This window comes from Clavibacter nebraskensis NCPPB 2581 (assembly GCF_000355695.1).
Lineage (GTDB): Bacteria > Actinomycetota > Actinomycetes > Actinomycetales > Microbacteriaceae > Clavibacter > Clavibacter nebraskensis.
In genome coordinates, this window is sequence record NC_020891.1 from 165,577 (window position 1) to 390,632 (window position 225,056).

The 225,056-nt window shown below is 73.8% G+C and carries 210 protein-coding genes and 4 pseudogenes (2 of these 214 only partly in view); 101 read left to right on the forward strand and 113 right to left on the reverse strand.

Annotated features, from left to right (window positions below):
- The 7 genes from CMN_RS00840 to CMN_RS00870 all read right to left on the reverse strand — a co-directional run.
- Positions 1–494, reverse strand: the 5' portion of a protein-coding gene (locus CMN_RS00840) for an ABC transporter permease (protein WP_015488974.1). The gene continues 388 nt to the left of window position 1, outside the view; only the first 494 of its 882 coding nucleotides appear in the window; the start codon lies at positions 492–494; the stop codon falls past the left edge of the window.
- Positions 491–1,516 carry an ABC transporter permease gene (locus CMN_RS00845; protein WP_015488975.1) on the reverse strand — a complete coding sequence of 342 codons (1,026 nt, stop codon included), beginning with the start codon at positions 1,514–1,516 and terminating at the stop codon, positions 491–493. Before CMN_RS00845 ends, CMN_RS00840 begins: the two co-directional genes overlap by 4 nt.
- Positions 1,513–3,159, reverse strand: coding sequence for an ABC transporter substrate-binding protein (locus tag CMN_RS00850; protein WP_015488976.1), 1,647 nt, complete (start codon positions 3,157–3,159; stop codon positions 1,513–1,515). Before CMN_RS00850 ends, CMN_RS00845 begins: the two co-directional genes overlap by 4 nt.
- Positions 3,160–3,259: 100 nt before the next feature.
- Positions 3,260–3,859, reverse strand: a complete 600-nt coding sequence (locus CMN_RS00855) for a hypothetical protein (RefSeq protein ID WP_015488977.1) — start codon at positions 3,857–3,859, stop codon at positions 3,260–3,262.
- On the reverse strand, positions 3,856–4,755 hold the full coding sequence (locus CMN_RS00860; protein WP_015488978.1) for a hypothetical protein: 900 nt from the start codon (positions 4,753–4,755) through the stop codon (positions 3,856–3,858). Before CMN_RS00860 ends, CMN_RS00855 begins: the two co-directional genes overlap by 4 nt.
- Positions 4,756–4,852: 97 nt before the next feature.
- Complete coding sequence (locus CMN_RS00865; RefSeq protein ID WP_015488979.1) at positions 4,853–6,841, reverse strand: APC family permease; 1,989 nt, start codon at positions 6,839–6,841, stop codon at positions 4,853–4,855.
- Between the two features lie 295 nt (positions 6,842–7,136).
- Positions 7,137–7,895: an SDR family NAD(P)-dependent oxidoreductase gene (locus CMN_RS00870; protein ID WP_015488980.1), complete on the reverse strand. Its 759-nt coding sequence runs from the start codon at positions 7,893–7,895 to the stop codon at positions 7,137–7,139.
- An 89-nt stretch (positions 7,896–7,984) separates the two neighbouring features.
- Here CMN_RS00870 and CMN_RS00875 point away from each other — a divergent pair, with 89 nt between their 5' ends.
- Entirely contained in the window at positions 7,985–8,581 is a 597-nt protein-coding gene (locus CMN_RS00875; RefSeq protein ID WP_015488981.1) for a TetR/AcrR family transcriptional regulator, read from the forward strand.
- Between the two features lie 85 nt (positions 8,582–8,666).
- On the opposite strand, the gene CMN_RS14705 is transcribed toward CMN_RS00875, so the two are convergent.
- On the reverse strand, positions 8,667–9,149 hold the full coding sequence (locus CMN_RS14705; protein WP_015488982.1) for a hypothetical protein: 483 nt from the start codon (positions 9,147–9,149) through the stop codon (positions 8,667–8,669).
- A gap of 38 nt (positions 9,150–9,187) precedes the next feature.
- Between CMN_RS14705 and CMN_RS14710 the strand changes: the two genes are divergently transcribed.
- Complete coding sequence (locus CMN_RS14710; protein ID WP_015488983.1) at positions 9,188–9,799, forward strand: sce7726 family protein; 612 nt, start codon at positions 9,188–9,190, stop codon at positions 9,797–9,799.
- On the opposite strand, the gene CMN_RS00880 is transcribed toward CMN_RS14710, so the two are convergent.
- Positions 9,723–10,859, reverse strand: a complete 1,137-nt coding sequence (locus CMN_RS00880; protein WP_015488984.1) for a beta family protein — start codon at positions 10,857–10,859, stop codon at positions 9,723–9,725. The two genes, CMN_RS14710 and CMN_RS00880, sit on opposite strands and share 77 nt — an antisense overlap.
- Positions 10,860–11,190: 331 nt before the next feature.
- Positions 11,191–11,439, reverse strand: a complete 249-nt coding sequence (locus CMN_RS14715; protein WP_015488985.1) for a DUF3892 domain-containing protein — start codon at positions 11,437–11,439, stop codon at positions 11,191–11,193.
- Between the two features lie 216 nt (positions 11,440–11,655).
- Between CMN_RS14715 and CMN_RS00885 the strand changes: the two genes are divergently transcribed.
- Positions 11,656–12,486 carry an oxidoreductase gene (locus CMN_RS00885; protein WP_015488986.1) on the forward strand — a complete coding sequence of 277 codons (831 nt, stop codon included), beginning with the start codon at positions 11,656–11,658 and terminating at the stop codon, positions 12,484–12,486.
- Positions 12,487–12,505: 19 nt separating this feature from the next.
- Here the strand turns inward: CMN_RS00885 and CMN_RS00890 are convergent, their stop codons facing one another.
- From CMN_RS00890 to CMN_RS00905, 4 genes are read right to left on the reverse strand one after another with little or no spacing between them, the layout of a single operon-like run.
- On the reverse strand, positions 12,506–12,832 hold the full coding sequence (locus tag CMN_RS00890; RefSeq protein ID WP_015488987.1) for a VOC family protein: 327 nt from the start codon (positions 12,830–12,832) through the stop codon (positions 12,506–12,508).
- A gap of 8 nt (positions 12,833–12,840) precedes the next feature.
- A complete protein-coding gene (locus tag CMN_RS00895; protein WP_015488988.1) occupies positions 12,841–13,104 on the reverse strand; it encodes a hypothetical protein in 264 nt (87 codons plus the stop codon).
- A gap of 56 nt (positions 13,105–13,160) precedes the next feature.
- Positions 13,161–13,787: a methylated-DNA--[protein]-cysteine S-methyltransferase gene (locus tag CMN_RS00900; RefSeq protein WP_015488989.1), complete on the reverse strand. Its 627-nt coding sequence runs from the start codon at positions 13,785–13,787 to the stop codon at positions 13,161–13,163.
- Complete coding sequence (locus CMN_RS00905; RefSeq protein WP_015488990.1) at positions 13,784–14,308, reverse strand: RNA polymerase sigma factor; 525 nt, start codon at positions 14,306–14,308, stop codon at positions 13,784–13,786. The genes CMN_RS00900 and CMN_RS00905 overlap by 4 nt, the downstream gene beginning before the upstream one ends.
- A gap of 291 nt (positions 14,309–14,599) precedes the next feature.
- Between CMN_RS00905 and CMN_RS00910 the strand changes: the two genes are divergently transcribed.
- Positions 14,600–15,361: a response regulator transcription factor gene (locus CMN_RS00910; RefSeq protein ID WP_041465191.1), complete on the forward strand. Its 762-nt coding sequence runs from the start codon at positions 14,600–14,602 to the stop codon at positions 15,359–15,361.
- A gap of 287 nt (positions 15,362–15,648) precedes the next feature.
- Here the strand turns inward: CMN_RS00910 and CMN_RS15205 are convergent, their stop codons facing one another.
- Together CMN_RS15205 and CMN_RS00925 are read right to left on the reverse strand one after the other, a co-directional pair.
- Entirely contained in the window at positions 15,649–16,074 is a 426-nt protein-coding gene (locus tag CMN_RS15205) for a hypothetical protein (RefSeq protein ID WP_227077710.1), read from the reverse strand.
- 353 nt (positions 16,075–16,427) lie between these two features.
- Positions 16,428–16,739: a helix-turn-helix transcriptional regulator gene (locus CMN_RS00925; protein WP_015488992.1), complete on the reverse strand. Its 312-nt coding sequence runs from the start codon at positions 16,737–16,739 to the stop codon at positions 16,428–16,430.
- Positions 16,740–16,844: 105 nt separating this feature from the next.
- Here CMN_RS00925 and CMN_RS14560 point away from each other — a divergent pair, with 105 nt between their 5' ends.
- From CMN_RS14560 to CMN_RS00945, 4 genes are read left to right on the forward strand one after another with little or no spacing between them, the layout of a single operon-like run.
- On the forward strand, positions 16,845–18,365 hold the full coding sequence (locus CMN_RS14560; RefSeq protein WP_015488993.1) for a proton-conducting transporter transmembrane domain-containing protein: 1,521 nt from the start codon (positions 16,845–16,847) through the stop codon (positions 18,363–18,365).
- On the forward strand, positions 18,362–20,803 hold the full coding sequence (locus tag CMN_RS00935; RefSeq protein WP_015488994.1) for a putative inorganic carbon transporter subunit DabA: 2,442 nt from the start codon (positions 18,362–18,364) through the stop codon (positions 20,801–20,803). Before CMN_RS14560 ends, CMN_RS00935 begins: the two co-directional genes overlap by 4 nt.
- Positions 20,800–21,117 (forward strand): P-II family nitrogen regulator, encoded by a 318-nt coding sequence (locus CMN_RS00940; RefSeq protein ID WP_015488995.1) that lies wholly within the window; start codon positions 20,800–20,802, stop codon positions 21,115–21,117. Before CMN_RS00935 ends, CMN_RS00940 begins: the two co-directional genes overlap by 4 nt.
- Entirely contained in the window at positions 21,114–21,980 is an 867-nt protein-coding gene (locus tag CMN_RS00945; protein ID WP_015488996.1) for a DUF6671 family protein, read from the forward strand. Before CMN_RS00940 ends, CMN_RS00945 begins: the two co-directional genes overlap by 4 nt.
- Before the next feature lie 106 nt (positions 21,981–22,086).
- Here CMN_RS00945 and CMN_RS00950 read toward each other — a convergent pair whose 3' ends face one another.
- A complete protein-coding gene (locus tag CMN_RS00950; protein ID WP_015488997.1) occupies positions 22,087–23,016 on the reverse strand; it encodes an NADP-dependent oxidoreductase in 930 nt (309 codons plus the stop codon).
- A gap of 91 nt (positions 23,017–23,107) precedes the next feature.
- Between CMN_RS00950 and CMN_RS00955 the strand changes: the two genes are divergently transcribed.
- The 7 genes from CMN_RS00955 (at position 23,108) to CMN_RS00985 (ending at position 29,404) form a co-directional block, all read left to right on the forward strand.
- Positions 23,108–23,602, forward strand: coding sequence for a MarR family winged helix-turn-helix transcriptional regulator (locus CMN_RS00955; RefSeq protein WP_015488998.1), 495 nt, complete (start codon positions 23,108–23,110; stop codon positions 23,600–23,602).
- 115 nt (positions 23,603–23,717) lie between these two features.
- The gene (locus tag CMN_RS00960; RefSeq protein WP_015488999.1) at positions 23,718–24,932 is read left to right on the forward strand and encodes a Gfo/Idh/MocA family protein; all 1,215 of its coding nucleotides are present in this window, start codon (positions 23,718–23,720) and stop codon (positions 24,930–24,932) included.
- Positions 24,933–25,057: 125 nt separating this feature from the next.
- On the forward strand, positions 25,058–25,621 hold the full coding sequence (locus CMN_RS00965) for a matrixin family metalloprotease (RefSeq protein ID WP_015489000.1): 564 nt from the start codon (positions 25,058–25,060) through the stop codon (positions 25,619–25,621).
- An 11-nt stretch (positions 25,622–25,632) separates the two neighbouring features.
- Positions 25,633–26,298 (forward strand): hypothetical protein, encoded by a 666-nt coding sequence (locus CMN_RS00970; protein ID WP_015489001.1) that lies wholly within the window; start codon positions 25,633–25,635, stop codon positions 26,296–26,298.
- Positions 26,299–26,353: 55 nt separating this feature from the next.
- Positions 26,354–27,046, forward strand: coding sequence for a hypothetical protein (locus CMN_RS00975; protein ID WP_015489002.1), 693 nt, complete (start codon positions 26,354–26,356; stop codon positions 27,044–27,046).
- Positions 27,047–27,218: 172 nt separating this feature from the next.
- Positions 27,219–27,929, forward strand: coding sequence for a YcnI family protein (locus CMN_RS00980; RefSeq protein WP_015489003.1), 711 nt, complete (start codon positions 27,219–27,221; stop codon positions 27,927–27,929).
- The gene (locus CMN_RS00985) at positions 27,926–29,404 is read left to right on the forward strand and encodes a PepSY-associated TM helix domain-containing protein (RefSeq protein ID WP_015489004.1); all 1,479 of its coding nucleotides are present in this window, start codon (positions 27,926–27,928) and stop codon (positions 29,402–29,404) included. The genes CMN_RS00980 and CMN_RS00985 overlap by 4 nt, the downstream gene beginning before the upstream one ends.
- A 37-nt stretch (positions 29,405–29,441) precedes the next feature.
- Here CMN_RS00985 and CMN_RS00990 read toward each other — a convergent pair whose 3' ends face one another.
- Entirely contained in the window at positions 29,442–30,455 is a 1,014-nt protein-coding gene (locus CMN_RS00990; RefSeq protein ID WP_015489005.1) for a LacI family DNA-binding transcriptional regulator, read from the reverse strand.
- A 62-nt stretch (positions 30,456–30,517) separates the two neighbouring features.
- Complete coding sequence (locus tag CMN_RS00995) at positions 30,518–31,240, reverse strand: Pr6Pr family membrane protein (protein ID WP_015489006.1); 723 nt, start codon at positions 31,238–31,240, stop codon at positions 30,518–30,520.
- Between the two features lie 342 nt (positions 31,241–31,582).
- On the opposite strand from CMN_RS00995, the gene CMN_RS01000 reads away from it, so the two are divergent.
- From CMN_RS01000 to CMN_RS15215, 6 genes and pseudogenes are all read left to right on the forward strand, one after another.
- A complete protein-coding gene (locus CMN_RS01000; protein WP_015489007.1) occupies positions 31,583–32,581 on the forward strand; it encodes a TRAP transporter large permease subunit in 999 nt (332 codons plus the stop codon).
- An 88-nt stretch (positions 32,582–32,669) separates the two neighbouring features.
- Positions 32,670–32,948 carry a hypothetical protein gene (locus CMN_RS01005; protein ID WP_015489008.1) on the forward strand — a complete coding sequence of 93 codons (279 nt, stop codon included), beginning with the start codon at positions 32,670–32,672 and terminating at the stop codon, positions 32,946–32,948.
- A 40-nt stretch (positions 32,949–32,988) separates the two neighbouring features.
- Positions 32,989–33,573, forward strand: a complete 585-nt coding sequence (locus tag CMN_RS01010) for an RraA family protein (protein WP_015489009.1) — start codon at positions 32,989–32,991, stop codon at positions 33,571–33,573.
- 27 nt (positions 33,574–33,600) lie between these two features.
- Entirely contained in the window at positions 33,601–34,380 is a 780-nt protein-coding gene (locus tag CMN_RS01015; protein WP_015489010.1) for an IclR family transcriptional regulator, read from the forward strand.
- A 43-nt stretch (positions 34,381–34,423) separates the two neighbouring features.
- Positions 34,424–34,756 (forward strand): annotated as a pseudogene (locus CMN_RS15210) (NAD(P)-binding domain-containing protein); the annotation flags it as partial.
- Positions 34,757–34,922: 166 nt separating this feature from the next.
- The gene (locus CMN_RS15215) at positions 34,923–35,219 is read left to right on the forward strand and encodes a DUF1932 domain-containing protein (protein WP_227077794.1); all 297 of its coding nucleotides are present in this window, start codon (positions 34,923–34,925) and stop codon (positions 35,217–35,219) included.
- Here CMN_RS15215 and CMN_RS01025 read toward each other — a convergent pair.
- Both CMN_RS01025 and CMN_RS01030 read right to left on the reverse strand, forming a co-directional pair.
- Positions 35,216–35,827: a YdcF family protein gene (locus tag CMN_RS01025; RefSeq protein ID WP_015489011.1), complete on the reverse strand. Its 612-nt coding sequence runs from the start codon at positions 35,825–35,827 to the stop codon at positions 35,216–35,218. The two genes, CMN_RS15215 and CMN_RS01025, sit on opposite strands and share 4 nt — an antisense overlap.
- A 38-nt stretch (positions 35,828–35,865) precedes the next feature.
- On the reverse strand, positions 35,866–36,117 hold the full coding sequence (locus CMN_RS01030; protein WP_015489012.1) for a DUF4287 domain-containing protein: 252 nt from the start codon (positions 36,115–36,117) through the stop codon (positions 35,866–35,868).
- A 187-nt stretch (positions 36,118–36,304) separates the two neighbouring features.
- On the opposite strand from CMN_RS01030, the gene CMN_RS01035 reads away from it, so the two are divergent.
- The 4 genes from CMN_RS01035 to CMN_RS01050 are packed head-to-tail and all read left to right on the forward strand — an operon-like array spanning position 36,305 to position 38,174.
- Positions 36,305–36,829, forward strand: coding sequence for a fluoride efflux transporter FluC (locus CMN_RS01035; RefSeq protein ID WP_015489013.1), 525 nt, complete (start codon positions 36,305–36,307; stop codon positions 36,827–36,829).
- Positions 36,826–37,206, forward strand: coding sequence for a fluoride efflux transporter FluC (locus CMN_RS01040; RefSeq protein WP_015489014.1), 381 nt, complete (start codon positions 36,826–36,828; stop codon positions 37,204–37,206). Before CMN_RS01035 ends, CMN_RS01040 begins: the two co-directional genes overlap by 4 nt.
- The gene (locus tag CMN_RS01045; protein WP_015489015.1) at positions 37,203–37,577 is read left to right on the forward strand and encodes a GNAT family N-acetyltransferase; all 375 of its coding nucleotides are present in this window, start codon (positions 37,203–37,205) and stop codon (positions 37,575–37,577) included. The genes CMN_RS01040 and CMN_RS01045 overlap by 4 nt, the downstream gene beginning before the upstream one ends.
- A gap of 9 nt (positions 37,578–37,586) precedes the next feature.
- Complete coding sequence (locus CMN_RS01050; protein WP_015489016.1) at positions 37,587–38,174, forward strand: NUDIX hydrolase; 588 nt, start codon at positions 37,587–37,589, stop codon at positions 38,172–38,174.
- Between the two features lie 106 nt (positions 38,175–38,280).
- Here CMN_RS01050 and CMN_RS01055 read toward each other — a convergent pair whose 3' ends face one another.
- The gene (locus tag CMN_RS01055) at positions 38,281–38,673 is read right to left on the reverse strand and encodes a DoxX family protein (RefSeq protein ID WP_015489017.1); all 393 of its coding nucleotides are present in this window, start codon (positions 38,671–38,673) and stop codon (positions 38,281–38,283) included.
- 83 nt (positions 38,674–38,756) lie between these two features.
- Positions 38,757–39,341 carry a dihydrofolate reductase family protein gene (locus CMN_RS01060; protein WP_015489018.1) on the reverse strand — a complete coding sequence of 195 codons (585 nt, stop codon included), beginning with the start codon at positions 39,339–39,341 and terminating at the stop codon, positions 38,757–38,759.
- A 217-nt stretch (positions 39,342–39,558) separates the two neighbouring features.
- On the opposite strand from CMN_RS01060, the gene CMN_RS01065 reads away from it, so the two are divergent.
- From CMN_RS01065 to CMN_RS01115, 11 genes are all read left to right on the forward strand, one after another.
- Positions 39,559–40,902 carry a DUF3100 domain-containing protein gene (locus CMN_RS01065; protein ID WP_015489019.1) on the forward strand — a complete coding sequence of 448 codons (1,344 nt, stop codon included), beginning with the start codon at positions 39,559–39,561 and terminating at the stop codon, positions 40,900–40,902.
- Positions 40,899–41,756, forward strand: a complete 858-nt coding sequence (locus CMN_RS01070) for a MurR/RpiR family transcriptional regulator (RefSeq protein WP_015489020.1) — start codon at positions 40,899–40,901, stop codon at positions 41,754–41,756. Before CMN_RS01065 ends, CMN_RS01070 begins: the two co-directional genes overlap by 4 nt.
- A 60-nt stretch (positions 41,757–41,816) precedes the next feature.
- A complete protein-coding gene (locus CMN_RS01075) occupies positions 41,817–42,761 on the forward strand; it encodes an NAD(P)-dependent oxidoreductase (protein ID WP_015489021.1) in 945 nt (314 codons plus the stop codon).
- A complete protein-coding gene (locus CMN_RS01080; RefSeq protein WP_015489022.1) occupies positions 42,758–44,338 on the forward strand; it encodes an aldehyde dehydrogenase family protein in 1,581 nt (526 codons plus the stop codon). Before CMN_RS01075 ends, CMN_RS01080 begins: the two co-directional genes overlap by 4 nt.
- Positions 44,339–44,554: 216 nt before the next feature.
- Entirely contained in the window at positions 44,555–45,793 is a 1,239-nt protein-coding gene (locus CMN_RS01085) for a sugar ABC transporter substrate-binding protein (protein WP_015489023.1), read from the forward strand.
- Positions 45,793–46,782, forward strand: a complete 990-nt coding sequence (locus CMN_RS01090; protein ID WP_015489024.1) for a carbohydrate ABC transporter permease — start codon at positions 45,793–45,795, stop codon at positions 46,780–46,782. Before CMN_RS01085 ends, CMN_RS01090 begins: the two co-directional genes overlap by 1 nt.
- Entirely contained in the window at positions 46,775–47,638 is an 864-nt protein-coding gene (locus CMN_RS01095; protein WP_015489025.1) for a carbohydrate ABC transporter permease, read from the forward strand. The genes CMN_RS01090 and CMN_RS01095 overlap by 8 nt, the downstream gene beginning before the upstream one ends.
- A gap of 82 nt (positions 47,639–47,720) precedes the next feature.
- Complete coding sequence (locus CMN_RS01100; RefSeq protein WP_015489026.1) at positions 47,721–48,491, forward strand: ThuA domain-containing protein; 771 nt, start codon at positions 47,721–47,723, stop codon at positions 48,489–48,491.
- Positions 48,488–49,693 carry a Gfo/Idh/MocA family protein gene (locus tag CMN_RS01105; RefSeq protein ID WP_015489027.1) on the forward strand — a complete coding sequence of 402 codons (1,206 nt, stop codon included), beginning with the start codon at positions 48,488–48,490 and terminating at the stop codon, positions 49,691–49,693. Before CMN_RS01100 ends, CMN_RS01105 begins: the two co-directional genes overlap by 4 nt.
- A gap of 20 nt (positions 49,694–49,713) precedes the next feature.
- On the forward strand, positions 49,714–51,012 hold the full coding sequence (locus CMN_RS01110) for an ROK family transcriptional regulator (RefSeq protein WP_015489028.1): 1,299 nt from the start codon (positions 49,714–49,716) through the stop codon (positions 51,010–51,012).
- Complete coding sequence (locus CMN_RS01115; RefSeq protein ID WP_015489029.1) at positions 51,009–51,665, forward strand: HAD family hydrolase; 657 nt, start codon at positions 51,009–51,011, stop codon at positions 51,663–51,665. Before CMN_RS01110 ends, CMN_RS01115 begins: the two co-directional genes overlap by 4 nt.
- Positions 51,666–51,698: 33 nt before the next feature.
- Here the strand turns inward: CMN_RS01115 and CMN_RS01120 are convergent, their stop codons facing one another.
- Positions 51,699–52,700 carry a hypothetical protein gene (locus CMN_RS01120; RefSeq protein ID WP_015489030.1) on the reverse strand — a complete coding sequence of 334 codons (1,002 nt, stop codon included), beginning with the start codon at positions 52,698–52,700 and terminating at the stop codon, positions 51,699–51,701.
- Between the two features lie 171 nt (positions 52,701–52,871).
- Here CMN_RS01120 and aroQ point away from each other — a divergent pair, with 171 nt between their 5' ends.
- On the forward strand, positions 52,872–53,462 hold the full coding sequence (gene aroQ, locus CMN_RS01125; protein WP_015489031.1) for a gamma subclass chorismate mutase AroQ: 591 nt from the start codon (positions 52,872–52,874) through the stop codon (positions 53,460–53,462).
- Between the two features lie 113 nt (positions 53,463–53,575).
- On the opposite strand, the gene CMN_RS01130 is transcribed toward aroQ, so the two are convergent.
- The 6 genes from CMN_RS01130 to CMN_RS01150 form a co-directional block, all read right to left on the reverse strand.
- Entirely contained in the window at positions 53,576–54,067 is a 492-nt protein-coding gene (locus CMN_RS01130; RefSeq protein ID WP_015489032.1) for an FBP domain-containing protein, read from the reverse strand.
- 235 nt (positions 54,068–54,302) lie between these two features.
- Positions 54,303–54,752, reverse strand: a complete 450-nt coding sequence (locus CMN_RS01135; protein ID WP_015489033.1) for an MSMEG_6728 family protein — start codon at positions 54,750–54,752, stop codon at positions 54,303–54,305.
- Between the two features lie 101 nt (positions 54,753–54,853).
- Positions 54,854–55,429: a hypothetical protein gene (locus CMN_RS14725; RefSeq protein WP_015489034.1), complete on the reverse strand. Its 576-nt coding sequence runs from the start codon at positions 55,427–55,429 to the stop codon at positions 54,854–54,856.
- Positions 55,426–56,664, reverse strand: a complete 1,239-nt coding sequence (locus tag CMN_RS01140; protein ID WP_227077711.1) for an AAA family ATPase — start codon at positions 56,662–56,664, stop codon at positions 55,426–55,428. The genes CMN_RS14725 and CMN_RS01140 overlap by 4 nt, the downstream gene beginning before the upstream one ends.
- Before the next feature lie 19 nt (positions 56,665–56,683).
- Positions 56,684–57,475 carry a GNAT family N-acetyltransferase gene (locus CMN_RS01145; RefSeq protein ID WP_015489036.1) on the reverse strand — a complete coding sequence of 264 codons (792 nt, stop codon included), beginning with the start codon at positions 57,473–57,475 and terminating at the stop codon, positions 56,684–56,686.
- 5 nt (positions 57,476–57,480) lie between these two features.
- Positions 57,481–57,804, reverse strand: coding sequence for a glycoside hydrolase family 95-like protein (locus tag CMN_RS01150; protein ID WP_249959034.1), 324 nt, complete (start codon positions 57,802–57,804; stop codon positions 57,481–57,483).
- A 1,218-nt stretch (positions 57,805–59,022) separates the two neighbouring features.
- Here CMN_RS01150 and CMN_RS01160 point away from each other — a divergent pair.
- Entirely contained in the window at positions 59,023–59,613 is a 591-nt protein-coding gene (locus CMN_RS01160; protein WP_015489037.1) for a P-loop NTPase family protein, read from the forward strand.
- On the opposite strand, the gene CMN_RS01165 is transcribed toward CMN_RS01160, so the two are convergent.
- Entirely contained in the window at positions 59,580–59,885 is a 306-nt protein-coding gene (locus tag CMN_RS01165) for a hypothetical protein (protein WP_174545013.1), read from the reverse strand. The two genes, CMN_RS01160 and CMN_RS01165, sit on opposite strands and share 34 nt — an antisense overlap.
- Between CMN_RS01165 and CMN_RS15220 the strand changes: the two genes are divergently transcribed.
- Together CMN_RS15220 and CMN_RS15225 are read left to right on the forward strand one after the other, a co-directional pair.
- Positions 59,886–60,200 carry a TetR/AcrR family transcriptional regulator gene (locus CMN_RS15220; protein WP_231853764.1) on the forward strand — a complete coding sequence of 105 codons (315 nt, stop codon included), beginning with the start codon at positions 59,886–59,888 and terminating at the stop codon, positions 60,198–60,200.
- Positions 60,185–60,421, forward strand: coding sequence for a hypothetical protein (locus CMN_RS15225; protein WP_227077713.1), 237 nt, complete (start codon positions 60,185–60,187; stop codon positions 60,419–60,421). The genes CMN_RS15220 and CMN_RS15225 overlap by 16 nt, the downstream gene beginning before the upstream one ends.
- A 69-nt stretch (positions 60,422–60,490) precedes the next feature.
- Here the strand turns inward: CMN_RS15225 and CMN_RS01175 are convergent, their stop codons facing one another.
- On the reverse strand, positions 60,491–61,399 hold the full coding sequence (locus CMN_RS01175; RefSeq protein ID WP_015489038.1) for an alpha/beta hydrolase: 909 nt from the start codon (positions 61,397–61,399) through the stop codon (positions 60,491–60,493).
- A gap of 125 nt (positions 61,400–61,524) precedes the next feature.
- Between CMN_RS01175 and CMN_RS01180 the strand changes: the two genes are divergently transcribed.
- Entirely contained in the window at positions 61,525–62,148 is a 624-nt protein-coding gene (locus CMN_RS01180) for an SDR family oxidoreductase (protein ID WP_015489039.1), read from the forward strand.
- Positions 62,149–62,242: 94 nt separating this feature from the next.
- Here the strand turns inward: CMN_RS01180 and CMN_RS01185 are convergent, their stop codons facing one another.
- From CMN_RS01185 to CMN_RS01205, 5 genes are all read right to left on the reverse strand, one after another.
- On the reverse strand, positions 62,243–62,935 hold the full coding sequence (locus tag CMN_RS01185; RefSeq protein WP_015489040.1) for a YceI family protein: 693 nt from the start codon (positions 62,933–62,935) through the stop codon (positions 62,243–62,245).
- A 211-nt stretch (positions 62,936–63,146) separates the two neighbouring features.
- Positions 63,147–63,314, reverse strand: a complete 168-nt coding sequence (locus CMN_RS14910; RefSeq protein ID WP_155119022.1) for a hypothetical protein — start codon at positions 63,312–63,314, stop codon at positions 63,147–63,149.
- A complete protein-coding gene (locus CMN_RS14565) occupies positions 63,311–66,310 on the reverse strand; it encodes a pectinesterase family protein (RefSeq protein WP_015489041.1) in 3,000 nt (999 codons plus the stop codon). The genes CMN_RS14910 and CMN_RS14565 overlap by 4 nt, the downstream gene beginning before the upstream one ends.
- Before the next feature lie 48 nt (positions 66,311–66,358).
- Positions 66,359–70,462, reverse strand: coding sequence for a pectinesterase family protein (locus CMN_RS14570; protein ID WP_015489042.1), 4,104 nt, complete (start codon positions 70,460–70,462; stop codon positions 66,359–66,361).
- Entirely contained in the window at positions 70,459–71,241 is a 783-nt protein-coding gene (locus tag CMN_RS01205; RefSeq protein WP_015489043.1) for a fibronectin type III domain-containing protein, read from the reverse strand. Before CMN_RS01205 ends, CMN_RS14570 begins: the two co-directional genes overlap by 4 nt.
- Before the next feature lie 290 nt (positions 71,242–71,531).
- Between CMN_RS01205 and CMN_RS01210 the strand changes: the two genes are divergently transcribed.
- The 5 genes from CMN_RS01210 (at position 71,532) to CMN_RS01230 (ending at position 75,504) form a co-directional block, all read left to right on the forward strand.
- Positions 71,532–72,038: a sigma-70 family RNA polymerase sigma factor gene (locus tag CMN_RS01210; RefSeq protein ID WP_015489044.1), complete on the forward strand. Its 507-nt coding sequence runs from the start codon at positions 71,532–71,534 to the stop codon at positions 72,036–72,038.
- Entirely contained in the window at positions 72,035–72,841 is an 807-nt protein-coding gene (locus tag CMN_RS01215; RefSeq protein WP_015489045.1) for an anti-sigma factor family protein, read from the forward strand. Before CMN_RS01210 ends, CMN_RS01215 begins: the two co-directional genes overlap by 4 nt.
- Positions 72,842–72,882: 41 nt before the next feature.
- Entirely contained in the window at positions 72,883–73,458 is a 576-nt protein-coding gene (locus CMN_RS14575) for a helix-turn-helix domain-containing protein (protein ID WP_015489046.1), read from the forward strand.
- The gene (locus CMN_RS01225) at positions 73,458–74,024 is read left to right on the forward strand and encodes a hypothetical protein (protein WP_015489047.1); all 567 of its coding nucleotides are present in this window, start codon (positions 73,458–73,460) and stop codon (positions 74,022–74,024) included. The genes CMN_RS14575 and CMN_RS01225 overlap by 1 nt, the downstream gene beginning before the upstream one ends.
- A 94-nt stretch (positions 74,025–74,118) precedes the next feature.
- The gene (locus CMN_RS01230; protein ID WP_015489048.1) at positions 74,119–75,504 is read left to right on the forward strand and encodes an MFS transporter; all 1,386 of its coding nucleotides are present in this window, start codon (positions 74,119–74,121) and stop codon (positions 75,502–75,504) included.
- Here the strand turns inward: CMN_RS01230 and CMN_RS01235 are convergent.
- Positions 75,501–75,911 carry a tetratricopeptide repeat protein gene (locus CMN_RS01235; protein ID WP_015489049.1) on the reverse strand — a complete coding sequence of 137 codons (411 nt, stop codon included), beginning with the start codon at positions 75,909–75,911 and terminating at the stop codon, positions 75,501–75,503. The genes CMN_RS01230 and CMN_RS01235 overlap by 4 nt on opposite strands.
- Positions 75,912–75,972: 61 nt before the next feature.
- Positions 75,973–76,983 carry a LacI family DNA-binding transcriptional regulator gene (locus CMN_RS01240; protein WP_015489050.1) on the reverse strand — a complete coding sequence of 337 codons (1,011 nt, stop codon included), beginning with the start codon at positions 76,981–76,983 and terminating at the stop codon, positions 75,973–75,975.
- A gap of 223 nt (positions 76,984–77,206) precedes the next feature.
- On the opposite strand from CMN_RS01240, the gene CMN_RS01245 reads away from it, so the two are divergent.
- From CMN_RS01245 to CMN_RS01260, 4 genes are read left to right on the forward strand one after another with little or no spacing between them, the layout of a single operon-like run.
- Positions 77,207–78,499, forward strand: coding sequence for an ABC transporter substrate-binding protein (locus CMN_RS01245; protein ID WP_015489051.1), 1,293 nt, complete (start codon positions 77,207–77,209; stop codon positions 78,497–78,499).
- A 10-nt stretch (positions 78,500–78,509) separates the two neighbouring features.
- Positions 78,510–79,535, forward strand: a complete 1,026-nt coding sequence (locus CMN_RS01250; RefSeq protein ID WP_015489052.1) for a carbohydrate ABC transporter permease — start codon at positions 78,510–78,512, stop codon at positions 79,533–79,535.
- Positions 79,532–80,437, forward strand: a complete 906-nt coding sequence (locus tag CMN_RS01255; RefSeq protein ID WP_015489053.1) for a carbohydrate ABC transporter permease — start codon at positions 79,532–79,534, stop codon at positions 80,435–80,437. Before CMN_RS01250 ends, CMN_RS01255 begins: the two co-directional genes overlap by 4 nt.
- Positions 80,434–82,794: a beta-xylosidase/alpha-l-arabinosidase gene (locus CMN_RS01260; protein WP_015489054.1), complete on the forward strand. Its 2,361-nt coding sequence runs from the start codon at positions 80,434–80,436 to the stop codon at positions 82,792–82,794. The genes CMN_RS01255 and CMN_RS01260 overlap by 4 nt, the downstream gene beginning before the upstream one ends.
- A gap of 90 nt (positions 82,795–82,884) precedes the next feature.
- Here CMN_RS01260 and CMN_RS15410 read toward each other — a convergent pair whose 3' ends face one another.
- Positions 82,885–83,019, reverse strand: a complete 135-nt coding sequence (locus CMN_RS15410) for a hypothetical protein (RefSeq protein ID WP_258560774.1) — start codon at positions 83,017–83,019, stop codon at positions 82,885–82,887.
- A gap of 39 nt (positions 83,020–83,058) precedes the next feature.
- Here CMN_RS15410 and CMN_RS01265 point away from each other — a divergent pair, with 39 nt between their 5' ends.
- Positions 83,059–83,601 (forward strand): GNAT family N-acetyltransferase, encoded by a 543-nt coding sequence (locus CMN_RS01265; RefSeq protein WP_015489055.1) that lies wholly within the window; start codon positions 83,059–83,061, stop codon positions 83,599–83,601.
- Positions 83,598–83,996 carry a hypothetical protein gene (locus tag CMN_RS01270; protein ID WP_015489056.1) on the forward strand — a complete coding sequence of 133 codons (399 nt, stop codon included), beginning with the start codon at positions 83,598–83,600 and terminating at the stop codon, positions 83,994–83,996. Before CMN_RS01265 ends, CMN_RS01270 begins: the two co-directional genes overlap by 4 nt.
- Before the next feature lie 34 nt (positions 83,997–84,030).
- Here the strand turns inward: CMN_RS01270 and uraD are convergent, their stop codons facing one another.
- The 9 genes from uraD to CMN_RS01315 form a co-directional block, all read right to left on the reverse strand.
- Complete coding sequence (gene uraD, locus CMN_RS01275) at positions 84,031–84,552, reverse strand: 2-oxo-4-hydroxy-4-carboxy-5-ureidoimidazoline decarboxylase (protein ID WP_227077714.1); 522 nt, start codon at positions 84,550–84,552, stop codon at positions 84,031–84,033.
- Positions 84,549–85,466: a factor-independent urate hydroxylase gene (pucL, locus tag CMN_RS01280; protein ID WP_015489058.1), complete on the reverse strand. Its 918-nt coding sequence runs from the start codon at positions 85,464–85,466 to the stop codon at positions 84,549–84,551. The genes uraD and pucL overlap by 4 nt, the downstream gene beginning before the upstream one ends.
- A gap of 3 nt (positions 85,467–85,469) precedes the next feature.
- Positions 85,470–85,814, reverse strand: a complete 345-nt coding sequence (gene uraH, locus CMN_RS01285; RefSeq protein WP_015489059.1) for a hydroxyisourate hydrolase — start codon at positions 85,812–85,814, stop codon at positions 85,470–85,472.
- Positions 85,815–86,183: 369 nt separating this feature from the next.
- Positions 86,184–87,017: a MurR/RpiR family transcriptional regulator gene (locus CMN_RS01290; RefSeq protein WP_015489060.1), complete on the reverse strand. Its 834-nt coding sequence runs from the start codon at positions 87,015–87,017 to the stop codon at positions 86,184–86,186.
- Entirely contained in the window at positions 87,014–88,264 is a 1,251-nt protein-coding gene (locus tag CMN_RS01295) for an allantoate amidohydrolase (protein ID WP_015489061.1), read from the reverse strand. The genes CMN_RS01290 and CMN_RS01295 overlap by 4 nt, the downstream gene beginning before the upstream one ends.
- Positions 88,261–89,532, reverse strand: a complete 1,272-nt coding sequence (locus tag CMN_RS01300; RefSeq protein WP_041465198.1) for a pyridoxal-phosphate-dependent aminotransferase family protein — start codon at positions 89,530–89,532, stop codon at positions 88,261–88,263. Before CMN_RS01300 ends, CMN_RS01295 begins: the two co-directional genes overlap by 4 nt.
- A 19-nt stretch (positions 89,533–89,551) precedes the next feature.
- Positions 89,552–90,751 (reverse strand): amidase family protein, encoded by a 1,200-nt coding sequence (locus CMN_RS01305; protein ID WP_015489063.1) that lies wholly within the window; start codon positions 90,749–90,751, stop codon positions 89,552–89,554.
- A 27-nt stretch (positions 90,752–90,778) separates the two neighbouring features.
- A complete protein-coding gene (gene allB, locus CMN_RS01310) occupies positions 90,779–92,110 on the reverse strand; it encodes an allantoinase AllB (RefSeq protein WP_015489064.1) in 1,332 nt (443 codons plus the stop codon).
- Positions 92,107–93,480: a nucleobase:cation symporter-2 family protein gene (locus CMN_RS01315; RefSeq protein ID WP_015489065.1), complete on the reverse strand. Its 1,374-nt coding sequence runs from the start codon at positions 93,478–93,480 to the stop codon at positions 92,107–92,109. The genes allB and CMN_RS01315 overlap by 4 nt, the downstream gene beginning before the upstream one ends.
- A 644-nt stretch (positions 93,481–94,124) precedes the next feature.
- On the opposite strand from CMN_RS01315, the gene CMN_RS01325 reads away from it, so the two are divergent.
- From CMN_RS01325 to arfA, 3 genes are all read left to right on the forward strand, one after another.
- The gene (locus tag CMN_RS01325; RefSeq protein WP_041465383.1) at positions 94,125–95,048 is read left to right on the forward strand and encodes a serine hydrolase domain-containing protein; all 924 of its coding nucleotides are present in this window, start codon (positions 94,125–94,127) and stop codon (positions 95,046–95,048) included.
- A gap of 45 nt (positions 95,049–95,093) precedes the next feature.
- Entirely contained in the window at positions 95,094–96,335 is a 1,242-nt protein-coding gene (locus CMN_RS01330) for an AAA family ATPase (protein WP_015489068.1), read from the forward strand.
- Positions 96,336–96,494: 159 nt separating this feature from the next.
- Positions 96,495–98,018 carry an arabinosylfuranosidase ArfA gene (gene arfA, locus CMN_RS01335; protein ID WP_015489069.1) on the forward strand — a complete coding sequence of 508 codons (1,524 nt, stop codon included), beginning with the start codon at positions 96,495–96,497 and terminating at the stop codon, positions 98,016–98,018.
- A 67-nt stretch (positions 98,019–98,085) separates the two neighbouring features.
- Here arfA and CMN_RS01340 read toward each other — a convergent pair whose 3' ends face one another.
- Both CMN_RS01340 and CMN_RS01345 read right to left on the reverse strand, forming a co-directional pair.
- Positions 98,086–98,676, reverse strand: coding sequence for a GNAT family N-acetyltransferase (locus CMN_RS01340; RefSeq protein ID WP_015489070.1), 591 nt, complete (start codon positions 98,674–98,676; stop codon positions 98,086–98,088).
- Between the two features lie 42 nt (positions 98,677–98,718).
- Positions 98,719–99,039, reverse strand: coding sequence for an Lsr2 dimerization domain-containing protein (locus CMN_RS01345; RefSeq protein WP_015489071.1), 321 nt, complete (start codon positions 99,037–99,039; stop codon positions 98,719–98,721).
- Positions 99,040–99,138: 99 nt separating this feature from the next.
- Between CMN_RS01345 and CMN_RS01350 the strand changes: the two genes are divergently transcribed.
- Positions 99,139–100,212 (forward strand): GTP-binding protein, encoded by a 1,074-nt coding sequence (locus CMN_RS01350; RefSeq protein WP_015489072.1) that lies wholly within the window; start codon positions 99,139–99,141, stop codon positions 100,210–100,212.
- Between the two features lie 50 nt (positions 100,213–100,262).
- Here the strand turns inward: CMN_RS01350 and CMN_RS01355 are convergent, their stop codons facing one another.
- Positions 100,263–100,847 carry a GNAT family N-acetyltransferase gene (locus CMN_RS01355; protein ID WP_015489073.1) on the reverse strand — a complete coding sequence of 195 codons (585 nt, stop codon included), beginning with the start codon at positions 100,845–100,847 and terminating at the stop codon, positions 100,263–100,265.
- Between the two features lie 291 nt (positions 100,848–101,138).
- On the opposite strand from CMN_RS01355, the gene CMN_RS01360 reads away from it, so the two are divergent.
- Positions 101,139–102,320 carry a glycosyltransferase gene (locus CMN_RS01360; RefSeq protein ID WP_015489074.1) on the forward strand — a complete coding sequence of 394 codons (1,182 nt, stop codon included), beginning with the start codon at positions 101,139–101,141 and terminating at the stop codon, positions 102,318–102,320.
- Positions 102,321–102,414: 94 nt separating this feature from the next.
- Entirely contained in the window at positions 102,415–103,506 is a 1,092-nt protein-coding gene (locus CMN_RS01365) for an NAD(P)/FAD-dependent oxidoreductase (RefSeq protein ID WP_015489075.1), read from the forward strand.
- Here the strand turns inward: CMN_RS01365 and CMN_RS01370 are convergent.
- Both CMN_RS01370 and CMN_RS01375 read right to left on the reverse strand, forming a co-directional pair.
- On the reverse strand, positions 103,413–104,762 hold the full coding sequence (locus CMN_RS01370) for an ABC transporter ATP-binding protein (protein WP_015489076.1): 1,350 nt from the start codon (positions 104,760–104,762) through the stop codon (positions 103,413–103,415). The genes CMN_RS01365 and CMN_RS01370 overlap by 94 nt on opposite strands.
- A 38-nt stretch (positions 104,763–104,800) precedes the next feature.
- The gene (locus CMN_RS01375; protein WP_015489077.1) at positions 104,801–106,549 is read right to left on the reverse strand and encodes an ABC transporter permease; all 1,749 of its coding nucleotides are present in this window, start codon (positions 106,547–106,549) and stop codon (positions 104,801–104,803) included.
- A gap of 203 nt (positions 106,550–106,752) precedes the next feature.
- Here CMN_RS01375 and CMN_RS01380 point away from each other — a divergent pair, with 203 nt between their 5' ends.
- Together CMN_RS01380 and CMN_RS01385 are read left to right on the forward strand one after the other, a co-directional pair.
- Positions 106,753–107,130, forward strand: coding sequence for an ArsR/SmtB family transcription factor (locus CMN_RS01380; RefSeq protein WP_015489078.1), 378 nt, complete (start codon positions 106,753–106,755; stop codon positions 107,128–107,130).
- Between the two features lie 90 nt (positions 107,131–107,220).
- Positions 107,221–109,413, forward strand: coding sequence for an ATP-dependent Clp protease ATP-binding subunit (locus CMN_RS01385; protein WP_015489079.1), 2,193 nt, complete (start codon positions 107,221–107,223; stop codon positions 109,411–109,413).
- 66 nt (positions 109,414–109,479) lie between these two features.
- Here CMN_RS01385 and CMN_RS01390 read toward each other — a convergent pair whose 3' ends face one another.
- Both CMN_RS01390 and CMN_RS01395 read right to left on the reverse strand, forming a co-directional pair.
- On the reverse strand, positions 109,480–111,663 hold the full coding sequence (locus CMN_RS01390; RefSeq protein WP_015489080.1) for an alpha-galactosidase: 2,184 nt from the start codon (positions 111,661–111,663) through the stop codon (positions 109,480–109,482).
- 83 nt (positions 111,664–111,746) lie between these two features.
- The gene (locus CMN_RS01395; RefSeq protein ID WP_015489081.1) at positions 111,747–112,115 is read right to left on the reverse strand and encodes a hypothetical protein; all 369 of its coding nucleotides are present in this window, start codon (positions 112,113–112,115) and stop codon (positions 111,747–111,749) included.
- A gap of 95 nt (positions 112,116–112,210) precedes the next feature.
- Between CMN_RS01395 and CMN_RS01400 the strand changes: the two genes are divergently transcribed.
- From CMN_RS01400 to CMN_RS01410, 3 genes are read left to right on the forward strand one after another with little or no spacing between them, the layout of a single operon-like run.
- Positions 112,211–113,215, forward strand: coding sequence for an aldo/keto reductase (locus CMN_RS01400; protein WP_015489082.1), 1,005 nt, complete (start codon positions 112,211–112,213; stop codon positions 113,213–113,215).
- A gap of 7 nt (positions 113,216–113,222) precedes the next feature.
- A complete protein-coding gene (locus tag CMN_RS01405; RefSeq protein WP_015489083.1) occupies positions 113,223–114,428 on the forward strand; it encodes a dipeptidase in 1,206 nt (401 codons plus the stop codon).
- Entirely contained in the window at positions 114,425–115,282 is an 858-nt protein-coding gene (locus tag CMN_RS01410) for a GNAT family N-acetyltransferase (protein WP_015489084.1), read from the forward strand. The genes CMN_RS01405 and CMN_RS01410 overlap by 4 nt, the downstream gene beginning before the upstream one ends.
- Here the strand turns inward: CMN_RS01410 and CMN_RS01415 are convergent.
- Genes CMN_RS01415 through CMN_RS01430 form a run of 4 tightly spaced genes read right to left on the reverse strand, consistent with a single transcriptional unit; the run spans position 115,216 to position 120,321 of the window.
- On the reverse strand, positions 115,216–116,955 hold the full coding sequence (locus CMN_RS01415; protein WP_015489085.1) for an ABC transporter ATP-binding protein: 1,740 nt from the start codon (positions 116,953–116,955) through the stop codon (positions 115,216–115,218). The genes CMN_RS01410 and CMN_RS01415 overlap by 67 nt on opposite strands.
- Positions 116,955–118,763, reverse strand: a complete 1,809-nt coding sequence (locus CMN_RS01420) for an ABC transporter ATP-binding protein (RefSeq protein ID WP_015489086.1) — start codon at positions 118,761–118,763, stop codon at positions 116,955–116,957. The genes CMN_RS01415 and CMN_RS01420 overlap by 1 nt, the downstream gene beginning before the upstream one ends.
- Positions 118,760–119,527, reverse strand: coding sequence for a class I SAM-dependent methyltransferase (locus CMN_RS01425; RefSeq protein ID WP_015489087.1), 768 nt, complete (start codon positions 119,525–119,527; stop codon positions 118,760–118,762). The genes CMN_RS01420 and CMN_RS01425 overlap by 4 nt, the downstream gene beginning before the upstream one ends.
- Complete coding sequence (locus CMN_RS01430; RefSeq protein WP_015489088.1) at positions 119,524–120,321, reverse strand: thioesterase II family protein; 798 nt, start codon at positions 120,319–120,321, stop codon at positions 119,524–119,526. Before CMN_RS01430 ends, CMN_RS01425 begins: the two co-directional genes overlap by 4 nt.
- A 151-nt stretch (positions 120,322–120,472) precedes the next feature.
- Here CMN_RS01430 and CMN_RS01435 point away from each other — a divergent pair, with 151 nt between their 5' ends.
- Positions 120,473–121,669 (forward strand): cytochrome P450, encoded by a 1,197-nt coding sequence (locus tag CMN_RS01435; RefSeq protein ID WP_015489089.1) that lies wholly within the window; start codon positions 120,473–120,475, stop codon positions 121,667–121,669.
- On the opposite strand, the gene CMN_RS01440 is transcribed toward CMN_RS01435, so the two are convergent.
- The 4 genes from CMN_RS01440 to CMN_RS01455 are packed head-to-tail and all read right to left on the reverse strand — an operon-like array spanning position 121,659 to position 137,126.
- Positions 121,659–123,581 (reverse strand): Gfo/Idh/MocA family oxidoreductase, encoded by a 1,923-nt coding sequence (locus CMN_RS01440; RefSeq protein ID WP_015489090.1) that lies wholly within the window; start codon positions 123,579–123,581, stop codon positions 121,659–121,661. The genes CMN_RS01435 and CMN_RS01440 overlap by 11 nt on opposite strands.
- Positions 123,578–124,723 carry a saccharopine dehydrogenase NADP-binding domain-containing protein gene (locus tag CMN_RS01445; protein ID WP_015489091.1) on the reverse strand — a complete coding sequence of 382 codons (1,146 nt, stop codon included), beginning with the start codon at positions 124,721–124,723 and terminating at the stop codon, positions 123,578–123,580. The genes CMN_RS01440 and CMN_RS01445 overlap by 4 nt, the downstream gene beginning before the upstream one ends.
- Positions 124,720–130,284, reverse strand: a complete 5,565-nt coding sequence (locus CMN_RS01450) for a non-ribosomal peptide synthetase (RefSeq protein ID WP_015489092.1) — start codon at positions 130,282–130,284, stop codon at positions 124,720–124,722. The genes CMN_RS01445 and CMN_RS01450 overlap by 4 nt, the downstream gene beginning before the upstream one ends.
- Positions 130,281–137,126 (reverse strand): non-ribosomal peptide synthetase, encoded by a 6,846-nt coding sequence (locus CMN_RS01455; RefSeq protein ID WP_015489093.1) that lies wholly within the window; start codon positions 137,124–137,126, stop codon positions 130,281–130,283. The genes CMN_RS01450 and CMN_RS01455 overlap by 4 nt, the downstream gene beginning before the upstream one ends.
- 100 nt (positions 137,127–137,226) lie before the next feature.
- Here CMN_RS01455 and CMN_RS01460 point away from each other — a divergent pair, with 100 nt between their 5' ends.
- The 3 genes from CMN_RS01460 to CMN_RS01470 are packed head-to-tail and all read left to right on the forward strand — an operon-like array spanning position 137,227 to position 141,056.
- Complete coding sequence (locus CMN_RS01460) at positions 137,227–138,936, forward strand: (2,3-dihydroxybenzoyl)adenylate synthase (protein WP_015489094.1); 1,710 nt, start codon at positions 137,227–137,229, stop codon at positions 138,934–138,936.
- Positions 138,914–139,609 (forward strand): 4'-phosphopantetheinyl transferase family protein, encoded by a 696-nt coding sequence (locus CMN_RS01465; protein ID WP_227077715.1) that lies wholly within the window; start codon positions 138,914–138,916, stop codon positions 139,607–139,609. Before CMN_RS01460 ends, CMN_RS01465 begins: the two co-directional genes overlap by 23 nt.
- Positions 139,610–139,619: 10 nt before the next feature.
- Complete coding sequence (locus CMN_RS01470) at positions 139,620–141,056, forward strand: salicylate synthase (RefSeq protein WP_015489096.1); 1,437 nt, start codon at positions 139,620–139,622, stop codon at positions 141,054–141,056.
- A gap of 11 nt (positions 141,057–141,067) precedes the next feature.
- Here CMN_RS01470 and CMN_RS01475 read toward each other — a convergent pair whose 3' ends face one another.
- From CMN_RS01475 to CMN_RS01530, 12 genes are all read right to left on the reverse strand, one after another.
- Positions 141,068–142,858, reverse strand: coding sequence for a DUF2207 domain-containing protein (locus CMN_RS01475; protein ID WP_227077716.1), 1,791 nt, complete (start codon positions 142,856–142,858; stop codon positions 141,068–141,070).
- Positions 142,859–142,880: 22 nt separating this feature from the next.
- Entirely contained in the window at positions 142,881–143,147 is a 267-nt protein-coding gene (locus tag CMN_RS01480) for a hypothetical protein (protein ID WP_015489098.1), read from the reverse strand.
- Positions 143,148–143,183: 36 nt separating this feature from the next.
- Positions 143,184–144,611: a serine hydrolase gene (locus CMN_RS01485; protein WP_015489099.1), complete on the reverse strand. Its 1,428-nt coding sequence runs from the start codon at positions 144,609–144,611 to the stop codon at positions 143,184–143,186.
- A gap of 93 nt (positions 144,612–144,704) precedes the next feature.
- Positions 144,705–145,949 carry a glycoside hydrolase domain-containing protein gene (locus CMN_RS01490; protein WP_015489100.1) on the reverse strand — a complete coding sequence of 415 codons (1,245 nt, stop codon included), beginning with the start codon at positions 145,947–145,949 and terminating at the stop codon, positions 144,705–144,707.
- Positions 145,950–146,175: 226 nt separating this feature from the next.
- The gene (locus CMN_RS01495; protein ID WP_015489101.1) at positions 146,176–146,628 is read right to left on the reverse strand and encodes a phage holin family protein; all 453 of its coding nucleotides are present in this window, start codon (positions 146,626–146,628) and stop codon (positions 146,176–146,178) included.
- A gap of 88 nt (positions 146,629–146,716) precedes the next feature.
- Positions 146,717–147,322, reverse strand: coding sequence for a hypothetical protein (locus CMN_RS01500; RefSeq protein WP_015489102.1), 606 nt, complete (start codon positions 147,320–147,322; stop codon positions 146,717–146,719).
- The gene (locus CMN_RS01505; RefSeq protein WP_015489103.1) at positions 147,319–147,897 is read right to left on the reverse strand and encodes a hypothetical protein; all 579 of its coding nucleotides are present in this window, start codon (positions 147,895–147,897) and stop codon (positions 147,319–147,321) included. Before CMN_RS01505 ends, CMN_RS01500 begins: the two co-directional genes overlap by 4 nt.
- Complete coding sequence (locus tag CMN_RS01510) at positions 147,894–148,268, reverse strand: hypothetical protein (protein ID WP_015489104.1); 375 nt, start codon at positions 148,266–148,268, stop codon at positions 147,894–147,896. Before CMN_RS01510 ends, CMN_RS01505 begins: the two co-directional genes overlap by 4 nt.
- Positions 148,265–148,453 (reverse strand): DUF2273 domain-containing protein, encoded by a 189-nt coding sequence (locus tag CMN_RS01515; protein WP_015489105.1) that lies wholly within the window; start codon positions 148,451–148,453, stop codon positions 148,265–148,267. Before CMN_RS01515 ends, CMN_RS01510 begins: the two co-directional genes overlap by 4 nt.
- Entirely contained in the window at positions 148,450–148,893 is a 444-nt protein-coding gene (locus tag CMN_RS01520) for an Asp23/Gls24 family envelope stress response protein (protein ID WP_015489106.1), read from the reverse strand. The genes CMN_RS01515 and CMN_RS01520 overlap by 4 nt, the downstream gene beginning before the upstream one ends.
- A gap of 205 nt (positions 148,894–149,098) precedes the next feature.
- A complete protein-coding gene (locus tag CMN_RS01525; protein WP_015489107.1) occupies positions 149,099–150,280 on the reverse strand; it encodes a helix-turn-helix transcriptional regulator in 1,182 nt (393 codons plus the stop codon).
- 160 nt (positions 150,281–150,440) lie between these two features.
- Entirely contained in the window at positions 150,441–151,382 is a 942-nt protein-coding gene (locus CMN_RS01530; protein WP_015489108.1) for a ferritin-like domain-containing protein, read from the reverse strand.
- A gap of 198 nt (positions 151,383–151,580) precedes the next feature.
- On the opposite strand from CMN_RS01530, the gene CMN_RS01535 reads away from it, so the two are divergent.
- On the forward strand, positions 151,581–152,675 hold the full coding sequence (locus CMN_RS01535; RefSeq protein ID WP_015489109.1) for a spore photoproduct lyase family protein: 1,095 nt from the start codon (positions 151,581–151,583) through the stop codon (positions 152,673–152,675).
- 74 nt (positions 152,676–152,749) lie between these two features.
- Here CMN_RS01535 and CMN_RS01540 read toward each other — a convergent pair whose 3' ends face one another.
- Positions 152,750–153,292 carry a hypothetical protein gene (locus CMN_RS01540; RefSeq protein WP_015489110.1) on the reverse strand — a complete coding sequence of 181 codons (543 nt, stop codon included), beginning with the start codon at positions 153,290–153,292 and terminating at the stop codon, positions 152,750–152,752.
- 250 nt (positions 153,293–153,542) lie between these two features.
- On the opposite strand from CMN_RS01540, the gene CMN_RS01545 reads away from it, so the two are divergent.
- The gene (locus tag CMN_RS01545; RefSeq protein WP_015489111.1) at positions 153,543–153,935 is read left to right on the forward strand and encodes a hypothetical protein; all 393 of its coding nucleotides are present in this window, start codon (positions 153,543–153,545) and stop codon (positions 153,933–153,935) included.
- Positions 153,936–154,008: 73 nt separating this feature from the next.
- On the opposite strand, the gene CMN_RS01550 is transcribed toward CMN_RS01545, so the two are convergent.
- The 3 genes from CMN_RS01550 to CMN_RS01560 all read right to left on the reverse strand — a co-directional run bounded on the left by CMN_RS01550 (position 154,009) and on the right by CMN_RS01560 (position 159,348).
- Positions 154,009–157,194, reverse strand: a complete 3,186-nt coding sequence (locus CMN_RS01550; RefSeq protein ID WP_015489112.1) for an alpha-mannosidase — start codon at positions 157,192–157,194, stop codon at positions 154,009–154,011.
- Positions 157,195–157,261: 67 nt separating this feature from the next.
- A complete protein-coding gene (locus CMN_RS01555) occupies positions 157,262–158,605 on the reverse strand; it encodes a 6-phospho-beta-glucosidase (RefSeq protein WP_015489113.1) in 1,344 nt (447 codons plus the stop codon).
- Positions 158,602–159,348 carry a DeoR/GlpR family DNA-binding transcription regulator gene (locus CMN_RS01560; RefSeq protein ID WP_015489114.1) on the reverse strand — a complete coding sequence of 249 codons (747 nt, stop codon included), beginning with the start codon at positions 159,346–159,348 and terminating at the stop codon, positions 158,602–158,604. Before CMN_RS01560 ends, CMN_RS01555 begins: the two co-directional genes overlap by 4 nt.
- A 204-nt stretch (positions 159,349–159,552) precedes the next feature.
- Between CMN_RS01560 and CMN_RS01565 the strand changes: the two genes are divergently transcribed.
- The 6 genes from CMN_RS01565 to CMN_RS01590 all read left to right on the forward strand — a co-directional run bounded on the left by CMN_RS01565 (position 159,553) and on the right by CMN_RS01590 (position 167,660).
- Positions 159,553–160,575, forward strand: a complete 1,023-nt coding sequence (locus tag CMN_RS01565) for a carbohydrate kinase family protein (protein ID WP_015489115.1) — start codon at positions 159,553–159,555, stop codon at positions 160,573–160,575.
- Positions 160,576–160,622: 47 nt separating this feature from the next.
- Complete coding sequence (locus CMN_RS01570) at positions 160,623–161,909, forward strand: ABC transporter substrate-binding protein (RefSeq protein ID WP_015489116.1); 1,287 nt, start codon at positions 160,623–160,625, stop codon at positions 161,907–161,909.
- Complete coding sequence (locus CMN_RS01575) at positions 161,906–162,904, forward strand: carbohydrate ABC transporter permease (RefSeq protein ID WP_015489117.1); 999 nt, start codon at positions 161,906–161,908, stop codon at positions 162,902–162,904. Before CMN_RS01570 ends, CMN_RS01575 begins: the two co-directional genes overlap by 4 nt.
- Positions 162,901–163,830, forward strand: a complete 930-nt coding sequence (locus tag CMN_RS01580; protein ID WP_015489118.1) for a carbohydrate ABC transporter permease — start codon at positions 162,901–162,903, stop codon at positions 163,828–163,830. The genes CMN_RS01575 and CMN_RS01580 overlap by 4 nt, the downstream gene beginning before the upstream one ends.
- On the forward strand, positions 163,827–164,600 hold the full coding sequence (locus CMN_RS01585; protein WP_015489119.1) for a glucosamine-6-phosphate deaminase: 774 nt from the start codon (positions 163,827–163,829) through the stop codon (positions 164,598–164,600). Before CMN_RS01580 ends, CMN_RS01585 begins: the two co-directional genes overlap by 4 nt.
- Positions 164,601–164,669: 69 nt before the next feature.
- On the forward strand, positions 164,670–167,660 hold the full coding sequence (locus CMN_RS01590; RefSeq protein WP_015489120.1) for a glycoside hydrolase family 2 TIM barrel-domain containing protein: 2,991 nt from the start codon (positions 164,670–164,672) through the stop codon (positions 167,658–167,660).
- Between the two features lie 33 nt (positions 167,661–167,693).
- On the opposite strand, the gene CMN_RS15230 is transcribed toward CMN_RS01590, so the two are convergent.
- Positions 167,694–167,894 carry a hypothetical protein gene (locus tag CMN_RS15230; RefSeq protein WP_041465200.1) on the reverse strand — a complete coding sequence of 67 codons (201 nt, stop codon included), beginning with the start codon at positions 167,892–167,894 and terminating at the stop codon, positions 167,694–167,696.
- A gap of 202 nt (positions 167,895–168,096) precedes the next feature.
- Positions 168,097–168,564: pseudogene (locus CMN_RS15520) on the reverse strand (Abi family protein); the annotation flags it as partial.
- 235 nt (positions 168,565–168,799) lie between these two features.
- Here CMN_RS15520 and CMN_RS01605 point away from each other — a divergent pair.
- From CMN_RS01605 to CMN_RS01645, 10 genes and pseudogenes are all read left to right on the forward strand, one after another.
- A pseudogene (locus CMN_RS01605) lies at positions 168,800–169,372 on the forward strand (NADPH-dependent FMN reductase).
- Positions 169,373–169,512: 140 nt separating this feature from the next.
- A complete protein-coding gene (locus CMN_RS01610) occupies positions 169,513–169,821 on the forward strand; it encodes a nuclear transport factor 2 family protein (RefSeq protein ID WP_015489121.1) in 309 nt (102 codons plus the stop codon).
- Positions 169,822–169,961: 140 nt separating this feature from the next.
- Positions 169,962–170,129 (forward strand): hypothetical protein, encoded by a 168-nt coding sequence (locus CMN_RS14920; RefSeq protein ID WP_155119023.1) that lies wholly within the window; start codon positions 169,962–169,964, stop codon positions 170,127–170,129.
- 122 nt (positions 170,130–170,251) lie between these two features.
- On the forward strand, positions 170,252–171,301 hold the full coding sequence (locus tag CMN_RS01615; protein WP_015489122.1) for an ABC transporter substrate-binding protein: 1,050 nt from the start codon (positions 170,252–170,254) through the stop codon (positions 171,299–171,301).
- A complete protein-coding gene (locus CMN_RS01620; protein ID WP_015489123.1) occupies positions 171,274–172,374 on the forward strand; it encodes a FecCD family ABC transporter permease in 1,101 nt (366 codons plus the stop codon). The genes CMN_RS01615 and CMN_RS01620 overlap by 28 nt, the downstream gene beginning before the upstream one ends.
- Entirely contained in the window at positions 172,371–173,141 is a 771-nt protein-coding gene (locus CMN_RS01625; RefSeq protein ID WP_015489124.1) for an ABC transporter ATP-binding protein, read from the forward strand. Before CMN_RS01620 ends, CMN_RS01625 begins: the two co-directional genes overlap by 4 nt.
- 73 nt (positions 173,142–173,214) lie before the next feature.
- Positions 173,215–174,015 carry an NAD-dependent epimerase/dehydratase family protein gene (locus tag CMN_RS01630; protein ID WP_015489125.1) on the forward strand — a complete coding sequence of 267 codons (801 nt, stop codon included), beginning with the start codon at positions 173,215–173,217 and terminating at the stop codon, positions 174,013–174,015.
- A gap of 140 nt (positions 174,016–174,155) precedes the next feature.
- A complete protein-coding gene (locus CMN_RS01635) occupies positions 174,156–175,505 on the forward strand; it encodes a dicarboxylate/amino acid:cation symporter (protein ID WP_015489126.1) in 1,350 nt (449 codons plus the stop codon).
- A gap of 77 nt (positions 175,506–175,582) precedes the next feature.
- Complete coding sequence (locus CMN_RS01640) at positions 175,583–176,866, forward strand: MFS transporter (RefSeq protein WP_227077717.1); 1,284 nt, start codon at positions 175,583–175,585, stop codon at positions 176,864–176,866.
- 104 nt (positions 176,867–176,970) lie between these two features.
- Positions 176,971–179,703, forward strand: a complete 2,733-nt coding sequence (locus CMN_RS01645; RefSeq protein ID WP_015489128.1) for a phosphoenolpyruvate carboxylase — start codon at positions 176,971–176,973, stop codon at positions 179,701–179,703.
- 76 nt (positions 179,704–179,779) lie between these two features.
- Here CMN_RS01645 and CMN_RS01650 read toward each other — a convergent pair whose 3' ends face one another.
- Positions 179,780–180,880 carry a threonine aldolase family protein gene (locus tag CMN_RS01650; protein WP_015489129.1) on the reverse strand — a complete coding sequence of 367 codons (1,101 nt, stop codon included), beginning with the start codon at positions 180,878–180,880 and terminating at the stop codon, positions 179,780–179,782.
- A 188-nt stretch (positions 180,881–181,068) separates the two neighbouring features.
- Between CMN_RS01650 and CMN_RS01655 the strand changes: the two genes are divergently transcribed.
- Both CMN_RS01655 and CMN_RS01660 read left to right on the forward strand, forming a co-directional pair.
- The gene (locus CMN_RS01655; protein ID WP_015489130.1) at positions 181,069–181,578 is read left to right on the forward strand and encodes a hypothetical protein; all 510 of its coding nucleotides are present in this window, start codon (positions 181,069–181,071) and stop codon (positions 181,576–181,578) included.
- Positions 181,551–182,270, forward strand: a complete 720-nt coding sequence (locus tag CMN_RS01660) for a nucleotidyl transferase AbiEii/AbiGii toxin family protein (protein WP_015489131.1) — start codon at positions 181,551–181,553, stop codon at positions 182,268–182,270. The genes CMN_RS01655 and CMN_RS01660 overlap by 28 nt, the downstream gene beginning before the upstream one ends.
- Before the next feature lie 25 nt (positions 182,271–182,295).
- Here the strand turns inward: CMN_RS01660 and CMN_RS01665 are convergent.
- Positions 182,296–182,958 (reverse strand): annotated as a pseudogene (locus tag CMN_RS01665) (NUDIX domain-containing protein).
- A 73-nt stretch (positions 182,959–183,031) separates the two neighbouring features.
- On the reverse strand, positions 183,032–184,300 hold the full coding sequence (locus tag CMN_RS01670) for an NAD(P)/FAD-dependent oxidoreductase (protein WP_015489132.1): 1,269 nt from the start codon (positions 184,298–184,300) through the stop codon (positions 183,032–183,034).
- A 250-nt stretch (positions 184,301–184,550) separates the two neighbouring features.
- Between CMN_RS01670 and CMN_RS01675 the strand changes: the two genes are divergently transcribed.
- Together CMN_RS01675 and CMN_RS01680 are read left to right on the forward strand one after the other, a co-directional pair.
- Positions 184,551–184,997, forward strand: a complete 447-nt coding sequence (locus CMN_RS01675) for an Asp23/Gls24 family envelope stress response protein (protein WP_015489133.1) — start codon at positions 184,551–184,553, stop codon at positions 184,995–184,997.
- Between the two features lie 124 nt (positions 184,998–185,121).
- Positions 185,122–185,877: an Asp23/Gls24 family envelope stress response protein gene (locus tag CMN_RS01680; RefSeq protein ID WP_015489134.1), complete on the forward strand. Its 756-nt coding sequence runs from the start codon at positions 185,122–185,124 to the stop codon at positions 185,875–185,877.
- Between the two features lie 24 nt (positions 185,878–185,901).
- Here the strand turns inward: CMN_RS01680 and CMN_RS01685 are convergent, their stop codons facing one another.
- From CMN_RS01685 to CMN_RS01710, 6 genes are all read right to left on the reverse strand, one after another.
- A complete protein-coding gene (locus CMN_RS01685) occupies positions 185,902–186,474 on the reverse strand; it encodes a septum formation family protein (RefSeq protein ID WP_015489135.1) in 573 nt (190 codons plus the stop codon).
- Positions 186,475–186,565: 91 nt separating this feature from the next.
- Positions 186,566–187,009, reverse strand: a complete 444-nt coding sequence (locus tag CMN_RS01690; protein WP_015489136.1) for a DUF805 domain-containing protein — start codon at positions 187,007–187,009, stop codon at positions 186,566–186,568.
- Between the two features lie 84 nt (positions 187,010–187,093).
- On the reverse strand, positions 187,094–188,224 hold the full coding sequence (locus CMN_RS01695; protein WP_015489137.1) for an ABC transporter permease: 1,131 nt from the start codon (positions 188,222–188,224) through the stop codon (positions 187,094–187,096).
- The gene (locus CMN_RS01700) at positions 188,221–189,102 is read right to left on the reverse strand and encodes an ABC transporter ATP-binding protein (protein WP_015489138.1); all 882 of its coding nucleotides are present in this window, start codon (positions 189,100–189,102) and stop codon (positions 188,221–188,223) included. Before CMN_RS01700 ends, CMN_RS01695 begins: the two co-directional genes overlap by 4 nt.
- A 111-nt stretch (positions 189,103–189,213) precedes the next feature.
- A complete protein-coding gene (locus tag CMN_RS01705; protein WP_015489139.1) occupies positions 189,214–190,107 on the reverse strand; it encodes an SMP-30/gluconolactonase/LRE family protein in 894 nt (297 codons plus the stop codon).
- Positions 190,104–190,913, reverse strand: coding sequence for an SDR family NAD(P)-dependent oxidoreductase (locus CMN_RS01710; protein ID WP_015489140.1), 810 nt, complete (start codon positions 190,911–190,913; stop codon positions 190,104–190,106). The genes CMN_RS01705 and CMN_RS01710 overlap by 4 nt, the downstream gene beginning before the upstream one ends.
- 52 nt (positions 190,914–190,965) lie before the next feature.
- Here CMN_RS01710 and CMN_RS01715 point away from each other — a divergent pair, with 52 nt between their 5' ends.
- A complete protein-coding gene (locus CMN_RS01715; RefSeq protein ID WP_015489141.1) occupies positions 190,966–191,748 on the forward strand; it encodes an SDR family oxidoreductase in 783 nt (260 codons plus the stop codon).
- 122 nt (positions 191,749–191,870) lie between these two features.
- On the opposite strand, the gene CMN_RS01720 is transcribed toward CMN_RS01715, so the two are convergent.
- Together CMN_RS01720 and CMN_RS01725 are read right to left on the reverse strand one after the other, a co-directional pair.
- Positions 191,871–192,065, reverse strand: coding sequence for a hypothetical protein (locus CMN_RS01720; RefSeq protein WP_015489142.1), 195 nt, complete (start codon positions 192,063–192,065; stop codon positions 191,871–191,873).
- Positions 192,062–193,051 (reverse strand): hypothetical protein, encoded by a 990-nt coding sequence (locus CMN_RS01725; RefSeq protein WP_131666458.1) that lies wholly within the window; start codon positions 193,049–193,051, stop codon positions 192,062–192,064. The genes CMN_RS01720 and CMN_RS01725 overlap by 4 nt, the downstream gene beginning before the upstream one ends.
- Before the next feature lie 11 nt (positions 193,052–193,062).
- On the opposite strand from CMN_RS01725, the gene CMN_RS15235 reads away from it, so the two are divergent.
- Positions 193,063–193,227, forward strand: coding sequence for a hypothetical protein (locus CMN_RS15235; protein ID WP_227077718.1), 165 nt, complete (start codon positions 193,063–193,065; stop codon positions 193,225–193,227).
- A 19-nt stretch (positions 193,228–193,246) separates the two neighbouring features.
- On the opposite strand, the gene CMN_RS01730 is transcribed toward CMN_RS15235, so the two are convergent.
- From CMN_RS01730 to CMN_RS01740, 3 genes are read right to left on the reverse strand one after another with little or no spacing between them, the layout of a single operon-like run.
- Positions 193,247–193,744 carry a DUF3885 domain-containing protein gene (locus CMN_RS01730; protein ID WP_015489144.1) on the reverse strand — a complete coding sequence of 166 codons (498 nt, stop codon included), beginning with the start codon at positions 193,742–193,744 and terminating at the stop codon, positions 193,247–193,249.
- 13 nt (positions 193,745–193,757) lie between these two features.
- Complete coding sequence (locus CMN_RS01735) at positions 193,758–194,510, reverse strand: response regulator (protein WP_015489145.1); 753 nt, start codon at positions 194,508–194,510, stop codon at positions 193,758–193,760.
- Positions 194,507–195,916 carry a sensor histidine kinase gene (locus CMN_RS01740; protein ID WP_015489146.1) on the reverse strand — a complete coding sequence of 470 codons (1,410 nt, stop codon included), beginning with the start codon at positions 195,914–195,916 and terminating at the stop codon, positions 194,507–194,509. The genes CMN_RS01735 and CMN_RS01740 overlap by 4 nt, the downstream gene beginning before the upstream one ends.
- Before the next feature lie 307 nt (positions 195,917–196,223).
- On the opposite strand from CMN_RS01740, the gene CMN_RS01745 reads away from it, so the two are divergent.
- A complete protein-coding gene (locus CMN_RS01745; RefSeq protein ID WP_015489147.1) occupies positions 196,224–197,828 on the forward strand; it encodes an MFS transporter in 1,605 nt (534 codons plus the stop codon).
- An 82-nt stretch (positions 197,829–197,910) separates the two neighbouring features.
- Here the strand turns inward: CMN_RS01745 and CMN_RS01750 are convergent, their stop codons facing one another.
- Complete coding sequence (locus CMN_RS01750) at positions 197,911–198,759, reverse strand: alpha/beta fold hydrolase (protein WP_015489148.1); 849 nt, start codon at positions 198,757–198,759, stop codon at positions 197,911–197,913.
- Positions 198,760–198,846: 87 nt separating this feature from the next.
- Between CMN_RS01750 and CMN_RS01755 the strand changes: the two genes are divergently transcribed.
- Positions 198,847–199,548, forward strand: a complete 702-nt coding sequence (locus CMN_RS01755) for a hypothetical protein (RefSeq protein ID WP_015489149.1) — start codon at positions 198,847–198,849, stop codon at positions 199,546–199,548.
- 17 nt (positions 199,549–199,565) lie between these two features.
- Here the strand turns inward: CMN_RS01755 and CMN_RS01760 are convergent, their stop codons facing one another.
- Positions 199,566–200,999 carry a phytoene desaturase family protein gene (locus CMN_RS01760; protein ID WP_015489150.1) on the reverse strand — a complete coding sequence of 478 codons (1,434 nt, stop codon included), beginning with the start codon at positions 200,997–200,999 and terminating at the stop codon, positions 199,566–199,568.
- Positions 200,996–201,892 (reverse strand): UbiA family prenyltransferase, encoded by an 897-nt coding sequence (locus CMN_RS01765; protein ID WP_106389096.1) that lies wholly within the window; start codon positions 201,890–201,892, stop codon positions 200,996–200,998. The genes CMN_RS01760 and CMN_RS01765 overlap by 4 nt, the downstream gene beginning before the upstream one ends.
- Positions 201,893–201,956: 64 nt before the next feature.
- On the opposite strand from CMN_RS01765, the gene CMN_RS01770 reads away from it, so the two are divergent.
- Entirely contained in the window at positions 201,957–203,153 is a 1,197-nt protein-coding gene (locus CMN_RS01770; protein WP_015489152.1) for a glycosyltransferase, read from the forward strand.
- Between the two features lie 37 nt (positions 203,154–203,190).
- Here CMN_RS01770 and CMN_RS01775 read toward each other — a convergent pair whose 3' ends face one another.
- Complete coding sequence (locus CMN_RS01775; protein ID WP_015489153.1) at positions 203,191–203,904, reverse strand: SDR family oxidoreductase; 714 nt, start codon at positions 203,902–203,904, stop codon at positions 203,191–203,193.
- A 72-nt stretch (positions 203,905–203,976) separates the two neighbouring features.
- On the opposite strand from CMN_RS01775, the gene CMN_RS01780 reads away from it, so the two are divergent.
- On the forward strand, positions 203,977–204,444 hold the full coding sequence (locus tag CMN_RS01780) for a MerR family transcriptional regulator (RefSeq protein ID WP_227077719.1): 468 nt from the start codon (positions 203,977–203,979) through the stop codon (positions 204,442–204,444).
- An 8-nt stretch (positions 204,445–204,452) separates the two neighbouring features.
- Here CMN_RS01780 and CMN_RS01785 read toward each other — a convergent pair whose 3' ends face one another.
- The 8 genes from CMN_RS01785 to CMN_RS01820 form a co-directional block, all read right to left on the reverse strand.
- Positions 204,453–206,027 (reverse strand): glycoside hydrolase family 32 protein, encoded by a 1,575-nt coding sequence (locus tag CMN_RS01785; protein WP_015489155.1) that lies wholly within the window; start codon positions 206,025–206,027, stop codon positions 204,453–204,455.
- 49 nt (positions 206,028–206,076) lie between these two features.
- Entirely contained in the window at positions 206,077–207,510 is a 1,434-nt protein-coding gene (locus tag CMN_RS01790) for a glycoside hydrolase family 32 protein (RefSeq protein ID WP_015489156.1), read from the reverse strand.
- On the reverse strand, positions 207,507–208,526 hold the full coding sequence (locus CMN_RS01795; RefSeq protein ID WP_041465204.1) for a LacI family DNA-binding transcriptional regulator: 1,020 nt from the start codon (positions 208,524–208,526) through the stop codon (positions 207,507–207,509). The genes CMN_RS01790 and CMN_RS01795 overlap by 4 nt, the downstream gene beginning before the upstream one ends.
- Positions 208,523–209,431 (reverse strand): carbohydrate ABC transporter permease, encoded by a 909-nt coding sequence (locus CMN_RS01800; RefSeq protein WP_015489158.1) that lies wholly within the window; start codon positions 209,429–209,431, stop codon positions 208,523–208,525. Before CMN_RS01800 ends, CMN_RS01795 begins: the two co-directional genes overlap by 4 nt.
- Positions 209,428–210,309: a carbohydrate ABC transporter permease gene (locus CMN_RS01805; protein WP_015489159.1), complete on the reverse strand. Its 882-nt coding sequence runs from the start codon at positions 210,307–210,309 to the stop codon at positions 209,428–209,430. The genes CMN_RS01800 and CMN_RS01805 overlap by 4 nt, the downstream gene beginning before the upstream one ends.
- Before the next feature lie 127 nt (positions 210,310–210,436).
- A complete protein-coding gene (locus tag CMN_RS01810) occupies positions 210,437–211,777 on the reverse strand; it encodes an ABC transporter substrate-binding protein (RefSeq protein WP_015489160.1) in 1,341 nt (446 codons plus the stop codon).
- Between the two features lie 78 nt (positions 211,778–211,855).
- Positions 211,856–213,334, reverse strand: a complete 1,479-nt coding sequence (locus tag CMN_RS01815; protein ID WP_015489161.1) for a glycoside hydrolase family protein — start codon at positions 213,332–213,334, stop codon at positions 211,856–211,858.
- 129 nt (positions 213,335–213,463) lie between these two features.
- Positions 213,464–213,826 (reverse strand): hypothetical protein, encoded by a 363-nt coding sequence (locus CMN_RS01820; protein ID WP_015489162.1) that lies wholly within the window; start codon positions 213,824–213,826, stop codon positions 213,464–213,466.
- A gap of 88 nt (positions 213,827–213,914) precedes the next feature.
- Here CMN_RS01820 and CMN_RS01825 point away from each other — a divergent pair, with 88 nt between their 5' ends.
- The 3 genes from CMN_RS01825 (at position 213,915) to CMN_RS01835 (ending at position 215,342) form a co-directional block, all read left to right on the forward strand.
- On the forward strand, positions 213,915–214,451 hold the full coding sequence (locus tag CMN_RS01825) for a MarR family winged helix-turn-helix transcriptional regulator (RefSeq protein WP_015489163.1): 537 nt from the start codon (positions 213,915–213,917) through the stop codon (positions 214,449–214,451).
- Between the two features lie 61 nt (positions 214,452–214,512).
- On the forward strand, positions 214,513–214,935 hold the full coding sequence (locus CMN_RS01830; RefSeq protein ID WP_011931635.1) for an organic hydroperoxide resistance protein: 423 nt from the start codon (positions 214,513–214,515) through the stop codon (positions 214,933–214,935).
- Positions 214,935–215,342, forward strand: coding sequence for a DoxX family protein (locus tag CMN_RS01835; RefSeq protein WP_015489164.1), 408 nt, complete (start codon positions 214,935–214,937; stop codon positions 215,340–215,342). The genes CMN_RS01830 and CMN_RS01835 overlap by 1 nt, the downstream gene beginning before the upstream one ends.
- A 75-nt stretch (positions 215,343–215,417) precedes the next feature.
- On the opposite strand, the gene CMN_RS01840 is transcribed toward CMN_RS01835, so the two are convergent.
- Positions 215,418–216,038, reverse strand: a complete 621-nt coding sequence (locus CMN_RS01840) for an RES family NAD+ phosphorylase (protein WP_015489165.1) — start codon at positions 216,036–216,038, stop codon at positions 215,418–215,420.
- Positions 216,035–216,352: a hypothetical protein gene (locus CMN_RS01845; protein WP_041465205.1), complete on the reverse strand. Its 318-nt coding sequence runs from the start codon at positions 216,350–216,352 to the stop codon at positions 216,035–216,037. The genes CMN_RS01840 and CMN_RS01845 overlap by 4 nt, the downstream gene beginning before the upstream one ends.
- Before the next feature lie 685 nt (positions 216,353–217,037).
- Between CMN_RS01845 and CMN_RS01855 the strand changes: the two genes are divergently transcribed.
- Positions 217,038–217,994: a manganese catalase family protein gene (locus CMN_RS01855; RefSeq protein WP_015489166.1), complete on the forward strand. Its 957-nt coding sequence runs from the start codon at positions 217,038–217,040 to the stop codon at positions 217,992–217,994.
- Positions 217,995–218,247: 253 nt separating this feature from the next.
- Entirely contained in the window at positions 218,248–219,513 is a 1,266-nt protein-coding gene (locus CMN_RS14580; RefSeq protein WP_015489167.1) for a GAF domain-containing protein, read from the forward strand.
- Positions 219,514–219,545: 32 nt separating this feature from the next.
- Here CMN_RS14580 and CMN_RS01865 read toward each other — a convergent pair whose 3' ends face one another.
- Positions 219,546–220,418 carry an alpha/beta hydrolase gene (locus CMN_RS01865; RefSeq protein WP_015489168.1) on the reverse strand — a complete coding sequence of 291 codons (873 nt, stop codon included), beginning with the start codon at positions 220,416–220,418 and terminating at the stop codon, positions 219,546–219,548.
- A 170-nt stretch (positions 220,419–220,588) separates the two neighbouring features.
- Between CMN_RS01865 and CMN_RS01870 the strand changes: the two genes are divergently transcribed.
- Positions 220,589–223,027: a phosphoketolase family protein gene (locus CMN_RS01870; protein WP_015489169.1), complete on the forward strand. Its 2,439-nt coding sequence runs from the start codon at positions 220,589–220,591 to the stop codon at positions 223,025–223,027.
- 57 nt (positions 223,028–223,084) lie between these two features.
- Here CMN_RS01870 and CMN_RS01875 read toward each other — a convergent pair whose 3' ends face one another.
- Positions 223,085–223,438, reverse strand: a complete 354-nt coding sequence (locus CMN_RS01875) for a VOC family protein (RefSeq protein WP_015489170.1) — start codon at positions 223,436–223,438, stop codon at positions 223,085–223,087.
- Positions 223,439–223,560: 122 nt separating this feature from the next.
- Positions 223,561–225,056, reverse strand: the 3' portion of a protein-coding gene (locus CMN_RS01880; protein ID WP_015489171.1) for a hypothetical protein. The gene runs 1,612 nt beyond the window's last position; only the last 1,496 of its 3,108 coding nucleotides appear in the window; the start codon falls outside the window, past its right edge — the gene reads right to left on this strand; its stop codon occupies positions 223,561–223,563.

The window sequence follows — 225,056 nt, forward strand, 5'->3', positions numbered from 1 at the left end:
ACGGCGGGCGCGTAGACGACAGTCACGGCGAGCACGATCACCCACAGGCCGGATCCGAACACCGTCACCACCACGAGCAGGGCGAGGATCGACGGCACGCTCAGCAGTGCGTCCACGATCCGCATGATCACCTCGTCGAGCCAGCCCTCGGCGTACGCCGTGACGCAGCCGACGACCGTGCCGACCGCGACCGCGATGGTGGTCGCGAGGAAGGTGACGACGAGCGCGTACCGGCCGCCGTTGAGGGTGCGGGAGAGCACGTCGCGGCCGTACTGGTCGGTGCCGAGCCAGTGCGCCCACGTCGTGCCGGAGAGCACGTCCGTCGAGTCGGTGGCGACCGGGTCGTGCCCGGCGATCCACGGCGCGAGCACCGCGAGCACGACGTGCACCGTGATGATCGCGAGCCCGACGGCGAGCGCCGTCGATCCCCGGAGCGGGCTCGTCCACCCGCGCAGGCGGGAGCCTCGTCGGGTGGGCAGGGGCGTCGCGGTCATGCGCGGGCCTTCCGTCGGGTGGCGGGTCGGGCGGGTCGGATGGATCGCGCGGGCCGGGTGCGGCGGGCGCTCTGCCTCGTGCGGAGCCGCGGATCCAGCGCCAGCGCCACGAGGTCGGCCGCCAGGTTGCAGACCACGTACACGGCGGCGCTCAGCAGCGCGATGGCCTGGATCGTCGGCAGGTCGCGCGTGAAGACCGACTCGAGCATGAGCTTGCCGAGCCCTGGGTAGTTGAAGACGTTCTCCACCACGACGACGCCGCCGAGCAGCCACGCGACGTTGAGCGCGACCACGTTGAGCGTCGGCAGCAGCGCGCTCGGCACCGCGTGCCGCCACACCACCTGCCTGGTCGTGAGGCCCTTGAGCTCGGCCGTCGTGACGAACTCGGACGCCATCACGTCGATGGTCGAGGAGCGCATGGTGCGCACGATGTAGGCGGCCATGGCGAGCGTCAGCACGATCACCGGCAGCCACACCGACGGCAGCAGCTCGGCGACCGTGGCGTCGCTGCCGCGGAGGACCACGGCCGGGAAGACCGGGATCGTGATGGCGAACAGCAGCACGAGCACGGTCGCGACCATGAACTCGGGGACGCTCATCACCACGAGGCTCACGATGCTGATCACCGAGTCGCTCGCGCGGCCGCGGCGCACGCCCGCGATCACGCCGAGCGTGAGCGACAGGGTCACGCCGACGAGCATCGCCGGCACCGCGATGAGCATGCTGTTCCGGAAGGCGACGAGGAGCGTCGGCGCGACGGGATCCCCGCTCACGAGCGAGGTCCCGAAGTCGCCGTGCGCGGCCCCGAGCAGCCAGTCGCCATAGCGCAGCCACACGTTCCGGTCGAGCCCGAGCGACTCGCGGAGCGTCGCGACGGCCTCGGGTGTGGCGTCCTGCCCGAGGAGCTGCTGCGCCACGTCGCCCGGCAGCAGCTGGATCGCGAGGAAGACGAACAGGGACGCGAGCACGATCGTGAGGATCGCCGTGCCCAGTCGGCGCAGCACCTGCGCGGAGACGTTCATCGGCGGAATCCGATCTGGAGGTGGTCGAATTCGAAGCCGTACTCGCGGTAGTTGACGACGTCGCGCGAGATGCCCACGAGCCGGTCGCCGAACATGGGCGTCATGTCGGCGCTGTCCTCCACGACGATCCGCTGGGCGTCCTGGTAGAGCATCAGCCGCTTCGCATCGTCCATCGTGGCGCGGGCGTCGTCGAGGAGGGCGTCGAAGGTCGGGTTCGACCACGCGCTCTCGTTGTAGGAGGAGCCGGTGCGGAAGATCTGGTTGAGCAGCTGGTCGATGGGCCGGCCGGTGAACCAGTAGCTCACCAGCAGCGGCTTCTGCATCCAGATCTCCGTGTAGTAGGAGTCGGAGGACGCGTTCGTGACCGTGAGGTCGATGCCCGCGGCCTTCACCTGGTCGCGGTAGGCGACCGCCATGGGGGTGAACACCGACTCGTAGCTCGAGGTGTGGATCGTCGTCCTGAGCCCGGGCACGCCCGCCTTCGCGAGCAGCGCCTTGGCCTGGTCGGGGTCGTAGGCGCGGTCGACGTCCCTGAAGGCGGCGAGCGACAGCGGCACCGGGTTGTCCCAGCCCGCGGTGCCGGTGCCCTGCAGCGCGGTCGCGAGGATCTGCTCGGGGTCGTAGGCGAGCTTCATGGCCTGGCGCACGAGCGGGTCCTGGAACTCGGCGCTCGTGGCGAGCATCGGGATCGTGTACCACTGCGCGTTCTCCACCCGCGCGACCGTGGCCCGGCTCGACGCGGAGACGACCCGCGCGGTCGCGAAGTCGAGGTTGGTCTGCGAGATGAGGTCGATCTGCCCGGCGAGAAGCGCGTTCACGCGAGCGGTCGTGTCCTGGATGGAGGAGAAGTCGATGCCGTCGAGCACGGGCCGCCCGGCGAAGTGGTCCTCGAAGGCCTCGACGCTGCCGGATCCCGCCGGGTGGAACGACGAGAGGCGGAACGGCCCGGTGCCGATGCCCGTGCTGCCGATGGTCCCGATGGCGGCGGCCGGCACCATGTAGCACTGGTACGCCGTGAGCAGCGACGGGAACTCCGCGTTGGGGGTCTTGAGCTGGAAGACGAGGGTGTGCGGGTCGGGCGCCGACATGCTGCCCGGGTCGAGCATGTCGCCGAGCACGCCACCCTGCGGGGACGCCGTCGCAGGATCGAGGACGTGCTGGATGGAGGCGATCGCGTCGTCGGCCGTGAAGCGGGTGCCGTCGTGGAAGCGGACGCCGCGGCGGAGGCGGAAGGTCCACGTGACGCCGTCGGCGCTCGCCGACCACTCCTCCGCGAGGTCGGGGATCGTCTCGCCCTTCTCGTCGAGCTTGACGAGCCGATTGTAGAGGGCGCCGAGGTACTCGTACGCGGAGAGCGAGCTCGCGGCATCCAGCGTCTCGGCGGCGGATGCGGCAGGCCGCGCGACGCGGAGGCGGCCGCCCCGCAGGGGCGTCCCGGTCGCGGCGGCCGCGGGGATGGTCGTGCTGCTCGCGCCGGTGCTGCATCCGGTGAGGGCGAGCAGGCCGAGGCCGGCGATCCCGGCGGTGCCCGAGAGGACGGCGCGGCGGCTGGGCGTGCGGGGTCGCTCGGGACGGTCGGCGATGCGTAGGGTGCGCGCGCTCGCGCCGGCGAGCGTGGTGCGGGTGGTGACGATCGATGGCATCGGGACGGGCCCTCCTCGTTATCGTTCAGGTGAACGATAGGCGAGATGCGGGCCCGTGGCGAATGCGGGGGCGCGGGGTGAGCCCCGCGCTCCGCTCTCGTCAGCCCTCGCCGACGTCCGCGCCCGCGCCCGTCGTCGTGAGGCGGTGCCGTCGATCACGGAGTCCGAGCGCCGTCAGGAGGAGCAGCGCAGCGATCCCTCCGCTGGCCGCCGCCGTGACCGCGCCGGGGTCGTCGGGGATGCTGACGCAGAGACCCCCCATCGCCACGAGGACCACGGCCGCGAGGACGAGGGGGGATCGCCAGCCATCGCGGAAGCCGTGGAGGTGCTGCTCCGGTCCAGGAGATCGCGCTCCCGCCGACGCGCGTCCTTCGAGCATGTCGAGGAGGGTCGACAGGCCGGCTGCGATCCCCGACGTGATCAGCACCGCCGCCACGTCGTCGCGTCGTACGAAGGCGATCGCACCCGCGGCGGCGAGCATCAGCGGGTGCAGCTCGAGGCAGACGGTGGTCCTTCGCGACCCTGACATCGTGGCGCCCTGCCCTCGTCGGCGTTCTCGCGCGTCGAGGAGGAAGGACGCGAGAGCCCAGCACGCACCGAGCGCCATGACCCGGGACACCCTCTCGGACATGACGAGGCCCAGCGTCGCCGTCGTCGCGAGCGTCAGGAAGTAGAGGATCCGGGATGGCTTCGCCCTCATGCGCAATTCGCGTGCTCCGTCCACACGAACGCGCGGCCGCTGCCGATCCGCGTCTGGTAGCAGGCGTAGAAGCCGAACCTGTTCGATTGGTAGATGCGGTGGACGAGGTCGACGACCGAGAACACGTTGGGAGATCCGATGGCCGCGCAGAGCCACCCGATGAGCTTGGCCGCGGGAGCTGCGAGACGATCGGCGACCTTGCAGATGCCGAAGTATCCCGCGCTCAGGAGGAGGGCCGCCACGGCGGCGATCTCCCGCATCTGGGAGCCGAGCAGGTTCACGTAGGGCCCGACTCCCTGGGGCGCGTTGGCCAGGCCGAAGGTGACGAGCGGATCCACGACGACAGGGTATGCGGCGCCCTCCGCGTCGATGGTCTGGACGAGGGTGTCGCCCTCGAGTGCGAAGCGCGTCGGGATCGGGCGACCCGACGCGTCCACCGCCCACGGTTCTGCGATGTGCCCCGCGGTGATGCTGCCCGCGCCGGATCCGAGCGAGGCGACGATGTCGTAGCCCGCCCGGCGCGGCACGGCGCGAAAGCCGACCGGGAGGTCGAGGTGGAACGACGTGGCGTCTGCTCCTTCCCGGAGGACGGTGACCGCCTGCGTCTCTCCCGGCGCGACTCGGACGAGGGAGTCGTCGGTGTCCGCGGGTGTCACGCCGACGTCGCCGCCGGCCGTGTGCGGGAGCGCGGATGGATCGACCGCGTCGGGTGCCGTCCAGTCGGCGGTCGATTCCGCGCCCTGGCCGACGGCCTCGAGCGCGCGGTCGACGAGCGCCTGGGTCGAGGTGTCCCCTGCGGCGTCCGCCGCCGAGGCGGCCTCCGCGGTGAGGCCGTTCGCGGCGACCGCGATCGTGAGGGCGAGGAGCGCGATCGCGCTCCGCGGGCGGATGGGCATGGGGTGTCCGTTCGTCGGGGATGCCGATCAGCATCGCCCGCATGCTAGGACACGGAAGATCGGGTCACGGAGGATCGCTCCACAGGGAGCGCGTACCTCAGCTCACGTGCACATCCGGCCGCCGGGCCCGCACCGGCTCCGCCCGCCGCAGCACCTCGCGCGTGACGGGGGCGACCTCGCCCGTGCCCGTCACGAGGAAGCGGAGGAGGTTGCCGATGGGGGATCCCTCCGTCCACTCGAAGTAGACGCCGGGTTTCACGCCCGTGAGGTCGCGGACGGCGAGGAGCACCGCGGCGATCGTGTTGGGGACGTTGCCGCTCGTCACCTGGAGCACGCGGAAGCCGCAGCGCACGATGCCGCGCACCACGAGGTCCTCCTCGAACTCCGACGAGTCGCCCGGGGTCACCTCGAGGAAGATCACGGGCGCGCGCGCCGGGATCCCGCTGTCGCGCCGCTCGTCGCTCGCCTTGCGGCGGTACTCGGCGATGCGCTCCTCCTCCGTCAGCGCCTCGTCGGGCTCGTCCGGCTCGTGGGCGATGATGCTCACCGCGCCGTAGTCCTCCGCGTCCTCGATGACGAAGGCGCGCGCCTGCTCGTCCATCGTGAGCGAGGTCGCGCGCAGCTGGAACGAGCGCTGGATCCGGCTGACGATCGACACCGCGAGGATCCCGAGGATGAACAGCGCCGCGATGCGCACGCCGTCCGGCCGCTCGATCACGTTGACGACGGTCGTGTACGCGAACACCGCCGCGATGACCGCGAAGCCGACGGTGCGCTTCCGCTGTCCCGCCTTCTTCGCCGACAGCGTCACGGCGACCGAGGCCGAGGTGATGAGCACGAGCACGCCGGTCGCGTAGGCGCCGGCCTGCTGGTCGACGTCGGCCTGGAACACGAGGGTCACGATCACGGCGATGGCCGTGAAGACGAGCACGAGCGGGCGCACGGCCGCGGCCCAGTGCGGCGCCATGCCGTAGCGCGGCAGGTAGCGCGGCACGATGTTGAGGAGCCCGGCCATCGCGGAGGCGCCCGCGAACCAGAGGATGCAGATCGTGCTGATGTCGTAGAGCGTGCCGAAGCCGTCGCCGAGGAACTGGTGCGCGAGGTACGCGAGCGCCCGGCCGCTGGCCTTGCCGCCGTCCTGGAACTCGGCCTGCGGGATCAGCAGCGTGGTCACGAAGCTCGAGGTGATGAGGAACGCGCTCATGATGAGCGCCGCCGTCGCGAGCAGCCGCTTCGTGCCGTGGATCCGGGTGCGCGGCACCCCGTCCGCGTCGTCCTCGCCGCGCACCTGCGGCATCACCGCGACGCCCGTCTCGAAGCCGGACAGGCCGAGCGCGAGCTTCGGGAAGACGATGAGCGCGATGCCCACCATCACGAGCGGGTTGCCATGCTGCGCCGTGAGGGCGAGCCACCAGTCGTCGATGACCTGCAGGTTGCCGGCGACGTGGAAGAGGGAGACGACGATCACGATCGCGTTGAGCAGGAGGAACGCGCCCACGAGCACGACCGCGATGGAGATCGCCTCCTTGAAGCCGCGCAGGAAGACGAACGCGAGCGCGGCCAGCAGCACGAGGGTCAGCAGCACCTCGTTGCCCGGGAACCAATCCGGCGCGAACGGGTTCTCGACGGCGTGCGCGGTCGCGTCCGCGGCCGACAGCGTGATGGTGATGAGGAAGTCGGTCGCCGCGAACCCGAGCAGCACGAGCACGAACAGCTTGCCGCCCCACCAGGGGAGGAGCCGCTCGAGCATGGCGATGGATCCCTCGCCGCGGGGGCTCTCGCGCGCCACCCGCCGGTAGACGGGCAGGGCGCCGAGCAGCGTCAGGAGGATGAGGACGAGCGTCGCGAGCGGCGAGAGCAGCCCCGCCGCGACCGCCGCGATGGCCGGCTGGTAGCCGAGCGTGGAGAAGTAGTCGACGCCCGTGAGGCACATGACGCGCCACCACGAGTGCGTCTTCTCCACGGTCTCGGCGTGCGGGCCGGGGTGCGCGCCGGACGCGCCGGGCAGGCCGTCGAGGAGCCAGGCGGTGATCCCGGCGCGAGCGCGGCGCTGCTCCGGCTCGCGCAGCAGCTTCGGCGCGCTCACGAGCGGGCCGCCGAGTCGGCGGTGCGGAGCGGGGACGTCATCTGACCGTGATCCGGGCAGTGCACGGGTGATCCTCCTGAGGCGGCGCCGGGACCCCGTCTCGCGGATGCGACGGTCGGGCCCGGCAACATCGTCGGCCCATCGTGCCACTTCCGGGCGGGAGGCGGGTGGGCGTGGAGGCTGCGGTCATGCGGGGGACGTTCCGCGGATGACGCGGGGACGTCAGGAGCGGGGCGGCGCGGCGTCGAACCGGCCGTCGACGAGCACGTCGCGGTCTCTCAGGCCCGATGCCCGGTCACCACGGGGCGCGGGTGCCGTCCCATGACCAGAGGGCGCCGGTGGGTCCGTCGTCGGGGAGGAGCGCGAGCCGCACGGCGCCGGACGCGGCCTCGGCCGGGTCCCCGCCGGTCGACATGCCGGCGACGATGTTCGTGCGACGCAGTCCGGGCGCGAGCGCGTTCACCTTGACGCCGCCGCCCAGCGCCTGGGCCGTCAGCATCGTCACCGCGTTGACCGCGGTCTTCGAACTCCGGTAGGCCACGCCGCCGCCCTGCACCCGCTCCCAGTCGAATTGCGGGTTGGGGCCGCTGTTCCAGGTGAGCGATCCCGTGCCGCTGGAGATGTTGACGATGCGCGGGTGGGCGGAGCGGCCCAACGCCGGCAGGAACGCCTGCGTGACCGCGATGAGGCCGAAGACGTTGGTCTCGTAGGCGGCGCGGAGCTGCTTGAGCGACGTGCCCGAGATGTCCTCGCCTCCCGGGTTCACGCCCGCGTTGTTGACGAGGATGTCCAGCTCGCCGACCCGCTCCGCGGCTGCCGCGACCGACGCCGGATCGGTGACGTCCATCACGACGAGTCGCGCTCCGGTGCCGAGCCGCTCGACGGCGTGCTGGCCGCGTCCGCGATCGCGGGCGCCGATCCACACGGTCACGCCGCGCTCGAGGAGCTGGCGGGCCGTCTCGAATCCGATGCCGCTGTTCGCGCCCGTGATCAGCGCCGTGGTCCCCGGCTCCGGCGCGTGCGCGGCGACGGGCAGGTGGGTGGTGTCGTCCATGTCGTCCTCCATATCCAACTCCAACGATGTGGTTGGAGACTACACCTCGGCGCGACGGTCTCCAACCGCGGCGTTGGTAGTGTTCGACCATGGCCTGGGATGTCGAGGGGACGCAGCGCCGGCTCCGCGAGGCCGCGCTCGTCGAGTTCGCCGCGAACGGGTTCGACGGCACCACCGTCGCGGCCATCGCCGCCCGGTCCGGTGTGAACAAGGAGCGGCTCTACAGCTACTTCGGCGACAAGCAGGCGCTCTGGGACCTCGTGCTCACGTCGGAGCTGGAGCGCCTCGCGACCGCCGTCGAGCTGACGGGAGCCGGGCTGGACGACGTCGGCGAGTTCGCCGGCGCGACGTACGACTACCACGCGGCCCATCCCGAGCTCGGCCGACTGCTCCAGTGGGAGGGGCTGCGAGCCGGCCCGCCGGCGCACTTCGAGGTTCGCACGGCGCACTACCGGGAGAAGGTGGCCCGCTTCCGTGATGCGCAGCGCGACGGCCTGCTCGACCCGGGGTTGAAGCCAGCGCACCTCGTGTTCGCCCTGATCGCCCTAGCTGCGTGGTGGCAGACGGTGCCGCAGCTCGCCGAGATGATCACGGGCGCCGGACCCGATGACGCGCGCGAGCGCGCCGCCCGGCGCCGCTTCGTGGTCGAGGCGGCGAAGCGGATGGCCGCGCCGGTCCAGCGGTGACGGTCGGCGACCGACCACGAGCACATCGCTGCAGAGAGGTAGCGACATCCGAGCGCATGACTAATACCGGTCTCTACTCTTTTTGCTAGCGCTGTTCCTTTCTTGATAACTGGTTGAGTCGAAAGATAACGTTCTTGCCCGCTTCAACGGCGGCATGCACTTTTTCGAGCTGTTGATGATTCAGCGATACGGGCAAGCTAGCCCCGTCTGGTAATCGGCATCTTCCGACCGCCGCCGCGAATTGCTCGCTTAGGCGAGCGAGGCGCCCGTCGGCGAGTTGCTGTGCCCATTCGTCGAGTCGTTCCACGCGTACATGGGAGGCAGGCGCACTGAGAGCAAGCAGGTTGTCTGCGTGTTGCTCACCTCGACTCACGATGTTCAACAGTTCAATAACAACTGGTCGTAGTTCCGGTGGAACGTTCGAGACCCGTCGTGCTGTGGCCTCGCGGTTCGTCTGAACTAACGCGATGATGCTGATGCCTATGCTCGCGCTAGCGGCGACCAGCGCGATCCAGTCGATGCCGGGTGCGGCTGGCGTGGCAGCGGCGAGCACGGCTTCGGTCAGCATCCCTCCTCCGTCTGCCGTCCACCGCTATCGTCGCTGTTGTGAGAGATGTCGACATCAGAGCGGCGCTGATCGCTGGGATCCGGCGGGAACACCCCGACTCTACTGAGAACCGCGTGTGGTCTGAGCTGGCTGTCGTCCTCGGGGCATCTCGAGTAGACGTGTGCCTTGTGAACGACACGCTGACCGGCTGGGAGATCAAGTCCCCGCGCGACAACTTCGATCGGCTCGACGCGCAGATCCGTCACTACGACCAAGTGCTTGACTTTGCGCATATTGTGGTCACCTCCAAGGATATACAGCGTGCCCGCGCGCGAGTTCCGGCACGGTGGGGCATAGTTGAAGCGATCGAACAGGACGGCGTCGTCTCACTGCGAAGGCGTCGACAGGCGAGACGGAATCGTCGTGTTGACCCGCTGAGTCTCGCGCAGCTGTTGTGGCGCAACGAGGCCATGGACGAGTTAGGAACGCGTGGGGTGCGCGGGTCCTGGAGTAAGGCGACTCGCTGGGATCTTTGGGACGCCCTTGTAGCAGCGCTCACGGTCGAGGAGCTCCGGGCGGCGGTTCGCGGCCGCCTCAAAGCGCGCCCTGCGCGCGAAGCTGATCGACCGTATAAGCAAGATGGTGCGACGTTGCCACAGCGCGCCACGTAGAGGCGTTACCTGTACCCACGCGTGCCGGCATCAGAACGTCCTCGCTTGCGCTAGCGGCGGCGTCATGTATGTAGTGATCACCCCACGAGGTCTGCGGCGAAGCCGCATCCGGCCCGAGCTCTTCAAGGACCTGTGCGCAGATGTCGTAAAACTGCTTATGCCCACGGCGTTCCTGCCGCTTACCTTTGCGCACAATCCACTCGCGGTCCTGGGCGTAGCGCAGCTGCGGAGGTGCGGCAAAAGCCGCGCCTACGGGAAGGGTGGGGTGGGTCACGCCGTAGTCACCAAACTGCAGACCTCCGGCGACGGCGAGGTCGAAGTCGCGTATGTTCTCCCACAACCGGTAGTCCCATCGAGGAATGCTGGCCGAGGAGAAGGCCTGCACCTCCGCCAAATTTACCGGGAACGCGCCAGCAGCAACCGCGAGAGTCGCCCAGCCATCTTCGTCAAGCTGCGGTAACACGAACCGTGCGAGGCGTGCTGCAAGCTTCATTTGGCCGTCATCGGTCACGGCGCCGAAGTCAAGGAGCACCGAGATTTGAGAGGTCGGTAGTCCCAGCCCATCCGCGACATCACCAACCAGTCGTCGGAGGGGGACGATCGAGTCGTCCAGATCTTCAGCTGTCACTCGTATCAGCGCCTGCTCGATACCGGTGGATTCAAGTACGCGGCGGATCTGGCTCACGTACGAGGCGTCCGCTGACGCGCGGACCGCCGGAGCCACCGACACGCTTGACGCGGCCAAAGACTCCAATAGATGAGCGAGAACTGGCCTGCTGGTACGCCAGCTCTCCCGGCCGTCGCCAAGGTCCGGCTCGGCATAGGCCGCATCGATGTAGGCGATAGCCTGTTTCTGATACCAAGCGCGCCCGATGCGCCGAACAGCGGAGTCGATCTCCGGTATATCCTCGCCATCTCGGTGTTCGGCGGTGGAGTCCTCTAGGCGCTCCCAGGGGGTGACCTCGATCACCGGCGAGAGATCAGGCCGAATGATGTCATCCCAGTTCTCGAGTGCCTTGAGTTCGCCCTGACGTGCTTTCAATATTGGCAAATAGGTCACGCCTGCGGCTCCCAGCTTGTCGTTATCACATCGACACGTTACCTGTGTCCGTGGCCCGAAGATAGTGCTGAGAACGAAATAAAGATGCCCCAAGTTGGGGGCACCCTCAGGGGAACCCAGCGCAACGGCTTAGTCGTCGGCACGATCGGCTAGGAGGGCCAACGCAATGGCGAACTGGGCGACGACTAACGATGTCCTCCGTCCGGAGGGGCTCGAGGCTGATGCGGTGATCATCGTCGTTGTCTATGTGTCGGTTATCGCGGCTCCGAGTCCTACCGGCTGGCCGCCGGGGACGCGACAACCCGTCTTTGCCGTAGGAGTTTGGGGCGAATCAGCAGTTCTCGAGGTTGTCTAGGTTGTTCGACGTGTAGCCGTCTGGCGCAGTTGTGAGGTAAGGTCGACCCCTTCGTGTGCCGATTCGGACGTACACGGTCCGGCCATTGACCGAGACGAAATATGAGTGCAGACCGGTACGGATATTGCCAATCACCTCGGACTTGCTATGGTTCCAGCCGTATCCGCAGAGACCGGTGATGTCTCCGTCTAAGTCCTTCTTGCTCTTGGTGACTTGCAGTGCCATTTGTTACTCCTTCGTCGGCAGCTGGTGTATCGGTAGAGCCAGTGTGAGCCGATGCTGACGGGCGCCACTACCCCCTTTGTGGGTGGGAAAGTCCAGCATCCAAGAGGCTGGCCGAGTCACGTGCGCGACCCGACCGCCGCCCGATGCGCCTAGCCTCGGAACCGGGAGCGGCCGCACCGGCCGCCCCACCCGCATCCACGAGGAAGAGGAACGCGCATGACGACCTGGCTGATCACGGGATGCTCCACGGGGCTCGGGCGCGCGTTCGCGGAGGAGGCGCTGGCGCGCGGGAACGACGTCGTCGTCACGGCGCGCGACGCCGGGAACGTGCAGGACCTCGCCGACCGCTACCCCGAGCACGCCCTCGCGCTCGACCTCGACGTGACCGACCAGGCGCAGGTGTCGCTCGCCGTCGATGAGGCGACCGCCCGCTTCGGCGGCGTCGACGTGCTCGTCAACAACGCGGGCTACGGCTACCGCGCGGCCGTCGAGGAGGGCGACGACGCGGACGTCGCGCGCCTGTTCGACACCCACTTCCACGGCAGCGTCCGCATGATCAAGGCGGTGCTGCCCGGCATGCGCGAGCGCCGCAGGGGCACGATCGTGAACCTCTCGTCCATCGGCGCCGCGCGCACGGGCGCGGGGTCCGGCTACTACGGCGCCGTCAAGGCCGCGATCGAGCAGATGACCATGGCGCTGCGCACCGAGCTCGAGCCGCTCGGGATCGTCGCGACGGTGGTGGCGCCCGGATCCTTCCGCACCGACTTCTCCGGCCGCTCGCTCACGCAGTCGTCCACCGTCATCGACGACTACGCGGAGACGGCCGGCAAGCGCCGCAAGGAGAACGACACCATCGACGGCACGCAGCCGGGCGACCCGGCGCGTGGCGCGCAGCTGCTCGTGGACGCGGTCGAGCAGGCCGCCCCCTACTACCTGCTGCTCGGCGCGGACGCGGTCGAGATCGTCACGGGCGCGCTCGACGACCTGCGCGCCGACGTCGACGCGTGGGCCGACCGGAGCCGGTCGACGGTCTTCGACGCGAGCTGATCCTCGGGGGCGGCGACGCTCAGGCCGGCTCCGCGTCCGAGGGCTCCGGCGCGACGAAGACGCAGAACGGGTGGCCGGCGGGATCCCGCAGCACGTAGAGGGGCTCGTCCTCGTCCGCCGTCCGGTCGAGCAGCACCTCGGCGCCGAGCGCGACGGCCCGCGAGCGCTGGCGCTCGAGGTCCGCGACAGATCCGACGGTGAGGTCCAGGTGCAGCATCTGCGGCGGCGATCCCTCGGGCCAGCGGGGCGCGGGCATGTCCGGCGCGAGCTGGAAGGCGAGGCGGCGCGGGTCCGGGGTGTCGAGCACGGTCTGCAGGAGTCGCGGGTGGTCGGGCGAGGTTGCCATGACCCTGTCTACGCCGAAGGCGACGGGGGCGGGGCGTCGCCCGCTGCGGTGCGGTCGCGCTTCGCCTTCTTCTTCGGGCGGACGCTCATCACGAAGAAGGTGACGCCGAGGATCAGGAACGGCAACCCGGCGACGCGGGTGTCGTCGAGGGTGAGCATGAGCACGAGGCCGAGCATCGCGAACACGTTGCCGAGCGAGGCGTTCGTGCTCGAGGAGTCGTCGTCCTCCGCGGGCGGGTCGGCGGGGCCGCCGGGCGTCGTCGGTTCGCTCATGCCCTCACGCTAGGCGCGGCCCCCGCCCGCCGCGTCCGCCGGATGGCGGAGCCCGGTCAGAGCCGCCCCTCCAGCTCCAGCAGCGTCGTCTTCGCCGCGAGCCCGCCGATGTAGCCGCCCAGCGTGCCGTCGGAGCGGAGGACGCGGTGGCAGGGGATCACGACGGGCAGCGGGTTCGTCGAGCACGCCGTGCCGACCGCGCGCGTGGCGGCCGGGCTGCCGACGGTCTCGGCGACCTCGCGGTAGGTGCGCGTGGATCCGTACGGGATCTCCGGGAGCAGCCGCTGCACCCGGTCGCGGAACCCGGTGGAGAGGCGGCGGTCGAGCGGCAGGTCGAAGGAGCGGCGCCGGCCGGCGAAGTACTCGTCGAGCTCGCGGGCCGCCTGGTCGAGGCGCTTCGGGGCACGGAGGATCCGCGGGCCGAGCCGCCGCGCGACGTCGCCGAGCACGGTGTCGTGGTCCTCGCGGGAGTACGCGACGCGGATCAGCCCGCGCTCGGTGGCGACGAGCAGCAGCGGGCCGACGGGGGAGTCGATCGTGGTGAAGCCCGCGTCGAGCGCGCCCTCGACCTCGGCCCGGTCGGCGAGGCGCAGGCGGAGGGCGTCGAGGGCGGGCGCGGTCGGGTCGGCGGCCTCGAGCGCTGCAGAGTCGAGGAACGGGATGGTGTCGTCGGGATCGGTCACGGTCGTCCTCCTGTGGTGGTGGCGGGTGCGGGAGCGCGACCGGTGCCCGGCGGATCCGCCCCCATCGACCGCCGGAGGCTCGCGACCCCGTCCGCCGCCGCGCGCCGCACGGCCTCGGGCGTCCCCCCGACGATCGCCGCGACCTCCGCGTGCGGCAGGCCGCCGAGGTAGCGGTACGCGACCGCGAGGCGCTGCCGCTCGGGCAGTGCGGCGACCGCGCGCCAGAGGTCGGGGTCGCGGGAGTCGGGCACACCGAGGTCGGAGACCCGCTCGGGTATCTCGTCGACGGGGAGCGCGCGGCGGCCGCGGGCGCGGATCGCGTCGAGGGCCTTGCGGTGGGCGATGGTGACGAGCCAGGCGCGCACGTCGGCGCGCGGCCCGAGCCGCGGGTAGGCGACGAGCGCCGACAGGAACGTCTCCGACCACGCGTCCTCGGCGTCCGCGTGCCCGCCGAGCACCGCCCGGCACACGCGGAGCACCACGGCGCCGTGCTCGGTCACGACCCTGTCGAACGGCTGCATCATCTCCACACCGGGTAGACGCCGGGGCGGGGTGATCCGTGAGGTCGGCGTGCGGATCAGTCTCGCGGATCCGGCGGCCGGCGCGACAGCCCGCAGGGAGGCGCCGCCCGCCTGCGGACGCGCCGTGCGCCTCCTCGCCATCTCCGGTGCTGCGCCCGTGCGCGCCGTAGGGACTACCCGTGACGGTCCCCGGGGATGATGCCCGGCCGCTCCCCGGTCGCGAGGATGGAGGCGCGGCCCACCCCCGGCCGCCGCTCCGCGAGGAGCACCCGCCGCCGGAAGAGGATCCGCATGGCCACCACCCTGAGCTCTGCCGCCCGCGACGACGAGCAGGCGGCGCCCGGGCGCGTGCCCGGCGAGGTGGCCGGCGACGCGCCCCGCGCGCTCCGCGTCTTCGTGGTCGACGAGGAGGCGGCCATCACGCAGCTGCTGTCGCTCGCGCTGCGGATGGAGGGCTGGGACGTGCGCGTCTTCGCCACCGGCCGCGCCGCCATCGACGCCGCCGTCGAGGACGCGCCCGACGCGATCCTGCTCGACATGATGCTGCCCGACGTCTCGGGCGTGGAGGTGGTCGGCGAGCTGCGGCGCGCGGGCGTCGCGACGCCCGTGCTCTTCCTCACCGGCCGCGACTCGCTCGAGGACCGGCTCGCGGCCTTCTGCGCGGGAGCCGAGGACTACGTCACCAAGCCGTTCGGTCTCGAGGAGGTCGTCGAGACGCTGCGCGTGCTCTTCCGCCGCCGCGGCCTGGCCCCGGCCATGGTCACCGCGGGCGACCTCGTGCTCGACCCGGCCACGGGCGAGGCGTGGCTCGCGGGCGTGCCGTTGACGCTCGATCCGATGGACCTCGTCGTCGTGCAGGCGCTCGCCGAGGAGCCGACCCGGCGGCTCTCGCGCCGCGAGCTCGTGCACCGCTTGACGGACGCCGGCTGGGACCTCGTCGCGCCGCGCGCGCTCCTCGACCTGCCGTCGCTGACGGGCCGTCGCGCGGGCCGTGACCAGGTCGTCCTGCTCGTGGCGGCGTGCGACGACCTCGTGCTCGCGCCCGTCGTCTGACGGCCTCGTCGAGGCGACCGGCCCGCCCGCGGCCACCCCGCCCGCGGCCACCCCGGCCGCCGAGACCCCGGCCGCCGACGCGACGCCCCCGTCGAGACCACGCCGACCCCGGCCGTCCCGACTGCCCCCGTCGCCCCGTCGACCGGCCTGCCGACGCTCGAGCCGACCGTCCCCGTCGTCGAGCTGCCCTTCACGTGGACCACGCCCGACCGCGGCGTCGCCCTCCCGATCAACGAGGCCGTGCCCTTCGCCGGCACCGGCACCGCGGGCAGCATCGTCAGCGCGAGCTACGTCAACGCCGTGGGCGTCAAGTCGATCGCCGGTCTGGGCATCGTCGGCGGGGACGGCACGTACGCGTTCCCCGCGAGCTTCACCGAGCTGCTGCAGGATTCGACGACCGCGAGCGTGACGCTCACGCAGGTCGGCCTCGACCTCACCGTGAAGGGTGAGATCCGTGGCCTGGTGCGCTTCGCCGAGGCGCCCGTCAACCCGTTCGTGCGCGCCGAGGCGTCGTTCTCCACGATCTCGCCGATCTCCGTCGCCGAGGCGACCAGCCTGCTCGGCGGCCTGAAGGTCACCGCGCCCGACGGCCGCGTGATCCAGCTCAGCGACGCCAGCGGCGGCGTCGGCGTCGGCACCCGCTCGCTCGAGGACCTGGTGCGCGCCGACGTCGACGGCATCTTCGCGCAGCCGATCATCCTGTTCGGCGACATCCGGCCGGGCACCTACCAGGTCTCCGTCGCGGGCCTCGGGTCGGGCCTCACGCAGGGCGGCACCGTCGAGCTGACCGGCGAGGACGCGGGCGGACCGGTCATCCCGGGCGTGCCCACCCCGGCGCCGACCACGCCGTCGATCGACCCCGCGGGCACGGCCCCGACGCCGATCGTGAAGCCGGCCGCGCACCACGACGACACCCTGCCCGTCACGGGCACCGACGGCGCGGCGGCCCTCGGCCTCGGCGGACTCGGCGCGCTCCTGGCGCTGGCCGGATCCCCGAGGGGGTCCGGCCGTCGCCGCGTCCGGCGGTCCCGTCCTTCCGCCGTGCTCGGGGAGGTGCGGCGGCGGGTCAGTCCGCGCGCGACCCGGCGTCGTGGGATCCGGCCCTCCGGTCGGTCAGCAGGTCGACGAGCTCGCCGATCCGGTGCGAGCTGTCCATGGGGTGCCGCATCCGCGCGGCCGGGTCGACGGTGTAGCGGTTGCGGCGCCCGTCCCGCGTCTTCGAGAGGTAGCCCGCCTCCTCCAGCTCGGACAGGATCCGCTGCGCCGCGCGCTCGGTCACCCCGACGGTGTCGGCGACGTCGCGGACGCGGGCGTCCGGATCCTCCGCCACGCAGAGGAGCACGTGCGCGTGGTTGGTGAGGAAGGTCCAGTGCGACACCCTCCCAGGCTACGGGCGACCACCCCTGTGGACGACGCGCTTTACATGACATTTGTTTCCGGTTATGGTTGCCGCGTCTTGTGAATCGTCTTGGAGGGATCGCCCATGGTCGCAGTGTCAGTGGTCGTCGCGGTGTGGCTGCTCGCCGCCGCCGTGGCGGCGTCGCCCGGGATCCCCGCCGGCGGGTCGGCCCGCGTCGCCGTCGGCCTCGGCGGCGTCGGGGTCGGCGCGGCCGTCACGCTCGTCGCGCTGCGCGGCGCGGGCGACGTCGACGTCGCCTGGGCCGCGGCGCTCGCCGCGGTGCTCATCGCCGGTCTGAGCACCGGGATCCAGCGCTTCGCGGTCGCCCACCTCCGCGCCGATCCGCGTCAGCGCTGGTTCGTCGTCGGGGTCAACCTGCTGACGGCCTCCTCCGTCGGCGTCGTGCTCGCGCCCAGCGTCCTGTGGTTCGCGGTCGCCTGGTCCGCCGCGGGCGCCTCCCTGCTGATGCTGCTCGCCATGCAGCCCGGCTCGCGGCAGGCCCGCCAGGGCCTCGCCCGCGCCGCCGTGCAGCTCGGCGTCGGCGACCTCGCGCTCTGGTCCGCCGTCGTCGCCCTCGCCGCCTGGGCCGGCGGCGACGTGAGCTGGGACCGGATCGGCGCGGTCGCGGCGGCGCTCCCCGCGGGACCGGCGATGACGGTGGCCGTGCTCCTCGTCGCGGCGGGCGCGTCCCGGGCGGCGCAGGTGCCGTTCCACGGCTGGCTGCCGATGACGCTCGCCGCGCCCACGACGGTGTCCGCGATCATGCACGCCGGCGTCGTGAACGCCGCCGCCTTCCTCGTGATCCGGTTCGCCGAGACGGTCACGGCGCAGCCCGTCGCCATGCTGCTGCTCGGGATCCTCGGCGCCGCGAGCATGCTGTGCGGCGCCGCCGGGTACCTGGTGCGCCCCGACCTCAAGGGCCGGCTCGTGGCATCCACCACCGCGCAGATGGGCGTCATGCTGGTCGCCCTCGCGGTCGGCGCCTGGGGAGCCGCGCTGTTCCACCTGATCGGCCACGGGATCTACAAGGCGCGCCTCTTCCTGCGCGCCGGCGACCAGATCGACGACATGCGCCGCGCCCAGGCGGCGCCGGCGGCGGAGCGGGCGTCGTCGCCGGTGCGGGCGGCCGCGGTGGCCGCCGCGGTCATCGTCCCCGGTGCCGGGATCCTCGCGGCGACGTGGCTCGCGGACGTGCCGTCCACCTCGTCCGGCGTGCTGCTCGACGCCTACGGGTGGATGACCGCCGGCCTCCTCCTCCACGGCGCGCTCACCACCCGGGCCGCGTCCGCCGGGCTGCGCGTGCTCCTCCTCCCCGCGGCGGCGGCGGCCGCGGCGGCCTACGCCGTCGTCGTGCACGCGTTCGACGCGCTCGTCTCCTCCGACGTGCCCGCCGCCGCGGCGCCGGATCCCGGCTGGGTCGTGCTCGTGCCGTTGCTCCTCGTCGGCGCCCTCTCGCTGCTGCCCCGCATGCGCGTCGCCGGATCCTCCCGCCTCTACGGCTGGGTGACCCTCCTCGCCGGCTCACCCGTCCCACGCGTCCGGTCGGACGCCGCGCCCCGTCCCCGCCCTGCCACATCCGCCCCGATCATCCAGGAGCTCGCATGACCACCCTGTCCCCACCCCAGGTCCGGGCGCATGTCGCCGGGGCGGCCCGGTCGGTCGCCCCCACGTGGCCCCTGACGTCCTTCATCGCGGTCAACCCCATGTCGGGATACCAGGACCGGCCGTTCCACGAGCTCGCCGCCTCGGCGGGGGAGTGCCCGGCGATGCCGGAGGCGCACTACCTCCGCGCCGCGGAGCGCGGCGAGATCCCGCCCGCCGCCCTCCGCGCCGCGCTCCAGCAGGTGGTCCCGGAGCTCGCGCGGGACGACGCCTCGGGCGGGTCGGCGATCGCCGCCCTCGACATCGCGATGGCCGCCCTCCGGCAGCCGCCGCCGTCCGCGGGCGACGAGGGGGCGGGGGACGACGCCGGCGAGCCCGCGGACCAGCACCTCGCGAGCGTCCTCGCCCGCTTCCACGCCGACCCTGTCTGGGCACCGCCCGCCGCCGGATCCCTGTACGCCCGGTTCCGTGACCTCAGCGCCCACGACCCCGCGCTGCCGCGCCGCGCCCGCCGCGCGCTCGCCGCCCTGCCGGAGTCACCCGAGGGCGCGATCGCCGAGATCATGGCCCTCCACGGCATCACGCCGCAGCGTCGCGAGCCGGTGATGGCGCAGCAGCTGCACGCGCTGCCCGGATGGGCGAGCCACATCGCCTGGCGCGCCACCCGCGTCGGCGACGCCACGCTGACGGACCTCGTCGCGTGCCGGCTCAGCCTGCTCCACGTCCTCGGCCTCGCGGTGGACGCGCCCGTCGAGCGCGAGCCGAGGGCCCCCGCCCTCGACCGCCACTGGGCCCTCCGCGTCGCGCGCACCTGCGCCGGGACGGGCGTCGACGGCGTCGACTCGAGCGCCTACGTCGCCACCGCCCGGGTCCTGCGCCACCTGGACCCGACCACCCGGAGGATGGTGTGGCAGACGGCCACCGAGGTGGCCTACCGCGACGGGCTCATGGCCGAGCTGGAGCGGGCCGCCCGGGCCCGCGCCGCCGACGCCGTGTCGCCGCCCGAGCCCGTCGAGGCGCAGGTGGTGTTCTGCATCGACACCCGCTCGGAGGGCCTGCGCCGCCACCTCGAGGAGCACGCGGGCATCCGCACCCTGGGCATCGCCGGCTTCTTCGGGGTGCCGCTGCGCCACACGCCGCTGTTCGCGCGGTCGCCGCGCGAGCAGTTCCCCGCGTTGCTCAGCGACGGCGTCGCCAGCGGCGAGCGGGCCGTCGACCCCGAGGGGGCGCGCCGCGCCGGTGCCCGCGCGGCGCTCGCCGGTGCGGCGCGCTCCGTCGTCCGGACGGCAGCGGGGACGCCGGCGTCGGCCTTCGGATGGGCCGAGATGGCCGGCTGGGGATCCCTCCTCTCCCGCCTGGCGCGGCCCGTCGCCGGCGCGCTCGGCGGCGAGGCCGCTGCGCCGCCCGCCACCACGGTGGACGTGTGCGAGCGCCTGTCCCTCGACGAGCGCGCGGCGGTCGCGGAGTCGATCCTCCGCATGATGGGCCTCACCGACTTCGCCCCGCTCGTGGTCCTCGCGGGCCACCGCTCCGCGACGCGGAACAACCTGCACCGCGCCGCGCTCGACTGCGGGGCGTGCGGCGGGAACGCCGGCGGGGTCAACGCCCGGGCCGCCGCGGCCATCTGCGACGACCCCGCCGTCCGCGGGCGGCTCGCCGAGCGCGGCCTCCGGATCCCCGACGGCACCTGGTTCGTCGCCGCCGAGCACGAGACGACGACCGACGCCTTCCACGTGCTCGACGACCACCTCATCCCCGACTCGCACCGCGGCTACGTCGACCGCGTGCGGCTCGTGGCGTCCGTGGCCGGCCATGCGCTGGTCGACGAGCGCCGGCTGGCGCTCCCCGGCGGCAGCCGGCAGACCGTCGAGCGCGTGCGCCGCCGGGCCGAGGACCGGTCGGAGATGTACCCGGAGGCCGGCCTCGCGGACAACGCCGCGCTGATCATCGCGCCGCGCGAGATCACCCGGGGTGCGGACCTCGGTCGCCGCGTCTTCCTGCACGACTACGACCCGGCGGCCGACCCCGACGGCTCGGCGCTGACGAACATCATGACCGCGCCGCTCATCGTCGCCCAGTGGATCAACGCGCAGTACTACTTCTCGACCATCCACCCCCACCGCCACGGCGCGGGCAGCAAGACCGTCCACAACCCCGTCGGCGACATCGGCGTGATCGCCGGCCACACGGGCGACCTGCGGACGGGCCTCCCCTGGCAGTCGGTCGCGGCGGGCGACGAGCTGCTGCATACGCCGCTGCGGCTCAGCGTCCTCATCCAGGCGCCCCTCGACCGCGTCGAGCGGATCGTCTCCGCGACCGACGCCCTCCGTTCCCTGCTCGACGGGGGATGGATCACCCTCCACGCCCGAGAGGACGCGGACCACCCGTGGCGGCAGCACCGCAGCGGCGGCTTCACCACCGACGAGAGGAACCACGCATGAACCCCCTGGCAGAGATGACCCGCATCGAGGTGGTGGCCAGCGCCGCCCTGAGCGCATCGGTGCACGAGCTGATCCGCTCCGCGCAGGCGACCGGGTACACGAGCGTCGCCGGCGTGTCCGGCGTCGGGCACTCGGGCGCGCACAACGGCCCGCATCCGTTCAACGACCACGACGCCCTGGGCATGACCATCACGGTCCTCCCGCACGAGCGCGCCGAGCCCCTCATCGAGGCCCTGCGTACCCTGCTCGAGGGCGGGAGCGGGGTGATGTTCGTCTCGGACGTGCGCGTGTCGCGTCCCGACCACTTCCGGTGACGGACGCGGACGCCCTCGAGCCGTACCGCGGCGCGACCGTCGTGTTCGCGACCCGGCACGGCAAGGAGCGGCAGGCGGTCGCGCCCTTCCGCGAGCTGCTCGACGCGCGGGTCGTCGCGCCGGAGGACATCGACACGGACCGCTTCGGCACCTTCACGGGCGACGTGCCGCGAACGGGGACCCCGTGGCGGACGGCGCTCGACAAGGCCCGCCTCGGGGTCGAGCTCACGGGCGTCCCGCTCGCGCTCGCCTCCGAGGCGAGCTACGGCGGCGCCTGGTGGGCGGGGATGCACCACGAGCTGCTGCTGTTCCACGACGGCACGCGCGGCATCACGCTGACAGAGGAGGCGAGCGGGGCGTCGGCCGATCCCGGCGCCCGGGTCGTCGGATCCGTCGACGAGGCGCTCGCCGCGGCGGCGCGGTTCGGGTTCCCGGGCGTCCACGCCGTCGCGGTCGCCGGGGATGCACCGCGCGTGGTCGCCCGCAAGGGGCTCGCCGACCCGGACGCGCTCGCGGCGGCCGTGGAGGAGCTGCTCGGCACCGGCGGCGGGCCCGAGCGCGGCGGCGCGCCCGTGCGCGTGGGGCCCGACCACCGTGCCCACGCGGATCCCCCGCGGCAGCGCGTGATCGCGGGGCTCTGCCGGCGCATGGCCGAGCGCCTCACCCGCCCGTGCCCGGACTGCCGGATGCCCGGCTGGGGCCTCGTCGACGTCGAGCGCGGGCTGCCGTGCGGCCTGTGCGGGACGCCGACGGCCGCGGTCGCCGCCGACGTGCACGGCTGCGGGGCGTGCGGCGCCACCCGGGCCGTGCCGCGCGCCGAGCGCGCCGTCGATCCGCGCTGGTGCGACGCCTGCAACCCCTGAGCGCGGTCGTGCCGACGACCGCGCCGCCGCTGCACCACCCGCATCGCGCGCGACGACGGCCGGATCCCCCAGGGGATCCGGCCGTCGTCATGCGCGCGCCCGCGGCTCAGGGCAGCACGACCACCTTCCCGGCGATCCGCCCGGCCTCGGCCTCGGCGTGCAGCGCGGGCAGCTCGGCCAGCGGGATCCGCCGGGTCACCTCGACCGTGAGCTCGCCCGCGTCGACGAGCGCCACCAGCTCGACGAGCCGCGCGCGGTCCGGCAGCACGAAGACGGTCGCCGCGCGCACGCCGCGCGCGGCGTCGTCGGGCGTCGCCATGAACGCGGTGGTGCTGACCACCGCGCCGCCGTCGCGCACCGCGGCCACAAGGGACGCGAAGGCCTCCGGCTCGATGGGCGCCAGGTTGAGGAGCACGTCCACCTGCCCGTCGAGCGCGGCGAGCAGCTCGGTCGTCGTGTGGTCGACGACCTGGTCGGCTCCGGCCGCGCGCACGGCGGCCGCGCTGCGCGGGCTCGCGGTCGCGATCACGTGCACGCCGGCGCGCTTCGCGAGCTGGATCGCGTACTTCCCGACCACGCCGCCGGCCCCGACGATCAGCACGCGCTGGCCGCGCTCGAGGCGGCCGTCGTCGAACAGCGCCTGCCACGCGGTGAGCGCGACGGACGGCAGCGCGGCGGCGTCGGCGAGCGGGATGCTCGTCGGCGCCGCGACCACGGCGTCCGCCGGAGCGATGACCTGCTCCGCGGCGCCGCCGTCCGTAGTCATCGGGAGGAACGCGATCACGTCGTCGCCGGCCTCCACGCCCGTCACGCCCGCGCCGACCGCCTCGACGGTGCCCGACACGTCGTAGCCGGGGACGTGCGGGAGCTCGATCGGGATCGGCAGGAAGCCGCCCCGCATGCCGCCGTCCGCCGCGTTGTACGCGGACGCGGCCACGCGGATCCGCACCTCGCCTGCGCCCGGCTCGGCCACCTCGATGTCGACCACCTCGAGGACCTCGGGTCCGCCGATCTCCTGGAAACGCACTGCCTTCATGGTCTTCCCCTTCGTCGTGTGCTTCGAATCCGAAGCAATGGGATGACTGTAATACTGCTTCGAATGCGAAGCAACACCTAGGATGGGATCCATGTCGACCTCCCCCCGCTCCCTGACGCCGACCCAGCTCGAGGCCTACCTCGCCCTCACCGAGGTCGCCAGCCTCCTGCGCCCCGCGGTCGAGGCGCAGCTCCGCGACGCGGGCGACCTCAGCTACCTGCAGTTCCAGCTCCTCGCGCGCCTCGGCGACGCCGCGGACGGGCACCTCCGCATGACCGACCTCGCCGACGGCCTCGTCCACAGCCGCAGCGGCCTCACCTACCAGGCGCAGCTCCTCGAGCAACGCGGCCTGATCACCCGCTCGCCCTCGCCGGACGACGAGCGGAGCACCGTGGTCGCGCTCACCGACGCGGGTCGCGCGGCCCTGGCCACCGTCTTCCCCGGCCACATCCAGACCGTGCACGGGCTCCTGTTCGCGCCGCTCATCGACGCCGACGCCGCGCACCTCGCGCGGATCCTCGGCACGGTCACCGCGCACCTCCGCGCCGCGCCGCCGCGCTCGGCGTCCCGCCGCCGCGCCGGCTGACCGCCGCGGGCGCGGCGCGCCTTGTCCCGGGCCGCGGCCTCCCCGTAGGTTTGACGCGACCCGCAACGAATCACCCGCACGCGGATCCGCACCCCGTATGAGACGAAGGAGTCCCATGTCCGACACGCAGCCCGCAGCGACGCCCACGGAGACCGGAGGCGCCCTCGGCGTCGCGATGATCGGGCACGGGTTCATGGGCGCCGCCCACTCGCAGGCCTGGCGCGTCGCCCCCGCCTTCTTTGACCTGCCGCTCGCGCCGCGCATGGTGTCCGTCGTCGGACGCGACCGGGCGCGCACGCAGGAGTCCGCGGACCGCTGGGGCTGGGAGCGCGCGGAGACCGACTGGCGCGCCGCCATCGCGCGCGACGACATCGACGTCGTCGACATCTGCTCGCCCGGCAGCACGCACGTGGAGGTCGCGGTCGCCGCGCTCGAGGCCGGCAAGCACGTGCTGTGCGAGAAGCCGCTGGCCAACACGGTCGAGGAGGCCGAGATCATGGCGGCCGCGGCCGAGAAGGCGGCGGCCAAGGGGATCCGCGCGATGGTCGGCTTCAGCTACCGCCGCGTGCCCGCGATCACCTTCGCCCGCGACCTCGTCGCCCAGGGCGCGATCGGCGAGCTCCGCCAGGTGCGCGCGCTCTACCTGCAGGACTGGCTGACCGACGCCGAGGGCCCCATGACCTGGCGCCTCGACAAGGAGGCGGCGGGATCCGGCGCCCTCGGCGACATCGGCGCGCACATCGTCGACGCGGTGCAGTTCATCACGGGCGAGCAGCTCGACGCGGTCAGCGGCCTGCTCCGCACCTTCGTCGAGGAGCGCCCGCTGCTCGCCGAGACGCGCGGCCTCGGCGGCGTCGCGTCGAGCGAGCGCGGGAAGGTCACGGTCGACGACGCGGCCTACTTCACCGGCAGGCTCGCCGGCGGCGCGCTCGCCAGCTTCGAGGCGACCCGCATGGCCACCGGCCGCAAGAACGCGCTGCGGCTGGAGTTCAGCGGATCCGACGGCGCCATCTCCTTCGACCTCGAGCGCCTCAACGAGATCGAGCTGTACGACGCGACGGCGCCGGCGGACCGGCTGGGCTTCCGGCGGATCCTCGTCACCGAGCCCGAGCACCCCTACACGGCCGCGTGGTGGCCCACCGGCCACGGCCTCGGCTACGAGCACGCGTTCACGCACCAGGTGCGCGACCTCGTGCACAACATCGCCGCGGGCCGGGAGCCCCAGCCGTCGTTCGCCGACGGCCTCCGCGTGCAGCGCGTGCTCGACGCGGTGGAGCGCAGCTCGGCCGACGGCAGCGCGTGGAAGACGGTGGACCCCGCGGGAGCCTGACCGCCCGGGCGTCGCCTGGGAGGAACGCGCGCGCGAGGGCGGCGGAGGCCCTACCTTCGGCGCGCGGGGACGAACGGGCGGGGATGGCACGAGGACGCGGCCCCTCCACCGACCCCGGAGGACCCATGAGATCACCCGACCGCGCCCGGCGCAGAGGCCATGTCGCCGCCCTCGCCACGACGGGCCTCGCGATGTTGGCGGCGCTGGCCGTCGCCGCGCCCGCCCAGGCCTTCAACCGGGAGGGGCCGCACTGGGGCACCGCGCGGTTGACGGTCGACGCCTCCGGCGTCCCCGGCGGGCCCTTCCGCGACGCGTTGGACGCCGCGGCCGCCGAGTACACGACGCGCACCGACGCGTCGGTGGGCACCGCGGACACCGCGGGCTCGCCGTGGACGGCGCAGGTCATCGACGAGGGCGACGACGGCTACGAGGGCTACTCGACGTGGCGCTACGACGGCCGGCGCATCACGACATCGGCCGAGATGCACCTCAACACCGCCTACCTCGACGACTCGCTGCCGATCACGCGGCTGAAGGTCGTGTGGGAGCACGAGACGGGACACGTCCTCGGGCTCGCGCACGTGCCCGGGATCCACCACGTCATGTACTACCGGGCCTCGGACGCTTACGAGGACGGGGTGACCGGGCTCACCTCGGACGAGATCGCCGGGATCGACTCCCTCTACTGATGGGCGCACGCATGAGCACGCACACGAGCACGATCCGCACCGCCTCCCTCGCCGCGCTCGCCTTCGGGACGGGCGCGCTCCTCCTGGCCGGCTGCACCGCGGCGCCGACCGCTCCCGTCGACGCCGGCCCCGCCACCACGGACGCCGCGCCCGGCGACGCCATGACCATGCCGATGGGCCAGGGGTCGCACACCCGCGGGTCCCGGCACACGCTGTACGGCTCGCTCGCCGCGCTCGCGGAGGACAGCGTCGAGATCGTCTCGGGGACCGTCATCGCGCAGCGCGACGTCACCGACCTCGGGCCCAGCACCCCGTTCACCGTCTCCACGGTGCGGGTGACCACGGTCGCGAAGGACGACGGCGGCGACCTCGCGGCCGGGAGCACGGTCGACGTCCGTCAGATCGGCACGGCCGCGCAGTCGGGGCCGGCGCCCATGCTCCAGGCCGGATCCGCCTACCTCCTGTACCTCCGCCCGACCCGCCTGCCGGGCGACGCGGCGACCCAGTCGTACGTCACGGGCGGCGGCGCCGGGATCTTCGCGGCCGCCGACGACCGTGCGACGACGACCGGCGCCGACCCGGACGCGGAAGCGGACGCTCCGGCGTTCACGCGCGTCGACCACGAGGAGGGCGACGACCTCCCCGAGCGGGTGAGCCCGGATCAGGCGCGCGGGTAGGCGGTCGCGCGGCGCCGCTGACGTACCCTCGTGCGGAGGACCGGGAGGCGGACGGGTGCAGGCACGGCAGGAGCGGACGCTGCGCGCCACGCTGTCCGCGCTGGTCTGCACGCTCGTCACGGCGACCGCCCATGCGGCGGCTGGCGGTGGGATCCCGCATCCGCTCGTCCTCGGCCTCGCGCTCGTCGCGGGCGTGGCGCTGTGCTTCGCGCTCGGCGGACGCCGGGTGACGCTCGCGCACCTCGTGCTCGCGATCGGCGCCACGCAGGGGGTGCTGCACGCGGCGTTCACGTTCGGGGGGAGCGGCCTCGGCGCCAGCGGCTCGGGCATGGCGATGCCGACCGCCGGATCCCCGGCCCACGACCACGGGCGCGCGGCGGCCGACGCCGCCCGCGCCCTCGCCGCCGGCCCCTCCTCCGCGACGGCGATGCCCGCCGACCACGACGCCGCCATGCTGCTCGCGCACGTGATCGCCGGGCTCGTGAGCGTCTGCTCGCTGCGCGTGGGCGCCGACGCCGTCCGCCGGGTCGCGCGGGCCCTGGCGCTGCGCGTCGGCGGCGCGATCTCCGGTGCCGCGGGCGCGCTCGTGGCGGCCGCCGTCGCCGTGGCGGCCGCGCTCGCCGAGCCCCTCATCGCACCGCGACCCCGCCGGATCCCCGCGGATGCACGGCCGCGTCGCCTCGTCGCGCTGCTCTCCGCGCGCATCCAGGGCCGCCGCGGTCCGCCGTCCGTCGCGCCCGCCGCCTGATCCGCGTCCGCCGCGTCCCCTCGGGGCGCCCGGGCGCGGTCCCGCGCCGACGCGTGACCTGCCCGATCCGCCGCGCCTCCACGCCGCCGGACCGGTCGCCGTCGCGTCGCCGCGCCTCCCGCACGCCCGGACATCCGCACGGCCTTGCCCGTGCCGCCACCGAAGGACCGCCATGCCCCGCACCACCCGCCTGCCCGCCGCCCGTCCCGGAGGTCGCGCCCGCGCGCGCCGGATCCGCGTCGCCGCCGGCGCCGCCCTCGGCCTCGCGCTCGCCGTGTCGGCGCCGCTCGCCGCCTCCGCGCACATCGAGCTCGACGCGTCCGCGACCGCGCCCGCCTCCCTCAGCGTCCCGACCTTCGCGGTCGGGCACGGCTGCGAGGGATCCGCCACCACGTCCCTCGCGATCCGCTTCCCCGCCGACGTGCAGGCCGTGAAGCCCACGCTCGCGCCCGGCTGGTCCGTCACCGAGCAGGAGGCCGCCGACGGCACGACCGTCACCTACACGGCCGACACCCCGCTGCCCGACGCCCTGCGCGCGACCGTGCAGGTCGAGGCGCTCCTGCCCGTCGACGGCGCGGCCGGGGACGTGGTGACGTTCCCGACGCTGCAGACCTGCGTCGCCGGATCCACCGACTGGGCCGAGACGCCCGCCGCCGGGACCGAGCCCGACCACCCGGCGCCGGCGATCACGCTGACCGACGCCGCGACCGCGTCCGGTGCGGGCTCGGCGACGGGCACGGAGGCCGCCGCGACCGCCCCCGCCGTCGCGCCCGTCGACCCGGTCGCGCGCCTCCTCGCCCTCGGCGCCCTCGTCGTGGGCGTCGTCGCCGTGATGCTCCTCACCATCGGCATGCGCCGCCCGCAGCAGGGCGGCCGCCGGTGACCGCCGTGGACGACCGCGCGGACACCGCCGGTCCCGCCGCCGCGCCCGAGGCCGGCCCGTCCGCCGCGACCCCCACGGTCATGCGCCCCCCGCGCGGCTGGTTCCTCCCGCTGCTGCTGCGCCTGCACTTCCTCGCGGGGATCCTGGTGGGCCCGTTCATCCTCGTCGCGGCCCTGAGCGGCGCTGCGTACGCGCTCGCGCCGACCGCCGAGCAGGTCGTGTACGCCCACGAGCTGCACGCGCCCGCGACGGGATCCACCGTGCCGCTCGCCGCGCAGGTCGAGGCGGCGGAGGCCGTGGTCGGCGGATCCGGCACCCTCGTCGCCGTCCGCCCGGCCCCGGCTCCCGGCGACACCACGCGCGTCATGTTCACGGGCGACGGCCTCATCCCGAGCCAGACGCGCGCGATCTTCGTCGACCCGGCCGACGCGTCCATCCGCGGCGACCTGCCCGTCTACGGCACGAGCGGCGCCCTGCCGCTGCGCACGGCGATCAGCGACTTCCACCGCCGGCTCGGGCTCGGCGATGCCGGCCGGATCTACAGCGAGCTCGCCGCGAGCTGGCTCGGCATCGTGACCCTCGCGGGCCTCGGCCTCTGGGTCGCGCGCTGGCGGCGGTCGCCGCGCCGCCGGGACCTCGTGCGTCCGGACGCGCGGGCCACCGGCTACCGGCGGATCCTCTCCTGGCACGCGTCGACGGGCGTCTGGCTCGTCGCGGGCGCGCTCTTCCTGTCGGCCACGGGCATCACGTGGTCGCAGTTCGGCGGTCAGAACGTGACCAACCTCCGGGCGGCGCTCAGCTGGCAGACGCCGACGCTCACGACCGCGCTGCCGGGCGCGGGCGCGGGACCGGCCTCCGCGGCGGATCCGCACGCCGGCCACCACGCGTCCGCGACGCCCAGCGCGACGCCCGCCGTGGATCCCGCGACCTTCGACGAGGTCCTCCGCGTCGCCCAGGGCGTCAACGTCGACACGGGCCGGGTGGAGATCACGCCGCCGAAGGACTCCGGCTCGGCCTGGACGGTGAGCGAGATCCAGCGCAGCTTCCCGACCGAGGTCGACCAGGTCGCCGTCGACGGCAGCACGCTCCAGGTGGTGGGCCGCACCGACTTCGCCGACTACCCGTTCCCGGCGAAGCTCGCGCGCTGGGGGATCGACACGCACCAGGGATCCATGTTCGGGCTCCCGAACCAGCTGCTCCTCGCGGTGACCGCGCTCGGCATCGCCGCGATGGTCGTGTTCGGCTACCTGATGTGGTGGAAGCGTCGACCGGGCGTCGCGCGCCCCGGCCGTCCGGCTCCGGCGGGCGCGCTCGTGCGGGCGCCGTGGTGGGGGATCGCGGCGGTCGTCGCGGTCGGCATCGGCATCGGCGTCGGGCTGTTCCTGCCGCTCGTCGGGATCCCGCTGGTCGGCTTCGTGCTGCTCGACGCGCTGATCACCGCGGCGCGCGTGCACCGGGCGGGCGCCGCGGCCTGACCCGGGACGTCGGCCGGCCGGTGCGTCCGCCCGCGGCTCAGCGGGCGGCCCGCGCCGGCCCGGTCGACGCCGCCACGTGCAGCAGGCACGGCAGGAGCGCGTGCGGCAGCTCGGTGGCCGTGCCGTCGAGTCGCGCGAGCAGCATCTCGACGGCGAGGCGGCCGAGCTCGGGGCCCGGCGCGTCCATGGTGCTGAGGGCCGGCTCGACGAGCGCGCCCACCTCGGTGGACGACGCGAGCGACAGGATCGACACGTCCTCCGGCACCCGCCGCCCGGCCGCGTCGAACCCCGAGATGAGGCCGCGCGCCGCCTGGTCGTTGAGGAGCATGACCGCCGTGATCCCCGGATCCGCCGCCAGCAGCTCGCCCGCCGCCGCGCGTCCGCCCACGGGCGTCGGCGCGCACCGGGCCACCGCGGCGCCGAGCCCGCGCGCGGCCGTCTCCTGGAGGAACGCCCGCTCGGTGCGCGTCGTCGGCCCGTATCCGCGCAGTGGCCCGCCCTCGAGGTCCTCCACCATGAGCCCGAACCGGCGGTGCCCGAGGCCCTGCAGGTGGTCGATCCCGTCGGCGACGGTGCGCTCGAAGTCCATGTCGACGAACGGCAGGTCGTGCGTGTCCGCCGTGCGCCCGATGGAGACGAACGGCACGTCGAGCGCCGCGAGCTCCCGGATGCGCGAGTCGTCCATGCGCACCTCCATCACGATCACGCCGTCGACGAGCCGCCCGCTGACCAGGTCGGAAACGTCGTCCGGCGACGTGCCGGTGGGCCAGAGCACGAGGTGGTAGCCGAGCTCGGACGCGCGCGTGGCGGCGCTCATGAAGATCTCGAGGGCGATGCGGCTGAGGCGCTGCACGTCGGCGGGGAACAGCAGCGCGACGATCCGGGTGCGCTTGCTGGCGAGCGCGCGGGCGACGACGTTGTTGCGGTAGCCGAGCTCCTGCATCGCCTCGGTGACGGCCCGCCGCGTGGGCTCGGAGACGGCCTTCGTGCCGTTGACGACGAAGGAGACCGTGGCGATCGAGACCCCCGCGCGCGCGGCGACCTCTCGCATGGTCGGGATGGCGGCTCCTCGGGTTCGGACGGCGCCGTGCGGGCGATCGGCCGGGCGCGTGCTCAGCGTATAGCGGGCGTCGCGCGGCGGCGCGGGTCGGTCGGGGCGCGGAACCGCGAGACGAGGATGAGCGCGCCCGTGATCGCGCAGACGGCGATCGTGAGGCCCACCACGTACGCGGCGACCGTGCCGTACCCGCCGGGCGACGAGTCCGGGTTCAGGAACCCGTACGGGTAGTAGGTGGCGGTCTGGAAGACCTCGTCGCCGGTGAACGGGCCGCGGAGGAGCGTGATGACGATCCACACGAGGGGGAACGCGATGACGCGGCCGATGGCGCCCGCGCGCAGCGGTCGGCGGTCGGGCGCGAGGATCCAGTCGAGCAGCACGATCAGCGGCACGGCGACGTGCACGATCTGGTCGGCCCAGTCGAGCTTCAGCGGCTCCGGCTGGGGCTGGCCGCGCAGCAGCAGGTTCCAGACGATGCCCGTGATGACGAGGTAGACGGTGGACGCGAGCCGCAGCGTGACCCAGCCGACCCCGGGATCCGCCACGCGGCCCCGCGCGAGCCGCACGCCGCCGACGACCAGCACGACCGCACCGAGCACGTTCGCGTCGACCGTGAAGAACAGGGCGAAGTCGAGCGACTTACCGGCGATGCCGGTGACGCCGAGGTCCTGCCAGTAGGCGTAGTTGACGTGGTACTGGGCGATGACGCCGATGACGGCGGCGATCGCGGTGGCGATGCGGACGACGGAGAAGAGGATGCGCACGGCCGAGGTTCCCACGATCTCGCCCTCCGCTGCCGCCCGGTGTCCCCGGACGCGTGGTCGGGCGGCTCACGCGGACGGCGCTGATCTCCCGCGAGGAGAAGCGGCGGCTGCCGGGGGAGGCGCGGACGAGTCGGGATGGTCCGCTCGACGTGACTGCCGGATCTGGGGGGGCGGCGCGAGCCGACCTTGACATCCCGTCCTCCTGCCCGCATGCTCATCAAAACGAACTTTCAGTCCGCAGAGCGAACTGCACCACTCAATGGAGAGCGGAGATGCATATGGGGTTGGCTGTCTGGGCCCTCATCTCGTACATCGGGATCATCGTCGTCTGGAGCGTCGCGCTGAAGCGCGGCATCGGTGATCGACCGGCAGGTGGACCTCCTCAACTCGCTGCTCGGCCGCCTCCGCGGCGGGGCCGGGTACGTGGCCACGGTCGGGTCGGCGCTGTTCGGCGCGGTCGCGCACTCGGGATCCGCCAACGCCGCGACCATGGGCTCCGTCGCGATCCCGTGGATGAAGCGCTCGAACTGGCCGCCGCACGTGGCCGCCACGCTCATCGCCGGCAACGCGGGCAACGGCACGGTGATCCCGCCGAGCGCGTCGTTCTTCATCCTCATCGGCACCGCGACGGTCGCGCCCTACGTCTCGATCGACGAGCTGCTGCTCGCGATGTTCGCCGCGGCGGCCTGGTGCATCCTCTGGCGGCTGGTCGTCGTCTTCTCCTTCGTGCGGAAGCACGAGATCGGCCGCGTCGCCGCCGCGGACATCCTGCCGTTCGGCCGCTCGTTCCGGCAGGGCTGGTCGTCGCTGCTGGTGTTCCTCGGGATCGTGATCCCGGTGCTCGTCACCCTCGGGCCGACCGGCGAGTCGCTCACGGGCGTGCTCGGCGAGGACGTGATGGAGTCCATCAGCATCATCGTCTGGATCCCCGTCCTCCTCGGCCTCTTCGCCGCCGCGCTCGGCTGGCGGCGCCTGCCCCGGTCCGGCCGCGAGTGGTACGGCTTCGTCGCCAAGACCGCCCCGCGCTACCGCGACATCGGCGCGACGCTGGTGTTCGCCTTCGCGGGCGGCGCCGTGCTCACCGTGCTCGGCCTCGCCGAGCAGCTGTCGAGCGTGCTCAACGGGCTGGACGCGTCGCCCGTGGTCATGTCGATCATCGTCGCCGTCCTGGTGGTGCTCGTCGCCGCCTCGACCGAGGGCGCGTCCCCGCCCGGGGCGTCGGCGATCTACATCGCGACCGGCATCGCGCAGGTCAACCCGGTGAAGACGTTCGTGCCGCTGATCGTGCTGTACGTGCTGCCGATCCTCGCGATCGCCGCCCTGATCGGGCCCGGCTGGCTGCCGGTGCCGCACTGATGCCCGCTGCCGCGCGCGGGCTGCCCGCGCGCCCCCGTCCCGTCCCCGCCCGCACGACCCGCCGCACGACCGCCCCGAGGAGGAGCTGATGAGCGAAGAGAAGCCCCCCGCCGAGACCACCCACGGCCCGGCCCGCCTGCGCGCCATCCGCATGATGACCGCCGTCTTCGTCGCCCTGCTCGTGCTGATGCTCGCGCTCGGCACGGTGCTCGTGCTCCTGCAGGTCGTCGGCCTCGTGATCGTCGGCGGCGGCCTGATCACCGGCGCCTCCGCCGCCCTCAGCCCCTGGACGTTCGGCGTCGCCGGGGTGCTCGGGATCTGGACCCTCCTGCTCTCCTACGTCCACGGCTGGAAGCCCGCCGACTAGGCGGCCCGCCCCTCGCATCACCCGGAAGAAGAAAAACGACATGACGGACGCATCGACCCTCGGGCGGCTCGCCGCCCTCCCCGTCGCCAACGTGGGCGACTCCATGGACCGCCTCGGCGTCGTCGACGCCGGGATCCGCCCGGTGTGGCGCGGCGCGCGCGTCGCCGGCACCGCCTTCACGGTGGAGGTCGCGGGCGGCGACAACGCGGGGATCCACGAGGCACTGGGGCGCCTCCAGCCCGGCGACGTGCTCGTCGTCAACGGCCACGGGCTCCGGGACCGCGCGCTCGTCGGCGAGCTCATCGGCGAGCGGCTGCGCTCGGCGGGCTGCGCGGGCATCGTGATCGACGGCGCCCTCCGCGACGTCGACGACCTCGAGCAGATGGGCTTCCCCGCCTTCGCCCGGGCCGTGACGCCGGCGGGGCCGTACCGGAACGGGCCGTTCCGGATCCAGGTGCCGGTCGCCATCGGCACCGTCGTGGTGAGCCCCGGCGACATCGTGCTCGGCGACGCCGACGGGCTCGCGATCGTGCCCGCCGCGGAGGCCGCCGCGGTCGCCGACCGGGCCGAGGCCAAGCACGCCGACGAGTCCGCGATCCGGGCCTCCATCATCTCGGCACGATGATCCCCGTCGCCTGGGACGATGGGGCACATGCCAGACACCCCATCGGACAGCCGCGCGTCCGCAACGGAGACCTCCTCGTCGACCGTCCGCAGCGTCGACCGGGCGCTGGACCTGCTCGAGCTGCTCGAGCGCGGGGACGGGCCGCTGCGTCTCGTGGAGCTGAGCCGCGGCTCCGGCCTGCAGAACGCGACCGTGCTGCGGATCCTCGGGTCGCTGCAGCGCCGCGGCTGGGTGACGGTGGAGCACGGCGAGTACCGCGTGGGGCCGGCGGCCCTCGGGATCGCGAACGGCTTCCTGACGACCGACCGGCTGAGCGGGCGCGCCCGTCCGGTGCTCCAGCAGCTCGCGGACAGCACGCGGCTGACGGCGTCGCTGTACGTGCGCGTCGGCGAGGAGCGGATCCTCACGGTGCGCGTCGACGGCGAGGACCCGCTGCGGTACCAGCTGCCGCTCGGCCGGCGGCTGCCGCTGCATGTGGGGGCGGGGAAGAACATCCTCGCGGCGTTTCCGGAGGAGGAGCGCGAGCGGGTGCTCGCGCGGATCGGGAGCACGGACACTGCCGGCGGCGCGAGCGTCTCGGCCGACGAGTTGCGAGCCCAGCTCGACGTGGTGCGGAGGGACGGCTTCCACATCTCGATCGACGAGCGGGAAACGGGCGTCGCCGCGGTGAGCGTCCCGATCCACGACCGGGCGGGCGAGGTCGTCGCGGCGATCTCGACCTCCGGGCCCACGGAGACCATCACGCGCGCGCGCCTCGAGGCGCGCGTGCCGGAACTGCGCCGAGCGGCAGCCGCCGTGGAGCGGTAGACGCCGGGTCGCGACGCGCGCCCGGCAGAGGAGGAGACGCACGATGAGGACAGCGTTCATCGGACTCGGGGAGGTGGGCGCGATCTACGCGGCGGCGGCCGCGGCCCACGGCGACGACGTGTCGGGCTTCGATCCCGCCGCGCCCACCACTCCCGAGGGCATCGAACGGTCGGCGACCCTGGCCGAGGCGGTGGCCGGGGCGGATCTCGTCGTCGTGCTCACGGGGGCGGCGCTCAGCGAGCGCATCGCCGCGGACGCCGCGCCGCACCTCGGCGCCGACGCGGTCTACGCCGACTTCACGACGGCGTCGCCGCAGGTGATGGCGCGCGTGGAGCGGGTGGTGCAGGACACGGGCGCGCGCTTCGCCGACGTCGCGATCCTCGGGCCCGTGCCCACGAAGGGCGCGCGGACGGAGACGATCGTCAGCGGATCCGCCGCCCCGGGACGTCGCGGCGTACCTCGTCTCCCTCGGCGCCGAGGTCGAGCGCATCGACGGGCCGGCGGGCGAGGCGACCAGCAGGAAGCTCCTCCGCAGCGTGCTGATGAAGAGCCTCGCGGCCGTCGTGGTCGAGGCGGTCACCGCGGGGCGCGCGGCCGGATGCGAGGACTGGGTGCGCGACCAGATCGCGGGCCAGCTCTCCGGCGACGTGGCGGCGAAGATCGAGCGGTACGAGTCGGGCAGCCGCAAGCACGCGGTGCGGCGCGGGCACGAGATGGAGTCGGTGGTGGAGCACCTGGGTGCGCTCGGGGTGCCGTCGGAGATGTCGGAGGCGTCCGTGCGGTTCCTCGGGCGGCTCGCCGAGGAGGAGCGGGCGGCGGAGCAGCCGCGCCGGGCCTAGGAGGAGCGCGCCCGACGCAGCAGGGCGACGGCGATGGCGAGCGGCTTCATCCACGTCATCTCGCCGAAGCGGTAGTCGTCGGCGCGCGCGAGCCGGTCGGCGAGGTCGGGGCGCGCGGCGCGCAGGTAGCCGCGCGCCTCCTCCGCGTGCACGGGGTCGGAGACGATGCGGATGGTGTCGGCGTCCTCGATCAGCGGGATCGCGTTCGCGACGTTCTCGCGCGTGCTCGTGCTGGCCTCCTCGAGGACGACCGGGCCCGCGTAGCCGAGCTCGTCGCGGGCGAAGCGGGCGAGGATCCGGGCCTCGGGCTCGTCGCCCATCACGGATCCGCCGCAGAGCACGAGCGCGGTCGACGCGGCCCGCGGGTCCATCGAGCGCAGGGCCGCGCGCACGCGGTAGCGGTTGATCCGGTTGGCGCGCGGGCCGGTGTTGCCGAAGCCGAGGACGACGACGACCTCGCGGCCCACGGCGCCGTCGGGGCGGCCCGGCGCGCGGCCGAGGCCGCGGGTGCTGGCGAGCCGGTGGATCCCCTCGCTCGCCAGGAGCGCGGCGCCGACCGCGGCGAGGAGCGCGGCCCCGGTGGCGACGAGGGTCTGGCGGGTGCGCATGCGCCCAGGCTATGGGCGCGCGTCTTCGACGACGCCGCTCACGCGGAGCGCGCCGCCTTCACGAACGCGACGACCGCGTTCGCGTGCCCGTGCCCGAGGCCGTGCTCGGCCTTCAGCCACGCGACGACCTGCATGTGCGGCTCGACGTCGAGACGGGCGTCGGCCAGGTCGATCCAGCGCTGCACCGGCTGCCCGTACGTCGACTCGATGCTCGGGAAGTAGGAGGCGGGTCCGCGGGCCCTCTGACCCTCGGGCGGCGAGGGCGGGGCGACGATGCCGTGCGCGTTCATGCCGCGACGGTACCGGCGGCGCGCGGCCGCGACCAGGGCGGGCCGTGGTTCAATGGTCCGGCCTCCTCCGGGAGGGGCCTCCCGCGGGAGGCACGGCGGTGGGGCTCGCCGTACCCGAACCTCGACAACCTCGTCGACGACAGTCCCTGTCTCTTGGCTAGCCATGCCATCCGAGATGGGAGACCCCATGACCGACCACCGACAGCCCGGCGGCGACGCGCCCCTCGGCGGCGGGCCCCTCGACAGCGACGTGGAGGTGGACGACGACCCGGGCCGCCCGGTCCACCTCCGCTGGTCGTCCCTCGGCCTCGTCGCGCTCGGCGGCGCCGTGGGCACGGGGATCCGCGAGGCGCTCGCGCTCACCTGGCCCGCGCCCGCCGGGGGCATCCCCGTGACGATCCTCCTGATCAACGTGGTCGGCGCCTTCGTGCTCGGCGCGCTGCTGGAGTCGCTCGCCCGCCGCGGCCCCGACGAGGGCCGGCGCCGCGCGATCCGCCTGCTGGTGGGTACGGGCGTGCTCGGCGGCTTCACCACCTACAGCTCGCTGGCCGTCGACACGGCGTCGCTCACCGGATCCGCGCTCGGCGTCGCGTTCGCCTATGCCGCGCTGTCGCTCGTGGTGGGCGCCGCGGCGTCGGTCGCCGGGATCGCCGCGGGCGCCGCGATCCACCGACGCTCGGCTGCGGGACGCGCGCCGGGGGCGGCGTCGTGACCGGCCCGCTCGTGTTGGCGCTGGTCTGCGTGGCCGGCGGCATCGGATCCGCCCTCCGCCTGCTCCTCGACGGCGCCATCCGCGGCCGCCTCGGCGCGGCGTACCCGTGGGGCACGACCGTCATCAACGTCACCGGATCCCTCGGCCTCGGCCTGCTCACGGGCGCCGCCGCGCAGGCCGGCCTCCCGCACGACCTCGTCCTCGTCCTCGGCAGCGGCCTCATGGGCGGCTACACGACCTTCAGCACCGCCAGCCTCGAGACGGTGCGGCTCGCGCAGGCGGGCCGGGTGGGCGCGGCGCTCGCGAACGGCGTCGGCATGCTCGTGGTGTGCGTCGCGGCGGCGGGGCTCGGGATCGTGGTGGGCCAGGCGCTGTGACGGCCCTCGCGCCCGTCGCCTCCGCTACGGACGTCGCGGCGCTGCACGCGTTCCTCGCGGCGGCGGACCTCACGGTCACTGGGCTCGACGACCCCGGCGTGCGGCTCTGGATCCGGCGCGACGCCGACGGCCGCATCACCGGCAGCACCGGCTTCGAGCTCAGCGCGGACGGGCGGCACGCGCTGACCCGCAGCGTGGCGGTGGATCCCGCCCTCCGGTCCGCGGGCCTCGGCTCGGCGCTCGACCGGCCCGCGCTCGCGGCCGCGCTGCCCGACGCCCGCCAGGTCGTCGCGTTCCGCGCGAGCGGCCAGCTCGCGCGCGAGGTCGCGTGGTCGCGGGCGCTCGGGGCGGATGCGGATGACACGACCTAGGCTCGGCGGATGAGCAGCGCGGAGACCCAGCCCGACCCGGAGCTCGTCTGGAGCACGACCGGACGCCGCGACCTCCACCGCGGCCGCGTCGTCCTCGTCGAGCACGACGTGCTGCTGCCGGACGGATCCGCGTCGCGGTACGAGGTCGACGAGAGCGTGCCGTTCGCGGTCGCGACCCTCGTGATCGACGGCGACCACGTGCTGCTGTCGCGCCAGTACCGGCACCCGCTCGGGCGCTGGATCCTCGACCTCCCCGGCGGCGCGGGCGACGCCTCCGAGCACCCCGCCGACGCCGCCCGTCGCGAGCTCGAGGAGGAGCTCGGGCTCGTCGCGCCCGACCTCCACCCCTTGCGCACCTACGCCGTGAACCCCGGCCGCGCCTCCTGGCTCGTGCACGTCTTCGCCTGCACGACGCCGACCACCGCGGGCACGGCCGACCGCTCCGACCCGTCCGAGCAGGTGCGCCTCGTGCGCATGCCCGTCGCGGAGCTCGACGCGCTCATCGCGGCGGGCGGCATCGAGGACCCGACCCTGCTGATCGCCCGCGCGGCCGCCGCGGAGCAGGGGCTGCTGCCGCCGGTCGGGCCGCCGCGGTAGCGCTACACGCGCGATCCGCTCGCACGGCTCCGGGTACCCGATGCCGACGGCCGCCGCCGACCGCGGCAGGAGGCTCGTCTCGGTGAGGCCGGGAGCCTCGACGCACTCACCCCATCGCGACGACGCACGCCGCCAGGAAGCCGACCTGCGCGACAGTCCGCAGCGGCAGCGGCGTCGTCGGGGTGTCGGGGTGGCGGCAGCCGCGGGCCGCGCGCACGTTCGCCGGGAAGACGGCGACGAGGAGGATCGCCAGGCCGATCGCGGCGGGGATGCGGAGGGCGGGGATCAGCAGGCCCACCGCTCCTGCGATCTCGAGCGCGCCCGTGACGGTGACGACGAGCTCCGGCCGGGGCAGCCCCGGCGGCACGATCGACACGAGCCCGGACCGACGCGGCTCCATGAAGTGGGCGCTGGCGCCGAGCGCGAACGCCGCCGCGAGGCCCACCGCCACCGACGCCGGCCACCCGTCCAGGTAGGGCACGGGGACGGCGAGGCCCACGAGCCGCGCCTCGAGGGCGACGACGATCAGGGCGGCGAACGGGATCGCGGGCGTCGGCGCGTCCGGGCGGCGCGGCGAGCGGATCAGCCGGCGTCGCGGAGCGCGTAGGTCAGCACCGCGTTGCCCGCGCTCGTGATCTCGGAGCGGCGCAGCTCCAGCCGCGTGGTCGGGTCGTCGGGCTCGAACAGGCGGCGGCCGGCGCCGGCGACGACCGGGTGGATCATCAGGGTCAGCTCGTCGAGGAGCCCCGCGAACAGCAGCGCGCGCGTGAGCGAGATGCTCGACAGCACGGCGATCTCGCCGCCCTCCGTCTCCTTCAGCCGGGCGATCGCCGCGAGCGCGTCGCCCTCGATGCGCGTCGCGTTCCAGCCCAGGTCGCCCGTGAGCGTGCGCGTGGCGACGAGCTTCTCGAGCGGGTTGACGAAGGCGGCGAACGGGTCGTCGGCGGGCGCGGCCGGCCAGTGCGCCGACCAGTCCTCGAAGCCGCGGCGGCCCATCACGGCGGTGGTGACCGAGGAGATCATGCGGCCGAGGCCCGCGCCGAGCTCCGGGTCGAACGAGTCGTACTGGAACAGGTGCGGCGACTCCACGACGCCGTCGACGGACGTGAACAGGCCTGCGGTGAGTCGTCGCACGCGCTCCTCCTCGAGCTCGGGTGTGGTCGCCATGATGCGCGCCCCGGGCCCGCGCGTCCAGATCGGGACGTGCGGCGGACTGCGACGGGGTCGCGTTCACACGGTCGCAACACGCGCGCATCGCCGCGGAAACGCGGGCTCCCTAACCTCGACTGCAACGGCGATTGCAGGACCCGTCTCCCGCGATGAGGATTGCACGCACCGCCCCGCACCGCTCGACCACCGCTCAGCACCTCGCGAAGGGACCCCCATGACCATGACCGTCGGAGAGAGGACGAGGTCCGTCGTCGGCCTCCGGGGGGTCGCGCCCGTGGCGGTGGCCGCCCTCGTGATCGCGCTCGTCGCGCAGGTCATCGGCTCGCGTACCCTGCCGCTCGGATCCGCCTCCATCGTGTTCTTCCCGATGGTGTGGGGCCTCCTCATCGCCGCCGCGCTCTCGTTCCAGCGGATCCGCCCGGTCGGCCTCGACTTCCAGCGGATCGCCAACGCGTTCGTGGGCGTCGCCGTGCTGTTCCTCGTCGCGCGGCTCGCCTTCAACATCGGGCCGAACATCCCGACGCTGCTGCAGGCCGGACCCGCGCTGCTGCTGCAGGAGATCGGGCACCTGCTCGGCACGGTCGCGCTCGCGCTGCCGCTCGCCGTCCTGCTCCGGATGGGCAAGGCCACCATCGGCGCCACGTTCTCCCTCGACCGCGAGCCGGCGTTCGCGATGGTGAGCGAGAAGTACGGACCGGACTCCGACCAGTACCGCGGCGTCCTCGCCATGTACGTGTTCGGCACGCTCTTCGGCGCCGTCTACATCACCCTGCTCACCTCGCTCGTGGCGTCGGCCGACGTCTTCGACCCGCTGGCGCTCGCGATGGGCGCGGGCGTCGGATCCGGGTCGATGATGGCCGCGTCGACCGCCAGCATCATCGCCGCGTACCCCGGCCAGCAGGACGCGATCCTCGGCATTGCCGCGGTCTCGAACCTCATCACCACGGTCCTCGGCGTGTACGTCGGCATCTACGTGGCGCTGCCGCTCGCCGACCGGTTCTACCGGTTCCTCACGCGCAAGCAGGCGGCCGCGGAGGCCGCGTCGGGTCCGGTGGCGGTCTCGGCCGAGGCCGCGGAGTCGAACCGGGTCTTCCGCGAGCGCGTGGCCGAGGCGGCGGCGCCCGTGGACATCCGGCCGTGGGTCGCGATCCCGATCCTCGCGGTCGTCGGCATCGGCACCGCCTCGATCTTCGCGGGCGCCGTGAGCTGGTCCATCGTCGGCGGCTACGCGATCCTCATCGCCCTCCTCCTCGTGAGCCAGCTGCTCGCCCGGATCACGCGCAAGGTCTCCGCGATCGTCTTCGTCACCACGATCGGAGCGCTCGCCTCGAGCCCCTACTCGCCCATCGGCGCGGAGCTGACCACCGTGGTCACCTCGATCGACTTCCTCTCCATCGCGTGCGCCACCCTCACGTTCGCGGGCCTCAGCCTCGGCAAGGACGCGGCGCTGCTCAAGACGGTCGGCTGGCGCATCGTCCCGGTCGGGCTCGTCGCCATCACGGCGTCGTTCCTGCTCTCGGCCGTCATCGCGGAGTTCGCGCTCGGGTTCTGGTCGTGAGCGCGGCGGATCCGCTCGCCGACTGGCTCGACGAGCTCGAGCCGACGAAGGGGCACACGCCCTCGCACCGCCGCGTCGCCCGCGTGCTCCTCGAGCACCAGCAGCTCGCCTCGTACTCGGAGATCGCCGAGATCGCGCAGCGCGCCGAGGTGAACGCCAGCACCGTGGTGCGGTTCGCTCAGGCGCTCGGCTTCCGCGGCTGGCCGGAGCTGCAGCAGGAGCTGCGGATGCGGTACCTCGCGACGCTCACCTCCGAGGAGACCCTGCGCGAGCACCCGGCGGCGGCGTCGGGCGCGGTGCACGCGTCCATCCAGCGCGACGTCGCGAACCTCGGCCGGGCGCTCGAGTCCATCGACCCGGCGGAGGGCGACGCGGCCATCGCCGCGCTCGCGTCGGCCGGGCGGATCCTCGTGGTCGGCATGGGCTCGTTCGGCGCGCCGGCGTCGATCCTCGCCCACCTCGGATCCGTGATGGGCTACCCGATCTCCACGGAGGGCCGCGGCGGCGCCCACCTCGCGGCCGCGATGACCACGCTCGGCGCGGACGACGTGCTCGTGGTCGTGAGCCTGTGGCGGCCGATGCGCGACGTGCTCGCGGCGGCGACCGCGGCCCACGCGGCGGGCACGACCGTCGTCGCCATCACCGACATGCGCCGGGGCCGCCTCGCCGCCACCGCCGACCACGTCCTCGTCGTGCCCAGCGAGGGCGTCTCGTTCCTGCAGTCCACGACGGCCACCACGTCGGTCGTCTACGGCCTGCTCAGCGGGATGGAGGCGGTGCACCCCGAGCGCAGCCGCGCCGCCCTACGCCGCACGCAGGAGCTGTGGCAGCAGCTCGGCACCTTCAGCGGCTGACGCGCCGCCCGCATCCCACTCGCCTCGACCCGCCGCCCCGCGCGGCACCGGAAGGACCCCATGACCCCCACCGACCCGCTCGACCCCACCACCCCGCGGCGCATCGGCGTCGTCGGGCTCGGATCCATGGGCGGCGCCATGGCCGCGTCCCTCGCCGGCCGCGGCTGGGACGTCGTCGGCTGCGACCCGTCCGCTGCGGCGCGCGAGGCGGCCGAGGCGCGCGGCCTCCAGGTGGTCGCCGACGTGTCCGCGCTCGCAGGCATCCCGTACGTCGTGCTCTCGCTGCCGTCCGCGCGCGTGGTCGAGGCGACCGTGCCCGCGCTCCTCGCCGCGCCGGGCACCGTGGCCGTCGTCGACACGACCACCTCCGAGCCCGGCACGAGCGCCGCGATGGCCGAGCTGGCCGCCGCGCACGGCGCCGCCTTCGTCGACGCCCCGGTCTCCGGCGGCAACACGGGCGCGGCCGCCGGCACGCTCGCGTCCTTCGTCGGCGGATCCGCGGAGGCGGTCGACGCCGCCCGCCCCGTGCTCGAGGCGCTCACCTCCGGCGGCTGGCGTCACGTCGGCCCCGCCGGATCCGGGAACGTCGTGAAGCTCCTCAACAACATGCTCGTCTCGGTCAACCTGCTCGCCGTCGCCGAGGCGATGGACGTCGCGGCGGCCCACGGGATCGACCTCGACACCGCCGTCGCCGCGCTCAACACGGCCACGGGCGCGAGCACGGTCAGCCAGCGGATGTTCCCCGACCAGATCCTCAGCGGGCGCTTCGGCTCCGGCTTCGCGCTCGGCCTCATGGCGCGCGACGTGGCGCTCGCGCACGACGTGGCCCGCGCGACTGGCGCGACCCCGGGGCTCTTCGCCGAGACCGACGCGCGCTGGCAGCAGGCGCTCGCCGCCCTCGGCCCGCAGGCCGACTTCGTCGCCGCGACCTCCACCTTCACCACGGCGACCACCGCCCTGGATCCCGCGCAGCTCCCCGCCCGGAAGGACGACACCGCATCATGACCACCACCGCCCCGACCCCCCGCACCCCGCTCCTCGCGGCCGTCGACCGCGCCGCGCACCCCGCCGAGCGCGCCCGGCACCTCATCGCCCACGCGTTCCCCGACGGCATCGGCACGTGGGCCGAGGGCCGCGTGCACCCGGGATCCGGGCCCGCGATCGACCTCGTCGACGCCGCGACGGGCGAGCTCGTCACGAGCTACGCGGATCCGGGCGCCGAGGGCGCCGAGACCGCGCTCGCCGCCGCCCTCCGCGGGGCCCGCACCTGGGGTGCGATGGACCCGTACGACCGCGCCGCGATCCTCCGCGAGGTCGCACGCACGATCGGCGCGCACCAGGAGGAGCTCGCCGTGCTCGAGACGGTGACCACCGGCAAGCCGCTCCGCGACGCGCGCGTCGAGGTCGGCCGCGTGGCCCAGATGTTCGGCTACTACGCCGGCTGGGCCGACAAGGTCACCGGCCAGACCATCCCCGTCCCCGGCGACTGGCTCACCTACACGACGCGCGTGCCGTGGGGCGTGGTGGTCGCGGTCACGCCGTGGAACTCGCCGCTGTTCACGGCCGGCTGGAACTCGTCCGCGCCGCTCGCCGCCGGCAACGCCGTGGTCCTCAAGCCCAGCGAGTTCACGCCGCTCAGCACGATCCGCCTGGCGCAGCTCGCGGAGGAGGCGGGCCTGCCCGCGGGCGTGCTCTCCGTCGCGGTGGGAGCGGGCACCACGGTCGGCGCCGCGCTCAGCACGGACCGGCGCGTGGGCAAGCTGAGCTTCATCGGATCCGTGCCCGTCGGCCGCACGGTCGCGCAGGCGGCGGCCGGCGCCGGGATCCCCGTCGTGCTCGAGCTCGGCGGCAAGAGCGCCAACATCGTGTTCGCCGACGCGGACCTCGACCAGGCCGCGCGCGGCGCCGTGAGCGCCGTCTTCTCGGGCGCCGGGCAGTCGTGCGTCGCCGGATCCCGCCTGCTCGTCGAGCGCGGCGTGCACGACGAGCTCGTGGCGCGCATCGTCGCCCACGTCGAGGCGCTGCGGCTCGGCGACCCGCTCGACCCCGACACCGAGATCGGCCCGATCATCTCCCGCCGCCAGGTCGCGACCATCCGCGCGCTCATCCAGGCGGGCCAGGAGGACGGCGCGCGCCTCCTCTCCGGCGCGACCCCGTCGGCCGCGCTCGCCGACGGCGCCCTGGCCGACGGCAGCTGGATCATGCCGACGGTCCTCGACGGCGTCGAGCCCGGACACCGCCTGGAGACCACCGAGGTGTTCGGCCCCGTCCTCGGCGTCTCGGTGTTCGACACGGAGGAGGAGGTGGTCGCGCGCGCGAACGCCACGGGCTTCGGCCTCGCGGGCGCCGTCTGGACCTCCGACGTCTCCCGCGCGCACCGCGTGGCCGCGGCCGTCGACGCCGGCACCTTCTGGATCAACGCGTACAAGACCATCCACGTCGCGGTCCCGTTCGGCGGCTTCGGCGAGTCCGGCCACGGCCGCTCGTCCGGCCCGGGCGTGCTCGACGAGTACACGCAGCAGAAGGCTGTGTGGGTGCCGACCACGCCGCCGCCCGCGCCGTTCCCCTCGATGCTCGGCTAGCGGGAGGTCGCGCGCCATCCCGCGCCGCCCGCCCGAGGGGACGGGCGGCGCGGGATGCGAAACCTTTCTGGTTAACCGCTTTACACGACCCTCGATCCGGTGTTAGCGTCGCCGCCATCGGGTCAGCGACGAGGCCTCCCGGATGCGTGCAGAGCTGGCGGATCACGGTGTCGTCGTGTCCCGGATCCACCGCCACCTCAAGGAAGAGACCACGCGATGTCCCCTCGATCCACCGCCCGCCGCCGCCTCATCGGCGCCGCCGCCTTCGCGGCCACCGTCCCCCTCGTGCTCGCCGGCTGCTCCGGCGGCGGGGGAGGCGGATCCTCCTCCAGCGGGGATCCGAAGACGATCACCGTCACCGACTACTACAACGAGGGCAACGACGACACCGTCATCGGCGACACCCTCCAGAAGTGCGGCGAGTCCCTCGGCGTCACCATCGAGCGCACGTCGATCCCGGGGTCGAGCCTCATCCAGAAGGTGCTGCAGCAGGCGTCGTCGAGGACGCTGCCCGACGTGCTCATGCTCGACAACCCCGACCTGCAGCAGATCGCCGCGACCGGCGCGCTCGCCCCGCTCGAGGACTTCGGCATCTCCACCGACGGCTACGCGAAGGGTGTCGTCGACGCGGGCACCTACGAGGGCAAGACGTACGGCCTCGCGCCCACCGTGAACACCATCGCGCTGTTCTACAACAAGCAGATGCTGACCGACGCCGGGATCCAGCCGCCCACGACGTGGGACGAGCTGAAGACCTCGGCCGCCGCGCTCAAGGACGGCGACCGCTACGGCATCGCCATGGACGCCAACGCCACCTACGAGGGCACCTGGCAGTTCCTGCCCTTCATGTGGTCGAACGGCGGCGACGAGAAGGACATCGCGACGCCCGAGACCGCGGAGGCGCTGCAGCTCTGGACCGACCTCGTGAAGGACGGCTCGGCCTCGCAGAGCGTCGTGAACTGGACCCAGTCCGACGTCAACGACCAGTTCATGGCCGGCAAGACGGCGATGATGATCAACGGCCCGTGGCAGATCCCCGCGCTCACCGAGTCCGGCGTCGACTACGGCATCGCGAAGCTCCCCGCCCCCGAGGCCGGCGGCACCGCCGTCGCCCCGCTCGGCGGCGAGGTGTGGACCGTGCCGCAGACGGGGGACGAGGAGAAGCAGGCGACGGCCGCGAAGGTCGTCGAGTGCCTCAACTCCGACGAGAACCAGCTCGACATGGCCACCAAGCGCTTCACGATCCCGTCGAAGACCGCCGTCGCCACCGAGTTCGGCCAGCAGGTGCCCGAGGAGCAGGTGTTCGTCGACCTCGTCGCCGACGCCCGCGCCCGCACCGGCGAGCTCGGAGCCGACTGGCCGAAGGCCGCCACGAAGATCTACACGGCCGTGCAGTCCGCGCTCACCGGCCAGTCCTCGCCGGAGGACGCGCTGAAGAACGCCGAGCAGGGCTGATGGCGACGACCGCCGTCCCCGCCCGCCCGACCGCGCCCGCGGCCGGGCGGGCCCGGGGCGCCGGGGACGCCGCCGTCGCGCGGGGTCCCGTGCGCCGCCGTCCCCGCTTCCGGTGGGAGCGCTTCTTCCAGGTGATGTTCCTGGTGCCGGCGGTCGTGTACCTCGTGCTCTTCTTCGGCTACCCGGTCGTGAAGAACATCGTCATGAGCTTCCAGGAGTACACGACGACCACCTTCTACACGGGCGAGGCGCCGTGGGTCGGGTTCGCGAACTACGCGTCGGTGCTCTCGTCGGGGATCTTCTCCACGGCGCTGCTCAACACGTTCCTCTTCACGATCGGCTCGATCCTCGGCCAGTTCGTGATCGGGCTCGTGCTGGCGCTGTTCTTCCGCCGGTCGTTCCCGCTCAACGGGCTGCTGCGGGCGCTGCTGCTCCTGCCGTGGCTGCTGCCGCTCATCGTCTCGAGCGCGGTGTGGAAGTGGATCCTCGACCAGGACTCCGGCGTGCTCAACCAGTTCCTGCTCGGCACGGGCGTCGTGCAGGACCCGGTGCCGTGGCTCACGAGCCCGGCGTTCGCGCTCATCACGGTGATCGCCGTGAACGTGTGGATCGGGATCCCGTTCAACACGACCATCCTCTACGGCGGCCTGCAGGACATCCCGCCGGAGCTGTACGAGGCCGGGTCCCTCGACGGGGCCACCGGCTGGCGCGGCTTCCGGCACATCACCTGGCCGCTGCTGCGACCCGTGGTGGGCGTGGTGCTCGTGCTCGGCGTCGTCTACACGATCAAGGTGCTCGACATCATCCTCGGCCTCACGAACGGCGGGCCCGCGAACTCGACGCAGACCATCGCGACGCAGTCGTACACGCTCTCGTTCCAGCAGTTCGACTTCGGGTCGGGCGCCGCCCTCAGCAACATCCTCATCGCCATCTCGGCGGTGTTCGCGGTGGTCTACCTCCGCGCCAACAGGAAGGCCGTCGATGACTGACACCGCCGCCCGCGTCGCCCTGCCCCGCCCGGTGGGATCGCGGAAGCCCCGCGCCGACCGCAGCTGGATCTCCACGGTGATCGGCGTCGTGATCCTCGCCGTGATGCTGTTCCCCGTCTACTGGATGGTGAACATCTCGCTCCAGCCCGCGGGCCCGGCGATCCAGGCGGCGTGGTTCCCGTTCGAGGCGCAGTTCCAGGGCTACGCGACCGCCCTCTCCGAGCAGGGGCAGGCGCTCGGCACGAGCCTCCTGATCGCGCTCGGCAGCGTCGTGCTCAGCCTCGCCATCGCGACCCCGGCGGCGTACGCGCTCGCGCAGTTCAGGTTCCGCTGGATCAACATCGTGCTGTTCGGGATCCTCATCTCGCAGATGATCCCCGGCATCGTCGTCGCGAACGCGCTCTACGCGGCGTACAACGACGTGGGGCTGCTCAACTCGATCCCGGGCCTGATCCTCGCGGACTCCACCGCGGGCATCCCCTTCGCGATCCTCATCATGCGGGCGTTCATGGCGGGCATCCCGCCGTCGATCATCGAGGCCGCGAAGGTGGACGGCGCCGGGAACTTCCGGGCCTTCCGCTCGATCGTCCTGCCCGTGAGCCTCAACGCCGTCATCACCGCCGGGCTCTTCACGTTCCTCTTCACCTGGAGCGACTTCCTGTTCGCGCTGACGCTCACGACGACCGACGACGTGCGCCCCATCACGCTCGGGATCTACCAGTACATCGGCACGTACACCGCCGACTGGAGCACGGTGATGGCCACGGCCGTGCTCGCGTCGCTGCCGGCGATCGTGCTGCTGCTCGCGGCGCAGCGCTTCATCGCAGCGGGCGCGACGGGCGGCGCTGTCAAGTGATCCGGCTCCCGCACGCCCGCGCCCCGGACGCCGCCCGCGCCCCCTCCCAGATCCCGCACGACCCCTCCGAGAGAGAGACACCATGACCGACACCACCTCCCCGCTGCGCGTCACCGTCTGGGGCGAGAACCGCCACGAGCAGATCGAGCAGCACGTCCGCGACCGCTACCCGACCGGGATGCACGGCGCCGTCGCCGAGGGCGTGCAGGAGAACCTGCCCGAGGCGCACGTCGAGATCGCGACCATGGACCAGCCCGAGCACGGCCTCACCGAGGAGCTGCTCGCCCGCACCGACGTCCTCACGTGGTGGGGCCACGCGGCCCACGCCGAGGTGGACGACGCGATCGTCGAGCGCGTGCACCGCCACGTGCTCGACGGCATGGGCCTCATCGTGCTGCACTCCGGGCACTGGTCGAAGATCTTCACGAAGCTGATGGGCACCACGTGCACCCTCCGCTGGCGCAGCGAGCACGACCGCGAGCTGGTGTGGACCGTGAACCCGCAGCACCCCATCACGCGCGGCGTGCCGAACCCGATCGTCATCGACGAGCAGGAGATGTACGGCGAGTACTTCGACGTGCCCACGCCCGACGAGCTCGTCTTCATCTCGGGCTTCACGGGCGGCGAGGTGTTCCGCAGCGGCATGACCTACCGCCGCGGCTTCGGCCGGATCTTCTTCTTCTCGCCCGGCGACCAGGACTTCCCCGTCTACCACCACCGGGACGTCCGCCGCGTGATCGCGAACGCGTGCGAGTGGGCGCGGCCCGACCGCCGACAGACGCCGACGCTGCTGCGCTACGAGCTCGGCGAGTACTACGACGGCACCGACTACGCCGGGGCGCTCGAGCGATGACGAGGGCTCCGGCTCACCGGATCGTCGCGCCCGCCGACGGCGCGCGCCTCCGGGTCGTGCAGGTCGGCGCGGGCGGCATGGGCCAGCAGTGGCTGCGGACCATCGCGGAGGATCCCGACGTCGAGCTCGTGGGCGTCGTCGACCTGGACGAGGAGGCGGCGCGGGCGGGCGCGTCCGCGCACGGGGCGTCGGCGGAGGCGTCGACCGACCTCGGCGAGCTCATCGACCGGGTGCGGCCCGACGCCGTGATCGACGTCACCATCCCGCGCGCGCACCACCCCGTCACCACCCAGGCGCTGTTCGCGGGGATCCCCGTGCTCGGCGAGAAGCCCGTCGCGCTCACGGTCGCCGAGGGGCTGTCGCTCGCGGCGGCCGCGGAGATCACGGGCGAGCTGTTCATGGTCAGCCAGTCGCGCCGCTACAACGACCACCTCGTCGCCCTCAAGCGGCGGGCGGCCGACCTCGGCGGCGTCGGCATCGTCACGACGGAGTTCTTCAAGGCGCCGCACTTCGGCGGGTTCCGAGAGGAGATGGACGACGTGCTGCTGCTCGACATGGCCGTGCACCAGTTCGACGCGGTGCGGTACCTGCTCGACGCGGATCCCGTGAGCGTCTACTGCGAGTCGTACAACCCGGCGTGGAGCTGGTACCGCGGCGACGCGGGCGCCACCGCGGTCTTCGCGTTCGAGGGCGGCGTGCGCTACGTCTACACCGGCAGCTGGTGCAGCCCGGGCGCGGAGACGTCGTGGAACGGATCCTGGCGGGTGAGCGGCGCGTACGGCACCGCGCTCTGGGACGGCGACCACGATCCGACGAGCGACATCCCGGACGCGCCCGACGGGCCGCTCGCGGAGCCCGCGCCCGCCGGGTCGGTGGGGGTCGAGATCGCCGGGTCGCTGCGCGCGTTCGTCCGGGCGCTCCGCACGGGCGAGCGGCCGCACGGCGAGGTGCACGGCAACGTGATGAGCCTCGCGATGGTCGAGGCCGCGATCGAGTCGAAGGGGACGGGCCGGCGGCTCGCGATCGACGACGTGCTCGAGCGCGCCTACGCGACCGCGCTCGCCGACGAGCGGCGCGACGACGTCCGCGCACGGCTCGAGCAGTGGCGCGAGCGGGGCGTGCGGGAGGCGCTCCAGGGGCCGTCGGCGCCAGCGGGTGTCGCGGGCGCCGCGGCCGTCGCCCGCCCGGCCGTCGCCGGGTAGCCTCGTCGGGTGGGGATCCAGTGACCGGCGACGAGACGGGCCGCGCCGTGCCGCTCGCGCCGGATCCCCGCTCCCGGGAGATCCCGCCCGCTGGCGACGCCCGCTCCCGCGGCACCACGCCCGACCACGTCCGCCGCTCCAACCTCGCGACCGTGCTGCAGATCGTGCACGAGACCGGCCCCGCGTCGCGCTCCGAGCTGACCCGCGAGACCGGGCTCAACCGCTCCACCATCGCCGCGCTCGTGGGCGAGCTGCAGGAGCTCGGCCTCGTCGTCGAGTCGGAGCCGCCCGGCACCAACCGCGTCGGCCGGCCGAGCCCCATCGTCTCGGCCGACCCGCGCGTCGTCGTCCTCGCCGTGAACCCCGAGATCGACGCCGTCACGGTCGGGCTCGTCGGCCTCGACGGCGTGGTGCAGCAGCGGATCCGCCGCGACACCGACGGGATCCCCACCGCCGCGCAGGCCGCCGACCTCGCCGGCGCGATCATCGCCGAGCTGCGCGCCGACCTCCTGGCCACCCGCCCCGATGCGCGCGTGCTCGGCATCGGCGTCGCGGTCCCCGGCCTCGTGCGCTTCGACGGCGGGCTCGTCCGCCTCGCCCCGCACCTCGGCTGGGTCGACGAGCCGTTCGCCGCGCTCCTCGCCGAGGCCACGGGGCTCCCCGCGCTCGCCGCCAACGACGCGAGCCTCGCGGCCGTCGCGGAGGGGCGGTTCGGATCCGGCCGCGACGTCGACGACCTCGTCTACCTCAACGGCGGCGCATCGGGCGTCGGCGGCGGCGTGCTCATCGGTCGGCGCCCGTTCGGCGGCGCGGAGGGCTACGGCGGCGAGCTCGGCCACACGCTCGTCGACTCCGGCGGCGAGCTCTGCCACTGCGGGGCGGTCGGCTGCCTCGAGACGACGGTCGGCCAGGACGCGCTGCTCGAGGTCACGGGCCTCCCGCGCGCCCGCGCCGACGAGCTGGGCGACGTGCTCGCGGCGGCGCTCGAGGCGGGGGATCCGGCGGTCACCCGCGAGGTCGAGCGGCAGATCGACAACCTGGCGGTCGCGCTCCGCAACGTCGTCAACATCTTCAACCCGTCGCTCGTGGTGCTCGGCGGGTTCCTCGGGTCGCTGCACGCGGCGGATCCCGACCGGATCCTCGCCCGCGCCACCGCCCAGGCGCTCCCCGGCGCGCGCGAGGCCCTGCGGATCCGCCGCGCCGCCCTCGGCCCCGACCGGCTGATGATCGGCGCGGCCGAGCTGGCCTTCGCGCGCGTGCTCGTGGATCCGTCGGGCGTGATGCGCGCCGCCGCCGACGCGGAGCGCACCACGGCGTGAGCGCTCCCGTCGACCTCGTGATCCTCGACTGCGACGGCGTGCTCGTCGACAGCGAGGTGCTCGCCGTCGAGGTCGACCGACGGGTGCTCGCGGAGCTCGGCTGGGACGTCACGACCGAGGAGATCGTCGAGCGCTTCGTCGGGAAGTCGCACGCGACCTTCACCGCGGAGGTCGCCGCCCACCTCGGCCGCGACCTCGCCGACGACGGGGACGCGCCCTACGCGCACTGGTACCGGGAGGCGTTCGAGGCGCACCTGCGCCCGGTCGACGGGATCGCGGAGGCGCTCGACGCCATCACCCTGCCGACGTGCGTGGCGTCCAGCGGCGGCCACCCGAAGATCCGCGCCAACCTCGCGCGCACGGGTCTGCTCCCGCGCTTCGACGGCCGGATCTCGAGCGCCACCGAGGTGGAGCACGGCAAGCCCGCACCCGGCCGCTTCCTCCTCGCGGCGTCGCGGATGGGCGTGGATCCCGCGCGCTGCGTGGTCGTGGAGGACAGCCCGTACGGCGTGCAGGGCGCGCTCGCCGCGGGCATGCGCGCGCTCGGCTACGCGGGCGGGCTGACCCCGGCCGCCCGCCTGCGCGATGCGGGTGCCACCGTCTTCGACGACATGCGCGACCTGCCGGGGCTGCTGCGCGGGCTCGCGGCCTGAGCCGGAGAGCCCGCCCGATCGGCGGCCGCAGGCTCACCCCGCGCTGACGGCCCGCCGCCGCACCGCGCGCACCATGAGCGCGCCGAGGATTCCGACGACCACCGCCACCGCGGACTGCCCGAGCGCGCCGCCCCGGTCGAGGAGCACGTCACCGCCGATCCCCGCGCCCGCCTGCACCAGCTCGAGCGGGTAGCGCAGCAGGCTGCGGTTGCCGAGGGCGTAGGTGACGCCGATCACCACCGCCGTCCCGAGCCAGAGCAGCAGCACCGCGACGACCGACCCGATCACGCGGCCGACCGACCGCAGCCCCGTGAGCGCGATGGCGACGCCGAGAACGACGGGCGGCACCCACGAGATCACGGGCAGGATCGCGTACGCCGTGTCGCTCACGAGGCCGCCATCGCCGGGGGACAGGAGCCCGCCCAGCCACTCGCGGAGCAGCACGACCGGGACGGCCGCCGCGACGACGGCGAGACCGGCGGGCGCGCGGGCGACGAGGGCCGCGACGACGGCGGCGAGCAGCACCGTCGCCGCCGTGCTGACGACGAACGCGACGAGGTACACCTGCGCCTCGCTGATGCCGGCGCCTGTGCGGTTCCCCGCGGCCGAGACGTCGTCCACGCCCAGCCCGTCGGCCGTGACCACGGACGTCTGCACGAGGGCGACGAGATGGACGAGCAGGAGGCCGGCCACCACGAGCCAGGAGCCGTGCCGGGGGAGCCGGGTGCGGAGGGCACGTGCCGCGGCGCCCGCGATGCCGCCGCCCACGAGGATCACCGCGGCCAGCAGGCCGGCCGTGTACTGGTTGAACGGCAGCAGCGCGATGGGCATGTCGGCCGCGGACGTGATCTCCTCCCGCCACAGGTTCTGCAGCGGGAGGCGCAGGCCCGCGAGGATCCAGGGCAGCAGCCCGAGCACCGCGGCGGCCACGCCGACGGCCAGGGCGAGGAGGGCGCCGCGGACGCCGGGGATCGTGCGATCCGCGGGCCGGTCGAGGGTCGTGCCGGGCGCGGTCGCGGTGTCGGGCGTCGTCATCCGCCCACGCTATCGACGCGCCCGTCCCCGCCGCCCGCCCCCGATCGGGCCGGCCTGTGGACTCCGGTGGTCGCCCGGGCGCGTCGTCTGCCTATGCTCGCGGCACCCGATCGACCGACCCGATCGCCGCGCCCGACCCTGTCCCGCACGCTCCTGAAGAACGGATCCGCCATGCCCCGCCGTGCCCTCATCGCCACGTCCGCGTTCGCCGTCACCCTCGCCGCGCTCCTCGGCGCCGCAGCACCCGCCCAGGCGTGCCCGCGCGACCCGGCGGAGCAGCAGGCGGTCACCGCCGTCGCGTCCGCCGCGCTCGACCGCCTCGAGATCGCCGACGACGTGGCCGCGTCGAAGTGGCTGTCGGGCAAGGCCGTGGCGGATCCCGCGCGCGAGCAGGCCGTCGTCGACGCGACGATCGCCGCCGCGAAGGCCGACGGGGTCGACCCGGTCGCGGCCGAGCGCATCATCCGCGCGCAGATCCTCGCGAGCAAGCAGGTGCAGTACGCGCTCATCGCGCGCTGGCACGCGCACCCCGACGAGGCGCCCACCACCGCGCCCGACCTCACCACGAGCGTGCGCCCGCGCATCAACGCGGTCGACGCCCGGCTCGTCCCGGCCATCGGCGCCGCGTCCGCCGCGCTCGACGACCCGTCGTGCGGCCACCTCGTGAAGGACGCCCGCGGCCAGCTCGGCCAGGGCCTCGACGACGCGCACCGCAAGGCCTTCCGCACGGCACTCGCCACCGTCTGCACGCCGGAGTCCTGAGCCGGCCCTCCCGACCCGGTCGGGTCAGCTGCCCCGACGCGCTGGCCCGGCCGACCCAATTCCGCGCGCGTCCGCCCTCCAGGGCGGACGCGCGCTGTCGTGAGCGGCCCGCGTCACGCCGTCGACGCGACGTCTGCCGCGAAGGCCGCCACCCGGCTCCGCAGGTCGTCGATGAGCTGGGCGGTCGCCGCCGCCGGGTCGAAGCCCAGGTACGGGATCGGCCGGGGCTTCCGCACGTTGGCGCTGCACTCGAAGTCGGTGCAGACGAGCGTGCCGACGGTGTTGCCGTTGCGGCCCGCGGCTCCCGCCCGGCGCGCGCCGTAGAACATGACGGGGTTCGGCAGGCGCACGTCCTGGCACCACGTGCACTGGGCGCGGGATCGCGGGGCGGTCGACGACTGCTGCAGCAGCACGCCGATCAGCTCGTCGCCCACGGGGGCGACGACGATGCCGCGCTGCGGGGCCTTCGGGTCGCGCCACCCGAGGAAGTCGAGGCGGTCCCAGGCGAGGTCGGCGAAGCCGTCGGGGAGGCGGAGGTCGCGGGCCTCGCGCTGCGAGGCGTTGACGAGGGAGGAGCGGATGGCGGATTCGGTCAGGGGGAGCATGCGGTGCCCTTCGTGCGGGTCGCGGCGGTGCCGCGGGGACGGGTGTCGGTTCGGCGGCCGGATCCTCGTGGATCGACGGCGCGCCGGGTGCGGCCGGCCCTCGCGGGGCGCGGCGACGGATCCGGTGACTACCTGGTGCCGACGGACGTGCCGTCGACGACCTCCCCACGCCCCGAGGGCGCCGTGCTGCTCGTGATGCTCACGGGCCAATGGTACCCCCGCCTGAGGGAATCGCTCACGCGCTCACGCCCGGCCACACGTAGTCGAGGTCGTCCGGATCCTCCGGGAACGCCGGCCGGTACAGCTCCGGCGCCTTCGCGAGCAGCTTCGAACGGTGGGAGAGGTGCAGCTCCGCGCGTCCCCACCACGGCGGCAGCTCGATGCGCCCCTCCGTGTAGGCGGCGAGGTCCTCCGGCACCTCGGCGATGACCGCGAGCGTCTTCTCGAAGCACGTGTCCGCGAAGCCGCGGCGGGTCCACTCGGCGCACGTCGCCTCCTGGTACTCCATGAGCGCGGGCCGGTAGCCGCGCCACATGCGCGTGACAGGGTGGCTCTGCCAGCCGTAGCCGGCGAGGGTCACCGCCTTCATCACCTGCAGCGTCTCGACGCGCTGCTTCCCGAGCCGCTTGTCGTCGAGCACGGCCATGCTCGCCGCGAGGTCCGGGTAGGGGAGGAACGTCTGCACGCCTCCAGTCAACTCCGGGGCGAGCGGGGAGGGCGATACAACTGGAGGCGCTGTCACGCATGCCGATTCCTCAGCATCGCGCCGAGTCCCCGGATCTCAGCTCACTCCATGCAGCGGATGCGTTCTATGGCCCGCCGCAGGCTGGGGCTCGACTCAGCAGCTGCGCCTACGTCCCAGTGCTCGCGTGCGAACGCGTCGATGGTGGATACGTAGAGAGGTCCTACTTCGCCCTCGTCGGTGACCATCGCCTCTCGTACATTCCGTGATCGGGAATCTGCGCAGAGTCGGAGAACCTCGCGTTTGGCATGCGCGACGCCCTCCGGATCAACCGGTATACGCTCCCGCGACACTTGAAAGTGAGTGGCAAACCCACGTCGATCTGCAAGCAGCCACGCCTCTGTCATGGAATGTGCGAGGCGGAGCTGGAATCGAGAGGCTGCGATGTCCCCGTGCGGCAGGAGCTTCTGAGAGATCGTGACCGGGCAAGCGGCATCGGTGTCCCGGAACACGACCCAGGGCGCGGACCGCGACGCCTGCACGTACTTGGCGACGTCTCTATCCACATTGGCCTTGCCTCGTTTGTCGATCACTCGACCGACCTCGTGTCCAGCGAAGCGGAGGACGGACGACGCGGCCCCGATGTCCGAGGCCCCTTCGACCGCGATGTTGATGATCACCTCCGTCCCATGCCGACAGCTGTGAGTCCGGAGAGGTCCGATGGTGCGATGAGGGTATGGACGATCTCCGATGTGGGAAGGCCAGCTTCTACCTCGCCCGCGACCTCGGCGATCTCCGACAGCTGCCGTGCCACGGTCCCATCGCTCGTGACCTGGAGTATCAGGACCTCCCGCGGAAGGACTCCCTCGTCGTCGAGCAGCTCGGGCGCGTGGGTCGAGAGGATGATCTGAAGGTCGCGATCGCGCTGGGCGTTGGCGAGCACGGTGGGCAGCATCTTCACGATGGCCGAATTGAGTGAGAGCTCCGGCTCCTCGAGAAGCAGCATCCCCCCGTTCGCAGGTGCGCTGACGACGGTCCACAGAAGACCGATGAGGCGCAGCGTGCCGTCGGAGAACTCCGACTCACTGTGCCTCGTCGGGGACCCTCGCCAGTTCCGATACCCGGCGGTGAGATGCGGGCGACCTGCCGAGTCGACGACGACCTCGAGGCTCTCGAATTCTGGGACGGCCGCTTTCAAGGCAGTCTCCAGTCGGCGCAGCCACGCCTTCTGGGTCTGCGCGGGCGTGCTGTTGATCCGGGCTATGAAGTCGCCACCGTACGGATCGCCATGCGCGTTCCCGAAACGTGCGGAGTCCCGGATCACCTGAGGTACCAGGTGGAAGTACTGGACCTTCGAGAAGTACTCGGAGAGGGCGCGGAACTTGTTGTTGGCGGCGATCTGCTCGAGATGCGTCTGGGTCAACAGCTCGGGGTCGGCCTTGTCAGCCTTGTTCGGCCGATTGAGGAGGATCTCGCCATTCCTCTCGACTCGCTCCTCGTCCACGAGCGAGCGGTTCTTCCCCTTCGCCTCACCTCGGATGGACAGACGGTAGAGCCAGGTGTCGTCTCCGTCCTCGAGGTGCACCTCGACGATGAGACGCCCCTTCTGGTAGTTGCGAGCGAACAAGCTCCGGACCTTGCGGAGGCCACCACGCTTCTCGATCGCCGTGTTGAGCCCTCCGCCCGGGCTTGCGACGTCCTCGAGGAATCGGAAGATGTCAAGGATATTCGACTTGCCCGAGGCATTGGGTCCGACGATGAACAACCGGCGATTGAGCGGGAAGTCGACCGTCTTGAAGTTCCTCCAGTTGCTCGCCGTGACGTGACTGATGCGCACGCGTCGGTCCTTCCGTAGGAATGAGGGATTGTTGCTCAAGTCTCCCACCGGATTGATCACCAGCGCGCGCTCCTTCACGGAGTCGCGGCTCCGGCGGTCAGCGCGACCAGCCGTACGGCGTGGTCGTCGAGCAGGCGATGAGGCCGGAGCGCTCGAGGATCGGGCGGGAGAGGGCGGTCGAGTCGCTGTGGATCAGGGTGCGGCCGGCCGCGAGGGCCGAGCGCGCGCGGGCCGCGGTGAGGGCGCGGTAGATGCCGCGGCCGCGCCAGCCCGGCAGGGTCGCGCCGCCCCAGAGGCCGGCGAAGTCGGATCCCGCGACGGGCTCGAGCCGGCCCGCCGAGACGATCCGCCCCTCGGCTTCGGCCACCCACATCTCCATGCCGTCATCGAGCGCGAGGCGGCGGATCATCGCGTCGGCCTGGTCGGTGGAGTCCACGTCGCCGAAGACCTCGGCCTGCATGGCGCTCATCGCCCGCACATCGGCCTCCGCGGTGATGCGCCGGAGCGTGACCCCCGCGGGCAGCGGCACGTCGACCGCGAGCGCCCGGGCCTCGCCGAGCATGATCGACTCGCGCTCCTCGGGCACGAAGCCGTTCGCGCGGAGGACACGATCGAGCCCGGGCGCGTGGTCGTGCCCCCGGGTCTTCCACTCCACGGTCGTGATCGCGGGGTCGTCGCGGAAGCGCGCGAGCGCGGCGGGGACGAGCTCGCGCAGGCCGGCCTCGTCGAGGCCGCCGAGGTCGGCGTACGTGACGAAGCCGCGCCCGCCGGGGAAGACGGCGAGGCGCAGCGGGCCGAGCACCCGCACGTCGAGCGCGTTCGGCGTCTCGGAATCGGTGCGGAGCTGGGCGTCGTAGGCGGCGAGGAGGGCGGCGGCGGTCGCGGGCACGGGGATCACCGTACGGGCTCGGGCAGCCACGCGAGTTCGACGTGCACGGCGTCCTCGCCGAACGCGATGCGCTCGCCGGCGCGGTGCTCGCGCCCGTCCACGCGCACGGTAGCCGCGCGCGGCAACCGCAGCGTCGTCCCGCCGGCGGGCGCCAGCCACTCCGCGCCCGGCACGCGCCGCACGACGAGCGCGGCGCCGTCCGGATCCCAGTCGAGCCGGTCGACGACCAGCCTGCCGCGCGCGCGGAGCCCGGTGACGGATCCGCGCGCCCACGCCGCCGGCAGCGCGGGGAGGACCGCGAGCGACAAGGCGTCGGATCCGAGCAGCATCGCCACGACGAGCGCCGGCAGGCCGCCGCTCGCGTCGAGGTTGAAGATGCGGCCGGCGTCGTGCCGGGACGCGCTCGCGGCCCGGGGTGTTCTCGGGCGAGTAGGAGGGGACGAGGCGGCGCACCCCGTCGACCAGCACGGTGGCGGTCTCCGCGAAGCGCAGGACGCCCTCGGCCAGCTCCCACACGCGGTCGTCGACGATGCCGCGGTCGCCCGTCGTGGCGACGGCGTCGGCGGCGACGCGGAGGATCCAGCCCCCGCACCCCTGCCAGAACGGCATCGGGTAGTCGGCGTCGAAGCGGTCTGCCCGCCCGTGCGCGGACATGCGCGCCGGCAGCAGCATCCCCTCGGCGCCGTGGACGCGGCGTCGCTCGCGGGCGCCTCGCCGCGGAGGTCGAGGCCGGACCCGTGGCGACGGCCAGGCGCAGCAGCCGCGTCGCGCGCGCGCCGGTGCGGATGCTCGTGCGCGAGGATCCGCCGTCGACCGCCCACGCGACGCCGGCGTCGCCCGGGCTCCCCGCGTCGACCGCCGTGACCGTCCGCAGCGCGTCGTCGACCGCGCCGGCCTCGGCCGTGAGGATCCCCCGCGCGCCGCCCGCGACGGACGCGCGCACCGCGGCAGACGCGTCGGGCCCGCCCGTGCACAGGGCCGTCGCGTCGTCCGCGCCGAGGCCGAGCTCGACGACGACCTCGGAGTCCCGGTCGGACTCGAGCGCCAGCCAGCACGCCGTCCCGTCGCGCGGCGCGATCAGGCGCAGAGCGTGCCGGCCGCCCGCGAGGTCGGTCCACGCGATGGCGGACTCGCCGCCCGCCTGGTCGATGGTGCGCCGCACGTCGGCGACGCCACCCGCGGTGCGGATCACGAGGGTCGAGCAGATGCCCAGCGGATCCGTCCAGACGAGGCCGTCGCCGTAGCCGCTGTCCCGCGCGCCCGCCATCAGCTCGGCGCTCGCCGTGTCCGGGTCGCCCGCGAGGAGGGCGCGGCGGATGGCGTCGAGGCGGGGCTGCGGGTCGGGCGCGTGCGGTCGCGGGTTCACCGGCGGGAACCAGCGCCCATGCGCGAGGGAGACGGTGATCGCGTCGGCCGGCCCGTGCGCGACGGCCGACGCGCCCGCTGCCGACCACGACGCCCTCCTCCCAGGTCGGCGTCGCGGTCGCGGTCGTGAAGGCGGGGGCGGATCCCGACGGCGCCCCGCCCGCGCGCCCTAGGATCGCGGGATGCTCGGTCCCCTCGCGCGCCTGGATCCCCCCGCCCGGCGCATCCTCATCGGCGCGGCGTCGGGAGCCGGCAAGACGACGCTGGCGCGGCGCGTCCAGGAGCGCACGGGCCTCCCGCACACCGAGATGGACGCCCTCTTCCACGGTCCGGCGTGGACCGAGCTGCCCACCTTCCGCGACGACGTCGAGGCCTTCACGTCACGCGACGCGTGGGTCGCCGAGTGGCAGTACACGACCCAGCTCGGGCAGCTCCTGCCGTCGCGCGCCGACACCCTCGTGTGGCTCGACCTCCCCGTGGCGGTGCAGATGGGGCGGCTGATCCGCCGCACGGTCGTCCGCCGCTGGCGCCGCGAGCCGCTCTGGCACGGCAACGTCGAGCCGCCGATGCGCACCGTGCTCACCGACCCCGACCACATCGTCCGATGGGGGTGGCGGGGCCGCGCGAAGGTGCGGAAGCGCGTGATCCTGGCGGCGATCGACCACCCGCACCTCCGGATCGTGCGCCTGCGCTCGACCCGCGACGCCGACGTGTGGCTGCGCGGGCTGCCGACGGCGGGTCAGCCGCGGGTGCCGCCGTCCGCCTCCGGGTAGAGGTCGCTGCACCAGAGGCCGACCGGCCCGGGGCCGTCCATCGTCAGGGGCGGGAACGACTCCAGCGGCGGCGCGGCGGAGACCATGTCGGAGCCGTTGGCCGCCGTCCAGATGGTGCCGGCGAAGTCCTCGCGCGTCGGATCCTGGTCCGTCACCCAGAGCGCCACGAACCGCTCGGGCTGGACGCCGTCCCCGACCTCGCCCCGCTCACCCCCGGTGCCCGCCGTGTGCTCGACGCGGCGTCCGCGCTGTTCTGCGCGCGGGGGATCCACGTGGTCGGCGTCGACGCGATCGCCGCCGCCGCGGGCGTCACCAAGAAGACGATCTACGACCGCTTCGGCTCCCAGGAGCAGCTGGTCGTCGCGTACCTGCAGCACCGCGACGCGCGCTGGCGCGAGCACCTCGCGGCGCGGCTGGCGCGCACGCCGGAGCCGGGGATCGACCGCCTGCTCGCGGTGTTCGACGCGGCGATCACCTGGGCCGAGCCGAACACGCCCACGGCTGCAGCGCGATCAACGCGCGCGCGGAGCTCGGCGCCGGCGACCTGGCCGATGACGACGACGGGCACGACGTGCTGCCCGAGGTGATGCGGCAGAAGGCGTGGATGCTCGAGCTGCTGCGCGACCTGTGCCGCGAGGCCGGGGCGCCGGATCCGGCCGCCATCGCCCGGGCGCTCATGCTCCTCTACGAGGGCGGCCTCGTGACGCTCGGCATGGGCACCTTCGCGCGCCCGCTGGCGGACGCGCGCGACGCGGCCCGCGCGCTGCTCGGGGCGTCGCTGCCGGCGCCGAGGGGAACGTGGCGGTGAACGCCGAGAGCGGCGTGCGACCGGTGACCGCACGCTGCTCTCATGGGGCCCGGAGGCCGTGGATCGGTCCTACCGGGGGCAGGAGCTGGCGGAGTCGCTGATGGCGGCCGACACCGGCTGGGCCGGGCAGACGTACTTCCTGTAGGCGCTGTTGCCGTCGAGGTACGCCTTCAGGAAGTTCGTCACGGCGTCGCGGACGGTGCCGTCGGTCTTCGCCCGAGCAGCGAAGTGGTCCGCGCCGCGGAGCTCCAGGTACTGCTTGGGGGTGGAGGCGGGGATGGAGTCGCAGGCGGGCCTGCCCATGAACGACGCCGGGGCGGTCGTGTCGGCCTGACCGGTGATGACCAGCGTCGGCGTGGTGATGGTGGGGTACGTCGGCGACTGGGTGGGGTGATAGGGGTCGGTCGTGCCGGCCGGGAAGTCGTACGGCATGAGGGCGACCGCGGCCTTGAGGCCGTGCTGCTCCACGGCGGCCTGGAGGGCGCCGCCGCCGGCGAGCGAGTAGCCGACCACGCCGATGTCGGCGGGGTTCACCTTGTCCTTGACCGGGCTGGCGGTGGCGAGGTACTTGGCCGCGGCGAGCATCTCGTAGAAGCGCTGCTGCGGGAGGTCGTAGCTGCCGAGGGTGTTCATGTTCAGCACGATGAAGCCCTCGCCGGCGAGGTCCTTGGCCAGCCACTCCAGGTCGGAGCGCGTGCCCTTCAGGCCGGGTGCGACGACGATGGCGCCGAGGGTCTTCTTGCCCGTGTCCTGCGGGGCGTAGAGGGTGGCGTCGCCGAAGCCGCTGCCGTCCGTGGCGGGGATCGTGTACCGGCTGAGCGGATAGGCCGCGTGGTGGTGGGCGGACGCGCCGTCCGCGGTGGCGGCGTGGGCCGGGGTGGCGGCCTGGGCGGCGGTGGGGACGCCGAGGAGGGCGAGCGTCGCGAGGGCGGCGACCGCGACGGGGCGGGTGCGGAGCGCGGAGCGGGTGACGGACATGGTCGTGTCATCTCTCTGTCGTGGGCAGTGATCGGCGTCTCGGCGGGAAGACCCTCGCCGGACCGCGATGACCATAGGCGCGGCGATCCTGGGGGAACGCCCGGCCGTCCCCACGCTGGCCGCCTGTGGATCTTCGGCGTGCGGAGGCGCAGGAGGGGGGACGTCCCCGGCCGACCCGGCCTGGCGTCGAGAGCACGAGCCGCGCGCGCACGCTCGCCGAGGAGGGGATCACCGCCCGCGGGTACGCCGCGAACGTCCGCGACCACGTGGCGCTCGCCGCCGCGCTCGACCGCGCCGCGCAGGCGCTCGGGTCCGTCGAGGCCCTCCGGTACAGCACGCTGCCGCAGAAGGAGTTCCTGCGGCCGGTGCTCGAGACCACGCCGGGCGACCTCGTCGGCGCGTTCGAGTTCTCCATCCAGGCGCCCGTCGCCGCCGTGCACCAGGTGCTGCAGGGCATGCGCGTGCTCGGACGCGGGACCGTCCTCTTCATCAACGGCGGCACGGCCGTGCCGCCGCTGCCGGAGTACGTCGGCACCTCCATCGCGTTCGCGGGCGAGAGCGCCTACGGCCAGATGATGCACGAGGCGCTCGTGGGCGACGGGATCCACGTGGGCCAGCTCATCATCCCGGGCGCCATCACGCCGGGCCACCCGAAGAAGGACCCGCAGGTCCTCGCGGACACCCTCTGGGCCATGCACGAGGAGCGCGGCGACTTCCGCCGGTTCGCGACCACCATGGACGACGAGTAGCGCGGATCCCGAGGGCACGCAGAAGGGGAGGAGGAGCGTCCCGAACGCGCTCCTCCTCCCCTCGTCTGGGGCGGCCCCGGGGGCCGGTCCGCGACTACTTCGCGGGCGTGGCCTTCACCAGGAACTCGACGGTCCCCGTGTCCTGGACGCTCACGAAGCCGAGGCTCGGGGCCTGGACGCCGTAGTCGGAGAAGGTGACGGGGATGGATCCGCTCACCTGCACGCCGTCGCCCGAGAGCGCGGCCTGCAGCGGCACGGTGACGGTCTGCGTCACGCCGTGCATGGTGAGCTCGCCGGTGGCCTGGACGGTCGCGACCTGGCCGCTCGCGGGCACGGCCGCGTCGACCGGCTGCGTGAGCGTGAAGGTCGCGTCGGGGTACTTCGCGACCTCCATGGCGGTGCCGCGGAAGTAGTCGTCGCGCGGGGCCTGGTCGGTGGCGATGGTGCCGACGTCGACCTTGACGGTCGCGTCCTTCAGGGTGGAGCCGTCGACCGTGATCGTGCCGGAGACGTCCTCGGTCTTGCCGACGACGGTCACGTCGGTGCCGTTGAGTACCTCGGCGACGCGGTAGCCGGCGGTGCTGCCGGTGCCGATGTTCCACTCGCCGGACAGGTCGCTCGTGTCGAGCGTGGAGTCGGCGGGGTCGGCCGAGACGGACGGGGCGGCGGCGGGGGCGCCCACGATCACGTCGCGGTAGAACGCGGGGCCGAACGCGGCGGCGCTGACACCGAGCACGACGACCACTGCCGCGCTCGTGCCGAGGATGATCTTGCTCTTCTTCTGCATGGGGGTCTCCTGATCCGGATGGTGCGTCTTCGTCCGCCGCGATGTGACGCGCCGACATGGAGGACGACGGACCAGCCGCGGAGAAGGTTCACGGGTTCAGGGTCCTGCCAGGTTCGCGGATCCCGGGAGGCCGCGCCCCACGCGCGGACCGCCCGCCGACGAGCGTCGGCGGGCGGTCCCGGTCGTGCGTGCGGCGCTCCCGCTCCGCGGATCAGCGGCCGGTGGGGTTCCAGCCGTCCGCGCCCGAGAGGTAGCGCTGCGCCGTGAAGGTCGCCGCGTCGGCGTCCGTCAGCTGCGGGCGGGTGGCGGGATCCACGATCGCGGCGCCCGGGCCCGTGTTGCGGTGCTCGGCGAAGCGGCCCGCGGTCCACAGCGTCACCGCGTCCCAGTCCTTCCACGGGCGGGCCGCGTTGATCCCCTCGCCGAGCTCGGGCCCCGCACCACGACCTGCGCCGTGCCGGTCGTGGAGTACGGGCGGCCGAGCGCGATGGATCCGGCGGCGCCGTCCGTCACGATGCGGCTGTCCTGGATGAGGAACCCGTACGCCGAGCCCGCCGCGATGGACGAGTCGGTGAGTGAGGCGCCCGGCCGGTCGAGCACGTGGATCGTGCTGCGGTCGACCACGGTGACGGCGCGGCCGAGGATCAGGTCGGCGCCGCCCTCGAGGTACGAGCCGGTCACGTAGACGCGGCTGTAGGTGGTGACGTTGGCGGTGGAGACGAGCAGGGTCTGCTTGTCGCCGAGCAGGCGCACGTGGTCGAGCACCTGCTTGTCGCCGGACTTCACCTGCACGGCCGTCGCCTGGGCGCCGACCGCGGTCGCGACGCTCTGCACGGTCACGTCGCGGAGGGTCCACTGCGGGGCCGAGACGGTAAGCGTGGCGACGGCGCCGCCGGGCGCGGTGAGCACGACGTCGGCCGGATCGCCGGTCGCGCCGACCACGTTCACGCCGTACCGGTTGCCGGAGACGACGCCGCCCGCGTAGGTGCCGGGCTTCACGAGGATCGTCCGGTAGCCCTGCGTCGTGTAGTCGGCGTTGTTCGGCAGCGAGCCGATGGCGGGGTCGGTGGATCCGAGCACCTGCACGAGGCTCGTAGCGTCGCCCGAGCCGTCGGCCGCCACCACGATGTCGACCTTGATCGGCGTCGCCTTCGCCGCCGCGGAGGCCGCGGAGGAGTTGGCGGAGCCGTCGGTGGCGACCACCGCGTAGGAGTACGCGGTGCCGATCGCGACGGCCGTGTCGGTCCAGCTCGTGGTGCCGGGTCCGACGGTGCCGACCACGCCGGACGCGCCGCCGCTTGTGGAGCGGAGCACGTCGTAGCGGGTCACGTCCTGGTCGGGCGACGCGGTCCAGCGCACGGTCACGGATCCGCGGCCGAGCTCGGTCGTGACCCTCGCGGGCGCGGCGGGGGCCACGGCGTCGCCGGCGCGCGGGGTGCCGGTGGCGACCGCGGAGGCCACCGACACGAGGCCGGTGTCGTCGTTCGCGGTCACCGTGTAGGCGTACGCGGTGTCGTTGACGAGGCCCGTGTCGGTGAAGGCGGGAGCCGTGAGCGGGGTGCCCGTGAGCTTCTCGCCGTCGCGGTACACGTCGTAGCCGGCGATGTCGGGGTCGGCGTTCGCGGTCCAGGAGAGGAGGACCTTGCCGTCGGCGCCGGTCGCGACCACGCCGACGGGTGCCGCGGGCGGCGCCGTGTCGACGGGGCGGGCGTCCGCCGTGGCGGGTGCCGAGGCGTTGCCGACCGCGTCCACCGCGACGACCGCGTAGTGGTACGTCGTGCGGTTCGCGAGCCCGGAGTCGGTGAAGGACGGCTCGGTGCCGACCGTCCCGACGAGGTTCGCGGGCGTGATCGCGACCGGGTTCGTGGTCGACCGGTAGACGCGGTGGCCGGCGATGTCGGCGGCCGTCGACGCGGTCCAGACGAGCGATGCCGAGGCGTCGCCGGCCGTGACGACCAGGTCGGCGGGTGCGCCGGGGGCGGTCACGTCGGCCGGGGCCGCGGGATCCGCGACCGCCGGGTACCACGTGGGCGCACCCAGCCACTGCGCGACCGTGACGCCGAGCGACTCCGCGGGGGAGAGCTGCGGGCGGTTGGCGTTCTGGCTCGCGCCCTCGCCCGAGTTCGCGTGCTCGGCGAAGCGGCCGAGGGTCCACGGCTCGCTCGCCGGGCCGATGCCCCAGGGCTGGCTCGTCTTCACGCCGGATCCGAGCACCGTGTCGCGCACGACGGCCTGGCCGACCGAGCGCGGCGTGAACGTGTCGGCCCAGGCGCGGTACGGGCGGCCGAGCTGCACGTTCGTCGCGCTGGTCGTGTCGACCCGGCTGCCGATGAGCAGGAAGCCCTTCGCGTTCTCGGCCGTGCTCGGGGTGAGGACGGTGCCGTTGGTGCGGACGGAGATCGTCGTGTCGTGGACCACGAGGGATCCGCGGCCGAGGAGCACGTCGTTGCCGCCGGCGATGGTGGATCCGGTGATCATCTGCCGCGCGGCGACCGTGTAGGTCGACGTGTCGGCGAAGACCGCGCGGCCCGCGGCGCTCGAGATCGCGGTGCCCGCGAGGAGCACCTTGTCGCCGGTCATCGACACCGCGGGGGCGTTGCCGGTGGCCGTCGTGTTCGCGATCGCGAGGTTCCGCACGGTGATGTTCGAGCCGGTGATGCCGAGCGTCGCGGTCGCGGTGCCGTTCGTGAGGACGGTGTCGGCCGCGGTCGCGCCGGATCCGACGATCACGACGTTGGACGTGGCGACCGTCGTGGTGCCGGCGTAGGTGCCGGGATCCACGCTCACGACCCACTCCCCGGTGCCGGGGGCCGCGTCCACGGCCTTCTGCAGCGTCGGGTAGTCGCCGCTGCCGTCCGCGTGCACGGTCGCGTCGACCTTCAGGGCCGGCGTCGCCGAGGCGCTCGCCGAGGCGGGCGACTCCTGGCCGGCCGCGTCCACCGCGCGCACCGTGAAGGCGTACGCGGTGCCGTTGACGAGGCCGGTGACCGTGGCGGAGGAGGTGGCCGTCGTGGCGACGAGCTGCCCGTCGCGGTACACGCGGTAGGCGCGCACGTCGGACTCGGTGCTCTCCGCCCAGTCCAGCGACGCCTGCGCGGCACCCGGTGCGGCGACGAGGCCCGCGGGCGCGAGGGGGGCCGCGTCCTCGGCCGGTGCGCCGGTCGGGTCCCAGCCGTCCGTGCCGCCGAGGTAGGCGGCGGGCGTCTGGGCGAGGGCCTCGGATGCGCTCAGCTGCGGGCGCTTGTCGTTGATCGTCGCCGCGGGGCCGGTGTTCCGGTGCTCGGCCAGGCGGCCGTCGGTCCACACGTTGGGGGCGAAGTCGGTCCAGGGCTGCGCGACGGCGATGCCGCCGTCGAGCCAGCTGTCCCGGATCACGGTCTGGCCGCGCGAGGTGTCGGCCTGCGTGCCGTCGCCCCAGCCGCTTCACGGACGCCCGAGCGCCATGGTGGGCGCGTCGTTGTCCGCGGTGATCCGGCTGTCGACCACGAGGTAGCCGCGGCTCTTGGACGCGGTGCTCGGGGCGAAGACCGTGCCGCCGTTGCGGGTGGTGGCGTGGATCGTCACCCGGTCGAAGACCGCGGCGGCCCGTCCGAAGACGAAGTCGACGTTGCCCGCGATGTAGCTGTCGACGTAGTACTGGTGCGGGTAGCCCGTGCCGTCGGCGGTGATGGTGCCCGACGCGTCGGCGTTCAGCGTGTCCTGCGCGCCGAGGAGGCGCACGTGGCGGTACGTCTGGCGGTCGCCGAGCGCGCGGAGCGCCACGGCCTGCGTGTTGTTCGGGCCGATCTCGGGGTGCGCGGCGCTCGAGAACGCGTTCTCGATCGTGAGATCGCGCACCTCGACGCCGGCTCCGGACAGGGTCGCGGTGGCGCTGCCGGCGGTGCCGCACGTGGCGGCCACGACGGCCGGGCACGTGGTGGCGCCCTTGGCGGTGCCGTTCGCGTTGTCGTAGGTGATGACGACGTCGCGCGGGTCGCCGGTGGTGCCCGCGATGACGACGTTCGCCTTGGAGGACGACACGACCTCGCGGTAGGTGCCCGGCTCCACCAGGATCACCTTCCTCGCCGCCGCTGTGCCCGCGGGGATGGCCGCGAGGGCCGCCTGCAGGGTCGTGACGTCGCCGGATCCGTCGGCCGCCACCGTGATGTCGGCGACCAGCGGCGTCACCGCGGGCGTGCCGGTCACGACGTCGGACGGCTCCGAGGCGTTGCCGGCCCGGTCGACCGCCACCACGAGGTAGCGGTAGGCCGTGCCGTTCACGAGGCCGCGGTCGAGGTGGACGGGCTTCTGGACCTCGGCCACGAGGTGCGCGGCGTCGGCGACGAGGGCGTCGGATCCCGTCGCGCGGTACACGCGGTACCCCACGACGTCGCTCTCCGCGCCGGGCGCCCAGGAGAGGCCGACCTGCTTCTCCGCGGAGGTCGCGACGAGGCCGGCGACGGCCGCGGGGGCGGCGTCCTCGGCGAGCGGGGCGACTGGGTTCCAGCCGTCGGATCGGGCGAGGTAGGCGGCCGAGGTGCTCGCGGCCGCCTGCGCGTCCGTCAGCTGCGCCCGGTCGGTGCTCGTGCTCGTGCTCGCGCCCGGGCCGCTGTTCGCGTACTCGGCGAAGCGCGCGGACTGCCACGTCGTCGTCACGCCGCTGTTGACCATGTCGGTCCACGCCTTCGCGCTGACGACCGGGCCGAGCCAGGTGTCGCGCACGACGACCTGCGCGTTCGCATCCGGGTCGGCGATGGAGGTGCCGTCGGCCTGCTTCTTGCCCGGCTGCCAGGGGCGGCCGAGGTTCTGCGAGCCGTCGGGCGCGGTGCCGATGATCCGGCTGCCGGTGATGAGGAAGCCGTACGGGTTGCCGCGGTCGGTGCTCGCCGCGGTGACGGCGCCGTTCGGGCTGGTGCCGTGGTCGAGCGCGTTCAGCGTGCTGCGGTCGATGACCACGGTGCCGCGCCCGAAGACGAAGTCGACGTCGCCCTCGATCCAGCTGTCGTGGAAGTACGAGCGCGCCGGGATCGCGGCGCTGGGGCTGTTGGCGTAGAGCGTGTCCTGGTTGCCGAGGAGGCGCACGCCGTCGTAGACGAGCCGGTCGCCCGTGGTGCGGAGCGCGACGGCCTGGCCGTTGGCGTAGGTGCCCTCGACGTAGGCGTTCTCGACCGTGAGGTCGCGGAGCGCGACGTTGTTCCCCGTGATCACGAGGGTCGCGCTGCCCGAGGTGCCATAGGTGTCGGCGACCCCGTCGGTGGTCGTGCCGGTGGGCGTGCCCGCGGCGCGGTTCCCGGTGATCACGACGTCCTGCGCGGTGCCGGTGGCGCCCACGAGCACCGTGTACGGCTTCGCGATGGTGGCGTACTCGGCGTAGCGGCCGGCGGCGAGCGCGATGACCGTGGGGTCGGTCGCGGTGCCGGCGGGCGCGGCGGCGAGGGCGGCGGTGAGCGTCGGGAAGACGGTGGTGCCGTTCGCCTCGGCCCGCGGATCCACCGTGATGTCGACGACGATGGCCGCGGCCTGCACGGTCACCTCGACGGCGGCGCTCGGCGCGGAGGAGACGCCCGTGCGGGAGTCGGCCGTGAGGACGTAGCGGTAGGCCGCGCCGTTCACGACGGTGGTGTCGCTGTACGCGGGGGAGTCGGTGGAGGCGATCCTCGCGAAGGCGCCGGTGGCGTCCGCGCGGTAGACGGTCCATCCGGTGACGCTCGCCGAGGTGTCGTCCGCCCAGGTGAGGTGCACGACGCTCGAGTCGGCGGCGGCCACCAGACCAGAGGGCACGACCGGCACGGCGGCGGACGCGGCGACGACGGGGTTCCAGCCGTCCTTGCCCGCGAGGTACTTCTCCGGCGTCGCGTTGGCGGCGTCCTTGGCGGTCATCTGCGGGCGGTTCGCGTTCACGGTCGCGCCCGGGCCGATGTTCTGCGACTCGGCGAAGCGCGCGTCCTGCCAGGCGAAGGGGACCTTCACGCCGGAGGAGTTCGTGGAGGACATGTCGTCCCACGGGGCCGCGGTGTCGATCGCGGAGGGGAGCCAGGTGTCCTTGATCACGACGGAGCCGAGGGCCTTCGGGTCCGCGCTCGGGTGCCACGGGCGGCCGAGGTTGACGGTGCCGTCGGCCGCGTCGCTCACGATCTTGCTGCCCGTGATGAGGAAGCCGTACTTGCTGCCCTCGTCGGTGCTGGCCGCCGTGAGGTAGCCGTTGTTCGCCTTGCCGCGGTCGAGCGAGCGGAAGGTCACCCGGTCGAACACCGCGGTCGCGGCGCCGAACAGGTAGTCCACGTCGCCCTCGATGTAGCTGTCCACGTAGTACTGACGGATGCGGGTCGTGGGCTTCGGGGTGTCGGCGAGCAGGGTGTCCTGGTTGCCGAGGAGGCGGACGCCGCGGGCGACGAACCGGTCGCCCTCGACGCGGAGCGCGACGGCCTGCGCGCTCGTGATCTCGGGGTGCGCCTTCTCGTCGAACGCGTTCTCGACGGTCAGGTTCTCGAGGGTCACGTCGGTGCCGGTCACGCGGATCACCGCGCTGCCCGCCGTGCCGAGGGTCTCCTCGGGCTCGTCGGGGTCGGCGGATCCGCTGGCCTGCGCCGCCGAGATGACGACCTGCGACGGGTCGGCGCCGAGGCCGTGCAGCATCACGTTCGAGCGGTCGAGGCTGAACGACTCGCGGTACGTGCCCGGGTCGATGTCGATGCGGTGGTTCGCGAGCGCGGTCTTCGGGATCGAGGCGACCGCCGCGGCGATGGTCGGGAACTGCTTGCCGACGCCGACCGTGAGCACCGTGTACTCGACGGGGATCGCGACGGGCGCGGTGGTGGAGGTGCCGGAGACGGTGCTCGAGACCTTGGAGACGTTGCCCACGAGGTCGCGCGCGGTCACGCGGTAGAAGACGGGGACGCCCTGGGGCGCGCTCGTGTCGGTGAAGCGGGGCGGGGATCCCGCGGCCGCGGTCGTGATGGTGGAGAGCTGCACGAAGGTGCCGTTGCTCGTGGTGCTGCGCGAGACGGTGTAGCCCGCGACGTCGGTGTCCTTCGGCGCGGTCCAGGCGAGGTCGAGGCCGGCCTTCGCGCTCGGCTTCACCGTGAGCGAGGAGGGCGCGGCCGGGGCCACGTTCGGGTTCTTGCCGGTGACGGCCACGTACGCGGACGTGTTGCCCGCGCGGTCGACCGCGCGGATCCGGTAGTAGGTCGTGGTGCCCTCGGTCGCGGCGGCGTCCGTGAAGGTCGTCGTCGCGTACGCAGACGTGCCGGCGGTCGGGAGGAGCTGGCGGTAGACCTCGTCGGACCCGCGCTTGAACACGATGTAGCCGGCCAGGTCGGCCTCCGTGTTCGCCTTCCACGAGATCGTCATGCCGCCGCCGTTCGCGACCACGACGGCCTTCGGGCTCGACGGCGTCGTGGGGGCCGTCGTGTCGGCGGGGATCGCGACGGACGCGGTGGCGGGGGCCGAGGATCCGACGGTGTTGACCGCGGTCACCTGGTAGTACGCGGTCGCGCCGGCGGGCGGCACGTCCGTGTACGTCGTGGCGGTGAGGGTCGATCCGCTCACGCGCGTGAACGGGCCGGCCGCTTCGCGGAGGCGGTGGACGCCGACGAGGCGTTGCCCGTGAGGTCGACCGCGGTGATCCGGTAGTAGGAGGTGACCCCGCCCGGCGCCTGCGCGTCGGCGAAGGCGGAGGCGGTGATCGGCGTGGCCGTGAGGGTCGTGTACGTGCCGCTCGACGACGTGGAGCGCGCGACGACGTAGCCCTTCAGGTCGACATCGTCGGAGTCGGCCCAGTCGAGCGCGACGCCCGCGGCGGAGGCGGTGGCCTTCACGCTCGAGGGGGAGTCGGGTGCGCGGGTGTCCTTCGCCTGCACCTGCTTCACGCTCGACGGCTTCGACTCGTTGCCGGTCGTGTCGTAGGCGGTGACGGCGTAGTAGCCGGTGGATCCGCCCGCGATGGCCGCGTCCGTGGCCGTCAGCGACTTCGTGGTCGCGACGCGCGAGGCGGCGTTCGCGGTGACGGTCGTGGTCGCGCTCCGGTAGACGCGGTAGCCCGCGAGGTCGGATGCGGAGACCTTGCCCCACGACACGACCGTGCCCACGCCGCCCGAGTACTCGGCGGAGAGGCTGCCGGGCGTCGAGGGCGCGCTGGTGTCGGCGGCGAGGGCCGGATCCGCGGGGAGCACGGTGCCGGCGATGACGGCGCCTGCGACGAGCGCGGCGGCCACGCGCAGGCGCGCGCGCGACGACGGGGTCGCGGGGGCTGCGGCGTCGGGGGCCGCGGTGTCGGGGTTCGAGGAGGGACGGACGACGAGCGGGTGCTCGGAGGAGGAGCGCGACATGCGGGTGCGGTGCCTTCGGGTAGGCGCGTCGCCAGGACCGGGCAGTCACGCGGGTACGTGGGAGCACGGCTCGGATCGGGAGAGCGCGGGAGATGGCCGGCGATCGGGTAAAGGCGGGCCGAGGTCAATCATGCACAGCGGTGTGCGACATGCAAGGCGAGCGGGTCGTTATCGAAAAGCCTGACCCGAAAGGGGGGTGGCCCGGCTCGCTCCCGTATCCGCCTGCGATGATTCCGGGATCGCGATGAACCATCCGGCCGTCCATCTCGTCGTGGAGGGAGGAGGCACGGATGACCACGGAGAGCACGGCCCGCATGCGGGCGCTGCACGATGCGCACGCACCCGCGTTGCAGCGGTACGCGCTGCGGCTGACGGGGGATCCGGCGCTCGCCGAGGACGTCGTGCAGGAGGCGCTGCTGCGGGCCTGGCGCTCGCCCGCGATCCTCGCGGAGGACGACGAGTCGGCCCGCCGCTGGCTGTTCACCGTGGTGCGGAACCTCGTGATCGACGACCGGCGCAGTGCCTGGCGCGGTCGCGAGACGCCGACGGACGTGCTGCCCGAGGATCCCGTCGCCGACGCGTCCGACGCCATCATCGACCGCCTGCTCGTCGCCGAGGCGCTCGCGTCGCTCTCCGCCGAGCACCGCCGCGCGGTCGTCAGCTGCTACCACCTGGGCCGCTCGGTCGTGGAGACCGCGGAACGCGAGGGCGTCCCGCCCGGCACGATCAAGTCCCGCCTCCACTACGCGCTCAAGGCGCTCCGGCTCGCCCTGCAGGAACGAGGAGTCACCCGATGAACGACCGCGCCGACGACATCCACGAGTGGGATGCCGCGTACGTGCTCGGCAGCCTGAGCGCCACCGACCGCGCGCTCTTCGAGGCCCACCTCGAGGGCTGCGACGCGTGCATGCGCTCCCTCGCCGAGCTCTCCGGCCTGCCCGGCGTGCTGCGGATGCTGCCCGTCGAGGAGGCGATCGCGCTCATGGACGAGCCCGAGGCACCCGCGGTGCCGCAGCCCGCGCCCGAGCCGCGCGATCGCCCGGCCTCCTCCGCCGCCGCCGCCGCGCACCGCGTCCCGCGCCGTCGGCGCCGCACGCCGTCCGTACCCGGTCGGCCGCGGCTGTCCCGGCGTGCTGGCGCGTGGACCCTCGCGGCCGCCGCCCTCGTGCTCCTCGTGGGCGGCGCCGGCCTCGGGTCCGCGCTCCGCGCCGGCGTGAGCGCGCCCGTCGCGGATCCGTCCCCGGCCGCCTCCTCGCCCGCCGCGGACGGGGGCCTCTCCACCGGCCTCCCCTCCGACGCCGTCAGCATGCGCTCCGAGCTCGACGAGGGCGTCACGGCGCAGCTCGCCGTCACCGCCAAGCCGTACGGGACGCGCTTCGACTGGAGCTGCGCCTACGCGGGCGGCGGCGTCGGCCAGGGCTCCTACGACCTCGTCGCGATCGACGACACCGGCTCCCGCACGGTCGTCGCCACGTGGGGCGCGGGCCAGACGGAGTCGCGGCTGCTCGCGGCCACCTCGAGCCTCCCCATCGACCGCATCCGCGAGGTGCAGATCACGCCATCCGACTCCGACGTGGTGCTGGCGAGTCGGGACCTCTGAGGCATCCCCTGATAGCATCCTGGCTATCAAGGAGGTCCATCATGACGATCGGGGAACTGGTCCATGCCGCACGGCGGAGCCGCGGATACACGCAGCGCCAGCTGAGCGGACGTTCCGGCGTCGCGCAGTCGACGCTGTCGGACCTCGAGTCGGGGAAGCGGAGTCCCAGCGCCGAGACCGTCGATCGGCTCCTGCTCGCGACCGGTCATCAGCTCATCTCGATCCCGACCCGACGGCACACGGCCGCCAGCGCGACGGCCGAGATCGCCTCGCGACTAGCCGAAGGGGACCGCGAGCGCGCCGTCCGGCACTTCATCCAGCTCGCGGACGACCTGGCCGCTGTCCACCACGAGGTCCGGTTCGCGCTGACGATCGCGGAGCCGCTTCGGACCGGCGAGAAGCGTTGGGACGCGGCTGTCGCGGGCCTCGTCGAGCACCGGCTCGAGGAGGAGGGCCTCCCCCTCCCGTCCTGGGTCAGCTCGGACGATCGCCGACTGCGGAGGAGCTGGATCTTCGGAGACGGCGTCTACGACCTGCCGGTGGACCCGGAGCGCGCGGTCCCGGCCTTCCGTCGTCATGGTGTGCTGCTCGATCCCGACACCCTCGCGAGCGTCTGATGCACGCATTCGACCGGCGTGCGCTGATGGACGCCCTGTCCGAGTTGATCGCGGCACTGCGGCTCCGGGGCGTCACGGGCCGCATGCAGGTCTTCGGAGGTGCAGCACTCGCGCTGTGCCATTTCGACCGGGGGACCACGGTGGACATCGACGCCCGACTGCGATTCGATGCGGACGTGCGGGAGTCCGTCGCCCTGATCGCGGAGAGGCGCGGCTGGGGCTCGGATTGGGTCAACGACGACGGCGCGTTCTTCCTCCCGGCGTACGGCCGCGACGTGGAGTGGACCGAGGTCTTCGATGCGGACGGCCTGGTCATCGAGATCGCGTCGGCCGAGGCTCTGCTCGCGATGAAGCTCCACGCCGGGCGGCCGGGTCGGGACGGCCGGGACATCTCCCGCCTCATGGTCCTCTGCGGGCTGTCTTCCGTCTCCGAGCTGGAGGACGTGCATGAGGCGTACTACCCGGATGACGGCCTCTCGCCGCGGGCCGAGAGGCTCGTGCAGCGGATCATCGAGGTCGGGCTCCCGGGGCGTCCGGAGACGCCGCCCCCACCGTCGATCGGATGACGGCGGATCACCCGGATCACCCCTGGCGCGGCGCCCCCGCCGCGCCGTAGCCTGGCGTCCCACACCCGAGGAAACGCGAGCAGGCGAGGACCCGATGAGCGACCCGGCAGCGTACGCCGACGTGCCCGAGACGCCGCCGATGAGCGCCGCCGACCAGGCCGTCGTCGCCGCCCGCTGGAAGCGCAACGCGACCCTCTTCCTCAGCGGCCAGACCGTCTCGCTGTTCGGCTCGATGCTCGTCCAGTACGCGGTCATGTGGTGGGTCACGTTCGAGACCCGCTCGGGCCTCGCGGTCGCGCTCTACGCGGTCGCCGCGTTCCTGCCGCAGGGCATCGTCTCGATCTTCGGCGGCACCCTCGCCGACCGCATGAACCGGCGCGTGCTCGTCATCGTGTCCGACAGCTCCATCGCGATCGTCACCCTCGCGCTCGCCCTGCTCATGATGAACGGGGTCACCGACCTCTGGATCGTCCTGCTGGCGGTCGCTGTGCGCTCCATCGGCGCCGGGTTCCAGACGCCCGCGGTGCAGGCGATGATCCCGCAGATCGTGCCGCCCGAGCAGCTGCTCCGGGTCAACGGCATCTTCGGCACGATCCAGTCGGCCATGGCCCTGCTCGCGCCGGCCGCCGCGGGCGCGATCTTCGCCGCCTACGGCCTCGTGCCCCTGTTCTTCGTGGACGCGATCACGGCGGCGATCGGCATCGCGTTCCTGCTGTCGGTCGCGGTGCCGACGCTCGCGTCCATCGCCGACAAGACGTCGACGTACCGCGAGGACCTCGTCGAGGGGATCCGCTACATCGGCGGCAACCCCGTCGTGCGCTGGCTGCTCGTGGTGTTCGCGATCATCTTCCTGCTCACGGTGGCGCCGTCCTTCATCACGCCGCTGCTCGTCGCGCGCACCTACGGCACCGAGGTGTGGATGGTGACGGTGCTCGAGATCGCCTTCAGCGTCGGCATGCTCGGCGGCGGCGCGCTGGTGTCGACGCTGTTCGCGAAGTCCGACCGCATGACCCTGATCCTCGTGAGCTGCTTCGGCTTCGCGGTCTTCACGGCGGGCCTCGGCCTCAGCCCCAACCTCTGGGTGTTCTACGGGTTCATGTTCGCGATCGGCCTGTTCGTGCCGCTGTTCTCGGCGCCGTTCATGACGCTCGTGCAGGAGACGGTCGCGCCCGAGATGCACGGACGCGTGTTCAGCTACGTCGGCATCGTCATGGCGCTCGCCACCCCGATCGGCGCGGTCGCCTTCGGCCCGCTCGCCGACGTCGTCAGCGTGCAGGCGCTGCTCGTGGCCGCGGGGATCATCACGGTCGTCGTGATCACGGTCGCCATCTCCCTGCCGTCGGGCCGGACGGCGATCCGCATCGCCCGCGAGAAGAAGGCGGAAGCGGATGCGGGGGAGGCGGATCCCGAGGCCGACGTCGCCGGCGCCGGATGCGGCACGACAGCGGTCGACCCGGCGCGCATGACGCCCGGCTCCTAGCCCTCGGCGCGGCCGCGATCCGCGAGCTCGTCCGCGTACGCGGCGACGGCGCGGCCGTACTCCGGCAGGGCGGTCGCGAGCCGGCGCAGCGCCACGGCCAGTGCCTCCGTCGGCCGACCGGCGTCGTGCAGCGCGAGCGCGAGGAACGCATCACGGCCGGGCGCGTGCGCGTCGTCGGGCACGGCCTCGAGCAGCACGACCGCCTCCGCGGCCCGGCCGACGTTGCGCAGGGAGCTCGCGAGCTGGATCACCGCGAGCGGCCGGTGCTGCGGATCCAGACCGCCGGCGAGCGCCGCCCGGTACAGCGGGACGGCTTCCGCCTCTCGGCCCACGAAGTCGTGCGCGCAGGCCAGCTCGAAGAGCGCCCGCGCATCGTCGGCCGAACGCTCGGCGACCAGCGCGCGCATCCCGGCGACGGTCTCGTCCGCGCGCTCGTCGTCGGCGGTCGCCCAGAAGGCGGCGACCCGGTCAGCGCGAGCGCGCCGGTGGCGGCCCCGTCGTCGCCCGGCGCACGAGCCGCGTCGGCAGCTGCACGTGCATCGCGTCGGGCTCGGTGCCGCCCATCAGCGACATGAGGAGGTCCACCGCGGTGGTGCCGAGGCGCTGCATGGGCTGGCGGATGGTGGTCAGCGGCGGCGTCACCTGCGAGGCCTCGGGGATGTCGTCGAAGCCGATGACGGAGAGGTCCTCGGGCACGCGGATCCCGAGCTCGGCCGCCACCTGCAGGATCGCGATGCCGGAGAGATCGTTGGCGGCGAAGATCGCGGTCGGCCGGTCCGGCATCGTCAGCAGGGCGCGCGCCGGCTCGCGGGCGGGGGCGGTGAGGAACAGGCCCGCGCGCACGAGCGCCGGGTCGAAGGCGATGCCCGCGTCCTGCAGCGCGCGACGGTAGCCGGCCTCGCGGAGGCTCGCGGAGCGGAGGTCGGGGCGGCCGGCGAGGAACCCGATCCGCCGGTGCCCGAGCTCGAGGAGGTGCCGGGTCGCCTGGAGCGCGCCGCCGAGGCTGTCGGACTCGACGCTCGGCAGGTCGGCGGGACCCGTGTGCGGGTCGATGGAGACGACGGGGATCTCCGTCTGGGCGGTCACGACCGTGGGCGTCACCATGATCGCGCCGTCGATGAGGGTGCCGCTCAGGCGGCTGAGCGACCGGCGCTCCCATCCCGTGTTGTCCACCTGACGGGAGCCGCTGTACGCCAGGAGGTCGTAGCGGGAGTTGCGGAGCGCGGCGCCGACGCCCTTGAGGATCTCGGCGCTGAACGGCTCGAAGCCCGCCACGAGCACGCCGATCACGCCGGTGCGGTGGGAGCGCATGCTGCTCGCGACGAGGCTCGACTCGTAGCCCAGGCGCTCGACGACCTCCATCACGCGGCTCGACGTCTCGGCCGAGATCCCGTACCGCCCGTTCACCGCCTTGGACACGGTGGACACCGAGACGCCGGCGGCAGCGGCGACGTCGTGGATGGTGGGGCGGCGGGACATGGACCGCACCCTACGCCTGGGGAAAAGGATTTCGAAAACGTTTGACGAAGATCCGAGCGCGACCGAGACTGGCTCGACCGGACCCCGTCACGACGAAGCGACGACGCGATGGCGCGACACGGGATCGGTTCGAGTCGCACCCACAGCACCAGGCACGCGGCTCGTGCACGTCCACCCCCGACACCCGCCAGGGTGCGCTCAATGGAGAGACAGGTAGAACGACATGAAGGCACGGAAGATCCTCACGGGATCCGCGGCCCTGCTCGTGGGGGCCCTCGCCCTCGCCGGCTGCAGCGGCAGCGGTTCCGCCAACGGCGACGACGGCGGCCCCGTCGAGATGACGCTGTGGCACAACTCCACCACCGGCCCGGGCAAGGCGTTCTGGGACAAGACGACCGCGGACTTCAACGCCGCGCACCCCGGCATCACGGTCACGCCCACGTCGATCCAGAACGAGGACCTCGACGGCAAGCTCCAGACCGCCCTCAACTCGGGCGACGCCCCCGACATCTTCCTGCAGCGCGGTGGCGGCAAGCTCGCCGCCACGGTCGCGGCAGGACAGGTCATGGACATCACCGACGGCATCTCCGCCGACGTGAAGGGCGAGATCGCGCAGAGCGCCTTCGACGCGAACTCCATCGACGGCAAGGCCTACGCCATGCCCGTCGCCGTCCTCCCCAGCGGCATCTTCTACAGCAAGGACCTCTTCACGGCGGCCGGCATCACCGAGACGCCGAAGACCATGGACGAGCTGGACGCGGACGTCGAGAAGCTCAAGGCCACGGGCGTCGCCCCCATCGCGCTCGGCGCGAAGGACGCCTGGCCCGCCGCGCACTGGTACTTCAACTTCGCGCTCCGCGAGTGCAGCTCCGCCACGCTCGAGAAGGCCGCCACGGACAAGGACTTCAGCGACGACTGCTGGATCAAGGCGGGCCAGGACGTCGAGGACCTCGTCGGCACGAACCCCTTCAACGACGGCTTCCTCACCACCGCGGCCCAGCAGGGCGCGGGCAGCTCCGCCGGCCTCATCGCCAACCACCAGGCCGCCATGGAGCTCATGGGCGCCTGGGACCCGGGAGTCATCGCGGGCCTGACGCCGGACCAGAAGCCGCTGGCCGACCTCTCCTGGTTCCCCTTCCCGGAGATCTCCGGCGGCAAGGGCGAGCCCGGCTCCATCATGGGCGGCATCGACGGGTACTCCTGCTCCGCGCAGGCCCCGAAGCAGTGTGTCGACTTCCTCAACTACATCGGCACCGCCGACGTGCAGAAGGCGTACTACGCGGCCTTCAACGCGCCGCCCGTGAACACGACCGCGCAGGAGGCGGTCACGGAGCCGTACCTGCAGGAGATCCTCACGGCGTACAACGACGCGCCCTACGTCTCCCAGTGGCTCGACACCGTCTACGGCCTGAACGTCGGCAACGCGATGAACGTCGGCGTGGTCGACCTCATGGCGGGCGACGGCAGCCCGGAGAAGCTCATCCAGACCGTCGGCGACGCGGCCAAGAAGGCGTAGGCGCACCGACATGGCCATCCGCGAGAGCTCGCTCGACGAGCAGCGTCCCGCGGCTGATCCTGCACACCCCGAGGGCGGCGTCGCGACGACGCCGCCCTCGGTGGGTCGTGCGCGACGCCGCGGCCTCGACTGGTCCGGTCGCCTCGAGGTCCTGATCCTCGTCGGCCCGGCCCTCCTCTTCTTCCTGGGCTTCGTCATCTACCCCGTGGTGATGGCGGCCTACTACGGGTTCTTCAGCTGGCAGGGCTTCGGCCCGCCCACGGTGTTCGTGGGCTTCCGGAACTACATCACGATCCTCCAGGACCCCACGTTCCACGAGGCGCTGATGCACAACGCCGTGATCGTGGTGCTGTCGCTCGTGCTCCAGGGCCCCGTCGCGATCCTCGTGGCGCTCCTGCTCAACAGGAAGCTGCGCGGCCAGTCGATCATCCGCGTGCTGATCTTCGTGCCGTACGTGATCTCCGAGGTCGTCGTCGGCACCGGCTGGAGCCTCATGCTCCAGGGCTCCGGTGCGCTCAACGGCTTCCTCGAGAACGTCGGCCTGGGGGACCTCCGCCAGGACTGGCTCGCGAACCCGGACATCGCGATCTGGTCGCTCATGACGATCATCACGTGGAAGTACATCGGCTTCGCGGTGATCCTCTTCCTCGCCGGTCTCCAGGGCATCCCCGAGGAGCTCAGCGAGGCGGCCGCCATCGACGGCGCGTCGTACTGGCAGATCCAGCGGCGCATCACGCTGCCGCTGCTCGCGCCGACGCTGCGCATCTGGGCGTTCCTGTCGATCATCGGCTCGCTGCAGCTGTTCGACCTCGTCTACATCATCTGGGGCCAGTACATCTCCGCCACCGCGGGCACCTCGACCATGGCCACGTACCTCGTGGCGAACGGGCGCGGATCCGGCAACTACGGGTACGGCAACGCCGTCGCCGTGGTGCTGTTCCTCATCTCCCTGGTCGTCGCGCTCGTCTACCAGCGGTTCGTGCTCAACCGCGACACCGCCGGCGCCCTCACGGGTTCGGGAAGGAAGAAGAAGTGACCGCCGTCACCGCGGCTCCGCGCAACGCGGACCTCGATCCCACCTACTCGGCGAAGACGCCGAGGCCCACGCGGGCCAAGGCGCCCGGCCAGGGGAACAACCCCATCCCGTACCTCGTCGCGGTCGTGCTGATCGCCCTGATGCTGACGCCGGTGGCGTACATCATCCTGGGCGGGTTCCGCACGAACGCGCAGATCACGACCGACCCGGCGGGCTTCCCGTCGCCGTTCCAGGTGCAGAACTACCTCGACGTGCTCACGGGCTCGATGTTCTGGCGGCAGGTGGGCAACTCGCTCATCGCGGCCATCGGCACCACGGTCGGCGCGGTCGTGCTCGGCCTCATGGCGAGCTACGTCCTGGCCCGCTACACGTTCTTCGGGCGGGGAGCGCTCTACGCGCTGTTCGCGTCGGGGCTCATGTTCCCCATCACGGTGGCGATCACGCCGCTGTACATCGTGATCCGCTCGCTGGGCCTCACGAACTCGCTGCCGGGGATCATCCTCCCGCAGATCGCGTTCGCTCTCCCGACGACGATCATCATCCTGGTGCCGTTCCTGCGGGCCATCCCGGACGAGATCCAGGAGGCCGCGTTCATCGACGGGTGCAGCCGCATCGGGTTCTTCTTCCGCATGGTCGTGCGGCTGTCGATGCCCGGTGTCATCACGGTGGGCATCCTCGCGTTCATCGGCAGCTGGAACTCCTACCTGCTGCCGCTGTTCCTCCTGAGCGACCCGTCGATCTACACGCTGCCGCTCGGCGTGCAGTCGTTCTCGTCGCAGTACTCGGTGGACACGGCCAAGGTGCTGGCGTTCACGTCGCTGTCGATGATCCCGGCGCTGATCTTCTTCTCGATCTTCGAGCGCCGCATCGTCGGCGGCCTCACGGGCGCGGTGAAGGGGTGACCGGGGCGGAGACGACCGCGGCATCCGGCGCCGTGGAGCTCCCCGAGGTGTCGGAGCGCGTGCGCGAGCTGCACGCGCGCATGACGCTCGAGGAGAAGCTCGCGCAGATCGTCGGCTACTGGGTCGACCAGGGCGGCGAGGTCGTCGCGCCCATGCAGGGGGAGATGGCCACGACCGGCAAGTACGAGGAGGCGACCGAGCACGGCCTCGGGCACCTCACCCGCGTGTACGGCACGCGGCCGGTGGATCCCGTCGAGCGCGCGTCGTGGCTGTGGGCCGAGCAGAGGCGGCTGCGGACGGAGACGCGGCTCGGGATCCCCGCGCTCGTCCACGAGGAGTGCCTCACCGGCCTCGCCGCGTGGCAGGCCGCGACCTTCCCCACGCCGCTCGCCTGGGGCGCGTCCTTCGACCCGGGTCTCGTGGAGGAGATGGCCGGCCTCATCGGCGGGTCGATGGCGGAGCTCGGCGTACACCAGGGCCTCGCGCCCGTGCTCGACGTGATCCGCGACGCCCGCTGGGGCCGCGTCGACGAGTGCATCGCCGAGGACCCGTACGTGGTCGGCACCATCGGCACCGCGTACGTGAAGGGCCTGCAGTCGGCCGGGATCCACGCCACGCTCAAGCACTTCGTCGGCTACTCGGTCTCGCAGTCCGGCCGCAACCACGCGCCCGCGCACGTGGGCCCGCGCTTCGTGGAGGACGTGCTGCTGCCGCCCTTCGAGATGGCGGTGCTCGACGGCGGGGTGCGCTCGGTCATGAACTCGTACGCGGAGATCGACGGCGCGCCCGTCGGCGCGACGCCCGAGTACCTCACCGACGTGCTGCGCGGGCGCTGGGGCTTCGACGGCGTCGTGGTCTCCGACTACTTCTCCGTCGCCTTCCTCCAGGTGATGCACGCCGTCGCGGGCGACCGCGGCGAGGCGGCCGAGCTCGCGCTCGCCGCCGGCATCGACGTGGAGCTGCCCACCGGCGACGCGTACCTCGCGCCGCTGGCCGAGCGGATCCGCGCCGGCCTCGCCGACGAGTCGCTCGTCGACCGCGCGGTGCTCCGCGTGCTCGACGAGAAGGAGGAGCTGGGGCTCCTCGACGCGACGTTCGACGCGCCGCCCACGGAGATCGACCTCGACACCCCGGCCCACCGGGACGTCGCGCGCCGGCTCGCGGAGGAGTCCGTGGTGCTGCTCGCCAACGACGGCACGCTGCCGCTCGCGGGCGCCGGCCGGACCGCTCCCGCACGGATCGCGCTCATCGGCCCCAACGCCGACAGCGCCGAGGCGCTCATGGGCTGCTACTCGTTCGCGAACCACGTGCTCGCGCACCACCCGGGCACGCCGCTCGGGTTCGCGATCACGACGGTCGCCGAGGCGCTCTGCGCGGAGCTGCCCGACAGCGATCTCGTGGTCGTGGCGGGCGCCGAGGTCGAGGGCGACGACCGCTCCGGCTTCGACGCCGCGGTCGAGGCGGCGCGCGGATCCGACCTCGCGGTCGTGGTCGTCGGCGACCGGGCGGGCCTGTTCGGCCGCGGTACGGTCGGCGAGGGCAACGACGTCGAGAGCCTCGAGCTGCCGGGCGTGCAGCGCGAGCTGGTCGAGGCCGTGCGCGCCACCGGGACCCCCGTGGTCGTGGTGCTGCTCACCGGCCGGCCGTACGCGGTGGCCTGGGCTCTGGAGGGCGAGACCGCTCCGGCGGCCGTGCTCCAGGCGTTCTTCCCGGGCGAGGAGGGCGGATCCGCGATCGCGGGCGTCCTCTCCGGTCGGGTCTCTCCGTCGGGCCGTCTGCCCGTGTCGCTCCCGCGGTCCGCGGGCGCGCAGCCGTTCTCGTACCTGCACCCGATCCTCGGGGGGCCGAGCGAGGTGACGAGCGCGGATCCCACGCCCGTCCTCCCGTTCGGGCACGGCCTGTCGTACACGACCTTCGCGCGCAGCGACCTGTCCGTGGAATCGGCCGAGGTCGCGGCGGGGGAGGCGTTCACGGCGACCGTCGTGGTCCGCAACACGGGCGACCGCGACGGCACCGACGTCGTGCAGCTCTACGCGCGCGACGTGCAGGGCAGCGTCACGCGGCCCGTCGCGCAGCTGCTCGGCTATCTGCGGCTGGATCTCGCGGCAGGCGAGTCCGCGCGCGTCACGTTCCGGGTGCCCACCACCCGCCTCGCCCTCACGGACCTGCGGTACCGCCGCGTGGTCGAGCCGGGCGCGGTCGAGCTGTGGGTCGGGTCGTCGAGCGCGGTGAAGGAGACGCAAGCGGCCATCGCGGTCACCGGATCCGCGCACCACGTGACGGTCGCCGACGAGCGGTACGTGGGCACGTCGGTGGAGGCGGTCGGCGCATCCGAGCGGGTGCTCGAGCCGAGCTGATCCCCGTCATGCCGGAGCCCCGGCCGCCACGCCCTCGACGCGCGGCGGACGGGGCTCCGTCGTGCGCGGGCAGGCTGCCGGCCGGCGCCGTCAGGCCCCCGCCACCTCCACGGGCGCCGTCGTCAGCGTCTGCAGGCCCGTGACCCGCAGCAGGTCCAGCCGGGCCTCGTCGGTGCTGCCCGGCACGACCGTGTAGACGACGATGCGGAGGTCGGCGCCCGGCACCGAGTACTGACGCCGGGCGCGCGCTGGCAGGGTGGGGGCATGACCGGCCCCCGCCTCCGCCCCTGGACCGCGTCCGATGCCGCCGCCCTGCGCGACGCGTTCCTCACGACGCCGGATCTCGTCACCCAGCTCGGCGGCGCGGACCTGTCGAGCATCGAGGCGGCGGAGGCCCACATCTCGGGTCCGCTCGCCTCCGACGACGCGCACCGCATCTGGGCGATCGTCGACGGGGGAGTCGCGATCGGCAGCGTCGGCGTCTCCGCGATCGACCGCCGGCACGACACGGCGTGGCTGCACTACTGGCTCGCGGGATCCGGCCGCGGCCGCGGTCTCGCCACCCGGGCGCTCGCGGGCGCGGCGGCGTGGGGCTTCGCCGACGGCCTGTTCCGCCTCGAGCTCGGCCACCGCGTGAACAACCCGGCGTCGTGCCGGGTCGCGACGCGCTCGGGCTTCGCGGCCGAGGGGATCGAGCGCGCCAAGCTCCGCTACGGCGACGAGCGCTTCGACGTGGAGACGCACGCGCGGCTCGCGACGGATCCAGCGACCGCTGTCGTGCCGCTTCCGGGTAGCGTCGGATCGTGACCTGGCCAGCGACGCACATCACCCGCTCCGTCGACGCCGACGTGGCATCTGTCGTCGCGGTGGCGGGGGATCCCGCGCGGCTGCCCGAGTGGGCGGCGGGCGTCAGCTCGGGGATCCGGCTCGAGGGCGGCCGCTGGCTGTCGGACTCGCCGATGGGCGCGATCGAGATCGCGTTCACGGGCCCGCGCGAGCTCGGGATCCTCGACCACGACGTGACGCTCCCCGACGGCACCGTGGTGCGCAACCCGCTGCGCGTGCTCCCGAACGACGAGGGCAGCGAGGTCGTCTTCACGCTCTTCCGTCGGCCGGGCATGACCGACATCGCGCTCGCGGAGGACGCGGCGCTCGTCGCGGACGACCTCGACCGGCTCGCGGCGCTGGTCGCGCGGGGCTGAGCGGTCAGCCCGGGAGCGGTGCTGCGCAGCGCGGTCAGCGCCCGAAGGCCCGGTCGATGCGGAGGAGGGCGATGTCGCGGAGGGCTGCCCGCACCTCGACCTGCTCGTCGGCGACGCCGTTCTGCGATCGGCGCTGCAGCTCGAGGAGGATCTCGGGCGCCGAGCGTCCTGCGGCGCGGATGAGGAACACCCACCCGAACCGGTCCTCGTACGCGACGTTGCCAGCCCGGATCGCCGCCGCGGTGTCGGGATCCGGACCCGCGGACGCGGCCTGCTCGACGACCGACGACGATGCGCCGCGGCTCGTCTCCGCGGCCCGCTGCCCGATGCGGGGGTGCTCCGCCAGGGCCGCCATCACCTCGGGCCAGGTCCACGCCTCCGCGGCGTCGCGCGCCGCCCTGCTCAGCTCCTCGACGGAGCCGTAGGGGCGCGCCGCGGCGAGGGCGGACGCCCAGGAGGGGATCGCCGCCCACTCCAGCGCGAGCTCCCGTGCGGCATCGGGGGGCAGGGCGAGGAACCGGTCCCATCGGGCGCCGTCGACGACCACGGCGTTCACAGGAACCCGGGGACGGACACCCACGCACCCGGTGCTGCCGGCTCTCCGTCCCGCACGACCGAGCCGTTGATCAGGCCATAGGGGCGGTCCGCGGCGAAGAGGACCTCGTTGTCGTTCGTGAGGCCGAAGGGCGCGAGATCGACCGGGAAGTGGTGGTTGTTCGGCATCGCGAGCCTCACCTCCGCGAGTTCCGGGCAGGCTTCGAGGACGGCTCGCCCCATCGCGAAGAGCGTCTGCTGCAATGCGAGGGAATGCACGGTGGCGAAGGCCTCGAGCAGGGCCGCGACAGCTCGGTCGTGCACATCGTCGAAGTCCGACGTGTCCGCCGCGGCCTCCACGTAGCGCCATCGCGCGGTGACGTCCGTCGCGAGGACGCGGTCCGCGGTCTCCCCGAGCGTCGTGTGCTCCGTGCGCGGGAACCCGTGGAATTCGCTGCCGGCGGACTTGAGGACGGTCAGATCCGTCACGCCGCCGAGCACGTGGACGGTCGCGGCGTCCCTCTGCACGACGCTGGTGCGGGTCCCTCCGCCGGTTCGGACGAACGAGTGGTCGTGGGGTGCGCCGTCCGCGGTGATCCGTGACCAGCCGTACTGCTCCGCGGAGAGCGTGCAGCCGTCGTACTGCGGGAAGGCGTCCATGAAGTGGGAGGCGAGGGTGAGGAGGAACCGTTCGGGGCTGCGCACGCCGAACCTCTTCGCGAAGGCGTAGATGGTGTTCTTCTGGGAGTCGGTCGCGTGGACGAGCGAGTTGTCGCCGCTGTAATAGGACTCGTCCAGTGCCGCGCCGCGCATCTGCGTCGTCACGCTGAGGTCCTCGATGGCGTGCCGGGACGTGTCGCGGGTGACGCGCACGAGTCGGACCTCGGCCTTGCCGTACTGATGGGTTCCGAGGACGAAACCGGGAGGATGGGGCATCGGTCAGCTTCCTCGATAGGTGGAGTAGGCAAACGGGCTCAGCAGCAGGGGCACGTGGTAGTGCGATGCGGCCCCGTCCGGGATCGTGAACGCCACGGTGATGTGCGGGAAGAAGTGCGCCGTGGCCGTCGACGCGAAGTACGCACCGGTGTCGAACGTCAGCGTGTAGGTGCCGGCGGAGAGCGCCTCGGCGAACGCGGCGACGCGGCCGTCGCCGTCGGTCGAGGCCGAGCCGATGCGGTCGCCGGTGTCCGCACGAGCGAGATCCACGCGGAGGCCCCGGGCGGGCTCACCTCGGCCGGTGTCGAGGACGTGCGTCGACAGCGTCGTGGGCGTGGACGTGGTCACGGGGTCATCCCGACGCGATGGTCGGGGGAGGGGGCGAGCGCACGGCTCATGGCGGTGGTCATGTCGGTCATGTCGGTCCTGACGATCGCGCGAGGAGGGGCTGCGGATGCAGCGGGCGACCGGTCGAGCGCCGGTCGGAGGCAGCGTCCCGCTCAGGGACGGACCGAGGGTTGCCTCCCGTGCGCGATCGCCCCGCGGTTCCAGGCGGGGCGAGCGACGGACGTGGACGTACCCGACATGGCTGGCTCCCTCCGGTATGCGGCGATCGTTCCTGGGATCGACCGTAGGAGGCGGATGTTTCCTCCTTGTTGCCGGCGTGTTGAGGGTGGTCGCGGCGCACCGGCCTCGGAACGGGAGCGCCGGAGCCGCCTAGGGTCCGGCGAGCTCGTCCAGTGCGTCGTAGGCGGTCGCGATGGCCGCGATCCGGTCCCGACCCGTCCGGCCCGCGGCGTCGTAGACGTCGTTCGCGATCGCGGCGATCACGGCGAACATCGCCGCGAGCGAGTCGAACGCCGACGGCGAGTCCACGGGGCAGAGGATCGTCGTGGCGGCGGGCGCGGCGAGCACGGCTGCCGTCGGGTCGCCGAGCACGACGACGTCGGCTCCCGACGCGACGCAGCGCTGGACCAGCCGGTCGATCCCCGCAGCGTGTCGGCGCACGGAGACGATGATGACCACGTCACGCCGGTCGAGGTCGGCGACCTCCTCTCCCAGGCGCTGCCCGGGCGCGGGGACGATGCGCACATCCGGTCGCACCTGGAGGAGCTGAGCCCGGAGCTGGAGCGCGACCGGGTGCGCTCCGCGTTCACCGGACAGCATCACCCGGCGGGCGCGCACGATCCGGCGGGCGAGGCGCGAGCGATCCGCGCGCGCGAGGGACGCGAACGCCGCATGGAGGTTCCGGGACTCGACCGCGCGCTGGTCGACGTGAGCGGCATCCTCCGCCACCCACGGCATCCCGCTGCCCCGGGCGGCCATGAGCTCTCGCCGCACATCGGCCGCGTCCTGGAAGCCGAGGGAGCGCACCAGCCGCGAGACGGTGGCCTTCGACGTCCCGGACTCGGCGGCGAGGTGCGCGGAGGTCCCGACGAGCAGGAGCTCCGGGTCGTGGCGGACCATCGCGGCGACCCGGCGCTCGGCGGGCGAGAGCCGATCCCAGACGGCGTCGATGCGCTCGCGCACATCGGGCTGCGCCGCCGTCATGACGCGCTCCGTCCCAGGTGGGCGATCGCCTCCACGAGCGCGTCCAGCCCGAGCGCGATGTCGCCGACGGAGACGAACTCGTCCGGGTGGTGGCTGATGCCGTCCGGGTTGCGGAGGAACAGCATCGCGACGTCGGTGATGCGCCCGAGCGACATGGCGTCGTGGCCGGCGCGCGAGAACAGCTCCATGGGCTGCGCCTGTCCGGTGGCGACGATGCCGGCGCGGACGGCGGCCATCAGGCGCGGCGAGCAGAGCACGGCGGGAGCGCGGTGCACCTCGGTCGGGGTCACGCTCACCCCACGACGCTCCCTGATGCCGGCGAACGCCGTGACGATCTCGTCCCAGACGCGGTCGCGTCCGTCGTCGGACTCCGCACGCAGGTCGACGGAGAACCACGCGAGCCCCGGCACGACGTTCACCGCGCCCGGTGCGACGGTCATCGTGCCGACGGTGCCGACCGCGCCGAGGTGGTGCGAGCTGCGGCAGATCCGCTCGACGGCCAGTGCCGCCTCGGCCGCGGCGAGCAGGGCGTCGTGCCGCCGCTCGTACGGGGTGCCGCCGGCGTGCCGGGCCTCGCCGACCGCCTCGACCGTGAACCGTCGGGCGCTGGCGATGCTTGTGACGACGCCGAGCGCCTGGCCCGCCTCGTCCAGGAAGGGCCCCTGCTCGATGTGCGCCTCGAGGTACCCGACGAGTCGGGCCGGGTCCATCGCGGCGTCGCCGACACGGGCGGGGTCGAGTCCGAAGTCCGTGAACGCCTGCCGCAGCGAGATCCCGGCGGCGTCGGCGAGGTCCCACCAGGCGTCGTCCCACACCCCGGCGACCGCCGAGGACCCGAGGAGCGCCTTGCCGAACCGGGTGCCCTCCTCGTCGGAGAAGGCGATGACCTGGATGCCGAACGGCAGCGGTCCCTGGACCTTCAGCCGGGCGACCGCCGCGACCCCCAGGAGCACGCCGACGATGCCGTCGTAGGGCCCGGCGTCCACGACGGTGTCGAGGTGCGACCCGATGAGCAGGACGGGCGCGTCGTCGCGCGTGCCGGGGACGCTGCCGTGCAGGTTGCCGGCGGCGTCCTGCCACGTGGTCATCCCGACGCCCTGCATCCACCGCGCGACCATCGTGTTGACGCGCTCGTGCTCCGGCGACAGGTACACGCGCGTGATGCTGCCGGGCGTCGAGGTCACGGCGGCGAGCTCGCCGCACCACCCGACGATCGTCGCGGCGTCCGGTACGGCGGCGGCCGTCACGCCACCACCGCCGATGGCGCCGGGCCTGCCGCGGTCGGGGCCGCGTACACGTCGAGCGCCGCGTCGACGCCGCCGCCCTGCGGCACGGGGAACCCGCCCCGACGCAGCACCTGCTCGAGCGCGGACAGCGTCGTCACGACGGCGTCCTTGCGGGCGTTGTAGCCCATGGTCCCGATGCGCCAGACACGCCCGCGCAGGGGCCCGAACGAGGTCCCGATCTCGATGCCGTGGTCCGCGAGCATGGCCCCGCGCACGGCGTCCCCGTCGACGACGTCCGGGATCCGCACCGCGACGACGTTGTGCATCTTGTGCGCCACGTCCCCGAAGACCCGCAGCCCGAGCTCCTGCACGCCGGTCAGCATCGCGCGGCCGGCGAGCTCGTGCCGGGCGACGACGGCGTCGCGGCCTTCCTCGAGCAGGATCCGGGCGCACTCGTGGGCGGCGTAGAGCATCGACGCGGCCTCGGTGTGGTGGTTCAGCCGGCGGGGTCCCCAGTAGTCGAGGATCATCGCCAGGTCCAGGTAGTTCGAACGGATCGGCTCGTCGAGGATCTCGTCGCCCGGCTCGCGGATGCCCGCCTCGACGCTGCGCCGCCCGTCGAGCACGGCCGTGGCGCGCGGCGACAGCGTCACGGGAGCGCTGCCCGACGGCCCGCCGAGGCACTTCTGCAGCCCGACGCTGACGGCGTCGATGCCCCACGCGTCCACCTCGAGCGGATTGCCGCCGATGGATGCGGTGGCGTCGGTGTAGAGCAGCACGCCGTGTCGCTCGCAGATCGCGCCGAGCTCGTCGAGCGGCTGGTTCATCGTCGTGGAGGTGTCACCCTGGACGACCGCCAGCACCTTCGGCCTCGTCGCCACGATCGCGTCCTCGATCGCGGAGGTCGGGAACACCTGCCCCCATGCCGTCTCGATCGTGTGGACCTCGGCCCCGGCCCGCCCGGCGATCTCGGCGAGCAGGTGTCCGAACCGCCCGAACACGGGCACGAGGACGCGGTCCCCCGGTGCGAGCAGCGACACGAGGACCGCTTCGATCCCGGCCCGGGAGGTGCCGTCGACGAGCGCCGTGGCCACGTTGGCGGTGCCGAACACCTGCCGGTACAGCGTCTGGGTGTCGTTCATCGTCGACGTCATCCACGGGTCGTACTGGCCGACGAGCGGCGTCGAGAGCGCTCGCAGCACGCGCGGGTCGGCGTCGATCGGCCCCGGCCCCATGAGGAGCCGGGCGGGCGGGTTCACTGGCAGCATCGGGATCTCCGTTCCGGTCATGAGGATAAGGGAACGCCTGTTACGACATCGTCCCGGCGAGCGCGACGATCGCGCGGTCGGACCCGGCCGGTCCGAGCAGGCAGACGCCGACGGGTGCGTCCTCGACCTGCAGGAACGGCGCGCTGACCGCCGGCAGCCCGCCGATGCCGGCGACGGCCGTCATCCGCAGCGTCGCGAGCCGGGTGCGCTGGACCGCGTCCCCGGTGGCCGTCCGGAGCGGCGCGGGCCCCGGCACGGTCGGGAGGGTCAGCACGCCGGTGCCGATCGCCTCGCGGACGCGGGTGCGCAGGCGGTCGAGCCGCTCTCGCGCGAGCGCCTCGTCCTCCGCCGTGATCGTGGCCGCTGCCGCGAACCGCGCGGCCACGTCGTCCCCGACGGCGCCGGGGTGCGCGTCGATCCAGGGTCCGTGGTTGCGCCAGGCCTCGGCGGCCTGGACGATCCGGAGGGTCTCGGCGAGGTCGCCAGGCGGCGGCAGGTCGATCCGGCGGACGGGCCGACGGGTCGCCGCCAGCCATCCCCGGAACGCCTCGGCGGTCGCGGGTTCGACGGCGTCGAGCAGGGCGTCGCAGACGAGGAGCGTGCCGTCGTCCAAGTCCACGTCCACGTCCACGCCCGGGCCCGGGCGGACGGCGGCATCGGCCGCCGACGCGAGCACGGACGCCGACCGGGCGATCCACCCGACGGTGTCGAACGACTGCGCCAGGGGCACGAGCCCGTCGCGCGGGACGCTGCCGTGGGTCGTCCGGAGGCCCCACAGGCCCTGGTAGCTCGACGGCACGCGGAGGCTCCCCGCGGTGTCGGTGCCGAGCCCGAGGTCCGCCTGCCCGAGCGCGACCGCGGACGCCGAGCCCGAGGACGACCCGCCGCCGATCCTGGTCGGGGCGGCTCCGTTGGGCGGCGACCCGAAGTGCGCGTTCTGCCCCGCGAGCGAATAGGCGAACTCGTCGGTGCGGGCGATCCCGGTGACGTCGGCCCCCGCGTCGAGGAGCACCTGCACGGCCGGGGCGGTGACCGTCGAGACCGGCGCCGATCGCTCCCAGGTCGGGTTGCCCGCGCCGACGACGTGCCCGCGGACCGCGTACAGGTCCTTGACGGCGACGCGGATCCCGGTGAGCGGCCCGTCCGGGGCACCGTGCACGAGCGGGTCGCCGACGACGCGCCACACCGTCCGGGCGGACGCCCGCTCGAGCCCCTCGGGCCAGCTCCCGTGCAGGATCATGCGTCGACCGCCGCATGGGGTCGCGCGTCAGCCACGGGCGACCAGCTCCCCGGCCGCCGAGGTGGCGGTGACCGGCTCGCCGCGCAACCAGGTCCCGGTGACCCGGCCACGGGCCTCCAGGCCGGCGAAGGCGGAGACCGGGTTGCGGTGCGCCAGTCCGGCGACCTCGATGACCTCGGTGGCGGACGGGTCGAACACGGTGAGGTGGGCGAGCGCTCCGGGCGCGATGCGACCGCGGTCGGCGAAGCCCGCGAGCGCCGCGGGGCCGGTCGTGAACCAGGGCAGGACGTCCTCGAGGGACACGCCGCGGCGCATCGCCTCGGTCCACACGGCGCGGAAGCCGACCTGCAGCCCGGCGATGCCGCCCCACGCCAGGCCCCAGTCGTCGGTCTTCAGGTCGGCGGTCGACGGCGAGTGGTCCGACACGACCATGTCGATCGTGCCGTCGAGGAGCCCCTGCCAGAGCGCGTCGCGGTTGGCGTCGTCGCGGATCGGCGGGCAGCACTTGAACTCGGTCGCGCCGTCGGGGATGGTCGATGCCTCGAACGCCAGGTAGTGCGGGCAGGTCTCGACCGTGATCCGCACGCCGTCGTCCTTCGCCGCGCGGATGATGGGCAGCGCTCCGGCGTCGGAGAGGTGCAGCACGTGGGCCCGGGCCCGGGTCACACGGGCGCCGTCGATCACCTGCGCGATCGCGGACTCCTCGGCTGCGGCGGGGCGGGTGGCGAGGAAGTCCGCGTAGCGGCCGCCGAGGGCCCCGTGGTCGACGAGGTGCGCGGGGTCCTCGGCGTGCACGATGAGCAGCGCATCGATGTCGGCGACCTCCTGGAGTGCGGCGCGGAGCTGCTCCAGTCCGAGGTGCGGGAACTCGTCCACGCCCGACGGCGCGGTGAAGCACTTGAACCCGAACACGCCCTGCTCGTGCAGCCCGTCGAGCGAGCCGAGGCTGTCCGGCACGGCGCCGCCCCAGAACCCCACGTCGACGGCCAGCCGGCCCGCGGCGCTGGCGCGCTTGACGGCCAGGGCATCGACGGTCGTCGTGGCCGGGATCGAGTTGAGCGGCATGTCGATGATCGTCGTGACGCCGCCGAGCGCCGCGGCGCGGGTGGCGGACGCGAAGCCCTCCCACTCCGTGCGCCCCGGCTCGTTGACGTGCACGTGCGTGTCGACCAGCCCGGGCAGCAGGACGTGGCCGTCGGCGACGACGTGCACGTCGGCATCGATGCCCAGGGGGGCGTCGAGGGGCAGCACCTCGTCGATGCGTCCCTCGACGACGGTCACGGTCGCCGGGCGCAGCGCCCCGTCGACCCAGGCTCGGGCGCATCGGAACGCGAGCACGGCCGGTCGGGGCGCCGTCACAGCCGGTCGGCGTCCGTCATCGCGACGCCACCGGGGAGGGTCGCGGGCTCGGCGGCCTTCCCGGTGCCGAGCAGCAGGTTGAGCAGGATCGCGGACGCCGCGCCGGCCGAGATGCCCGAGTCGAACACGAGCGTGAACCACGTCGGGAACGCCGCGTAGATCGACGGCGCGACGGTCGGCAGCAGCGCGATCCCGAGCGGCAGGGCCACGACGAGCACGTTCCGGTTGTCGAACCGGACCCGCGACAGGGTGCGGATGCCGCTCGCCGCGACCATCCCGAACAGCGCGACGCCGGCGCCGCCGAGGACCGCGTGCGGCACCGCCTCGACCACCGCCGCGACCTTGGGCACGAGGCCGAGCACGACGAGGATCCCGCCCGCGGCCGTCGCGACGTACCGGGAACGCACCCCCGAGAGCGCCACGAGTCCGACGTTCTGCGCGAACGCCGTGTACGGGAACGTGTTGAAGACCCCGCCGACGACGGTGCCGAGGCCGTCCGCCCGGAGCCCGTCCGCGAGCGTCCGGTTCGAGAGAGGTCGACCGACGACCTCGCCGATGGCCACCATGTCGCCCGTGGTCTCGGTCATGATCACGAGCCCGACGACGAGCATCGACACGATCGACGCGAGGTCGAACGTCGGCAGGCCGAAGTGGAACGGCGTGACGACCGCGAACCACGGCGCCTGGCCGATGCCGGACCCGTCGACCATCCCCGGCACGAACAGCGCCACGAGGGTGCCGAGGAGCAGGCCGGCGAGGACCGAGACCCGGGCGAGCCCCCGGGGTGCGAAGCGCTCGACGAGCACGATGGCGAGGAGCACGCCGGCGGCGAACGCGACGTCGACGGGGCGGGCGGCGCCGTCCTCCCCGCCCTCGGTGATCCACCCGGCTGCCACGCTCATCAGCGACAGCCCGATGATGAGGATGACCGTCCCGGTGACGATCGGCGGGAACAGCCGGATGAGCTGCGAGAACCACGGCGCGACGACGACCATGAAGACCCCGCAGGCGATCGTCGCCCCGTACACGGCGGTGATGCCGTGCTCGGTCCCGATCGCGATCATCGGTCCGACCGCGGCGAAGGTGACACCCTGCACGAGCGGCAGACGGACCCCGAAGCGCCAGAAGCCGACGGACTGCACGATGGTGGCGAGGCCGGCGACGAACAGGTCGGCGCTGATCAGGAACGCCAGGTCGGCGCTGTCGAAGCCGAGCGCACCGCCGACGATGAGCGGGACGGCGATCGCGCCCGCGTACATCGCGAGGACGTGCTGCAGCCCGAGGGGCAGGAGCCGGGCGAGCGGCGGGACGGTGTCGACCCCGTCGCCCGTGCTGGTGTCAGCTGCTCGTCGGCGCGATGCTGTGCTCATGTCCGGACGCTAACCAACCACTGTTTCCCCGGCGTTTCGGTCGGGCGTCCGGTCGCGAACGAGCGTGCCGTCCGGTGGCGTCCGGGAACGACGGTCTCGGGCGACGGCGTCGAGCGCCCCGTCTCCGCGAGCGCCTGCGCGGACCCGGCCGCTACCGTCGACGCATGACGTCCGCCCGCCTCGCCGCCCCCGAGGACCGCATGGCCCGGCTCGACCTCCACCTCCCTCTCCGGTCGATGCGGCAGAGGTGCACGCGATCCGCTCCGACCCCGCCGTCTTGACCCACTACCCGTCGCTGCGGTCGTCGGGACCGGCGCGCGACGCGCCCGCCGCGCCCCGACCTCCGCCACGAGGATCCGCGTCGCCGCCAGGAGCACGAGCACGACCGCCGTCAGCACGACGAGCGGCTGCAGGGCGAAGCCGACTCCGACGACCCAGTGGTCCATCCCGAGCGCGGGCCAGCCCATGTCCTCCCACCGATCCGCGAGGAGCAGCAGCACCCGAGGGCGACGAGCTCCACCGCCAGCACCCCGATCGTGATGCGCGTCGCGAGCCTCATGTCGTTCTCATCCATGTGCCGAGCCGCCACCCTCGCATGGTTCCCCCGCCTGCGGAAGACCCGGATCCCGCGCCACACTGGATCCATGAGCACCGCCGCCGACGCCCTCGCCCGCCTCGTCGAGGGGATCGACCGCGAGCGGCTCGGCGCGTACGGCGTCGTCGTGCGGGTCGGCGACGACGAGGTCGCGCACCGCTGGCGCAGCGACGACCGCGAGAACCTGTACTCGGTGTCCAAGGGCGTGTGCGCGCTGGCCGTCGGCATCGCCGTGGACGAGGGGATCCTCCGGCTCGACACCCGCGTGCCGGAGCTGCTGCCCGGCCTCGACCTCGGCCCGGGCGTCGACGAGGTCACCGTCGAGCACCTCCTCACCATGACGAGCGGCATCGACTTCGCGTGGTTCGGCGACGAGCCCGTCCCCGGATCCGACCTCGCGCAGGCGATGCTCGGGCTCCCCACCCGCGGCCCCGGCCGCGTCTTCCAGTACAGCGACGCCAGCTCCTACGTCGCCATGCGGATGCTCGCGGCCGCGGTCGGCGACGTGCGCGACTGGCTCCTCCCGCGCCTCTTCGAGCCGCTCGGCATCGACAACCCGCAGTGGCACCGCTGCCCGCTCGGCTTCATCGTGGGCGGCAGCGGCCTGGAGCTGCGCACCGGCGAGCTCGCGCGCATCGGCCGCCTGCTGCGCGACCGCGGCGCGGGGGAGGGCCGGCAGCTCGTGAACGCGGAGTGGGTCGACCGGATGCACGGATCCTGGGTCGACACCGGCGCCGATCCTGCCGCCCCCTTCGCCCGCTACGGCCTCGCGACCTGGGACGGCCCCGGCGACGCCTGGCGCCTCGACGGCCGCTACGGCCAGTACGTGCTGGTCGACGGATCCCGCGACGCGGTCGTCACCATCACCGCCCACGAGGAGGAGCGGGACCACCTGCTCGCCGAGCTGGCCGCGGAGGCCGTCACGGATCCGGCGCAGGTGGTCGGTCGAGGGGTCGTCACTCATCTGACGTGATTGGTAACATTACCAATCCACCACGAGCTTGGTAACATTACCAACATGCGCGACGCGACCGACAACCCCTTCAGTCCCGGCTCGGACACCGTCCCGGAGATCTGGGCGGGCCGCACCGAGCAGCTCAGCGACTGGCGGGACGTCGTCCGCCCCCGCCTTCTCCGCGGGCTCCCCGAGCGCGGGCGCACCGTCCTCGGCGAACCCGGGCTCGGCAAGTCCTCCCTCGTGCGACGCATCGCGCAGACCGCCGCCCGCGAAGGCGACTGGGTCACGCCGCAACTCCGCATCCCCCTCGGCGCCGATCCGCTGAAGCCGGTCGCGGCCGCGGTGCTGGAGCTCGCGCGCGCTGCCGGTCTGCCCGCGGTGCGCGAGAAGCGCATCAAGGACGCCATCGCGCGGGTGGAGACGGTCGCGGCCGCCGGGCTCTCGCTCACCGTGCGCGGGGGATCCGCGCAGAGCGGCCCGGAGCCGTACACGGCGCTGACGGCACTGCTCGTCGAGGTCGGCCGCGCGGCCATGCGGCACGACCGGGTCGCCCTGGTCCACGTCGACGAGGTCCAGAACATCACGGACGAGCGGACGCTCTCGCAGCTGCTGATCGCGCTCGGCGACGCGATCACGCACGAGGAGGAGGTGAGGATCCCCGGCGGTGCGTACGTGCTCCGGTCCCTGCCGATCGCCGTCTACCTCACCGGCCTGCCGGACTTCGAGGACCGCGCTGGCGCCCACAAGGGCGCGACCTTCGCCCGGCGCTTCCGCACCACCGTGCTCACCGCGATCGACGACGAGGACATCCGCGCAGCGCTGCAGGACTTCGTCGTGCCGGGCTGGGAGGTCGCGGACGGCTCCGGCCGCACCCGCCGCATCCGCATGGACCAAGATGCCGTCGCCGCGATCGTGGACCTGTGCCGCGGGGAGCCGTTCCTCTTCCAGCTGGCTGGGGAGCGCGCCTGGTACGCGGGATCCGGGCCGACGATCACCCGGGACGAGGTGCACGCGGGCTGGCGCGGGGCGGAGCGCGAGGCGGCCGCGCACGTCGAGCGGATCCTCGAACGGCTGCCCCCGCGGGAGCGCGCCTTCATCGAGGCGATGGCCGCGCTGCCCGCCGAGGAGCGCACGCTCACCCGCATCGCGAAGGAGATGGGCCGGTCGAGGGCCGCGGAGGTCGGCACCACGGCGCAGCGCCTCGACACCGTGCGCGGCATCATCGACCGGGGCACGGCCTACGGCTTCCGGCACCGCGCGATCGAGGCGCACCTCACCAGTGCCTGGCCGCGCATCGGGTGAGGCGGTCGACTGGCCGCGGGGCCCGCGTCGCGTTGACACTGCCCCGACGCCCCCGCGAGAATGGATCCGCGTTGCTCTTACAACGTTGTAAAGGCTCGGATCCACCCGGCACCGCCGGCGTCGATCGGCCCCGCTCCCGATGAAGTGAAGGACCACTCCATGACCGACGCCCGCCCCGCGGCCGACGCCCGCATCGCCATCGACCGCAACTCGGTCGTCGCCCCCGTCAACCGCCGCACCTTCGGCTCGTTCGTCGAGCACCTCGGCCGCTGCGTCTACGACGGCATCTACGAGCCCGGCCACCCCACCGCGACCGCGGACGGCTTCCGCGGCGACGTCGTCGACCTCGTCAAGGAGCTCGGCACCAGCACCATCCGCTACCCCGGCGGCAACTTCGTCTCCGGCTACCGCTGGGAGGACGGCGTCGGCCCGCGCGCCGAGCGCCCGAAGCGCCTCGACCTCGCCTGGCACTCGCTCGAGACCAACGAGGTCGGCCTCGACGAGTTCGCGCGCTGGTGCGAGCTCACCGGCAGCGAGCTGATGATGGCCGTCAACCTCGGCACGCGCGGCGTTCTCGAGGCCCTCGACATCCTCGAGTACGCCAACCACCCGGGCGGCACGGCCCTCTCCGACCAGCGCATCGCCAACGGATCCCCCGAGCCCCACGGCGTGAAGATGTGGTGCCTCGGCAACGAGATGGACGGCCCGTGGCAGGTCGGCCACATGACCGCCGACGACTACGGCAAGCTCGCGAACCGCACCGCCGGCGCCATGAAGATGGTGGATCCCACGCTCGAGCTCGTCGCGTGCGGCAGCAGCGGATCCGGCATGCCGACCTTCGGCGAGTGGGAGCGCACCGTGCTCGAGCACGCGTACGACAACGTCGACTTCATCTCGGCCCACGCCTACTACCAGGAGCGCAAGGGCGACCTCGGCAGCTTCCTCGCCTCCTCGCTCGACATGGAGTACTTCATCCGCACGGTCGTCGCGTCGGCCGACCAGGTCAAGTACCGCCGCAAGAGCGACAAGACCATCAACATCTCGTTCGACGAGTGGAACGTCTGGTACCTCGACGAGCACCAGGAGTCGGGCGTCATCACGGAGGGCTGGCCCTACGCGCCGCACCTGCTCGAGGATGTCTACTCGGTCGCGGACGCGGTCGTGCTCGGCAACCTCATGATCACGCTGCTCAAGCACAGCGACCGCGTCACCTCCGCCAGCCTCGCGCAGCTCGTGAACGTGATCGCGCCGATCATGACGGAGACCGGCGGCGGCGCCTGGCGCCAGACGACCTTCTTCCCGTTCTCGGTCACCAGCCGCCTCGCGCAGGGCGAGGTGCTGAAGCCGCGCATCGACGTCGGCACGTACGAGACCGAGGTGCACGGCACCGCGCCGCTCGTCGACTCCGTCGCGACCTTCGACGAGGCCACCGGCCGCGCCGCGGTCTTCCTCGTGAACCGCAGCCTCTCGGACGCGCTCACGATCGAGGTCGACGTCGCCGGGCTCGCCGTGTCCGAGGTGCTCCAGGCGGTCGGGATCCACGACGACGACGTCTACGCGAAGAACACCTTCGAGGACCGTGAGCGCGTGGGCCTGACGGAGAACGCGTCGGCGACGCTCGCCGACGGCACCCTCACGATCACGCTGCCGCCCGTGTCGTGGACGGCCGTGTCGCTCGGCTGATCCGCGCCCGTTCCCCCACGCGCCCGTCGCGCCGCACCCGCGGCCGGCGGGCGTCGTGCGTGGTGCCTCAGCCCCGCGGATCCGAGCGCAGCAGCGCCATGACGATCACGTCGACCGGCTCGCCGTCGAAGCGGAAGCCGCCGCGGAGGCGTCCCTCCTCGACGAAGCCCGCGCGCTCGTAGACGCGGCGGGCGCGGGGGTTGGAGTCCATGACCTCGAGGGAGACGCGCTCGAGGTCGGTCGCGGCGAACGCGTGGTCGACGAGCAGGCCGACGGCCTCGGAGCCGAGCCCGCGATCGCGGCCGGCGGGGCCGATGAGGATGCGGAGGTTCGCGCTCCGGTCCTCGGGGCTCCAGTCGTTGATCACGGCCTCGCCCACGCACGCGTCCGTCGCGCGGTCGATGAGCGCGAGGTCGAGGCGGTCGGTCTGCTCGGCGCGCGTCGCGTACCAGGTGCGCGTGCGGTCGTCGAGCTCCGTCCGCGCGGCCATCTCGGCGACCTCGGTGGTCGTGTGCGCGGATCCGGTGAGGCGGATCACGTCGGGGTCGGCGAGCACGGGGCCCATGGCGTCGATGTCGGCGGGGGAGAAGGGGCGGAGGATCACGCGCTCGCCCTCGAGCCTCGGGACGGCGGGGAACAGGCGGGGCTCGGCGCTCATGGGTCCATCGTGCCGGGCCGCCGAGGCCTCCGCGATCCGGGGTCAGCGCCCGTCGCGGCCCCGGTACAGCGTCATGAGCGTCGCCGAGATGCGGCCGCCCGGGCCGAGCGTGTGGCCGTTCGCCTCGAGCCAGGCGCGGGCGGCGGCGCGCTCGCCGGCGGGGCGGGCCGCGTGGCGCGTGGGCTCGTCGCGGATCGGCGTGATCGTCACGGTCGTGCGCCGCCCGGCCGCGACGTACGGCGCGAGCGCGGCGCGGAGGGCGCGTGCGCCGGCGGGGTCGAGGTCGATCTCGTGCACGATGCCGTCGATGCCGAAGCGCACCGATTCGGTCGCCTCGTCGCGCGGATCCACGTCGTCGGTCATGCCGTCTCCTCGAGCTCTCGATCCCCTCTCGCAGCCTAGGCCGCCGTGCGGACATCGATCGCGATGCAGATGAGAACGATTCTCTTCTAGGCTGGACGGATGGATCCCCACGCGAACGCCCGCCCGTCCGTCGTCCGCGGCGGGCTGGCCGTCGCCCTCGTCTCGGCGAGCGACCTCGCGGTCGCGTCGCGCGTCGCCGCTGCCGCGGTCGGCGCACCCGCGTCGGCACCGCCCGCCGTGGTCGAGGCGCCGGGCGGCGACAGCGGCGACCTCGGCGCGGACCTCGCCGAGGGCCTCATCGCGGACGCCGACGATGGGCGCACCGGGCTCGCGGTCGTCGCGCTCGAGCCCGCCGCGGACCCGCTCGAGGTCGCGCTCGTGCTCGAGCACGTCGTCGAGGCGCGGCATCCCGGATCCACGCCCATCGGCATCCTCGAGGTGGTCGCGGTCTCCTCTGTCGCCGAGATCCGCGACCTGCTGCTCGACCCGAGCGGCGCCGACGCGACGCCGTTCGACGCGGCCGAGCGGCTGGCCGGGCGGCTCGAGTGCGCGAGCGTCGTGGTGCTCGACGACCTGGATCCCGACCGCCCCACCCCGGACGCCCGTCGCGCTGTCGCGCTGCTCGCGCACCTGGCCCCGGATGCCCGCGTGGTCGCCACGGCCGATCGGGCATCGCTCGCGCCGGCGCCCCTGCGCATCGGCCGGGGTCGCGCACGAGGGCTCGCCGCGGGCATGGGATGGCAGCTCGCGCTCGCGGGCGAGGCCGCGCCGACGACCGCCGGCGGCATGGGCGTGCACGTGTTCCGCGATCCCCGCCCGTTCCACCCCGGTCGCCTGCACCAGGCCGTCGCGCACGACCTCGTGCCCGGCCCCGTCGGCCGGATCGTCCGCTCCCGCGGGCTGGTGCGCCTCGCGACGCGGCCCGCGACCGTCGGCTCGTGGGCGACCGCCGGTGACGTGCTGAGCCTCGACCCGACCGCGATGCGCAGCTGGGACGCCGACTCGCCCGCCGGGCAGGAGATCGCGTTCGTGGGCGAGCACCTCGACGGCGCCCTGCTCGACCGGATCCTCGGCGCCTGCCTCCTGGAGCCCGGCGAGCTCGTGGCGGGGCCCGATGCGTGGCACGGCTACGCGGATCCGTTCCCCGTCTGGGACACCGAGCACCGGCACTGAGCCGGGGGGGCGCGGCGCGGGCCGCGCCCCTCGGCGTCGTCCGGCCGCGATCACCGCGCCCGCAGCGCCGCCGCGAGGTCGAGCCGCAGCACCACGAAGTGCAGCCCGTCGACCTTGCTGAGCTCCGCGGGGACCGGCCGGGTCTCGCCGGTGGCGACGAAGCCCTCGCGCTGGTACCGCGCGATCATCCCCGTGTGCTCGGAGAAGACGTGGATCTCGGCCCGCGCGCACCCGCGCACGGTCGCCAGGTACCCCAGGGTCTGCCGTCCGAGGCGCTTCGCGATCCCCGAGAGCCGAGCATCCGGCGCGACCGCCATCATGCCCAGGAGCGCCGTCTCCGCGTCGAGGAGGCGGTGCTCACAGCAGGCGACGATGCGGTCGCCGTCCCGCGCGACCATGAACGTCGCGATGCCCTCGGCCATCGACGCGCGGATCTCCTCGACGCTCGTGCGGTCGCCGTGCGCCAGGTCCGCGTCCCGCGTCATCTGCTTCTCCGGGGAGGGCTCCCGGTACGCGGCGAGCACCAGCGCGGCGAGCTCCTCCGCGTCGGACGCGCTCGCGAACCCGATGTCGAGGGGCGCGTCCTGCGGCATCCTCGTCCCCGTCTGGTCATCCCTCACCTCGGGCATGGTCATGTCGGTCTCCTCCTGCCGGTCCGTGCCGGGCGAGGACGCGCGGATCGCGTCGGCCGGGGGACCGTTCGCTGTGACCGTAGGAGTTGATGCGCCGCCGCGCGACGATCCTCCCCATCGGCCGGGCGGGCGTCCGCGCTTGTGGAGGGGCCGGCCCGTGAGGCGCGCGGCGCATGCCAAGGTCCATCCACCCGTCGAGCCGCCACCGCTGCCGTCGCCGACGCGGGATCCCCTCCCCTCGCTCGCGCGCTGCTCCGCCGTGGTGCGCGCCCGTCTCCGAAGGAGCGCCGCTGCATGACGACCGTGACCGGAGCCCCGCGCGGGGCGCGCATGCTCTTCTCCTTCGCCCGCGGGCGCGGTCACCTCGGCCCCCTGCTCCCGCTCGCGCGTGCGGCGGCCGCGGCGGGCCACGAGACCGCCCTCGCGGGAGCGCGATCGGTGATCCGCGACCAGACCGGCTTCGATCACCTGCATCCCCGGGATGTGCCGACCGCGCCCGCGTCGTCGCGGGGCGAGGGCACGGGCCGGCTGGTGCCGGTGTCCGCGGACACGCTCCTGAAGGACATGGCGCCGTACTTCCTCGGTCCTACCGGCCGCGACGCGCGCGACGCCGTCATCGAGATCGCCACCTCGTGGTCGGCCGACGTCGTCGTCTGCGACGGGCAGGACTTCGGGGCGATGGTCGCAGCCGAACGCGTCGGCATCCCCTGCGTCGTGGTCGAGGTGTTCGCGACCGCGCCCGACGGGTGGATCGAGCAGATCCGCGGGCCGATGCAGAGCTTCCGGGCCGAGGTCGGCCTCGCACCCGACCACGAGCTGGCCGGGATCGACGGGCAGCTCGCCGTGATCCCGTTCCCCGCCTCGTTCCGCCCCCTCCGGGAGCGCCGCGGCCAGATGACGCGGATGCGCCCGGACGCCCCGGAGGCGGACCGCGACCACCCCGCCATCGCCTGGCTCGCGGCGGGCGACCAGGAGCACCGCGTCTACGCGACCCTCGGCACGATCTTCAACCGGGCGTCCGGCGACCTGCTCCCGCGGATCATCACGGCGCTCGCCTCGCTCCCCGTGCGCGCGCTGGTCACGACGGGGCCCGACATCGACCCGGCCGGCTTCGGGGTGCCGGGCGCGAACGTGCGCCTCGAGCCGTATGTGCCGCAGAACGGCATGCTGGAGGTGGTCGACCTCGTCGTGTCGCACGGCGGATCCGGCACCATGACGCAGTCCCTGGCGCACGGCGTGCCCCTGCTCGTGCTCCCGCTGGGCGCCGACCAGCTCCCCAACGGCGAGCGCGTGCGGGACCTCGGCGCGGGCGCGATGCTCGACGCGCGGGCGACGCCGACGGAGATCGCGGCGCGGATCCGGGGCATGCTCGGCGATCCCGCCCACCGCGCGGCCGCCGCCGCCGTGGCCGACGAGATGCGTGCGCTGCCGTCGCCCGCCGACGTCGTGGAGCGGATCGAGGCGCTCCTGCGCTGACGCCGGCGGCAGCGGCGACCGGGGCCGTCGCTCCGGCCTTGCGGATCCCGCAAGGAGTCGTGCGCGCGGCACCCGACAGCACGAGGCTCGAGCCATGGACATCACACGAGGCATCGATGGAAGGCACGAGTGGGACGCGGTCGTCGTCGGCGGCGGCGTGGCGGGATCGAGCGCGGCGCTCATGCTGGCGCGCGCCCGCAGGAGCGTGCTCGTCGTCGACGCGGGCCAGCCCCGCAACGCCGTCGCCGCGCACATGCACGGCGTGCTCGGCCACGACGGGAAGCCGCCGCGGCAGCTCGTCGCCGAGGGGCGGCGCGAGATCGAGGGCTACGGCGGCGTCGTGGTCGACGGGCGCGTCGAGGGGGTCGCCGCGGTGGACGACCCGGCGGGCCCGCGATTCCGCGTGACGCTCGACGGCGGCGCCGAGGTCGCGGCCCGCCGCGTGATCCTCGCGACCGGCCTCGTCGACGTCCTGCCCGAGGTCCCCGGCCTGACCGCGCACTGGGGCGCGGGCGTCGTCGTCTGCCCCTACTGCGACGGCTACGAGGTGCGCGACCGCCGCATCGGCGTGCTCGCGACCGGGCCCGGCAGCCTCCACCACGTGCAGATGCTGCGGCAGTGGTCGGCCGACGTCACGTTCCTCATCGCGGGCGGCATGGCGGACGGCCAGCCGCTCGACTTCGATGACGCGACCCGCGCCGGGATCGACGCCCGGGGGATCCGCGTGGAGGAGGCCGCGGTCGTCCGCGTGCTCGGCGAGCGCGGTGCGCTGGAGGGCGTGGAGCTCGCCGACGGCCGGATCCTGCCGCTCGACTCTCTCTTCGCGATGCCCGGCGTCGCGCCCCGCGACGGCATCGCCCGCGCGCTCGGCGCCACCACCGAGGACGCACCCTGGGGCCCGTTCGTGGCGGCGGATCCGATGGGCCAGACGAGCGTCCCGGGCCTCCTCATCGCGGGCAACGCGTCCAGCGGATCGGCGAACGTGCCGGTGGCCATGGCCGCGGGCACCATGGCGGGCGCGATGGCGAACGCCGGGATGGTGACGGAGGACGTCGCGACGGCGGTCGCTGCCACCGCGACCGCCGCCGCGGATCAGGCCCCCGTCGCCTCGCCCGCCGGCCGGATGTCCGCCAGCAGCCCCGCCGCCACGTCGGTCAGCACGAGCTCGCCCGTGTCGGCGTCGTAGTCGAACAGCTCGCCGTAGCGGCCCCAGTCGATGGCGATGTCCAGCTGCCGCTGCGCGTCGGCGTCCGTGAAGCCGCGGCGGAGCAGGTCGCGGAAGAAGTCGTCGCGGAGCGCGCCGTCGTCGCTGTTCTCGAGGGCCTTGACGATGGTCCGCACCAGCGGTGCGCCCGTCGCCGCCAGGTGCGCGAAGAGCTCCTTGCTGCGCAGGATCCCGGCGGTGACCCACGCGCGCCCGTCGTCCGTGAGGAACGCCTGCGCGCCCTCCACCTCGAGGAGCCCGAGCATGCGCCCGGCGTCGACGAGGGGCAGGAGGTCGTCGAGCTCGAACGAGAGCTCGTCGGCGAGGTCGGGCAGGTCGGCCTGCCCGTCGTGCGCGTGCACGATCTCGACCAGGCCGGCCAGGCCGCCCACGCTGGCCTGGGGCAGCGGGTGCGAGAGCGGCCCGGGCGTCGCGCTGACGGTCGTGGACCGCTCGTCGCGGTCGGTGAGGATCGCGTACAGGGCGTCGACCGCGGCCTCGAAGGTGGGGCTCCTGCGGTCGCGCGGGCGCGGCAGCGTGATCGGGACCTCGGCCTTCACCCGGCCGGGGTTCGACCCGAGCACGAGCACCCGGTCGGCGAGGAGCACGGCCTCCTCGATGTTGTGGGTGACGATGCAGATGCTGCGGGTCGGGAAGCCCGGCTGCGCCCACAGCGACGCGATCTCCCCGCGCAGGTTCTCGCTCGTGAGCACGTCGAGCGCGGAGAAGGGCTCGTCCATCAGCAGCACGTCGGGGCGGAGCACGAGCGCGCGGGCGAAGCCGACGCGCTGGCGCATCCCGCCGGACAGCTCCCGTGGGTAGGCGGACTCGAAGCCGTCCAGTCCGATCGAGTCGATGGCCGCGAGGGCGCGCTCGCGGCGCTCCGCCTCGCCGACCCCGGCCGCGAGCAGTCCGAGCTCCACGTTCTGCAGCACCGTGAGCCAGGGCATCAGCGCGAACGACTGGAACACCATCGCGGTGCCGGGGTTCGCGCCGTCGAGCAGGGCGCCGCGGTACCGCACCTCGCCGCCGGTGGGGGCGATGAGGCCGGCGAGGGCGCGCAGCAGCGTCGACTTCCCCGAGCCCGACTTGCCGAGGAGGGCGACGATCTCGCCCTCGTGCAGCGTGAGGTCGACGTGCTCCAGCACGTCGAGCGTGGTGCCGTCCGCGGACGGGAAGGACTTCGAGACGTCGCGCGCGGTGATGAGCTCGGTGCGGGTCCGGGTGGTGGTGGTCATGGTCGTGCCGCCCTTCGGGGGTCGTCTGCTCGGGTCGTTCAGGAGAGGGAGAAGCGCGTCTCGGCGTACGCGTGCAGGCGTCGCCAGACGAGGCGGTTGAGGCCGACGACGAAGACGCTCATGACGGTGACGCCCACGAGGGTCCGCGCGAAGTCGCCGCTCGCGGTGGAGTCCGCGATGTAGGCGCCGAGGCCCGTCGCGTGCAGCGTCGTGTCGCCGTAGCCCACGACCTCGGAGACGATGGACGCGTTCCAGGCACCGCCCGCGGCCGTGATCCCGCCGGTGACCCAGGCGCCGAAGACCGCGGGCCCGTACAGCGCGCGCCACCGTCGCACCCGCGACAGCCGGAGGCTCGCGGCGACCTCGCGGAGGTCGGCGGGGATCGCCGACGCCCCGGCGATGACGTTGAAGAGGATGTACCACTGGGCGCCGAGCGACATGAGGAGGATCCCGCCCCAGTCGAGGCTCACGCCGGTGGAGATGAGGGCGAGCGTGGCGAAGGGGAACAGGAAGTTCGCCGGGAAGCTCGCGAGCACCTGCACGATCGGCTGCGCGATGCGCGTGACCTTCGGGCTCAGGCCGATCCAGACGCCGACCGGCACCCAGACGATCGTGCCGACGACGAGGAGCACCAGCACGCGGCCGAACGTGATCACCCCGAGGCCCGCGGCGACCCCGAACTCCCCGATGCCGGCGCGCGCGTCGACGTAGCCGAGCATCGCGGTCATGCCCCAGGCGATGAGCGCGACGACGAGCACGAGGAGCGCGACGTCGCCGGCGCGTCGCCGCCGCGGGTCGACGTGCAGCGGGCGGTCCGCGACGCCGAAGGGCCGCATGGCCGCGTCGAGGCCGCGCGCCACGGGACGCAGGGCGCGCAGGGCGAGCCCGGGGATCGCCGACCGCCGGAGCACACCCAGGACGACGCTCGTCTGCACCTCGGCGGCGCTCGTGTCGCCGGTGCGGAACCGTTCGGCCCACGCCGTGAGAGGCCGCCAGAACAGCAGGTTGACGCCCACGACCATCGCGACCATGACGCCCACCGCGAGCAGCAGGTGGCCGATCTCCCCGGCCCGCGACGCGGCGGCGACGTAGGAGCCGATGCCCGGCAGCGCGTAGACGTCGCCGTTGACGCTGATGGCCTCCGACGCGACGAGGAAGAACCACCCGCCGCCGAAGCTCATCATCCCGTTCCAGACCAGCGGGATCATGCCGTGCGGCACGTCGAGCTTCCAGAACCGCTGCCAGCGCGTGAGCCGCAGGAGGCGCGCGGCCTCGTCGAGCTCCGCGGGCTGCGTGACCAGCGACTGGTAGAAGGCGAACGTGAGGTTCCAGGCCTGGCTCGTGAAGATCGCGAAGACGCTGGCGCACTCCACCCCGAGCTGCGAGCCGGGGAACAGGGCCAGCCACATCGTGACCGTCACCGACAGGAACGCGAGGACGGGCACGGACTGCAGCACGTCGAGCACGGGCAGCAGGATCCTCTCCGCCCGGCGGGACCGGGCGGCGAGGGTCGCGTAGGCGAACGTGAACGCGACGGACACGGCCAGCGCGGCGAACATGCGCAGCAGGGACCGGGCGGCGAAGTAGGGGAGCTGGGCGGGATCCGTCGACACCGACGAGGGCGCGCTGGCCCGGTCGAACGGGGCCCCGACCCCGTGGGACAGGACGATGAGGATCCAGAAGACGACAGCCACAGCGACGAGGACGGTGGCGTCGACGGCGAGCCGGCTGCGCGAGCGCAGCGGGGCGGCCTGGCTGGTGAAGGTGAGCGGGCGGGACGAGGGCATGGCTGCTCCAGGGCGAGGCGTCCCGCCGGCGTCAGGTGCGTCGCGGCGGGAGCGGAGGATGGTGGGGTGTCGGGCGGGGTCTATGGCCATCAGGGCTCATGCCGTCTCGCCTCCTCCGGTGCGGGCCTCGGGTCGGCCGGGGGGTGAGCATACACAGATGCTCAAGCGCTTGCGCAACCATGTGAATGGACCATGATGGACGCATGCCGAGAGACGAGGCCGTCCCCGTGACCGAGGCGCGGCTCGCCGCCGCGAGCGAGACCTTCGAGCTGCTCGCGACGCCGAGCCGCCTCCACCTGGTGTGGCTCCTCGCGGAGGGCGAGGCCGACGTCTCGACCCTCGCGGAGCGCAGCGCCGCCTCCATCCCGGCCACGAGCCAGCACCTCGCCAAGCTGCGGGCCGCGGGCGTGGCCGCCGCGCGACGCGACGGCCGGCGGCAGCTCTACCGCCTCGAGGATCCGCACATCGTCGCGATCGTGCGGCAGATGTTCTCGCACATCGCGGCCGACGGCACGATCGCGGCCGAGCCCGACGCACGACGCCCGCCGCGGCGTCCCCGGTTCGACGCCCGCCGTGCCTGACCGACGGATCCCCCTCGGCGCGCTGGCGCGGGGCGAGACCCCGCAGTAAACTTGAGCCCGCTCGACTCAAGTACGACCGAAGGGAACGCAGTGGCCAACATGCAGGGCGCACCCGCCACCGACGAGAACGCGAAGACCGCGCTCGAGCAGTACGGGGTGAACCTGACCGAGATCGCGAAGAGCGGCAAGCTCGACCCGGTCATCGGACGCGACGCGGAGATCCGGCGCATCAGCCAGGTGCTCACGCGGCGCACCAAGAACAACCCGGTGCTCATCGGCGAGCCCGGCGTCGGCAAGACCGCCGTGGTCGAGGGCCTCGCGCAGCGCATCGTCGCCGGCGATGTGGCCGACTCGCTCAAGGGCAAGCAGCTCGTGTCGCTGGATCTCGCGGCGCTCGTCGCGGGGGCCAAGTACCGCGGCGAGTTCGAGGAGCGGCTGAAGGCGGTGCTCAAGGAGATCGACGACGCCGACGGCGAGATCATCACGTTCGTCGACGAGCTGCACACGCTCATGGGCGCGGGCGGCGGCGAGGGATCCGTCGCCGCGTCCAACATGCTGAAGCCCATGCTCGCGCGCGGCGAGCTGCGCCTCATCGGCGCCACCACGCTCGACGAGTACCGCCAGTACATCGAGAAGGACGCCGCGCTCGAGCGCCGGTTCCAGCAGGTGTACGTCGGCGAGCCGAGCGTCGAGGACACCGTCGCGATCCTCCGCGGGCTCAAGGGCCGGTACGAGGCGCACCACCAGGTGCCCATCACGGACGCGGCGCTCGTCGCGGCCGCGTCCCTCTCCAACCGCTACATCCCGGCCCGGCAGCTGCCCGACAAGGCCATCGACCTCATCGACGAGGCCGCCTCGCGCCTGCGGATGGAGATCGACTCGTCGCCCGTGGAGATCGACGAGCTGCGGCGCGCGGTCGACCGCATGCGGCTCGAGGAGCTCGCGCTCAAGCGCGAGAAGGACGAGGCGTCGAAGGCGCGGCTCGCGAAGCTGCGCGAGGACGTCGCGGCGCGCGAGCAGACGCTCGGCGAGCTGCAGCGGCGGTGGGAGGCGGAGCGTGCGAGCGTCAACCGCGTCGGCAAGCTGAAGGACGAGCTCAACGAGCTGCGGATCCGCGCCGAGCGGGCCCAGCGAGAGGGGAACCTGGAGAAGGCGTCGCGCCTGCTCTACGGCGAGATCCCGGTGATCGAGCGGGAGGTCGCGCAGGCGGAGGCCGCCGAGTCGGTGCCGTCGGCCGAGGACCGCATGGTGAACGAGCAGGTGACGGCCGAGGACGTGGCGGCGGTCGTCGCGGCGTGGACGGGGATCCCCGTCGGCCGGCTGCTCCAGGGCGAGACGGAGAAGCTGCTGCACCTCGAGCAGGAGCTCGGCAAGCGGCTCATCGGGCAGAAGCAGGCCGTGCGGGCCGTCGCGGACGCGGTGCGCCGCACGCGCGCCGGCATCTCGGATCCCGACCGGCCCACCGGCTCATTCCTCTTCCTCGGCCCCACGGGCGTCGGCAAGACGGAGCTGGCGAAGGCGCTCGCCGAGTTCCTGTTCGACGACGAGAAGGCCATGGTGCGGATCGACATGAGCGAGTACGGCGAGAAGTTCGCCGTCTCGCGCCTGGTGGGCGCGCCTCCCGGATACGTCGGCTACGAGCAGGGCGGCCAGCTGACCGAGGCCGTGCGGCGCCGCCCGTACTCGGTGGTGCTGCTCGACGAGGTCGAGAAGGCGCACCCCGAGGTGTTCGACGTGCTGCTGCAGGTGCTCGACGACGGGCGGCTCACCGACGGCCAGGGCCGCACGGTCGACTTCCGCAACGTGATCCTCGTGCTCACCAGCAACCTCGGCTCGCAGTTCATCAGCGACGCCACGCTGCCGCTCGACCAGCGCGAGCAGGCCGTGCAGCAGCTCGTGCGCCAGACGTTCAAGCCGGAGTTCGTGAACCGGCTCGACGACATCGTGGTGTTCCAGACGCTGTCGATGGACGACCTCGCGCAGATCGTGGAGCTCTACATCGACCGGCTCGGCGTGCGGCTCGCGGATCGCCGGCTCACGCTCGGCGTCACGCCGGACGCCCGGAGCTGGCTCGCCGAGCGCGGCCACGACCCGCTGTACGGCGCCCGGCCGCTGCGGCGCCTCATGCAGCGCGAGATCGACGACCGCCTCGCGCGCGAGCTGCTCGCGGGCGACATCCGCGACGGCGACGCGGTGCGGGTCGACCTCGCGCCCGACGGCGACGGCCTCACGGTCAGCCGCGCGTGGAGCGACGAGCCGGAGGATCAGGCGCCCGGCGTCTGATCCCCGTGCGGCCCGCCGCGCGCCCCTCCCGGGTGCGCCGCGGGCCGTCGTCGTGTCCGGCCGGGATCAGACCGCCGTCACCCGCAGGATCGCGATCGACTCGGGCAGCATCAGCGGCGCGTGCAGGCCCGAGGCCCCGAGCGCGCGGCCCGTCAGCTCGACGCCGCCCCACCAGGCCGGCGCGACGAAGCCCGGCTCGGGGGTGCCGACGCGCACGGGCTCCACGCGGTAGCGGCGCGCGGGATCCAGGCCCGGCAGCAGGACGCGGCCGCGCGGCGAGACCTCGGAGCGGCCGATCGACGCGAGGAAGAACAGCGCGGAGCCCGCGTCCTCCGCGACGGCGCCGTAGACGAGCAGCGTCGGGTCGCTCTCGTCCGCGCGGACCACCGTGCCCGAGTGCATGAGCGCGCGCTCCTCCTTGTAGAGGGCGATCCACGCCGCGAGGTCCGCGTTCTCTTCGTCGGTCGCCTGCGCGAGGTCCCACTCGATGCCGAGGTGGCCGTAGAGCGCCGAGCCCGCGCGGAACGCGAGCCGGTGCGCGCGGCCCGTGGTGTGGCTGACACCGGACGCGATGTGGGAGCCGAGCAGCTCCGGCGGGAGGAGCTGCATGGTCCAGCGCATCATCGTCTGCCGGTCGAGCGGGTCGATGCAGTCGGAGACCCAGACGCGGTCGGTGCGCTCGAGCACGCCGAGGTCGACGCGGGATCCGCCCGAGGAGCACGACTCGATCTCGAGGCCGGGGAAGCGCGCCTTCAGCTCGTCCATGAGGCGGTACGCGGCGAGCGTCTGCAGGTGCACGCCCGCCTCGCCGCGCGGGGCGATGCCGGCGTCGACGAGGTCGCGGTTGTGGTCCCACTTGATGTAGGCGATGTCGTTCTCGGTCAGGATCGCGGTCATCCGCTCGAGCACGTGGTCGTAGGCCGCCGGGATCGCGAGGTCGAGCACCTGCTGGTCGCGGGCGCGGACGGGGAGGCGGCCGCCGGTGGCCATGATCCACTCCGGGTGGGCGCGCGCCAGGTCGGAGTCCTCGTTGACCATCTCGGGCTCGAACCAGATGCCGAACTCCATGCCGAGGCCCTGGACGTGGTCGATGATGGGGCGCAGGCCGTCGGGCCAGACGTCCTCGTCGACGTACCAGTCGCCGAGGCCGGCGTGGTCGTCGCGGCGGTGGCGGAACCAGCCGTCGTCGAGCACGTAGCGCTCGACGCCGAGGGCGGCGGCGCGATCCGCGAGGTCGGTGAGGCGCGCGAGGTCGTGGTCGAAGTAGACGGCCTCCCACACGTTGATCGTCATGGGCCGGTCGCGGCGCGGGTGCGTGTCCCGCGCGCGCAGGTGGCGGTGGAAGCGGGCGGCCTGGTCGTCGAGGCCGTGGCCGTACGCGGCGTACACCCACGGGCTCGCATACGCCTCTCCCTGCGCCAGGCGCACCTCGCCGGGCAGCAGCAGCTCGCCGCCGCCGATCACCTGGCGGCCGGTGGAGAGGCGCTCGGCGTAGTGGCGGTGGTTGCCGCTGAAGGCGACGTGCACGCCGCGGACGTCGCCGTACCGGAAGCCGAAGCCGGGCGTGCCGACGGAGAGGAGGGTCGCCGCGTCGGGGCCGGTGCGGCCCTTGCGGCCCTCGCGCTCGTGGATCCCGACCACGAGCTCGCGGCGCTGCGGCGTGCGCTCGAGGCCCCACCGGCCGGCGAAGTCGAGGATCTCGCGGGCCTCGGCGGGCAGCGGCAGCGCGAGCGTGACGCCGCCGACGGAGTAGATCCCCTCGCCCGTGTTGGTGACCTCGGCGCGCGTGCGGACGAGGCCCGACGGCAGCAGCTCGACGTCGAGCGCGAGGCCGAGGCCCGCGACCTCGTCGACCGCGTCGACGTGCACGAGGGCGGGGCCGGCGGACGCGGATCCGGGCCGGCCGTCGACGCCAGCGGGGAGCGGGTCGCCGTCGACGGAGGCGGACGTGACGCGGAACAGCGGCGACCAGTCGGCGCCGTCGCGGTGGCCCTCGAGGCCGGGCTTGCCGGTCCAGGAGGTGTGCGCCTCGGGGAGGATCGCGAGGCGGATGGGGTCGTCGGCGACGCTGCCCGCGATCGGCTCGACGGCGGCGAGCGCCAGCGTCGCGAGGTCGTCCGCGGTGGTGTCGCCGAGGCCAGCGCCCCAGTGCACGACGGCCGGCAGGCGGCCCTCCGTGAGGTCGAGCACCAGGGAGACGCCGGACGCCCGGAGGTGGAGGAGGGCGGAGGGGACGGCGGTGTCGGGCATGGGGCTCCTCGCGTCGATGCGGGTGGGATGCCCCCATCCTCGCGGGTCGACGGGATGCGCGCGCCGAGGAGGCGCGCGTGCCGTCAGTCCAGGTCCTCGAGCCCCGGGACGGACGTGCCGTCCTGCCGGTCGGCGGTCACGCGCGTGCTCGACTGCGACTGGCGGGCGCGGACGGTGAGCGCCCGGATCCGGTCGACGGCCCCCGGGGCCCGCAGCTCGTCCTCCGACGGGCCGACCGGCTCCACCACGATCTGGCTGGCCGGGCCGATGAGGATCGCCACCTCGCCCACGCCGCCCTGGGGCAGCCACACGGGGACCCGCACTGTCTCCGCCGCCGCGCCCTCGCGCGCGAGCGCCTGCGCGCACTCGACGACGGCACGGGCGATGTCGTCGCCCGTCAGGTAGCGCCCGTCGGCGTAGTGGATGGTGTGCACGCCTCCAGTGAAGGCCATGCCATCCGCGCCGCATAGGGGCTTGTCGGCAGCGGCCCGGGGGTGGAGGGTCCGCCGCGCGCGGGGCGGCAGCGCGCCCTCGGTACGCTCGGCGGATGACCTACGTCGCTCATCCCGATCGCTACTCGTCCATGCCGTACCGCCGCTCCGGCCGCTCGGGCCTCAAGCTCCCCGAGCTGTCGCTCGGCCTCTGGCACAACTTCGGCACGGCCCGCCCGATCGACACCCAGCGCGCCATCGTCCGGCGCGCGTTCGACCTCGGGATCACCCACTTCGACCTCGCCAACAACTACGGCCCGCCTCCCGGCAGCGCCGAGACCGCGTTCGGCCGGATCCTGGCGGATGGCCTCCGCCCGTACCGCGACGAGATCGTCATCTCCTCCAAGGCCGGCTACCTCATGTGGGACGGCCCCTACGGCGAGTGGGGCTCCCGCAAGTCGATGCTCGCGTCGCTCGACCAGAGCCTCGGGCGCATGGGCCTCGAGTACGTCGACGTCTTCTACTCGCACCGGCCGGATCCGGAGACGCCCATCGAGGAGACCATGGGCGCGCTCGCGACCGCGGTGCACCAGGGCAAGGCCCTCTACGCCGGCATCAGCAACTACTCGCCCGAGCAGACCGAGCGCGCGGTGGCGGCGCTCGCCGAGCACAAGGTGCCGCTGACCATCCACCAGCCGAGCTACTCCATGTTCAACCGGCACGTCGAGGGCGGGCTGCTGCCCGTGCTGGAGGAGGCGGGATCCGGCTGCATCGTGTTCTCGCCGCTCGCGCAGGGGCTGCTCACCGACCGGTACCTGTCCGGATCCATCCCCGCCGACTCGCGCGCCGCCACGAGCGGGTTCCTCGACGAGTCCGCGGTGTCGTCCGTCTACCTCGAGCGGGCGCGCGGGCTGCAGGCGGTTGCCGAGGGGCGCGGGCAGACGCTCGCGCAGCTCGCGCTCTCGTGGGTGCTCCGGCACCCGGGGATCACGAGCGCGCTCATCGGCGCATCCAGCGTGGAGCAGCTGGAGCAGAACGTGGCCGCGGCCGGCGCCCCCGCGATGACGGACGACGAGCTGGCGGCCATCGAGCCGTTCGCGGTCGACGGCACCGGGCGCTGATCCGCGGATGACGGACGCACCCGCCCCCGCCGCCCTCGCCGACCGCGTCGCGCGGCTGCTCGACGCGCAGGGGATCGTCGACGGCCACGACGACCTCGCCTGGGCGCTCCGCAAGCGCGCGGTGCGGGATGGCGGGCCGAGCGCGTCCGTCGGCGACGACGTGATCGCGCGCCTCGCTGTCGAGGATGCCGTGCCCGGCCTGCACACCGACGTGCCGCGCCTCGCGCGCGGCCGAGTCGCAGCGCAGTTCTGGTCGGTGTGGGTGCCGGACCTGCCCGGGATCGACCCCGTGCGCTCGACCATCGAGCAGATCGACGTGGTGCGCCGCATCGTCGCCGCGCACCCGGACCGGCTCGCGCTCGCGGTGACGGCCGACGACGTGGACCGCGTCGTCGCGTCCGGCCGCGTCGCGTCGCTCCTCGGCATGGAGGGCGGCCACTCGATCGGCGGGTCCCTCGGCGCGCTGCGCACCATGCGCGCGCTCGGCGTCCGCTACATGACGCTCACGCACAACGCGAACGTGGCGTGGGCCGACTCCGCGACCGACGCGCCCGTGCACCACGGGCTGAGCCCGGCGGGCGAGCGCGTGGTGGGCGAGATGGAGCGCATCGGCATGCTCGTCGACCTGTCGCACGTGTCGGCCGACGTGATGCGGCACGCGCTGCGGATCGCCCGGCGGCCCGTGCTGTTCTCGCACTCGGGCGCGCGCACCGTGTGCGACGTGCCGCGGAACGTGCCCGACGACGTGCTCGAGTCGCTGCCGGCGAACGGCGGCGTCTGCATGGCCACGTTCGTGCCGCAGTTCGTGTCGCCCGCGGTCGCGGCGTGGCACGACGAGACGCTGGCGCTCGCGGTGGCGGAGGGCGTGGATCCGCGCGACCACGAGGGCGTGCAGGCCGTCGCCGCGCGCCGGCCCGGGGAGCGGCCGCGCGCGACGCTCGCCGACGTCGTGCGGCACGTGGAGCGGATCCGCGAGGTCGCCGGCCCCCGGCACGTGGGCCTCGGCGGCGACTACGACGGCATCGACCGCACGCCCGACGGGCTCGAGGACGTCTCCTGCTACCCGGCCCTGATCGCCGCGCTCGCCGAGCGCGGCTGGTCGGACGACGACCTCCGCGCGCTCGCGGGCGGCAACGCGCTGCGCGTGCTGCGGGGCGCGGACGCGGACGACGACGTGTCGCGCGGGGCGGCGGACGCGGGGGCGCTGGCGTGAGCGTCGACGCCGGATCCGCGGTCGGAGCCGCCGCCGTCGCCGCGATGGACCCGCGCGCCGCGGCCGCCCTGCTCGACGACCTGGCCGACCGCGGCTGGCCGGCCGAGCACCGCGAGCGGTATGCGGGCTGGATCCTCCGCGCCGCCGGCGGCGTGACGAAGCGCGCGAACTCGGCGCTCCCGGTCGGCCCCGTCGACGACCCGGACGCCGCTCTCGACGCGGTGGAGGCGTTCGCGCGCGACCACGGGATCGACGCGTGCGTGCAGGTGTCGCCCGCGTCGGAGCCGTCCGACCTCCCGGCGCGGCTGGCATCCCGCGGCTACGTCGCCGAGGCGCGCACGCTCGTGCAGGTGGCCGACGCGCACGTCGTCGCCGACCGGCTCGCGGGCGCCCGGCACGTCGATCCCGCGCTCGCGGTCACGGTCGCGGACGCGCCCGACGACGCCTGGCTCGACGCGTGGTGGAGCGTCGACGGGCGCGGCGGATCCACGGAGCTCGCGGTCGCGCGCGGGATCCTCGAGCGTGGCCCGGCCGTGCACGCCGCCGTCCGCGACGGCGACCGCGTCCTCGCGACCGCGCGCCTCGCGCTCGTGGGCGGCTGGGGCGGCCTCTTCGCCGTCGCGACGCGCCCCGACGCCCGCCGCAGGGGCCTGTCGCGGGCGGCCATGGGAGCGGCGGTCCGGGCGGGCGCCGCGCGGGGGATCACCGACCTCTGGCTGCAGGTCGTGGCCGAGAACCGCGGGGCCCTGGCCCTGTACGACGCGCTCGGCTTCGTGCCCGCCTCGCGCTACGAGTACTGGGCCCGCACCCGCCAGCCGTCCGACGCGACGAGGTCGGCGAGGAACCCGGCGTAGACGCCCGGCTGCCCGGCGAGCTCGTCGTGCGCGCCGCGCTGCGCGAGGCGGCCGCCGTCGAGCACGAGGATCTCGTCGGCGCTCCGCACGGTGTCGAGCCGGTGCGCGATCACGAGCAGGGTGCGGCGCCCGCGCAGGAGCCGGATCGCCTCGGCCACGGCCGCGGCGCTCTCCGCGTCGAGCGCCGCCGTGGCCTCGTCGAGCACGACCACGGGCGCGTCCTTCAGGAGCACGCGGGCGATCGACACGCGCTGGCGCTGGCCGCCCGAGAGCTGGCGGCCGCCCTCGCCCACGGGCGTGTCGAGGTCGAGCCCGTCGCCGAGCGGAAGGCCGGCACGGCGCAGCGCGTCCGTGACGGCCGCGTCGTCCGCGTCCGGATCCGCGATGCGCACGTTGTCGCCGAGCGTGCCCGCGAGCAGGTGCACGTCCTGGAAGACGGTGGACACGTGCGCGGCCACGTCCGCGAGCGCCATGTCGCGGACGTCGACCCCGCCGATGCGCACGGCGCCGCCGGTCACGTCGGCGGCGCGGGCGACGAGCCGCGCGACCGTCGTCTTGCCGGATCCGGATGGCCCCACGAGCGCGGTCATGCGGCCCGCGGTCAGCGTGGCGCGGAGATCGGACACGGCGTCGACCGGCGCGCCCGAGTAGGCGAAGGAGACCCCGTCGAGCTCCACGTCGGATCCGTCGGGCCGGCGCGTCTCCTGGGGTGCGCGCTCGGGGATGGGGGCGGCGTCGAGGATCCGGCCCACGGCACGCAGGTCGCGGCGGGCGGCACGTACCCCGACCGCGAGCTCGGCGGCCTGCCCGACGAGGTCTGCCGCGTGGAACACGAGCACGAGCACCGCGATGGTGCGTCCGGCGTCCGCGGGGCCGAGGAGGGGAGCCACCGCGACCACGAGCGTCACGACGAGCGCCATGCGCAGGGCGGCCCCGAACGCGACGAGGCCCGCCACGGTGCGGCCGATGAGGGCGCGCGCGGCCGACCGGCGGCGCACGAGGATCGCGTCGAGGAGGCCCGCGTCGCGCCCGGTGCGCCCGTGCGCCCGCAGCACGTGCTGCGCCTGCGCGAACTCCACGATGCGCTCGCCCGCCTCGGTGTCCGCCGCGGCGCGCTCGGCGTCGGCGCCCTGCGCGACCATGCCGCCCCAGCGCAGCGCGAGGGCCACGAGCGGCGCCAGCACCAGCAGCGCGATGCCGAGCGGCGGGTCGATCGCGAGCAGCCCGGCCGCGATCACGGCGGGAACGACGGTCGCGGTGATGAGCGGGCGCAGCAGGTACGCGGGCACCCCCATCGACGCCAGCACGCTGCTGCCCGCCGCGGACGTGAGCTCCGCCCGATGCGCGGAGTCGAACCACGCGAGCGGCAGGCGCACGACGTGGTCGCCGATGCGGTGGTGAAGTACGTTCGCAGCCCGCACGCCAGCGCCGAACGCGGCTGACTGCGCGCCGGCCTGCACGGCCAGATGAGCGGCGGCGAGCACCAGAAACAGGCCTATCCACGGCCACGCGGCCGACGGATCCGCGCCGAAGAGGCGCTCGAGCACCGGCACGAGCGCGAGCGCCGCGGCGCCGTGCAGCACGGAGGCGGCGACCATGCGGATCACCACGGGGCGGAGCTCGCGCTCCGCGTCCGGGCCGAGGGTCCTCCGCAGGTCGTCCATCGCGCGCATCAGCGGTCCTCCTCGGGGGTGGGGGCGGGGGCGGGGGTGGGGGCGAGGGTGGCGCGGAGCAGCCGTGCGTACGGGCCGTCGTGCGCCAGCAGCTCGGCGTGGGTGCCGCTCTCGGCGATGCGACCGGCCTCCATCACGACGATGCGGTCGGCGTGCTCCACGCTCGCCAGCCGGTGCGCGACCACCAGCACGGTGCGGCCGCGCGTCGCGTGCTCCAGGGCGCGCTGCATGCGGGCGGCGGTCGACGGATCCGCGTGCGCCATCGGCTCGTCGAGCAGGAGCACGGGGCAGTCCGCGACGAGCGCGCGGGCGAGCGCGAGCCGCTGGGCCTCTCCTCCGGAGAGGGCGGTGCGCGGATCCAGCACGGTCGCGTACCCGTCCGGGAGCGCGGCGATCACGTCGTCGATCTGCGCGATGCGGGCGGCGGCGCGCACCTCGCCGAGCGATGCGTCCGGGCGGCCGAGGCGGAGGTTCTCGAGCGCGGTGTCGCGCAGCAGCACGGTGTCCTGCAGCACGCAGCCGACCTGGACGTGCCAGGCGGCGGCGGTCGCATCGCGCACGTCCACCCCGCCGAGCTCGACGGTGCCGCGCGTGGGCAGGCGGAGGCGCGCCACGAGGGCCGCGAGGGTGGACTTGCCGGATCCGGACGGGCCGACGAGCGCGGTCACGGATCCGGGCGGCAGGTCGAGGTCGATGCCGTCGAGCACGTCGCGCTCGCCGTCGTACGAGAAGCCGACCCCGCGGAGCACGAGGCCCGCGCCGCTCCGCACCTCCGGCGTCCGCGGGTGCTCGACGGACGGCTCGACGGGCGCGCGCAGCACCTCGTCGACCGAGGCCGCCGCGTCCACGGCGCCGCGGATCGCCTGCACGCGCGGTCCGATGGCGCCGACGGGCGCCGCCATCGCGGGCGCCAGCAGCAGGAACGGTGCGAGGTCGGCGGCGGGCAGCGCGCCCGCGGCGACCATCGCGCCGCCCACCGGGACGACCAGCGCGAGGACGCCGAGCGGCGAGACGGTGAGCCACGACGCCGTGGTGGCGGCCGTGGTGCGGGCGACCCAGGCGCCGAAGAACGCGGCGAACGCATCCACCGCCTCCGTGTAGCGCGCGTGCGCCCGGCCGGGGCGGCCGAAGGAGCGCACCACCTGGATCCCGTCGGCGAACTCCACCACGCTGCCCGCGATCTCCCCGGCCGCGCGCCCGTACTCGGCCATCGAGGACATGGCGCCCGCCATCGCCCGCGCGAACAGGGCCATTCCGGCCACGAGCGGCAGCAGGCAGACGAGCGCGAGCGGTACGTCGACGGTGAGCAGGTAGACGAGCGACGCGACGGTGACGACCACGAGCCGCGTCGCGTCGAGCAGCGTGTGCGCGACGAGCGCGTGCAGCGCCGCCACGTCCCCCTGCACCGACTGTCGCACGCGGCCGGCGTCGTGCGCGTCGAACCAGGAGAGCGGCACGCGGCCGAGGCGCGCGACGACGCGGCGTCGGAGATCCAGCTGCAGGTCGGCGTCGGCCAGGTGCGTGAGCGTGTCGGCGGACGCGCTGAGCACGAGACCCGCGATCCCCGCGGCGGCGGCGGCGACCACCCAGCCCCACGCGGGCGGGCCGCCGGGGTCCGCGACCAGGGCGCGGCCGATCTCGGCGACCGCGACGAAGGCGACCAGCCCGCTCGCGGACGCGACCGCCTGCACCGCGACGGCCGCGACCAGGCGCCCGCGGACGGCGCGCACGGCGTCGGCGACGGTCGCGGGGGCGTCCGTCGCGGGATCCGCGCGCGCCTCCCGCTGCGCCGTCGTCGCGTCGCTCATCGGCGCAGCACCGCGACCTCCGTCGCCGCGTCCTCCATCCCGCCGCGGAGCGCGCTCCACGGTCGGCCCGCCTCGCGTGCCAGCGTCGCCGCGTCCAGGCTGTGCCATTCGTATCCCCCCATGACCTCGCGTACCGCCCTCGTGCCGTCGAGCACGAGCCAGCGGGTGGTGAACCGGGTGGCGCCGTCCCGGCCGGGCTCGGCCGTGGTCCACCACTCGTAGGTCTGCGTGCCGATGCGCTCGCGCAGGAGCCGCGTCGGCGGGAGCGCGCGGGCGCTCGTGCCCATCAGGTCGACCACGATCACGCCGCCGGGCTCGAGCCGCTCGAGGCAGCGCCGCCAGAGGCCAGCGCGGTCGGCGCCGCCGAGGTGCCCGGCCACGCCGATGAGCACGACCGCCTGGATGCGGTCGGGCAGCGTCAGCTCCTGGGCCGTCTCGGGGCGGATGGTCACCCGGTGGCGGAGCGCCGGATCCTCGTGCACGCGGCTCCGCAGCACCGCGCGCATCACGGGCGAGGGCTCGGCCGCGAGGATCGGCGCGTCGGGGAGCAGCGCGGCGATCAGGCGCGTGATGCGGCCCGTGCCGGCGCCGATCTCCACGACGGTCCCGGGGGCGTCGGGCGCAGCGGGGGCGCCGACCGGCTCGCCCGCCGAGGTGCCCGCCAGCGCCTCGGCGAGCACGCCCGCCATCGCCTCCGTGTGCCTCCGGGCCACGAGGTCGTAGAACTCCGCGCCGGGGGAGTAGTCCTGCAGGTCGAGCGTCACGGGAACATCGCCTCCGCCTGCGCGGGGAAGGCCAGCGCGGGATCCAGCCGGGAGACGAGCGCCTCCACGACCTCCGCGCGCCGGGCCTGGAGGTAGAAGTGGCCGCCGGGGAACACCGCGAGGTCGGCCCCTCCCGCGCCGCCGGCGAGCCGGTGCCACGCGTCGGCCTCCGCGGGTCGCAGCTCGGGATCCGCGTCGCCGCTGAACACGCTCAGCGGGCAGCGGGGATCCGGCCCCGGTGCGGTGCGGTGCGTCTCCACGAGCCGGTAGTCGTCGCGGAGGCAGGCGAGGACCGTGCGCCGCATCTCGGCGTCGGCGAGGATCTCCGCCGCGGTCCCGCCCTGCCGCTCGAGGTCGGCGAGGAGCACGTCCTCGTCCTGCAGGTGCAGGGTGCCGCCCCACCGCACGGTCGGCGCGCGGCGGCCTGACACGACGAGCCGCACGGCGGGGCGGTCGCGCGCGGCGAGGAGGCGCGCGGTCTCGTAGGCCACCAGGGCGCCCATGCTGTGGCCGAAGAGCACGACCGGCAGGCGGTCGGTCAGCGCGGCGACGGCGTCGGCGATCTCGGCTGCGAGGGCGTCGAGGTCGCGGGGCAGGGGGTCCCCGAAGCGATCGCCCCGGCCGGGGTACTGGACGCCCACCAGCTCGACGCCCGCGGGGAGGAAGGGCGCCCAGCCGCGATGCGCCGTGGCCGCGCCGCCCGCGTGCGGCAGGCAGACGAGGCGGATGCGCGCGTCGGGCGCCGCCGCGAGCCGCCGCAGCGGGCCGGGCGCGGCGCGCGGGGTGTCGATCATGGCTGCTCCTCGTGACGGGGGCGGGCGGGCGGTCGCCGCGGTCGACGCGACGGAGGCGGTCGGGGAGGAGCGTAGCCCTTATTGAGAACCATGTGCAATAGTGCCGACGCCGCGCCCGACCGAGCCGGCCCGATCCCCGCAAGGAGAAGCCGTGTCCCCCGTCACGCCCCCCGCGTTCCCGTTCCGGCGCACGTGCCCGTACCACCCGCCGACGGAGTACGACGCGGTGCGCGGACAGGGCCCGCTCACCCGGGTGCGCCTCCCCACGGGCGGCGACGCGTGGATCGTCACCCGCTACGACGACGTCCGTCGCCTCCTCGCCTCGCCCGACCTCAGCTCCGACGCGCGCGACGAGCGCTTCCCCGCGATGGGCGTGGGCGAGCGGGAGGCAGCGGCGAAGGCGCGGCCGTTCATCCGGATGGACGCCCCCGACCACACGAGGTACCGCACCGCGTTCCTCTCCGAGTTCAGCGCCCGCCGGGTGCGTGAGCTGGAGCCCGCCGTCGCCCGCGTCATCGCGGACGCCCTCGACCGGCTGCCCGCCGTGGATCCGCCCGTGGACTTCGTGCGCCACATCGCCAACGCGGTCTCGACAGGCGTGATCTGCGAGCTCGTGGGCGTGGAGGACGCCGACACCGAGTTCTTCCGCGACGTGGTGCGCGTCTCGGGATCCCGCCGGAGCACGGCCGAGGAGGTGGGCGCCGCCATCGGGTCGCTGTTCCGGCTGCTCGACGGGATCATCGAGCGCCGCCTCGCCGAGCCCGGGACCGACCTGCTCAGCCGCTTCGTGCAGAGGCACCTCGTCCGCGGCGGGTTCGACCGGCGCGAGGTGCTCTCGGCCATCGCCATGGTCGTCATCGCGGCGCGCGAGACGACCACGGCGAGCATGGCGCTCGCCACGCTGCAGCTGCTGGAGCGGCCGGATCTGGTGGCGGCGTCGCGGGCCGACCCGGGGATCCTGCCGGGTCTCGTCGACGAGCTGCTGCGGCGAGCCGCGGTGAGCGACGCGTTGCCGCTGCGCGTCGCGACGGCCGACATCGAGGTGGGGGACGCGCGCATCCGTGCGGGCGACGGCGTCATCCTCCTGCTCGGCGCCGCCAACCACGACCCGGCGCAGTTCCCGGACCCGTACGAGATCGACCCGTCGCGCCCGTCGCGTCACCTCACGTTCGGGCACGGCGCGCACGCGTGCTTCGGGGCGAGCCTCGCGCGGATGGAGATGCGCCTGCTGCTCGGGGCCCTCTTCGCGCGCTACCCGGACCTCCGCCTCGCGACGCCGCTCGACGACGTCGAGCTCAAGCACGAGTCGGCGTCGTTCGGCGTGGAGGAGATGCTCGTCACCTGGTGACGCCGCTCGCCCGCCGCGGCACGAGCGCCCCGAGCGGGAGCGACGCGCCGGCGGCGGCGGGCAGGCGCACGAGGTCCATGCCGGCCTCGCGGGCGAGCGCCTCCAGGCCCACGGGATCCCAGGAGTACGCGTCGTGCACCTCGCGCTCCCGGCCGCCGGGCTCGCGGCTGCGCCAGCGGGTGCGCAGGTCGAGGAGGCCGTCGGGCGCGGGATCCGCCCGGAACCACCACTCGATCTCGTCGTCGCCCACGCGCGTGCGGGCCAGGCGCGCCTCCGGTACGCGCGTCCCGGCCTCGAGCCCCATCGTCTCGACGACGACGACCCCGTCCGGCAGCAGCCGCTCCGCGATGCGCTGCCAGAGCCGGGCGCGCTGCCCGGGATCGAGGTGGCCGAGCACGCCGCAGAGCAGCACCGCGGAGAGGCGGTCGGGCAGGTCGAGGCCGGGCGCGGATCCGGCGGTCACCGTCACGCGCTCCTGCAGGCCGTCGGCGTCGAGGATCCGCGCGGTCAGCACCGCCCGCAGCGGCTCGGACGGCTCGGCGGCGACGATCCGCGCCTCCGGATGCGCGCGCGCGACGGCCCGCGCGATGACGCCCGTCCCCGCGCCGATGTCGAGCACGGGCGCCGCGGACAGGTCGCGGCCGTCGAGGAGCCGGCACACCGCGGCGGCCGTGAGCTCGGCGTGCGCGGCGGCGGCGAGGTCGAAGAGCTCGGCCGCGGGTCCGTACGGGTCCGCCGGCTCCCGGTCGGGGGACGCGCCCGCCGCGGCGCCGCCTGCCACCGCGTGCCCGGGTCCCGGCTCCGCCGCGGGCAGGATCGCCTCGGCCGTCACGCGCGGCGGCTCGCCCGGGCGGATGCTCCGCGGCGGGCCGAGGCGGCGGGTGAGGTCCACCCACGCGCGCGCCATCGTGATGTCGGCCTGCGCTGAGCGGAGCGCGTCGCCGTCGCCCGCGCGGATCTCCGCCACGAGCATCCCCAGCGCGTGCCCGACCGCATCCGGCCACACGTCGTCGAAGAGCTCGCCCGCGGTCGGGGCGGGCGCGTCCGGCCAGGAGGCGAGGCGCGGCAGGGCGCGTCGCGCGGGATCCCCGTCGAGGTCGAGCCGGCCGGCCGCGTCGCGGCGGGTGTGCAGCGCCGGGCTCCAGGTGACCGGGCCGTGCACGTCGGCGAGCGTCAGCACGCCCGCCTCCGAGGCGAGGGAGATGCGAGGCCAGAGCAGCGCGTGGTTGTCGCGGTCGCCGGGGTGCAGCTCGTCGTGCACGCGCAGCGAGAGCGGGACGCCGCCGACCACGCCCTCGATCGCCGTGAGCGGGGACGCGCGCGTCTCGAGCGCGGTCAGCTCGCGCGGGCGCGCCACGGGATCCGCGAACGCCCACGGCCGGAGACCCCCGACCGCCTGGCCGAGGACGTCGACGAGCGGCTGCAGCAGGTGCACGGGACCCGCGGCGTCCACGTGCACGAGCGGGCTCCTGGCCCGCAGCCGCTCGGCCGACGCGAGGAAGCCCCGGGTCGCACGGACGTGCCGGTAGTGCGTGGAGAGCCGGTAGCGGACGCCGGCCGTGCGGGCCGCGCGAGCCGCCGCGGTGATCTCGTCGGGGTGCGCCGGATGCTCCTGCAGCACGTGGATCCCGCGCGCGAGCAGCGCCAGCACGAGCGCGGATCCGGGCCCGCCCTGCACGGCCGAGCCGACGGCGACCGAGGCCAGGTCGACGTCGGCGGGCAGGTCGGCGACGTCGGTCCACAGCGGCACGCCGTGCCGGGCCGCGAGCGCGCGGGAGGCGTCGCCGCCGCGCGCGAGGATCCCGGCCAGCCGCAGCTCGGGGCGCCCGAGCACGGCCCGGAGGTGGATGCGGCCGAAGCCCGTGCCGCAGACGACCACGCGCAGCGGGCGGTCGGCGGCGTCGCCGGTCACAGGTCCTCCTCCACCATCTCGCCCGCGTCGCCGGCGTCGTCGATGCGGGTGACGGCGCTCGCGCCCGACGCGGTGACGAGGTCGAGGACGCGCCGCGGATCCAGCACGTCGTGCGCGAAGCCGACGCCCGCGGGTACGGCGCCCGCGCGGATCTCCTGCACGGTGATCGCGGCGAGACGGCCGGCGAGCACGTAGCTGTCGTCGCTGTGCAGCACGATCGCGCGCTCGACCGGATCGCCGTCGGCGTCCGTGCCGCGGACGGAGACGGCCAGCACGTGGAACGGCCGGGTCCCGAGCAGGTCGAGGTTGCCCGCGCGGACGAGCGCGTCGGCCGCCGCCGTCGCGCCGTCGTCGCCCGCGAGCAGCGCGGGCAGGCGGTTGAGGGCGTCGCGCACGGCCGGGCCCGGGTGCACGTTCCACCACTCCGCGTCCGCGAAGCCGGCGCCGCGCGCGATCCGCTCGGTCTCGGCCGACAGGTACGGCTGGAGCGCGACCCGGCCCGCGAAGAAGGGCGCCGTCGCGTCCTCCTCCGCGCGCAGCGCCCGCTCGACGCGCCGGCCGCCCGACCACGCGGCGAGCGGCGTGCCATACGCGGTGGATCCGGGTCCGCCGGCCGCGAGCGACAGCGGCACGTCGAGCGCGACCCCGGGGGAGCACGCCTCGACGCCGCCCACCCAGCCGCGCAGCCGGAGCGGGCCGCGCAGCCCCTGGGCGGCGAGCCGCGGCAGGAGCCCCGAGAGGCCGGGGACCACGCCCGTCGACACGACCGCGCGGCGGCCGTCGTGCACGGCGGCGTCGGCGAGGCCGCGGGCGACGAGGCCCGCGCGCACGGGTTCCTCGCCGCAGACGTCCACGTAGTCGGCGCCCGCCTCGAGGGCCGCGGCCGCGATCCGGTCGCCGAACGCGAAGGCCGGCGCGGCGCAGTGCACGACCACGTCGGCGCCGCGGCAGAAGCCCGCGAGCGCGTCGTCGTCCAGGAGGTCGACGGTCACGATCTCGACCTCGCCGCCCGCCTCCTCGGCGAGCGCGCGCAGCGGCGCCTCGCGCCGCCCGCCGAGCCGGAGCGGCTCGCCGGACGCGGCGCGGAGGGCGAGCACCGCGGGCCGCCCGACGGCACCCGAGGCGCCGATGACCGCGATCACGCGATCACCGCCCCGCCCGTGACGCGCGTGAGGATCGACAGCACGCGCGGCGCGTGCTCGACCGACAGGCAGTCGTAGTGGTCGCCCGGGATGTCGACGATGTCGAGCTCGCCGAGCGCCAGCTCCTCCCAGTAGTCGGTGACCGCCTCCCTGCTGCCCGGGAACGGGTACGCGCCGCTGTGCCGGAGGAACGTGATGTCGCCCGCGTACGGGTCCGGCCGGTAGCGCGTGATCGCGAAGACGCTCTGCCGGAACGTGCGGAAGAAGCGCGTCATCTGCTCAGGGCTGTAGCTGCCGGACGCCGGAGGCACGACCTCGCACATCCGGGCGATGCGGGCCCGGCGCGGGATGCGCGACAGGTCGAGGAACGCCCGGCCGATGTCGGCGAACTCGTCGTCGAGCGACGCGTACCCGTCCGCGGGCATGACCCCGGGGGTCCGCTCGAGGATGCGCGCGCCCGCCGCGGCGATGCGCCAGGGGTCGGCCGGGAAGCCGAGGTCGACGGGGTCGATGCCGATCATCATCGCGAAGGAGTACTCCGACACCATCTCGTCGTCGAGCCGGAACGCGGGGCTGTGACTGCTGATGGCGGTGAACGAGGCGACGTCCGCGCCCGCCTCGGTGAGCGCGCGCGCCACCTCGGTGGCGACCAGCCCGCCGAGGCAGTAGCCGACGACGTGGAAGGTGCGGATCCCGGTCGCGAGGAGCTCACGGGCGTACTCCGCGGCGATCCGGTCGATGAGCCCGTGCGGGTCGGCGTCGAGGAAGGCGTCGAGGTCGGGCACCTCCACGCCGTACAGCGAGCCGGTGCCGCGCGACCTCCGGCGGATCTCGGTCATGAGCGCGCGGTACGGCATGATCGTGCCGATCCCGGCGTGGACGAGCACGGTGGCCGGGCCTCGGCCGGATCCGGAGAGCAGGCTCACGGCCGGCGTCGCGGGGGCGTCCCGGTCGCCCGCGGTTCCCTCGCCGGCCTGGCGCACGTAGCCCGCGAGCCCGGCGATGGTCGGCCTCCGCAGCATGTGGCGGAGCACGACGTCCCATTCGAGGTCGACGACCTCGGGGAGCTGCTCCCGCATCCGGCCGACGAGGCGCGCCACGAGCAGCGAGTCGCCGCCGAGCGCGAAGAAGTCGTCGTCGCGGCCGATCCCCGGGCGGCCCAGCAGCTCCGCCCACAGCTCCTGGAGCCGGCGCTCGACGTCGTCGCGGGGCGCGTCGGATCCGGCGGCGACCGTCGCCTGGGGCGTCCGGTCCTCCGCGAGCCGGGCGAGCGCGGCCCGGTCGACCTTGCCGTTCGCGGTGACCGGCAGCGCGTCGAGCACCTGCCAGCGGCGCGGCACCATGTACTCCGGCAGGCGGTCGGCGGTGTGGCGGCGGAGCGACGCGGCCCGGAGGGGCGCGCGGTCGACCTTCACCTGCGCGAGCAGGAGGTGCTGGCCGAGGCCGGAGAGCGGATCCTCGTCCGCCGGCACCTGCTGGATCCCCCGGGCGCCGATCCCGTCGAGCATCGCCCGCCACTCGGCGGCCGCGAAGAGCAGGGCGTCCTCGGCGAGCCGCGCGTCCGCCGGGCCGCCGGCGCGCACCTCCATGAAGTCGGTGGCGATCATCAGCGGCGGGTTGTCCTCGCGCGTGCTCTCGATAACGGCGAGGTGGCCGTGCGGGGCGAGGAGCCCCCGCAGGCGCCGGAGCGCGGCCGGCACGTCGGGCACGCCGTGCAGGCCGTTGGAGCAGATCACGACGTCGTAGGAGTTCGGCCGCTGCCCCTGCGGCAGAGGGTCGAGGGCCGGATCGAAGGCCTGGAACCGCACGCCGGGGCGATCGGGGTGGCGCTCGCGCGCCTCGCCGACGTGGAACATCGACGGGTCGGTGAACGTGTACTCCACGGCCCGGCCCGCGAGCGCGGGGATGAGCTGGTCGGCCGCGCCGCCCACGCCGCCGCGCACCTCGAGGATCCGCAGCGGCTCGTCCGCGCCGTGCCCCCGGGCGTCGTGCCGGTCGGCGAGGGTCACGACCGCGGCCGTGAGCGCTGCCGTGAGGAGGCGCACGCCGAGGTTGTCGCGGTAGGCCGCGCCGATCGCATCGCTCGGGGCGCCCGGGTAGAGCAGCTCCGCGATGTCGAGGTCGCCGCTCACGAGGTCCGCGAGCGCGAGGCTCGACGCCTGCACGTGGCGGAGCAGCTCCGCGCTCCAGCCGATCTCCCGCTCGGCCTCCTCCACCCGGGCCCAGGCGCGCGCGACCCGCTCCGGATCCGCGGAGAGGGCGCCACGGTAGCGCCCGTCGGCGTCGCGCGCGATGCGCCCGCGCCGCTCGAGCGCGCGCAGCCAGCGGCGCACGACGACCCGGTGCGCGTCGCTGGCGCGGAGGAGGTCGGCGACCTCGTCCGCGCTGACGGGCACGGCGTCGTCGACGAGCGCGCCCGTCGCGGCGAGCGTGCGCTCGATCACGCGGAGCGCGTGCTCGTCGAACTGGGCGAGGAAGGCCCCGAGCGCGTCGGTGTCGACGTCGGCGGCGGCCACGGCGAGGGCGGCGCGCGCGGCGTCGCCCGGCGCGTCGTCGTCCGGCGACGTGACGGGCGCGATCCGCTCGGGCTGGACGAGCCCGACGAGGTGCCGGCCCGCGGTGCCCTCGGCCACCTGCACTGCGCAGTCGGCGACGCCCGGGTGGGCGAGCACCGCGGCCTGGATCTCCGCCAGCTCGATGCGGTACCCGCGGATCTTCACCTGCGCGTCCTCGCGCCCGAGGAGCTCGATGCTCCCGTCGGGCAGGTAGCGGCCGATGTCGCCCGTGCGGTACTCGCGGTCGCCCGTGGCGGGATCCACCGCGAAGCGCTCGCCCGTGCGCTCCGGGTCGCCGAGGTACCCGAGCGCGACGCCGGCGCCGCGGATGAGGATCTCGCCGGGCACGCCCTCGGGCCGGTCGCGCCCGAGGTGGTCGACGACGGCCAGGCGCTGGCCCCGCAGGGGCGTGCCGTACGGGATGCTCGGCCGCAGGCGGTCGACCTCGCCGATCACGTGGTGCACCGACCAGATGGCGGCCTCGGTCGCGCCGCCGAGGCTCACGACGGTGAGCTCGGGGTGGCCGGCGCGCATGGCGTCGGGCAGCGTCACGGGGATCCAGTCGCCCGAGAGGAGCGCGAGCCGCAGCGTGCTCGGGCCGTCGCCGTCCGCCTCCCCGCCGGTCGCGGCCACCGCGTCGCGGTAGTCCTGCAGCATGCGCGCCTGCGCCGGCACGGAGTTCCAGAGGGTGACGCGGTGGCGGGCGATGAGCGCGGCCCAGTGCGAGGGGTCGTCGCGCCGTCGCGGGTCCGGCAGCACCATCGCTCCGCCCGCTCCGAGCACGCCGAGCACGTCGAAGACCGACAGGTCGAAGCCGAGTCCGGCCAGGGCGAGCACGCGGTCGTCGGGGCCCACGCCGAAGCGCTCGCGGATGTCGACGAGCGTGTTGTGCGCGGCGTGGTGGGAGAGGATCGCGCCCTTCGGGGTGCCGGTGGACCCGGACGTGTAGATGACGTAGGCGGGGTCGGCCGGATCCACGCCGTCGCGCCCGGCACCGGGGGCCGGCCGGCTGGCGGCGGGCTCGAGCGCGTCGACCGCGATCCGCTCGACGCCCGCGGGCCAGTCCGCGGGGGCGCCGACGAGGGCCTCCTGCGTGAGCACCTGGCGGATCCCGGCGTCCGCCAGCACGGTGTCGCGGCGGATCCGCGGCTGGGCCACGTCCACCGGCACGTAGGCGCCGCCCGCGAGGAGCACGCCGACGACGGCGACGACCTGCTCCCAGCCGCGCGCCGCGACGATCGCCACCCGGTCGCCCGGGCGGTGCCCGGTGGAGCGGAGGCGCGCGGCCACGGCGGCCGCGCGTCGCACGAGCTCGTCGTGGCTCATCGTGCGGTCGGGGGCGATGACGGCGGGCGCGTCGGGTGCGGCCTCCGCCGCGGCGAGGAGCGGCTCGTGCACGAGCGCGGGCGCGACCGGATCCCCGGTGTCGTCCACCCGCCGCCGGCGCTCGCGCTGGTCGTCGGGCAGGTCGACGGCGCACGGCAGCTGCCAGGCGGCCGGGTCGTCGGCGAGGGCGCGCACGGCCACGACGAACGCGCCGAACGCGGCGTCGGCCACCCCGTCGGCGAGCACGCCCTCCCGCACGTCCCAGCTGAGCTGCAGCCCGTCGGGCACGCGGAGGGCCTGGCAGTCGATCCACACCTGCGGCGTGCGGGTGACGGCCGCGGTGATCCGCCCGCCGTCGCCCGTGGAGCCCGCCGCCGCGTCCCCGGAGAGCGCGCTCGTGAAGACCACGGGCGCGAGCGCCACGTCGCGCGCGTGGCCGCCGCGCCGCCGGGTGAGCTCGGCGAGGAGCTCGGTGCCGCTGCAGAGCGGGTGGGCGAGGTCCTCGAGCAGGCGGGCGGAGAGCGCGCGCATCCGCTCCACGGCGGGCACGTCCTCGGTGAGGTCGACCTCGAGCAGCTCCACGGACGTGAAGTCGCCCACCACGTGCGCGGCGCCCGCGGGCAGGCCGCCGCGATCCGAGACGGGCACGTTGAGGAGGAAGCGCGGGCTGCGGCTCCAGCGGCCCACGGTCTCGGCGTAGGCGGCGAGCAGGGCGCTCGTGGGGGTCACGCCGGCGTCGGCGGCGGCGTGGTCGAGGCGCGCGGCGGCGGCGGGGTCGAGCACGGCGGACAGCCGGCGGAACCGCGCGGGAGCCGCCATCGGGTCGTGGTCCGCCATCGGCAGCTCCGGCGCGGGCGGCAGGTCGTCGAGGCGCCGCCACCAGTAGGAGCGGTCGCGCTCGTACGCGGCCGACGCCGTGAGGGCGCGCCGGGCCAGCACGCAGTCGCGGAAGCCGGGCCCGTCGGTCCCGCCGGGCAGGGCGGCGGCGGGATCCGCGACGAGCGCGCGCAGCTGGTCGAGCACGAGCTGCAGGCTCGCGTGGTCGAGCACGAGCAGGTCGACCGCGAGGTGGAGGCGCACGGCGTCGTCGGCGCGGGTCACGACGGCGCGCACGCGCGGCCAGCCCGGGTCGCCGCCCGTGCCCTGCGCGAGGTCCGCGCGCACCGCGTCGATGCGGTGCCCGAGCGACGCGGGGCCGAGGCCGCGGAGGTCGTCGACCGGCACCTCGACGGGGCCGGGGTCGGCGATGACGCGCTGCGAGCCGTCGGGGTGGATCTCGGCGCGCAGCATGTCGTGGTGCGCGACCAGGCGGATCCACGCGTCGACGATGCGCGCGGGGTCGGTGGACGCCGGCCACGACAGGTCGAGGTCGGCGCTGCAGGCGACGCCGCCGTACGGGTACGCGTCGGTGCGGCCGAGGAGGTAGGCGGTCTGCACGGCGGTGAGCGGGAACGGCGCATGCGCGGCGGCGGGATCCGCGGCGCCCGGATCCGGAGCGCCCGGCCCCGTCCCGTCCTGCCGACCGAGGATCGCGAGCACCTCGTCGCGGTGCCGGCGGATGAGCTCGCGCCGGTCGTCGTCGATCACGCCGCGCGGCCCGCGGAACCGGATCCGCCCCTCCTCCGCCCAGAGCCGGACGCCGCGGGCGTTGAGGTCGTCGATGAGCTGTTGAGCGTTCACAGGTCTCCGCTTTCGAAGAGGTCGGCGCCGGCGGTGGCCGGCGGTCGGGCGGGGGCGTCCGCGGGGGACGCGGACGCGGGGGTGGACGGGGTGGCGGCCGCGAGGCGCGCGCGGTCGATGCAGGCGGCGTACGCCGGCACGGTCGGCTCCTCGAGGAAGCGGCGGACGCCCGCGTCGACGCCGAAGCGGCGCTGGGCGGCGGTCACGAGCCGGAGCATGGCGAGGCTGTCGCCGCCCGCCGCGAAGAAGCCGACGCCCGGGGCCGGCGGGGTGCCGAGGACCCCGGCCCACAGCTCGGTGAGGGCGGCCTCCGTCGCGGTCGCGGGCGCGGCGGGGCGCGCGGGGCCGTGAGCGGCGTCGGCGTCGGCGCACCGCGTCGGGTCCGCGCCGGCGTGGGTGAGCGCGTCCGCCTCCGCGAGCGCGCGGGCGAGCGCCGGCACGTCCACCTTGCCGTTCGCGGTCAGCGGCCACGCGTCGACGAGGTGGATCCTTTGCGGCATCGCGTACGAGGGGAGCCGGTCGGCGGCCGTCGCGGTCGCCGCGGACAGCACCGCGGCCCCGTCGTGCCCGTCGTCCGGCTCGACGGCCGCGTGCAGGCGCCGCCGTCCCGCCGGCCCGTCGACCACGAGCGCGATCGCGCGCCGCACCCCGGGAGATGCCGCGAGGGCGGCCTCGATCTCGCCGAGCTCCATCCGGTGCCCGCCGAGCTTCACCTGCCGGTCCGCGCGACCGAGGAACTCGAGGATCCCGCCCGGCCGGTACCTGCCCGTGTCGCCCGTGCGGTACCAGCGGCCGCCGTCGAGCTCGACGAACGCGGCCGCCGTGCGCGCGGGGTCGCCCCGGTAGCCGCGGGCGAGGCCGCGGCCGCCGATGACGAATTCGCCCGGCACCCAGTCGGGGCAGTCCCGGCCGCACGCGTCGAGCACCCGGAACGCCTGGTCGGGCAGCGGTCGGCCGTAGGGCGCGGATCCCCAGCCCTCCAGCGGGCCGTCCACCTCCCACGCGTTCGACCAGATGGCCGCCTCGGTCGCGCCGCCCAGCGCGACGAGCCGCGTGCCCGGCCCGGCCGCCCGGATCAGGCGCCCGTGCAGGTCGGTGCCCACGCGGTCGCCGGAGACCAGCGCCGCCCGCAGCGCGCCGAGCCTCCCCGGCCGGTCGTCGGCCGCGACGAGGAGCATGTCGAGCAGCATCGGCACCGTGTCCCACAGCGTGACCCCGTGCTCGTGCACGAGGTCGAGCCAGCGCGGGGCGTCGCGCTCCTCGCCCTCCTCGGGGATCACGAGCGCGCCGCCCGCGCCCAGCACGCCGAGCACGTCGAACACGGAGAGGTCGAAGTCGAGCGCGGAGAGCGCGAGGATCCGGTCGCCGGGGCCGAGGTCGAGCATCCGGCCCACCGCCTCGACCGTGGACCACGCGGCGTCGTGCGCGATCTCCACCCCCTTGGGCTCGCCCGTGGAGCCGGAGGTGTGGATGACGTAGGCGAGCGCCTCGACGGACGGGCGTACCGGGGCGGCGAGCGGCTCCTCCGCGGCGGCGTCGGCCGGGCGGAGGAGGGCGGGCGCGTCGGGCTCGTCGCCGCCCGCCGCGGCCGGATCGTCGGCGATGACCAGGCGGATGCCGCCCGCGCGGTGGATCGCCCGCCGCCGCGCGGGAGGCTGTCCGACGCCGATGGGCGCGTACGCGGCACCCGCGCTGAGGACGCCGAGGACCGCGGCCGCCTGGTCCGCGCCGCGCGGCAGCGTGACGCCGACGAGGTCGCCCGGGCCGATGCCGCGACGCTGGAGCGCGCCGGCGATCCGCAGGGCGCGGTCGGCGAGCTGGCCGTGCGTCACGACGCGCGTCGACGCGCCCGTGCCCGTGATGAGCGCGGGTGCCTCGGGCGCCCGGAGCGCGGCCTCCCGCACGGCGTCGTGCAGGAGGCGGCCCGGTCGCGGGGCCGCGGTCGCCGTGGCGCGGGCGCGCGCCTGGTCGGCCGGGGGATCCACGGGGAGCGGCGCGTCCCAGCCGGACGCGGCGAGGTGCTCGAGCGTGGCCACGTACGCGGCGAACAGCGCGTCGACGAGGCCCGGCGGGAACGCGTCGTCGCGCGCGTCCGCGTCGACCCGCAGGCCGCCGTGGTCCTCCAGCACCTGGACGTCGAGGAGCACCTGGGGCGACTGGGACACGCCGTGGATCCGCTCGCCGAACGCCCCCGACACGTCGGCTGAGACCCCGTCGCCGACGCCGACGCCGACCCCGTCGCCGACGCCGACCCCGTCGCCGACGCCGACCCCGTCGCCGACGCCGATCGCGCTCGTGAACACGACGGGCACCGGCGCGACGGCCGTGCCCGCGAGGCGCGCGCGCTCCCGCAGGATCCACGACGCGGGCGCCTCGCGGTGGTCGAGGTCGGCGGCGAGGCGCTCCTGCAGCCCGCGCGCCGCCTCGACCGCCGAGCCCGCGGCCCGGTGGTCGAGGAGGGTCAGGGCGGTGAAGTCGCCCACGAGGCGCGGCATGTCGGGATGCACGTCGCGCCGGTCGAAGAGGGTCAGCGTCATGGTGAGGTCGCGCTGCCCGCTCCAGCGGGAGAGCACGTGGCCGTACGCGGTCGCCAGCATGCTCGTGGGCGTGAGCCCGGCCGTCCGGCAGCGGTCGCGGAACGCGGCCCACCACGCCGCGTCGAAGCGGTGTGCGCGGCGCGTGAAGCGGGGGGCCGGATCCCTGTCCGCGAGCGGCAGCCGCGGGGCGTCGGGCATGTCGGCGAGCCGCGCGCGCCAGTGCTCCTCGTCGGCGCGCCGCCGCTCCGGGTCCGGCCGGGTCTGCAGCACGCAGTCCCGGAACGTCAGCTCGGCGGGCGCGGGCGGGAGCGGCAGGCCGCGCACGAGGAGGTCGAGCTCGGTGTACAGGATCATGATCGAGAGCGCGTCGACGACGGCGTAGTCGATGCCGATGGCGATGCGCGTGCGGATCCCACCGCGGCCGTCGGGGTAGCGCAGCGCGTCGACGTCGAAGAGCGGCCAGACGGCGAGGTCGTGGCACCGGTGCGAGGTGCGCGCGCGGAACGCCTGGAGCGCCGCGTCCACCGCGTCCGGATCCGCGTCGGCCGGCACGTCGCGCGCGTCGACGCGCACGGCAGGCACCTCCTCCAGCACGCGCTGGGTGCCGTCGGGGTCGATCACGGTGCGCAGCGTCGGGTGCCGGCGCACGAGCTCGTCGAACGCGGCCGCGAGCAGGTCGAGGTCCTGCCCCTGGCCGTCGAACTCGGTGTGGTGGTAGGTGCCGACGCCGCCGAGCGGGATGCGGGGGTCGCGGCCGACCGCGTACGCGCGCTGCACGTCGGTGAGCGGGAAGGGGTCGTGCCGGTGCTCGGGGTCCGGCACGATGCGGGAGCGCGCGTCCGCCGGCTCCGGTGCCGTGAGGTGCAGCGTCGCCGCGAAGTCGGCCAGCACCGGGTGCCGGAAGAGCGCGGCCACGCTCGCGTCGGCGGCGCCCGCGGCGCGCAGGGCGGCGATGCTGCGGGTGGCCTGCAGGGAGTCGCCGCCCGCGGCGAAGAAGGAGCGCCCGCGACCGCACGGGGTGCCGAGCAGGCCGCTCCACACCCGCTCCACGAGCCGCTCCTCGGGCGACATCGAGGCGTCGTCCGGCCGCGGCGCGGGGGCCGGGCGCTCGGCGAGCGCGGCGATGATCCGGGCCCGGTCGACCTTCCCGTTGGCCGTGAGCGGCAGCTCGGCCCGCACGACCACGCGCGCGCACGCCATGGACGGCGGCAGCAGCGCGCCCGCGTGGGTCGCGACGTCGTCGGGCACGACGACCGCGCCGGGCTCGGGCACCACCATCGCCGCGAGCGCGCCCGCGACGGCGACGACGACCGCGCGCTGCACGCCCGGGAAGGAGGCCAGCGCGGCCTCGACCTCCCCGGGTTCGACGCGGTGGCCGCGGATCTTGAGCTGGTGATCCGCGCGCCCGAGGAACTCGAGCACCGGCCGCCCCGCGTCGTCGCGCCGGTACCTGCCGCGGTCGCCCGAGCGGTACCAGCGCTCGCCGCCGCGCACCGGGAAGCGGGCCGCGGTGAGACCGGGCTCGCCGCGGTAGCCGCGGGCCAGCGCGTGCCCGCCCACGAGCAGCTCGCCGGGCACGCCGTCGGGGCGGTCGCGTCCGCGCTCGTCGACGACCCGGAGGCGCACGCCCGGCAACGGGGCGCCCCAGGGGAGGCCGCGCGCGGCGGACGCGGGGGACACGGGGGCGTCGGCGCGCGCCTCGTGCACGGTGGAGTGGATGGTCGCCTCCGTCATCCCGCCGAGCGCGAGCAGCCGGGCGGCGGGCGCGCAGGCGGCCAGGCGCCCCGGCAGATCCACCCCGACCACGTCGCCGCCGAGCAGCACGAGCCGGAGCGGCAGGGATCCGTCGCCGGTCGCCGCGAGCAGCATGTCGAGGAGCGCCGGCACGGTGTTCCAGACCGTGACGCCGTGCGCGCGGACGAGCTCCCGCCACCGGTCGGCGTCGCGGCGCTCGTGCTCGGCGGGCACGACGACCGCGCCGCCCACCGAGAGCACCGCGAACAGGTCGTAGACGGAGAGGTCGAAGTCGAGCGCGGAGAGCGCGATGGTGCGGTCGTCCGGGCCGAGGGGCGCGACGACCGCGAGGGACAGGATGGTGGCGGCAGCGGCCCGGTGGGCGACCTCCACGCCCTTCGGCCGGCCGGTGGATCCGGACGTGAAGAGCAGGTAGGCGGGCTCGTCGGGGGCGACGGCGACGGGACCCGCGAGCGGCTCGGCGTGCCGGGCGGCGCCCAGCGCGACCACGGGCGGGCCGCCCGGACCGACGGCCGCCGCGGATTCGGCGACCAGCGCGTCGTCGGCGAGGACGCAGTCGATCCCCCGCTCGAGGACCGTCGCGCGGCGCGCGGGCGGCTGGTCCGGGCCGACGGGCGCGTAGCAGGCGCCGGCGAGCAGCACTCCGAGCACGGCGGCCACGCGATCCGTCCCGGCCGGCGCGGTGATCGCCACTGTCGCGCCGGGGCCGACGCCGTGCTCGCCCAGCAGCCCGGCGACCCGGCGCGCGTGGTCGGCGAGCTCACCGTACGCGACCTCTCGGTCGTCCGACGCGATGACCGCCGGCCGGTCCGGATCCGCGGCCGCCCGCGCGAGGAACGCCGAGTGCAGGAGGCCGTCGCCCGCGCCGGGCGCGTCCGCAGCCGGGGCCGGCCGCTCGAGGGCCCGGTGCGCCCGCACGTCCTCCGGGGCGGGGACCGCGAGCGCCGGCCGGTCCCAGGCGCCGGGCCGCTCGTGCACCAGCTCGTCGACGAGGCGGCGGTACGCGAGGAACGCGGCCTCCATCGCCGCCTCCTCGAGGATGTCGACCCGCACGTCCCAGTTGAGCAGCAGCCCGCCCTCGAGCTCGGTGACCTGCGCGTCGAGCCAGACCTGCGGACCCTGGGAGATGATCCACACCGGCTCCCCGAGCGCGCGACGGATGGACGCGTCGTACAGCTCGCCCAGGCCGATGGCGCTCGTGTACACGACGGGCGCCAGCACGGGGCTGCCGCCGTCGCGGCGCGCGAGGTCGCGGAGCACGTCGACGCCGCCGTAGCCCGCGTGGGCGACGGCCTCGCGCACGCCCTGCTGGATCCGCGCCGCGTCCTCCCGGAACGGCCGCTCCTCCCGCAGGTCGACGTCGAGCAGGATCGAGGTGCTGAACTCGCCGACGAGCAGCTCCAGCCCCTCCTCGTCGCTGCGGTCGAGCACGGGGAGGTTGAGGAGGAAGCGGCCGTCGGCCGACCAGGCGGCCACGACCTCGGCGAACGCCGTCGCGAGCACGGCGGCCACCGTCAGCCCGCGGGAGCGCGCCGCGGCCTCAAGCAGGCGGAGCTCCTCCTCTCCTACACGGTGGTGCAGCCGGCGGGAGCGCGGCACGGTCCCCGCCCGCTCGGCGTCGTCGCGCACGGGCAGCGCGGGTCCCGCCGGGAGGTCGGGCACGCGCTCGCGCCACCAGCGCGCGTCGGACGAGGAGCGGGACGCCGCGGCGCGCGCGGCCCGGGCCGCCAGCTCGCCGCGCACGTCGCGGTGGATCTCGCGCAGCGGCCGCCCCGGCTCGTCCACGAGGTCGCGGAGGTCGGCGAGGATCACGCGGAGGCTGATGGCGTCGCCCGCGAGCATGTCGAGGTCGACGTGCAGGCGGCAGCGGCCGAACGGCAGGAGCGTCAGGTCGACGCGGAGCACCTCGCCGCGCTCGACGGCCATGCGGCGGTGCGTGCCCGCGTCGCGCATCTCCGCCAGGCGCGCGTCCACGGCGTCGGCGGGCAGCGCGCGGAGGTCGTGGACGCGCAGCCGGGCGGCGGGCGGCTCCTCGTCGGCGGGCAGGGGCTGCTGCGTGCCGTCGTCCCGGAAGCGCATCCTGAGCGACGCGTGCCGGGCGACCAGGGCGGCGAGGGCCGTGCGCAGCCGCTCGGGGTCCCGCTCCGCCCCGTCGAGCTCGACGTAGAAGTGCGCGGCGACCGACCCGGACGGCTGGCCGGGCTGCCGGCCGAGCCAGTACGCGTGCTGCAGCGGCGTGAGGGGCGACGGCGACGCGGGGTCGAGGGCGGGAGCGGCGGCCGTGCTCGTGCCGGGATCCGCGTCCGCGGCGGCATCGCCCAGCACTCGCGTCCACGCCCGGATCGTGGGGTCGGCCGCGAGCCGCGAGAAGTCGGCCGCGAGCCCGTCGCGTCGCCAGCGCCCGGCGAGGCGGATCAGCGCGGTGGACTCGAGCCCGAGGTCCACCAGGTCGTCGTCGAGGCCCACCTCGGCGGGGTCGAGGCGCAGGGCGCGCGCGACCTGGTCGCGGAGCAGCGCGGCGGGAGGGACGGAGGGGATCCGCTCGGTCATGTGCACGCTCCTCGGACTCGGGTTATTGAGAACCGTTATCATATGGCCGATGACGCGCCGGCGACGAGATCCGTCCACGGCAGGAGGAGGACGCCGACGGATGCACGGACGCGAGCACACGGAGGGCCCGGGTCACGAGCCCGGTGGCGGATGCGCCGACTGGGCCGAGGGGATGGGCCGGGCCGCCCGGGCGGCGGGGCGGCAGCCGGACGCGCGGCTCGACGGCATCCTGCGGCGGAGCGCCGCCCGCGTGCCCGACCGCACGGCGCTCGTCGGCGCCGGCGGGCGCTGGACCCACGCCGAGCTCGACGCCGAGGTCGACCTCGCCGCGCGCGGCCTGATCCGGTCGGGCATCCGGCCAGACGACCGGATCCTGCTGCAGCTCGCCGACGGCGCCGCCTTCGTCATCGCCTGGTTCGCGCTCGTGCGCGCCGGCGCCGTGCCCGTGCACGCGATGCCCGCCCACCGGCTCATGGAGCTCGCGCACCTCGCGGCCGGCAGCGGGGCGCGCGGCATGGTCGTCGCGGAGCGCGTCGGCCGGGACGACGGCCGTGGCCTCGCGGCCGGGGTGCGCGCGGCCTGCCCCGGGCTCGACCTCGTCATCGTGCACGGGCCGCGACGCGCGGACGGCGCCCTCACGTGGGAGGGGATCCGCGAGCTCGGGCGCGAGGACGCGAGCCCCGCCCCGGGGCTCGACCCGGTCGCGCCCGACGGCGCGCCCCGCCTCGCGCTCCTCCTGCACTCGGGCGGCACCACGGGCCTGCCCAAGCTCATCCCGCGCCACCACGCGGAGTACTCCTACAACGCGTGGGCGGCGGCGCGCGCGGCGGGCGTCGGTCCCGGCGCGGTGCTGCTGGCCGTGCTGCCCGTGGCCTTCAACTTCACCCTCGCGTGCCCCGGCGTGCTCGGCGTGCTCGATGCGGGCGGTACCGTCGTCGTCGCGCCCGACCCGGATCCCGCGACGGCCTTCGCGCTCGTCGCCCGCGAGCGCGTGACGCACGTGGCCCTGACCCCCACGCTGGCGCGGGCGTGGATCGACGAGGCCGCGCACGCGACCGCCGACCTCTCGAGCCTCCGCGTCGTCCAGGTCGGCGGCGCCCGACTCGACGACGTCACGGCGCGCGCCCTGGAGCCCGCGCTCGGGGCGACGCTCCAGCAGGTCTACGGGATGGCCGAGGGGCTCGTCTGCATGACCGCCCTCGACGATCCGCCCGAGCTGCGCTGGAGCACCCAGGGGCGCCCGACCAGCCCCGACGACCTGGTCCGACTGCGTGCCGCCGACGGATCCCTCGCGGCTGACGGCGACGAGGGCGAGCTGGAGACCCGCGGGCCGTGCACGCTCCGCGCGTACCACGCGGCCCCCGAGGCGGACGCGTCGGCCTTCACGCCCGACGGCTTCTACCGCGCCGGCGACATCGTGCGGCGGCTCCCGTCGGGGCACGTCGTGGTCACGGGACGCGCGAAGGACCAGGTCAACCGCGGCGGCGAGAAGTACTCCGCGGCGGAGGTCGAGCGCTACCTGCAGGCCATGCCGTCCGTGCGCGCGGCAGCCGTGGTGCCGGTGCCGGATCCCGACCTCGGCGAACGCGCCGTCGCGGTCATCGCCTGCGCGGGGCACGCTCCCGATCGCCGCGCGGTCGTCGCGCACCTCCGGTCGCTCGGGGTGGCGGCGTACAAGCACCCGGACCGCGTGGTCGCGCTGCCCGCGCTGCCGCTCACCGCCGTGGGCAAGGTCGACAAGGCCCGGATCGCCGCGCTGCTCTCCGCGGGATCGGGCACGGATGCGCATGCCGACCGGGACCGTGCTTGACGCGATCCTCCCCGCCGGGGCCGTCCTGGCGGAGGAGCGCGGTCCCGCGGGCGAGCACCCCCTGCATCCCGCTGAGGCCGGCGCCGTGGCCCGCGCGGTGCCGTCCCGCCGGCGCGAGTTCGCGGCGACCCGGGCCTGCGCCCGCACCGCCCTCGCCGCCCTCGCCGGGGACGCGACGGGCGCCGCCGCCGTCGCGATCCCGAAGGGCCGGGGAGGCGACCCCGTCTGGCCGCGCGGCGTGGTCGGCAGCCTCACGCACTGCGCCGGCTATCGGGCCGCCGTCGTCGCGGGCGTCGACGCGCTGCGCACCATCGGGATCGACGCCGAGCCGCACGCGCCCCTGCCCCGGGAGGCCCGGGACATGGTCGGCCTCGCGGGCGAGCTCGACCCGCATCCGCCGCTCGGCGCCGACGTGCACGCGGACTGCGTGCTCTTCAGCGCGAAGGAGTCGGTGGGCAAGGCGCACTTCGCCCGGTACCGCGAGTGGCTGGGCTTCACGGACCTCCACGTGACGCTCCACCCCGGCGGCACGTTCACCGCCCGCCGGTGCGCGCCCGGCCCCGTCCCGTTCCCCGCCTACCGCGGCAGCTGGTGCGTCGCGGAGGGCCTCGTCCTCACGTGCGCGTGGCTCGCCGTGCCCCGCATCCCGTCCGCCGTCCCCCGCCCCGCCTGAAGGAGTCCTCATGCCCGCAGCCCCCGTGACCCGCGCCGCCGAGCTGCGGATCACCCGCGACCCGCTCGGTGCCGTCGCCGACCTCGCGCGGGCGTTCCGCCATGAGCCGCACGTGATCCTCGAGGAGGCGGGGCGGTTCTCGTGCGCGATCGGCGCGTGGGCGGAGGTCGTGGTCGACCGTCGGGTCGTCCGCCTGCGCGTCCCGGGCGCGGAGGACGTGGTCGTGCCGTGGCGGGAGCAGCCGCTGCGCCAGGTGGACCGGCTGCTCGCGAGCCTCGGCCCCGACCGCGGGCGGGCATACGGCACCGCGTCCTTCGAGCTGGCGTGCGCGCACGCGGGCATGCCGGTCGCCGCGGACGCGGGGGAGCTCCTGCACGTGATCCTGCCGCGCACGGAGGTGACCATCGCGGACGGCCGCGCGACCGTCCGATCGGGGGACGCGCGCGAGGCAGCGCTGGTCGCGCGGATCCTCGGCGCGGCCGAGCCCGCGGCGGGCCCCGACGCCGAGCTCGCCGCCCTCGAGCCCGCGCACGAGCGCCTCGGCGCGGCCGACCCCGAGGAGGGGCACGCGCGCTACCTGGCGGCGGTCGCGGCGGGCATCGCCGCCATCCGCGCGGGGGAGCTCCGGAAGGTCGTCCTGTCGCGCCGGGTGCCCGTCGCGGGAGAGGTCGACCTGCCCGCCACCTTCGTGCGGGGACGACGGGCGAACACGCCCGCCCGCTCCTACCTGCTGGGCCTCGGCGGGGTCGAGGCGGTGGGCTTCAGCCCCGAGATCGTCGTGGCGGTGGACGCCCGGGGCACCGTGCGCACCCAGCCGCTCGCCGGCACGCGCGCGCTCGTGGCCGACCCCGTCGAGTCGCGACGGCTGCGCGAGGAGCTCCTGTCGGACGCGAAGGAGATCCACGAGCACGCCATCTCGGTGAAGCTCGCGGTCGAGGAGATGGCGCCCGTGTGCCGGCCGGGCAGCGTGCGCGTCGAGGAGTTCATGGTGGTGGAGGAGCGCGGCACGGTGCAGCACCTGGCCTCCCGCGTCGCGGGCGAGCTCGTCGACGGCCTCACGTCCTGGGATGCGCTGGCCGCGTCATTCCCGGCCGTCACCGCCTCGGGCGTCCCCAAGCGCGCCGCGTTCGACCTCATCCGACGGCTGGAGGGGCGTGACCGCGGCCTCTACGCCGGCGCGGTCCTCCGGATCGACCCGGACGGCGCGCTCGACGCGGCCCTGGTGCTGCGGACGCTGTTCCGGTGCGGGGACGCGACGTGGATCCAGGCCGGTGCGGGCGTCATGGGGGAGTCCCGCCCGGCGCGCGAGCTCGAGGAGACGCGCGAGAAGCTGGCGAGCATCGCGGACCACGTCGTCCGCTCCCGCGAACCCGGCTTCGGGGCGGAGTCGACGGACGGGGGTGCCGCCCACGCCCGTGCACCGCGGGGATCCGCCGCCCGCCGGTGACGGGCCGCGGCTCAGACCCCGCCGCCCCCGCCTCCTCCCCCGCCGCCGCCGGAGGTCGTGCCTCCCGTGGATCCGCCGCTCGTGCTCGAGCCGGAGTACGTGCCGTGCATGCTCGACGACACCGACCCGAGGCTCGCCGCGAACACGGCGGGCGCGAACGGCGTCTGCCCGGCGTACCAGCTCGGCCGGCTCCGCTCGTGCTCGTAGCGGCGGCCGAGCTCGTCGGCCCACTCGCGCTCCTGGCCGAACACGGCGGCGTACGGCAGCAGCTCCTCGGTGAGGCGCAGCGCGTCGCGGTCGTCGCGGGGGAGGTCCTGCCGCTCGGCGCCCTCGGGCGACTGCAGCACGCGGATCCGGTCGGCCTCGGCCAGCCGGATGAACAGGCGGAGCCCTGCCAGGTGGTCGCGGAGGGCCACGCCGCGCTCGGTGAGCGGGTGCGTCACGAGCGCCGCGATCGTCACGCCGAGCGCGAGCACGGCCGCGACGAGGAACGCGATCACGACCGGCCCGCCGTACGCCAGCGCCAGCGCCAGCACCGCGAAGACGATCGCGGCGACCATCCCGAGCGTCGCCGCGACGAGCAGCAGCACGATGGGCCCCACCGGCAGCGGCCTGCGCAGGCCGTCCGTCACGGTGCGCTTCCGCACGCCGGCCATGAGCGCCTGGATCCGCGTCGCCACCTTCGTGTCGGTGCCCCGCAGCTCCTTCACCGCGCCGGCCCCGGCGTCGTCGCCGAAGACCGCGGCGACGAAGCGCCGCTCGTCGGGGTCGGTGACGCGCGACGGGTCCACCAGCTCCAGCGAGAACGCCGGCTTCCGGCCGCCGTCCCGCTCCAGGATCCGCACGGCGCCGCGCACCGCGAGGTCGAGCAGCAGCGCGGTGGTGGCGCGCGCGGCGTTCCCCGAGATCACCGACGACACCAGCACGCCGACGCCCCCCGGCGGCTCGTACCGCGCGACGATCGTGCCGCGGCCGGGCGCGTCGGCCAGGCGCCGGCGACGCAGCACGAGGGCGCCCGCGGCGGCGGCCAGCGCGAGCAGCGCGCCCGCGAGCGACAGCGCCGGCCACGGGGCCGCGAGGAACGACGAGTCGCGGGCCGTGAACGTGCCGCGCTCGAAGCCGATGGAGAGGCTGAGGTTCTCGCGCGGGCCGAGGTCGGTCGCGCTCGCCCGGAAGCCGGCGCCCGTGCGCGTGATCTCCGCGGGCCCGTCGGCGCCCGCGGGTCCCGCCGCGGCATCCGCCCCGCCCGTGAGCCGGGGGAGGAGCTCCGGCGCGATCTCCACGGTCGCCGACACGCGCCCGAACGGCTGCGCCCACCCGAGCCCGTTGACGTCCCAGTAGAACTCGTCGGCGTCCGTGTCCGCGTAGGCGCGGGTCACGTCGTGCTGCTCGTACTCGATCACGTAGGTCTGCTCGCCGCGCACGTACCGGTCGTCGTCGGCGATGGTGAGCACGAGCGCGCCGTCGTCCGTCTCGGAATCGTAGGCGCGCGGGACGCCTGCGCCGTCGCTCACGGAGAGCACGCGGAGCCCGGTCGGGTGGCCGTCGTAGCCCCGCACGAGCTCGCGGCGGATCCCGCGGTTCTGGTCCCGGTCGGGGAACTCCGCGACGAGCGTCTCGGTGGTGCGGAGCACGGAGCGGCCGTCCGCGTCGGCCGACAGCCGGTAGACGGCGTCGAACGAGCGGAACGAGAAGTCGTCCACGTCCGCGTGGGCCGGGGCGGCGAGCCCGAGCGGGATCGCGAGCGCGGTCAGCAGCGCGGCGACGAGCGCCAGCCGGATCCGGGCGGTGCGGCCCCTCACGCCGGGGCGGGTCCGCGCGCGCTCACGCACCGGTCGCCCCCGTGCTCGTGCCCGATCCCGTCTCGGGTCCTTCGTCGACCAGCCGCCACGCGGCGACGAACTCGCGGACGCGACCGGCGAGGTCCCCGCCCATGCCCACGACCGTGAGCGCGACGGCGCCGATCGCGCGCGCCGCCCGTCGCACGGGCTGACGCGGGCCGGCGTCCAGCAGCGCCTCGAGGACCTCGGCGGCAGCGGCCTCGTCCCGGCCGCCCTCACCGCCCGTGCCGGATGCGTCAGCGCTCGTCATCGTGCTCCCCTCGCGCGGCCCCCGCCGCGCTCGGAGTCAACCACGGGCGCCGTCCGCCAGCAGGGTCGCGGCGTCGGCGGCCAGACCCGAGTAGGCCGACTGCCGCTCGAGCCCGTCCGCCTCGCGCGCCGCGGCCTGCACGACCACCGTCCACGCGTCGTCCCCGTCCTCCACGAGGTAGGAGAGCGCGAGCGTGCCCACCGAGCTGCCGCCCTTGAACGCCACGTGGTCGAAGCGCTCCGGCTCGGGCAGGCCCGGGTTCGCTCCGAGGATCCCGCGCACGGGCTCCCCCGCGGGCGTCGCCGCGAGCTCCGCGAGGCGCAGGTGCGCGCGGGCGATGTCGTCGGGGGTCGCGAACCAGTCGGCGCCCGCGGTCCACACCACGTCCGTGACCGCCGTGACGGGCACGTCGAGGATCCCGCCCGGCAGCCCGTCGAGGAGCGCGCGCCGCTCGGCCGCGTCGCCGTCCGCCCACCGGGCGCGGAGCGCGCCGTCATCCTGCCAGCCGATGCGGAACAGGTCGCGCGTCGTCATGAGCGGCACGTTGCGCGGCGGATCCGAGTGGCCGAGGTCCGCGAGCGCCGCCTCCACGCGCTCCCGCCCCACCGCCTGGATGAGCATGTCGGTGGCCGTGTTGTCGCTGATCGCGATCATCTTCTCGGCGGTGTCGCGGACGCTCACGACGGTGCCGGTCGGGGCCTCCTGCAGCTCGCCGGAGGGGAGGCTGCGCACGTCGTCGGTCACGGTGAGCGGGTCGTCCCAGTCGATGCGGCCCTCCTCCACGGCCTGCACGAGCGCGCCCAGCACGTAGAGCTTGACGATGGATCCGATGGGCCGCGCGTCCGTGGCCCGCACGCCGTCGGGCAGCACCTCGAGGACCCGCTCGCCGAGGTCCCCGCCGGATGCGCGCGTGACCGTGAGCGACACGTCGCCGCCGAGCGCCGCGGCCTGCTCCTCCAGCTCCGCCCAGCTCGTGGCGGGCTCGCGATCGCCCTCCGGCTCGCCGAAGAATAGGCCGACGATGAGGCGGTCGTCGTCGACCGCGACCGTCATGTCGAAGGTGCCGCCCGCCTCGCTCGCGATGGTGGTGACGGACTGCCCGCCCTGCTCCTCGTGCGCGGTCGCGGTCCACGGGCGGCCCGCGCGCACCTGCTCCAGCACGGCCGCGAGGTCCTCCGCGGAGGTCGCGTCGAGCATCACCTGCGCGAGGCGCTCGCCGGTCTCCTGCACGGGCACCGCCTCATCGGAGTTCACGGTGTCGAGCAGCCACTGCGCCTGCTGGCCGACGGGCGATCCCGGCAGCACCACCGGCTCGGCGACGGCCGCGGGCGTGGCGGGATCCGCGGGCGACGCCGAGCACGCGCCCGTCAGGGCGGTGACGGCGGCGATGGCGAGGGCGATCGCGGCGCGCGCGGGGCGGGGTCGGCGGGTGGGACGGGGTGGTCGGAGCGGTGACGTGGGCATGCGTCCATCCGACAGGAACGGGGCCGCCCGGGCGTCCCCCAGGAGGGGGAATCGTCCGGGCGACCCCGTTCGTCGTGTCGTACCGCGGTCGGATCAGCCGCGCGGCTCGACCCGGCTCTGGCCCGCGTCGCGGCCGGAGACGACGTTCGTGTCGATGTCGAACGCCTGGTCGCCCGCGCCGATCGTGTGCTCGAGGATCTGGTCGAAGGCCCAGTTCTCCGGGATCTTGGCGCCGAGGTTCGCGCCCCAGCCGGTGGACATGTCGGCCACGTAGCTGAGCTCGGTGAGGTGCGCGGCGGCGAGGGTGCAGCAGACGCGGCGGCCCGCGTACACGCCCACGCGGTAGGCGCTGCCGCGGCGGCGGAGCTCGTCGTGGATGCCGCGGAAGTACGGCTCGATGTAGGTCTCGACCTCGTCGCGCGTCGCGTCGAAGTCGACCGCGTAGTAGATGGGCGTTCCCGGCAGGAAGCCGAGGCGGCGGGCCGCGTCGTCGGCCCGGCCGGCGGCACGCACCCCGAGGCCGTACGAGAAGTACGTGGTGTTGGTGCCGCCCTCCTGGAAGATCGGGAAGACCTTGAGACCGCCCGCGAAGATGGCGTCGAGCTCGCCGTCCTGGATGCGCTTGTCCAGCGGGTCGGGGATGTCCGAGTTCGTGAGGTAGCGCCCGACGATCGTGTAGCCGGCGTCCTTCAACGTCTTCGCGCGCGCGGCGGTGATGACGGTGATGCCGTCGGCCGCGTTGCCCGGGCGGGTCGGGTCGCCGTTGCTCGCGAGCAGCGCGGCCCACGTGCGGTAGTCGCCGCGGCCCGTCTCGGGGAGGGCCACCGTGCGCTGGAACTGCGAGAGGCGCACGCCCTGCTTGGCGGAGAAGGTGCCGTCGACCGGCCCGTCCCACGTGCTCATGACCACGAGCGACGCCTGGAGCAGGTGCACGAGGTAGCCGGTGGTGTCGGCGGATCCCACGGTGAGGGTCGCCTGCTTCTGCAGGGTCCTGCGGGTGAGCGGCCCGAACACGCCGTTGGCGGTGGCCTCGTCGATGCCCATCTCGAGCTGGAGGGCGTGGATGAGGGCTTTGTGCGAGTCGCTGGTCCACACGCCGTCGGTGGTGACGGCCGGGAAGCCGGTGCGGGCGCCGTAGCGCGCGACGAGCTGCTTCTGGATGTCGCGGACGACCGGGCGGCCGTTCGACGCGAGCGGGACCTCGGGGATCGGGGTCGCGGGGGTGGTCGCCTCGTCGGCGTGCGCGGGACCCGCGGCGACGAGGGCGACGGGGACGGCGGCGATCGCGCCCCCCAGGACGGAGCGTCGTGACAGGACGGTGCTTCGAGACTGGTTCATCGGTGTGCCTCCCATGCCGGACCACCGAGCAGGCCGGTCCGCAGGGCGGCACGGTCGTCCGGGGACGGCGGTCTGCGGTTGTCCGACGGCCTGATGGCGACGCGTTCTGCCGCCGGGCCGAGCGGGCGTGAAAGGTCACCGTACGTGACGCCGGTGCGCGGCGCCGCCCGGCATCCACAGGGGAGCCGGGCGGCGGGTGGTGCGACGTGGTGCGATGCGGCGGGCGTCAGCGGTCGGCGGGCGCGGATCCCGCGGGGCCGGTGGGTCCGTCGTCGCCCGCACCCCGGTCGCCCGGGCGCATGCGGTCGCGCGCGTGGTGCAGCGTGTCCGATGGGACGGGCGGCACCCCGCGGGAGAGCCGTGCGAGGCCGAGCCGGACGACGACCGCGGTCGCGATCCCGAACAGCGCCAGCGTGATGAGCGTCGCCGCCCACAGCGGCAGCGCGAGCAGCAGGAGCGCCACGATCACCGCGGCGAGGAGCCCCAGCGACACGAGCGCGAGCGCGACGCCCGCGCCCAGCAGGATGGCGCCCGAGCGGGCGGACCGGGCGCGCTCGCCGATCTCCCGCTTGGCGGAGTCGATCTCCGCGCGCACCGCGCGGAGCAGGGGGTCGATGGCCTTCTGGGCGAAGGACCCGCCCAGCCAACCGCCGCGGGAGGAGCTGTCGTCGTCGATCATGGTGCGTCTCTTCTCTCGTGCAGGGGGCGGCCAGACGACCGCCCCGGCCCGGATCGCGGGGATCCGGACCGGGGCGGTCGCGGGTGGATCAGGCCAGGCGCGTCTCGCTCGACATGCTCGAGCGGAGGCCGCCGGTGATCTGGATGACGACCGGCACCTCGGTGCCGAGGACGGCGTCGAGCCGGGTCACGGCCTCGTCGACCGTGCGGCGGACCGCGACGGGCGAGACGCCGCGGCGGGCGACCGCGGTGACCCGCAGCGTGGTGGCGCGCGCCACCTCGAACGCCGTGACGTCGACGGACACGATCGCGGAGTCGCCGCGGAGCGCGTCCCCGAGCAGCTGCTCGGCGACCTTCGCGTCGATGACGACGGATCCGCCCGTGGGCGTCCCGGCGTCGCGACCGCCCTCGAGGCGCACGAGCGTCCCGGTGCGGCCGTGCCCCTGACGGAGCGCGAACCAGGCGAGGACCACGATGAGGACGAGCGCCGCGAGGGCGACGACCCAGAGGATCCACGGCTGCCCGCCGGAGAGCGCGTCCCCGACCGGCTGCTTCGCGTCGGACGCCGCGCCGGAGACCGTGGACTGCACGTCGGGCAGGAGGCTGCCGGCGCCGAGCGCGACGCCCGCGGCGATCAGGACGAGCCCGACCACGATGACGAGGAGGCGGTTCAGCGCCCTGTTCGTGCTGGTCATGAGCCCACCTTCCCGTCCTTCGCGAGCGTCACCTTGGCGGTGAGCTTCGGCGTGTAGCCGTAGCCGTCGAGCTCGGCCCGGACGGCCTGCTCGATGGTGGCCTTGTCCGGCGTGTATCCCGTGGAGGGGGTGAGCCGGACGAGCACCTGGCGCTTCGAGACGGAGACGTCGACCTGGTCGGGCGACACCTCGCCCGCGTAGCTGGCGGTGAGGGCGATGGAGCGGGCGATGACGCGGTCGTCGACGACGGCCGCGGTGCGGCCGAGGCTCGCGCCCCGGCGGCCGCGGCTGCCGGGCTTGATGCCCACGATCACCAGGATGATCCCGACGATCGCGACCACGACGCCGATGGCGACGAGCGCCCCGGCCGGGGCGGACGCGGCGTCGAGCGTCGCCGACGCGAGGTCGGCGGGCGCGAGCAGCAGCGGCGCGGTGCCGACGGCCGCGAGGATCGACTCGGTGCCGAGCCACGCGAGCACGAGGATCAGCAGCACGGCGAGCGTGATGGCGATCCCGGCGCGCGACGAGTGCGTCTCCCGCCGCACGAGGCGGCGGTAGGTGCTGTCGGTGCTCATGAGACCCTCCGGCGTTCCTGGATGCGGGCGCCCGTTATCCGGAGGTCGACCCGGCCCACGGTGGATCCCGTGAGGCCGAGCACGCGCTCGCGGACCTGGGTCTGCGCGGCGGTGAGGCGCTCCACCAGCGACCCCTCGCGGACCGGGCGGTCCGAGAGCGCGGGGACGCGGATGGGGGTGCGCGCCTCGACGGTGAGCTTGCCGCCCGCGTCCGTCAGCGTGACGGTGACGTCCGACGCGGGCACCTCGAGGGCGTCCGCGGTGACGGCGGAGATCACGCGGCGCACGGCGCGCGATGTGATCGTGGTGCGGCCGCGGGTCGTCTGCGACGCGGTGCCGGGCGTGCCGGGGGCTGCGATCGCGGAGCTCACGACGACCGGCGCCCGCGGAGGGCGTCGGCGAGGCCGCGGACGTCCAGCTTGCCCTCGAGGACGCGGCCGACGCCGAAGCCGACGGCCATGAAGATCAGGACGAGCAGGAAGCCGCCGAAGCCGAAGGCGAGCCCGGAGAGCGCGAGGACCGCGCCGACGAGGAGGCCCGTGACGGTGGGGGTCACTGGACGCGCTTCTCGGCCGCGTCGTCGTCGGACGACGTGGAGGAGGGGAGGTTCACGTCGGTGATGGTGACGTTGACCTCGGTGACCTCCATGCCGACGACCTGGTCGATGGCGTCGGTGATGGCGGAGCGCACGTCGTCGGCGACCTGCTGCAGGTCGACCGGGTACTCGGCGATGAGCGTGACGTCGACGGCGACCTGGGTCTCGCCGACCTCGACGGAGATGCCCTGGCCGCGGTCCTGCTGGCCGATGACGTTGCGGATCGCGCCGACGGCACGGGCCGCGCCGTTGCCGAGGTCGTGCACGCCGCGGACCTGGCGGGCCGCGATGCCGGCGACCTTCTCGATCACGCCGTCGGCGATGGTGTTCTTGCCGCCGGTGGTGCCGGTGCCGGTGCCGGTGACGCCGGTGGACGCGGACGTGGGGGTGATGCTCGACATGGTGTCTCTCTCTCGTGGTGGTCGGACGGTGATGGTGGTGCAGCTGCGGGACGCGGATCGGAGGGTGCCTCGCGATGCCGCCTCGTCATTCAGACGCATGGACCGGATGGTTCGGCACGCGGTTCAGGCGACTCCCAGGGAGGGCGCTCGCCGCTTCGCCTGTCGGACACGGCCGGGGGCGGGAGCGGATAGCGCCCCACGCCCGTCAGCCGCGCAGCGTCGCGCTCGGCAGCTCGCCGAAGCGCTCCGCATAGGAGGCGGCGAACCGTCCGAGGTGGCCGAAGCCCCACTGCTCGGCGACCGCCCGCACGGTGGTCGTGGTGGGCGAGGCGTCGCGCAGCTCGGCACGGACGCGGTCGAGCCGGATCCCGCGGAGCAGCGCGCTCGGGGTCGTGTCCTCGTGGCGCCGCACGGCGAGCTGGAGCACGCGCGTGCTGATGCCCGCCGCCCGGGCGGCATCGGCCGGCGTGATGGGCCGGTCGGCGTGGTGGTGCAGGTACTCGATGGCGGCGCGGACGGCGCTCATGCGCGGCGCCCGCATCTCGGCGCTGAAGGGCACGTCGTGCCACGGGAACAGCTGGAGGGTGGCGCGCGCGACGAGCAGGCCCGCCTGCATCCGCAGCAGCGGGCTCGACGCGGCGTCCTGCAGCACGGGGCTCGCCTCGCCGACCGCGCGGCGCCAGGCGGAGGTCTGCTCGGGCGACGGCGCACGGGTGTGGTCGAAGACGAGCGGGCGCGAGCGGCCGTCGTGCAGCTCGGCGGCGGTCTCCTCGAGGAAGGCCGCGTCGATGTGCACGAGGTTCTGCACCGCGGGCCCCGAGCGGAAGCTGAACGACCGGCCGGAGGGCAGGAGGAACGGGCGGGTGCCGCTCGAGCGCACCTCGTGCGAGCCGACGTCGACGGCGCCGGATCCCTCGCGCCACCAGGCGACGACGTAGTCGGGAAGCATGGGCAGCCGGCCCCAGTGCTCGGCGGGGAAGACCGACGAGCGGAGCGTCACGTTCTCGTCGCCGACGAACGAGTACCGGTACGAGAAGTCGCCCGGGCCCTTCGCGGCGCGGAAGTCGGTGCCCGGGTACAGGGCGGTGTAGCGCGCGACGGCCTCGTCGAGGTCGGTGCCGGCCATGTGGCCGCGGCGGAGCGCGGGCGCCGGGGCCTCGGCGGCCCAATCGGCGAGATCCGCGGCCCGGCCGTCGGAGGCCGCACCGCCCTCGTGGGGCGCGATGGTGTCGACGGTCGCGTCGCCGTCGTGCGGGCGCGTGCGGGGTGCGAGCCGGGGCGTGCCCGGCAGCCCGGCACCGCCGGCCCGCTCGGGGTCGAGCGCGGGCAGCGCGTGCAGGGGGGACGCGGCGCGGTGGCGCCCGTCGGGCGCGGATGCGGTGCTCATGGATCCTCCGTCCTGCGCGACCGGGATCCGATCGCGTGTCATGGAGTGGACGTTCGGGGCGGCGTGTTCGTCACGCTCAGGAGGGCGGATCCTCGTCCGGCGCCGGCCCGGACGGGCCCGGCCGGGACGCCTCCGCGGCGCCCCGACCCGCCCGCTGCCGCTAGTTCGCGGCGCTCGTGGTGATGCTGCCGTTGACGCCGGCGGGGTAGAACCCGCCACGGGTCACGGCCTTGCTGTTCAGGTACACGATGTTGAGGACCTGGCCGGTCGTGCGGCTGAACGCGATGCCGTTCGCGTCGGTCGGCACGAGGTTCGCGCCGCCCGAGACCGTGATGCCCTGGTCGAGGTCCGTGGACCCGTCGAGCGAGTCGCGCGCGTTCGAGATCGCGTTGGCGGGTGCCGCCAGGCCGCGGGCGAACAGCTGCGAGCGGATGATGCCCGCGTGGTACGCCTCGACCGCGAGGATCCCGGCGGCCGCCTCGAGGTACGTCGTGTTCGTGATGAGCGGCGCGGCGCCCTTGTACGCGGTCACTCCGACGTCCTCGAAGATGAAGGAGGCCAGCAGGAAGTTCTCCTGGTTCGCGAATGCGTCGAAGGCCTGGGTGCCGCTGATGAGGCCGGCGGCGCGGGCCGCGGACGTGAACGCGGCGTCCAGGTCGATCGCCGGGCGCGCGACCCGCGCGGAGCCGAGGGCGGCGCGGAGGAACTTGACGTGCGCCTTCTCGTCCTGCGCGATCTCGTACGCGTACTGGCGGATCGCGTAGTCCTGGAACTGGACCGCGCGGCCGCCCGTGACGGCGCCCAGGGTTCCGACGCCCGTGGTGTCGTTCGGGACGAGGCCGTTGCCGGTCACGGCGCGGAGGTAGAACTCGGCCTCCAGGTACTCGAGGTTGAGCGCGAAGTTGAGGACGGCGGCGTCTGTGACGGCGCCCGCGTCGGCCTCGGCCTGGGCGTCGGCCGCCTGGGCGCCCGTCGCGGGGATGAGGGCCGCGGCGCCGACGCCGAGACCGGCGACGCCGGCCGCGCTGAAGAAGCGGCGACGGTCGAGCGGCGACTGCGCGCTCCGGTCGATGGCCTGGGTGATGAACTTCCTGTCGAACATGTGCACGCTCCGAGGAGGTCGGCGGTGCGCATGGCTCGTCCATGGGCATCCGCGCTGCCCACGATCCGCCCGTATCGGCTTGTGCACAATGCCTTAGCCCCCAGATGGTGCTGGGATCCGGTCCGGAGCTACCGGTATGCGGGTCCAGGTCCCGCGTCCGGGGGTCGTGATGTCGGGGGGCGCGCGTAGAACGGACACGTGACCGAACCCGCCCTCGTCGCCGACCCGAAGCCGCGCCGCGCGCTGCTCGACATCACCCGCATCTACGCGGAGCCGGCCGCCCTGGAGCTGCCGCGCGGGCAGGAGATCGTGGGCGCGTGGCCGGACGCCACCATCGTCGAGGTCGCCTCGCACTGGCAGATCCCCGAGGTCCATGGCGACGAGGCGAACGTCGCGCGCTGGGTGCGCATCAAGACGGAGGCGCTCGTCGTGGGCGTCAAGAAGTCGCTCGTCACCAGGCCCAACGGCCGCTCGGCCGACTTCATCGCGCCGTCCACCGCCAACGGCTGCGCCATGGCCTGCGCGTACTGCTACGTGCCGCGGCGCAAGGGGTACAGCAACCCCATCACGGTGTTCGCGAACATCGAGCAGATCCAGCGCCACGGCGCCCGCCACATCGCCAAGCAGGGGCCCAAGGTCGAGCCCAACCAGTGCGACCCCGAGGCGTGGGTCTACGACATCGGCGAGAACAGCGACTGCTCGGCCGACGCGCGCGTCAGCGAGAACGTGCGCGACCTCGTCGAGCTGTTCCGCATGTCGCCCACCGCCACGGCGTCCTTCGCCACCAATCACGTCAACCGCGAGATGCTCCAGTGGGATCCGATGGGCCGCACGCGCGTCCGCTTCTCGCTCATGCCGGAGGCCGTCGCCCGCGTCACCGACATCCGCACGTCGCCCATCCCGGAGCGCATCGCCGCCATCGACGACTTCGTCGAGGCCGGCTACGAGGTGCACCTCAACTTCTCGCCCGTCATCCTCACGCCGGGCTGGCGCTCCGAGTGGGAGCAGCTGCTCCGCACGCTCGACGACACCCTCGCGCCCGCCACCAAGGCGCAGCTCGCCGCCGAGGTCATCATGCTCACGCACAACGAGCAGCTCCACGAGGTCAACATGGGCTGGCACCCGAATGCCGAGGAGCTCATCTGGCAGCCGGGCATGCAGGAGCGCAAGGTCAGCGAGAACGGCGCGATCAACGTGCGCTACCGCCGGGGCCTCAAGGGCGATGCGGTGGCCGAGTTCACGGCCCTCGTCCGCCGGATCATGCCGTACTGCCGCATCCGCTACGCGTTCTGAGGGGGGGGCGGCGGCGGCCCGGACAGCACGACGCGGGGCGCCCGGAGGCACCCCGCCGTCGCGACGCGTCGCTTCTAGCTCGTGAAGCGGTCGATCCAGCCCGCGACCGGGCGCTGCTGCTCGCCCTGCTGGGCGGCGAGGACCACGAGCACCGCGGTGAGCGCGGGGATCGCCCACTGCAGCGCCTTCTGCTGCTTTTGGGCCTTGGCCAGCTCGTCGGAGCTGCCGGCGCCGGGCTCGGTCGTGCCCGCTGCACCCTCGTCCGCGTGCTTCGCCATCTTCGTGCCGACGAGCGCCGAGTAGAGCGTCACGCCAGCCGCGCCGATGGTGAGGACGGCCTTGGCCTTCGTGTTGGTGCGGGCCTCCCCCTGGGCCGCGAGACGGCCCTTGTTCGCGGAGATCAGGCCGAGGCCGCCGATGGCGTGCGCGCCGAGGGCGGCGAGCTGCACGGGTGCCCAGCGGGCCCAGCCGATGGACGAGAGGCGGAGGCGCTCCTGCGGCTGCTTCGCCTTCGCCGTCGCGCCGTTGAGGCCGACGGCGCCCATGAGGGATCCGCCGAACCAGGCCGCGAGGCCCAGGTCGTGCATGCTCCTGATGACGGTGTTGCGTTCTGACATGGTGCTTCTCCCGAGTCGTCCGCGACCGCCCGCGGGGCGATCGCTGTCTGTGAGCTGGACGCTACGCCCGGGATCGAGCAGTGTGTCCGCGGGTGGCGGATGCCCAGGATCACGCCATCGACCGGCGTCGCCGTCCGGTGCCCGGATCCTGGGAGTCGGGCCCCGTGCCCTTGGCGCGCCTCCCGCGGCCCGGTTGGCTGGACGCGTGCTCGCCGTCCGGCGGGACGGACGACACGAGGGGACGGATGCCATGGGCAAGGCGTGGATGGTGATGGTCGCGGCGGTGCTCGGCGGCCACGGGTTCGTGGGGCTCTTCATCGAGGGGTCGCACATGCTGGGGGTCCTCAACGTCGACTTCTTCCTCGACGCCCTCTACCTGCTGAGCGCGCTCGCGCTGCTCGTCGCCGGCACCCGTCAGCTCGGCGCCGGCGCGATCCGCGCGACGCTCGCGGCCTTCGGCGGCCTGTACACGCTCATGGGCGTGCTGAGCCTGCTCGATCCCCGGCTCGGCGGCCTCGCGCCCACCGGCTTCACCATCGTCGACGACTTCCTCTTCTTCGGCATCGGCCTCTCGGGCCTCGTCCTCGCGCTCACGCCCAGCTCGGCCGAGCCGCTCACCACGGGCGGCAAGCCGCTCAACTAGCGGGAACGCGACGACGACAAGGGCGCGACCCGGCATCGGCCGGGTCGCGCCCTCGTCGTGCGCGGGTCGCGCGTCAGGCCCGGTGGATCCGCACCGTGATCACCTGGAAGGCCCGCAGCACGAGCCGCACACCGCGGCCGTCGGCCTCGGGCTCGAACGCGATCGACCGCGGGAAGCCCGCGCCGAGCGGGCGCTCGAGCACGTCCACCTCGGTGAACCGGTCGGCGTCGAGGTGCGCCTCGAGCCGGGTCGCGGCGCGCGCCCCCGTGGACTCGTAGAGCCGCACGATCACGTCGCCCGAGCCGTCGTCCGCGAGCTTCAGCGCCTCGATCCGCACCGTGCCGCCGTGCACCGAGACGAGGCCCGCGGCGGTGGGCAACGAGGACGGGACGACCTCGGCGGCGTGAGCCGGTGCGGGCGCGACGGCCGGCGCCGCATCCGTCGCGTCGCCGGGTCGCACCACGCGCACAGGCAGGTTCTGCTCCAGCCCCGCGTCGACCGCGCCCTCGATGCCGACGCCGGGCACGAGCGCGTACTCGAACCGGTGGTGACCGATGTCCTGCACGGGGTCGGGGGAGCGCGCCGCCCGGACCAGGCTGATCCGCAGCTCGGTCTCGACCTCGCCCGTCGCGCCCACCGAGCGCGTGATGTCGTGCCCGTAGCTGCCCGCGTTGGTGAGGGCGACGCCGTAGCCGGGCTCCTCCACGTGCACGAAGCGGTGCGCCATGACCTCGAAGCGCGCCTCGTCCCACGACGTGTTCGTGTGCGTGGGGCGGCGGACGTGCCCGAACTGGATCTCCGCGCTGTGGTGCTGCGCGTGGATGGTGAGTGGGAAGGTCACCTTGAGGAGCTTCTCGTCCTCGAGCCAGTCGAGGTCGGCGGTCGCGTGGATCCGGGCGTCGTCCGCGTGCAGCGACACCCGCTGCACGACGCGCGAGCGCCCGAACTGCCGGACGACCTCGACGGTCGCGCGGAGCGGCGAGTCCTCGACGAGCTCGACGGACGCCTGGTCGACGAGGTCGGTGCGGCTCGCGCGGTAGTGCGCGTCGACGTCCCAGGCGTCCCACGCCGTCGGGATGTCCTCGTGCAGCTGGAGCATGTTCGCGGCGCGGCCGGCGGGCACGAGCTCGCGGTCGGCGTGCCGCAGGTCGACGATCGAGGTGATCAGGCCGCGCGCGTCGAGCGTGACGCGCAGCAGGCCGTTGTCGAGGACGGTGCCGCCGTCGGCGCGCGTCGTGACGACGGGCGAGGCCGGCTCCACGGCGAAGAGCGGCGCGATCCCGCTGCCGGGCACCGCGACGAGCGCCTGCGCGGATCCGTCGGGCGCCTCCACGAGCGCCGTGCGCGCGTGGCCGGTCGAGTTCACCGCGAACGCGCCGGATCCGTCGCCCTCGCCGTCCGCGACCGCCTGCGCCGTGACGCGCGCGATGGCGTCGGCCACGAGCGCGTCGAGCTCGGCGAGGCTGCGCGCGTAGTCCTCCTCGTTCTCCCGGTGCACCCACGTGATGGAGGAGCCCGGGAGGATGTCGTGGAACTGCTGCAGCAGCGTCTGCTTCCAGAGCCGGTCGAGCGCCGCGTACGGGTAGTCGGCGCCCGTGCGGACGGCCGCGATGGTCCACCACAGCTCGGCCTCGCGGAGGCGGTGCTCGGCCTGGCGGTTGCCGCGCTTCTCGCGGGCGTGCGACGTGAACGTGCCGCGGTGCAGCTCGAGGTAGAGCTCGCCGACCCACACGGGCGCGTCCGGGTACTCCGCTTCGGCCTTGCGGAAGAACTCGTCCGGGTGCTCCACGATCACCTTCGGCGACCCCTCGAGGTCGGCCGTGCGGCGCTGGCGCTCCATCATGTCGCGCGTGGGCCCGCCGCCGCCGTCGCCGTAGCCGAAGGGCGCGAGCGACATGGTCGCCTTCCCCTTCTCGCGGAACTGCCGCACCGCGTGGTGCGTCTCCTCGGCCTCGAGCGTGGAGTTGTAGGTGTCGATGGGCGGGAAGTGCGTGAAGATCCGCGACCCGTCGATGCCCTCCCAGAAGAAGGTGTGGTGCGGGAACGTGTTCGTCTGGTTCCAGGACAGCTTCTGCGTGAGGAACCAGTCGAGGCCCGCGAGCTTCGCGATCTGCGGGAACGACGCCGTGTAGCCGAACGAGTCGGGCAGCCACACGCCGTGGGTCTCGACGCCGAGCTCCTCCTGGAAGAAGCGCATGCCGTGGGTGAGCTGGCGGATCATCGCCTCGCCGCCCGGCAGGTTGCCGTCGGGCTCGATCCACATGGATCCGACCGGGTACCAGGTGCCGTCCGCGATGGCCTGCTTGATGCCCGCGAACACCGTCGGGTAGTTCTCCTTCACCCAGACGTACTGCTGCGCCTGCGAGCACGCGAAGCGGAAGTCGGGGTACTGCTCGGCGAGCCGGAGCACGTTGGAGAAGGTGCGCGCGGTCTTGCGCTTCGTCTCGCGGATGGGCCAGAGCCAGGCGCTGTCGATGTGGGCGTGGCCGACGCCGCTCAGCGTGTGCGCGCTCGGCACGGCGGGGCGCGATAGCACGTCGGCGAGCTCGGCGCGGGCGGCGGCGGCGGTGCCGACGATGTCGTCCATCGCGAGCACGTCGAGCGCGCGCTCGATCGCGCGCAGCACCTCGTGGCGGCGCGGCTCGGTCTCGGGCAGCTCCATCAGCAACTGGTACAGCACCTCGACGTCGAAGCGCAGCGCCCACACCTCGGGCTCGAACACGGCGAGCTCGGCCTGGCGGAAGCGGTAGATGGGCTCGGCGGGCGCGGTCGCCTTGTCGCCGTACGGGGTCGGCACGAACTCGTTCACGAGGATGTCCGGGTTGCCCGCCGCCTCGACGAGGAAGCGCACCTGCTCGCCGCCCGTGGCCTCGTCGGCGAGGCGCACGTAGGTGTTGCGCGGGTGGATCCCCTTGACCGGCACGCCGTCCATGGTGTGCACGAGGCACTCGGCCTGGTTGCCCGGCCAGTCGCCGATGAAGCCGGGGTCGATGAGCAGCTCGACCGTGCGGCCGGCCCACTCGGCGGGCACCTCGCCCGTGACCTCGAACCACCACGTCGACCACGCGCGGCCCCACGGCTCCCCCAGCGCGAAGGGCGCGTACTCCTGCCGCATGGCCTCGGCGACGGGCACGGGCTCGTCGGGCGCCATCCACGCGCGGAGGGTCACGGGCGCCTTCGCGGAGTACACGGCGGGAGTGATCCGCTCGTCCAGCGCGCGGAGGATCCGCTCCTGGACGAGCTTCTGGGTCTGGTGCATGGGGAGTCCTTCGGGAGGTCGGGATGCAGGCAGTCGGGTGGGGCGCGGGGCCCGGGGTAGCCGCGCTTCAGCGGAGGTAGGACAGCGCCGGGAACGCGTGCATCGCGTCCTCCAGCAGGGAGCGCGCGACCGTGACGGAGTCGACGAGCGGGTGGTGGGCGAGGGCGCGGACGGCGGCGGCGCGGGATCCGCCGACGCCGGCCTCGATGGTCTGCCGCTCCACGTACTTGGCGTTGGTCACGAGGCCCACCCCGAAGTCGGGGAGCTCCGTGCCGGCCACCGGATGCGCGCCCGAGGCGTCGACCACGCACGGCACCTCGACCACCGCGTCCGCGTCCAGTGCGGCGAGCGTGCCGCGGTTCCGCACGTTGAGGATGAGCCGGGCGCTCTGGTCGTACGCGATGCCGCGCATGAGCGCGATCGCGACGTCCTCGTAGCCGCCCGAGACGAGGTCGTCCTCGTCGCGGTCGCCCATGCCGGCCGACTGCCGGTTGGTGGCCATGTAGGTGGTCTCGCGGTCGAGGCGCGTGCGCTCCCACAGCGCGAGCGCGGACACGTCGTGCCGGTGCTCGAGCTGCTCGTAGAACCGGCCCTGCTGCTCCACGAGGAAGGCGCCGCGGGTCTGGGCGGCCAGCTGGTCGGCGTGCCGGACCTCGCGCTTGAAGTAGTAGTAGTGCAGGTACTCGTTCGGCACGGCGCCGAGCTCGGTGACCCACTCGGCGCCGAAGAGCCGGCCCTCCTCGAACGTGCCGATGAGATCGGGGCGCGCCATGAGGTCCGGCAGCACGTCGCGGCCGTCGACGCGCAGGCCCCGCAGCCAGCCGAGGTGGTTGAGGCCCGCGTAGTCGATGACGACGTCGTCGCCCTGCACGCCGAGGGCGCCGAGCACGCGGCGGGCGAGGCCGATGGGGGAGTCGCAGATCCCGATGACGCGGTCGCCGAGCACGCGCGACATGGCCTCGGTCACGACGCCGGCCGGGTTCGTGAAGTTGATGACCCACGCGTCGGGGGCCTGCGCCCGGATCCGCTCGGCCAGGTCCATGACGACCGGCAGCGTGCGCAGCGCGTACGAGATGCCGCCGTAGCCGACGGTCTCCTGGCCGATGACGCCGTGCGCCATGCCGAGTCGCTCGTCGCACGAGCGCCCGGCCATGCCGCCCACGCGGATCGCCGAGAAGACGAACGCGGCACCCGCGAGCGCCTCGTCGAGGTCGGTGTGCAGCGTGATCACCGGGGCATCCGCGTACGCCGCCGCCTGCTCGGCGAGCACGCGCGCGACGGCCGTGAGGCGCACCTCGTCGGTGTCGTAGAGGGCCACGTGGTCGACCCGGCCGGCCTCGTGGTCGCGCAGCAGCGCCGAGTAGACGAGCGGGACGCGGAAGCCGCCCCCGCCCAGGATCGTGAGCCTCATGCGACGGTCACCGACACTCCCTTGTCCGCGAGGCCCTGCGACACCCGCTCGTGCGGGGCGGCCTCGGTGATCAGCTGCGTCAGCGACGCGGTGGGGGCGACGCGGCCGGCGCCGGTGCCCGGGAACTTGGAGGAGTCGGCGAGCACCGTGACCCGGTCGCTCACCTCTGCCATGGCGCGCTTGATGGGCACCTGGGCCATCGTCGTGTCGCGCAGGTCGCCGTTGTCGGCGATGCCGCTCACTCCCACGAACGCGTGGTCGGCGTGCAGCATCCGCAGGCTCTCGGCGGTGAGCGGGCCGGAAACCGAGCGGTAGACCGGATCCCAGTCGCCCGGCAGCAGGATGAGCCGCACCGTCCGGTCGTCCCGCAGCACGTCGAACGCGGCGACGTTCGCGGTGATCACGGTGACGGCCCGGCCGCGCAGCTGCTCGGCGAGGTGCAGCGTGGTGGTGCCGATGTCGAGCACGACCGACTGGCCGTCCTGGATCTGCGCCGCCGCGGCCCGCGCGATGCGCTCCTTGGCCTCGCGGTTGACCTGCTCGACCTCGGCGAAGGGCGCGTCGACCTCGACGAGCACCGCGCCGCCGTGGGTGCGCCGGAGCGCGCCCTGCTCGTCGAGGCGGGCCAGGTCGCGGCGGATGGTCGCGTCGCTCGTGCCGGCCGCCTCGGCGAGCTCGGCGACCGTGGCGCTGCGGGTGGCGCGCAACCGGTCGAGGATCACGAACTCTCGGGCGTCTCTCATGACGTGAACATTAGCGCGCAGGATCAGTCAGAAACAATCTCGTAATGAACAAGGTCTTCCATCCTCGTGCTCACATGGGCTAGAAACGTCACTACCGGTCGGCGGGCACCCGTCGACCTCGTCCCGCCGGCAGCGTCGCCGTCGGCGGACCCGCACCGCTCGCCACCCGTCGGCGCGGCGCCCACCCGAAGGAATGAGGTCCCCGTGCCCGCAGACCCGTGTCCCGACCAGGCTCTCGCCGACCAGGCCCCCGCCGGGCTGCTCGTCGTCGGCCAGCTCTTCGCGGACGTCGTGTTCGGCGCGCTGCCGGGCGGGCCGCGGCCGGGACACGAGATCTGGACGTCGTCGTTCGGGCACGGCCCCGGCGGCATCGCGAACTTCGCCGTCGCCGGCGCGCGCCTCGGGGTGCCGACCGCCATCGCCGCGGCCGTGGGCACGGATCCGTTCTCTCTCCTCGTCCGCGCCGCGCTCGCCGCCGAGGGCGTGTCGCTCGACCACCTCGTGACCCTCGACGACTGGGCGCTGCCCGTCACCGCGTCCCTGAGCTACGACGACGACCGCGCGCTCGTCACGGGCGGCGTGCCCTGCACGCTCGGATCCGACGAGCTCGTGCCGGGGGAGGTGCCGGCGGCCGCCGCGGCGCTCGTGCACCTGGATCCGCAGCGCAGCGCCTGGATCGGCCGGGCCGCCGCCGCGGGCACCGACGTCTACGCGGATGTCGGCTGGGACCCGTCCGAGCGCTGGGATCCGGCCATCCTCGACCAGCTCGACCAGTGCCACGCGTTCGTCCCCAACGAGCTCGAGGCCTCCGCGTACACGGGCACCGACTCGGCCGTGCAGGCCGCCCGGGCGCTCGCCGCGCGCGTGCCGCTCAGCGTCGTGACCTCCGGATCCCGCGGCGTCGTCGCCGTCGACGCCGGCACCGGCGAGGAGGTCGTGCGCCCGCCGCTCGCGGTGCGCGCCGTCGACGCGACCGGCGCGGGCGACGTGTTCGGCGCATCGCTCGCCGCGTCCGCCCGCGCGCCGTGGACGCTCACCGAGCGCGTCGACTTCGCCTGCCTCGTCGCGGGGATCACGGTCACGCGCCCCGGAGGCGCGTCCGGGGCCCCGCGGCTCGACGAGCTCGTGCCCTGGCTGCGCGCGCACCCCGACGCGGCCGAGCCCGGCCGCTACGACTACCTCGCCGAGGCGCTCGCCGGCCCCGACGCCGCGCACCTCCTCGCCTGACGATCCCTCCCGCTCCCGCCCGACCCCCCACCGAATCGAGAACCACCATGTCCCTCCTCCCCGCCCGCCGTTCCCGCGCCCGGCGCATCGTCGTCGGCGTCGCGACCCTCGCGCTCCTCGCGCCGGTCCTCGCCTCCTGCTCGTCGTCCTCGGAATCCTCGGCCGGCGGTCAGCTCGACCTGTGGATCTGGCCGGACGGCCTCAGCCAGACGGTGCTCGACAGGGTGCCGTCCGAGGTGCCCGGCACGACGCTCAACGTCTCCACCATCGGCGGCGACTTCAAGCAGAAGCTCGTCACCACGTTCACGGGCCGTTCCGGCCTCCCGTCCGTCACGGGTGTCAAGGGCGAGGACATGCCCTACTTCCTCAGCGAGGACGGGCTCTTCGAGGACCTCGACAAGCTGGGCGCGAAGGACGTCGCCGACCAGTACCCGGCGTGGAAGCTGAAGGAGGCGACCACGAAGGACGGCCAGCTCATCGGCCTCCCCATCGACATCGGCCCCACCGCCCTCTACTACCGCGCGGACGTCTTCCAGAAGGCCGGCCTGCCGAGCGAGCCGGCCGACGTCGCCGCGGCGACGGCCACGTGGGACGACTACTTCGCGTTCGGCAAGAAGCTCAAGGCGGCCACCGGCGGCGCGATCTTCGTGGACGCGTCCGACGTCTTCACCAAGTCGCTCGGCCAGGGCACCACCCGCTTCGTCGACGAGGACGGGAACTACACGGGCGACAGCGACACCGTGAAGGCCGCCTGGGATCGCGCGGTGCTCGCCTGGAAGGACGGCCTGACCGCGAACGTCACCGACGGCAGCCCGGACTGGGCCTCGGCCATCAGCAACGGATCCCTCCCCGCGCTCCTCGGCGCCTCCTGGTACCAGGCCGACCTCAAGAGCGCGACGGCAGACACCGCGGGCGACTGGCGCGTGGCGCCCATGCCCGGCGGCCCCGCGAACATCGGCGGCTCGTTCCTCTCCATCCCGTCCGGCACGAAGGACCCGCAGGCCGCGTTCGCGGTGATCAAGGACGTGCTCAGCGAGGACAACCAGGTCACCGCGTACGCCGACAAGGGCATCTTCCCGTCGGCCACCGCCGCCTACGACTCCCCGGAGCTGCAGAAGGGCGACGACTTCTTCGGCGGCCAGTCGACCGTCGGGATCTTCGCCGACGCCGCCGCCAAGATGCCCACCGCGTACACGAGCCCGTACGACAACCAGGTGCAGGCCGCGTTCGTCACCGAGCTGCAGAACGTGACGTCGCTCGGCAAGGACCCGGACCAGGCCTATGCCGACGCCGTCGCCGCTGGCGAGGCCGCCCTGAAGACCGCGAAGCAGTGATCCCCGTCGCCATCCGCCCGGGAGGGCGCCCGCCCGCGCCCTCCCGGGCCGGCGCGGGGACCCGCGGGCTCCGCCGCACGTGGCCGTACTACGTCGCCATCGCGCCGTTCTTCGTGCTGTTCCTGATCTTCGGCCTGTTCCCGGCGCTCTACTCGCTCGTGCTCTCGTTCCAGGACTGGAACGGCCTCGGCACGGCAAAGTGGGTGGGCCTCGCGAACTTCCAGGCCCTCGCGGCCGACGGCACGTTCTGGCTGTCGATCAAGAACACGCTCATCATCTTCGCGCTGTCGACGTTCCCGATGATGGCGATCGCGGTCGTCGTCGCGGCGATGCTCAACTCGGCCAAGCGGCTCAGCACCTTCTACAAGATCAGCTACTTCGTGCCGAACGTCACCAGCGTGGTCGCGATGGCGGTGCTCTTCGGATCCATCTTCGGCGACAGCTTCGGGCTCGTGAACGCGGGGCTCCGCGCGATCGGGCTCGACGGGGTGGCGTGGCTCTCGACGCCGTGGGCGATCCAGGTGACCATCGCGATCCTCATCACGTACCAGTGGACCGGCTACAACGCGATCATCTTCCTCGCGGGCATGCAGGCCATCGGCGCCGAGGTCTACGAGGCTGCCAAGCTCGACGGCGCCGGCGCGATCCGCACCTTCTGGTCGGTGACGCTGCCGCTGCTGCGCCCGACGATCCTCTTCGTGCTCGTGGTCTCGACCATCACGGGCCTGCAGAGCTTCACGGAGGCGCAGGTGCTCACGTCCTCCTCCAGCATCACCAACCCGAACTCGGGCGGCGCGGGCCAGGCCGGCCTCACGACCGTCCTGTACTTCTACCAGCAGGCCTTCAACTACAACCGCTTCGGCTACGGCGCCGCCATCGCGTGGGGCGTGTTCCTGCTCGTGGTGATCTTCTCCATCATCAGCTTCCGGCTCGGGTCGGAGAAGAAGGAGAAGCCCGTGCGGGCGCCCGGCACGAGGAAGGGGCAGCGCGCATGAGCACGACCGTCCACTCCGCGGGATCCGCCGCGGCCCGGATCGCGGACCAGGCCTCCGGGCGCGCGCGATCCGACGGGGAGCGCACCGGTCGGCCCGCGGGCCGCCGGCAGTTGCCGCCCGGCCGGGTGATCCTGCACGGGATCCTCTTCGCGGGATCCATCGTGAGCCTGTTCCCGCTCTACTGGCTCGTCGTCATGGCGAGCAACACCACGAGCGACATCTACAAGTCGCCGCCCGTGCTCGTGCCGGGACCGTACCTGTGGGACAACATCCAGGCCGTGTTCCGCACGATCGACTTCGGCGGATCGCTCATGAACACGGTGATCGTCGCGGTCTCCGTGACGGTGCTCGTGCTGTTCTTCGACTCGATCGCCGCGTTCACGTTCGCGAAGTACGAGTTCCCGGGGCGGCGCGCGCTGTTCGCGCTGCTGCTCGTGACCTTCATGCTGCCCGCGCAGCTGTCGGTGATCCCGCAGTTCGTCACGATGATCAACCTGGGCTGGGTCGGCCAGCTGCAGGCGCTCATCGTGCCGGCGGCGGCGAACGCGTTCGGCATCTTCTGGCTGCGGCAGTTCATCATCTCGAGCGTGCCGGACGAGCTCATCGACGCGGCCCGCATCGACGGCGCCGGGTTCTTCCGGCAGTACCTCACGGTGTGCCTGCCGCTCATCCGACCGGGCCTCGGGTTCCTCGGGATCTTCACCTTCATCGCCGCGTGGAACGACTACCTCTGGCCGCTCATCGTGCTCAACGACCCGGGCACGCTCACGCTGCAGGTCGCGATGAGCCAGCTGAACAGCGCCCACGGCAAGGACTACGGCATGGTCATGGCGGGCGCGCTGCTCGCGGTGATCCCGCTCATCGTCGTGTTCCTCATCGGCGCGAAGCAGTTCATCGGCGACATCGCGAAGGGCGCGCTGAAGTGACGGCCGCCTCGACGCGCGCGCCGCGGATCCAGGCCGTCGGCGACCCGGCCGCGCTCGGGGCCGCCGCGGCCGACGTCGTGCAGGCGTTCCTCGGCGAGGATCCGGCGGGCGTGCTCGGGGTGGCGACCGGATCCAGCCCCGAGCCGCTCTACGCCGAGCTCGCGCGGCGGCACCGGGAGCGCGGCCTCGTCACGGACGGGCTCTCGCTCGTGGCGCTCGACGAGTACGTGGGGCTGCCGGCCGGGCACCCGCAGTCGTACCAGGTGTTCGTCCTCGCGCGCATCGCCGGGCCGCTCGGCGTGCCGAGCGCACGCGTGATCGTGCCGGACGGCGCCGCGGACGACCCTCGGGAGGCCGCGGACGAGCACGAGCGGCGGATCCGGCGGCTCGGCGGCGCGGGCCTGCAGATCGTGGGCATCGGCGTCAACGGGCACCTCGGCTTCAACGAGCCGGGCTCGCCGGCCGACGGGGCCAGCCGCGTGGTGCGCCTCGCGGAGGGCACGCGGCAGGACAACGCGCGGTACTTCGGCGGTGATCCCGCGCGCGTGCCGACGCACGCCATCACGCAGGGCATCGCGACGATCATGTCGGCCGAGCGGATCCTGCTCGTCGCCTCGGGCGCGCGCAAGGCCGACGCGCTCGCCGCCGCGCTCGCGGGGCCCGTCACGGAGGAGGTGCCCGCCTCGATCCTGCAGCGGCACCCGCGCGTGACCGTCGTCGCCGACCGGGCCGCGCTCGCGGGGCTCGCGGGGCTCGCGACGCTCGCCTGACCGGGAGCCCGGCCGCCCCGCATCCGCCGCCACCCGCGCCCCGGCGCACCGACCAGCACGGAGACCCGCATGTCCCACCTCGACGACGTCGCGCCCGGATCCGTCTCGAGGCTGCCGCCGCGCGCCCGGTTCGCGACCGACGCGGCCGTCCACCCGCTCGACGGCGACTGGCGCTTCCGCCTGCTGCCGGAGGCGCCGGTCGACGCGGCCGACGCGCTGCCCGCGGTCGCGGACCCGGCGCTCGACGACGCCGCGCTCGACGCGGCCGGCTGGACGACGCTGCCCGTGCCGTCCCACTGGGTGCTGCACGGCCACGGATCGCCCGCGTACACGAACCTGCAGTACCCGTTCCCCATCGACCCGCCGCACGTGCCCGACGCGAACCCGACCGGCGAGCACCGCCGCGCCTTCCGGCTGCCGGCGTCGTTCGCGGACGCCGAGCGCGTGCTGCTGCGCACCGACGGGATCGAAGGCCTCGCCACGTTCTGGGTCAACGGCGTGGAGGCGGGCTGGACCACCGGCAGCCGCCTCACGACCGAGCTCGACGTGACCGACCTGCTCGTGCCGGGCGACAACCTGCTCGGGATCCGCGTGCACCAGTGGTCGGCCGCGTCCTACCTCGAGGACCAGGACCAGTGGTGGCTGCCCGGGATCTTCCGCTCCGTCGAGCTGCTCGCCCGGCCCGCCGGCGCGCTCGACGACGTGCGCGTCCGGGCCGACCGCGATCCGGCCGACGGATCCGGCCGCCTCGAGCTCGAGGTCGACGGCGCGTTCCCCGTCGTGGTGCGCGTGCCGAAGCTCGGGATCCACGTGACGTGGGAGACCCCGGTCGACGTCGCGCCCGTCGGGATCCCCGCCGTCGACGCGTGGACCGCCGAGCGGCCGCGCCTCTACGACGCGACCGTGTCCACGCCGGGCGAGACGGCGTCGCTGCGGATCGGCTTCCGCACGGTGCGCATCGACGGCGACGCGCTGCTCGTCGACGGCCGCCGCCTCACGTTCCGCGGCGTCAACCGGCACGAGTCGCACCCCGAGCGCGGCCGCGTGTTCGACGAGGCCGAGGCGCGCGCCGACCTCGAGCTGATGAAGCGGAGCGGCGTGAACGCGATCCGCACCTCCCACTACCCGCCGCATCCGCGCCTGATCGACATCGCCGACGAGCTCGGCTTCTGGGTCGTGCTCGAGTGCGACCTCGAGACGCACGGCTTCTGGGACGTCGAGTGGCGCGACAACCCCTCCGACGACCCGCGCTGGCGCGACGCCTACCTCGACCGCATCGCGCGCACGGTGGGCCGTGACCGCAACCACCCGTCGATCGTCATGTGGTCGCTCGGCAACGAGTCCGGCACCGGGCGCAACATCGCGGCCATGTCGGCGTGGGTGCGGCGCGGCGATCCCACCCGGCCCGTGCACTACGAGGGCGACCTCACGGGCGAGCACACCGACGTCTACTCGCGCATGTACCCCACGCTCGAGGAGATCGACTCGGTGTGCGGCACGCCGGTCGCGGGCATCCACGAGACCACGGGCGCGACCGGCGCGAAGCAGCGCGCGAAGCCGTTCATCCTGTGCGAGTACGGGCACGCGATGGGCAACGGGCCCGGATCCCTCGCCGACTACGAGGACGCCATCGACCGCTGGCCGCGCCTGCACGGCGGCTTCGTGTGGGAGTGGCGCGACCACGGGCTGCTCGCGCGCACCGCTGACGGCCGGCCCTTCCACGCGTACGGCGGCGACTTCGGCGAGCCCGTGCACGACGGCCCGTTCGTGATGGACGGCCTGCTGCTGTCCGACGGCACGCCCACGCCCGGCCTCGCCGAGCTCGCGGCCGTCATCGCGCCCGTGCGCGTGCGGGTCGCGGCCGACGGATCCGGCGTGCGGGTCGAGAACCGGCGGCACAGCGCGTCCACCGACGACGTCGACCTGGTCTGGATCCTCGCCCACGACGGCCGGCAGGTCGCCCGCGGGGTCCTCGAGCACGCGCCCCTCGCGGCAGGCTCCGCGGCGACGATCCCGCTGCCGCCCGAGGCGCGCGCCGCCGGGCACGCCGAGGAAGCGCACGTGACGGTGCAGGTCGTCACGCGGAACGACGCTCCGTGGGCCGAGGCGGGGCACGTCGTGTCGTCGCACCAGGCGCTCGTGCGCCACCGGACCGCGCCCCGGCCGCGTCCCGCCGGACGCTGGCACGGCGACGCGCTCGGCGTCGGGACCTTCGACGCGCGCGGCGACCTCGTCGCGTGGGCCGGCGTGCCCGTCCGAGGACCGAGGCTGGAGCTGTGGCGCGCGCCCACCGAGAACGACCGCGGGGCCGGCCAGGGATCCTACGAGCTGGCCGAGCCCGAGCTGACCCGCGGCCGCGGCGCCGAGGAGACGCCGTCGGCGGCCGACCGCTGGCGCGAGCGCGGGCTGCACCGGCTCACCCACCGGCTGCTCGGGACCACCCGCACGGCCGGCGGCCTGGAGACGCGGATGCGCGTGCAGGCGGCGCACTCGGGCGCGGGCGTCGACGTCGCGTTCCGCTGGACCGCGACCGACCGCGGCCTGCTGCTCGCGACCGAGGTCGTGCCGTTCGGGGACTGGGACTGCACGTGGCCGCGGGTCGGCGTGCGCATCGACCTGCCGGGCGCGCTCGCCGAGCATCCCGTCGCCTGGCACGGCACGGGGCCGGGGGAGTCGTACGCCGACAGCCGCACGGCCGCGCGGGTCGGCCGCTTCGCGTCGAGCGTCGACGGCCTCGCGGTCGCCTACGCCCGCCCGCAGGAGACGGGCCACCGGCCCGGGCTGCGCGCGCTCGTGGTCGGCGACGGATCCGGGACCCCGCTCACCGTGACGACCGTGCCCGACGCCGCCGGCCATCGCCCGGGCTTCCAGCTCTCCCGCTGGACCCCGCAGCAGATGACCGACGTCGGCCACCCGCACGAGCTGCCCGCATCCGACGGCCTGCACCTGTTCCTCGACGACGCCCAGCACGGCCTCGGATCCCGCGCGTGCGGCCCCGACGTGCTCCCGCGCCACGCGCTCTGGCCGTCGCTGCGCACGTGGGAGGTGCTGCTGGGGTGATGCGGATCCGGGGGCCCATAGCCACCGCGGGCATCAACGAGCGGAAGGAAAGCAGATCCCGGTGGCGAACGACGCGTTCCTGTCGAGCAGCTCGTCTACGCGGTCGCCGAAGGGGCTGTGTCGGTCGAGGGCGTGCGTGTAGCGCTTGAGCGCGATGATCGTGGCGTAGATGGATCCATCGTTCCTGGCGTACGCCCGCTCGTTCCGCAGGTCCTTCCTCTCGGGTGCCGCCACGATGTTGGATCGTCGATGCCAGAGCTGCGCATGATGCGCGCAGGCGTTGCGGAGCACGGCGAGCGCATGGATCGTCGGTTGGAAGCCCGTCCACGGGAGCGACAGCGACTGCGCCGTGCGCCGTGCGCCGTGCCGGAGTCGAGTCGGCGAGGTACTGGACCATGCGCGCCAGGACCCCGAAGCTGACCATCTCGATGGCGACCCAGACGGGGACCCCGGAGAGATCGTCTCCCGAGCGGTAGCGGTTCACGGTGGCTGAGGGGCGACGCAGCTCCCTCTCGATGCTCGTCACATGGGCGTCCAGGTCGGGGGTGATGCGGAGGTAGTTCTCCCGTCGCAGGTAGAACGCGTCCGAGCCGAGGATCGCGGCGGCTTCGTGGGCGAACCGCGACCTGACGCTGAGCTCCACCTCGGTCAGGCCGGAGAAGAGGAGCTTGCGGAGCTCTTCGTCCAGGTCCATGAGCTCGAGGATCTGAGCGAGGGAGGTACCGGGGACGAAGTCGTTCCGCGCATCCTTCGGGTCGACTTGGAACTGCCTCGCGTATCCGCTGATGCGGTAGTAGCTGCGGTCGTAGAGCGCGCGGGCGGTCTCCTCGTCGGAGGAGAGCTCCAGCCCGCGTGAGCGCAGCAGCTCGCGTTGCTCGGCGAGGCTCAGGTGCGGCTTGTCCATGGATCACCTGCTCCTGACATGGAAAGGCCCCCCTCATTTAAGGAAGCCGTGCGGCTCTAGCCTTGGGGGGCGCTGACGAGAAGAACTTAGCAGCCGAGACGCCGTGCTTCCTGATCTTCTTCCTCTGCCTAGCCGCGTCGTGCGAGCGTGGCGGGCGGGTCCGGGCGACGCGCATCCGCCGACGCTAGGCTCCATGCGCGCGCATGGAACTGATCCGTGCGAGAAGGAGCATCCCATGAGCACCACCTACCGCGTCGGCTACCTCGTCGGCAGCCTGTCGTCCACCTCCATCAACCGGGCCCTGTCGCTCGCGCTGAAGCGCCTCGGGGCCCAGGCCGGCCTCGAGCTCACCGAGATCCCCATCGCGCCGCTGCCCTTCTACAGCGCGGACATGGACGGCGAGTACCCCGAGGTCGCGAACGACTTCAAGGCGGCCATCGCGGACGCCGACGCCGTCATGATCGTCACGCCCGAGTACAACCGCTCGGTGCCCGGCGTGCTGAAGAACGCGCTCGACTTCGCGAGCCGCCCCTACGGCGAGAACGCGTTCCAGGGCAAGCCCAGCGCGGTCATCGGCACGTCCATCGGCGCGGTCGGCACGGCCGTCGCGCAGCAGCACCTCCGGAGCATCCTGTCGTTCCTCGCGTCGCCCGAGCTCTCGCAGCCCGAGGCGTAGATCCAGACCACCGAGGGCCTCATCTCGCCCGAGGGCGCGATCTCGAACGCCGGCACCGAGGAGTTCCTCCTCGGCTGGCTGCAGGCGTTCCACGCGCACATCGAGCGCAACCTGCAGGCCGTCTCCGCATAGCGGACGCGACGCACGACGAGGGGCTCGGGCGGATCGTCCGGGCCCCTCGTCGTGCGGGATGTCCGTCCGTGCCGACCGGCGTCCCGCGGCGGCGCCGTCGTGGACGGTCGCGTCCTCTTCGACCGGGGGAGGGTGCGCGCATGACCGACCTCGAGGCGCGCGAGGCGATCGCGCGTGCTGTACGGGCACGGTGGGCCACGTTCCCGCAGTCCGTCCACGGGGCCACCGACGACTCCATCGGGATCGACGGTGACGATGCCCGCGGCGAGTGCGACGTCACCACCACGGTGCGCACGGATTCCGGTCGGTGGGTGAGGAAGGGGGCCTACCGGGACGAGTACCGCCGCATCGACGGGTACCGGCTCGACGCCCGCCGGGAAGCCGACGGGTTCGACATCGATCCCCGGCCGGACGAGAGCGAGACGCGCTCGAGGTCCTACCGCGGCTGATCTCCTGCGCGCGCATCGAGGCGGCCGTCGCCGAGCTCGGCTACCGGGGTGACCGAGCGGGCGAGAGACGAAGCAGGAGAAGCCGGCCGCCGCCTCCGGCCGCCGCGCGTCGCCCCCTGAGCCCGATCGGAGTCACGCCCATGGACCGGACGAGCATCCCCCTGTGGGCCGCGGTGGCGGTTCCTCTCCTCGTCGGAGCGGTCTGCTTCTCCCTGCTCCGGTCGGAGTGGGCGATCGTGGTCTTCGCCGTCGTCCTCCTCGGCATCGCCGTGGTCCACCGGGTCGCCCCCCGACGGCCTCGCGGGTAGCGCGCGACAGCGCCCGGTCGGAGCTGGGGACGCGGGGTCGAGGCGCCTGGCGAGGTAAGGCTATGCTTACCCGCGGCCCGGCTCCCCGCGGGCCGACACCGGCCTCGATCCCCAGGAGACCCATGCCCCGCGCGCTCGCCCGTCTCACCGCCGCCACCGTGACGGGACTCGTGCTCGTCGCCCTCACCGGCTGCGGCGCCTCCGAGGAGGTGCCGGCCGCGTCCGTCGCCGACGCCGGCGAGGGGACGACGACCTACCCGCTCACGCTGTCGAACTGCGGCCACGACGTCACGATCGACCAGGCGCCGCAGCGCGTGGTGTCGCTCGACCAGGACTCCACCGAGATCCTGCTGTCGCTCGGCCTGCAGGACCGCATGGTCGGCACGGCGTCGTGGACGGATCCCGTGCTCGACTCCCTGGCCGACGCCAACGCGCAGGTGCCGCGCCTCGCCGACAACGCGCCCACCTACGAGGTGCTGCTCGGCGCGGACCCCGACTTCGTCACCGCGTCCTTCGGCCGTCACTACGCCACGGGCGGCGTGGTCACGCGCGACCGGCTCGCCGAGACCGGGATCCCCTCCTACCTCTCTCCCACGGACTGCGACTCCGACATCAGCATCAACGGGGGCGGTCAGCGCACCACTGCGCTCACGGTCGACGCGCTCTACCAGGAGATCCGCGAGATGGCCGAGGTCTTCGACGTGAAGGACCGCGGCGAGGCGCTCGTCGCGTCGCTCCAGCAGCGCGCGGCCGCGGCCACCGACGGCATGGACCTCGGCGGCGCGAAGGTCATGTACTGGTTCGCCGACACGAAGACGCCGTACATGGGCGGCGGGTTCGGCGCCACCGCGCTCCTCTCGCGCCAGGTCGGCCTCGCGGACGCGTTCCCCGAGGTGCGCGACGACTTCATCGCCACCGGCTGGGAGACCGTGGTCGACCGCGACCCGGACATCCTCGTGCTCGGCGACCTCCAGCGGGACCGGTTCCCCGGCGACAAGCTGCAGGACAAGATCGACTTCCTGAAGTCCGACCCGCTCACGCGCGACCTCACGGCCGTGAAGGAGGACCGCATGGTGGCGCTGCACGGCGCCGAGCTGAACCCGTCGATCCGGTTCGTGGACGGGCTCGAGAAGATCCGGGCCTGGTGGGACGCGCGCGGGGACCGGCTCTGAGCGCCCCGGCCTCGCGGGCCGCGGCCGCGCCGATCGCCGCGCGGGTGCGCGCCCTCCCGCACGCCCTGCGCATCGGGCTGCTCGTCGTGCTCGGGGTCGTGGCGCTCGCGCTCTCGGTGGGCGTCGCCGTGACGCTCGGGCCGGCCGACGTGTCGCTCGTGAACGTGCGCGACATCCTCCTCAACCACCTGGGTGCCGCGCGGATCCCCGTCCGCGTCTCCGAGGACGCCATCGTCTGGCAGGAGCGACTCCCGCGCGCGCTCGTCGCGGCGGCGTGCGGCGCGGGCCTCGGCCTCTGCGGCGTCGTGCTCCAGTCGCTGCTGCGGAACCCGCTCGCGGATCCGTTCGTGCTCGGCGTCTCGTCCGGCGCCTCCACCGGCGCCGTGCTCATCGGGGTGCTCGGCCTCGGCGGCGGCGCGATCGGCATGTCCGGCGGCGCCTTCATCGGCGCGCTCGTGGCCTTCGGCTTCGTGCTCCTGCTCGCGCGGTTCTCGTCGGCCGGCACGGCCGGCGTCATCCTCGCGGGCGTCGCCAGCACCCAGCTCTTCTCCGCGCTCACCTCGCTCGTCGTCTTCGCGTTCGCCGACTCCGACGAGACGCGCGGCATCACGTTCTGGCTCCTCGGATCGCTCGAGGGCATGCGCTGGGACGAGGTCGGGCTGAGCGTCTCCGTGGTCGTCGTCGGCGCCGTCGTCTGCCTCGCCTACGCCCGCTCGCTCGACGCCTTCGCGTTCGGGGAGGAGGTGGCGTCGTCGCTCGGGATCCACGTGGGCCGCACCCGCACGATCCTCCTGGTCGTGACCGCGCTGCTCACCGCGACGCTCGTGAGCATCGCCGGCGCCATCGGATTCGTCGGCCTGGTTCTGCCGCACGCCGCGCGCCTGCTGTTCGGCCAGCGGCACTCGCGCGTCGTGCCCGCCACGATCGTGCTCGGCGCGGTGTTCATGGTGTGGGTCGACGCGTTCTCGCGCCTCGCCTTCGCACCCACGCCGCTGCCGGTGGGCGTCGGCACGGCGCTCGTCGGCGTGCCCGTGTTCATGCTGCTGCTGATGCGCAACCGGGGGCGCGCATGACGCTCGAGGCGCGGGGCGTCAGCTGGTCGCGGGGCGGGCGGATCGTGGTGGACGACGTCACGCTCGAGCCGGCGCCCGCATCCACCGTGGGGCTGCTCGGGCCCAACGGCTCGGGCAAGTCGTCGCTGCTGAAGCTGCTGCAGGGGGACGCCGCGCCGGACTCCGGCCGCGTGACGCTCGACGGCGCCGACCTCGCGGGGCTCCGGCGGCGCGAGGTCGCCCGGCGCGTGGCGACCGTGACCCAGCACGGCGAGACCGAGGTCGACATCGTGGTGCGCGACGTCGTGCGCCTCGGCCGCACGCCGTACCGGACGCTCCTCGGCGGCGACACGGCAGAGGACCGGGCGGCGATCGACCGCGCGTTGGCGCACGTAGGGCTCGCGGCGAAGGCCGACCACGCGTGGCGGACGCTCTCCGGCGGCGAGCGGCAGCGGGCCCACATCGCGCGCGCCCTCGCGCAGGAGCCGCGCGAGCTGCTGCTCGACGAGCCCACCAACCACCTCGACATCCGCCACCAGCTGGAGCTGCTCGCGCTCGTGCGCGACCTGCCCGTGACCACCGTGGTCGCGCTGCACGACCTCAACCTCGCGGCGATGTTCTGCGACAGCGTGCTGGTGCTGCGCGAGGGGCGCGTGGTGGCGGGCGGGGATCCGCGCGAGGTGCTGACGCCGGAGCTCATCGCCGACGTCTACGGGGTGCGGGCGCTCGTCAGGCACGACGAGGCGCGCGGCTGCACGCAGGTGCTGTTCGACGCGGCGCCGCTCTAGGCGGGTCCGTCCCCATCGCCCAGGATGGGAGGACGGCCGCGCCGCGCGGCGCTTGGACGACGAGGGGATCCGCATGGGCACGATCACGATCACGGGAGGATCCGGCCGGATCGCCACGAGCATCCGCCCCCTCCTCCTCGCCGCCGGGCACGAGCTGCGGCTGCTCGATCTGGTGGCGCCGCCGACGCCGCTCGCGCCGGGGGAGACCTCGGCGATCGTCGACACGACCGACGTCGACGCGTGCACCGAGGCGTTCCGGGGCTCCGACCTCGTGGTGCACCTCGCGGCGCACGCGGCCGAGCGGCCGTGGGAGGCGATCCAGCGGGTGAACAACGACGGCGCGCACGCGGTTCACGAGGCGGTCGTGCGGGCGGGGGTGCCGCGGATCCTCGCGGCCAGCTCCATCCACGCCGTCGGCTTCCTGCCCGCGACCGAGGCCGCGCGCGAGGACGTGCCCGCGCCCCGGCCCGACACCTTCTACGGCCTCAGCAAGGTGCTGCTCGAGGGCCTCGGCAGCATGTACGCCGACCGGCACGGGCACGTCGTGGTGAGCGTGCGGATCATGACGGCCGAGCCCGAGCCGTCGCAGGCCCGCAGCGTCTCGACCTGGCTCTCGCCGGGCGACGCGGCGCGGCTCGTCGAGGCCGTGCTGCGGTGGGACGAGCCGGGCCACCGGATCGTCTGGGGCGTCTCGCGGAACACGCGCCGCTGGGTGTCGCTGGCAGCGGGCGAGGCGATCGGGTACTTCCCCGAGGACGACGCGGAGGTCTTCGCGCCCCGCTTCCCGGAGCTCGGGGAGGACACGTCGCCGCCCGCGGGCGTGCTGCTCGGGTCGATCTTCACGGAGGTGGAGCTGGGGTCCGACATGGGGTGAGGCGGGGTGCGGCGCGACCCGGCGGCCCGTCTTAACGGGCGCGAAACACCGGCGAAGCGGCGGGGCAACAGCGCTCCGGCTGAATGGGAGGCACGCATCGGGCCGGCATCCGGCCGCTCGGGTCGACCAGGGAGTCGCTGATGGAGCTCGCCGCACTGAGGAACCCCGCGCTGCAGATCGGGATCGCCGCCGTCGCCGGCATCGTGTTCGGGCTCGTCGCCGCGGGTCCGGCCGCCGACGTCGCCGTGCTCGGGCAGGTGTTCATCCGGCTGATCCAGATGGCGATCGTGCCTCTCGTGATGACCTCGGTCATCGTGGCGACCGGATCCGTCGGCGGCGCCGGCACCGGCCGACTCGCGTTCCGCACCTTCGCGTGGATGATCGGCTTCTCCGTGCTCGCCGCCGTCGTGGCCGTGGGGCTCGGCACCGTGCTGCGGCCGGGCGCGGGTGCGACCTTCTCGGGCGAGCTGGATCCGTCGCTCGCCGCCCAGGCGTCGGAGGCGTCCACCTGGCAGGACACCGTGCTGGGCTTCTTCTCCACCAACATCGTCGACTCCATGGCGGGCGCGGCGATGGTGCCGATCATCGTGTTCTCGCTCCTGTTCGGCGTCGCGCTCAACGGCTACGTCTCCACGACGGGGAACGCGCTCGTGCTGCAGCTCCTCGAGCAGCTGCAGCATGTGCTGCTCGGCCTCATCCGGCTGGTCATGCGCGTCGCGCCGGTCGGGGTCTTCGCGCTGCTCGCGGGCCTCACAGCGGATGTCGGACTCGCGGTCGTCACGAGCGCCCTCGCGTACCTCGGCACCACGGCGCTCGGCGTGGTGATCCTCACGGTCGTCTTCGTCGCGGTCGTCGCCGTGCGCACGCGCCTGGATCCGCGCCGCCTCCCCCGCAAGCTCGCCGAGCAGACCCTCATCGCGGTCACGACCACGTCGAGCGCGGTCACCTTCCCCACGGTGCTCCGGAACACGGTGGAGAAGGTGGGCGTGAGCGAGCGGGTGGCGAACTTCACGCTGTCCATCGGGCTGACGATGGGCTCGTACGGGGCGGTGCTGAACTACACGATCGTCGTGCTCTTCCTCGCGCAGTCGGGCGGCCTGGCGCTCACGCCCGGGCAGGTGCTGCTCGGGATGGGGCTCGCGATCCTCCTCAACATGGGCACCATCACGGTGCCGGGCGGTTTCCCCGTGGTCGCGCTGTTCCTCGCGTCGACGCTCGGGCTGCCGGTGCAGGCTGTCGGGCTACTCATCGCGGTGGACTGGTTCACCGGGATCCTCCGCACCTTCCTCAACGTGAACGGCGACACCTTCGTGGCGATGCTCGTGGCGGCGCCGGACGGGGAGATCGACCGGGACGTGTACCGGGGGACGGGGACGACTGCCACGGCGGCGGCCTCCGCGGTTCCCGTCGCCGAGGAGGCGCCGGCGGACGCGACGGCACCGGCCGTGGCACCAGCGGCGCGCGACACCGTGGGGGCGCCGCGCGGCTGACCCGCCGCGCATCCGGCGCTCGCACCGGGGCCTCGCCGCGCGCCGGGCGGCGTCCCGGTCCGACGTACGCTGAGGGCATGCGGTCCTTCCGACGTGCGGGATCCGCACGCACCCCCGAGCCCGGCGACGGATCCATGCCCGACACCCGCGGCCCCGTGCGCCCACCCCGCGCACCCCGCGCGAAGCTCCCGCGCGACGTGCTGGTCCTCGGCGTCATCGCGTTCTTCGTGATGGTCGGCTTCGGCGTGGTCGTGCCCGTGCTGCCCGTCTACGCCGAGAGCTTCGGCGTCGGCAGCTTCGAGGTCGGCGCCGTCATCTCGGCGTTCGCGCTCATGCGCTTCGTGATGAGCCCGTTCGTCGCGCGCCTCATCGACTGGAGCGGAGAGCGCACGGTGCTCGCGGTGGGCATCGGGATCGTCGCCGTCTCCTCCGGGCTCGCGGGTCTCGCGCAGGACTACGTGCAGCTGCTCCTCCTCCGCGGCGCGGGCGGCATCGGGTCGGCGATGTTCTCGGTGGCCGCGATGACGCTGCTGCTCGGCTCGACAGATCCCACGCGCCGGGCCCGGGCGATCGGCTTCTACCAGGGCGGCTTCCTCATCGGCGGCATGGCCGGGCCCGCGCTGGGCGCCGTGCTCGCGACCATCTCCCTCACCGCTCCCTTCTTCTTCTACGCGGCCACGCTCGCGGTCGCGAGCGTCATCGGGCTGCTGGTCCTGCGGCCGCGCACGCGCGACGTCGCCGCGACCGGGACGCCCGAGGTCGTGATCCCGTTCGGGAAGGTGCTGCGCGACCCCCGGTATCGTGCGGCGCTGCTCGCGAACCTCGGCAACGGGTGGGCGTCGATGGGCGTCCGCAGCGCGCTGATCCCGCTGCTCGTCGTGGCCGTGATCGGCGCGGATCCCTCGGCGACCGGCATCGCGTTCGCGTGCGCCGCGGTGGTGCAGGCGCTCGCGCTCGCGCCCGCCGCGCGCTTCGTCGACACGGTCGGGCGCCGTCCTGCGATCGTCGGCGCGTACGGCGTCGCCGGGCTGCTGATGATCGCGATCCCGTTCGCCCCCGACATGGTCGTGCTCACCGTGCTGCTCTGCGTCTACGGCGCGGCCGCGTCGTTCATGGGCACGGCCCCGGCCGCGGCGGTGGGCGACGCCGCGGGCGCCCGCAGCGGCCGGCCGGTCGCGGTGTTCTCGATGGTGTCGGATCTCGGCGCGATCGTCGGCCCGCTCGTCGCCGGCTTCCTCGCCGACGCGTTCTCGTACCCGGTCGCCTTCGCGACGGGCGCCGCGCTGCTGCTCGCCGCCTCCGCGTACGCGCTGCTGCGGATGCCGCGGGACGAGCGCGTGGCGGCACCCGCCGCGAGCTGATCCGGTCGCCCGGCCCGCCCTCCACCGCCGGATCCGCGGCCGGAGCGCACGTCCCCTGCCGTCATGCGCAGGATCCGCGGCCCGGCTTCCGTATCCTCGACACCGTGACGACTCCCCCGAAGAAGCCGCTTCCCCTCGAGCACGACTCCACCCGCGACGGCACCCGCGACGCCGTGGAGCCCGCCCTCCGCTCCGACGTCAGCCACCTCGGCGGCCTGCTCGGCCAGGTGCTCCGCGAGTCCGGCGGGGACGACCTGCTGCGCGACGTCGAGCGGCTGCGCGAGCTGGTCATCGACGCGTACGAGAGCGCGCGCGACGCGTCCATCGACGACGCCGAGCGCCTCGTCGCGACCTTCACGCCCGAGCGCGCCGAGCAGGTCGCCCGCGCGTTCACCTGCTACTTCCACCTCGCCAACCTCGCCGAGGAGCACCACCGCGTGCGCGTCCTGCGCGAGCGCGAGGCCGCCTCGGGCTTCGTGCCCGACTCCATCCCGGACGCCGTCGGGAAGCTCACCGAGGAGCTCGGCCGCGAGGAGGCCATGCGCCGCCTCGGCGAGATGCGGTTCCACCCGGTGCTCACCGCGCACCCCACCGAGGCGCGTCGTCGGGCGGTGGCCACGGGGATCCGCCGCATCGGCGACCTGCTCACCGAGCGCGACGGCGCCATGGCGGGCACGCTCACCGGGCAGGACGTCGACCGCCGGCTGCTCGAGGAGATCGACGGCCTGTGGCGCACGTCGCCGCTGCGCACCACGCGGCCCACGCCGCTCGACGAGGTCCGCACCGCCATGGGCGTCTTCGACCAGACCCTGTTCGAGGTCGTGCCGCGCGTCTACCGCCTGCTCGACGACTGGCTGCTCGGCGACGAGGCCGGTGCGCGCGACGCGGTGGCGCCCGCCTTCTTCCGGCTCGGCAACTGGATCGCGGCGGACCGCGACGGCAACCCGTACGTCACCGCGGCGGTCACCGAGGAGGCCGCGGGCATCGCCAGCGAGCACATCCTCCTGGGCCTCGAGCGCGTCGCCCTCCGCGTGGGCCGCTCGCTCACCCTGGGTGACGCCGACACCCCGCCGAGCGCCGAGCTCCGCGAGCTCGCCGCCGCGCAGGACGCGCTCGCGCCGCACCTCACCGCCCGCATCGGCACGCGCGCCCCGGCCGAGCTGCACCGCCGCGTGCTGCTCGTGATCGCCGGCCGCCTCGCCGCCACGCGCGAGCGCCACGACGACCCCATCGCCTATCCGTCGGCCGCCGAGCTGCTCGCCGACCTCCGTGTGCTGCAGGCGTCGCTCCGCAGCGCCGGCGCGCACCGCATCGCGGGCGGCGAGCTGCAGGGCCTCGTCTGGCAGGCCGAGACCTTCGGGTTCCACCTCGCCGAGATGGAGGTGCGCCAGCACTCGCAGGTGCACCGCGAGGCGCTGCGCGAGGTGCTGGCTGTCGCCTCGGCCGATGCGTCCGGCGAGCAGGCGCCCGAGCTCGCGCCCATGACGGTCGAGGTGCTCGACGTCTTCCGCACGCTCGCCCGCCTGCAGCAGCGGCACGGCGTCGCGCCGTTCTCGCGCTTCATCGTCTCGTTCACGCAGTCGGCCGACGACATCCGCACGGTGCACGAGTTGGCCGCGCTCGCCCTCGGGTCGGCGGAGGAGGCGCCCGTCCTCGACGTCATCCCGCTGTTCGAGACGTTCGCGGATCTCAACGCGAGCACCGAGATCCTCGACGGCATGATCCGGCTGCCCCAGGTCGCGGCGCGCCTCGCGCAGACGGGCCGGAAGCTCGAGGTCATGCTCGGCTACTCCGACTCGTCGAAGGACGTCGGGCCCGTCTCCGCGACGTTCGCGCTGTTCGACGCGCAGGCGCGCATCGCCGCGTGGGCGCGCGAGAACGACATCGAGCTCACGCTCTTCCACGGCCGCGGCGGCGCGCTCGGCCGCGGCGGCGGGCCGGCCGACCGCGCCGTGCGGGCCCAGCCGCCGGGATCCGTCGACGGCCGCTTCAAGCTCACCGAGCAGGGCGAGGTGATCTTCGCCCACTACGGCGACAAGCGCATCGCCGCCCGGCACATCGAGCAGATGGCCGCCGCGACCCTGCTGGCCTCGGCGCCCTCGAACGAGGAGCGCAACGCGGCCGCCGCGCACGGGTCGGCGGACATGGTCCGCACGATGGACGAGGCCTCGCGCGCCCGCTTCTTCGAGCTCGTGAAGGCGCCGGGGTTCGCGCCGTGGTTCGCGCAGGTCACGCCCATGGAGGAGATCGGGCTGCTCGCGCTCGGCTCGCGTCCGGCTCGCCGCGGCCTGTCGGTCGAGTCGCTCGAGGACCTGCGGGCGATCCCGTGGGTGTTCGCGTGGACGCAGGCGCGCATCAACCTCACCGGCTGGTTCGGCCTCGGATCCGCGCTGGCCGCCGTCGGCGACGAGGACGTGCTCCGCAAGGCCTACGACGAGTGGCCGCTGTTCACCTCGATGATCGACAACGTCGAGATGTCGCTCGCCAAGACCGACGGCCGCCTCGCGGAGCGCTACCTCGCGCTCGGCGACCGGCCGGATCTCGCGGCGCTCGTCACCGAGGAGATGGAGCTCACGCGCGAGTGGGTGCGGAAGGCCACCGGCCGCGGCGAGATCCTCGAGGGCCGACCGGTGCTGCGACGCGCGGTGCGCCTGCGGAGCCCCTACGTCGACGCGCTGTCGCTGCTCCAGCTGCGGGCCCTGCGCGCGCTGCGGACCGCGGCTTCCGACGCGACCGGCCAGGCTGCCCCCGGTCAGGCCGACCCGACGGATCCGGACCACCGGCTCCTGCTGCTCACCGTCAACGGGATCGCGGCGGGGCTGCAGAACACGGGGTGATCCGGGCCCGCACTCGCACGACGGCGGCCGGCTCCTGAGGGAGTCGGCCGCCGTCGTATCGCACAAGGGGTGCGCCCTACGCCGCCCCGACCTCCCGGCGGATCGCCGCCGCGAACCGGTCGATGTCGTCCTCGGTGGTGTCGAAGGAGCACATCCAGCGCACCTCGCGGCGGGCCGGGTCCCAGTCGTAGAAGCGGAACTCGGAGCGGAGGCGGTCGGCGACGCCCTCGGGGAGGATCGCGAACAGGCCGTTCGCCTGCGTCTCCTGCGTGAACTCGACGCCGTCCACGCCGTCGAGCGCGGCCCGGAGGCGCGCCGCCATCCCGTTCGCATGGCGCGCGGAGCGGAGGTAGAGCGGCACGCCGTCGACCTCGGATCCGAGGAGCGCCAGCAGCTGCGCGCTCACGAACCGCATCTTCGACGCGAGCTGCATGTTGAGCTTGCGCAGGTAGGTCAGCCCCTCCGACGCCGCCGGGTCGAGCACCACGATCGCCTCGCCGTAGAGCAGGCCGTTCTTGGTGCCGCCGAAGCTCACCACGTCGACGCCCGCGTCGGACGTGAACGCGCGGAACGGCGCGTCCAGCGTGGCTGCCGCGTTGGAGAGGCGCGCGCCGTCCATGTGCAGGCGCATGCCGCGCTCGTGCGCGTGGTCCGCGATCGCCCGCACCTCGGCCGGCGTGTAGACGGTGCCGAGCTCGGTGGTCTGCGTGATGCTCACGGCGAGCGGCTGCGCGCGGTGCTCGTCGCCCCAGCCCCACGCCTCGCGGTCGATCAGCTCGGGCGTGAGCTTCCCGTCCTCGGTGGGCACCTGGAGGAGCTTGATGCCGGCGACGCGCTCGGGGGCGCCGCCCTCGTCGGTGTTGATGTGCGCGGTGGTCGCGCAGACCACGGCGCCCCAGCGCGGCAGCATCGAGAGGAGGCCCGTGACGTTCGCGCCCGTGCCGTTGAAGACGGGGAATGCCTCGGCGCCGCGGCCGAAGTGCTCGCCGACGACCTCCTGCAGGCGGGCCGTGTACGCGTCGCCGCCGTACGCGACCTGGTGCCCGCCGTTCGCGGAGGCGATGGCCTCGAGCACCTCGGGGTGGATCCCGGAGTAGTTGTCGGAGGCGAACCCGCGGGCGGCGGTGTCGTGGAGGCGGAGGGGGGAGGCGGCGGCGGCGTCGGTCACGGTGTCCATCCTCGCGTACCGATGGAGTTGCTCTGGCTTTGGTCGCAGGTTTTCCTGTAGATTGATACTCAGGATTTCCAAAGAGCGAGGGGTGCGCCATCAAGGGCAACGAACTGGTTTGGCGCACTCTCGCTGACGCTGCACTCCTGCAGGAGCGCAGGTGGAAGAACGTCGAGGATCTCGCCTACGCCTCGGGGGTGCCCGCCTCGACGACGAACTTGGCCCTTGACCGCCTGAGCCTCATTGGCGCGATCCTCAAGTATCCCCGCGGTGGCTTCTCGGTGACGAGCCTGGACAAGGTGCTCACCTTGTTGTGTGCGCGGAGGAACCTCATCCAAGACACCCTCGCCATGACCACGGTCGAGGGGGCCCGCCCGCTCATGGACAGCTCGGCTGGTCCCTATGCGCTCGGCGGTCCGGACGCGGCGAACGTGCACCTCGGTGGTGTCCATGTCGCTGACTTCGTCGAGCATCTGCTCTACGTGCCTCATGTGGCCGCGGCGACGAAGTTACCGCCTGGCGGGGAGGTCCGGATCGTCGTCATGGACAAGCGTGCCGCACGGACGTGGGGCGGCTACAGCTCGCCAGCCCAGACCTATGCCGACCTCTTCGCGACTCCAGGGTGGGCTGCTTCCGAATACCGATATGCGATCCGTGACAAGTTCCTGCGGGAACGCGAGTGGGACCAGGCTCCCGATGTCCCCTGACATCTCAGCCGACGAGTCCGCGCAGCTCCACCTCCCTCGTCGACTCCCTCGTCGACTCCCTCGGATATGAGCTCGATCCGTCGATCCTGATCGGAGGGTGGGCGACCTACCTGAGGGTCGGTGGTGATATCAGCCAGGACATCGACCTCATCGTCCAGGACCCGTCTCGACGGGTCACCCTGCGGGATCGACTGGAGGACTACAGCGAGAGCTCTAGGCACAGCGGAGGGGCGAAGAAGGCTCGGGGCACAGCGGATGGCATCCACATAGACTTCCCCTACGAGTCCCAGCTCGGGGACCACCTGCTGCTGAAGGTGGAGGTACTCGCGCGATACGTCGACGATCAGAAGCGGCGCGGTTGGTCCCTCCTCACCATCGAAGCGCACATCACCACGAAGATGGCGGCGTTGCTTGACCGACCTGATTCGGAAAAAGGCGCGAAGGACGCTCGTGAGCTCGTGAGGCTCATCGAGTTCGGGGGAGATCCGGCAACGGTAATCCGCATCCTCCTTGAGGCGACCGCAGGAGATCCTGCCGCGATACCCGACCAGGTGGCGCGGGCATTCGCCCTGCTCGCAGATCGTGTGGGCTTCAACAAGGCGCAGAGGAAGCGCTATCGCGACATGGCGCGGGACTGGGAGGAGGAGGCGCGGTTCCAGCTCCGCGGTTCGGGTCCGGCACCTGTGCTCTGAGCATTCCCGTCGAGGGAATGCGAACCTACGCGGGGAACCCGTGCAGCGCCACGTGCTGCAGGAGGATCACCGTCTTGCCGTCGGCGATGCGGCCGTCGGCGACCATCGCGAGCGCCTCCTCGAGCGTGACCTCGATCCGCTCGATGTCCTCGCCCTCCTCGGCTACGCCGCCGCCCGCGCCCGCGCCCACGACGTCGGCCGGCGTGTACGACGCGAGGTAGTGGTGGACGCGCTAGGTGACGGATCCGGGGCTCATGAACAGGTCGAACAGATGCGTGAGCGCGACGACCTCGACGCCGAGCTCCTCGCGGGCCTCGCGGCGGATGGCGTCCTCCGGGGAGTCCGCGTCGAGGAGGCCTGCCGCCGCCTCGACGAGCATGCCGTCGGGGTGGCCGTTGACGTAGGCGGGGTAGCGGAACTGGCGCGTGAGGAGGATCCGGTGGGTGTCGGCCGCGTAGAGCAGGACGGTGGCGCCGTCGCCCCGGTCGTAGGTCTCGCGCTGCTGCTCCTGCCAGGATCCGTCACGCAGCCGCAGGTCGAGCGTGGCCCGGCGGAGCACGTGCCAGCCGTCGGAGGTGACCTCGACGCGCTTCACGACCACGTCGGGGTTCCGGTCGAGGTCGGCGCCGCGGAGGTGGAGGCCGGTGCGGCCCCGCGAGTCGGGCACGGTCTCACCGGGGCGCGTCATGCCCCCATGCTCGCGTGGAGCGAGGCGGGGGCGCGTCCGTCCGACGGCGGATCCGCGCGGCGGACGGCGAGGATCAGGCGCGGCCCTGCAGGATCAGGTTCCAGTAGACCCACGGGAGCACGTAGCGGTCGGCGAGGAACGTGATGCGGCGCTCCTTCGCGAGGCCCTTCCAGCCCGGGATCGTGAGCTTCGGGCGGTAGCGGTCGTCGAACTCGGCGAACACCACGGTCGAGCGCGAGACCACGAACGGGCACACCGAGTAGCCGTTATAGGTCTGCGGCAGCGGCTTCCCCTTCAGCGCCGCGACGAGGTTCTTCGCGACGGTCGTGGTCTGCTGGCGGAGCGCGCCGCCGGACTTCGAGTTGGTGGTCGCGGCCGCGTCGCCGAGCGCCCACACGTCGGGGAAGCGCGGGTGGCGGAGGGTGAGCGGATCCACCTCGACGAAGCCGCCCGCGTCGCTCGGCGCGGCGAGGCCGGTGCCCGCGAGCCAGTCGGGCGCGGACTGCGGCGGTACCGCGTGCAGCACGTCGTAGGCGAGGGTCTCGCGCCCGGCGCCCTCGAGTCCCTGCTGCGCGGCGTGGTCCGGGCCGAGGAGCGCGCGGGAGCGGTCGACGCCGGCGATCTCGACGGTGCGGGCGGCGGGATCCACGGCCACGAGCTCGCGCCCGTACCGCACCTCGATGCCGTACTCGGCGACCTTGCGCTCGAGCTCGGCGTCGATGAGCGGCATGCCGAACATCGTGGGCGTCGGCACCACGAGCACCACGCGGATGTCGTCGAGCACGCCGATCGCGCGCCAGTGGTCGCACGCCAGGTACATGGGCTTCTGCGACGCGCCCGAGCAGGTGCCGGGGCCGTCGGGCTGGGTGAAGACGACCGTGCCGGAGCGGACGTCGCGCAGCACCTGCGACGCCTTCGCGGCGTAGTGGTGCTCGTAGTTGGAGATGCCGACGGGGGAGTCCATCGCCTCCGCGAGGCCGGGCACGGAATCCCAGTCCTTCTGGATGCCGGGGCACACGATGAGCTGGCCGTAGGAGACGCGGCGGCCGGACTCGAGCGTCACCGTCTTCGCCACCGGGTCGATGCCGGCGACGCGGTCCCGGATCCACGTGACGCCCTTCGGCGTGACGGATCCCTGGGGCCGGGTGGCCTGCGACGCCCGCGCGGTGCCGCCCGCCACGTGCGAGAACATCGGCTGGTAGTAGTGCGTGTCGCGCGGTTCGATGACCGCCACGTCGTCGACGCCGTACCGCCGGAGCCGGCCCGCGACCGAGAGGCCCGCGTTCCCCCCGCCGATGATGAGGACGTCGTGATGCGGGATCGTGCCGGGGTCAGCGGTCATGGGCTCACCCTAGGCCGGGGTGCGACGACGTGACCGGGGGCGGGAGACGGGCGCCTCCCGCCCTGGCCGGAAAGCGCACGCCGCGTGCCGCCCGGTGGCCGCGCAGCGAAGCCCGACCGCTCCCGCCTGGAGGAACGCTGGACGTCCAGGACGGGCCGGGTGCACCGGCCGTCTCCTTGACGTGCCGGGCATCCAGCCGGCACCGCGAGCCCGCATCCGGCATCGCGCCCATCCACCTCAGGAGCACCACATGACCGACGTCACCCCCGCCACCGCATCCCGCCGCGCCGCCGCCACGCATACGTCCGCCGACTCCACCTCGGGCAAGAACACGATCACCGACGGCGTCGTCGAGAAGGTCGCCGGCATCGCGGCCCGCCAGGTCCCCGGCGTCCACGACCTGGGCAACGGCGCCGCGCGTGCGGTCGGGGCGATCCGCAACGTCATCGGCCAGCAGGACCGCGGCCAGGGCATCTCCGTCGAGGTCGGCGAGAAGCAGGTCGCCGCGGACATCGTCGTCGTCGCCGAGTACCCCGTCGCGCTGCAGGACCTCGCCGACCGGATCCGCGAGTCCGTCACCGACGCGATCTCGCAGGTCGTCGGCATGGACGTCACCGAGGTCAACGTCACCGTCTCCGACGTGCACATCCCGTCGGACGACGAGGACGACGACGACTCGAAGAGCCGCGTCCAGTAGCACCCCGCCGTCGGCCCCGGCCGACGTGCACCCCGCGGCGGGACCGGTCGACCGGTCCCGCCGCACGCGGACGAGGGCCGACCGCCCGCCGCGCCGACATCCGCACCACCGAAGGAGCACCGCCGTGAACGACGCCGCACCCCACATCCGTCCCGTCGACCTGACCGGCGTCGACGCCGCGCACCCGGAGGGGGAGACGGCCGCGCACCGCATCGGCGTCGCCGCGGCCGAGACCGCCGCGGGCGTCACGGGCGTGCACCACCTCGGCGGCGCGACCGCGCGGGCGCTCGACGCGGCGTCGCGGGCGATCCGCGGCACGAGCACCGGGCCCGGCGTCACGGTCTCCGAGGAGGCCGGCGGCACCGTGATCGACATCGACCTCGTGGTCGAGTACCCGACGCCCGTGCAGGACGTCGTCGCCGAGACGCGCGAGCAGGTGGCCCGCGCCGCCCGCGAGATCGCACCCGGCGCCGTCCGCGTGGACATCCGCGTGACCGACGTGCACGGCCCGTTCGACGACGAGCAGTCGCCCGCGGGCGCCGCGCTCGAGAAGGCGAAGGACGCCGGATCCGACGCGCTGGAGAGGGCGAAGGCGGCTGGATCCGAGGGGCTCGAGAAGGCGAGGGCCGCGGGCGCGGTGCTCGCCGACTCCGCGGAGGCGGACGTCGAGGAGACCCGGGAGGCGGCCGAGGACCGTTACCACCACGCCGCCGACTTCGACACCTACGCGGCGCACGACGGATCGGAGCCCGAGGTCACCGTGATCGTCGACGGGCACGGTGACGGCGCCACGCGCGTCGAGGTCGACGGCCCCGGGACGGTCGAGGTGCAGGGCGACCGCGTGGAGGTCGACGGGCGCGACGCCGCCGACCGCTCCTAGCGCTCGGCGGGCCGGACCGCGCCGCTACCGCCCGATGCCGGCCAGCGAGCCCACGGTCTTGCCCGCGGGATCGCCGATGATGCAGTCCACCGTGCGGTCGCCCGTGCTCCAGCTCTCGTTGGTCGGCTTGTACCCCTGGTAGTCGTAGATCGAGTCCTGGTAGTCGAAGCCGGCGAAGGGCCCGAACGCCGATCCGCACAGGTCGTCGGCCTGCGCGTCCACCGCGTCGTCGCCGGGGAAGTCGTCGCCCGTCAGCGTGGGCGCCGCGTACACCTCGAAGTCGTGCGGGTCGGAGCACGGGACCGTGCTCACGTCGCCCACGAGGTGCGAGTGCCCGGAGTCGGTGTCGCTCGCGGGGTGCGCATCGCCCCCGTGCTGCTCGTCCACGGCGGCCGACGCCGCGTCGTCGAGGCAGTCGCCCTGACGCAGCGTGAACACGTCGGTCGTGCCGCCGGCCGTGATGGATCCGTCGTCGTCGCGCGTCTCGGCGTGCGGCACGAGGTCGGCCAGCTGCTGCAGCGAGCAGCCGCTGAGCGCGGCGGTGAGGAGGACGGCCGCGAACGCGGTGGGCAGGATGCGGCGGGCGGCGACGGCCATGGGGGTCCTCGGGTTCGGGGAGCGGATCGCGCTCACCGTAGCGGTGCGGCTCGCGTGCTCGCGCGAGTTCTCCTGTCCGACAGGGCGGGCGTCAGTCAAAGCGCGCGCCGCCGGGCCGCGACCGGCCCGCGGTCATGATCACGTAGACGATCGTCCCGAGGAGCGGGATGAAGTTGATGAACGTCCACGTGCCGCTGCGGTCGACATCGTGCAGCCGCCGCCACGAGACCGCGAACGACGGGATGAAGACGGCCAGCTGGAGCACGCCGAGGACGGCGCTCCAGGAGTCGGCGACCGTCACGGCGTCGAAGAACCCGAGCGACTCGCGGCTGTCCGTGTTCAGGCTGCTCAGGGTCCGCAGCGCGGACGACACGACGAACCCCGTGAGCGCGCACCACCAGAACTCGCTCCGGCTGGCGCGCCCGCGGAAGGTCGCGTACTTGAGGAAGAACCTCCTCATGGCCTCCCGCCAGGACGCGCCGTACAGCGGCAGCTCGAGGGGCGTCGTGGATCCGGGCGGCATCGCGGCGGTCATGCGTCGACCGTACGCGGGCCCGGCCGCATCCGGGGGGGGCGGATGCGGCCGGGCGGTCGGGGAGGCGGGCGAGCCGTGAGGGGATCAGCCCTTCAGCGCGTCCTTCAGTTTCACGCGGGATCCGGTGCGGAGCAGCGAGTTGCTGTAGATGCGGGATCCGAGGGCCACCACCACGGCGGTCGTCGCGATGAGCACGGCGAGCGACACGAGCGGCTCCCACCACTGGGCCTCGCCGAGGAACAGGCGCATCGGCATCCCGACCGGGGCTGAGAACGGCACGTACGACATGACCGTCATCACCACAGGGTTGTCGTTGAAGAAGATGACCGCGAAGTACGGGATCATCACGAGGTACGTGACCGGCGCCGTGACGGCGCCCACGTCCTCCTGGCGGGAGACGAGCGAGGCCGCCGTCGCGAAGAGCGACGCGAGCAGCACGAACCCGAACAGGAAGAACACGACGAACCAGATCACCGCGGGTCCGACGATCGCGAGGAGCGCGGTCTGCTCGGTCACGAGGAGGCCGACGCCGGACATCAGGGCGATGAGGGCGATCTGCGTGAACGCCAGGATGCTGTTCCCGAGCACCTTGCCGGCGAGCAGCGCCCGCACGGGGATGGTCGACATGAGCAGCTCGACCACCCGCGTCTGCTTCTCCTCGACCACGCTCTGGGCGATGATCTGCCCGAACGTCAGCGCGGAGATGAAGAACACCACGCCGAACGCGAGCGCCACGATGTAGGCGATGGCGGGGTTCGTGGTCGGCTCGTCGAGGAGCTCGACGCGCGGGGTGTCGGTGAGGGCGCTCACGACGCCGTCGGGCGCGGAGGTGTCGCCGATCACGAGCACGGCGCCGTCGGTGTCGGCCTGCGTGTCGGGGACGACCGCCGCCTCCACGTCGCCGTCGCGCACCATCGCCTGCGCGTCCTCGACGCTGTCGGCGGGCACGCCCTCGAGCGACGCGGCGCCGGAGATAGCCTGCTGGGCGCTGCCGACCACGGCCACGCGCGTGGGATCGCCGTTCCCGCTGCCGCCGTTCGCGGTGAGGAAGCCGCTGACGACGATGGAGACGAGGATGCCGACGAGCAGGATCCCCGTGCTGATGAGGAACGACTTGCTGCGCAGGCGCATGCGCACCTCGCGGCCCGTCACGAGCATCGTGGACTGGGCGAACGTCGGGGCGGTGCCCCGTCGGGTGGCGGTGGTGGTGCTCACTGGACGACCTCCTGGAAGATCTCGCTGAGGGTGGGGCGGCGGCGGGTGAAGCCCGTGACGGATCCGCGGGAGACGGCCTCGGCGAGCACGCGCTGCCGCGCCTCCTCCTCGGCCTCGAAGAGCACGTAGCCGCCGTCGAACTCCACGACCTCGACTCCGGGCACGTCGCGCACCCAGCCGCTGTCGCCCGCGATCTGCAGCTCCGTGAGCGGGCGGCTGTGCTGGTCGCGCAGCTGCTCGCGGTCGCCGGATGCGCGGATCCGGCCCTCGGCGATGACGACCACGTCGTCGCAGAGGCGCTCCACGATGTCGAGCTGGTGCGAGGAGAAGAGCACGGGCACGCCCTGCGCGGCCCGCTCGGTGAGCACGCCGAGGACGGTCTCGACGGCGATCGGGTCGAGGCCCGAGAACGGCTCGTCGAGTACCAGCACCTCGGGGTCGTGCACGAGGCTCGCGGCGATCTGCGCCCGCTGCTGGTTGCCGAGCGACAGCGACTCGATGGGGTCGTTCCGGCGTTCGCCGAGGCTGAGCCGCTCGAGCAGTCGCTCGGTGCTGGCGGTCGCGTCGGCGGCGCTCATGCCGTGCAGGCGGCCGAGGTAGACGATCTGCTCCTGCAGCTTCATCTTCGGGTAGAGGCCGCGCTCCTCGGGCATGTAGCCGAAGGTGCGGCGGCTCGAGGTGCCGAGGTCGCGCCCGTCGAGCGAGACGGTGCCGGAGTCGGGGGTGAGCACGCCGAGCATGATCCGCATGGTGGTGGTCTTGCCGGCGCCGTTGCCGCCGACGAAGCCGGTCAGCCTCCCCGGCCGCACGGAGAAGGACACGTCGTCGAGGACGCGACGGTCCCCGAACGAGCGCGTGACGTTCTGGACTTCGAGCACGAATGGCCTCCTCGGTGGGCATGGGTGATCCGTGCTGCTCACGCTAGGGGCGGGGGCGCGCGGGGGCGTCCGCCGTGTGGGGGAACCGGGTGGGGGACGGGGCGGGCGTCGTCAGCCCAGGTACGGCGCGGGCGGCGGGCCCGTGACGCCCGGCCGCACCGCGAACAGCATGCCCGCGCGCGGGTGGCGGGCCGAGTCCTCGGGCGAGTAGCCCTCCTGCGATGTCGTGATCACGAGGACGTCGCGGTCGGGCCCGGCGAAGGCGCAGCTGGAGACCTGGGGCGCGTCGACCTTCACCGAGCCGACGTGCTCGCCGGTCGGGGAGTAGCGGCGCACCTCGCTGCCGCCCCAGAGCGCGACCCAGAGGAAGCCCTCGTCGTCGACGCACATGCCGTCGGGGTGACCGTCGGCGGGGTCGATCTCGACCACCACCTCGGGATCCGCCAGGCCGCCCTCGTCGGTGACGCGGAAGCGCCGCACCTGCTGCGTGGGGGTGTCGATGTAGAGCATCTCGGCGCCGTCGGCCGAGAACGCGGTGCCGTTGGAGATGGTGACGCCTTCGAGCACGGTCATCGCGCGGCCCTGGTCGAGCAGGTAGAGCGCGCCCGCGCCGGGCGTCTTGTCGAAGGCCATGGATCCCGCCCAGAGCCGGCCGCGCGGATCCACCTCGCCGTCGTTCATGCGGCGCCGGATGCCGTCGGCCGGGAGCACGTCGACCATCGGGATCAGCTCGCCGTCGCCCGTGAGGCGCACGAAGCCGTCGCGCGCGGCGAGCACGTGGCCGCCGTCCGCGTGCCGCACGACCGCGCCGACCGGGCCGCCCACGTGCGTCTCGGTGACGGGCTCGACCGCGAGCGTGACGGGATCCAGCGTGGCCTCGCGCACGATGCCGACGTACTGGTCGGCCCAGAGGAGCGTGCCGCGGGCCGCGTCCCAGAGCGGCGCCTCGGCGTGCTCGGAGCGGACGGTGGCGAGCGGCTGCGCCTCCCAGGTCCTGACGCTCATCGGGGATCCGCCGAGGCCGCGCCGTCCCGCGGCCCGCGCTCCGGCGCACCCGCGCCCTCGTACGCGCGCTGCGGCATCTGCGTCGCGAGCTTGCCGCCGCTCACGTCGACGAGCGTGCCCGTGATGTAGCCGGCGCGGTCGCTCGCGAGGAACACGAGCAGGTCGGCCACGTCGTCGGGCCGCTCCCACCGGCGGATGCTGAGGGTGTCGAGCAGGCGGTCCTGCGCGGGCTCCGGCATCTCGGCGAAGCCGTTCATGGCCGTCGGGATCATGCCGGGCGCGTACGCGTTGACGGTGATGCCCCACGGCCCGAGCTCGCTCGCGAGCACGCGCGTGAACTGCACGACGGCGGCCTTCGACGCGCCGTACGCGGCCGCGCCGACGCTCGGGATGACGGCCGCGAACGACGCCGCGTTGATGATCCACCCGCCTCCCGCCGCCTTCATCGCCGGGATGACGGCCTGCGAGAGCAGGAACACCCCGCCCACGTTCACGTCGAACGCGGCCTGGAAGCGCGCGGGCTCCAGCGTCTCGACGGACCCCTCGACGTTGATCCCGGCGTTGTTCACGAGCACGTCCACGCGGCCGGCCTCCTCGACCACCTGCGCGACGGCGGCCTGCACGGAGGCCGGGTCGGTGACGTCGGCGACGATCGCGGTGACCCCCTCCGGCAGCGCGTCGCGGAAGCGGAGGTCGAGCCCGAATACCCGGCACCCTTCCTCGAGGAAGCGCTCGGCGATGGCGCGGCCGATGCCCTGGGCGGCACCGGAGACGACGACGACCCTGTCGCGGAGGTCGATGAGCATGCGTGTTCCCCACAGTCCTAATAGCGTTTCCCTCAACGTAGGGGAGACCGCCATGTCCGGATCGCGGACGCACGACCAGCACGACGACCACGACGGCGACGCGCCTGGGGAGGGAGCGGCGAGCCGGCGGACGCTGTGGATCAGCGGCGCGGGGTCCGGCGTCGGCCGCGCGACCGCCGTCGCCGCGGCCCGCGACGGCTGGCGCGTCGTGCTCTCGGGCCGGCGCCGGGAGGCGCTCGAGGAGACGCGCGCGCTCGTCGAGGAGGCCGGATCCACCGCGGTCGTCGCCCCGCTCGACGTCACCGACGACGCCGCGCTCGCCGCCGTGGTGGCGGGCCTCGACCGGCTCGACGGCGTCGTGGTCGCCGCCGGCCTCAACGCGCCGCGGCGCTCCTGGGCCGACCAGGACCTCGCCGACTTCGACCGCATCGTCGCGACCGACCTCACCGGACCCGCGCACCAGGTCGCGGCCGCGCTGCCGCTCCTGCGCGCATCCGGCGGCACGGTCGTGCTCGTCTCCTCGTACGCCGCGTGGACCCACTCGCCGGGCGCTGGGGTCGCCTACAGCGCCTCGAAGACGGCGCTCGGGGCGCTCGTGCGCGACCTCAACGCGCAGGAGGCGGGCAGCGGGATCCGCGCCACGCACCTCTGCCCCGGCACCATCGACAGCGACTTCCTCGCGCTCCGCCCGACCGTCCCCGACGCCGAAGAGTGCGCCGCGATGCTCACGCCCGACGACGTCGCCCGCGCCGCGATGTTCGTGCTCGCGTCGCCGCCGCACGTGCGGATCGACGAGCTGGTGCTGTCCCCGATGTCGCAGCGCGGCGGGTTCTGAGGCGGACCTCCGGGGAGATGAGTCGCGCTCATGACCGTGCCAGGCTGTCCGCGAGCTCGTCCCGGGGTGATGATGTCCCCGGGACGAGCTCGCGACGAGGCCAGCCGCTCAGGCAGGCTCCGTCAGCGGCGGTGTGCCGACTGCGAGTCCCGTGCCGATCTGGCCTGTCGGCCGAGGACCCAAGCCACCGCGTATCCGGCGAGGATCACCGCTGCCGCCATGGCGCCGAGAAGCCACGGGCTCATGTCGGTGACGGCAGCGAGCCCGATGGCGAGCAGAGTGGGGATCAGCCATCCGTAGTGCTTCAGGGCGGTCATGCGCAGTTGCTCCTGTCGACCTTGTGGAGCCGCATGCCGACCGGCGCGATCTTCACCTGATAGCAGCCCGTGTTCTGCACACTGGTGTTTCGGAAGATGGAGGTCACGCCCCCCCAGATGTTCTGGAGGGTGGGCACGCCGACGAAGCTGCAGAGACCCTGGATGATCCAGCCGACACTGGGCATCTTGCCGGCCCCGACGCAACCGCCGGCGAGGGCTGTGCCGAGTGTCGACACGGTGATCGCGGAGATGATCTTCACCTGGAGCCCCGTCATGTTCCAATACGCCCCGGGACCCTCAGAAGCTCCGGCCAGCCCGACCGTGATGGTGGGATCTGCGACGACCGGGTATGCGATGTCGCTTCCGTGCAAGGACTGCGTCAAGATGTCGCCGTCGAGACGGTAACTCGTGTGGACGGTCTTGCCGTTCGCATCCACGGCCCACGGCTCCTCGATCTCCGCCAGGGCGATTCGCGTGCCCCCCGCACCGATCACCGCGACGTATCCGCGATCTCGAGGTATGAGCGTCGCGCCCTCGGGTAGATCGACTCGGAAGTCCGTGCTCTCTGCGCCATCGTCGATGCGGCTCATCACCCGTATCCCGGCGGGCAGGACGGTCGTCGAGAAGACGTCTGCCGAAGGGGCGATGCCTACTTCGAAATCTCCGAAACCAGCGACGGCCTCGTCGTTCTGCACCTTGACTGAGACGCCTTGGTCGAGCGCTTGGGCATCGACAGGGTCGAGGCCGACGGCGAGCTGGGCGGAGTCGAACAGCGTGTCCTCGGCCGAAGTCGCGTTTGCGGGCGTCGCGCCCAGGCCTAACAATGTCGTGGTCAAGAGCGCTAGAGCTACCATCGACGCAGGCGTTCGCTGGATGATGTTTCTTTCCTCTCGTGCTCCGTGGACCGCCACGGTCCCCGGCGTCACCCAGTCAAGGTCCCAGCCGCATCCATGTCGATACGTCTTCGGAAGGATTTCTGCAACCACGTCGCCGTGCTATGCGTCCCCGCATCCGAGAAGGTGCCTCGCACAGCGACTTCCTCGTGCTCTGGCCGACGATGCCCGACCTGGCCCGCGCCGCGATGTTCGTGCTCGCCTCGCCGCCGCACGTGCGCATCGACGAGCTGGTGCTGTCCCCGATGTCGCAGCGCGGCGGGTTCTGAGGCGGGCTGGTCGCCGCGCTCAGCCCTCGAGGTCGTCGTCGACGTCGTCCCCGAGCTCCTCCTCGCGCGCCATCCGCTTCCGCCAGCGCGCGTTCCAGATCTCGAGCCGACGGTCGGTCTTCGCCTTGCGACGCAGATCCCCCGGCGTCGCCGAACGCATCCAACGGTGCTCCGCGACCCACGACTCCGGCGGGAGCCACCGCTCATGGGCGTCCACGAGAGCCTGCTCGATCTCCGCGTCGAGCATCGAGACGTCGATCCCGCCGTCGTAGCAGTAGACGGTCCACGTCATGTCCTCGGCGACGAGGAGGTACCGGCCCTCCTCGCGGTGCGCCACATCGCAGAGGTCGTCCAGGGAGGGGCGACCGCTGCGGATGCGGAACTCGGTGGTGTACTCGTCCGCCTCCTCCTGGCTCGTCATGCCCGGTTCGGTGAAGGACGCCCACGGCAGGAGGCCGGGGAGCGAGGTGTCCCCGTCGCCCATGTGCCCGCTGCACGCGTCGGTCAGGACGTGCATGCCGCCGCCGGGCTCAGCTCGCGCCCGGCACCACGATCCCGCGCTCGTACGCGAACACGACGGCCTGCACGCGGTCGCGCACGCCGAGCTTCAGCAGCAGGCGCGAGACGTGCGTCTTCACGGTGGCCTCGCCGAGGTAGAGGCGCTCGGCGATCTCCGCGTTCGCGAGGCCCTCGGCGAGGAGGCGCAGCACCTCGAGCTCGCGGTCGGTGAGCGTCTGCACGCGCGGGTCGGTCGGGATCGTCGGGGCGGGGATCGGCGTCGCGGCGTCGTCGTCGGGGGCGCCGGATCCGCGGCCGAAGCGCTCGATGACGCGGCGCGTGACGTCGGGCGAGAGCAGCGCGTCGCCGCGGGCGAGCACGTGGACGGCCTCCACGAGCGACTCCGGCGACGCGCTCTTCAGCACGAACCCGCTCGCGCCCGCGTCGAGCGCCGTGAAGAGGTAGTCCTCGCGGTCGAACGTGGTGAGCATGAGGACACCGGCCCGGATCGACGGGTCGGCGACGATGCGGCGCGTGGCCTCGAGGCCGTCGACGCGCGGCATCTGCACGTCCATGCAGATCACGTCGGGCGCGAGCGCGGCGGCGAGGCGCACGCCCTGCTCGCCGTCGGCGGCCTCGCCGACCACCTCGATGCCGTCCTCGCTCTCGAGGATCACGCGGATGCCGGCGCGCACGAGCGCCTGGTCGTCGACGAGCAGGACGCGGATGGAGGCGGACACGGCGGACGCGGCGGTGGCCGCCGGGTCGCTCGGGTCGGCGGTCATGCGCGGGTCTCCTCGGGGATCGACACGTCGAGCGGGACGGGCATCGGCACGGGTGGCACGACCGGCGTCGGCGCGGTCGGCACCGACGCGCGCACCAGGTAGCCGCCGCGCGCCTTGGGGCCGATCTCGATGGATCCGCCCACCGCCGCCACGCGCTCCCGCATGCCCCGCTGGCCGAGGCCGCCGGGCCCGTTCCGCACGGGACCCGCGGCCGCCGACGCCGCCGCGCCCGCGGGCCCGCCGTCGCTGACCTCCACCTCCACGCGCTCGGCGAGGTAGCGGAGCCGGAGGTCGACGCGCGCGCCCGTGCCCGCGTGCTTCCGCACGTTCGTGAGCGACTCCTGCGCGACGCGGTAGACGATGAGGTCGACCGTCGGCGTGAGCGGCCGCGGGGTGCCGATGACGTCGAACGCGACCTGCAGGCCCGCGCCGCACGCGTCCGCTACGAGCTCGTGCAGCTGGTCGACGCCGCGCGTGGAGGCCGTGCGGGTCGGGTCGGCGTCGGCGGGGGCGTCGGATCCCGTGCCGTCGTCCTCCTGGCGCAGCGCGACGAGCATGCGGTGCAGCTCCTCGATGGCGCTGCGCGCGTTGTCCTCCACGATGCCGAGCGAGGTCGCGGCCTTCTCGGCGTCGCGCGCGAGCACCCGGCGGGCCGCGCCCGCGTGCACACCCATCACCGACACGTGGTGCGCGACGACGTCGTGCAGCTCCCGCGCGATGCGGACCCGCTCGAGCGTGACCGCCTGCTCCGCGACCCGCTCGCGCTCCGTCGCCAGCTCGGCCGTGCGCGTCTCGAGCGCGCAGCGATCCCGCGCCGACGCCCACGCCCGGTCGCCGAAGTACCAGGCGCCGCCGAAGTAGAGGAGGTTGGTGATGATCGTGATGAGGCCGGCGGCGACGGGCGCGGGGATCCAGGAGTCGGCGGGCGCGTTCGCGAAGGTGGAGCCGGAGAGCGAGTAGAACCCCGAGGTCTGCAGCAGCGCGCTGAACAGCCACGCGAACATGCCGACGACGATGATCCCGCGCACGATGTTCGCCCGCATCCGGTTCCGGCCCCATGCGCCGAGCGAGTACATGGCGATGAACATGGCGATGTTGGAGAACAGCAGCTCCGGCACGTACTGGTACGCCCCGATGACGAAGGTGGCGCCGATCACGAGGGTCACGGCCTCGGGCTGCAGGCGCCGGAGCGCCAGCGGGAGCGTCATGAGCAGGATCCAGGCGCCGACGATCCACAGCGCGGGCCGCGAGGGGTACATGCCGATCGCGTAGTACTGCATGACGCTGAAGGTGGTGAGCGCGAGCATGACGAGCGCGAGGAGCACGTCGAACCGCAGCCCCGCGCGGTCGGGCCGGGGCCGCACCCAGAAGCGGTCGACGCTGTCGGGGGCGGATGCGGCGCTCATGCGCCCACGGTATCGACGCGGCCCGGCGCGCCGCATCCGCCGGATGACGGAACGCGCGCGGGTGACGGGAGCCTGTGGCCGGACACCGGGATAGGCCGCATGGGTCAACCGGTGCCAGACTGACGGGACGGGCGCATCCGCCCGGCCGTCTCTCCCGCACCGCCGCGGATCCTCCTCCGTGCCCGCCGTCCGCCAGCACGAGAGGCGCCCGACCTCCCGTCCCGCGCCCTCGTCGCCCGCGCGTGCGCTCGCCGGCCGGATCCGCTCGCACCACCGCCGACGCCCGCGCCGGCACGAAAGGACCCGCATGTCCGACACCATCGCATCCGCCCGCCCGGCGCCCGGCGGCACCGGCGCGCCCGGCGGCACCGGCGCGCCCGGCGACGCCGGCCGGCCCGCCGCCCCCGTCGTCTCCCGCCGGGCGTGGCAGGCGCTCATCGTGCTGCTCGCCGGCATGTTCGTCGCGCTGCTCGACACGACCATCGTGAACGTGGCGCTGCCCAGCATCCAAGAGAGCCTGAAGGCCTCCGAGTCGACGCTGAGCTGGATCATCTCCGGCTACGCGCTCGCGTTCGGCCTCGCGCTGATCCCCGCGGGCCGCCTCGGCGACCGCTACGGGCACAAGTGGGTGTTCGTGACCGGCATCGCGCTCTTCACGCTCGCCAGCCTCGCGTGCGGTGCGGCTCAGGACGACCTCCAGCTCGTGATCGCGCGCGTGGTGCAGGGGCTCGCCGGCGGACTGTTCGTGCCCGCGGTGACCGCCTTCATCCAGCTGCTGTTCCCGCCGCAGGCGCGCGGCAAGGCGTTCGCCATCATGGGCGCCGTCATCGGCGTCTCGTCCGCGCTCGGCCCGATCGTGGGAGGCCTGATCATCCAGGCGGCGGGGGAGGAGTCGGGCTGGCGCCTGGTCTTCTTCGTGAACCTGCCCGTCGGCCTCGCGACCGTCATCGCCGCGATCTTCCTGCTGCCCAGCCGTCGGGTGGCCGAGGAGGTCGCGGGCGACGTGCGCGCGCAGTCCGGGCAGCGCGCGGGCGCGAAGAAGGGCGGATCCGCCCCGGCCGCGGCCCCGTCCGGCGTCGACCTCGTCGGCATCCTCCTCGTGAGCGCGGGCCTCGTCGCCCTGCTCGTGCCGCTCATCGACGGCCAGGACCAGGGCTGGCCGCTCTGGACCTACCTGTCGCTCGCGGGCGGCGTCGTGCTGCTCGCGCTCTTCGGCGCCTGGGAGGTCCTGCAGACCCGCCGCTCGAAGGGCGTCCTCGTGCCGCCGCACCTGTTCACGCACCCGGCCTTCACGGGCGGCGTGATCCTCGCGATGGTCTACTTCGCGGCCTTCACGAGCATCTTCTTCACCATCTCGATCCTCTGGCAGTCGGGCCTCGGCAACTCGGCGCTCGAGTCCGGCCTCGTCTCGATCCCGTTCGCGATCGGCAGCATCGTCGGCTCCTCGCAGAGCAACCGCCTCACGAACCGCCTCGGCCGCACCGTGCTCGTCATCGGCGCCGCGCTCGTGAGCGTCGGACTGATCTGGCTGTGGCTCGTGCTGCTCCACACGGCGGCCGCGGACCTGAACAGCTGGATGCTCCTCGTCCCGCTGCTGCTCGCGGGCATCGGCAACGGCCTCTTCATCGCCCCGAACGCGCAGTTCATCGTCGCGACGGTCGATCCCGCCGAGGCGGGCGCGGCGTCCGGCGTGATCGGCACCGTGCAGCGCGTCGGCTCGGCGGTCGGCATCGCGGTCATCGGCAGCGTGCTGTTCGCGGGCGTCGCCGGTGCCGGGATCCGCGGCCCGCAGATGGTGCCGCAGGCATTCACCGATGCGTCGGCCTCGGCCATGGGCGTCAGCGCGATCTTCGCGGTCGTCGCCTTCGCGCTGGTGTTCGCCCTGCCGCGGCGGGTGTCGCGCGGGCACTGACGCGCGCAGCTCCACCACTCTCTCGCCGATCCGGATCCGTCCGGGTCGGCGAGAGCCGTTTCCCCGGGTGCGTCCCTCTTTCCTATGCCGTGGCGATGCGCGCCCGCAGCCGCGCGAGCGCGTCCGCCGCGCCCCGCAGCACCGCGATGTGGCCGTCGCCCGGCCGGATCACGAGGTCGGCGTCCGGCACGCGGTCGGCGAGCCAGCGCGCGTGCGCGACCGGCGCGATCCGGTCGGCGTCGCCGTGCAGCAGGATCACGGGGGCGGTGACGGCCGCGAGGTCGACGCCCCAGTCGGCGACGAGCGCGAGGTCGTCGTCGACCATGCCGCCGATCCCCGCGTCGAGCCCGCGGCCGGCGACCCCGTTCAGCCACGCCCAGTCGGTCTCGAGGGCGCGGAGGTCGCCGTCGGTGAACATCGCCGGGTCGAACACGGACGCGCCCAGCTCCGCCTTGAGCGCCTCGCGTCCGGCCACCGCGGCCCGCAGCTCCCGCTCGCCGCCCGCGTGCATGCCGGCGAACCAGTCGAGGCCCTCCGCGCGGATCGGCGCGAGGGCCGCCCCGCACAGCGCGCCGAGCACGCGCTCCGGGAGCGCGGCCGCGGCGGCCAGCGCGAGCACCGCGCCGCTCGAGTGCCCGAGCACGGCGAACCGGTCGATCCCGAGGGCGTCGGCGAGCGCGGCGTCGTCGGCGGCGGTGTCGGCGACGACGCGGCCCGAGTGCCGGGTGGATCCGCCGTACCCCGGCCGGTCGTACGACACCCACCGGATCCCACGGCCCGCCGGCGCCTCCATGAGCGGCGCGGGCGGCGGCCCCACGTTCGGCGTGCCGTGGTGGTAGACGACCACGAGGTCGGAGCCGTCGCCCGATCCCGTGTCGTAGCAGTGCAGCGTGCGGCCGTCGGGCAGCCGCAGGTCGGTCTCGGTGAGCATGGGCCGAGCGTAGGCGCGCGTGCGCGCGGCGGACAGGCCCGCGGCGCGACCCGGGACGCGCGCGCCGCACGGTGACAGGATCGGCACATGGACGAGGCGCAGCGCGGCGAGCTCCGGGAACTCCGCCGTCGTGCCTACGGACCGCGGCCCGACCTGGACGACGCCGAGCTCGACCGGCTGCGGGAGCTCGAGGCGCGGCAGGGGGGCACGGCCGTTGCGTCATCCCCGGTGCGGGCGGCCGCACCCGGCACTCCGCCCGCGGCCCGCCCGGCGGGTCCCGCCCTCGAGGAGCACATCCCGGCAGTCGACCACTCGGACGACGACGACGCCCTCGCCTCCGGCCCACCCGCTCCGCGACGCCGCGGCACCGCGATCCTCTGGGCCGCGTCCGCCCTCGTCGCGGTCGGCGCGACCGTCGCGCTCACCTCCGGCTTCGCGTCGATGACGGACCGCGAGGTCGCCACCGTCGCGCTGGATCCCGACCGCCCCGTCCCCGACCGCTGGGACGCCTGGTACCAGGACGTCGCGACGGGCGTCGGCGAGTTCCATGGCCTCACGGTGATCGGCCTGGAGAACCCCGAGGACGACGCGGCGTGCGTCACGGTCGTCGCCCCGCGGTTCGCCCGCGGCACGAACCCCGTCGGCGGATGCGCGGCCGGCTCGTTCCCGGCCCGCGGCGTGCTCACGGTCACGGGCGACATGCCGGCCGAGCTCCGCGACGAGTTCCCCGAGGGCACGGCGCTCGAGTTCGTGCTCGAGGGCGGATCCGTGCGCGTCACCGCGGGCTAGCCGCAGCGGCCCGCGCGTCAGGCGCGGTTCGACTTCAGCAGCCGGGTCACCGCGATCATCGCGCCGCCCACCACGGCGGGGATGCCGCCGCCGGGGTGCACGGACGCGCCGACCCGCCACAGCCAGGGTCGCCAGGGGTCGTTGTACGAGGGACGGTGGAACGGCCCGCTCAGCCACGGCGGACGCGCCGCCCCGTAGAGCGCGCCGTGCGGCTCGCCGCCCTCGCCGTAGTGCCGCGGATCGAGCACGGTCTGCTCGTCGAGGAGGTCGGTGAGGGGCCGGTCGAGCCCCATCGCCGCCGAGACGCGGTCGACCTCGCGCCGCACGAAGGGGTGATCGGCCGTGTAGCGACGGCCGTCGGCGGGCGCCGTCAGCAGGATCCCGACGGTGCTGCGCGGGTTCGGGTACACCTCGCCGGCGCGGTACTGGTTGACGAACACCATGGTGTCCGCCGGCTCGTCGCCCGCCTCGAGGCTCCGGTGCAGCGCGGCGGGCCTCGTCGGCAGCACCACGCTGTGCGTCGCGATGTCCGCGGGCAGCTCCTCCCGCAGCGCGCCGTACAGCGCGACGGCGGAGCACGAGAGGGTGCGGGGGCGGAGGCAGGGGAGCGGCGGGATCCGCGACGGCCCCATGAGCGTCGCCAGCCGGTCGGCGTCCAGCGCGCTGACGACGAGGTCGGCGGGGTGGCGGCAGGCCTCGGTGGTGACTGCCCCGCGCTCGATGCGGGTGACGGCCTCGCCGGTGCGGATCTCCACCCCGGCCGCCTCGGCCAGCCGGCCCAGCGCGAGCACGATCTCGTACACGCCGCCGCGCGGCACCCACGCGCCGGTCTCCGCCATGATCGCCGGCATGCTGGCGTAGAGGGCCGGGGTGCGCGCGGGCGAGACGCCCGCGTTGAGGGTGTGGATCGCGATGATCTCGCGCAGCCCGTCGGGCAGCCACGTCAGGCCGTCGAGGTAGGCGCGCGTGGTGAGGCGCGTGCCGTACACGTCCAGCAGCCGGCGCAGCGCCGGGAGGGCGGCCCGGTCGAGGGGGTCGGCGAGCAGCAGCTCGGTCACGTCGTCGGCGAGGGGCGCGTGGATGTCGGAGAACCGCTTCCAGGCGGGGTACCAGGGGTGGTCGGGCGCCACCGGCAGGGAGGTCTCCTCGCCGTCGTGGTAGTAGCGGCCTACCTCGGGCATCCGCACCAGGTCGAGCGCGCCGGCGTCGCGGGTCCGCTCGGGGGCGCGCCCGCCGTCGTCGAGCCGCTTCAGCAGCTCGTCCCACACGGCCGGGAATGTCACCAGCGACGGACCGGTGTCGATGCGGTCCTCGCCCAGCACGATCCGCCGGCTCTTGCCGCCGAGCTCGGGAGAGGCCTCGAGCAGGGTGACGCGGTGGCCCGCGTGCGCGAGCAGCGCGGAGGCGGTGAGCCCGCCCAGCCCGCCGCCGACCACGACGACGCGGCTCACGGGGTGCCTCCCAGCACGATCGCGACCATGAGCAGGACCCCGGCGAACGTCCCCGCGATGTACGGGAAGGCGACCGACAGGCGGTAGAGGCGGTGCCCGGTCTCCGGCGTCGGGTCGCGCAGCAGGCCGACCACGAGGATCCCGGCGATCAGCAGGTCGACGGCCGCCACGGGCACGCTCACCACGGCGAACAGCGCCGTCGAGACGATCCACCAGGCCCCGCTCCACAGGGCCGTCCCGCGCGGGCCGAGCCGCACCGCGGTGGTGGTGATGCCCGCCTCACGGTCCTCCACGATGTCCTGCACCGCGTCGAACGCGTGCTTGGCCACGCTCCAGGCCATGAGGCCGAGGGCGGCGGGCCAGACCGGCGTCACCTCGAGGGCCGCCGGCACGATCACCAGCGGCAGCGCGTAGGCCGCGTTGCTCAGCGAGTCGAGGAAGGGCCGCGCCTTGACGCGCAGCGGGGGCGCGGAGTAGAAGACGAACACGCCGGCGTAGAGCAGGATCGCCGCGTTCGCGAGCGGCGGCAGCACGAGCAGGAAGCAGACGAGGAACGGGATGTTGACGGCGGCGACGGCCCACGCGATGAGCCGCACCTCGGACTGGCGGATCCGTGCGCCCTCGATGGAGCCCTTGCGCGGGTTAGCCGCGTCCGTGTCCTGGTCGTAGATGTCGTTGACGCCGTAGATGAGCAGGTTGAACGGCAGGGTCAGCCACAGGATGATCGGCAGGGCCCGGAGATCGAAGAGCGCGCCGGTGAGCCAGATGGCCACGAGACCGGACCCGATCGTGTTGATCCACAGCACCGGGCGCGAGATGACTACGAGGCGGCGCACGGCCACGGTGATCTCCGACAGCGCCCCGCGGGACATGGTCTCGCTGCCGTCGGTCACCCGCACGAGCGTACGCGGTGGACGCGGGCGCGGGCCTTACGGCTTCCGGGCCCAGACTGGGCGGATGCGCCTGATGCTGCTCACCGCCGGTACCCGGGGCGACGTGGAGCCCTTCGCGGCCCTGGCGCGACACGCCGCGTCCCGCGGTCACGAGGTGCGGCTGGCCCTGCCCGACGACGCGGTCGCGCCCGCGGGCGTGGACTGGGTGCGCCTCGACCTGGACGTGCAGCGGATCCTCTCCCCGGCCGGACGCACCCCCTGGGCCCTCGCGCACCACCTGCGCGCGGAGGTGCGGCCCGCGATGCGGCGGACGATCGTCGCGGCGGTCCGCGAGACGGTCGCCTTCGAACCCGACCTGGTGGTCCACCACCCCCTGATCCTCAGCGCGCCGATGGTGGCCGACGCGCTCGGCGTGCCGCGCGTGGTGGTGGAGTTCGCGCCGGTCGCCACCGCCAGCGCGCGCCTCCCCGCCGCCGGAGGCCCCACGGCCACCCGCGACCTCGGTGCGCGCAACCGCTCCACCTACGCGGTGCCGCGCGCCATCGCGCGCCTCTTCGACGGCGACGTCGCGCGCGCCGCGGCCGAGCTGCCGGGCGGTCGTCGTCCCGGCTTCCGCTCGCCGTCGCGCGCGACGCTCATGGCCGTGAGCCCGCAGCTGCTGCCGCGTCCCGACGACTGGCCGGAGCGGGTGCACCAGACGGGCGCCTGGTACGAGGAGGCGTCGGCGGCGTCCCCGGACCCGGTCGTCGCCGACTTCCTGGCCGCCGGGCCCTACGTCGTCGCCTCGTTCGGATCCATGGCGAAGGGCGATGCGTCGGCCCGCGGGCGCGCGATCGTCACGGCCGCCCGCACCCACGGCCTGCGGGTGCTGGTCCTCACCGGGTGGGGCGGGCTCGCGCTGCCGGCGGAGTGCGACGGACCCGACGTGCTGGTGGTGCGGTCGGCGCCGTTCGACCATGTGCTGCCGGGCGCGGCGCTCGCCGTGCACCACGGCGGGGCCGGCACCTCGCACGCCGTCGCCCGCGCGGGCGTGCCCGCCGTCGTCGTGCCGTTCATGGCCGACCAGCCGTTCTGGGGCGCCCAGCTGCACCGGCACGGGGTGGCCGCCGCCCCGATCCCGCTGCGCCGCCTGTCGGCCGACGCCCTCGTGCAGGCGATCGGCGACGCCCTGTCCCGGCGCGAGCGCGCGACCGAGGTGGGCGGGCTCATGCGGCGGGATCGCGGGGTGCGGCAGGCGGTCGACGTGCTCGAGTCCCTCTGACCCGGCGCCCGGCCGCCAGCCACCTCCCCGGCGTCCGTCAGCCGAGGATCGCGCGCATCTTCTCGTAGAACGGCGCGGGGTCGCCGGCCAGCGAGTCCTTGACCATGCGGCTCCAGTCGTCGACGACCACCTCGACGGATCCCGCGACCACGCCGTCGAGCGACGCCCGGGCCACGTCGCGCGGGGCGATCATCGGCCCGTCGTAGCCGGCCATGATGTCGGTGTCCGCGGCGCCCAGGTGCACGCCCTGCACGAGCGTCCCCTGCCCGGCGAGCTCCAGCCGCACCGCGTTCGTCATGTTCCACTCGGCCGCCTTCGCCGCCGCGTAGCCGCCGTTGCCGGACGTCGAGAACCACGACAGGGCCGACAGGATGTTGACGATCGCGCCGCCGCCGTTGGCCGCGAGCACGGGTGCGAAGGCGCGGATCACGCCGAGCGTGCCGTAGAAGTGGGTGTCCATCTCGCGGCGGATCTCGGCCATGTCGCCCGTGATGAGCGCGGCGCCCGTGGAGATCCCCGCGTTGTTGACGACGAGCGTCACGTCCCGCGCGGCCTCGGCGGCAGCGGCCACCGACGCCTCGTCGGTGAGGTCGAGGCGCAGCACCTCGACGCCGGGGATGTCGATCGCCTCGGGTCGGCGCGCGGTCGCGTAGACCTTGCGGGCGCCGCGCTCGAGCAGCTCCTCGACGAAGGTGCGGCCGATGCCGCGGTTGGCGCCGGTGACGAGGGCGACCTGATCCTGGATGTCCATGCGTGTGCTTCCTCCTGCCGCCCGCGTCGTTCGCGGGGTGCGGCGCGGCCTACGCTAGGAGTTGACGTCGACGTGAAGGGCAAGTCCGCCCGCGAGATCGACGCGATCACCACCACGAGGGAAGAGGACGGCATGCTGCGGATCGGCGACGTGGCGGGGCGCGCGGGCGTGAGCACGCGGGCGCTCCGGTACTACGAGGAGCAGGGCCTGCTGCCGGCCGAGCGCACCACGAGCGGCCAGCGCGTGTACCCGGAGGCCGCGGTCGAGCGCGTGCAGCTCATCCAGCGGCTGTTCGCGGCGGGGCTCCCGAGCCGCACGATCCGCCAGCTGCTCCCGAGCGTCGACTCGGGCGTCGCGGCGCCCGAGTCCCTCGCGCTGCTCCGCTCCGAGCGCGACCGGATCACCGCGGCCATCGCCGAGCTCGAGCGCGCCCGGGCGGAGCTCACGCGCGTCATCGACATCTGCCTGCACCCGACCCCGGAGCACTGCCCGGCGCTGCGCGAGGGCGGTCAGGCGGTCGCGGTGCCCGCGGCCGCCTGACCCGTCGCCTACCCGGCGAGGTCGCGGAAGGTCAGCCCCGTGAAGTCGGACGCGCCGCCGACGGAGTGGAGCGCGATGCCCTGGTCCCCGTCCGTGAAGTGGACCTGCTGCGAGAGGACCGCGCGTCCGTCGTCCGCGAAGACCTCCACGCTCTGCATGTCGACGAAGATGCGCAGGTGGATGGAGCGGCCCGCCGCATCGCTCGGGGCCGTCGCGCGCCAGTACGGGTTCAGGGAGTACCCCGGCAGGTCGGACGCCGACCGATCCACGTACACCTCGCTCCCGGTCCTGCCGATGTCGGTGTGCCTGGTCCCATCTGCGGAGCGCCCGACCGACACCCCCATGTCGGTCGCCGTCGTCCAGGCGATGTCGACCTCGAGCTCGTACGCCCGGCCCTCCCACGGGAGGACGACCGTGCCGTCCACGACGCGATCCGGCAGCGCGACGGAGCGCGTGGCGGTGGCCGCGAGCGCCGTGACGGGGGCGCTGAGCAGGCTGTAGCGCCCGTCCGTCTGGCGATCCAGCCGCAGCTCGCGGACGATCGAGTTCTGGCCGTTGTACCCGTCGGACGCGTCGGTGGGCACGTCGCGGTTCGCGTACTTCCAGTTGTTCATCCACGCGATCGCGTAGCGACGCGTCTCGGGCGACTCGGCGACGGGCCACGTGACGGCGGCGTACCAGTCCCAACCCCAGTCGAGCCACTGCGGGGTGAGGTCGTCCGCGATGTACTGCTCCCCGTCCCAGCGGCCGGTCCAATATGCGTAGGTCATGGGCAGGCCGACGCCGTAAGCGTCCATGCTCGCGCCGAGCACCCAATGGCGGCTGCCGTCGTCCGCGGTCATCTCGAACAGATCCGGGCACTCGATGCCCCCGAGCCCGTGGTCGGGGTAGTCGAAGTTGCGTCGCAGCTGCCACGTGCGCAGATCGGGCGACGTGGAGAAGGCCGCGTAGCGCGCCCGTCCGATGACGCACACCCACTCCCCGCGGGCGCTGTCCCAGTGCACCTTGGGATCGCGGAACCACTCGGCGTTGTCGATCTCCGCAGGCGTCGTCGCGGAGCGGCCGTCGGTGTTGACGATCACCGGGTCGGGGAGCGCGGTGAAGGTCGCGCCGCCGTCCGTCGACCAGTGCAGGTACTGCTCCTGGTACTTCCGGATGCCGTCCGTCGGCTGCGTCGCCAGGGCGATGACGGCGCCGGCGCCGAAGCCCGCGGTGTCGGCGGTGTCGACGACGGCCGAGCCCGACCAGACCGGGAAGCCCGGCTGCACCGGGATGGCGGCGCCGTGGTGCGTGAAGTGCACGACGTCCGTCGTCGAGGCGCGGTCCCACCCGCCCGGGCCGTTGTTCTGGTCCGAGTGCAGGTAGTAGAGCTGGTACGCGCCGTCGGTGAACACGGGCCGCTGCGGGTCGCACAGCCAGCCCGCAGGAGGCGTCATGTGGAACCTCGCGCGGAGCGAGGCGGTGGCGGACGTCGTCGTCGCGTGCGTGGATGTCGCTGCCGCGGGTGCGGCGGCGGCTAGGGCGGCCAGCACCCCGCCCCCTGCTGCCTGGAGGACCAGGCGTCGTGAGATGTCGTTCTTCATCGGGACTTCCCTTCGTCGGGTGATCGATCGTCTGATGGGGTCGTGCGCGTCACGCGGGGCCGGGGTCGCCCACCGGGTCCGCGACCGTGAGCTCGACGTCGGCGGCGTCGGAGGACACGGTCGCCGTGACCCCGCCCGACCCGAGCGCCACGAGGTGGGACGAGGCGACGATCCCGCCGTCGACGAACACCTCGAGGAGCGGGCCGTCGACGCTGACGAGCATCCGGCCCGCGAGCCCGTCGCGCAGCGGTGCGTGCGTGGTCGAGGGGAAGTTGGGGTGCACGGCGTCCATGGCCGGGCCGCCGCGCGTGACGGTGAGCACGGAGGCCGCCGCGTCGAGCTCGACCTCGAGCACGACGAACGCGTCGGCCGAGCCTCGGAGGTGGAGCCGCGTGGTCCCCGGACGCACGCCGTCCCAGGTGAGCCCGAGCAGGAAGTGGTCGCCCAGGTCGAGCCGGGTGGGCTCCGCGTGCGCCGCGATGTGGAGGGGCGCGCATCGCGCGAGCCGCTCCACGATGGATGCAGGAGGCCGCTGGACGAGTCGGGGCCCTGCCGTCGTGCTCGCCAGGTCCAGGGTGCGAGGCAGGGACATCGCGCCGCGCCAGGGCGCCGAGGGGATCGCCGCCGCATAGCGCCAGTTGCTCATCCAGCCGAGCATGACCACGGCCGCGTCGGGGGCGTCGGAGAAGGTGACCCCGGCGTAGAAGTCGGTGCCGTGGTCGAGGCGCAGCGGATCCGGTGTCGCCGAGGTGAAGGCACGCCCGTCGAATCGCCCGACGAAGTAGCTCATGGAGGAGCCTCCCGGATCGGATCGGCCGTCCACGGGGTTGGTGCTGAACGTGAGCACCCAGGCGACGTGGTCGGGATCACCGTCGACGGCGAGCGGGAAGAGGTCGGGGCACTCCCAGACGACGCCCTCCTCCCCGTAGGGACCGAAGTCGCTGAGGTGCTCCCACGTGCGGAGGTCCGGGGAGGAGTAGAAGAGGATCCGGCGCTCCTCCGCCTCGACGGCGAGCAGCACCCAACGGGCGGTGCCGTCGTCGTCGGTGACGCGGATGACCTTCGGGTCGCGGAAGGACGAGGTGCCACGATCCAGGACGGGGTTGTCCGGGTCCGGCCTCCAGGTCATGCCGCCGTCGGTGCTCGTGGCCCGGGACTGCGCTTGGTGGCCGTCGTCGTAGGCGCTCGTGTACAGGGCGGTCAGCTCGCGCGAGCCGGGAGACGAGACGACGACCGACCCCGAGTAGATCTGCTCGCCGGGACGATGCGGGAGCGCGACGGGGTGCTCGACCCAGCGCTCCAGGTCGGTGCTCGTCGCGTGCCCCCAGCTCATGTTGCCCCAGTCCGCGCCGAGCGGGTTGTACTGGAAGAAGAGGTGCCACAGGCCGTCGTGGTGCACGAGGCCGTTGGGGTCGTTCATCCAGTTGCGGCGTGGCGTGAAGTGGAACCGCGGCCGCGGGAGGAGGGTGTCCGGCGCGCTCAAGTCGACGCGCGCGGGATCGGCGGGCAGGCGATGAGGTGCGGGTGCCCGGGCGACACGGTCTCCAGGCCGAGCAGCACCCGGATGCCGGCCGCGCCGAGCTCGTAGTGCGGCAGCGCGACGGTCGTCAGGGCCGGGCGCAGATGCGCGGCGATGACGTCCTGGTTGTCGAAGCCCACGACGGCGATGTCCTCGGGGATCCGCAGCCCGTGCTCCCGCAGCCCGTCGTAGAGGCCCATCGCCACGCGGTCGTTGTGGCAGAACACCCCGGTGGCCTGCGACTCGATGATCGAGCGGACGCTCGCGTAGCCGCCATCCTGCTGGGGCGTCGCGTCGAACACCAGCGCGGCGTCGAAGTCGATGTTCGCGCCGGCCAGGGCCGATCGGTAGCCCGCGAGCCGCCCGTCGCGCGCGGGGGAGTCCGTGGTCGTGTTGATGAACGCGATGCGGCGGTGACCGGCGGCGATCAGCTCCTCGGTCGCGGCCCGTCCGCCCTGCTCCTCGTCGGGCACCACGGCGGGCAGGCCGCTGCCCACGGCGAAGCAGTCCACGAGCACGGCGTCGGTCTGGTGCAGCAGGTCGGGCACGCTGATCTCGCGGTGATACCAGGTCGAGTAGAGGATGCCCTGCACCTGGTGCTCGAGCATCATCGCGATCGCCTCCTCCTCCACCGCCGCGTCGCCCTCGGTGTTGGCCACGAGGAGGACGTAGCCGTGCTTCCACGCCTCGTCCTGCGCACCGTGGATGATCTGCCCGGCGAACGGCGTCGTGGCGATGGCGTCCGCGACGAGCCCGATGAACCGGGAGAACCCCTGGCGCAGGGTCTTCGCCAGCGCGTTCGGCCGGTAGCCGAGGCGGATGACGGCCTCCTGGACTCGCTGTCGGGCGTTCTCGCCGATCCGTGCGCCCGGCTTGTCGTTGATCACGTGCGACACCGTGGCGACCGACACCCCGGCTTCCTTGGCGACGTCGCGCATGGTCACCGCGCTCGTGCTGCGTCCGTGCTCCGAGGCGCTCATCCCTTGGTCGCCCCGCTCTCGAGGCCCTGGATCATGGCCTTGTTCAGCACGAGGAACACCAGGAGGAGCGGGGTGACCGAGACGCACACCGCGGCGAACGTCGCGGTCCAGTCCGTGTTCCCCATCGCGCCGATGTAGTTCTGCAGACCGAGCGGGATCGTCTTCAGCCCGTCGGAGAGCACGAAAGTGTTCGCGAAGATGAAGTCGTTCCAGATGAAGATGCTGTTCACCAGGACCACGGTGATGATCGTGTTCGCGGACAGCGGGCACGTGATGCGGAAGAAGATCCGGTACGGGCCCGCGCCGTCCAGGGACGCCGCCTCGTACATCTCCGCGGGGATGTACTCGTAGAACGAGGAGAACAGGTATACCGCCATCGGCAGCGCGAACGCCGCCAGCGGGATGATCATCGAGAGGTGCGTGTCCAGGAGACCCACCCGCGAGTAGTCGATGAACAGCGGCACGAGCGCGATCTGCACCGGGACGATGATCCCGAGCAGGAACAGCGCGCGCACGGCGCGGCTGAACCGGAAGCCCAGCACCTGCAGCGCGAACGCGGCCATCATGCCGGCGACGACGATCACGGCGCTCGCCCCGAGGGTCACGATCAGGCTGTTGACGATGTTCAGGCCCAGGTCGCCGCCCGCGAAGGCGCGAGCGTAGTTGTCCAGCGTGAACTCCGAGGGGAACGCGAACGGGTCCCCGCCCGCGAAGTCCGACGCCGTGCGGAAGCTCGTGATGAGGAGCCAGGCGAGCGGGTACACCTGCACGACGAGGATGGCGACGATCGTCACGGTGAGGAGGGCCCGCCGGACGCGGAGCCGCGGGGAGTACGTCGGGCGCCGACGCGCCGCCCCCGTGCGCGGGAGCCCGTCGGTCCGGTGGTCGAGGGTGGGCGTGGTCATGAGTCGTCCCTTCGACGCAGGAGCAGGAAGATGATGCCGACGGCCACGAGGCACTCGACGACGATGAAGACGGAGACGGTGCTCGCGTACCCGTAGTCGGTGTGCACGAAGGCCGTCTTGTACATGTAGGTGGTGAGCAGCTCCGACGACTGGCCGGGGCCGCCGTTCGTCAGCAGGTAGGGGATGTCGAAGCCGCGCAGGGCGAAGGTGGTCGCCATGATCGTCGTCGTGGTCCACACCGGGCGGATGTACGGGAACCGGACCCTCCAGAACAGCTGCCACCAGGTCGCGCCGTCGAGGCGCGCCGCCTCCTCGAGCTCACGCGGCACGGCGAGGAGCGCGGCGTAGATGATGAGCATGTAGAGGCCGGTGAAGCGCCACCCCTCGGGCACGGAGACCGCGGCGAGGACGGTGGACACGTTCGACAGCCACGCCGTCTCCAGCGAGCCGAGCCCGACGAAGCCCAGGGCCTGGTTGAGCAGGCCCGCCGGATCGAGGGAGTAGATGCGCTGGAAGAGGATCGCGATGGCCACGGTCGAGATGACCGCGGGGAGCAGGTACAGCGTCTTCACCAGCTCGCGGGCGCGGGGCAGCGCGCTCACCAGGCTCGCGACGATGAGCGCACCGCCCAGCTGCAGCACCAGGCAGATGGCCAGGTACGCGAGCGCGTTCCCGAACGACGTCCAGAAGACGTCGTCGCGGGTCAGCATCTTCACGTAGTTGTCGAGCCCGACGAACCTCATGTCGGTGATGCCGTCCCAGCGGAAGAAGCTGAGCACCAGCGACTGGCCGATCGGGAGGAGCACGGCGAAGCCGTAGACGACGAGCGGCGGCAGGAGGAACACGAGGACGGACAGTCGTGATCGGCGCGGGAGCATCGACCCCGGCGCCGGCGCCGGCGCGCGTCGGGGGACTCGCGCCGCGACCTCGCGGGCGGCGGCGGCGGCAGGTCGATCCCCGGTGTTGTCGGCGACCGGTCCCCCGGCCGCAGCCCTCTCGACGAGGTCAGTCATCGCTGTTCTCCGTGAGGGAGGCGTCCATGGTCTCGATGAAGGCGTCCGGGGTGATGTCGCCCTGGACGAGGAGCGTCAGCTCCTGCTGCAGGCGCGTGTTCGTGGCCGGGTCGAGCTGCGTGTCCCACGGCATCGCGATGGTGCTGCCGAGCCCGTCCGCCTGCGCCACGGCCCGCGAGTACAGCGGCGTCGCGTCCGTCGGGATCGCTGTGGTCGCCGTCGTCGTGGGAGAGAGGGCGCCGGTCGCCGCGTAGAGCTCGGGGTAGCGCTGGAGCGCGAAGGCGAGGAAGTCGCGCACCAGCGGGTCGTAGGTCCGGGAGTTCACCGCCATGCCGATCCCCGATGGCGCCATGTACTCGTCCGCGTCGGTCACTGCGCCGTCGATCGTCGGCAGCGTGAAGTAGTCGACCGCGCCGCGCACGCTCGGGTCGAGGGCGTCCGTGGCGAGGTTCGCGAGCTCCCACGTGCCGATGTTGTAGATCGCGGCCTTCCCGGAGGTGAACTGGGCCTGCGCGTCGGCGTACCCGGTCGCGGAGAAGCCGTCCTGGAAGCAGCCGGCCTTGCCGAGCGAGGACAGCCACTCCGCGGCCTTGCGACCGGCGGGATCCGCGAACGACGCCTTGCCGGACTTGAGGTCCTTCAGGTACTGCGGTCCCGCCATGCGGAACGGGTAGTAGGCCATGTAGCGCTCGAGCGGCCACTGGTCCTGGCCGTCCAGCGCGATCGGGGTGATGCCCTTCGCGCGTAGCGCCTCGCACATGGCGGGGAAGTCGTCGAGGGTCGCCGGGATGTCCACGCCCGCCTGCCTCAGGAGGTCGGAGTTGTACCAGAAGAACTCCATCTGGAACTCGAACGGGACCATGCGCAGGGATCCGTCGTCGAAGCGCTGGTAGTCGAGGGCCGCCGTGCGGTATTCGTCGGCCACGCCGAGGTCGGTGAGGAGCGCGTCGACGTCCATCATCCGGCCCTGCGAGGCGAGCTTCTGCGCGAACGGGGTCGCGTCCGTGTCGAACAGCTCCGGCAGCTTGTTCGCCGCCGCGAGGGTCTCGTACTTCTGGATGTAGGAGGGGCGGTCCGGTGTGGTGATGAGGTTGAGGGAGAAGCCGGGGTGGTCGGCGGCGTACTCGTCCGCGATCTTCTCCATCGTGGTGATGACCCCGCCGTCGGCGGGGCGCGAGAGGAGCCAGGAGATCTGGCGCGGGACGATCTCCCCCTCCGGGTGGACGTCCTGCGGATCGGCACCGGAGGTGGCGCCGGCGCAGCCGGTGATCAGCAGGGCGACGGCGGCGGTCGCGGCGGCCAGTGACGAGGCCCTGCGGCGTGAGGTGGGCATGGGTGAGGTCTCCATCGACTCGGTGGTGGGTGGTGCTGCGGGTGGGGTGCGGGAATGCGGGTGAGGGGGCGTGCAGGGTCAGCGGGTGGAGGCGAGGAGCTCGCGGTCGGGTGCTGCGGCGGGCGCGGCGTCGCTCTCGCGGGAGGAGAGGGCGGTGGTGAGGAACGTGACGCGTCCCTCGCCGACGAACACGCCGACGCGGCCGGCGGTGCGGTCGTAGAGGCGCGTGCTCAGCACGACGGCGTCGTCGACCGTGGCGATCAGGAGGTCGCCGTCGACGATCACCTCGAGCGCGTGCACGCCGGGGTCCAGGCGGCAGGGGCGTTCGAGCTCCACCGCGAAGGGCACGTCGCCGGAGATCTGCCACTGCTCCGTCCCCGTGCTCCGACGGGGCCACCGGTCCATCACGAGCCGGTGCCGCTTGGGCTCGAGGCGCACGATGTACGCCTCGTCCCCGTCGTCGCTGGCCCGCAGGAGCACGCCGCACTCGGTCGTCGCCCCCTGGATGTCCATCGTGGTGACCAGGCGGAACGACGCAGGCGCGTCGGCACCCACGAGCGCATGGGCGTACCCGTCCGGTGCGTCGAGGGAGGTCGGCGCGTCCCATATCGAGGCCTCCGGACGGTCGAAGGTGTCCCGCAGCTCCGCGGTGGGATGGAACGCGAGGGTCCCGTCCTCCCGCTGCTCGGCCTCCACCACCGACAGGGTTCCGGCCCACTGCCAGCGGCCGTCGTCGTGTGAGCCCTCGCGGCTCGCGATCCAACCGAAAAAGAAGCGCCGGCCCTCGCGCTCCGCCGACTTCGCGGCGTAGAACGCACGCCCGTCGATCGTGTCGTGCTCAGGGACGATCCACGGACCGTGGAGATCGCGGGACATCCGGTAGCGGGTGGTGAACGCGTCGCTGAATTCCGAGGACACGAGGTACCACCAGCCTCCCCATCGGAAGACCTCCGGGCACTCGTGGGCGATGTACCGGCGGGGGTCCCAGAAGGGCTCGTCCGGGGTCCAGGTGGCGAGGTCGCGTGAGGTGCACTGGGCGATCACGCCCCGCCGCCGCGGAGCGCCGTCCATGTGGCGGGCCGTGATGAGCATCCGCCACAGGCCGGCCTCCTCGTCGCGGAAGACGAAGGGATCGCGCCAGTCGGCCGACTCGTAGCCGTCGGTGGCGCCGAACGTGTGCTGCGGATGCTTCGTCCAGGAGGTCATGCCGTCGTCGCTCGTCGCGTGCATCACGAGCTGCAAAGGCAGCCCGTCCTCGCCGACGCGCTCCGGGTTCTGGCCCGTGTAGAAGAGGTGGTGCACGCCGGCGCCGTCCAGGACGACGCTGCCCGTGTAGACGTTGAAGTCGGCGGCCGACGCGCCGCCGGACTCCAGCGCGACGCCCCGGTCGGCGAAGTCGACGAGGTCCGTCGTGGTGAGGCGGTGCCACGGCATGCCCTCCTTGGGCTGCGCGCGCGTCTCGTGGAGGTAGAAGAGGTGGAAGACGCCACCCTCTTGCCAGGGGATCAGGTCCCCGACCCAGGCATCGGTGGGTTGGTGGAAGCCTCGCTGGTGCATATCACTCCGTCGTGATGATTAATCGGTTATCCAGACCCAAGCACACTTGCGGTGCGTGATCAACCGTTTAATCAGATTCGGCGCGACCGATTCGACGGGCCCTCGCGTCGGCGCCCGGGGAGCGGGGCCCTACGGCCGCTCGTCCACCACGCCCACGAACCGGCTGCCGATCCCGTCGACCTCGCGGCGGGCGAGGCCGAGCGCGGGCTCGGGGAGCTCGTCGGGGGAGTGGCGCTCGCAGGAGAGGTAGGAGAACTCCGGCCACCACTTCTTCGGGCGCACGGCCTCGGTGAAGCCGCAGACCTCGCACGTCAGCTGCACCCAGACGGGCCGCTTGCCGGTGGAGTTGGCGCGGGACTGCGCGAGCCAGGCGGGCGGATCCTGGTCCATCGCGGCGATCTCGGACTCGGGGACGCGCCCCGGGATGCCGTGGCGCGTGGCCATCTCCAGCGGGATGCCCAGCCGCAGCGCGGCCTCTCGTCTCGTGATCATGTCGCTCCAGGGTACGCGGCGGCGTGCGCGGCCTGAGCATCGGCCGAGATGGATTGCGCACAACCTTGTTCCGTGGCAGGGTCGGAGCATGACCGGAACCGAGAGCTGCCCGCCCGTCGACGAGACCGCGCCCCGCGCGCGCATCGCCGACGAGCTCGTCTGCTTCTCGCTCTACACGGCATCGCGATCCACGACCCAGGCGTACCGCGCGCTCCTCGCACCGTGGGGCCTCACCTACCCGCAGTACCTCGTGCTGGTGCTGCTGTGGTCGGGCGACGACCGCACGGTCACCGAGCTCGGGCAGCAGCTCGACCTCGACTCGGGCACGCTGTCGCCGCTGCTCGCGCGGATGGAGGAGGCCGGCTTCATCACGCGGCGTCGCATCTCCGCCGACCAGCGCGTGGTCACGGTCTCGCTCGCCGAGCGCGGCCGCACCGTGCGGGCCGAGCTCGCGCACGTGCCCGCGGCCATCATCCGCGGCATGGGCCTCGACCTCGACCGCGCGCGCCAGCTGCTCGCGACCCTGCACCTACTGACCGCGGGCATGCAGGACGCCACGGCCGAGGCGCTCGCGCACCCCGCGACACGGCCGGCCGAGGCGTCGGCGCGCACCCGCACCGCCTGATCCGCACCACCCCATCCCCACCCACGGCCGCCACGAGCGGCCACGAACGGAAGGAACCGACATGGACGCCCTCTACACCGCCGAGGCCCTCGCCACGGGAGCCGGCCGCGACGGCCGCGTGGCCGTCAGCGACAGCGACCTCGCGCTCGACCTCTCCATCCCCAAGGCCATGGGCGGATCCGGCGAGGGCGCGAACCCCGAGCAGCTCTTCGCCGCCGGCTACGCCGCGTGCTTCCACTCCGCGCTGCAGGGCGTCGCCCGCGCGCGCAAGGTGAAGATCGCCGACTCGAGCGTGGGAAGCCGCGTGAGCATCGGATCCAACGGGCAGGGCGGCTACCAGCTCGCCGTGCACCTCGAGGTCGTCATCCCCGGGGTCGAGCACGACCTCGCGCAGGAGCTCGCCGACCAGGCGCACCAGGTCTGCCCGTACTCGAACGCGACCCGCGGCAACATCGAGGTCGTCGTCACGGTCTCGGACGACTGATGGCCGGCGTCGCCCGCACGTCCTTCCCGCGCACCGCCGCCCGCGTGGTGCTCGGCTCGTTCCTCGCGTTCGCCGGGGTCACGCACCTCACGGTGGCGCGCGAGGAGTTCCGCGCGCAGGTCCCGAAGTCGCTGCCGGTGCCCGAGGACGTGACCGTCGTCGGATCCGGCATCGTCGAGATCACGCTCGGCTCGGCCCTGCTGTTCGCGCGCTCGCGCCGCGGCTTCGCGGGCTGGGCGGCCGCCGCGTTCTTCACGGCGATCTTCCCGGGCAACATCGCGCAGTACGTGCACAAGCGCGACGGCTTCGGCCTCGACACCGACGGCAAGCGCCTCGGCCGCCTGTTCTTCCAGCCGGTGCTCATCGCGGTGGCGCTGTGGTCGACGGGTGCGCTGCGGAAGCGCTGATCCGCTTGCTCCGCCGACGGCGGGACGATCCTCGACGAGGGCGTCCCGCCGTCGTGCGTCAGCCGGGGCGGGGCGTCAGGCGAGACGCAGCACCGTGACGCCGAGCGGCCGGCACATCTCGTAGAGCCTCGCGAACCCATCGGCGTCGTCGAACCACCAGCGGTACGCCGGATCCGGCTCGAGGTCGCCGGCGTCCACGCGGTCGCCGAAGAGCGCCATGGCGCGTCGTCCGGCGGCCTGCCGCGACGGATACGCGAGGCCGTCGAACCCCGCCGTGTGGGCAGCCTCGGCCCAGGCGACCGTGTGCGGGTAGTCGGCCGCATCCGTCGCGCAGACCGAGTCCGCACGCACGCGGAGCGCACGAGGCCCACCTCCCACGAGCGATGCCAGTCGGAGATCCCGCGTCACGATCAGGCGCGAGCAGCGGCGGCCCGCGACGTCCATGCCGCCGACGACACCGCCGGACAGCGGGACGTCGTGGAGGACCGTCTCGCACACCGCGACGTCCTCGGTGTCTCCGGCGTACAGGACCGGGACGATGGGGTCGCCGAAGAACGCGAAGCGGGTCGGCGCGCCCACGCCCGGGTTGAACTCGGATGCGCCGAACCGGGCGGAGTGGATGCGGTGGATGCGCGACCCGACTTCGACGACCTCCGGGATCGCCGTGAACGGCGACGGCGGTGCGGGCGCGCTCACCAGGCGACGGCCCAGGCGCGCGTCGCGGCGTCGAGCACCAGGTCGGGCTCGTCGAGGTGGTCCACCGGGCGGCGCGCGTCCCCGCGGAGGTAGGTGGTCGGGCGGCAGAGCCAGGCCACCACGTCCCGCGACTCCAGCTCGTGCTCGCGCCCGAGCGCGATGAGGCGGGGGATCACGGGCCGGATGGCCTCCGCGTGGAACTGGAAGCCCGGGTAGACGTACCTGTTCGTGCGCCGGAGCCCGAGGATCCTGCCCGCCGTCCGCAGATCGCTCGCGTAGGCGCGGTTCGGTCGCGCGCCGAGCGCGGCCGACACGTCGACGCTCGAGAGGAACCCGAACTCCGCCTCGACGGCCCGCCAGAAGAGCTCGGTGTCGTTCAGGCTGCTGACGACTCCCGTCGGCAGCTGTTCGGCCAGCCGGGAGAGGACGTCGGACAGGGCGGCGGTCTCCGTGTAGATGGCCGTCTGCCGGGCGATGAAGCGCTCGAAGTCCGACGACGCGTCCGCGGTGACGGAGCGGCTGTAGGCCTCGAGCGTGCGGCGTTGGTGAGCGCTGAGGGCGGCCGCGCAGGGGTCGTGTGGTCGTGCTGCGGCTGGGCGTGAGACATGGGGAGGCTCCGATCCTTACGCGGTAATTGTAGCGTCAGAAACGTCTGATCCGCTGCCGGATGCTTCCGCCCTCGACCGCGGGCAGCGGGGCCGGGAGTCTGGACGCACCCGCCACGCCCACGGCCCTGCGTCTCGAAGGAGAGACCAGTCCCATGATCTCCGTCGACCTGCCCGTCACCGACCTGCCCGTCACCGACCTGCCGACGGGAACGTGCTCGAGCTGGTGCACACGGATCCGGTCCCGGCGGGTGGGGTGCCGCACGTGGGCGGCGCCACCGCCTAGCTCCCGCCCGCCTTCCTGGCAAGCCCCCGGCGCATCGCACACGATGCTCGATGCCCGGAGCAGGGTGGAGGGGCGACGGTTTCGCCGCACGAAGAAATAGGAGCCCCTATGTACTTCCACGCACAGACCTGGATCAACGAGATCGCCGACGGCGAGCCCGACCCCGCCGCCGCGAACGCGCTGCAGGAGGGCCTCGGCGGCCAGTTCGGCGAGATGCGCACGATGATGCAGTACCTCTTCCAGGCCATGAACTTCCGCGGGGCGTCGGCGAAGCCGTACCGCGACCTGATCCAGGGCGTCGGCACCGAGGAGATCAGCCACGTCGAGCTCATCGGCACCACCATCTCGCGCCTGCTCGACGGCTCGCCCGAGTACACCGGCAAGCTCACCGACCCGCTGGACACCCCGGGCAAGGGCGGCAAGACCCCGCTCAACATCGCGCTCGACACCAGCAACATCCACCACTACCTCGTGGGCGCCCAGGGCGCGCTGCCCGTCGACTCGGTCGGCAACCCGTGGAGCGGCAGCTACGTCTACAACTCGGGCAACCTCCCGCTCGACCTCCTCTACAACGTCATGCTCGAGTCGACCGGCCGCCTGCAGAAGTGCCGCATCTACGAGATGACCGACAACCCCGTCGCCCGCGCCACCGTCGCGTACCTCATCGTCCGTGACCAGGCGCACGAGAACGCGTATGCGAAGGCGCTCGAGACGCTCGGCGTCGACTGGGGCAAGCTCCTGCCGATCCCGAAGACCAACGCCGAGCAGTTCCCCGAGGTGAAGAAGCTCGTGGACCTCGGCCTCCAGAGCAAGCAGTACAGCTTCGACCTCGACGGCAAGAGCGAGGCCGGCCGGATCTTCCAGGGCGCGTCGCCCTCGAACGACGGCACCGACCTGACCGCGACCGAGCAGGCGCCCGAGGGCTTCCCGTCCTCCATCGCGCCGGAGCGGCTCGAGGAGTTCGCCCCGGGTCTCGACAAGGACCTGCTGGCCCTCGTGCAGGAGACGGCCGAGCGCGAGCTCGCCGACATCGAGGCGTTCTACGGGCCGACCGCGAAGGCCTGATCCGCGTCACCCGATCCACGCTGCGGCGCCGTCTCCTGCGGGAGGCGGCGCCGTCGTCGCATCCGCGCCCTGTCCGCCTCGCCCCCCGAGGGCGCCCGACCTCGACCTCGCCGCGGGCGCGTGGTTCCATGGAGGCATCGGCTGCGCGTCCTCGGGACGCATCCCACGCGGGTCAGGCGATGACGCGAGACGGGCCGCGCCGCATCGGCGCCCCGGGCGGAAGCTCCGCCACGCGAGTGTCCGGGGGGATGCGATGCACGCCTACGAGCTGCTCAGGCCGATGATGCGCGCCTTCTACGCGAGCGCCATGGCGGCGTCGACGGGCGTGCCGAAGCCGGTCGACGCCGCCTCCATCCTCGTCGAGGGCGAGGATCCGGACGCGATCCTCCTCCTCGGCAACGGGCCCGCGCACGGCTGGGGCGTCGTGACGCACCAGCTCTCGCTCACCGGGCACCTCGGCCGCGCCGTGACCGCGCGCACCGATCGTCCGTGCGCCGTCACCTTCATCGGCGACGAGACGATGAACGTCTCCTCCGCCCTCGCCTGGATCGGCGACCACGACGTCGCCGCCTACGACGCCGTGGTCGTGGTGCTGGGGATCAACGACGCCGTCCGCCTCACCCGCGTGCCCGTGTGGCGCGAGCGCTTCGTCGAGCTGATGGACGCGCTGGTCGCGAGCACGCGGCCCTCGGCTCGGATCCTCGTGGCCGGCATGCAGCCCGTGCGCTCGGTCACGCCGTACGACAGCGCGCTCGGCGGCATCGCCCAGCGGCACGCGGAGCGGCTCGACCGCGAGGCGCGCGAGGTCGTGGACGCGACCGAGCGGGCGTCCTTCCACCCGCTCGGCGCCCCGGAGCTCGAGCCCGACCGCCCGCACGGGTCGTCGCGCGTGTACCGGAGCTGGGCCCGGGAGATCGCCGACGCCGCGGCGCCGCTGCTCGCCGAGGTGCGCGAGGCGGAGGGCGCGAGCCGGGCGCCGCACCGGCCGGTCGAGCCGGCCTTCGAGTGGGCGGGCACCGCGCGGCTCGTGGAGCAGGCCCGGTACGGCGGATCCGCGGAGCTGCAGCGCCTCGCCGTCCAGGCCCAGGAGCGGTTCGACGTGGACGTCGCGGTCGTGAGCCTGCTCGACGGCGACCGCCTCTGGTACGCGATGAACACCGACCGGCTGCCCTTCTCGATCCCGCGCGACATGGCGTACTGCGCGACCGTGGTCGCCGACGACGACGCGCTCGTCGTGCCCGACGCCCAGCGCGACCCGCGCTTCGCCGGCAACCCGTTCATCGACATCACGGGCATGGACTTCTACGCCGGCTACCCGCTGCACTCCTCGGACGGGGAGCCCATCGGGACCTTCTGCCTGCTGGACCGGCGGACCCGCGCGGCCTCCGCGGTGTCGATCGAGGGCCTCCGCGAGATCGCGCTGCAGGCGGAGACGGAGCTGCAACGCTACGAGACGGGGCCCGCGGACGCCGCAGCCGGCGGCGGCAGGACCCCGGACGGCGCCGACACGGACGGGTGACCGCGTCGACGCCGCCGTGCGTCAGACGTGCGTCAGCCGCAGTGGCTCAGCGACGCGCTGATCGGCCCGGTGGCCGCGGGTGCCGGGCAGATGCGCGCGGCGGCCGACTCGTCGTCGTTCAGGTAGCGGTCGAGGAACGTCGTGACGGTCGAGCGGATGGTGTCGTTCGGGATCCGCTCGCCCGCGCCGTGCCCGGCTCCCCGGAGCTCGAGGTACTGCTTGGGCGTGGCCGCCGGGAGGGACCGGTACATGCGCTTGCCCATGAGGAACGGGAAGGCCACGTGGTCGGACTGGCCGGTGATGATGAGCGACGGCGTGGTGACCGCCCGGTAGTCGACGCGCACGTCGAACGGCATCGGGGCGATCACGGCCTTCAGCGTGTGCCGCGCCTCGGCCGCAGCCAGCACGCCGCCGCCGGCCATGGAGTAGCCGAGCTCCGCGACGCGGTCGGGGTCGATCTCGTCGGCCGCGGCGCTCGACCCGGTGAGGTAGTCGGAGGCCGCGAGCATCTCGTCGGCCCGCGCTTGCGGGGGATCCTGCGTGCCGTTCGTGTCGATGGTGAACACGACGAAGCCGGCGGCGGCGAGGTCGGTGCCGTACCAGCGCATGTCGGCCTGGGTGTCGCCGTAGCCGGGGGTGACGACGACGGCGCCGAGCTTCGTGCCGGCGGACACCTGCGGGGCGAAGATCGTGCCGCCGCCGAAGCCGGAGACGTCGTCGCGCGGGACCGTGATCTCGTCCACCCCGCCGGCCTCGTCGGCGTGGGCCGTGACGGGTCCGGCCAGCGCCGCGGCGCAGGCGAACGCCAGGACGAAGGCGGTGGTGAGGGCGGTGGGGCGGGTGCGGCGTCGGGGGAGCAGGGGGGCAAGGTGCCTCCGGGCATCTCGGTCGTCCGCGCGGTCCATCCCGTTCGGATCGTGGAGACCGTAGGGGGTCGCGGGCGGCGCGCGGGCCGATCCTCCTCAGCGACCACGCGGTGCCGGGGCTGGGGAGGATCGCCGACCGCGCCTGCGAGCCTCCTGATCGGATCCGGCCCACCCGGGTCACCCGCGGAGCCCCCGCCGTAGGCTGACGCATGGCCTCCGACACCGCACCCCGAGACCCGTCCGCGCCCCTCTACCTCGACGTCGTCGACGGCTGGTGGCGCGCCGCCAACTACCTCTCCGTCGGGCAGATCTACCTGCTGGACGACCCGCTGCTCGAGCGGCCGCTCACGCGCGACGACATCAAGCCGCGCCTCCTCGGGCACTGGGGCACGACGCCGCTGCTGAACTTCGTCTACGCGCACCTCAACCGCGTCATCATCGAGCGCGACCTCGACATGATCTACATCGCCGGGCCCGGCCACGGCGGCCCCGGCATGGTCGCGAACGCGTACCTCGACGGCACCTACTCGGAGCTGTTCTCGGCGGCGACGCCCGACCGCGACGGGATGCGGCACCTCTTCCGCCAGTTCTCGTTCCCGGGCGGCGTGCCGTCGCACGCGGCGCCGGAGACGCCCGGATCCATCAACGAGGGCGGCGAGCTCGGCTACTCGCTCGTGCACGCGTACGGCGCGGCGCTCGACAACCCCGACCTCGTGGTCTCGTGCGTCATCGGCGACGGCGAGGCGGAGACCGCGACCCTCGCCTCCAGCTGGCACCTGAACAAGTTCCTGAACCCCGAGTCGGACGGCGCCGTGCTGCCGATCCTCAACCTCAACGGCTGGAAGATCGCGAACCCGACGGTGCTCGCGCGCATCCCCGAGGAGGAGCTGCTCGCCCTGTTCACGGGCTACGGCTACTCGCCGCGGATCGCCTCGGGCGGCTTCGACGGCGAGGACCACTTCGCCGTGCACGAGCGGTTCGCGCTCGCGCTGGCCGACGCGCTCGACGAGATCAGCCGGATCCAGCTGGCCGCCCGCACCGGCGGCAGCGAGGAGCGGCCGGCCTGGCCCATGCTGATCCTCCGCACGCCGAAGGGCTGGACCGGTCCGCGCGAGGTCGACGGCAAGCAGGTCGAGGGAACGTGGCGCGCGCACCAGGTGCCGCTCTCCGGGGTCCGCGACGACGAGGACCACCTCCGCCAGCTGCAGGAGTGGCTCGAGAGCTACCGCCCGCACGAGCTCTTCGACCGCGACGGCCGGCTGACGCCCGCGCTCCAGCCGAATCGGCCCGAGGGCGACCGGCGGATGAGCGCGAACCCGCACGCGAACGGCGGCCTGCTGCGCCGCGACCTCCGCCTGCCGCCGCTCGAGGTGGACGCGATCGACCTGAGCGACGGCCGCGGCGTCATCGCCGAGCCGACCCGCGTGCTCGGCGGCTGGCTGCGCGACGTGATCGCCCGCAACCCGCTCGACTTCCGGATCTTCGGCCCCGACGAGACCGCCAGCAACCGCCTCGACGACGTCTACGAGGTGACGGCGAAGGCCTGGCAGGGTGAGGTGCTGCCGGTCGACGAGCACCTGGCTCACGAGGGCCGGGTCATCGAGATCCTCAACGAGAACATCACGCAGGGGCTGCTCGAGGCGTACCTGCTCACGGGGCGGCACGGGCTGTTCACCTCCTATGAGGCCTTCATCCACATCGTCGACTCGATGTTCAACCAGTACGGGAAGTGGCTCGAGTCGAGCTCGAAGGTGGAGTGGCGGCGGCCGGTCGCGTCGTTCACGTACCTCCTCTCGTCGCACGTGTGGCGGCAGGACCACAACGGCTTCTCGCACCAGGACCCCGGCTTCCTCGACCACGTCGTGAACAAGCGGGCCGAGATCGTGCGCGTGTACCTGCCGTTCGACGCGAACTCGCTGCTCGTCACCATGGACCACTGCCTCCGCGGCACCGACCTCATCAACGTGGTCATCGCGGGCAAGCAGCCGACCGCGAGCCTCCTCTCGCTCGAGGAGGCGCGGGCGCACGGGGCGCGCGGCGTGGGCGTGTGGGAGTGGGCGGGCACCGAGGTGCCCGGGCTCGAGCCCGACGTGGTCGTCGCGTGCGCGGGCGACATCCCGACCGTGGAGGCGATGGCGGCCGTGCAGATCCTCAAGGAGGAGATCCCGCAGCTGCGCGTGCGCTTCATCAACGTGGTCGACCTGATGCGGCTGCAGGACGCGACGCAGCACCCGCACGGCCTCGACGACGGTTCCTTCGACGCGCTCTTCACGCGCGACAAGCCCGTGGTCTTCGCGTTCCACGGCTACCCGTCGCTGATCCACCGCCTCACCTACAAGCGCCACAACCACGAGAACCTGCACGTGCGCGGCTTCGTGGAGCAGGGCGGTACGACCACGCCGTTCGACATGCTGATGCTCAACGACCTCGACCGGTTCCGGCTCGTGATGGACGTGATCCGCCGCGTGCCGCACCTCGAGACCACCTACGCGGCGCTGTCGCAGCGGATGGACGACGAGCGGATCGCGCACCGGGTGCACACGCGCCAGTTCGGCGAGGACATGGCCGACGTCTCGGGCGCGGAGGGGCTGCCGTTCGCGGACCCGAACCGGCAGACGGCGATCGACACGGGCGACGACAACGCGTAGCGGGGCCGCGGGCCGGCCGGGGGATGGCCGGCCCGCGGGGCGTGCGGCCGGCGGCGCCTACTCGGTGCGCGGCCCGTGGTCGAACAGGCCGATCGCGTTGCCCTCGCTGTCGCGCACGTAGGCCCAGCGGTCGGTGTCGTTGAGCATCTGGATCCCGCCCATCGCCGATCCGCCGTGCGCCTCGACCTGGGCGACCGTCTCCTCGATGGAGTCGACCGTGACGACGATGGTGGCATGCGGCACGTCCGCACGCCGATGGAGGTCCCCATTGATCCCCTCATCCGAGCCGGTGAGGATCATGCCCGCGTCCTCCCCCCACGGCTCGTAGCGGAAGCCGAAGACGGCGGAGTAGAATGCGCTCGCGCGCGCCATGTCGTCGGCGGGGATCTCGAAGTGCTCGACAGCGGCCATGCGCCATGATCCTGCGAGTGGGGAAATCCCGTCAAGGACCGGCGCGGAACCGGCGGCGACCACGACGACGGCGCCGCCACCTCCGAGGAGGTGACGGCGCCGTGGACGATGCGGGTCGGGCATCAGCGGACGAGCTGCGCCCCTGCCGGAGCGACCCGCGTGACCGCCTTCGCGACGATGGAGATCGAGTCCCCGGCGCGCACGACGATCTCGGACTTGTCGGCGTAGACGCCGCCGTTCCACCAGTACGCCTTGGCGTTGTAGTCGGCGTTGTAGTCGGCGTCGTAGTACGTAATCGCGACGTTGTAGGTGCCCGGCGTCAGATCGCGGAGGAAGGCGGGATCACCGTTCCATGCCCAGCTGTAGAACTTCCGGACACCGTCCTGATACAGGGACACCAGCGCTCTGTCCGGGTCCCACCCTGCCGCCGCGAGACCCGTCACTTGCACCGTTACGGACGGGCTGACCGCCAACTGCACGTCTACCCGCGGCATGGGCGTTCCGCGAGCGGCGGTGTAGGTCGTCGATGTCTCCAAGGACCCCGTCCCGCCGGCCCACCGTGTCTCGTAGACTGGCGCTGACGACCGGCTGCTGCTCACAAGTACCTTGTACTTCCCAGGAGCTATCGCAGGGAAGGCGTAGTAACCGCCGGCATCTGCGGTGACGTTCATGGTCGTCAGACCCTCCAGGTCGTCTTGGGGGACTAATGAGACTTGAGCACCACCAAGGGAACCCGTCGGCGACGTTATCTGTCCTGCGAGACGAGTGCCGGGTGTCAGCACCGCATTGACGCCGATGACGGCTTGGCCCCATTGAGATACTGTGACCGTCTTTCCGGACGCCCGGGTGTCCGAGTCCCCGAACCACTCGCCGACCACGGCGCCGTCATTAGGCGTGGGAGAGCCGAAGCGCACCTTGTATGTACCAGGGACGATGTCCCGCACGGTGAACCTTCCACCCCAGTCTGTCCGGGTCGCGCCGACTTCGGCGCCGTCGCCATCAGTCCTGAAGATCGAGACCGGGACGTCGCCCGTCAACTCGTCAGTAGCCGAGACGGTTCCGCTCACCGAGGCGTATCGCTTGACGACCACGTCAATGGTCATCGTGCCATTCGACTGCACAGCGAAGGTCTGGGCTGACTTGAGGTCGTTGGTCTGTCCGAAGTACTGGATGATGTACTCCCCGGCGACCTCGACCTCGACACGCAGCCCATACTCGCGGGGCCGGATGTCCGACATGGAGTAAGCGCCGTTCCCGATAGCAGCCGAGTAGTCGGCCCAGCCGTATTCGGGGTTGACCAGATCGATGTTGCCTTCTGTGACCAGGTTCTGCGGATCCACGAAGTCGAGGTAGACGTTGCCGACGACTTTTCCGTTCCAGGGCTGCTCGGGAGGCTGTGTGTCCATCCCGACGACGGCTGCCGTGCGTCCGCTCGTACGTGCGACGGCCGAGTAACTAGGTGCGGTCCCCGTCACAGTCGCAGTTATGCGTTTTCCGATATCGGCCGAGCCGGGCGTGTAATCCTGCGCATTGGCCCCGTCGATTTTCACGTCATTCGCGTACCAGACGAACGTAAAGGACGGCTTCGGATTCCAGATGCCCGGAACCACGCGGAGGG

Excerpts from the sequence above, each read along its gene's own strand:
- CMN_RS00845 (WP_015488975.1), bottom strand. The coding sequence starts at position 1,516 with ATGAACGTCTCCGCGCAGGTGCTGCGCCGACTGGGCACGGCGATCCTC.
- CMN_RS00850 (WP_015488976.1), bottom strand. The coding sequence starts at position 3,159 with ATGCCATCGATCGTCACCACCCGCACCACGCTCGCCGGCGCGAGCGCG.
- CMN_RS00855 (WP_015488977.1), bottom strand. The coding sequence starts at position 3,859 with ATGAGGGCGAAGCCATCCCGGATCCTCTACTTCCTGACGCTCGCGACG.
- CMN_RS00860 (WP_015488978.1), bottom strand. The coding sequence starts at position 4,755 with ATGCCCATCCGCCCGCGGAGCGCGATCGCGCTCCTCGCCCTCACGATC.
- CMN_RS00870 (WP_015488980.1), bottom strand. The coding sequence starts at position 7,895 with ATGGACGACACCACCCACCTGCCCGTCGCCGCGCACGCGCCGGAGCCG.
- CMN_RS00875 (WP_015488981.1), top strand. The coding sequence starts at position 7,985 with ATGGCCTGGGATGTCGAGGGGACGCAGCGCCGGCTCCGCGAGGCCGCG.
- CMN_RS14705 (WP_015488982.1), bottom strand. The coding sequence starts at position 9,149 with ATGCTGACCGAAGCCGTGCTCGCCGCTGCCACGCCAGCCGCACCCGGC.
- CMN_RS14715 (WP_015488985.1), bottom strand. The coding sequence starts at position 11,439 with ATGGCACTGCAAGTCACCAAGAGCAAGAAGGACTTAGACGGAGACATC.
- CMN_RS00885 (WP_015488986.1), top strand. The coding sequence starts at position 11,656 with ATGACGACCTGGCTGATCACGGGATGCTCCACGGGGCTCGGGCGCGCG.
- CMN_RS00890 (WP_015488987.1), bottom strand. The coding sequence starts at position 12,832 with ATGGCAACCTCGCCCGACCACCCGCGACTCCTGCAGACCGTGCTCGAC.
- CMN_RS00895 (WP_015488988.1), bottom strand. The coding sequence starts at position 13,104 with ATGAGCGAACCGACGACGCCCGGCGGCCCCGCCGACCCGCCCGCGGAG.
- CMN_RS00905 (WP_015488990.1), bottom strand. The coding sequence starts at position 14,308 with ATGCAGCCGTTCGACAGGGTCGTGACCGAGCACGGCGCCGTGGTGCTC.
- CMN_RS00910 (WP_041465191.1), top strand. The coding sequence starts at position 14,600 with ATGGCCACCACCCTGAGCTCTGCCGCCCGCGACGACGAGCAGGCGGCG.
- CMN_RS15205 (WP_227077710.1), bottom strand. The coding sequence starts at position 16,074 with ATGTCGCCGAACAGGATGATCGGCTGCGCGAAGATGCCGTCGACGTCG.
- CMN_RS14560 (WP_015488993.1), top strand. The coding sequence starts at position 16,845 with ATGGTCGCAGTGTCAGTGGTCGTCGCGGTGTGGCTGCTCGCCGCCGCC.
- CMN_RS00935 (WP_015488994.1), top strand. The coding sequence starts at position 18,362 with ATGACCACCCTGTCCCCACCCCAGGTCCGGGCGCATGTCGCCGGGGCG.
- CMN_RS00940 (WP_015488995.1), top strand. The coding sequence starts at position 20,800 with ATGAACCCCCTGGCAGAGATGACCCGCATCGAGGTGGTGGCCAGCGCC.
- CMN_RS00950 (WP_015488997.1), bottom strand. The coding sequence starts at position 23,016 with ATGAAGGCAGTGCGTTTCCAGGAGATCGGCGGACCCGAGGTCCTCGAG.
- CMN_RS00955 (WP_015488998.1), top strand. The coding sequence starts at position 23,108 with ATGTCGACCTCCCCCCGCTCCCTGACGCCGACCCAGCTCGAGGCCTAC.
- CMN_RS00960 (WP_015488999.1), top strand. The coding sequence starts at position 23,718 with ATGTCCGACACGCAGCCCGCAGCGACGCCCACGGAGACCGGAGGCGCC.
- CMN_RS00965 (WP_015489000.1), top strand. The coding sequence starts at position 25,058 with ATGAGATCACCCGACCGCGCCCGGCGCAGAGGCCATGTCGCCGCCCTC.
- CMN_RS00970 (WP_015489001.1), top strand. The coding sequence starts at position 25,633 with ATGAGCACGCACACGAGCACGATCCGCACCGCCTCCCTCGCCGCGCTC.
- CMN_RS00980 (WP_015489003.1), top strand. The coding sequence starts at position 27,219 with ATGCCCCGCACCACCCGCCTGCCCGCCGCCCGTCCCGGAGGTCGCGCC.
- CMN_RS00990 (WP_015489005.1), bottom strand. The coding sequence starts at position 30,455 with ATGCGAGAGGTCGCCGCGCGCGCGGGGGTCTCGATCGCCACGGTCTCC.
- CMN_RS01005 (WP_015489008.1), top strand. The coding sequence starts at position 32,670 with ATGAGCGAAGAGAAGCCCCCCGCCGAGACCACCCACGGCCCGGCCCGC.
- CMN_RS01010 (WP_015489009.1), top strand. The coding sequence starts at position 32,989 with ATGACGGACGCATCGACCCTCGGGCGGCTCGCCGCCCTCCCCGTCGCC.
- CMN_RS01015 (WP_015489010.1), top strand. The coding sequence starts at position 33,601 with ATGCCAGACACCCCATCGGACAGCCGCGCGTCCGCAACGGAGACCTCC.
- CMN_RS15215 (WP_227077794.1), top strand. The coding sequence starts at position 34,923 with ATGAAGAGCCTCGCGGCCGTCGTGGTCGAGGCGGTCACCGCGGGGCGC.
- CMN_RS01025 (WP_015489011.1), bottom strand. The coding sequence starts at position 35,827 with ATGCGCACCCGCCAGACCCTCGTCGCCACCGGGGCCGCGCTCCTCGCC.
- CMN_RS01030 (WP_015489012.1), bottom strand. The coding sequence starts at position 36,117 with ATGAACGCGCACGGCATCGTCGCCCCGCCCTCGCCGCCCGAGGGTCAG.
- CMN_RS01035 (WP_015489013.1), top strand. The coding sequence starts at position 36,305 with ATGACCGACCACCGACAGCCCGGCGGCGACGCGCCCCTCGGCGGCGGG.
- CMN_RS01050 (WP_015489016.1), top strand. The coding sequence starts at position 37,587 with ATGAGCAGCGCGGAGACCCAGCCCGACCCGGAGCTCGTCTGGAGCACG.
- CMN_RS01060 (WP_015489018.1), bottom strand. The coding sequence starts at position 39,341 with ATGGCGACCACACCCGAGCTCGAGGAGGAGCGCGTGCGACGACTCACC.
- CMN_RS01065 (WP_015489019.1), top strand. The coding sequence starts at position 39,559 with ATGACCATGACCGTCGGAGAGAGGACGAGGTCCGTCGTCGGCCTCCGG.
- CMN_RS01075 (WP_015489021.1), top strand. The coding sequence starts at position 41,817 with ATGACCCCCACCGACCCGCTCGACCCCACCACCCCGCGGCGCATCGGC.
- CMN_RS01080 (WP_015489022.1), top strand. The coding sequence starts at position 42,758 with ATGACCACCACCGCCCCGACCCCCCGCACCCCGCTCCTCGCGGCCGTC.
- CMN_RS01085 (WP_015489023.1), top strand. The coding sequence starts at position 44,555 with ATGTCCCCTCGATCCACCGCCCGCCGCCGCCTCATCGGCGCCGCCGCC.
- CMN_RS01090 (WP_015489024.1), top strand. The coding sequence starts at position 45,793 with ATGGCGACGACCGCCGTCCCCGCCCGCCCGACCGCGCCCGCGGCCGGG.
- CMN_RS01095 (WP_015489025.1), top strand. The coding sequence starts at position 46,775 with ATGACTGACACCGCCGCCCGCGTCGCCCTGCCCCGCCCGGTGGGATCG.
- CMN_RS01100 (WP_015489026.1), top strand. The coding sequence starts at position 47,721 with ATGACCGACACCACCTCCCCGCTGCGCGTCACCGTCTGGGGCGAGAAC.
- CMN_RS01105 (WP_015489027.1), top strand. The coding sequence starts at position 48,488 with ATGACGAGGGCTCCGGCTCACCGGATCGTCGCGCCCGCCGACGGCGCG.
- CMN_RS01120 (WP_015489030.1), bottom strand. The coding sequence starts at position 52,700 with ATGACGACGCCCGACACCGCGACCGCGCCCGGCACGACCCTCGACCGG.
- aroQ (WP_015489031.1), top strand. The coding sequence starts at position 52,872 with ATGCCCCGCCGTGCCCTCATCGCCACGTCCGCGTTCGCCGTCACCCTC.
- CMN_RS01130 (WP_015489032.1), bottom strand. The coding sequence starts at position 54,067 with ATGCTCCCCCTGACCGAATCCGCCATCCGCTCCTCCCTCGTCAACGCC.
- CMN_RS01150 (WP_249959034.1), bottom strand. The coding sequence starts at position 57,804 with ATGCTGCTCGGATCCGACGCCTTGTCGCTCGCGGTCCTCCCCGCGCTG.
- CMN_RS01160 (WP_015489037.1), top strand. The coding sequence starts at position 59,023 with ATGCTCGGTCCCCTCGCGCGCCTGGATCCCCCCGCCCGGCGCATCCTC.
- CMN_RS01175 (WP_015489038.1), bottom strand. The coding sequence starts at position 61,399 with ATGTCCGTCACCCGCTCCGCGCTCCGCACCCGCCCCGTCGCGGTCGCC.
- CMN_RS01185 (WP_015489040.1), bottom strand. The coding sequence starts at position 62,935 with ATGCAGAAGAAGAGCAAGATCATCCTCGGCACGAGCGCGGCAGTGGTC.
- CMN_RS01205 (WP_015489043.1), bottom strand. The coding sequence starts at position 71,241 with ATGTCGCGCTCCTCCTCCGAGCACCCGCTCGTCGTCCGTCCCTCCTCG.
- CMN_RS01210 (WP_015489044.1), top strand. The coding sequence starts at position 71,532 with ATGACCACGGAGAGCACGGCCCGCATGCGGGCGCTGCACGATGCGCAC.
- CMN_RS01215 (WP_015489045.1), top strand. The coding sequence starts at position 72,035 with ATGAACGACCGCGCCGACGACATCCACGAGTGGGATGCCGCGTACGTG.
- CMN_RS14575 (WP_015489046.1), top strand. The coding sequence starts at position 72,883 with ATGACGATCGGGGAACTGGTCCATGCCGCACGGCGGAGCCGCGGATAC.
- CMN_RS01225 (WP_015489047.1), top strand. The coding sequence starts at position 73,458 with ATGCACGCATTCGACCGGCGTGCGCTGATGGACGCCCTGTCCGAGTTG.
- CMN_RS01230 (WP_015489048.1), top strand. The coding sequence starts at position 74,119 with ATGAGCGACCCGGCAGCGTACGCCGACGTGCCCGAGACGCCGCCGATG.
- CMN_RS01235 (WP_015489049.1), bottom strand. The coding sequence starts at position 75,911 with ATGCGCGCGCTGGTCGCCGAGCGTTCGGCCGACGATGCGCGGGCGCTC.
- CMN_RS01240 (WP_015489050.1), bottom strand. The coding sequence starts at position 76,983 with ATGTCCCGCCGCCCCACCATCCACGACGTCGCCGCTGCCGCCGGCGTC.
- CMN_RS01245 (WP_015489051.1), top strand. The coding sequence starts at position 77,207 with ATGAAGGCACGGAAGATCCTCACGGGATCCGCGGCCCTGCTCGTGGGG.
- CMN_RS01250 (WP_015489052.1), top strand. The coding sequence starts at position 78,510 with ATGGCCATCCGCGAGAGCTCGCTCGACGAGCAGCGTCCCGCGGCTGAT.
- CMN_RS01265 (WP_015489055.1), top strand. The coding sequence starts at position 83,059 with ATGACCGGCCCCCGCCTCCGCCCCTGGACCGCGTCCGATGCCGCCGCC.
- pucL (WP_015489058.1), bottom strand. The coding sequence starts at position 85,466 with ATGCCCCATCCTCCCGGTTTCGTCCTCGGAACCCATCAGTACGGCAAG.
- CMN_RS01290 (WP_015489060.1), bottom strand. The coding sequence starts at position 87,017 with ATGACGGCGGCGCAGCCCGATGTGCGCGAGCGCATCGACGCCGTCTGG.
- CMN_RS01300 (WP_041465198.1), bottom strand. The coding sequence starts at position 89,532 with ATGACCGGAACGGAGATCCCGATGCTGCCAGTGAACCCGCCCGCCCGG.
- CMN_RS01305 (WP_015489063.1), bottom strand. The coding sequence starts at position 90,751 with ATGATCCTGCACGGGAGCTGGCCCGAGGGGCTCGAGCGGGCGTCCGCC.
- CMN_RS01315 (WP_015489065.1), bottom strand. The coding sequence starts at position 93,480 with ATGAGCACAGCATCGCGCCGACGAGCAGCTGACACCAGCACGGGCGAC.
- CMN_RS01325 (WP_041465383.1), top strand. The coding sequence starts at position 94,125 with ATGAGCACCGCCGCCGACGCCCTCGCCCGCCTCGTCGAGGGGATCGAC.
- CMN_RS01330 (WP_015489068.1), top strand. The coding sequence starts at position 95,094 with ATGCGCGACGCGACCGACAACCCCTTCAGTCCCGGCTCGGACACCGTC.
- arfA (WP_015489069.1), top strand. The coding sequence starts at position 96,495 with ATGACCGACGCCCGCCCCGCGGCCGACGCCCGCATCGCCATCGACCGC.
- CMN_RS01340 (WP_015489070.1), bottom strand. The coding sequence starts at position 98,676 with ATGAGCGCCGAGCCCCGCCTGTTCCCCGCCGTCCCGAGGCTCGAGGGC.
- CMN_RS01345 (WP_015489071.1), bottom strand. The coding sequence starts at position 99,039 with ATGACCGACGACGTGGATCCGCGCGACGAGGCGACCGAATCGGTGCGC.
- CMN_RS01350 (WP_015489072.1), top strand. The coding sequence starts at position 99,139 with ATGGATCCCCACGCGAACGCCCGCCCGTCCGTCGTCCGCGGCGGGCTG.
- CMN_RS01355 (WP_015489073.1), bottom strand. The coding sequence starts at position 100,847 with ATGACCATGCCCGAGGTGAGGGATGACCAGACGGGGACGAGGATGCCG.
- CMN_RS01360 (WP_015489074.1), top strand. The coding sequence starts at position 101,139 with ATGACGACCGTGACCGGAGCCCCGCGCGGGGCGCGCATGCTCTTCTCC.
- CMN_RS01365 (WP_015489075.1), top strand. The coding sequence starts at position 102,415 with ATGGACATCACACGAGGCATCGATGGAAGGCACGAGTGGGACGCGGTC.
- CMN_RS01370 (WP_015489076.1), bottom strand. The coding sequence starts at position 104,762 with ATGACCACCACCACCCGGACCCGCACCGAGCTCATCACCGCGCGCGAC.
- CMN_RS01375 (WP_015489077.1), bottom strand. The coding sequence starts at position 106,549 with ATGCCCTCGTCCCGCCCGCTCACCTTCACCAGCCAGGCCGCCCCGCTG.
- CMN_RS01380 (WP_015489078.1), top strand. The coding sequence starts at position 106,753 with ATGCCGAGAGACGAGGCCGTCCCCGTGACCGAGGCGCGGCTCGCCGCC.
- CMN_RS01390 (WP_015489080.1), bottom strand. The coding sequence starts at position 111,663 with ATGCCCGACACCGCCGTCCCCTCCGCCCTCCTCCACCTCCGGGCGTCC.
- CMN_RS01395 (WP_015489081.1), bottom strand. The coding sequence starts at position 112,115 with ATGGCCTTCACTGGAGGCGTGCACACCATCCACTACGCCGACGGGCGC.
- CMN_RS01400 (WP_015489082.1), top strand. The coding sequence starts at position 112,211 with ATGACCTACGTCGCTCATCCCGATCGCTACTCGTCCATGCCGTACCGC.
- CMN_RS01405 (WP_015489083.1), top strand. The coding sequence starts at position 113,223 with ATGACGGACGCACCCGCCCCCGCCGCCCTCGCCGACCGCGTCGCGCGG.
- CMN_RS01415 (WP_015489085.1), bottom strand. The coding sequence starts at position 116,955 with ATGCGCGCGATGGACGACCTGCGGAGGACCCTCGGCCCGGACGCGGAG.
- CMN_RS01420 (WP_015489086.1), bottom strand. The coding sequence starts at position 118,763 with ATGAGCGACGCGACGACGGCGCAGCGGGAGGCGCGCGCGGATCCCGCG.
- CMN_RS01430 (WP_015489088.1), bottom strand. The coding sequence starts at position 120,321 with ATGATCGACACCCCGCGCGCCGCGCCCGGCCCGCTGCGGCGGCTCGCG.
- CMN_RS01455 (WP_015489093.1), bottom strand. The coding sequence starts at position 137,126 with ATGACCGAGCGGATCCCCTCCGTCCCTCCCGCCGCGCTGCTCCGCGAC.
- CMN_RS01460 (WP_015489094.1), top strand. The coding sequence starts at position 137,227 with ATGCACGGACGCGAGCACACGGAGGGCCCGGGTCACGAGCCCGGTGGC.
- CMN_RS01465 (WP_227077715.1), top strand. The coding sequence starts at position 138,914 with ATGCCGACCGGGACCGTGCTTGACGCGATCCTCCCCGCCGGGGCCGTC.
- CMN_RS01470 (WP_015489096.1), top strand. The coding sequence starts at position 139,620 with ATGCCCGCAGCCCCCGTGACCCGCGCCGCCGAGCTGCGGATCACCCGC.
- CMN_RS01480 (WP_015489098.1), bottom strand. The coding sequence starts at position 143,147 with ATGACGAGCGCTGACGCATCCGGCACGGGCGGTGAGGGCGGCCGGGAC.
- CMN_RS01485 (WP_015489099.1), bottom strand. The coding sequence starts at position 144,611 with ATGCCCACGTCACCGCTCCGACCACCCCGTCCCACCCGCCGACCCCGC.
- CMN_RS01490 (WP_015489100.1), bottom strand. The coding sequence starts at position 145,949 with ATGAACCAGTCTCGAAGCACCGTCCTGTCACGACGCTCCGTCCTGGGG.
- CMN_RS01495 (WP_015489101.1), bottom strand. The coding sequence starts at position 146,628 with ATGATCGACGACGACAGCTCCTCCCGCGGCGGTTGGCTGGGCGGGTCC.
- CMN_RS01500 (WP_015489102.1), bottom strand. The coding sequence starts at position 147,322 with ATGACCAGCACGAACAGGGCGCTGAACCGCCTCCTCGTCATCGTGGTC.
- CMN_RS01505 (WP_015489103.1), bottom strand. The coding sequence starts at position 147,897 with ATGAGCACCGACAGCACCTACCGCCGCCTCGTGCGGCGGGAGACGCAC.
- CMN_RS01520 (WP_015489106.1), bottom strand. The coding sequence starts at position 148,893 with ATGTCGAGCATCACCCCCACGTCCGCGTCCACCGGCGTCACCGGCACC.
- CMN_RS01525 (WP_015489107.1), bottom strand. The coding sequence starts at position 150,280 with ATGAGCACCGCATCCGCGCCCGACGGGCGCCACCGCGCCGCGTCCCCC.
- CMN_RS01530 (WP_015489108.1), bottom strand. The coding sequence starts at position 151,382 with ATGTTCGACAGGAAGTTCATCACCCAGGCCATCGACCGGAGCGCGCAG.
- CMN_RS01540 (WP_015489110.1), bottom strand. The coding sequence starts at position 153,292 with ATGTCAGAACGCAACACCGTCATCAGGAGCATGCACGACCTGGGCCTC.
- CMN_RS01545 (WP_015489111.1), top strand. The coding sequence starts at position 153,543 with ATGGGCAAGGCGTGGATGGTGATGGTCGCGGCGGTGCTCGGCGGCCAC.
- CMN_RS01550 (WP_015489112.1), bottom strand. The coding sequence starts at position 157,194 with ATGCACCAGACCCAGAAGCTCGTCCAGGAGCGGATCCTCCGCGCGCTG.
- CMN_RS01555 (WP_015489113.1), bottom strand. The coding sequence starts at position 158,605 with ATGAGGCTCACGATCCTGGGCGGGGGCGGCTTCCGCGTCCCGCTCGTC.
- CMN_RS01560 (WP_015489114.1), bottom strand. The coding sequence starts at position 159,348 with ATGAGAGACGCCCGAGAGTTCGTGATCCTCGACCGGTTGCGCGCCACC.
- CMN_RS01570 (WP_015489116.1), top strand. The coding sequence starts at position 160,623 with ATGTCCCTCCTCCCCGCCCGCCGTTCCCGCGCCCGGCGCATCGTCGTC.
- CMN_RS01580 (WP_015489118.1), top strand. The coding sequence starts at position 162,901 with ATGAGCACGACCGTCCACTCCGCGGGATCCGCCGCGGCCCGGATCGCG.
- CMN_RS01590 (WP_015489120.1), top strand. The coding sequence starts at position 164,670 with ATGTCCCACCTCGACGACGTCGCGCCCGGATCCGTCTCGAGGCTGCCG.
- CMN_RS01610 (WP_015489121.1), top strand. The coding sequence starts at position 169,513 with ATGACCGACCTCGAGGCGCGCGAGGCGATCGCGCGTGCTGTACGGGCA.
- CMN_RS14920 (WP_155119023.1), top strand. The coding sequence starts at position 169,962 with ATGGACCGGACGAGCATCCCCCTGTGGGCCGCGGTGGCGGTTCCTCTC.
- CMN_RS01615 (WP_015489122.1), top strand. The coding sequence starts at position 170,252 with ATGCCCCGCGCGCTCGCCCGTCTCACCGCCGCCACCGTGACGGGACTC.
- CMN_RS01625 (WP_015489124.1), top strand. The coding sequence starts at position 172,371 with ATGACGCTCGAGGCGCGGGGCGTCAGCTGGTCGCGGGGCGGGCGGATC.
- CMN_RS01630 (WP_015489125.1), top strand. The coding sequence starts at position 173,215 with ATGGGCACGATCACGATCACGGGAGGATCCGGCCGGATCGCCACGAGC.
- CMN_RS01635 (WP_015489126.1), top strand. The coding sequence starts at position 174,156 with ATGGAGCTCGCCGCACTGAGGAACCCCGCGCTGCAGATCGGGATCGCC.
- CMN_RS01640 (WP_227077717.1), top strand. The coding sequence starts at position 175,583 with ATGCGGTCCTTCCGACGTGCGGGATCCGCACGCACCCCCGAGCCCGGC.
- CMN_RS01650 (WP_015489129.1), bottom strand. The coding sequence starts at position 180,880 with ATGGACACCGTGACCGACGCCGCCGCCGCCTCCCCCCTCCGCCTCCAC.
- CMN_RS01670 (WP_015489132.1), bottom strand. The coding sequence starts at position 184,300 with ATGACCGCTGACCCCGGCACGATCCCGCATCACGACGTCCTCATCATC.
- CMN_RS01675 (WP_015489133.1), top strand. The coding sequence starts at position 184,551 with ATGACCGACGTCACCCCCGCCACCGCATCCCGCCGCGCCGCCGCCACG.
- CMN_RS01685 (WP_015489135.1), bottom strand. The coding sequence starts at position 186,474 with ATGGCCGTCGCCGCCCGCCGCATCCTGCCCACCGCGTTCGCGGCCGTC.
- CMN_RS01690 (WP_015489136.1), bottom strand. The coding sequence starts at position 187,009 with ATGACCGCCGCGATGCCGCCCGGATCCACGACGCCCCTCGAGCTGCCG.
- CMN_RS01705 (WP_015489139.1), bottom strand. The coding sequence starts at position 190,107 with ATGAGCGTCAGGACCTGGGAGGCGCAGCCGCTCGCCACCGTCCGCTCC.
- CMN_RS01710 (WP_015489140.1), bottom strand. The coding sequence starts at position 190,913 with ATGCTCATCGACCTCCGCGACAGGGTCGTCGTCGTCTCCGGTGCCGCC.
- CMN_RS01715 (WP_015489141.1), top strand. The coding sequence starts at position 190,966 with ATGTCCGGATCGCGGACGCACGACCAGCACGACGACCACGACGGCGAC.
- CMN_RS01720 (WP_015489142.1), bottom strand. The coding sequence starts at position 192,065 with ATGACCGCCCTGAAGCACTACGGATGGCTGATCCCCACTCTGCTCGCC.
- CMN_RS15235 (WP_227077718.1), top strand. The coding sequence starts at position 193,063 with ATGCGTCCCCGCATCCGAGAAGGTGCCTCGCACAGCGACTTCCTCGTG.
- CMN_RS01730 (WP_015489144.1), bottom strand. The coding sequence starts at position 193,744 with ATGCACGTCCTGACCGACGCGTGCAGCGGGCACATGGGCGACGGGGAC.
- CMN_RS01735 (WP_015489145.1), bottom strand. The coding sequence starts at position 194,510 with ATGACCGCCGACCCGAGCGACCCGGCGGCCACCGCCGCGTCCGCCGTG.
- CMN_RS01740 (WP_015489146.1), bottom strand. The coding sequence starts at position 195,916 with ATGAGCGCCGCATCCGCCCCCGACAGCGTCGACCGCTTCTGGGTGCGG.
- CMN_RS01745 (WP_015489147.1), top strand. The coding sequence starts at position 196,224 with ATGTCCGACACCATCGCATCCGCCCGCCCGGCGCCCGGCGGCACCGGC.
- CMN_RS01750 (WP_015489148.1), bottom strand. The coding sequence starts at position 198,759 with ATGCTCACCGAGACCGACCTGCGGCTGCCCGACGGCCGCACGCTGCAC.
- CMN_RS01755 (WP_015489149.1), top strand. The coding sequence starts at position 198,847 with ATGGACGAGGCGCAGCGCGGCGAGCTCCGGGAACTCCGCCGTCGTGCC.
- CMN_RS01770 (WP_015489152.1), top strand. The coding sequence starts at position 201,957 with ATGCGCCTGATGCTGCTCACCGCCGGTACCCGGGGCGACGTGGAGCCC.
- CMN_RS01775 (WP_015489153.1), bottom strand. The coding sequence starts at position 203,904 with ATGGACATCCAGGATCAGGTCGCCCTCGTCACCGGCGCCAACCGCGGC.
- CMN_RS01785 (WP_015489155.1), bottom strand. The coding sequence starts at position 206,027 with ATGAAGAACGACATCTCACGACGCCTGGTCCTCCAGGCAGCAGGGGGC.
- CMN_RS01795 (WP_041465204.1), bottom strand. The coding sequence starts at position 208,526 with ATGAGCGCCTCGGAGCACGGACGCAGCACGAGCGCGGTGACCATGCGC.
- CMN_RS01800 (WP_015489158.1), bottom strand. The coding sequence starts at position 209,431 with ATGACCACGCCCACCCTCGACCACCGGACCGACGGGCTCCCGCGCACG.
- CMN_RS01805 (WP_015489159.1), bottom strand. The coding sequence starts at position 210,309 with ATGCTCCCGCGCCGATCACGACTGTCCGTCCTCGTGTTCCTCCTGCCG.
- CMN_RS01810 (WP_015489160.1), bottom strand. The coding sequence starts at position 211,777 with ATGCCCACCTCACGCCGCAGGGCCTCGTCACTGGCCGCCGCGACCGCC.
- CMN_RS01815 (WP_015489161.1), bottom strand. The coding sequence starts at position 213,334 with ATGCACCAGCGAGGCTTCCACCAACCCACCGATGCCTGGGTCGGGGAC.
- CMN_RS01820 (WP_015489162.1), bottom strand. The coding sequence starts at position 213,826 with ATGATCACGAGACGAGAGGCCGCGCTGCGGCTGGGCATCCCGCTGGAG.
- CMN_RS01825 (WP_015489163.1), top strand. The coding sequence starts at position 213,915 with ATGACCGGAACCGAGAGCTGCCCGCCCGTCGACGAGACCGCGCCCCGC.
- CMN_RS01830 (WP_011931635.1), top strand. The coding sequence starts at position 214,513 with ATGGACGCCCTCTACACCGCCGAGGCCCTCGCCACGGGAGCCGGCCGC.
- CMN_RS01835 (WP_015489164.1), top strand. The coding sequence starts at position 214,935 with ATGGCCGGCGTCGCCCGCACGTCCTTCCCGCGCACCGCCGCCCGCGTG.
- CMN_RS01855 (WP_015489166.1), top strand. The coding sequence starts at position 217,038 with ATGTACTTCCACGCACAGACCTGGATCAACGAGATCGCCGACGGCGAG.
- CMN_RS14580 (WP_015489167.1), top strand. The coding sequence starts at position 218,248 with ATGCACGCCTACGAGCTGCTCAGGCCGATGATGCGCGCCTTCTACGCG.
- CMN_RS01865 (WP_015489168.1), bottom strand. The coding sequence starts at position 220,418 with ATGGACCGCGCGGACGACCGAGATGCCCGGAGGCACCTTGCCCCCCTG.
- CMN_RS01870 (WP_015489169.1), top strand. The coding sequence starts at position 220,589 with ATGGCCTCCGACACCGCACCCCGAGACCCGTCCGCGCCCCTCTACCTC.
- CMN_RS01875 (WP_015489170.1), bottom strand. The coding sequence starts at position 223,438 with ATGGCCGCTGTCGAGCACTTCGAGATCCCCGCCGACGACATGGCGCGC.